General features: G+C 41.5%; 227 protein-coding genes, 1 tRNA gene, 1 other RNA gene, 1 pseudogene, 1 riboswitch and 1 other annotated feature (2 of these 232 only partly in view). Of the genes and pseudogenes, 44 read left to right on the top strand and 186 right to left on the bottom strand.

Going from position 1 to position 230,686, the window contains the following annotated elements:
* Both MHH68_RS15090 and MHH68_RS15095 read left to right on the top strand, forming a co-directional pair.
* Positions 1–126: the final stretch of a Ger(x)C family spore germination protein gene (locus tag MHH68_RS15090; RefSeq protein WP_339163845.1), read on the top strand. Its footprint begins 996 nt before the window's first position; 126 of the gene's 1,122 nt are visible here — the last part of the coding sequence; its start codon lies beyond the left edge, outside the window; its stop codon occupies positions 124–126.
* Positions 127–163: 37 nt separating this feature from the next.
* The gene (locus MHH68_RS15095) at positions 164–532 is read left to right on the top strand and encodes a hypothetical protein (protein WP_339163848.1); all 369 of its coding nucleotides are present in this window, start codon (positions 164–166) and stop codon (positions 530–532) included.
* Between the two features lie 47 nt (positions 533–579).
* Here the strand turns inward: MHH68_RS15095 and MHH68_RS15100 are convergent, their stop codons facing one another.
* From MHH68_RS15100 to MHH68_RS15195, 20 genes are all read right to left on the bottom strand, one after another.
* On the bottom strand, positions 580–1,215 hold the full coding sequence (locus MHH68_RS15100) for a response regulator transcription factor (protein WP_003213157.1): 636 nt from the start codon (positions 1,213–1,215) through the stop codon (positions 580–582).
* Entirely contained in the window at positions 1,212–2,276 is a 1,065-nt protein-coding gene (gene liaS, locus MHH68_RS15105; RefSeq protein WP_058013713.1) for a two-component system sensor histidine kinase LiaS, read from the bottom strand. The genes MHH68_RS15100 and liaS overlap by 4 nt, the downstream gene beginning before the upstream one ends.
* Positions 2,273–3,037 carry a cell wall-active antibiotics response protein LiaF gene (gene liaF / locus MHH68_RS15110; protein WP_034620120.1) on the bottom strand — a complete coding sequence of 255 codons (765 nt, stop codon included), beginning with the start codon at positions 3,035–3,037 and terminating at the stop codon, positions 2,273–2,275. The genes liaS and liaF overlap by 4 nt, the downstream gene beginning before the upstream one ends.
* 30 nt (positions 3,038–3,067) lie before the next feature.
* Positions 3,068–3,937 carry a DUF4097 domain-containing protein gene (locus MHH68_RS15115; RefSeq protein ID WP_144461822.1) on the bottom strand — a complete coding sequence of 290 codons (870 nt, stop codon included), beginning with the start codon at positions 3,935–3,937 and terminating at the stop codon, positions 3,068–3,070.
* A 111-nt stretch (positions 3,938–4,048) separates the two neighbouring features.
* A complete protein-coding gene (locus MHH68_RS15120; protein ID WP_061409571.1) occupies positions 4,049–4,714 on the bottom strand; it encodes a PspA/IM30 family protein in 666 nt (221 codons plus the stop codon).
* 15 nt (positions 4,715–4,729) lie between these two features.
* Positions 4,730–5,122 carry a hypothetical protein gene (locus tag MHH68_RS15125; protein ID WP_058013710.1) on the bottom strand — a complete coding sequence of 131 codons (393 nt, stop codon included), beginning with the start codon at positions 5,120–5,122 and terminating at the stop codon, positions 4,730–4,732.
* Positions 5,123–5,287: 165 nt separating this feature from the next.
* Positions 5,288–5,857, bottom strand: a complete 570-nt coding sequence (locus tag MHH68_RS15130) for a cob(I)yrinic acid a,c-diamide adenosyltransferase (protein ID WP_144461819.1) — start codon at positions 5,855–5,857, stop codon at positions 5,288–5,290.
* A gap of 130 nt (positions 5,858–5,987) precedes the next feature.
* On the bottom strand, positions 5,988–7,268 hold the full coding sequence (locus MHH68_RS15135) for a heme ABC transporter ATP-binding protein (protein ID WP_339163853.1): 1,281 nt from the start codon (positions 7,266–7,268) through the stop codon (positions 5,988–5,990).
* Entirely contained in the window at positions 7,265–8,323 is a 1,059-nt protein-coding gene (locus MHH68_RS15140; RefSeq protein WP_268466680.1) for an iron ABC transporter permease, read from the bottom strand. The genes MHH68_RS15135 and MHH68_RS15140 overlap by 4 nt, the downstream gene beginning before the upstream one ends.
* Positions 8,289–9,239, bottom strand: coding sequence for an ABC transporter substrate-binding protein (locus MHH68_RS15145; RefSeq protein WP_061409580.1), 951 nt, complete (start codon positions 9,237–9,239; stop codon positions 8,289–8,291). The genes MHH68_RS15140 and MHH68_RS15145 overlap by 35 nt, the downstream gene beginning before the upstream one ends.
* A 172-nt stretch (positions 9,240–9,411) precedes the next feature.
* Positions 9,412–10,803: a glycoside hydrolase family 28 protein gene (locus MHH68_RS15150; RefSeq protein WP_339163857.1), complete on the bottom strand. Its 1,392-nt coding sequence runs from the start codon at positions 10,801–10,803 to the stop codon at positions 9,412–9,414.
* 20 nt (positions 10,804–10,823) lie between these two features.
* On the bottom strand, positions 10,824–12,317 hold the full coding sequence (locus tag MHH68_RS15155) for an altronate dehydratase family protein (RefSeq protein WP_339163859.1): 1,494 nt from the start codon (positions 12,315–12,317) through the stop codon (positions 10,824–10,826).
* Positions 12,314–13,771, bottom strand: coding sequence for a tagaturonate reductase (locus tag MHH68_RS15160; RefSeq protein ID WP_339163862.1), 1,458 nt, complete (start codon positions 13,769–13,771; stop codon positions 12,314–12,316). Before MHH68_RS15160 ends, MHH68_RS15155 begins: the two co-directional genes overlap by 4 nt.
* 59 nt (positions 13,772–13,830) lie before the next feature.
* A complete protein-coding gene (locus tag MHH68_RS15165) occupies positions 13,831–14,841 on the bottom strand; it encodes a LacI family DNA-binding transcriptional regulator (protein WP_180310111.1) in 1,011 nt (336 codons plus the stop codon).
* Positions 14,842–14,909: 68 nt separating this feature from the next.
* Complete coding sequence (gene uxaC / locus MHH68_RS15170; protein WP_058013701.1) at positions 14,910–16,346, bottom strand: glucuronate isomerase; 1,437 nt, start codon at positions 16,344–16,346, stop codon at positions 14,910–14,912.
* A gap of 136 nt (positions 16,347–16,482) precedes the next feature.
* Positions 16,483–18,237 carry a HAMP domain-containing sensor histidine kinase gene (locus tag MHH68_RS15175; RefSeq protein WP_339163867.1) on the bottom strand — a complete coding sequence of 585 codons (1,755 nt, stop codon included), beginning with the start codon at positions 18,235–18,237 and terminating at the stop codon, positions 16,483–16,485.
* A gap of 3 nt (positions 18,238–18,240) precedes the next feature.
* The gene (locus MHH68_RS15180) at positions 18,241–18,963 is read right to left on the bottom strand and encodes a response regulator transcription factor (protein WP_306011186.1); all 723 of its coding nucleotides are present in this window, start codon (positions 18,961–18,963) and stop codon (positions 18,241–18,243) included.
* Between the two features lie 177 nt (positions 18,964–19,140).
* Positions 19,141–19,956 carry an ABC transporter ATP-binding protein gene (locus MHH68_RS15185; RefSeq protein ID WP_169055691.1) on the bottom strand — a complete coding sequence of 272 codons (816 nt, stop codon included), beginning with the start codon at positions 19,954–19,956 and terminating at the stop codon, positions 19,141–19,143.
* 19 nt (positions 19,957–19,975) lie between these two features.
* On the bottom strand, positions 19,976–20,998 hold the full coding sequence (locus MHH68_RS15190) for an iron ABC transporter permease (protein WP_339163869.1): 1,023 nt from the start codon (positions 20,996–20,998) through the stop codon (positions 19,976–19,978).
* Positions 20,999–22,051, bottom strand: coding sequence for an iron ABC transporter permease (locus MHH68_RS15195; protein ID WP_339163870.1), 1,053 nt, complete (start codon positions 22,049–22,051; stop codon positions 20,999–21,001).
* A 259-nt stretch (positions 22,052–22,310) separates the two neighbouring features.
* Here MHH68_RS15195 and MHH68_RS15200 point away from each other — a divergent pair, with 259 nt between their 5' ends.
* On the top strand, positions 22,311–23,249 hold the full coding sequence (locus MHH68_RS15200) for an iron-hydroxamate ABC transporter substrate-binding protein (RefSeq protein ID WP_339163871.1): 939 nt from the start codon (positions 22,311–22,313) through the stop codon (positions 23,247–23,249).
* Between the two features lie 35 nt (positions 23,250–23,284).
* Here MHH68_RS15200 and MHH68_RS15205 read toward each other — a convergent pair whose 3' ends face one another.
* The 3 genes from MHH68_RS15205 to MHH68_RS15215 form a co-directional block, all read right to left on the bottom strand.
* Entirely contained in the window at positions 23,285–24,691 is a 1,407-nt protein-coding gene (locus MHH68_RS15205; protein ID WP_058013694.1) for an amino acid permease, read from the bottom strand.
* Between the two features lie 192 nt (positions 24,692–24,883).
* Positions 24,884–25,062: riboswitch (Lysine riboswitch) on the bottom strand.
* Between the two features lie 121 nt (positions 25,063–25,183).
* Positions 25,184–25,327, bottom strand: coding sequence for a small acid-soluble spore protein SspJ (gene sspJ / locus MHH68_RS15210; RefSeq protein WP_003213383.1), 144 nt, complete (start codon positions 25,325–25,327; stop codon positions 25,184–25,186).
* 82 nt (positions 25,328–25,409) lie between these two features.
* Complete coding sequence (locus MHH68_RS15215; protein ID WP_058013693.1) at positions 25,410–25,838, bottom strand: MarR family transcriptional regulator; 429 nt, start codon at positions 25,836–25,838, stop codon at positions 25,410–25,412.
* Positions 25,839–26,009: 171 nt separating this feature from the next.
* Between MHH68_RS15215 and MHH68_RS15220 the strand changes: the two genes are divergently transcribed.
* The 4 genes from MHH68_RS15220 (at position 26,010) to modB (ending at position 30,068) form a co-directional block, all read left to right on the top strand.
* The gene (locus tag MHH68_RS15220; RefSeq protein ID WP_339163876.1) at positions 26,010–26,501 is read left to right on the top strand and encodes a metal-dependent hydrolase; all 492 of its coding nucleotides are present in this window, start codon (positions 26,010–26,012) and stop codon (positions 26,499–26,501) included.
* 123 nt (positions 26,502–26,624) lie between these two features.
* Positions 26,625–28,475, top strand: coding sequence for an LTA synthase family protein (locus tag MHH68_RS15225; protein WP_339163879.1), 1,851 nt, complete (start codon positions 26,625–26,627; stop codon positions 28,473–28,475).
* A 151-nt stretch (positions 28,476–28,626) separates the two neighbouring features.
* Positions 28,627–29,403 (top strand): molybdate ABC transporter substrate-binding protein, encoded by a 777-nt coding sequence (gene modA / locus MHH68_RS15230; RefSeq protein ID WP_268466702.1) that lies wholly within the window; start codon positions 28,627–28,629, stop codon positions 29,401–29,403.
* Positions 29,403–30,068, top strand: a complete 666-nt coding sequence (gene modB, locus MHH68_RS15235) for a molybdate ABC transporter permease subunit (RefSeq protein ID WP_339163882.1) — start codon at positions 29,403–29,405, stop codon at positions 30,066–30,068. Before modA ends, modB begins: the two co-directional genes overlap by 1 nt.
* A 39-nt stretch (positions 30,069–30,107) precedes the next feature.
* Here modB and MHH68_RS15240 read toward each other — a convergent pair whose 3' ends face one another.
* The 7 genes from MHH68_RS15240 to MHH68_RS15270 all read right to left on the bottom strand — a co-directional run bounded on the left by MHH68_RS15240 (position 30,108) and on the right by MHH68_RS15270 (position 38,379).
* Positions 30,108–30,953: an aldo/keto reductase gene (locus tag MHH68_RS15240; RefSeq protein WP_268466706.1), complete on the bottom strand. Its 846-nt coding sequence runs from the start codon at positions 30,951–30,953 to the stop codon at positions 30,108–30,110.
* 69 nt (positions 30,954–31,022) lie between these two features.
* Positions 31,023–31,892, bottom strand: coding sequence for an ROK family protein (locus tag MHH68_RS15245; protein ID WP_339163885.1), 870 nt, complete (start codon positions 31,890–31,892; stop codon positions 31,023–31,025).
* A 64-nt stretch (positions 31,893–31,956) separates the two neighbouring features.
* Positions 31,957–33,972, bottom strand: a complete 2,016-nt coding sequence (locus tag MHH68_RS15250; RefSeq protein WP_339163886.1) for a Na+/H+ antiporter — start codon at positions 33,970–33,972, stop codon at positions 31,957–31,959.
* A gap of 319 nt (positions 33,973–34,291) precedes the next feature.
* Positions 34,292–34,903: a trimeric intracellular cation channel family protein gene (locus MHH68_RS15255; protein WP_003212961.1), complete on the bottom strand. Its 612-nt coding sequence runs from the start codon at positions 34,901–34,903 to the stop codon at positions 34,292–34,294.
* A 146-nt stretch (positions 34,904–35,049) separates the two neighbouring features.
* Positions 35,050–35,463 carry a disulfide oxidoreductase gene (locus MHH68_RS15260; protein WP_144461813.1) on the bottom strand — a complete coding sequence of 138 codons (414 nt, stop codon included), beginning with the start codon at positions 35,461–35,463 and terminating at the stop codon, positions 35,050–35,052.
* Complete coding sequence (locus MHH68_RS15265; protein WP_144461810.1) at positions 35,460–36,146, bottom strand: DsbA family protein; 687 nt, start codon at positions 36,144–36,146, stop codon at positions 35,460–35,462. The genes MHH68_RS15260 and MHH68_RS15265 overlap by 4 nt, the downstream gene beginning before the upstream one ends.
* Before the next feature lie 133 nt (positions 36,147–36,279).
* Entirely contained in the window at positions 36,280–38,379 is a 2,100-nt protein-coding gene (locus MHH68_RS15270; RefSeq protein WP_339163889.1) for a heavy metal translocating P-type ATPase, read from the bottom strand.
* A 430-nt stretch (positions 38,380–38,809) separates the two neighbouring features.
* On the opposite strand from MHH68_RS15270, the gene MHH68_RS15275 reads away from it, so the two are divergent.
* From MHH68_RS15275 to MHH68_RS15285, 3 genes are read left to right on the top strand one after another with little or no spacing between them, the layout of a single operon-like run.
* Positions 38,810–39,553, top strand: a complete 744-nt coding sequence (locus tag MHH68_RS15275) for a metal ABC transporter ATP-binding protein (protein ID WP_061409616.1) — start codon at positions 38,810–38,812, stop codon at positions 39,551–39,553.
* Positions 39,553–40,425: a metal ABC transporter permease gene (locus MHH68_RS15280; RefSeq protein ID WP_061409618.1), complete on the top strand. Its 873-nt coding sequence runs from the start codon at positions 39,553–39,555 to the stop codon at positions 40,423–40,425. Before MHH68_RS15275 ends, MHH68_RS15280 begins: the two co-directional genes overlap by 1 nt.
* Before the next feature lie 13 nt (positions 40,426–40,438).
* Positions 40,439–41,377, top strand: a complete 939-nt coding sequence (locus MHH68_RS15285) for a metal ABC transporter substrate-binding protein (protein ID WP_339163894.1) — start codon at positions 40,439–40,441, stop codon at positions 41,375–41,377.
* Positions 41,378–41,414: 37 nt separating this feature from the next.
* On the opposite strand, the gene MHH68_RS15290 is transcribed toward MHH68_RS15285, so the two are convergent.
* Positions 41,415–41,963, bottom strand: a complete 549-nt coding sequence (locus MHH68_RS15290) for a hypothetical protein (protein WP_061409622.1) — start codon at positions 41,961–41,963, stop codon at positions 41,415–41,417.
* An 88-nt stretch (positions 41,964–42,051) separates the two neighbouring features.
* On the opposite strand from MHH68_RS15290, the gene MHH68_RS15295 reads away from it, so the two are divergent.
* Entirely contained in the window at positions 42,052–42,660 is a 609-nt protein-coding gene (locus tag MHH68_RS15295; RefSeq protein WP_180310093.1) for a TetR/AcrR family transcriptional regulator, read from the top strand.
* A gap of 16 nt (positions 42,661–42,676) precedes the next feature.
* On the opposite strand, the gene MHH68_RS15300 is transcribed toward MHH68_RS15295, so the two are convergent.
* From MHH68_RS15300 to MHH68_RS15345, 10 genes are all read right to left on the bottom strand, one after another.
* On the bottom strand, positions 42,677–43,609 hold the full coding sequence (locus MHH68_RS15300; protein ID WP_061409626.1) for a response regulator: 933 nt from the start codon (positions 43,607–43,609) through the stop codon (positions 42,677–42,679).
* On the bottom strand, positions 43,606–44,922 hold the full coding sequence (locus MHH68_RS15305) for a sensor histidine kinase (protein WP_339163897.1): 1,317 nt from the start codon (positions 44,920–44,922) through the stop codon (positions 43,606–43,608). The genes MHH68_RS15300 and MHH68_RS15305 overlap by 4 nt, the downstream gene beginning before the upstream one ends.
* A gap of 117 nt (positions 44,923–45,039) precedes the next feature.
* Positions 45,040–46,485, bottom strand: coding sequence for an aspartate ammonia-lyase (gene aspA, locus MHH68_RS15310; protein WP_339163899.1), 1,446 nt, complete (start codon positions 46,483–46,485; stop codon positions 45,040–45,042).
* Between the two features lie 16 nt (positions 46,486–46,501).
* Positions 46,502–47,779: a cation:dicarboxylase symporter family transporter gene (locus MHH68_RS15315; RefSeq protein ID WP_003213370.1), complete on the bottom strand. Its 1,278-nt coding sequence runs from the start codon at positions 47,777–47,779 to the stop codon at positions 46,502–46,504.
* A 176-nt stretch (positions 47,780–47,955) separates the two neighbouring features.
* Positions 47,956–48,090, bottom strand: coding sequence for a hypothetical protein (locus MHH68_RS15320; protein WP_257474600.1), 135 nt, complete (start codon positions 48,088–48,090; stop codon positions 47,956–47,958).
* The gene (locus MHH68_RS15325) at positions 48,087–50,522 is read right to left on the bottom strand and encodes a heavy metal translocating P-type ATPase (protein ID WP_339163902.1); all 2,436 of its coding nucleotides are present in this window, start codon (positions 50,520–50,522) and stop codon (positions 48,087–48,089) included. The genes MHH68_RS15320 and MHH68_RS15325 overlap by 4 nt, the downstream gene beginning before the upstream one ends.
* A gap of 80 nt (positions 50,523–50,602) precedes the next feature.
* Positions 50,603–50,809, bottom strand: coding sequence for a copper chaperone CopZ (gene copZ, locus MHH68_RS15330; protein WP_012011271.1), 207 nt, complete (start codon positions 50,807–50,809; stop codon positions 50,603–50,605).
* Between the two features lie 73 nt (positions 50,810–50,882).
* On the bottom strand, positions 50,883–51,188 hold the full coding sequence (locus tag MHH68_RS15335) for a metal-sensing transcriptional repressor (protein WP_012011272.1): 306 nt from the start codon (positions 51,186–51,188) through the stop codon (positions 50,883–50,885).
* A 100-nt stretch (positions 51,189–51,288) separates the two neighbouring features.
* Entirely contained in the window at positions 51,289–51,744 is a 456-nt protein-coding gene (locus MHH68_RS15340) for a DUF6376 family protein (protein WP_061409637.1), read from the bottom strand.
* Between the two features lie 279 nt (positions 51,745–52,023).
* Positions 52,024–53,616 (bottom strand): histidine kinase N-terminal 7TM domain-containing protein, encoded by a 1,593-nt coding sequence (locus MHH68_RS15345; RefSeq protein WP_061409639.1) that lies wholly within the window; start codon positions 53,614–53,616, stop codon positions 52,024–52,026.
* Positions 53,617–53,863: 247 nt separating this feature from the next.
* Between MHH68_RS15345 and MHH68_RS15350 the strand changes: the two genes are divergently transcribed.
* Positions 53,864–54,103: a hypothetical protein gene (locus tag MHH68_RS15350; RefSeq protein ID WP_339163906.1), complete on the top strand. Its 240-nt coding sequence runs from the start codon at positions 53,864–53,866 to the stop codon at positions 54,101–54,103.
* A 327-nt stretch (positions 54,104–54,430) separates the two neighbouring features.
* On the opposite strand, the gene MHH68_RS15355 is transcribed toward MHH68_RS15350, so the two are convergent.
* From MHH68_RS15355 to MHH68_RS15390, 8 genes are all read right to left on the bottom strand, one after another.
* On the bottom strand, positions 54,431–54,658 hold the full coding sequence (locus tag MHH68_RS15355; protein WP_061409642.1) for a hypothetical protein: 228 nt from the start codon (positions 54,656–54,658) through the stop codon (positions 54,431–54,433).
* Between the two features lie 225 nt (positions 54,659–54,883).
* Positions 54,884–55,245, bottom strand: a transfer-messenger RNA (tmRNA) gene (ssrA, locus tag MHH68_RS15360).
* A gap of 174 nt (positions 55,246–55,419) precedes the next feature.
* Positions 55,420–55,890: an SsrA-binding protein SmpB gene (smpB, locus tag MHH68_RS15365; protein ID WP_058013673.1), complete on the bottom strand. Its 471-nt coding sequence runs from the start codon at positions 55,888–55,890 to the stop codon at positions 55,420–55,422.
* A 139-nt stretch (positions 55,891–56,029) separates the two neighbouring features.
* Positions 56,030–58,372, bottom strand: a complete 2,343-nt coding sequence (gene rnr, locus MHH68_RS15370; RefSeq protein WP_180310085.1) for a ribonuclease R — start codon at positions 58,370–58,372, stop codon at positions 56,030–56,032.
* Between the two features lie 19 nt (positions 58,373–58,391).
* Positions 58,392–59,138 carry a carboxylesterase gene (locus tag MHH68_RS15375; protein WP_058013671.1) on the bottom strand — a complete coding sequence of 249 codons (747 nt, stop codon included), beginning with the start codon at positions 59,136–59,138 and terminating at the stop codon, positions 58,392–58,394.
* A gap of 124 nt (positions 59,139–59,262) precedes the next feature.
* Positions 59,263–59,496, bottom strand: coding sequence for a preprotein translocase subunit SecG (secG, locus tag MHH68_RS15380; protein WP_003212746.1), 234 nt, complete (start codon positions 59,494–59,496; stop codon positions 59,263–59,265).
* Between the two features lie 186 nt (positions 59,497–59,682).
* Positions 59,683–59,973, bottom strand: a complete 291-nt coding sequence (locus MHH68_RS15385; RefSeq protein WP_003213714.1) for an AbrB/MazE/SpoVT family DNA-binding domain-containing protein — start codon at positions 59,971–59,973, stop codon at positions 59,683–59,685.
* A gap of 26 nt (positions 59,974–59,999) precedes the next feature.
* The gene (locus tag MHH68_RS15390) at positions 60,000–60,233 is read right to left on the bottom strand and encodes a helix-turn-helix transcriptional regulator (protein ID WP_099681964.1); all 234 of its coding nucleotides are present in this window, start codon (positions 60,231–60,233) and stop codon (positions 60,000–60,002) included.
* Between the two features lie 153 nt (positions 60,234–60,386).
* On the opposite strand from MHH68_RS15390, the gene MHH68_RS15395 reads away from it, so the two are divergent.
* From MHH68_RS15395 to MHH68_RS15405, 3 genes are all read left to right on the top strand, one after another.
* The gene (locus MHH68_RS15395; protein WP_044138963.1) at positions 60,387–60,791 is read left to right on the top strand and encodes a helix-turn-helix transcriptional regulator; all 405 of its coding nucleotides are present in this window, start codon (positions 60,387–60,389) and stop codon (positions 60,789–60,791) included.
* Between the two features lie 130 nt (positions 60,792–60,921).
* The gene (locus tag MHH68_RS15400) at positions 60,922–61,320 is read left to right on the top strand and encodes a helix-turn-helix transcriptional regulator (RefSeq protein ID WP_339163914.1); all 399 of its coding nucleotides are present in this window, start codon (positions 60,922–60,924) and stop codon (positions 61,318–61,320) included.
* A gap of 82 nt (positions 61,321–61,402) precedes the next feature.
* On the top strand, positions 61,403–61,723 hold the full coding sequence (locus MHH68_RS15405; RefSeq protein ID WP_339163918.1) for a helix-turn-helix domain-containing protein: 321 nt from the start codon (positions 61,403–61,405) through the stop codon (positions 61,721–61,723).
* Between the two features lie 80 nt (positions 61,724–61,803).
* Here the strand turns inward: MHH68_RS15405 and MHH68_RS15410 are convergent, their stop codons facing one another.
* The 4 genes from MHH68_RS15410 to MHH68_RS15425 are packed head-to-tail and all read right to left on the bottom strand — an operon-like array spanning position 61,804 to position 65,261.
* Positions 61,804–62,493: an ABC transporter permease gene (locus MHH68_RS15410; protein ID WP_044138966.1), complete on the bottom strand. Its 690-nt coding sequence runs from the start codon at positions 62,491–62,493 to the stop codon at positions 61,804–61,806.
* A gap of 21 nt (positions 62,494–62,514) precedes the next feature.
* Positions 62,515–63,432, bottom strand: coding sequence for an osmoprotectant ABC transporter substrate-binding protein (locus MHH68_RS15415; RefSeq protein ID WP_058013668.1), 918 nt, complete (start codon positions 63,430–63,432; stop codon positions 62,515–62,517).
* A gap of 13 nt (positions 63,433–63,445) precedes the next feature.
* On the bottom strand, positions 63,446–64,099 hold the full coding sequence (locus MHH68_RS15420) for an ABC transporter permease (RefSeq protein ID WP_058013667.1): 654 nt from the start codon (positions 64,097–64,099) through the stop codon (positions 63,446–63,448).
* A 13-nt stretch (positions 64,100–64,112) separates the two neighbouring features.
* Positions 64,113–65,261, bottom strand: a complete 1,149-nt coding sequence (locus MHH68_RS15425) for a betaine/proline/choline family ABC transporter ATP-binding protein (RefSeq protein WP_003212926.1) — start codon at positions 65,259–65,261, stop codon at positions 64,113–64,115.
* 269 nt (positions 65,262–65,530) lie between these two features.
* On the opposite strand from MHH68_RS15425, the gene MHH68_RS15430 reads away from it, so the two are divergent.
* A complete protein-coding gene (locus tag MHH68_RS15430; protein WP_012011291.1) occupies positions 65,531–66,067 on the top strand; it encodes a GbsR/MarR family transcriptional regulator in 537 nt (178 codons plus the stop codon).
* 55 nt (positions 66,068–66,122) lie between these two features.
* Here the strand turns inward: MHH68_RS15430 and MHH68_RS15435 are convergent, their stop codons facing one another.
* Positions 66,123–66,755 (bottom strand): NAAT family transporter, encoded by a 633-nt coding sequence (locus MHH68_RS15435; RefSeq protein ID WP_058013666.1) that lies wholly within the window; start codon positions 66,753–66,755, stop codon positions 66,123–66,125.
* A 117-nt stretch (positions 66,756–66,872) separates the two neighbouring features.
* Here MHH68_RS15435 and MHH68_RS15440 point away from each other — a divergent pair, with 117 nt between their 5' ends.
* Together MHH68_RS15440 and MHH68_RS15445 are read left to right on the top strand one after the other, a co-directional pair.
* Positions 66,873–67,337: a hypothetical protein gene (locus MHH68_RS15440; protein WP_061409650.1), complete on the top strand. Its 465-nt coding sequence runs from the start codon at positions 66,873–66,875 to the stop codon at positions 67,335–67,337.
* A gap of 15 nt (positions 67,338–67,352) precedes the next feature.
* Positions 67,353–67,817, top strand: a complete 465-nt coding sequence (locus MHH68_RS15445; RefSeq protein WP_081106470.1) for a GNAT family N-acetyltransferase — start codon at positions 67,353–67,355, stop codon at positions 67,815–67,817.
* 22 nt (positions 67,818–67,839) lie between these two features.
* Here MHH68_RS15445 and MHH68_RS15450 read toward each other — a convergent pair whose 3' ends face one another.
* The 13 genes from MHH68_RS15450 to MHH68_RS15510 all read right to left on the bottom strand — a co-directional run bounded on the left by MHH68_RS15450 (position 67,840) and on the right by MHH68_RS15510 (position 81,350).
* Positions 67,840–68,121 carry a hypothetical protein gene (locus MHH68_RS15450; protein WP_061409652.1) on the bottom strand — a complete coding sequence of 94 codons (282 nt, stop codon included), beginning with the start codon at positions 68,119–68,121 and terminating at the stop codon, positions 67,840–67,842.
* On the bottom strand, positions 68,118–68,486 hold the full coding sequence (locus MHH68_RS15455; RefSeq protein WP_058013663.1) for a hypothetical protein: 369 nt from the start codon (positions 68,484–68,486) through the stop codon (positions 68,118–68,120). Before MHH68_RS15455 ends, MHH68_RS15450 begins: the two co-directional genes overlap by 4 nt.
* Entirely contained in the window at positions 68,483–69,880 is a 1,398-nt protein-coding gene (locus tag MHH68_RS15460; protein ID WP_339163924.1) for a hypothetical protein, read from the bottom strand. Before MHH68_RS15460 ends, MHH68_RS15455 begins: the two co-directional genes overlap by 4 nt.
* The gene (locus MHH68_RS15465) at positions 69,852–70,619 is read right to left on the bottom strand and encodes an ABC transporter ATP-binding protein (protein ID WP_339163927.1); all 768 of its coding nucleotides are present in this window, start codon (positions 70,617–70,619) and stop codon (positions 69,852–69,854) included. The genes MHH68_RS15460 and MHH68_RS15465 overlap by 29 nt, the downstream gene beginning before the upstream one ends.
* A gap of 58 nt (positions 70,620–70,677) precedes the next feature.
* The gene (locus MHH68_RS15470; protein ID WP_012011299.1) at positions 70,678–70,947 is read right to left on the bottom strand and encodes a hypothetical protein; all 270 of its coding nucleotides are present in this window, start codon (positions 70,945–70,947) and stop codon (positions 70,678–70,680) included.
* Between the two features lie 256 nt (positions 70,948–71,203).
* Positions 71,204–72,496, bottom strand: a complete 1,293-nt coding sequence (gene eno, locus MHH68_RS15475) for a phosphopyruvate hydratase (RefSeq protein WP_012011300.1) — start codon at positions 72,494–72,496, stop codon at positions 71,204–71,206.
* 29 nt (positions 72,497–72,525) lie between these two features.
* The gene (gene gpmI / locus MHH68_RS15480; protein ID WP_012011301.1) at positions 72,526–74,061 is read right to left on the bottom strand and encodes a 2,3-bisphosphoglycerate-independent phosphoglycerate mutase; all 1,536 of its coding nucleotides are present in this window, start codon (positions 74,059–74,061) and stop codon (positions 72,526–72,528) included.
* A complete protein-coding gene (gene tpiA / locus MHH68_RS15485) occupies positions 74,054–74,815 on the bottom strand; it encodes a triose-phosphate isomerase (protein ID WP_034660024.1) in 762 nt (253 codons plus the stop codon). Before tpiA ends, gpmI begins: the two co-directional genes overlap by 8 nt.
* 30 nt (positions 74,816–74,845) lie before the next feature.
* Positions 74,846–76,030 (bottom strand): phosphoglycerate kinase, encoded by a 1,185-nt coding sequence (locus tag MHH68_RS15490; protein ID WP_003213359.1) that lies wholly within the window; start codon positions 76,028–76,030, stop codon positions 74,846–74,848.
* A gap of 213 nt (positions 76,031–76,243) precedes the next feature.
* Positions 76,244–77,251, bottom strand: coding sequence for a type I glyceraldehyde-3-phosphate dehydrogenase (gene gap / locus MHH68_RS15495; protein WP_012011304.1), 1,008 nt, complete (start codon positions 77,249–77,251; stop codon positions 76,244–76,246).
* 31 nt (positions 77,252–77,282) lie between these two features.
* On the bottom strand, positions 77,283–78,320 hold the full coding sequence (locus MHH68_RS15500; RefSeq protein WP_339163931.1) for a sugar-binding transcriptional regulator: 1,038 nt from the start codon (positions 78,318–78,320) through the stop codon (positions 77,283–77,285).
* A gap of 314 nt (positions 78,321–78,634) precedes the next feature.
* Positions 78,635–80,050 carry an amino acid permease gene (locus MHH68_RS15505; protein ID WP_061409664.1) on the bottom strand — a complete coding sequence of 472 codons (1,416 nt, stop codon included), beginning with the start codon at positions 80,048–80,050 and terminating at the stop codon, positions 78,635–78,637.
* A gap of 106 nt (positions 80,051–80,156) precedes the next feature.
* Positions 80,157–81,350, bottom strand: a complete 1,194-nt coding sequence (locus tag MHH68_RS15510; protein ID WP_339163933.1) for an ornithine--oxo-acid transaminase — start codon at positions 81,348–81,350, stop codon at positions 80,157–80,159.
* A 209-nt stretch (positions 81,351–81,559) separates the two neighbouring features.
* Here MHH68_RS15510 and MHH68_RS15515 point away from each other — a divergent pair, with 209 nt between their 5' ends.
* Positions 81,560–83,002 (top strand): sigma 54-interacting transcriptional regulator, encoded by a 1,443-nt coding sequence (locus MHH68_RS15515; RefSeq protein ID WP_339163935.1) that lies wholly within the window; start codon positions 81,560–81,562, stop codon positions 83,000–83,002.
* 27 nt (positions 83,003–83,029) lie between these two features.
* On the opposite strand, the gene MHH68_RS15520 is transcribed toward MHH68_RS15515, so the two are convergent.
* Together MHH68_RS15520 and rpoN are read right to left on the bottom strand one after the other, a co-directional pair.
* Entirely contained in the window at positions 83,030–83,767 is a 738-nt protein-coding gene (locus MHH68_RS15520) for a FadR/GntR family transcriptional regulator (RefSeq protein ID WP_339163937.1), read from the bottom strand.
* Between the two features lie 171 nt (positions 83,768–83,938).
* Positions 83,939–85,237 carry an RNA polymerase factor sigma-54 gene (rpoN, locus tag MHH68_RS15525; RefSeq protein ID WP_061409669.1) on the bottom strand — a complete coding sequence of 433 codons (1,299 nt, stop codon included), beginning with the start codon at positions 85,235–85,237 and terminating at the stop codon, positions 83,939–83,941.
* A gap of 70 nt (positions 85,238–85,307) precedes the next feature.
* Here rpoN and yvfG point away from each other — a divergent pair, with 70 nt between their 5' ends.
* Complete coding sequence (yvfG, locus tag MHH68_RS15530; RefSeq protein WP_058013655.1) at positions 85,308–85,523, top strand: protein YvfG; 216 nt, start codon at positions 85,308–85,310, stop codon at positions 85,521–85,523.
* A 20-nt stretch (positions 85,524–85,543) separates the two neighbouring features.
* Here yvfG and MHH68_RS15535 read toward each other — a convergent pair whose 3' ends face one another.
* The 19 genes from MHH68_RS15535 to MHH68_RS15625 form a co-directional block, all read right to left on the bottom strand.
* On the bottom strand, positions 85,544–86,869 hold the full coding sequence (locus tag MHH68_RS15535) for an MATE family efflux transporter (RefSeq protein WP_339163940.1): 1,326 nt from the start codon (positions 86,867–86,869) through the stop codon (positions 85,544–85,546).
* 62 nt (positions 86,870–86,931) lie between these two features.
* The gene (gene nikE / locus MHH68_RS15540; RefSeq protein WP_061409673.1) at positions 86,932–87,747 is read right to left on the bottom strand and encodes a nickel import ATP-binding protein NikE; all 816 of its coding nucleotides are present in this window, start codon (positions 87,745–87,747) and stop codon (positions 86,932–86,934) included.
* A 13-nt stretch (positions 87,748–87,760) separates the two neighbouring features.
* Positions 87,761–88,576 carry a nickel import ATP-binding protein NikD gene (gene nikD, locus MHH68_RS15545; protein ID WP_339163942.1) on the bottom strand — a complete coding sequence of 272 codons (816 nt, stop codon included), beginning with the start codon at positions 88,574–88,576 and terminating at the stop codon, positions 87,761–87,763.
* A 4-nt stretch (positions 88,577–88,580) separates the two neighbouring features.
* Positions 88,581–89,414, bottom strand: a complete 834-nt coding sequence (nikC, locus tag MHH68_RS15550) for a nickel ABC transporter permease subunit NikC (RefSeq protein WP_339163945.1) — start codon at positions 89,412–89,414, stop codon at positions 88,581–88,583.
* Positions 89,411–90,355 (bottom strand): nickel ABC transporter permease subunit NikB, encoded by a 945-nt coding sequence (gene nikB / locus MHH68_RS15555; RefSeq protein WP_061409677.1) that lies wholly within the window; start codon positions 90,353–90,355, stop codon positions 89,411–89,413. Before nikB ends, nikC begins: the two co-directional genes overlap by 4 nt.
* Before the next feature lie 18 nt (positions 90,356–90,373).
* On the bottom strand, positions 90,374–91,996 hold the full coding sequence (nikA, locus tag MHH68_RS15560) for a nickel ABC transporter substrate-binding protein (RefSeq protein ID WP_339163949.1): 1,623 nt from the start codon (positions 91,994–91,996) through the stop codon (positions 90,374–90,376).
* Positions 91,997–92,146: 150 nt separating this feature from the next.
* Positions 92,147–93,325: an aminotransferase class I/II-fold pyridoxal phosphate-dependent enzyme gene (locus tag MHH68_RS15565; protein WP_339165812.1), complete on the bottom strand. Its 1,179-nt coding sequence runs from the start codon at positions 93,323–93,325 to the stop codon at positions 92,147–92,149.
* On the bottom strand, positions 93,325–94,011 hold the full coding sequence (locus MHH68_RS15570; RefSeq protein ID WP_339163952.1) for an acetyltransferase: 687 nt from the start codon (positions 94,009–94,011) through the stop codon (positions 93,325–93,327). Before MHH68_RS15570 ends, MHH68_RS15565 begins: the two co-directional genes overlap by 1 nt.
* Positions 93,974–94,567: a sugar transferase gene (locus MHH68_RS15575; protein ID WP_339163954.1), complete on the bottom strand. Its 594-nt coding sequence runs from the start codon at positions 94,565–94,567 to the stop codon at positions 93,974–93,976. Before MHH68_RS15575 ends, MHH68_RS15570 begins: the two co-directional genes overlap by 38 nt.
* Before the next feature lie 20 nt (positions 94,568–94,587).
* A complete protein-coding gene (locus MHH68_RS15580) occupies positions 94,588–96,102 on the bottom strand; it encodes an MATE family efflux transporter (protein ID WP_339163957.1) in 1,515 nt (504 codons plus the stop codon).
* 28 nt (positions 96,103–96,130) lie between these two features.
* Positions 96,131–97,159 carry a polysaccharide pyruvyl transferase family protein gene (locus tag MHH68_RS15585; RefSeq protein ID WP_339163960.1) on the bottom strand — a complete coding sequence of 343 codons (1,029 nt, stop codon included), beginning with the start codon at positions 97,157–97,159 and terminating at the stop codon, positions 96,131–96,133.
* Between the two features lie 5 nt (positions 97,160–97,164).
* Positions 97,165–98,187, bottom strand: coding sequence for a glycosyltransferase (locus MHH68_RS15590; protein WP_058013646.1), 1,023 nt, complete (start codon positions 98,185–98,187; stop codon positions 97,165–97,167).
* 27 nt (positions 98,188–98,214) lie between these two features.
* A complete protein-coding gene (locus MHH68_RS15595; protein WP_058013645.1) occupies positions 98,215–99,318 on the bottom strand; it encodes an EpsG family protein in 1,104 nt (367 codons plus the stop codon).
* Positions 99,319–99,332: 14 nt separating this feature from the next.
* Positions 99,333–100,463 (bottom strand): glycosyltransferase family 1 protein, encoded by a 1,131-nt coding sequence (locus tag MHH68_RS15600; protein WP_339163965.1) that lies wholly within the window; start codon positions 100,461–100,463, stop codon positions 99,333–99,335.
* The gene (locus tag MHH68_RS15605) at positions 100,456–101,295 is read right to left on the bottom strand and encodes a glycosyltransferase (RefSeq protein ID WP_339163967.1); all 840 of its coding nucleotides are present in this window, start codon (positions 101,293–101,295) and stop codon (positions 100,456–100,458) included. Before MHH68_RS15605 ends, MHH68_RS15600 begins: the two co-directional genes overlap by 8 nt.
* A gap of 2 nt (positions 101,296–101,297) precedes the next feature.
* Positions 101,298–102,437 carry a glycosyltransferase family 4 protein gene (locus MHH68_RS15610; protein WP_058013642.1) on the bottom strand — a complete coding sequence of 380 codons (1,140 nt, stop codon included), beginning with the start codon at positions 102,435–102,437 and terminating at the stop codon, positions 101,298–101,300.
* Complete coding sequence (locus tag MHH68_RS15615; protein WP_058013641.1) at positions 102,403–104,277, bottom strand: nucleoside-diphosphate sugar epimerase/dehydratase; 1,875 nt, start codon at positions 104,275–104,277, stop codon at positions 102,403–102,405. The genes MHH68_RS15610 and MHH68_RS15615 overlap by 35 nt, the downstream gene beginning before the upstream one ends.
* A gap of 165 nt (positions 104,278–104,442) precedes the next feature.
* On the bottom strand, positions 104,443–105,126 hold the full coding sequence (locus MHH68_RS15620; protein WP_058013640.1) for a CpsD/CapB family tyrosine-protein kinase: 684 nt from the start codon (positions 105,124–105,126) through the stop codon (positions 104,443–104,445).
* A complete protein-coding gene (locus tag MHH68_RS15625) occupies positions 105,116–105,847 on the bottom strand; it encodes a Wzz/FepE/Etk N-terminal domain-containing protein (protein WP_044138999.1) in 732 nt (243 codons plus the stop codon). The genes MHH68_RS15620 and MHH68_RS15625 overlap by 11 nt, the downstream gene beginning before the upstream one ends.
* Before the next feature lie 257 nt (positions 105,848–106,104).
* On the opposite strand from MHH68_RS15625, the gene MHH68_RS15630 reads away from it, so the two are divergent.
* Complete coding sequence (locus MHH68_RS15630; RefSeq protein WP_058013639.1) at positions 106,105–106,575, top strand: helix-turn-helix domain-containing protein; 471 nt, start codon at positions 106,105–106,107, stop codon at positions 106,573–106,575.
* Positions 106,576–106,663: 88 nt separating this feature from the next.
* Here the strand turns inward: MHH68_RS15630 and MHH68_RS15635 are convergent, their stop codons facing one another.
* The 4 genes from MHH68_RS15635 to MHH68_RS15650 form a co-directional block, all read right to left on the bottom strand.
* Positions 106,664–106,888, bottom strand: coding sequence for a phage holin (locus tag MHH68_RS15635; protein WP_058013638.1), 225 nt, complete (start codon positions 106,886–106,888; stop codon positions 106,664–106,666).
* A gap of 139 nt (positions 106,889–107,027) precedes the next feature.
* Positions 107,028–107,933: an iron-hydroxamate ABC transporter substrate-binding protein gene (locus tag MHH68_RS15640; protein WP_061409695.1), complete on the bottom strand. Its 906-nt coding sequence runs from the start codon at positions 107,931–107,933 to the stop codon at positions 107,028–107,030.
* A gap of 18 nt (positions 107,934–107,951) precedes the next feature.
* Entirely contained in the window at positions 107,952–108,953 is a 1,002-nt protein-coding gene (locus tag MHH68_RS15645) for an iron ABC transporter permease (RefSeq protein ID WP_169055743.1), read from the bottom strand.
* On the bottom strand, positions 108,950–109,978 hold the full coding sequence (locus MHH68_RS15650; RefSeq protein WP_339163972.1) for an iron ABC transporter permease: 1,029 nt from the start codon (positions 109,976–109,978) through the stop codon (positions 108,950–108,952). Before MHH68_RS15650 ends, MHH68_RS15645 begins: the two co-directional genes overlap by 4 nt.
* 321 nt (positions 109,979–110,299) lie before the next feature.
* On the opposite strand from MHH68_RS15650, the gene MHH68_RS15655 reads away from it, so the two are divergent.
* A complete protein-coding gene (locus MHH68_RS15655; protein WP_339163975.1) occupies positions 110,300–111,709 on the top strand; it encodes a polysaccharide deacetylase family protein in 1,410 nt (469 codons plus the stop codon).
* A 14-nt stretch (positions 111,710–111,723) separates the two neighbouring features.
* On the opposite strand, the gene abc-f is transcribed toward MHH68_RS15655, so the two are convergent.
* From abc-f to MHH68_RS15680, 5 genes are all read right to left on the bottom strand, one after another.
* Positions 111,724–113,283, bottom strand: a complete 1,560-nt coding sequence (gene abc-f / locus MHH68_RS15660; RefSeq protein ID WP_339165814.1) for an ABC-F type ribosomal protection protein — start codon at positions 113,281–113,283, stop codon at positions 111,724–111,726.
* A 491-nt stretch (positions 113,284–113,774) separates the two neighbouring features.
* A complete protein-coding gene (locus tag MHH68_RS15665) occupies positions 113,775–114,944 on the bottom strand; it encodes a macrolide family glycosyltransferase (RefSeq protein ID WP_061409706.1) in 1,170 nt (389 codons plus the stop codon).
* Positions 114,945–115,293: 349 nt separating this feature from the next.
* Positions 115,294–115,845, bottom strand: coding sequence for a hypothetical protein (locus tag MHH68_RS15670; RefSeq protein WP_058013627.1), 552 nt, complete (start codon positions 115,843–115,845; stop codon positions 115,294–115,296).
* A 764-nt stretch (positions 115,846–116,609) separates the two neighbouring features.
* Positions 116,610–116,685 (bottom strand) — tRNA-Arg (locus MHH68_RS15675).
* Between the two features lie 117 nt (positions 116,686–116,802).
* Entirely contained in the window at positions 116,803–117,108 is a 306-nt protein-coding gene (locus MHH68_RS15680; protein ID WP_050944247.1) for a TM2 domain-containing protein, read from the bottom strand.
* Positions 117,109–117,335: 227 nt separating this feature from the next.
* Between MHH68_RS15680 and clpP the strand changes: the two genes are divergently transcribed.
* Positions 117,336–117,932, top strand: a complete 597-nt coding sequence (clpP, locus tag MHH68_RS15685; RefSeq protein ID WP_024719872.1) for an ATP-dependent Clp endopeptidase proteolytic subunit ClpP — start codon at positions 117,336–117,338, stop codon at positions 117,930–117,932.
* Between the two features lie 59 nt (positions 117,933–117,991).
* Here the strand turns inward: clpP and MHH68_RS15690 are convergent, their stop codons facing one another.
* Positions 117,992–118,570: a TIGR00730 family Rossman fold protein gene (locus MHH68_RS15690; RefSeq protein WP_058013625.1), complete on the bottom strand. Its 579-nt coding sequence runs from the start codon at positions 118,568–118,570 to the stop codon at positions 117,992–117,994.
* A gap of 136 nt (positions 118,571–118,706) precedes the next feature.
* Between MHH68_RS15690 and MHH68_RS15695 the strand changes: the two genes are divergently transcribed.
* Positions 118,707–119,036 (top strand): MazG-like family protein, encoded by a 330-nt coding sequence (locus tag MHH68_RS15695; RefSeq protein ID WP_339163978.1) that lies wholly within the window; start codon positions 118,707–118,709, stop codon positions 119,034–119,036.
* A gap of 28 nt (positions 119,037–119,064) precedes the next feature.
* Here MHH68_RS15695 and MHH68_RS15700 read toward each other — a convergent pair whose 3' ends face one another.
* Both MHH68_RS15700 and MHH68_RS15705 read right to left on the bottom strand, forming a co-directional pair.
* Positions 119,065–120,687: a SulP family inorganic anion transporter gene (locus MHH68_RS15700; protein ID WP_339163981.1), complete on the bottom strand. Its 1,623-nt coding sequence runs from the start codon at positions 120,685–120,687 to the stop codon at positions 119,065–119,067.
* A 37-nt stretch (positions 120,688–120,724) separates the two neighbouring features.
* Positions 120,725–121,306: a carbonic anhydrase gene (locus tag MHH68_RS15705; protein ID WP_339163983.1), complete on the bottom strand. Its 582-nt coding sequence runs from the start codon at positions 121,304–121,306 to the stop codon at positions 120,725–120,727.
* Between the two features lie 553 nt (positions 121,307–121,859).
* On the opposite strand from MHH68_RS15705, the gene MHH68_RS15710 reads away from it, so the two are divergent.
* Together MHH68_RS15710 and MHH68_RS15715 are read left to right on the top strand one after the other, a co-directional pair.
* Positions 121,860–122,837 (top strand): D-glycerate dehydrogenase, encoded by a 978-nt coding sequence (locus MHH68_RS15710; RefSeq protein WP_339163985.1) that lies wholly within the window; start codon positions 121,860–121,862, stop codon positions 122,835–122,837.
* A 334-nt stretch (positions 122,838–123,171) separates the two neighbouring features.
* A pseudogene (locus tag MHH68_RS15715) lies at positions 123,172–123,510 on the top strand (ribonuclease); the annotation flags it as partial.
* 194 nt (positions 123,511–123,704) lie between these two features.
* On the opposite strand, the gene MHH68_RS15720 reads toward MHH68_RS15715, so the two are convergent.
* From MHH68_RS15720 to MHH68_RS15815, 20 genes are all read right to left on the bottom strand, one after another.
* Positions 123,705–124,946, bottom strand: coding sequence for a dicarboxylate/amino acid:cation symporter (locus MHH68_RS15720; RefSeq protein WP_169055751.1), 1,242 nt, complete (start codon positions 124,944–124,946; stop codon positions 123,705–123,707).
* A 12-nt stretch (positions 124,947–124,958) separates the two neighbouring features.
* On the bottom strand, positions 124,959–126,269 hold the full coding sequence (locus tag MHH68_RS15725) for an aminotransferase class V-fold PLP-dependent enzyme (RefSeq protein ID WP_339163988.1): 1,311 nt from the start codon (positions 126,267–126,269) through the stop codon (positions 124,959–124,961).
* Positions 126,270–126,881: 612 nt separating this feature from the next.
* A complete protein-coding gene (locus MHH68_RS15730) occupies positions 126,882–127,754 on the bottom strand; it encodes a MurR/RpiR family transcriptional regulator (RefSeq protein ID WP_058013618.1) in 873 nt (290 codons plus the stop codon).
* A gap of 285 nt (positions 127,755–128,039) precedes the next feature.
* Complete coding sequence (locus tag MHH68_RS15735) at positions 128,040–128,792, bottom strand: arylamine N-acetyltransferase (protein WP_339163991.1); 753 nt, start codon at positions 128,790–128,792, stop codon at positions 128,040–128,042.
* Positions 128,793–128,831: 39 nt separating this feature from the next.
* Positions 128,832–129,089, bottom strand: coding sequence for an HPr family phosphocarrier protein (locus MHH68_RS15740; protein WP_044139392.1), 258 nt, complete (start codon positions 129,087–129,089; stop codon positions 128,832–128,834).
* 26 nt (positions 129,090–129,115) lie between these two features.
* On the bottom strand, positions 129,116–130,066 hold the full coding sequence (gene whiA / locus MHH68_RS15745) for a DNA-binding protein WhiA (protein WP_003213321.1): 951 nt from the start codon (positions 130,064–130,066) through the stop codon (positions 129,116–129,118).
* 17 nt (positions 130,067–130,083) lie between these two features.
* Positions 130,084–131,043, bottom strand: coding sequence for a YvcK family protein (locus MHH68_RS15750; RefSeq protein ID WP_058013616.1), 960 nt, complete (start codon positions 131,041–131,043; stop codon positions 130,084–130,086).
* A complete protein-coding gene (gene rapZ / locus MHH68_RS15755) occupies positions 131,044–131,931 on the bottom strand; it encodes an RNase adapter RapZ (RefSeq protein WP_058013892.1) in 888 nt (295 codons plus the stop codon).
* A gap of 39 nt (positions 131,932–131,970) precedes the next feature.
* Positions 131,971–132,435, bottom strand: a complete 465-nt coding sequence (locus MHH68_RS15760) for an 8-oxo-dGTP diphosphatase (protein WP_003213484.1) — start codon at positions 132,433–132,435, stop codon at positions 131,971–131,973.
* Between the two features lie 357 nt (positions 132,436–132,792).
* Positions 132,793–133,743 (bottom strand): thioredoxin-disulfide reductase, encoded by a 951-nt coding sequence (gene trxB, locus MHH68_RS15765; protein ID WP_088001298.1) that lies wholly within the window; start codon positions 133,741–133,743, stop codon positions 132,793–132,795.
* A 233-nt stretch (positions 133,744–133,976) separates the two neighbouring features.
* The gene (locus tag MHH68_RS15770; RefSeq protein WP_339163993.1) at positions 133,977–135,368 is read right to left on the bottom strand and encodes an NlpC/P60 family protein; all 1,392 of its coding nucleotides are present in this window, start codon (positions 135,366–135,368) and stop codon (positions 133,977–133,979) included.
* Between the two features lie 363 nt (positions 135,369–135,731).
* On the bottom strand, positions 135,732–137,189 hold the full coding sequence (locus MHH68_RS15775) for a tetratricopeptide repeat protein (RefSeq protein WP_339163994.1): 1,458 nt from the start codon (positions 137,187–137,189) through the stop codon (positions 135,732–135,734).
* Between the two features lie 131 nt (positions 137,190–137,320).
* Positions 137,321–137,950, bottom strand: a complete 630-nt coding sequence (gene hisIE, locus MHH68_RS15780) for a bifunctional phosphoribosyl-AMP cyclohydrolase/phosphoribosyl-ATP diphosphatase HisIE (protein WP_144461768.1) — start codon at positions 137,948–137,950, stop codon at positions 137,321–137,323.
* The gene (gene hisF, locus MHH68_RS15785; RefSeq protein ID WP_058013611.1) at positions 137,947–138,705 is read right to left on the bottom strand and encodes an imidazole glycerol phosphate synthase subunit HisF; all 759 of its coding nucleotides are present in this window, start codon (positions 138,703–138,705) and stop codon (positions 137,947–137,949) included. Before hisF ends, hisIE begins: the two co-directional genes overlap by 4 nt.
* Positions 138,702–139,439, bottom strand: coding sequence for a 1-(5-phosphoribosyl)-5-[(5-phosphoribosylamino)methylideneamino]imidazole-4-carboxamide isomerase (gene hisA / locus MHH68_RS15790; RefSeq protein ID WP_339163999.1), 738 nt, complete (start codon positions 139,437–139,439; stop codon positions 138,702–138,704). The genes hisF and hisA overlap by 4 nt, the downstream gene beginning before the upstream one ends.
* A complete protein-coding gene (gene hisH, locus MHH68_RS15795; protein ID WP_058013609.1) occupies positions 139,436–140,074 on the bottom strand; it encodes an imidazole glycerol phosphate synthase subunit HisH in 639 nt (212 codons plus the stop codon). The genes hisA and hisH overlap by 4 nt, the downstream gene beginning before the upstream one ends.
* Positions 140,074–140,658 carry an imidazoleglycerol-phosphate dehydratase HisB gene (gene hisB / locus MHH68_RS15800; RefSeq protein WP_058013608.1) on the bottom strand — a complete coding sequence of 195 codons (585 nt, stop codon included), beginning with the start codon at positions 140,656–140,658 and terminating at the stop codon, positions 140,074–140,076. The genes hisH and hisB overlap by 1 nt, the downstream gene beginning before the upstream one ends.
* The gene (hisD, locus tag MHH68_RS15805; RefSeq protein WP_339164003.1) at positions 140,655–141,944 is read right to left on the bottom strand and encodes a histidinol dehydrogenase; all 1,290 of its coding nucleotides are present in this window, start codon (positions 141,942–141,944) and stop codon (positions 140,655–140,657) included. Before hisD ends, hisB begins: the two co-directional genes overlap by 4 nt.
* The gene (hisG, locus tag MHH68_RS15810) at positions 141,941–142,582 is read right to left on the bottom strand and encodes an ATP phosphoribosyltransferase (protein ID WP_003213329.1); all 642 of its coding nucleotides are present in this window, start codon (positions 142,580–142,582) and stop codon (positions 141,941–141,943) included. The genes hisD and hisG overlap by 4 nt, the downstream gene beginning before the upstream one ends.
* Positions 142,575–143,750, bottom strand: coding sequence for an ATP phosphoribosyltransferase regulatory subunit (locus MHH68_RS15815; RefSeq protein ID WP_106029371.1), 1,176 nt, complete (start codon positions 143,748–143,750; stop codon positions 142,575–142,577). Before MHH68_RS15815 ends, hisG begins: the two co-directional genes overlap by 8 nt.
* A gap of 233 nt (positions 143,751–143,983) precedes the next feature.
* Here MHH68_RS15815 and MHH68_RS15820 point away from each other — a divergent pair, with 233 nt between their 5' ends.
* Positions 143,984–144,778, top strand: a complete 795-nt coding sequence (locus MHH68_RS15820; RefSeq protein ID WP_339164007.1) for a C39 family peptidase — start codon at positions 143,984–143,986, stop codon at positions 144,776–144,778.
* A 60-nt stretch (positions 144,779–144,838) separates the two neighbouring features.
* On the opposite strand, the gene MHH68_RS15825 is transcribed toward MHH68_RS15820, so the two are convergent.
* The 8 genes from MHH68_RS15825 to hprK all read right to left on the bottom strand — a co-directional run bounded on the left by MHH68_RS15825 (position 144,839) and on the right by hprK (position 150,636).
* Positions 144,839–145,477: a DsbA family protein gene (locus MHH68_RS15825; protein ID WP_339164009.1), complete on the bottom strand. Its 639-nt coding sequence runs from the start codon at positions 145,475–145,477 to the stop codon at positions 144,839–144,841.
* Positions 145,478–145,510: 33 nt separating this feature from the next.
* On the bottom strand, positions 145,511–146,152 hold the full coding sequence (locus MHH68_RS15830) for an NAD(P)-dependent oxidoreductase (protein WP_339164012.1): 642 nt from the start codon (positions 146,150–146,152) through the stop codon (positions 145,511–145,513).
* Between the two features lie 86 nt (positions 146,153–146,238).
* A complete protein-coding gene (locus MHH68_RS15835; RefSeq protein ID WP_003213266.1) occupies positions 146,239–146,667 on the bottom strand; it encodes an Rrf2 family transcriptional regulator in 429 nt (142 codons plus the stop codon).
* Positions 146,668–146,736: 69 nt separating this feature from the next.
* Complete coding sequence (locus MHH68_RS15840; RefSeq protein WP_339164015.1) at positions 146,737–147,255, bottom strand: acyltransferase; 519 nt, start codon at positions 147,253–147,255, stop codon at positions 146,737–146,739.
* A gap of 1 nt (position 147,256) precedes the next feature.
* A complete protein-coding gene (gene ppaX, locus MHH68_RS15845) occupies positions 147,257–147,907 on the bottom strand; it encodes a pyrophosphatase PpaX (protein ID WP_339164019.1) in 651 nt (216 codons plus the stop codon).
* Positions 147,904–148,848 (bottom strand): nucleoside recognition domain-containing protein, encoded by a 945-nt coding sequence (locus MHH68_RS15850; protein ID WP_339164021.1) that lies wholly within the window; start codon positions 148,846–148,848, stop codon positions 147,904–147,906. Before MHH68_RS15850 ends, ppaX begins: the two co-directional genes overlap by 4 nt.
* 19 nt (positions 148,849–148,867) lie before the next feature.
* A complete protein-coding gene (gene lgt / locus MHH68_RS15855; RefSeq protein WP_119125435.1) occupies positions 148,868–149,692 on the bottom strand; it encodes a prolipoprotein diacylglyceryl transferase in 825 nt (274 codons plus the stop codon).
* A gap of 11 nt (positions 149,693–149,703) precedes the next feature.
* Entirely contained in the window at positions 149,704–150,636 is a 933-nt protein-coding gene (gene hprK / locus MHH68_RS15860) for an HPr(Ser) kinase/phosphatase (protein ID WP_268497514.1), read from the bottom strand.
* A gap of 178 nt (positions 150,637–150,814) precedes the next feature.
* Here hprK and nagA point away from each other — a divergent pair, with 178 nt between their 5' ends.
* Genes nagA through MHH68_RS15875 form a run of 3 tightly spaced genes read left to right on the top strand, consistent with a single transcriptional unit; the run spans position 150,815 to position 153,480 of the window.
* Positions 150,815–152,005: an N-acetylglucosamine-6-phosphate deacetylase gene (nagA, locus tag MHH68_RS15865; RefSeq protein WP_339164023.1), complete on the top strand. Its 1,191-nt coding sequence runs from the start codon at positions 150,815–150,817 to the stop codon at positions 152,003–152,005.
* Positions 152,005–152,730 (top strand): glucosamine-6-phosphate deaminase, encoded by a 726-nt coding sequence (gene nagB / locus MHH68_RS15870; RefSeq protein ID WP_144461746.1) that lies wholly within the window; start codon positions 152,005–152,007, stop codon positions 152,728–152,730. Before nagA ends, nagB begins: the two co-directional genes overlap by 1 nt.
* Positions 152,731–152,754: 24 nt before the next feature.
* Positions 152,755–153,480 carry a GntR family transcriptional regulator gene (locus tag MHH68_RS15875; protein WP_306011254.1) on the top strand — a complete coding sequence of 242 codons (726 nt, stop codon included), beginning with the start codon at positions 152,755–152,757 and terminating at the stop codon, positions 153,478–153,480.
* A gap of 29 nt (positions 153,481–153,509) precedes the next feature.
* Here MHH68_RS15875 and MHH68_RS15880 read toward each other — a convergent pair whose 3' ends face one another.
* The 5 genes from MHH68_RS15880 to MHH68_RS15900 all read right to left on the bottom strand — a co-directional run bounded on the left by MHH68_RS15880 (position 153,510) and on the right by MHH68_RS15900 (position 159,489).
* A complete protein-coding gene (locus MHH68_RS15880) occupies positions 153,510–157,367 on the bottom strand; it encodes a metallophosphoesterase (RefSeq protein WP_339164027.1) in 3,858 nt (1,285 codons plus the stop codon).
* Positions 157,368–157,462: 95 nt separating this feature from the next.
* Positions 157,463–157,849 carry a phage holin family protein gene (locus tag MHH68_RS15885; protein WP_339164029.1) on the bottom strand — a complete coding sequence of 129 codons (387 nt, stop codon included), beginning with the start codon at positions 157,847–157,849 and terminating at the stop codon, positions 157,463–157,465.
* Positions 157,850–158,044, bottom strand: a complete 195-nt coding sequence (locus MHH68_RS15890; RefSeq protein WP_044139369.1) for a PspC domain-containing protein — start codon at positions 158,042–158,044, stop codon at positions 157,850–157,852.
* A gap of 6 nt (positions 158,045–158,050) precedes the next feature.
* The gene (locus MHH68_RS15895; protein WP_339164031.1) at positions 158,051–159,142 is read right to left on the bottom strand and encodes a DUF4097 domain-containing protein; all 1,092 of its coding nucleotides are present in this window, start codon (positions 159,140–159,142) and stop codon (positions 158,051–158,053) included.
* 11 nt (positions 159,143–159,153) lie between these two features.
* Positions 159,154–159,489, bottom strand: a complete 336-nt coding sequence (locus MHH68_RS15900; RefSeq protein ID WP_012011387.1) for a hypothetical protein — start codon at positions 159,487–159,489, stop codon at positions 159,154–159,156.
* 197 nt (positions 159,490–159,686) lie between these two features.
* On the opposite strand from MHH68_RS15900, the gene MHH68_RS15905 reads away from it, so the two are divergent.
* Positions 159,687–159,917, top strand: coding sequence for a hypothetical protein (locus MHH68_RS15905; protein ID WP_058013592.1), 231 nt, complete (start codon positions 159,687–159,689; stop codon positions 159,915–159,917).
* Between the two features lie 31 nt (positions 159,918–159,948).
* On the opposite strand, the gene uvrA is transcribed toward MHH68_RS15905, so the two are convergent.
* The 3 genes from uvrA to MHH68_RS15920 form a co-directional block, all read right to left on the bottom strand.
* Positions 159,949–162,825 carry an excinuclease ABC subunit UvrA gene (gene uvrA, locus MHH68_RS15910; RefSeq protein ID WP_144461734.1) on the bottom strand — a complete coding sequence of 959 codons (2,877 nt, stop codon included), beginning with the start codon at positions 162,823–162,825 and terminating at the stop codon, positions 159,949–159,951.
* A 7-nt stretch (positions 162,826–162,832) separates the two neighbouring features.
* Entirely contained in the window at positions 162,833–164,818 is a 1,986-nt protein-coding gene (gene uvrB, locus MHH68_RS15915) for an excinuclease ABC subunit UvrB (RefSeq protein WP_044139364.1), read from the bottom strand.
* A 284-nt stretch (positions 164,819–165,102) separates the two neighbouring features.
* Positions 165,103–165,348, bottom strand: coding sequence for a CsbA family protein (locus tag MHH68_RS15920; protein ID WP_012011392.1), 246 nt, complete (start codon positions 165,346–165,348; stop codon positions 165,103–165,105).
* Positions 165,349–165,632: 284 nt separating this feature from the next.
* Here MHH68_RS15920 and MHH68_RS15925 point away from each other — a divergent pair, with 284 nt between their 5' ends.
* The 6 genes from MHH68_RS15925 to MHH68_RS15950 all read left to right on the top strand — a co-directional run bounded on the left by MHH68_RS15925 (position 165,633) and on the right by MHH68_RS15950 (position 173,557).
* Positions 165,633–168,164: a PEP/pyruvate-binding domain-containing protein gene (locus tag MHH68_RS15925; protein WP_339164035.1), complete on the top strand. Its 2,532-nt coding sequence runs from the start codon at positions 165,633–165,635 to the stop codon at positions 168,162–168,164.
* A gap of 90 nt (positions 168,165–168,254) precedes the next feature.
* The gene (locus MHH68_RS15930; protein ID WP_058013588.1) at positions 168,255–168,827 is read left to right on the top strand and encodes a TetR/AcrR family transcriptional regulator; all 573 of its coding nucleotides are present in this window, start codon (positions 168,255–168,257) and stop codon (positions 168,825–168,827) included.
* Between the two features lie 40 nt (positions 168,828–168,867).
* Positions 168,868–170,202 (top strand): MFS transporter, encoded by a 1,335-nt coding sequence (locus MHH68_RS15935; protein ID WP_339164037.1) that lies wholly within the window; start codon positions 168,868–168,870, stop codon positions 170,200–170,202.
* Positions 170,203–170,478: 276 nt separating this feature from the next.
* The gene (locus MHH68_RS15940) at positions 170,479–171,462 is read left to right on the top strand and encodes a YncE family protein (protein WP_339164039.1); all 984 of its coding nucleotides are present in this window, start codon (positions 170,479–170,481) and stop codon (positions 171,460–171,462) included.
* Positions 171,459–172,145 (top strand): response regulator transcription factor, encoded by a 687-nt coding sequence (locus MHH68_RS15945; RefSeq protein ID WP_180310026.1) that lies wholly within the window; start codon positions 171,459–171,461, stop codon positions 172,143–172,145. The genes MHH68_RS15940 and MHH68_RS15945 overlap by 4 nt, the downstream gene beginning before the upstream one ends.
* Positions 172,142–173,557, top strand: a complete 1,416-nt coding sequence (locus MHH68_RS15950; protein ID WP_339164044.1) for an ATP-binding protein — start codon at positions 172,142–172,144, stop codon at positions 173,555–173,557. Before MHH68_RS15945 ends, MHH68_RS15950 begins: the two co-directional genes overlap by 4 nt.
* Before the next feature lie 210 nt (positions 173,558–173,767).
* On the opposite strand, the gene MHH68_RS15955 is transcribed toward MHH68_RS15950, so the two are convergent.
* Positions 173,768–175,117 carry an amino acid permease gene (locus MHH68_RS15955; RefSeq protein WP_169055779.1) on the bottom strand — a complete coding sequence of 450 codons (1,350 nt, stop codon included), beginning with the start codon at positions 175,115–175,117 and terminating at the stop codon, positions 173,768–173,770.
* A 76-nt stretch (positions 175,118–175,193) separates the two neighbouring features.
* Positions 175,194–175,418: a binding site (T-box leader), on the bottom strand.
* Between the two features lie 89 nt (positions 175,419–175,507).
* Positions 175,508–176,182 (bottom strand): nitroreductase family protein, encoded by a 675-nt coding sequence (locus MHH68_RS15960; RefSeq protein ID WP_339164048.1) that lies wholly within the window; start codon positions 176,180–176,182, stop codon positions 175,508–175,510.
* A 228-nt stretch (positions 176,183–176,410) separates the two neighbouring features.
* On the opposite strand from MHH68_RS15960, the gene MHH68_RS15965 reads away from it, so the two are divergent.
* A complete protein-coding gene (locus MHH68_RS15965; protein ID WP_058013581.1) occupies positions 176,411–176,776 on the top strand; it encodes a winged helix-turn-helix transcriptional regulator in 366 nt (121 codons plus the stop codon).
* Positions 176,777–176,785: 9 nt separating this feature from the next.
* On the opposite strand, the gene MHH68_RS15970 is transcribed toward MHH68_RS15965, so the two are convergent.
* The 3 genes from MHH68_RS15970 to MHH68_RS15980 form a co-directional block, all read right to left on the bottom strand.
* Entirely contained in the window at positions 176,786–177,973 is a 1,188-nt protein-coding gene (locus MHH68_RS15970) for a PDZ domain-containing protein (RefSeq protein WP_061409742.1), read from the bottom strand.
* 68 nt (positions 177,974–178,041) lie between these two features.
* Positions 178,042–178,395, bottom strand: coding sequence for a swarming motility protein SwrAA (locus MHH68_RS15975; RefSeq protein ID WP_007500014.1), 354 nt, complete (start codon positions 178,393–178,395; stop codon positions 178,042–178,044).
* A 344-nt stretch (positions 178,396–178,739) separates the two neighbouring features.
* Entirely contained in the window at positions 178,740–180,188 is a 1,449-nt protein-coding gene (locus MHH68_RS15980) for a S41 family peptidase (RefSeq protein ID WP_339164051.1), read from the bottom strand.
* A 153-nt stretch (positions 180,189–180,341) separates the two neighbouring features.
* Here MHH68_RS15980 and MHH68_RS15985 point away from each other — a divergent pair, with 153 nt between their 5' ends.
* Positions 180,342–181,082, top strand: coding sequence for a sulfite exporter TauE/SafE family protein (locus MHH68_RS15985; RefSeq protein ID WP_058013578.1), 741 nt, complete (start codon positions 180,342–180,344; stop codon positions 181,080–181,082).
* A gap of 50 nt (positions 181,083–181,132) precedes the next feature.
* Here MHH68_RS15985 and MHH68_RS15990 read toward each other — a convergent pair whose 3' ends face one another.
* From MHH68_RS15990 to MHH68_RS16010, 5 genes are all read right to left on the bottom strand, one after another.
* On the bottom strand, positions 181,133–182,398 hold the full coding sequence (locus MHH68_RS15990; protein WP_339164055.1) for a peptidoglycan DD-metalloendopeptidase family protein: 1,266 nt from the start codon (positions 182,396–182,398) through the stop codon (positions 181,133–181,135).
* A 111-nt stretch (positions 182,399–182,509) separates the two neighbouring features.
* A complete protein-coding gene (gene ftsX / locus MHH68_RS15995) occupies positions 182,510–183,400 on the bottom strand; it encodes a permease-like cell division protein FtsX (protein ID WP_012011409.1) in 891 nt (296 codons plus the stop codon).
* Positions 183,393–184,079 carry a cell division ATP-binding protein FtsE gene (ftsE, locus tag MHH68_RS16000; RefSeq protein ID WP_058013576.1) on the bottom strand — a complete coding sequence of 229 codons (687 nt, stop codon included), beginning with the start codon at positions 184,077–184,079 and terminating at the stop codon, positions 183,393–183,395. The genes ftsX and ftsE overlap by 8 nt, the downstream gene beginning before the upstream one ends.
* Positions 184,080–184,459: 380 nt before the next feature.
* Positions 184,460–184,795, bottom strand: coding sequence for a cytochrome c551 (gene cccB / locus MHH68_RS16005; RefSeq protein ID WP_058013575.1), 336 nt, complete (start codon positions 184,793–184,795; stop codon positions 184,460–184,462).
* Between the two features lie 48 nt (positions 184,796–184,843).
* Positions 184,844–185,692, bottom strand: coding sequence for a YitT family protein (locus MHH68_RS16010; RefSeq protein WP_003212797.1), 849 nt, complete (start codon positions 185,690–185,692; stop codon positions 184,844–184,846).
* A 189-nt stretch (positions 185,693–185,881) separates the two neighbouring features.
* On the opposite strand from MHH68_RS16010, the gene MHH68_RS16015 reads away from it, so the two are divergent.
* On the top strand, positions 185,882–186,616 hold the full coding sequence (locus MHH68_RS16015) for an alpha/beta fold hydrolase (RefSeq protein ID WP_339164056.1): 735 nt from the start codon (positions 185,882–185,884) through the stop codon (positions 186,614–186,616).
* Between the two features lie 16 nt (positions 186,617–186,632).
* Here the strand turns inward: MHH68_RS16015 and MHH68_RS16020 are convergent, their stop codons facing one another.
* From MHH68_RS16020 to MHH68_RS16135, 24 genes are all read right to left on the bottom strand, one after another.
* Positions 186,633–188,426, bottom strand: a complete 1,794-nt coding sequence (locus MHH68_RS16020; RefSeq protein ID WP_058013573.1) for a M3 family oligoendopeptidase — start codon at positions 188,424–188,426, stop codon at positions 186,633–186,635.
* Between the two features lie 124 nt (positions 188,427–188,550).
* Positions 188,551–189,652 (bottom strand): peptide chain release factor 2 gene (prfB, locus tag MHH68_RS16025; protein WP_126741946.1). Its coding sequence is split into 2 segments (ribosomal slippage): positions 188,551–189,579 and positions 189,581–189,652, totalling 1,101 coding nucleotides; the frame shifts between segments, so codons are not numbered across the junction.
* A gap of 67 nt (positions 189,653–189,719) precedes the next feature.
* On the bottom strand, positions 189,720–192,245 hold the full coding sequence (gene secA, locus MHH68_RS16030; RefSeq protein WP_012011417.1) for a preprotein translocase subunit SecA: 2,526 nt from the start codon (positions 192,243–192,245) through the stop codon (positions 189,720–189,722).
* A gap of 186 nt (positions 192,246–192,431) precedes the next feature.
* Positions 192,432–192,995 (bottom strand): ribosome-associated translation inhibitor RaiA, encoded by a 564-nt coding sequence (gene raiA / locus MHH68_RS16035; RefSeq protein WP_003213481.1) that lies wholly within the window; start codon positions 192,993–192,995, stop codon positions 192,432–192,434.
* Between the two features lie 189 nt (positions 192,996–193,184).
* On the bottom strand, positions 193,185–194,870 hold the full coding sequence (locus MHH68_RS16040; RefSeq protein ID WP_339164060.1) for a methyl-accepting chemotaxis protein: 1,686 nt from the start codon (positions 194,868–194,870) through the stop codon (positions 193,185–193,187).
* Positions 194,871–194,902: 32 nt separating this feature from the next.
* Positions 194,903–195,283: a hypothetical protein gene (locus tag MHH68_RS16045; protein ID WP_058013569.1), complete on the bottom strand. Its 381-nt coding sequence runs from the start codon at positions 195,281–195,283 to the stop codon at positions 194,903–194,905.
* A gap of 13 nt (positions 195,284–195,296) precedes the next feature.
* On the bottom strand, positions 195,297–195,638 hold the full coding sequence (gene fliT, locus MHH68_RS16050) for a flagella biosynthesis regulatory protein FliT (RefSeq protein WP_339164063.1): 342 nt from the start codon (positions 195,636–195,638) through the stop codon (positions 195,297–195,299).
* Positions 195,635–196,039 (bottom strand): flagellar export chaperone FliS, encoded by a 405-nt coding sequence (gene fliS, locus MHH68_RS16055; RefSeq protein WP_058013567.1) that lies wholly within the window; start codon positions 196,037–196,039, stop codon positions 195,635–195,637. The genes fliT and fliS overlap by 4 nt, the downstream gene beginning before the upstream one ends.
* A 17-nt stretch (positions 196,040–196,056) precedes the next feature.
* The gene (locus tag MHH68_RS16060) at positions 196,057–197,571 is read right to left on the bottom strand and encodes a flagellar hook-associated protein 2 (protein WP_339164066.1); all 1,515 of its coding nucleotides are present in this window, start codon (positions 197,569–197,571) and stop codon (positions 196,057–196,059) included.
* 20 nt (positions 197,572–197,591) lie between these two features.
* Positions 197,592–197,933, bottom strand: coding sequence for a flagellar protein FlaG (flaG, locus tag MHH68_RS16065; RefSeq protein ID WP_339164068.1), 342 nt, complete (start codon positions 197,931–197,933; stop codon positions 197,592–197,594).
* Positions 197,934–198,094: 161 nt separating this feature from the next.
* The gene (gene csrA, locus MHH68_RS16070) at positions 198,095–198,319 is read right to left on the bottom strand and encodes a carbon storage regulator CsrA (RefSeq protein ID WP_058013564.1); all 225 of its coding nucleotides are present in this window, start codon (positions 198,317–198,319) and stop codon (positions 198,095–198,097) included.
* On the bottom strand, positions 198,313–198,747 hold the full coding sequence (fliW, locus tag MHH68_RS16075; protein WP_339164071.1) for a flagellar assembly protein FliW: 435 nt from the start codon (positions 198,745–198,747) through the stop codon (positions 198,313–198,315). The genes csrA and fliW overlap by 7 nt, the downstream gene beginning before the upstream one ends.
* Before the next feature lie 27 nt (positions 198,748–198,774).
* Positions 198,775–199,353, bottom strand: a complete 579-nt coding sequence (locus MHH68_RS16080) for a DUF6470 family protein (RefSeq protein ID WP_012011425.1) — start codon at positions 199,351–199,353, stop codon at positions 198,775–198,777.
* Between the two features lie 48 nt (positions 199,354–199,401).
* The gene (gene flgL / locus MHH68_RS16085) at positions 199,402–200,313 is read right to left on the bottom strand and encodes a flagellar hook-associated protein FlgL (protein WP_339164074.1); all 912 of its coding nucleotides are present in this window, start codon (positions 200,311–200,313) and stop codon (positions 199,402–199,404) included.
* A gap of 9 nt (positions 200,314–200,322) precedes the next feature.
* Positions 200,323–201,843: a flagellar hook-associated protein FlgK gene (gene flgK, locus MHH68_RS16090; RefSeq protein WP_339164077.1), complete on the bottom strand. Its 1,521-nt coding sequence runs from the start codon at positions 201,841–201,843 to the stop codon at positions 200,323–200,325.
* A gap of 15 nt (positions 201,844–201,858) precedes the next feature.
* Positions 201,859–202,341: a flagellar protein FlgN gene (locus MHH68_RS16095; RefSeq protein WP_034660146.1), complete on the bottom strand. Its 483-nt coding sequence runs from the start codon at positions 202,339–202,341 to the stop codon at positions 201,859–201,861.
* A gap of 18 nt (positions 202,342–202,359) precedes the next feature.
* Complete coding sequence (gene flgM, locus MHH68_RS16100) at positions 202,360–202,623, bottom strand: flagellar biosynthesis anti-sigma factor FlgM (RefSeq protein ID WP_339164079.1); 264 nt, start codon at positions 202,621–202,623, stop codon at positions 202,360–202,362.
* A gap of 79 nt (positions 202,624–202,702) precedes the next feature.
* Positions 202,703–203,122, bottom strand: a complete 420-nt coding sequence (locus tag MHH68_RS16105) for a TIGR03826 family flagellar region protein (protein WP_034660147.1) — start codon at positions 203,120–203,122, stop codon at positions 202,703–202,705.
* 56 nt (positions 203,123–203,178) lie between these two features.
* Positions 203,179–203,865 (bottom strand): ComF family protein, encoded by a 687-nt coding sequence (locus tag MHH68_RS16110; RefSeq protein ID WP_186306801.1) that lies wholly within the window; start codon positions 203,863–203,865, stop codon positions 203,179–203,181.
* Positions 203,862–204,155, bottom strand: coding sequence for a competence protein ComFB (locus MHH68_RS16115; protein ID WP_061409760.1), 294 nt, complete (start codon positions 204,153–204,155; stop codon positions 203,862–203,864). Before MHH68_RS16115 ends, MHH68_RS16110 begins: the two co-directional genes overlap by 4 nt.
* Positions 204,156–204,221: 66 nt before the next feature.
* Positions 204,222–205,601, bottom strand: coding sequence for a DEAD/DEAH box helicase (locus tag MHH68_RS16120; RefSeq protein WP_339164086.1), 1,380 nt, complete (start codon positions 205,599–205,601; stop codon positions 204,222–204,224).
* Between the two features lie 119 nt (positions 205,602–205,720).
* Positions 205,721–206,563, bottom strand: coding sequence for a DegV family protein (locus MHH68_RS16125; RefSeq protein WP_058013557.1), 843 nt, complete (start codon positions 206,561–206,563; stop codon positions 205,721–205,723).
* 217 nt (positions 206,564–206,780) lie between these two features.
* Positions 206,781–207,470, bottom strand: coding sequence for a two-component system response regulator DegU (gene degU / locus MHH68_RS16130; RefSeq protein WP_008348273.1), 690 nt, complete (start codon positions 207,468–207,470; stop codon positions 206,781–206,783).
* A gap of 64 nt (positions 207,471–207,534) precedes the next feature.
* Positions 207,535–208,710 (bottom strand): sensor histidine kinase, encoded by a 1,176-nt coding sequence (locus MHH68_RS16135; RefSeq protein ID WP_024719243.1) that lies wholly within the window; start codon positions 208,708–208,710, stop codon positions 207,535–207,537.
* A gap of 221 nt (positions 208,711–208,931) precedes the next feature.
* Here MHH68_RS16135 and MHH68_RS16140 point away from each other — a divergent pair, with 221 nt between their 5' ends.
* Both MHH68_RS16140 and MHH68_RS16145 read left to right on the top strand, forming a co-directional pair.
* A complete protein-coding gene (locus MHH68_RS16140; protein WP_339164090.1) occupies positions 208,932–209,600 on the top strand; it encodes a YigZ family protein in 669 nt (222 codons plus the stop codon).
* Entirely contained in the window at positions 209,585–210,640 is a 1,056-nt protein-coding gene (locus MHH68_RS16145) for an LCP family protein (RefSeq protein ID WP_339164092.1), read from the top strand. Before MHH68_RS16140 ends, MHH68_RS16145 begins: the two co-directional genes overlap by 16 nt.
* A gap of 33 nt (positions 210,641–210,673) precedes the next feature.
* Here MHH68_RS16145 and MHH68_RS16150 read toward each other — a convergent pair whose 3' ends face one another.
* The 14 genes from MHH68_RS16150 to MHH68_RS16215 all read right to left on the bottom strand — a co-directional run bounded on the left by MHH68_RS16150 (position 210,674) and on the right by MHH68_RS16215 (position 226,764).
* Positions 210,674–211,741 carry an MraY family glycosyltransferase gene (locus tag MHH68_RS16150; RefSeq protein WP_058013554.1) on the bottom strand — a complete coding sequence of 356 codons (1,068 nt, stop codon included), beginning with the start codon at positions 211,739–211,741 and terminating at the stop codon, positions 210,674–210,676.
* A gap of 131 nt (positions 211,742–211,872) precedes the next feature.
* Complete coding sequence (locus MHH68_RS16155) at positions 211,873–213,063, bottom strand: glycosyltransferase (protein ID WP_339165816.1); 1,191 nt, start codon at positions 213,061–213,063, stop codon at positions 211,873–211,875.
* 25 nt (positions 213,064–213,088) lie between these two features.
* Positions 213,089–213,844, bottom strand: a complete 756-nt coding sequence (locus MHH68_RS16160; RefSeq protein WP_050944347.1) for a glycosyltransferase family 2 protein — start codon at positions 213,842–213,844, stop codon at positions 213,089–213,091.
* A gap of 24 nt (positions 213,845–213,868) precedes the next feature.
* Positions 213,869–214,546, bottom strand: a complete 678-nt coding sequence (locus MHH68_RS16165; RefSeq protein ID WP_339164096.1) for a hypothetical protein — start codon at positions 214,544–214,546, stop codon at positions 213,869–213,871.
* A gap of 72 nt (positions 214,547–214,618) precedes the next feature.
* Entirely contained in the window at positions 214,619–216,076 is a 1,458-nt protein-coding gene (locus MHH68_RS16170) for an O-antigen ligase family protein (protein WP_339164098.1), read from the bottom strand.
* A gap of 39 nt (positions 216,077–216,115) precedes the next feature.
* Positions 216,116–217,045, bottom strand: coding sequence for an NAD-dependent epimerase/dehydratase family protein (locus MHH68_RS16175; protein ID WP_339164101.1), 930 nt, complete (start codon positions 217,043–217,045; stop codon positions 216,116–216,118).
* Positions 217,046–217,063: 18 nt separating this feature from the next.
* A complete protein-coding gene (locus MHH68_RS16180; RefSeq protein ID WP_339164104.1) occupies positions 217,064–218,398 on the bottom strand; it encodes a UDP-glucose/GDP-mannose dehydrogenase family protein in 1,335 nt (444 codons plus the stop codon).
* 79 nt (positions 218,399–218,477) lie between these two features.
* Complete coding sequence (locus tag MHH68_RS16185; RefSeq protein ID WP_339164105.1) at positions 218,478–219,662, bottom strand: glycosyltransferase; 1,185 nt, start codon at positions 219,660–219,662, stop codon at positions 218,478–218,480.
* A complete protein-coding gene (locus MHH68_RS16190; RefSeq protein WP_268497494.1) occupies positions 219,659–221,110 on the bottom strand; it encodes an MOP flippase family protein in 1,452 nt (483 codons plus the stop codon). The genes MHH68_RS16185 and MHH68_RS16190 overlap by 4 nt, the downstream gene beginning before the upstream one ends.
* Positions 221,111–221,128: 18 nt before the next feature.
* Positions 221,129–221,788 (bottom strand): exopolysaccharide biosynthesis polyprenyl glycosylphosphotransferase, encoded by a 660-nt coding sequence (locus tag MHH68_RS16195; protein ID WP_034281119.1) that lies wholly within the window; start codon positions 221,786–221,788, stop codon positions 221,129–221,131.
* Between the two features lie 199 nt (positions 221,789–221,987).
* Positions 221,988–222,560, bottom strand: coding sequence for a hypothetical protein (locus MHH68_RS16200; protein WP_061409772.1), 573 nt, complete (start codon positions 222,558–222,560; stop codon positions 221,988–221,990).
* Between the two features lie 233 nt (positions 222,561–222,793).
* On the bottom strand, positions 222,794–224,284 hold the full coding sequence (locus MHH68_RS16205; protein ID WP_058013545.1) for an N-acetylmuramoyl-L-alanine amidase: 1,491 nt from the start codon (positions 224,282–224,284) through the stop codon (positions 222,794–222,796).
* A gap of 23 nt (positions 224,285–224,307) precedes the next feature.
* Complete coding sequence (locus MHH68_RS16210) at positions 224,308–226,416, bottom strand: SpoIID/LytB domain-containing protein (RefSeq protein ID WP_339164107.1); 2,109 nt, start codon at positions 226,414–226,416, stop codon at positions 224,308–224,310.
* Positions 226,417–226,440: 24 nt separating this feature from the next.
* On the bottom strand, positions 226,441–226,764 hold the full coding sequence (locus MHH68_RS16215) for a hypothetical protein (protein WP_035701604.1): 324 nt from the start codon (positions 226,762–226,764) through the stop codon (positions 226,441–226,443).
* A 182-nt stretch (positions 226,765–226,946) separates the two neighbouring features.
* On the opposite strand from MHH68_RS16215, the gene MHH68_RS16220 reads away from it, so the two are divergent.
* Positions 226,947–227,867 (top strand): LytR family transcriptional regulator, encoded by a 921-nt coding sequence (locus tag MHH68_RS16220; protein ID WP_050944362.1) that lies wholly within the window; start codon positions 226,947–226,949, stop codon positions 227,865–227,867.
* A gap of 34 nt (positions 227,868–227,901) precedes the next feature.
* Here MHH68_RS16220 and wecB read toward each other — a convergent pair whose 3' ends face one another.
* Positions 227,902–229,041 carry a UDP-N-acetylglucosamine 2-epimerase (non-hydrolyzing) gene (gene wecB / locus MHH68_RS16225; protein ID WP_339164109.1) on the bottom strand — a complete coding sequence of 380 codons (1,140 nt, stop codon included), beginning with the start codon at positions 229,039–229,041 and terminating at the stop codon, positions 227,902–227,904.
* Between the two features lie 269 nt (positions 229,042–229,310).
* Between wecB and galU the strand changes: the two genes are divergently transcribed.
* A complete protein-coding gene (gene galU / locus MHH68_RS16230) occupies positions 229,311–230,192 on the top strand; it encodes a UTP--glucose-1-phosphate uridylyltransferase GalU (protein WP_034660174.1) in 882 nt (293 codons plus the stop codon).
* Between the two features lie 26 nt (positions 230,193–230,218).
* Here the strand turns inward: galU and tagH are convergent, their stop codons facing one another.
* Positions 230,219–230,686, bottom strand: the 3' portion of a protein-coding gene (gene tagH / locus MHH68_RS16235; protein WP_339164111.1) for a teichoic acids export ABC transporter ATP-binding subunit TagH. 1,134 nt of this gene lie beyond the right edge of the window; the window shows 468 of its 1,602 coding nt (coding positions 1,135–1,602); its start codon lies beyond the right edge, outside the window — the gene reads right to left on this strand; its stop codon occupies positions 230,219–230,221.

Genomic DNA, 230,686 nt, shown 5'->3' on the forward strand with positions numbered 1-230,686 from the left:
TACCCGAAGGATTTTCGAAAAGATGCAAAACATTGGGATGAGATTTTTAGTGAATCAGATATTCGTTACAAAGCAAATGTGAAAATCCGTGACTTCGGGACTAAGGGCGCAACACAATCCTTATAGAGTATGTTAAAATGGTAAGAAAAAAAGGGTGTCAATCATGAAACGAGCTTTACTTTCGGCCGGCATTCTATTTTTGATTCTAGGAATACTCCTGTTAATCGTTGTATTCATGCAATCAAAAGAAGATTTCTTCATTGAAGCCGACAGCTTTTCAAGCACATTTTTGATCGTGATCTATTATGGACAAACCCCTGCGCTCCTTCTTATTGGAGGCGGTATATTCGTCGGACTTTCACAGATCATTGGTTTGCAAGAGAAAAAGGCAGCTTTGGCAAAGGAGAGCGTAAAGCTATTATCCGAGATGAAGAAAGCCCTAGAAGACAAATCGGCCGAGGAGCAGGAGGCTTTTCCAGTTCCTGAGCTCCATCAACTATCCGAACGTCCGATCACAGGACAGAAGGACTAAACTTACGCATGTTCTAGCAGCTTTCTTTTGAAAGCTGTTTTTTTATTTTATTGGATCAGCTTATGACGATGTGCATACACAGCCGCTTGCGTCCGGTCTTCTACATCGAGTTTGGAAAGAATGTTCGTAATATGTGTCTTCACTGTTTTAATTGTAATAAATAGTTCCTCAGCGATGACCTTATTCGATTTACCATCGGCAATCAGCTTCAAGATTTCCATTTCCCTTGCTGTTAATGCATCATGAAGGATCGATCCATTTGAGGAATGACGAAGTTTATTCATCACCTTTCCAGCTACTTTTGATTCTAGTCTTGGTTCGCCGATACTTGCAGACCGAATGGCATCTGCAATTTCTCCTGCCTTGGATGTTTTTAATAAATAACTTAACGCACCTGCCTCAATCACTGGATAAACTTTATCATCGTCAATAAAGCTCGTCAGAACGATAATTCTAGCATCTTCAATTTCCTGACAAATTCTTTTCGTTGCTTCGATGCCATCCATGCCTTCCATGACAAGATCCATTAAAATGACATCTGGCCGTAATTCAACTGCTAGCTCTACACCTTTTTGTCCATCTGACGCTTCACCAATGACTTCAATATCAGCCTGTGCCTCTAAAAAAGCAGCAAGCCCCATTCTCACCATTTCGTGATCGTCAATTAAAAGCACTCGAATCATCGAACGTTCTCTCCTTTTCCTTCATCAAAAATGGGAACCTTCACATCAATTTGTGTTCCTTTTCCTTCAAATGACATAATCTCTGCGACACCGCCTACTTCACTTGTTCTTTCACGAATTGATTCCAGTCCGTAGGAGGCCGTCTTCACATGATCGGTTTGAAAGCCGATCCCATTGTCGATAATCTTCAGCTGCACCTGCCGATTTCGAATGAGCAGACGCACCGTCACCTTTGTCGCCTTTGCATGCCTGAACACATTTGACAGGGCTTCCTGTACAATTCGGAAGAGGTGATCCTCTACTCCTTTTGAGAGCGGTACATCATCTTCTATTTCCCAATCAATATCAATCGGCTGCTTTGCTTGAAATTCATTTAGGAGTTCAATCAAGCCTTTTTTCAAGTCTTTTCCTTCAAGGGTGATCGGTCTGAGATGTAGCAAAAGCGCACGCATTTCATTCTGTGCATCGCCAGCCATTCGTTCGACTAAGCGCATCTGCTTTAAAATCTTTTCATCCTTTTCCTTCATGCCTTCAAGAATCGCAGAGGTCATCATTGAAATTGCAAACAACTGCTGGCTGACCGCATCATGCAGTTCTCGTGCTAGACGCTGACGTTCTTCGGAGACGACCGATTTTTTCATTTGCACCTGCCATTCTGCCCGCTCATTCGAGAGCTTTTGCAAAGAGGCTACTTGACCTTCTACTCGTTTCGCCATTTCATTTAATTGGTCTGCCGCTAAGCCAATTTCATCGTCGCCAAGAGACGGCAGTCTGTATGCAAAGTTCCCATTTTCAAACTTTAAAATCGACTCTACAAGCTGATCAAGACGCTTTTTATGCTGATAGCCAAATACATGTGAGGCAGAAACCCCAATGGCAAGACTAATGATCAGTAAAATACAAAAAAACGGGATGCCGAACCAGCGGGTAGAGAGGAGAATCATCGGATCAAGCTGATAATAAAAAAACATGGGCAGCATCGTCATGATGACAACTCCAAGCGAGATCCCTACTCCAAGACGAATAGATTGCCACTGGATACCTAGATGGAGTTTTCTCATAAGTATCTCACATCCACATCTCCGATCAGTAAAGAGATGGAGATTTTCACTTTTCGTTTGCTCTCATCGTAATTGTCGGTCATCACATACACTTTACTGCCGAATCCGCTTCTTTTTTCATCAATAATCTTCATATCACCAATGGCAGCCGAAGCACTCACACATACTTCAATATCCTGCGGCACGAAAATATCCACATCTCCGATGAGCCCGCTTATTACGATCGTGCTCTCTTCTTCTGCGATGATGGCCTTTGATAAGTCGATTTTGACATCGCCGATAAACCCTGAAATCGTCAGATCACTTAATTGAAACGGCTTTTTCATCAGTCTGACTTCACCGATAAAGAAGTCATGCTCCTTGCGCGGCTTTGTCTGGCTTTTTGTTTTCTTTTGCTCGCCCTCTTTTTCAAGATTGACTTTCAGAGAAGGCTTATCGCTCTCCGGTGCTTCCTTTTTATCGACATCAAAAACGGGTTTGTTTTTCAATAAGCGATAGCCGGCATATATCAAAAAGGCCGCAAATAAATATCCTGTGAGACTAAACGTAATATTGAGCAGGAATTTTAAAAAGAGAAAGCCGGCAAAAATATAGGAAACTGAACCGAGCCAACGTTTGGATCTTGAGTGCAGCCAATAGCCCGCAAGCGCAAAAAACACAGGCCAAAACAAATCGGCTCCGATCCCAATAATTTTGAGAAATAGATTAATACCAAAAATCACGACAATGATGCCTAAAATTTGATTCCTTGAAAAACGCAGTTGACTCGCCTCCTTCCTTTGTTTCGTTCATTACCGCAGCTTTAAGTTTCCACTTGTCATTTCAATATCGACTAAGTGTGTCCCTTTTCCCCGCGTGCCTGTAAAGCCTCGACCTTCACTATCTGCTTGATCAAAGTGATAGGTGTGATCGACACTTCCACTTGTTTTTTTCACTTGGACATTAAAATCTCCTTCATCCGGCAGGTTAAATTTTGCGCTGCCTGATGTCATGTGAAAGGAGACCGGTGATTCAATGGTATCAAAGCTTGCCGTCAATCTACCACTCGTCATTTCTAGCTGCATTTCGCCTTTGACATCTTTAATATCGGCACGCCCTGAGGTTGCTCCAATATCGCTATTTTTCGCATCGATGTGAGACACAGAGAGTCTGCCAGATGTCGCTTTGATTTCGACATTGTTTGCTGAGAAATTCTCGGCATTGAGGTTTCCGCTTGTTGATTTTAGGATCACATCTTCAAGTGCCAGCTTCCCTTCGCCGTCAATCTCACTGACCCCGCTTCCACCCGTAATCTTCACATTTTTATGATAATCTGTTGGCATTTTGACTAAGAGTTCTCCTTTTTCAAATGAAGTGAAAAACAAGAATCCTTTATTTTCAGCACGGATGTTAAATGTACTGCCTGTTTGTTCCGCATACATTTTCCCTTTTCCACCTACGACCATCACGGAAATATCGGAACGATTTTCAGGCTGTACCTTCACGCGAAATCCAGAAAGAGAAATATCTAATTGATCAATTTCATCTTTTTTCGCTGAAGCTGTTGTGACTGGTTTTTCACGGGAGAAACTCAAATGAAAGAGATTTTCGTTTTTGAAAAGCATCCCAATCATTAAAAAGACACCTACGAGTATACAAATTAGACCAATTAATCGCTTCATTCATACCATCCCTTTATCTTCTGACCTTTTCATTATAAGGAAAAGCGAAACAGAAAGAAATCAAATATCGGAAGAAAAATCCTGCTTTTCTTCCGACCTGTCTCTGATTTCTTAGTTTGCTTGCTGCTGCTCAGGCTTCTTCTCCAGCTTGAGCTTTTGCCATTCTTTTTCAACCTCATCTGCATAGTCTAGGTGAGCATATGCCCCTTGATCTGCAAATTGTGCATAGCTGCCTGCTTTTGTCTCCATTTCTTCGATACGGTTCTCCATTCGAAGAAATTCTTTATATGCACTTTCACTATCTACTTTATTCATAGATTCGTTCATATGCTGCTTTGCCTGTGCGGCATTTGCTCTTGCTATGAGCGCCTGCTTCTTGTCTTTAATATCACGCAGCTTCGTTTCTAACTGCTGCAATTGCTCTTTTAGCTCCTTTAGTTGTTTCACAGATTGCTGATAAGCTTCCTGATATTCCAAATGCTTTTCTTCAAAATACTTCATTTCTGTGAGCGCTTTTCGAGCTAACTCTTCTTCTCCTGCGTGAAATGCCAGCTCAGCCTGCTTCTTTCTTTTTTCAGCAAATGCTTCCGTCTCTTCTGCTTTGCGCAGGAAACCTTGTTGAATCGTTTGCTGTTTGATGATCGCATGTTTCGCTTTGGCAATATCGTCCTCCATATCACGAACGTACTGATTTAGCATGACACGCGGGTTCTCCATTTTATCTAAGCCCTCATTGACCGTTGCAACAAACATATCTCTCATTCTTCTAAATACCATTTGAATTTCCTCCTCTTATTTTTTCTTTAAAAAGTCTTCCCATTCTTGATCAAATGACGTATGCATAGGTTCTTCCATTTTCGGGGACGTGTTTGGCTCCATATATGATCTGCTTGATGATCCTTTTGCCACTTCACCATTGATCATCGTCCAGCCGAAGTAGAGAAGCCCCCCAGCTAGTGCGATTCCAAGGATAAATGGCAGAGCTTGCACAACGATCATGACACCAATGACTGCTAGAATGACGCCGAAGGTTTTACTGCCTTGCTCATATTTCTTTACACCTACATAGATGAGCCACGCCCCAATCAGAATCGGGATCAGCCCTCCTAGTGAACCACCGAAGAAGATGGATAGACCGACAAACATTAAAATCGAACCGATGATGGTTTTACTTGTTATTTTCATCTTCATGCCTCCTTTCTTGCTCCTTGCTTTTACTATAGTCAAAAAAGAAAGCTGGCAAAACGTGTCGCAGATTGATCTTTCATTGCGACCAGAGTCGTAACTTCGCTCAGACTGAGCGGTAGAATCCAATAAAAAAGCACTCTTCAATGAGAAGAGTGCTTTTCTTTATTTAGACCGAAATACGTTTGCACTTCGTTCATATTCAACATCCGCTTCACCGAGTCGATGATTCACGATTCGGGCGGCTGCAAATAAATAGTCAGATAGCCGGTTTACATATGTGAGCGCAACTGATGGAATCTTCTCCTGCTTCGCAAGCGTCACCATATGCCGCTCTGCTCTTCTGACGACTGTCCGCGCCACATGTAAGAGAGCTGCGCCTTCCTGACCGCCCGGTAAAATAAACTTCGTGAGCGGCGCGGCTTCTTCTACATAGACATCCATTCTTTGCTCAAGGACTGCTACAGACGCTTCCGTTAATTTACCTTCTTTCGGTGGTTTCACTGCTGCTAAATCACCGCCGCAGTCAAACAGCTCGTGCTGTATCACAATCAGCTCTGACAAAATGTCTTGAAACAATTCGCCATGCTGACGTAATTTTGCATGTGCGAGTCCAATAAAGCTATTCGCCTCATCTAACGTGCCGTAAGCCTCTACTCTCACATCATCCTTATCGGCTCTCCCGCCGATCAAGCCTGTTTGACCTTGATCCCCTGTTTTTGTATAAAGTTTCATTGGTGTTCCTCCTTCTCTATTGCTTTGTCCTTTTAGTATAACCTGAAGTGAAAAGGATGTATTTGTTTAACTAAAGCACTGTGATGTTCATCGCATCATAAACAAAAAAAGCGAACCCTTTGGTTCACTTTCAAATGGCATTTAATGAATAAAGAAGACGGTGCACTTTCTGCTTTAATCTTTCGTGTAAATGCTCATCATCTTCTGTTTCTTGCATACCCGCAGCAGCGATACAAAGATGATGAATGGACATGCTCGTCTCCTGTTTCATCATATGGACAAGCTGCCCCACAAGCTGAACAGACGCTCCGTCTGATATAGACTCTTTCAGTACAAGCCAAATGGTCAGCTCTCCTTGATGACGCATGCCGTAAAGCACCATGTCGTCGTCTGTGTCTTCAGCAGCAAATTGTTTTGGTCCACTTGCTTGGTCGTAAAACAATAGTCCTTCCCGATCTTCCAGCTCATCTCGAAGCATCTCACTTCCCGTTCCAAGAGACCTTTTCCAAAAGAAGCCGCCCTTTTTCTGATGTGAGGAAAGGATGCGAAGCGGCTGTTTGAGGGAAAACGTCATTCCTTCTCCGCCATGCGTTTTCCAGCCATCCGCTAACTTTGCATTTGATGCTACAGAAGCCCCCGCAGGCTCAATGATCACCTGAGGGTTTGCCCTTCGCGGATGTTGGAGCGGTGTTACATTTGTTTCATATACACGGTTGATTCGCGCAGGCGTCAAGACGTGATGCGGCAGCCCTGCCATCTCTGCCTTTCCTTCATCAAGCAGGAGCAGCCGATCACAATACAAACTGGCGATGTTCACATCATGAAACACACCGATTACCGTCAGCCTAGAGGAAGTGGTCTCTTCTTTAATTAAATCAAGCAAGTCTTTTTGATAAGCCAAATCAAGAAAACTGGTTGGTTCATCCAGCAATAAATAGTCAGGCTGCTGGGCTAATGCCTGTGCCAAGTACACACGCTGCTGTTCTCCCCCGCTTAGCTCATGAATGGATTGATCCTTAAATTGTGCAACATCCGTTTGTTCCATTACTTTGTTGATGATCTGCATATCTTCTCGTGTAACAGATTGCAGCCATCCTTTTTGATATGGATAACGACCGAATTGAACCGTTTCTTCCACTGTAAATGAGAAGGCTTGGTCCGTTTTCTGCGGTAGAACAGCCATTTTTTGTGCAAGTGCCTTTGGACGGTAAGATTGAATCAGTTGACCGCTCAGGCGTACCTCACCACTGTCAGGTTCCAGCAGCCCAGAGATCATTTTAAGCAAAGTCGACTTCCCGCTTCCATTTGGACCAAGAATACCGAGAAATTCGCCTTGCTTTACCTCAAGACTGATGCCGCGTATGACCTCTTTCTCTCCATATCCACCTTTAATTTCCTTCACTTGAATCATAGATGAGTCCCTCCTCTATATTTACGAATGAGGATGATGCCGAATACAGGGGCACCAATTAACGCTGTGATGATGCCGATCGGTAATTCAGTCGGCTCAATGATCGTACGCGATAACACATCTGCTAAAACAAGAAAGGAAGCGCCATTCAGCATAGACAAAGGCAGGAGGTGCCGGTGGTCTGTGATAGCTAAGAGGCGAATAAAATGCGGAATCACAAGTCCCACAAATCCGATCGTTCCTGATACCGCTACCGCACTTCCAGTCAGAATTGATCCAGCAAGCAGCACGATATATTTGCTCCTTTTCACATGTACACCTAATAACTTTGCCTTCTCCTCGCCATACGTCATAACATTCAAATCTCTCCCCATCAGCATTAATGCAAAGGTCCCAATCAGAAAGAAAGGAAGGAAAAGCACAATATAGCGCCAGCCCCTCATGGACACACTGCCAAGAAGCCAATGAATAATCTCTTTTAGATCATCACCCGTTAAAGCAATCATCAATGAAATAAGCGCGCCCAAAAAAGAACTGAAAATCACCCCTGTTAAAATTAACGAGGAGATGCTCATCCCCCGATGAACAAGACGTGCAAAAAAGAGGACGAGACATAAGGTCACAAGTGCTGTTGTCATACTGAAAAAAGGCAGTGTGAAACTGCCGAGCAAAGGGAGCTGCAAACTGAAAAATAGGGTCGCGACAGCTCCAACTGATGCACCTTGAGATACCCCCAGTGTATATGGGTCAGCAAGAGGATTTTTTAATAAGCCTTGAAAAGCTGCTCCAGATAACGCCAGCGCTGCTCCGACTAGCGCCGCTAATATCACTCTTGGCAGCCGGATATTCATCATAATATTGCGATCAATTGAATCTATTGTGCCTATCTGCACACCGAATAGTTCGTGAACAAATATACGGAGAATAGAAGGAATGGGAATCCCTAAGCTTCCAAAAGAGATTCCCATTCCAATGCTCACCACAAGAAGTAAAGCACTTAGTGTGTATGCGATGATGAATTTATTTGAATGTGTCAGGATAGATGCTTTTCGCAAGAGCCTCGACTCCTTCAACCAATCGCGGTCCCGGTCTTGATGCGAGATCCGTATTCAATTGAAAGACTTGTTTTTCCTTCACTGCTTTGATCGCATTCCAGCCGTCTCTCTTTTTCAGATCAGCTAAACTGGTACCATCAATTGTGACGATTACGTCGGGGTTTCGTTTGATAATCGATTCTTCTGTCATTTGCACCCAGCCAGTTTGATCACCAGCAGCATTTTTCGCATGGATCACAGAAAGCATTTCGTCCATAAATGTATGAGTTCCTGTTGTATAAATTTCAGGAGTACCTGATACCTCAACAAAGACTGTTTTTTGTTTGTCTTTAGAGATCGCCTCTGCTTGTTTCTTGATGTTATTCAATTTTGCTTTCATCTCGTCTACAAGCTTTGTTGATGCTTCTTTTGCACCTGTTGCTTCACCAATCATATTGATCGATTTGTACACATCCTTAAAGGAAGTGGCATCATTTACAGTCAGTACTTGAATCCCTGCATCCTCTAGCTGTTTAAATCCATCTTTTGATCCCATCTGCGAGGCATGAGCTAGTACCAGATCAGGTTTTAAGGAAATCACCTTCTCGACATTGAATTCAAGTCCGCCAATTTTCTCTACCTTTTCAACTTCCTTTGGATAATTGTCAAAATCAGATCGTCCAACCATTTTATCTCCAAGACCAAGCGCATAGGCAACTTCTGTATTACTTGGAATTAATGAAACAATTCGTTTAGGCTGTTCTTTGATGTCGACTGTTTTACCAGCTGCATCTTTAATCGAGACAGGAAATGCCGCAGCCGCTGTTTCGTTATTTTGTGAACTCTTTGCTTTATGGTCTGTTTCAGCACCTGCACATCCTGCTAAAACACCCATCACAAGCAGGAGCGATAGCCAAATGGCCGTTAACTTTTTCATGAATGAACCCCCTGATTTATGTACTGCTTGACGAAATCTCTTCCGTCAATTCTTTTCTAATTTCGGGAATATTATACTACAGTGCAGATAGGTTGTATATGTGATTTCTAAAAGCGTCTTTTTCGTTCTGATATAAGAAAAACAGCCTTTAAAAAGACTGTTTTTCACCCATCTATTTATTAATTTGTTCCCCATTGATGACGACTTTCTGAAAAGAAGGCGCTACTGCATGCTCCAAAGAAAGCGGATACGTCACATGATCTATGACACAATTTTTCATATTGAAATGGGTCACAGGAGAATGTGGATAGGCGGCTATTTTCACACCATATCTTCCGCCGCTGCTTTTCAATCCTTCTACTTCAATATGACGTACAACAGGACGATGTGGACCCGCATCCCCTTCCTCATACATCATGTCGATACAGATCACTTCATGCTTTAGGCTTTTGACTGTGTTGTTTTTAAAGTAAATATGTTCAATGGTCCCGCCTCTGACAGAGTTGGTTTTAATCCGCAGTGCCCGGTCAAGGTTCGGACTATCCATTACATTATTCTCTGCATAGACATATCTTACCCCGCCAGAGATTTCACTCCCAATCGTCACTCCGCCGTGTCCATCACGCATCTCATTTCTACGAATGACAATGTTTTCAGACGGAACCCCTATTCTCCGTCCGTCCTCGTTCCTTCCAGATTTAATGGCAATACAATCGTCGCCATTATCAAAATAACAATCTTCAATGAGCACATTCCGGCAAGATTCCGGATTGACACCATCTGTGTTTGGTCCATGCCCAATAATATGGATTCCACGGACAATCACATGTTCACTCAGTACAGGGTGAATTTGCCACATCGGTGAATCCTTCACTGTCACTCCCTCAATAAGAACTTGCTGACATTGGTAGGGCTGGATAAAGCTTGATCTTAAATAATGCCCTTCTCCAAACTCTCTTTCTTCTACTGGTATTCTCTTTTCAGCCATCTCAAATAGAAGCTGACGATCCCTATCTTGAGAAGGCTGGCCATTCGTGCCATATTTCCAAGGCCACCAATGATGCTCATCCCCTCCGCCATCAAGCGTTCCAGCTCCAGTAATGGCGATGTTTTCTGCATGGTGTGCATAAATGAGAGGTGAATAATTATAAAGCTCAACCCCTTCATATCTTGTCAGGACAAGCGGCAGATAATCCTTTGGGTTTTGGCTGAATGTCACATACGCTTTCTCATGCAAATGCAATTCTACATGACTCTTCAATTCTAGCGCACCTGTCACAAACGTCCCTTCCGGAATCAGCACACGTCCCCCTTTCAAACGGTGCGCATCATCAATGGCAGACTGGATCGCATCTGTTGAAAGCTCGATTCCTTTTGCATCTGCACCATAATGAACCACATTAAATTCACGATCAGGGAACAGCGGTGCTTTTATCTGTTTTAACACTTGATGGATTCCGTTTGCCTCTTTGTCTTTCTTCCCTTGCCTTGCTAAACGAGTGAGTCCAATTCCCGTAAGTACCGTTCCTGCTGTGATATACATCAAATCCCGTTTTCTAGACACATTATGATCCCCCAGTCGCCTTAAAGTGTGACACCTGTTTTGAAAATAGCCAGCTCTCTAAAATTGTTTTTTTCATGATTTAATAGCTTTCCGCTCGCCACATCAATGACCGTTGAAATGAATTTTTCTAACACAATATCTTCTGGTACATCTTCAAGCAATTCTCCCGCATTAAAGTCAATCCAATGTTTTTTTGTTTCATATAAGGCTGTATTCGTCGAGACTTTCATTGTTGGGACAAACGTGCCGAATGGTGTCCCTCTACCTGTTGTAAAAAGAACCAACTGACAGCCAGAAGCGGCAAGAGCAGATGAAGCAACCAAATCATTTCCCGGGGCACTTAACAAATTTAAACCCTTTCGCTTCAGCAATTCCCCATATTTCAATACATCTTGAATGTCAGAAGTTCCTGCTTTTTGTGTACAACCGAGAGATTTATCCTCTAATGTCGAAATTCCACCTGCTTTATTTCCCGGGGAAGGATTTTCATATACTGGCTGTCGATGATCCATGAAGTATTGTTTAAAGTCATTGATCATTTGCACAATATTGTCGAAAGTCGCTTCTGATTCCGCTCTCTCCATTAAAATCGTTTCTGCTCCAAACATTTCGGGCACTTCAGTTAACACTGTCGTGCCGCCTTGAGCAACAATAAAATCGGACAGCCTTCCTAAAAGCGGATTTGCGGTAATTCCGGAGAATCCATCTGATCCCCCGCACTTCAAGCCGATTTTCAGCTCAGATAACGGGATTTCTTCACGGTGATCTTCTTTCGCTGCCTCATAAATTTCCTTGAGTAAAGCAACTCCCGTCTCAATCTCATCTCCTACTTCTTGGCTTCTTAAAAATTTCACTCTCTCACGGTCATATTCACCTAATGTAGACTGAAAATGGTCAATATCGTTATTTTCACAACCAAGTCCGAGGACAAGCACTCCTCCAGCATTGGGATGCTTCACGGCATTTTGTAAAATGGTTTTTGTATTCTCATGATCGTCCCCAAGCTGTGAGCATCCGTAATTGTGCTTTAACACGAGAGCTGTTTCAAACGGATGGATGCTTCCGCCCATTTCAGCGGTAAAAATTTGAATGATTTGATCGGCGATGCCATTTACGCATCCAACGGTTGGGACAATCCAAAGCTCATTTCGAATCCCGCTTTCCCCATTTTTTCGTTTATATCCTTTAAATGTAAGGTTCTTTTTTTCATAGGGGTTATTTGTAAAAGAAGGCTCGTATTCATAATCGAGCTTGCCTGATAAATTGGTTTTGATGTTATGTGTATGCACCCACTCTCCAGCAGAAATGGCAGTCGTTGCATGCCCAATAGGGTAACCGTATTTCATGACATTCTCTCTTTGCTTGATATCAGCCAATGCAAACTTATGACCTTTGGCGATGGTCTCTTTTAAAATAACGGAATGATCTTGATGATGTAGCTCCTCCCCTTGTTCAAGTACTTTTAAAGCAATACCGACATTATCTGAAGGGTGAATCACAATAAAATCTTTCATGCCTTCTCCCCCTGACTTTCATATTGATGTTGTAGCATTCGTTGAACAGCCGCTCTCATCCCTTGCTCCCTTATGAGGGTAAGCTGGTCAGCTACAGCGTGAACCAAATCATTTATATCCGTTAAATTTCTCCCCCATAATTTCTCACATGATAGAATCTTTGCTGCGATCGTTTCATTAGATTGGTTCTCTTCTTCAAAGGCTTCCTTCATGAATGACAGTAAAGTCTCATCATCCTTTATCTTTTCTGCATGTGCTCTGTAAAAATAAATGAGGCTGCTGAGTGAAAACACGAGTTTCATTGGCAGCTGTTTCTTTTGCTCAACATAATCGAGCAATGACGGAAGAATACGGGTTCGAAACTTAGATACACCATTAAGCGCAATATCCAGCAATTGATGCTTCACAAATGGATTGCAAAAGCGATCCCAAACCGATTGTGTATAAAGAAGAAGCTCATCTCGAGAAAGCTCAAGCCCTGGCAGTACTTCCTCCTCCAGCAGCCGCCGGATGAACGTGCCGACATCCTCATCATCCACAGCTTCTTTTACAGTTTCTACCCCGCATGAGTAAGCGATTGGCACCATTGCTGTATGAGCACCATTTAAAATCCGTACCTTGCTCATGCGATAAGGCGCAATATCCTCTACAAAAAGGACATTTAAACCTGCTTCTTGAAAGGGAAGCTCTTTTTGTACGAAGGCAGGTGCTTCAATAACAAAAAGGTGATAGTATTCTGCCGTGACAAGCAACTCGTCGATGTATCCCTCTTCCTTTTGGACAATTTCAGCTGCTTCCTTAGAAAACCCAGGAACAATCCGATCAACAAGCGTATTACAAAACGTATTGGCTTCCTTGATCCATGTGATAAACGCAAGCGGCAGATCCCACTCAGCTGCCATGTCTATCACATATTCCTTCAAGCGATCACCGTTATGTTCGACCAGTTCACATGGAAGGATGATCAGCCCTTTTTGTTCATCACCAGCAAATGCTTTAAACCTGTGATATAGGAACGCCGTCAGCTTTCCTGGAAAACTAGCTTGCGGTCGATCCTCCAAGCGATCGGCCTTGCTGAACATAAGTCCTGCCTCTGTCGTGTTTGAGAAGACAAAGCGAAGATCGGGGTTTTCAGCTACTTGTAAAAAAACATCATAATCCGTATACGTACTGATTCCTCTGCTGATCGATTGAATGATCATGCGCTCATTCATTTCTTGCTGGTCATGATAGCCCTGTATACATAAAGTGTATAAGCCATCTTGTTCATTTAAAGCTGCAACAGATCCTTTTCTCGGAGGAACAACTACAGCTCTTCCTTTAAAATCTGTGCAGTCGTTCAGCTTTTGAATGTGCCAATTAATAAAGCCTCGCATAAAATTCCCTTCACCGATCTGCAAAATCGTTTCCGGATACTCAGGCACCGGATATATCGTTTTTGATAAACGTTTCAAATGGATTCTCCTCTCTGTAATTTATGCACACGTGAACATTTCTCTATAAAAGATGCTGATTACTGCATCTTTTTGACTGAATCTCTAATCATCAGCTCTGTGTGGACATACACTTTTTCCATATGATCTTCTTCTTGCTTTTCACCGTTAATGACGGATAGGATGGCCTCTGCTCCAAGTGCACACATTTTTTCGATTGGCTTTTTCACCGTTGTCAGTGCAGGCGTGGTATAGGATGAAAATGCAATATCATCAAAACCGATAATAGAGACATCACCTGGGCACGTCTTGCCCTTTGCATATAAAGCATTCATCGCACCAATGGCCATGTCATCATTAGAGCAAAAAAGCGCTGTTGGCGGATGATCAAGGGTCAGCAGGGATTCCATTGATTCATAGCCGCTTTTCATATGGTAGTCACCCGCGATCATATATTCTTTTTTCATAGGAATATGGTGATCAATTAACGCTTGGAGAAAACCAGCTTTTCTCTCCTGAGTCGATTTAAAGCCTTCTTTTCCTTCAATGATGGCGATTTGTTGATGGCCTTGCTGAATGAAATAGTGCGCTGCCTGGTATGCTCCTTGACTATCATCTGCTAATATATTCATCACTTCATTACTTTCTACACGGCGGTTCAGCACAATGATTGGAATGCCCTGTTTCTTGACATGATGGATAAACGCTTCATCGTGCTCACTTTGGCTCATCAGCAAAATGCCATCGTAGCGCTGCTTATGAATGGTTGTGTAATCGTGAAAATCGTCAATACCCCTAACAAACAAATTGTAATGCTCTGTCATGACGCTATTGACGCCTTTTAAGGCATCCACAAAGAAGCTTGAGGATGTGCCTTCTGTTAAACTCGTAAAAAACAGACCGATTGTAAACGATTTTTGTGATACAAGGCCTCTGGCATGGACATTTGGTGAATAATTCAGCTGTTTTGCAATCGACAAAATCTTTTGTTTTGTCTTCTCTTTAATAAAAGGACTGTTATTCAAAGCCCTTGATACTGTGGTATGAGAGACATTTGCCAATTTTGCTATGTCTTTAATTGTGACTGTCATGCTATTCCGCCTTTTATGATTTTTTTCCATCTTATCATAAAACCGCTTTCATTTTCTTGCCTTTCTCTTCATGTGGTTTTACTTTGATGATAGAGCTGCTTTGCCCGGTCAAATTGAAAATATTGCTTGGCATTTTCATAGCTGATACCTTTCACAATGCCCCCTAGCAGCTCAAGGTCATAGGGGACTTCTCCTTTTTCTACCCAATCCCCGATAATATCACAAAGCAGCCTTCGGAAATATTCATGCCTTGTATAGGACAAAAAGCTTCTTGAATCAGTCAGCATTCCGATAAAACGGCTGATCAGTCCGATACTGGAAAGAGCCATCATCTGCTCTGTCATTCCTTGTTTCGTATCATTAAACCACCAGGCTGTGCCGTGCTGCATCTTCCCCGGTGTCTTCCCGTCTTGAAAGCTTCCAGCCAATGTTGATATCACGACATTGTCCCTTGGATTCAAGGAATACAGAATCGTGTTTGGCAATGCATCTTTTTGTTCTAAACGATCTAATATGCGGCAAAGCGGCTTTGCAATGTCTTCGTCATTCATCGCATCGTACCCCGTATCTGGTCCGAGCCGCTCAAACATTTTCGTATTGTTATTTCTAAGTGCATTGATATGAAGCTGCATTGCCCAGCCACGCTCACAGTAAGCCTGACCTAGCATAATGAATGTCTCTGTTTTAAATTTGATCTTCTCTTTTTCCGTCAATGGATGACCAGACATTCTTTTATGAAAGATAGTCTCCACTTCTTCTTGTGTCGTTTCTTCATATGTCATTTCATTAATAGCATGATCCGAGATCAAGCAGCCGTGTTCATGGAAAAAATCAATTCTCGCTCTGAGGGCATGTAAGAAGTCTTGGTAGGATTGTATTGGAATAGCTGAAGCCTCTGCCAGCTCATGAACATATTTTTCAAACAGATCATTCGCTATATCTAGAGCTTTATCAGGTCGAAACCCCGGAAGCACTTGTACAGAGAATCCCTCTTCCCGCAGTTTTTGATGATATTGAAGTGAATCGACCGGATCATCTGTTGTCACAACGGTTTCAACGTTTGATTTCATGATGAAGTCTCTCGCCCCAAATCCCTCTCCTTGCAGCTTTTCATTGACTTTCTGCCAAATGATATCTGCATTTTTTTCATTTAATAGGTCTTCGACTTCGAAATACCTTCTCAGCTCTAGATGGGTCCAGTGATAGAGCGGATTTCCTATGGTCATAGGGACGGTCTTCGCCCACGCCAAAAATTTATCATCATCAGATGCATCACCCGTGACGTGCGTTTCAGGAATGCCATTTGCTCTCATGGCCCGCCATTTGTAATGATCTCCATAAAGCCATGCCTCAGTGATATTTCGGAAGGTTTTATTTTCATAGATGTCTTTAGGACTTAAATGGCAATGGTAATCTATGATTGGAAGGTCCTTTGCAAACTCATGGTATAACTTTTCCGCCGTTGGACTGTTTAGTAAAAACTGCTCATCTAAAAAGGCTTTCATCAAATTCCCCCATCCCTCTTATCGTATGAAAATGATTTGTTCACGTTAACAATTTAATTGTAATCGTTTACAAAGTTGATTTCAATCCTAAAATAGGAAAAAACGATCTCCTTCAGAAAGGAAAATCGTTTTTTGGCTATTTTACAGGGGGTGATTTTTTTAGGATAATCGCAATAGTTGTTCCAGCACCAGGTTCACTTTCTACTTGAATATCACCGTCATGCAGTAAGACAAGCTCTTTTGCTATTGCCAGACCAAGTCCTGTTCCATTCGTTGGGTCATTTGTATTTGTCCCTCTATAGTAGCGGTTAAATAAGTGATCGACCGTTTCTTGTGCCATTCCGCATCCGTTGTCTTTCATTTCGATTCGAACTTCTTCATCTGTTTCAGACAAAACAGCTGTAATATGCGTGCCCTTTGGGTTATGCTTGACTGCATTCGCCAGCAGGTTCTCAATCACTCGTCTGAACCAAGCTTTGTCTATCTCAAAGATGACACCGTTTGTTTGATTTTCAAAAGAGGTTGCAAAATCCTCAGAAAAAGAGCTTCTTGAAAACTCGTCCATTATAGAGCCTAAAAACTCATCCAGCTCGACCGGCTTTCGATTAATAGGCAAGGCACCATTTTTCAATCGATACGTGAGGTTTAAATCTTCAATCAAGGTCGACATGTATTCTGATTTCTCACGAATCACCTGTCCCATTTCCATGACTTCTTCCTTGGACCATTGATATTGATCAGATTCAAGCATGAGCCCGTAGCCGTAAATGGTACTAAGAGGTGTTTTCAAATCATGAGACAATCCTGCAATCCATTCTTCTCTTGTGGTTTGAATTTTTCTTCGGTTTGCTTCATTCTCTTTTAATGTAAGCGTGAGCTGATCCATTGTTTTTAGGATATCCTCAAATAATCGGTATTCCCGCTTAATACGACCTTTTTTATTTTTACTGATTGGAATCCCTTTTCTATTTGTTGGTTCCTGTAATTTATTTCTAGATAAGAAAATCAGCCAGCGGATAATGTGATAGATCGGCAGACCATAGCGATACGAGTACCATATTGTCATGACGATAATAATCGTAAGCGCGAGACCTGCAGTTAAGATGGTTGTATATTGATTTAAAGCGTCTGTTTCTTTATCGTATAATCCGTCTGGGCTATATACTTTATTTGGTACAGAAATAATGATATACCGGTTTTTATTCACTCTGATATAAGATAGATCACTTCTAAACTCCCAAGGTTTCGATTGATACTTGAGCAGTTCAACATCTGTTACATCATTTTTCAAATTGGTATTGGCTCGAATGCCTTTTAAATATTTCCCTTCATCATTGAACAGATGAACCGATCCATTCATTCTCTTCAAAAATTCTTTCGTTTCAACCGAATATTGAGATAATGCAGCCAAGTCTTTCTCGTGCTGCTTCAAATAATTGGTGACCTTTGTGCTGTTCGTTTTGAACCCATATAGCACGATAAAGCTTTTTTGATCAATCTCAATGGGCCAGAAGTACATCTTGTAATCTTTATATTGCCTTTTTTCAAAGATCTTGATCATTTCATCCTTTTGATAGGATGTTGGAATGGACTTAGGGCGATGATAGCTATAGACGTTATGTTTTTTTGAATCAATCACTTGCAACCAGCCGTCTCGTTTTCTCACTGCTTGCTTGAGCTGATCATCGGCTTCCATTTCTCCATCCTCGTTAAAATAAAGCCAGCTCATGAGTGTATCTCCATCAGCTTTTGTTAAACCGGTTTCAGCCATGTTCTCGTAGTATTTTTTTAAATATAAATTATCAGAGAACGTATTTCCGATGATAAAAACAGCAATCACAATAAACATTTGTCCGACAAAGTGAAAGAAAAGTTTTGCTCGTAAATTCATGAATTAATGATGAACCTTTACTGGGTGTGGTATAAATTTATATCCCATTCCACGGATCGTCACAATATATTCGGGCTGACTCGGATCTAACTCGATCTTTTCTCTCAGCTTTCGAATATGAACCATCACGGTGTTGTTATCACCATATGATGGAACGCCCCATACTTTCTCATAGATTTGATCTTTTGAAAGAACCACATTCGGATGATCACAAAAGTACTTTAGCAAAGAGAGAAGCTGAGCAGAGCATGCAGTCACCTCTCCTCTTACTTTCAATTCAGCTGAATGAGGATGATAAGAGAAATGAGCATATTCATATTGACTTTGAGCCTCTTCTTGCTCTTCCTTTAAAGAGATATAAGTTCGGTTTAAGTGAGCCTTAATTCTAGCCACAAGCTCTAGCGGATTAAATGGCTTTGTGATGTAATCATCTGCCCCTTGAGCAAAACCGGTCAGTTTATCTACATCAGACGTTCTTGCAGTTAAATAGAAAATGGGTGCTTTCGTATATTTTCTCATTTCAGGAAGAACATCAAAACCAGACTTACCGGGCATCATCACATCTAGAAGTAAGAGGTGGATGTCCTCGTTTTTGACAACATCTAATGCTTCATCTGCATGGTAGGCTTTATATATATGCTTGAAGCCTTCTTTTTTTAATACGCGTTCAACCATTTTGACAATTGCTTCTTCGTCATCTGCAATCAATATTTTTGCTGTTTCCACGCATCTCTTTCCTTTCTAGCTATGATCTCTAACCGTATATTACCATTGTCTAAAGTAAAAAAGTACCTCTTTTCTGCATAAAAGCGAAAAAATATCAACTGGGAAAAATGGTGGTACTAGGAAGTTTCAGAGACGCAAAAAAAACTCGGCTATTCCACCGAGTTCCTTTTACTGCTATTATCCATTCACAGCTTCTAGCTTTCTTTCATGGTTCACCAAATCATATGTTAAACAGATCGGCTTATTCGTTCTAGGATCAAGTACGATTTCTGCATCAATGTGGAATACCTGACCAAGCACCTCTTTGGTCATGACCTCATGAGGCGACCCATCTTTGATGACTTTTCCTTGATTGAGAGCAATCATGTAATGAGAAAAACGTGCCGCATGATTCAAATCATGAATGACCATCAACACAGTTCGTCCCTGTTCTCTATTTAACCGTTCTAGCAGCTGAAGAATCTCGAGCTGATGTGCCAGATCCAAATACGTCGTCGGCTCATCCAATAGAAGCAGTTCTGTTTCCTGGGCAAGTGCCATTGCAATCCATACACGCTGACGCTGTCCACCAGAAAGTGCTTCAATTGGCCTGTCATGAAAAGCAATCATGCCCGTTTCCTCGAGTGCCCATCTGATGATTCGTTTATCTTCATTTGATAAGCGACCAAATCCATTTTGATGTGGGAAACGTCCATATGACACCAGCTCATACACTGTCAGTCCGCTTGGTGCTTCGGGTGTTTGCGGTAGGATCGCCATTTGTTTTGAAATTTCTTTTGTAGGCGTTTGATGAATAGCCTGACCATTTAAGTAAACAGCGCCTTGATTGGACTTCATGATACGGGACATTGTTTTTAAAATCGTTGATTTCCCGCACCCATTCGGTCCGATCAATGTTGTCACCTTGCCTTTTGGGATACTGATATTTAAATCCTCTACAATCAAACGGTCCTGATAACCGATACATAGCTTTTCTGTTTCAAGCGATTTCATATGTTTTTCTCCTCCCTCATTAGTTCGTTTTCATCAATAAGTAAATGAAGTAAGGTGCACCTAAAGCAGAAACGACGAGACCAACTGGCACCTCTGATGGTGCAAGTATGATACGACCGAGTGTATCTGCCAGTAATAATAACAGTGCGCCAATCAACGCGGAGGCTGGTATCATTCCTTGGTGCTTTGGTCCAACAAGCTTTCTCGCCAAGTGCGGTGCGGCTAACCCTAAGAAAGAGATACTACCTGCAACAGCGACACTTGCACCTGCTAATGCAACGGCAATCAGCATCATAAAGCTTCTTTCTTTATGAACTGAAATCCCTAATCCATAGGACAGCTGGTCACCTAAATTCATGATATTTAAGTAGCGTGCTCTCACAAGCGCTAACACAAGGAAAATAAGCATCCATGGCAGAACTGATAGGACATACGTCCAGCTTGAGCCCCAAATGCTTCCTGATAACCACACAATGGCTTGGTTAAAATCATTTGGGCTCATTTTTAATTGAATGACCACAATTGCTGCTGAAAACGCAGCATTGACGCCAATACCCGTTAAAATCAAGCGAACAGGTGTGATGCCTTTTTTCCACGCTAACACATAGATGAGAAATGCAGCAAAGGCTGCACCGGCAAATGCGAAAAGCGGCAGTACAAAAATCGTCAAATGACCTAAGTTCGACATCGTGCCTTGAAATGCAAAGATAAAAAGCACAACAGCAAACCCTGCGCCCGCATTCACACCAAGAATACCAGGATCAGCTAAGCCGTTTTGAGAAACACCTTGCCAGATAGCTCCTGAAACAGCAATAGAAGCACCAACAAGTAAAGCGATGATCATTCTTGGAAGTCTAAATTCGAACAGCACCAGCTCATCCATTTCACTTCCGAGTCCAAAAAATGTTTTCAATGTATCTATCGGAGAAATACGAATTTCTCCGGTATTTAAACTAATCAAAAATACGACGACGATGGCTAAAAAGATCATCAGCATCGTTCGTTTATATTTCTTTTTCTTTGCCTGCTGCACCATTTCCATTTAAATTCCGCTCCTTTCACGTCTAACTAAGTATAAGAAGAAAGGAACGCCTATAATCGCAGTAATGGCACCAACTGGTGTTTCAAATGGAGCATTGACCAGTCTTGCAGCAACGTCTGCATAAATTAACAAGATGGCCCCTAAAATAGCTGAGCAAGGGATGATCCACCGGTAGTCCACTCCGACCAAGAATCGAGTGACATGGGGAATGACAAGCCCGATAAAGCCAATTGAGCCTGCCACTGACACAGCAGCACCGGTTAAAAGAATCACGACCAATATTCCTAGCACCTTGACCGTTTTCGTATACTGCCCGAGCCCTTTAGCCAATTCATCACCTAAGCTCAGTACAGTGATCGAGCGAGCAAGCATCATCGCAATCACAAGCCCTACGATGGCGACTGGAATAACGACCTGAATGTTGCTCCAATTCAAGCCTGCCACGCCGCCTGCGTACCAAAAACTCATGTCTTGAGCGACGTCAAACCGAATGGCAATTGCTGAAGAGATCGAGCTTAAAAGAGCTCCAACCGCCGTACCCGCTAGTGCGAGCTTCACTGGGGTTAGTCCTCCCTTAGACAGGGTACCGACACCAAACACAATAGATGCACCGAGTGCGGCTCCAGCAAATGACCAAAGAATTAATGTGAAAGATGATTGGCCTGGGAAAAATGCAAATGCTATCGCAATCGCAAATGCAGAGCCATTTGTCACACCCATAATTTCAGGAGACGCAAGCGCATTTCTTGTCATCCCTTGCATAATGGCACCAGATACAGCTAAAAAGGCACCGACGAGTGCAGCCCCAACTGTACGCGGCAGCCTCAATTCCCGAATGATTTGATGTGAAGTTTGTTGTGGATCAAAATGAAAAATGGCTTCCCATACCGTGTGTAGATGAATATTTGCTGCTCCTAATGATACCGATAAAAAAAGACCAAATGCTAAAGCGATGATTCCTATGATGACAACAGCTGCTGTTCCAAAAGGCTTTGTGACAATATCCATTGCATCGTCCTTGGCTGGCAGCTGCTTATTCGATTGTGAGCCCAAAACCAGTCTCTTCCTTTCCGTTCATATCTATTCCTTATCAGTGATAATGATTATCAATCTCGAAGTCTAGTATATCATTTTCTTTCCTTTTTGAAATCATTGTTCTGAACATTTTCTTTATTTTCATCAAAAAACCGGGAGAAATTCACCATTTTTCTTTAGGTCCTAACATAGCCGATGCATTTTTCATTCCATCATGTTACGATATAATTGAAATTGAGAATCATTATCACAATAACGTGAATAGGAGAGAATCTTTGTGAAAAAACGATCTGGATTTCTTTTGATATCCTTAGCCTTTCTCATGCTTTTTACAGCTGCTTGCAGCGGCACTTCAAATAAAAAATCTGGCGCCAACCAGGATGACACAATCACCTATCAGGACGTGAAAGGTGAAGTCAAAATCCCTAAAGATCCAAAACGAATTGTGCTTTTGGCAGAAAGCTACTACGGTGACCTCGTGACACTTGGCAAGACGCCGATTGCTACAACTGCCCCCATCTTTAAAAACCCTTTCTATAAAGGCAAAACAGATGGTGTCAAAAACCTTGGAACATCCCCTTCTGTTGAAAAGGTCGCCGCTTTGAAGCCAGATATGATTATTGCTTGGGGAGAAGACGAGAAATTTGATCAATACAAAAAAATTGCGCCAACCGTTGCCATTAAATACAATCAATATTCCTTTAAAGATCAGCTGAAAGAATTCGGTAAAATGACAGGTACACCGAAAAAAGCAGCAGAATGGATCACAAAATGGGATACAAAAATAGCTGAGGTAAAGCCTAAAGTAACAAAAGCGGTCGGTAGCAAAACCGTTTCAATCGTGTCACCCTTTGATAAAGGTATCTATATCTTTGGAAACACCTTTGCACGCGGAGGCGAAATTATTTATGACGAGCTGAAATTACGTGCGCCAAAGGCAGTTAAAAAAGATGCCATCGACAGCGGCGTCGGCTATGCAAACATTTCCCTTGAAAAGCTGCCAGAATACGCAGGCGACTATATTTTCACTAGTCCATGGAGCGGTTCAAAAAGTAAAGGAGACCAGGTATATGAAAGCAGCATTTGGGCATCACTTCCTGCTGTACAAAATAAACACGTATTTGAAATCGATCCTGTCGGTTACTTCTTTAATGACCCAGTGTCACTAGAAGGACAGCTTGAGTTTATTGTGGACCGTTTAACATCTGAATCATAAAAAAACGTTTCTCCATATACGGAGAAACGTTTCCCTTATACCGTTCCTTTGGCAAATCCTTTTGACATCAATGGATAAAGCAAAATACCTACTAAGAACAGACCGATGCCAAGTCCAAATGTTTTAAAATCAGCTGTTCCTGAAATAATGACCCAAGCGGAATACCCCATCGCAACAAGCGCAATGATTCCGTCTCTTGTTCGCTTCCCTTTTTGAAGATCATACGTGTCACCTTGCATGATGACTTTAAAGCTATAGATCGAAGACACAATATACGGAATGAGATACGCAAGTGTCGCTGATGTCGTTAAAAAGGTAAAAGCTTCATTAATCGTACGAGACATCACTGAGAAAATAAACAGCTGTGACATAATGTTTGTAACCGTTAAAGCAAAAACAGGACTGCCTTTTTTGTTTGTTTTTGCAAATACTGCCGGGAAATCGCCAGCCTTTGCTGCTTGATACGGTACTTCTGAACCAAGTAAGATCCAGCCAAGCATCGAGCCAAATAAACAAATAATCGCAAGCAATGCCATTACAATTCCGCCAGCCGGCCCAATAATAAGCTGAAGCACGTCAACGAATGGTTTATCTGAGCCTTGCAACTGATCGTGCGGCAGGACGCCCATTGTAATCAAAGTAATAATCATGTAGATAGAAAGTGCAATTAAAAGTCCTGTAATCGTTGCACGTTTCACATCGCGCTGCGAGGACGCTCTTCCTGATAAAATGACAGCAGACTCGATGCCAATAAATGCCCATAGTGTGGAAATGGCCGCATGATGAATTTGGCCCCCAAGTCCGAGCATTCCTTCGCCCTCTGCTGCAACTGGGAAGTAATAATGTTCAAATAATGCCGTTTGGAATGCAAATAACCCTGCAACAATAAAAAGGACGAATCCAAGTACCTTTGAAAAGGTCGTAATAAAGTTTAATTTACTTGCAGCACTTAAGCTTGTAATTAAGATCGTATGTGTTCCCCAAAGAAGAATGGTACATACAATAAACGTTGTCAGCTGACCTAGTGTGATCGCTTCTTTACCAAAGGTGAATATTTCCGTCTTTACGGTGAGAATTGGGAAAAATGTCGTTAAATAACCGGCAAGACTCGTAATAATCGCGACATTACTAATCCAGCTTGCTACCCAATATCCCCAAACCATTGTAAAACCGGCCGCTTTCCCTTTTTTCGGATCATTAAAAAGCGCTCTTGCATAACTTTGTGGTCCAGCCGTCAGCTGCGGCTTATGAATGGACAAATGCCCAAAAACAAGTGCAATCATCAGCACACCGCCACCTGTGACAAGCCATGCCATCGTCACACCTAAAGGACTCGCATGCTGGGCAAGCGTACTTGGCAGCATAAAGATGCCTGAACCTACCATATTTCCGACGACAAAAGCCGTCAATAACCAAAAACCCCATTTTTTTGTCTGTTCCATTTCCGTACCTCCGTTATATTCACTTCGGACCAGACCCGGCAGTATCTTCATTGATATATTTGTGAAGCAATGACTTGTATTCTTTATGTTCATAATGGGTCACTTTCTTAACAGCATACCCTTATCTTCGGTACTCAGAACATAAAAAAAAGCCTGAACAACAGTCCATGCTTTTCAAAACATACACCTTGATCTCCGGATAGCCCTCCACGCTTCAAAGACGTGGCAGTCCTGCATTTATTCAATGCAGACCCAGCATAAAGAAAGTTGGAGCTCTCTCTACACTTCGGCGCTGATGCCTTTTTTCTCATGATCTTCGATTCCATCTCTCCCATGAGTGACTCATCATCCGCGCAACCTCTACCTCACTGAGACATAGCGTGAGGATTTCTATTCATTTTTACTACACGAAGGTTATCAAACATTCTCACTTCTGTCAAAGGGAAAAACATAGAAAAAGGGCAGAGATCTTTTTCTCTGCCCTATACCTGCTTATTGATCGTTGTTTTTCTTCTTTTGTACAGCTTCCTGAAGCGGATCGCCTGCTAGCTCTTTGCTTGCTTCTTCTAACAGCTGATCTACTTGCTTGTGGTCTTTCTCACTTTTCGCCTTTTTATCCTTTTGGAAAAATGACATCGCTGTTTCCTCCCTTTTCATAAAATGCGGTTGCCTGTTTAATTTGTGCTACAGTTCGCCGCATTATACAAAGTGGAAAGGCTCAATCATCATGAAAGGTCTGTCTCATTTTTTGCAGATATGTCAAAAAGGTCTTTAAATCTTCCTTTGTGAAGTCTGACATCATATGCTGAATCACCTTTCCGAAAAGACGTGTATGCTTTTCATAAATCGCCTGACCTTTTTCGGTGGCTTCTAATCGGACGAGCGAGGGGTCGTCTTTGTCCCGTTCTCTCTGAATATAGCCCTGCTCACATAATTTATTGAGTGCAATGGAGGCTGCACCTGGGTTTAAAGAGAGCCTTTGTTTCAGCTCTTCGGCATGTGATACTTTGCCTTGTATCAAAATAGTAAGAGCATATATCTGCGGAGGCGTGATGTCTTTTTCTAACTCAAGTAACTTGCGGTTTAATTTACGGCTGACTTCATAATGTACAAGAACAATTTCTTTTAAAATGTCTGCATTACCCATCCGAATCGCATCCTTATCGTTAGTATCAACTTGACTTCCTCCTTATTATAGAATGTTTTACCAATCAGCCAACCCTTTTGTCCTTTTTTTCTTTAGAAATAAGCCTTGCTGAATGAATTCACCCTTGATATAGTGAATACTTGAACAAAAAATAGAACAGGAGTACGCATCATGACAGGAAAAACACACATTATGGGCGGAATCGCCGCCTCAACGGCCGTCGCCTACTACTACGGATTTGACCCAGTCATCATGGCTGCAGCTGGATCAGCAGGTGCTTTGATCCCCGATCTTTGCCATACAAAAAGTAAAATCGGTAGAAAATTTCCGCTGCTCTCGGCCCTGATCAGCAGCGTGTTCGGTCATCGCACGTTTACTCACAGTTTATTATTTCTGCTGATCATTTATTTTCTCGCAACAACATACATTCCAAATGACAGCCTAAGTATTGGTTTATTAGTTGGAATGGCGAGCCATCTTATCCTTGATGCTGGAACAGTAAACGGCATTAAATTTTTATTTCCAGCTTCCATTAAAGTGCGTCTCCCCTTCTATGTCAAAACAGGCAGCACAGGAGAACAATTTGTACTAGCTGCTCTCACTGTCGTCACCTGCTATTACATCGCAGTCATCTGCGGCATGTCTATCCCCATCCAGTTCTAACAGAATAAAAAGAGTTTTGCGAAAAAGATAAGATATGAATTGATCATTCCTCATTTTTTTAGTAGGTTTAAGATAAGTGTTTTTGCCTTGCAGCTGAATACAGAATGGTGAGGAGATACATAGATGAAAGCGTTTTTCAAAAATCACTGGTTTTTAGTGTATTCCATCCTCTTCATGTGGATGAAAACATACATCATTTATCAACTAGGTTTTCACATACGAACAGCCAATCTGTTTCATGAATGGCTGCTTTTGATCAATCCACTTAGCTTTATACTCCCTTTGTTTGGGATAGCTCTTTTTTTAAATGAAACCAAACAAAAGGTTTTTTTATTGACTGCAAATTTTATTCTCACGGCGATTCTTATATCGAATACGATCTTTTACGGTTTTTATATTGATTTCATTACCATTCCCGTGCTATTCCAAGCGAAGAACATGGGAGATATGGGCAGCAGTATGACGGAATTATTCCACCCGCTTTTTGTGCTGATGCTCGTTGATTTTGTCGTACTTGCTTGGCTGCTCAAGCGCAGACCATTAGCCCCAAAAGCGTCATACAAGACGATCAAAACATATTATGCGATCTGTTGCAGCTTCCTATTGTTTCATGTCAGCTCAGCTATGATGGATCACCCTCGATTTCTGACAAGCTCTTATGATCGTGAAGTCATTGTTAGAAACCTCGGGCTGTTCCAATTTCATCTGTACGACGGTGCTGCCCAAACGGCACGCATTGGACAAAAAGCTTTTGCAGATGAAGATACGCTTTCTACTGTAGCAAACTACACAAAGGCTGATTACAGCGCACCAAATGAAGAGTACTTCGGACTAGCTAAAGGCAAGAACGTTGTGTTCATTTCACTTGAATCGACGCAGCAATTTGTCATGAATCAAAAGGTAAATGGACAATATATCACTCCCTTTTTAAATCAATTGACTAAAAAGAGTTTTTATTTTGATGAATTTTATCAGCAGACAGAGCAGGGGAAGACGTCCGATTCAGAGTTTATTGTCGCTAATTCTCTCTATCCTTCTAGTAGCGGCGCTGTTTTTTTCACAGCGAGTGACAATGAATATGACACATTATACAAGCAGTTGAAAAAAGAAAACTATCAATCCGTCCAATTTCATGCGAATAATAAAACGTTTTGGAATCGTGATGTGATGTATGAATCTCTAGGAATTGATCGTTTTTACGATGTCGATTCATATGATGTCAATGAACGGAATTCCACTGGCTGGGGTTTAAAGGATATCGACTTCTTTGATCAATCCGTTGATCATTTAAAAAAGTTGAAGCAGCCTTATTACAGTACATTTATTACTTTGACCAATCATTTTCCATTTGAAATTGACCCGCAGGATCAGTTTATTGATGAATATGATTCGTCCAGCACCATTTTAAACCGCTATGTGACGACCGTCCGCTATCAAGATGAAGCGATTAAGATGTTTTTTGATCGTATGAAAGAAGAAGGATTGTATCACAATACGATGTTTGTCCTCATGGGTGACCATTATGGCATCTCTGAGGCACATCATGAGGCAATGGCACAGCTGCTCAATCAAGAGGAAATCACACCGTTTGATGCGGTCAAACTGCAGCGTGTTCCATTTTTGATTTACATTCCTGGTGTCACGGATCAAGCACCGCAGACGATTTCTGAAACAGCTGGTCAAATGGACGTCAAGCCGACACTACTTCACTTGCTAGGGATCGAAACGAAGGATTCCATTCAATTTGGCAATGATTTATTTTCAAATGAACGGACGCCTTTCGCTGTATTGAGAAACGGGAACTTTATTACAGATGATTATCTCTATACAAAGAACACCTGCTATGATCAAAAAACAAAAGAACCCGTGAAGCAGGATGAGGTATGTCAGCCCTATATAGAAAAAGCCAACAAAGAGCTCTCCTTATCAGACAAGGTGATCAATGGGAATTTGCTGCGTTTTTATCAGCAGTAAACAGGATAAAACGATCTCCTTTGTCGTCACGCTAAAAGTCGCCATTAGGCGGCTTTTTCTTCTCTCTTTTTGCTGAAAGCCTATGAATGCTCAAATAAGTTTGCTTATAATAAAGGGAACTACATGATATTGAATGATAAGAGGTGTGAACATGAAGTATACATTCTTAGCCCTCATCTCCCTATGTTTGCTTCTGAGTGGATGCCAAACAGAGATGAAGCGATCTAATTCGAATAAAGAAACAGAGCTTGTGATTTCAGCAGCGGCAAGTCTTCAGGATGCACTAAAGGAAATTGAAGCCTCCTTTCACAAACAGCATCCACATGTGACATTAACGAATAACTTCGGGTCATCCGGCGCATTGAAGCAGCAAATCGCTCAAGGAGCAAAAGCGGATCTCTTTTTCTCAGCAGCTGAGGAGCCTTTTGATGAACTTGTTCAATCCGGAGACATTGATCAAGATTATATCAAGGACGCCATACAAAACGAGCTAGTCCTTATTGTGCCAAAAGATGGCTCTTCCTCTATTAAAAGCTTTCAAGACGTCCAGCACATAAAAGGAAAGATTGCTCTTGGCACACCTGAATCGGTTCCTGCAGGTACATATGGCAAAGAGATCTTCACAAAACTGAACATATGGGACCAAGTGAAAAAGAATGCAGTCTACGGCAAGGATGTGCGGCAAGTTCTAAGCTACGTCGAAACAGGAAATGTTGACGCTGGTGTTGTGTATAAAACAGACGCCCTCGTCTCCAAAAAGGTAAAGATTGCAGCTGAGGCACATTCGGACATGCACTCCCCGGTTATATATCCAGTAGGGATTGTCAAAGGGACAAAACATCTAACAGAAGCCAAGGCCTTTTTTGAATTTCTTCAATCTGATAAAGCCAAATCAATTTTTAAGAAATACGGCTTTCAAGTGTCGTAATGCCTATGCTGACTGAAGACTTTCTATCACCCATTTGGCTGTCCGTTCAAGTGGCCATCGTTAGCGGACTGTTGGCCACTGTCTTTGGCACAACGATTGGCTTTTGGATGGCGCGAATTACTTTTAAAGGGAAAATGATTGTGGAAACGCTCCTGATGATGCCGCTCGTTCTCCCGCCAACTGTCGTTGGCTTTTTATTGCTCATCGTATTCGGAAAGCATAGTGTAATAGGGGACGCGGTTGAATGGATCTTCCATCAGCCGGTAATCTTCACATGGTGGGCGGCGGTCATTGCATCGACTGTCGTGGCATTTCCGCTCATGTATCAATCAGCAAAGGCGGGCTTTTCTACAATTGAGTCAGATATTGAAGGGGCTGCAAAAGTAGATGGTGCTCATTCATTCCAAGTCTTTGCCTATATTACTGTACCTCTTGCCCTGCCGTCCCTCTTGTCAGGCAGCATCCTTAGCTTTGCAAGAGCCCTTGGAGAATTCGGAGCGACTTTAATGTTTGCCGGCAACATCCCAGGAAAAACCCAAACACTCCCAACCGCTATCTATGTGGCGATTGATTCTGGGCGTATGGAACTTGCTTGGGCATGGACGATCTGTATTGTGATCTTATCTTTTATGATGCTTTTGGCTGTTCGTAGAAGCAGTACATAAAAAAACCCCTTTCTCACATGAGAAAGAGGATTTTTTTATTTATTCAAACCCAACCGTCATCGTCTCTGGATTCGAGCCGACGCGCTCGTTATTGTTTAATGCATCGATTTTTTCCATGTCTTCTTTTGAAAGTTCGAAATCAAAAATATCTGCATTTTGTTTAATGCGTTCTTCGTTGATTGATTTAGGAATCGTCACGACGCCGCTTTGCAGATCCCAGCGTAAGATGACTTGCGCAACGGATTTGTTGTAGCGTGCAGCAATGTCCTTTAATACGTCATGATCCAATAGCTTTCCTTGCATAAGCGGAGACCACGCTTCAATTTGAATGCCTTTTTCTTTTGCGTATTGACGCAGTTCGACAAGTGTCAGTTTCGGATGAAATTCAACTTGGTTCACGGCTGGAACAACTTCAGCATCCTTTAATAGCTCTTCTAAATGCTGAATGTAGAAGTTGCTGACGCCAATGGCTCTCACTTTCCCATCCTTGTAAAGCTTCTCAAGCGCACGCCATGTGTCTTTAAATGTTTCTGCATTTGGGCCAGGCCAATGAATCAAATAGAGGTCTAAGTAATCAAGGCCTAATCGATTTAAGCTTGCGTCAAATGCAGCCAGCGCTTTGTCATAGCCTTGATCCGTATTCCATACTTTAGACGTAATGAACAAATCTTCTCGTTTCACGCCAGATTCTTTAATTGCTTTGCCTACGCCTGTCTCATTTTTATAAACGGCAGCCGTATCAATACTGCGGTATCCGTTTCGTATGGCTGCTTTTACGGCATCTACCACTTGATTGCCGTCCTCCACTTTGAATACACCTAAACCAAACCAAGGCATTTCCACTCCGTTATTCAGTGTTACGGTATCATTCAAGCTTTTAACCATTTTAACAACCACCTTTTTCATAGATTCCATCTTTTTCATTATCTCACGTTGTCCATTAAAACTCTATTATCAGACGTTTTTCTTCGCTTCGATGGCTAACAGCAAAGCACCTGTCATGCCGGCCTTGTCTTCAAGTCCAGGAGAGACAATATATGAATCAAGCGGCGGCAGGTCTACATAATCATTGAGATAAGCAGCAAGCTTCTCTCGAATTAGTGGAAACAATTGTTTTTGCTTCATGATGCCCCCGCCCATAATGATGCGCTCTGGGCTTAAAATAAGCGAGTACTGCATCAGCGCCTGCGCCAAATAGTCGGCTTCAAGTGTCCAAACTGATTCTTCCTCTGTTAACTCTTTAGCAGATTTCCCCCACCTTTTCTCAATCGCTGGTCCAGCGGCCAGTCCTTCTAAGCACGTCCCATGCGCTGGGCAGACTCCTTCAAACGGGTCTGATTCATGCTGCCTGACAAGAATGTGCCCCATTTCTGGATGCGAATGACCGTGAAGAAGCTCATTTTTTACAACAGCGCCAGCACCGATTCCCGTACCGACCGTGATATACATACAGCTATTCAGCCCTTTGGCTGCTCCTTTTGTTAATTCACCTAAAGCAGCCGCATTTACATCTGTTGTAAAAGATACTGGGACTTCTAATTGCTTCTCTAGCTCTGGGATGAACGGGTAATGCTTCCACTCTACTTTCGGCGTGTTCATGATATAACCATAGGAAGGGTCGTCCTTTTGGACACAAATCGGTCCAAAGGAGCCGACCCCTAAAGCTTCAATGTCATGCTGCTTGAAAAATGGGATGAGCTTTTGTAATGTTTTTTCTGGGTGCTCTGTAGGTATCGTCATTTCTTCGAGAATGTCCCCGTGCTCATTGCCGATTGCACAACAAAACTTTGTACCGCCAGCTTCAATTGCTCCATAATACGCCATCATTGATCTCCCCCCTGCTTGTTCTCTTTCCTCATCATAAAACATAGGGGAGGAGATGACAACATTACGTATTGGTCAGAAGAACAGCTTCCATATCATTGATATACTCCCTTAGATGATGGGCAATATCACGATTGATTTCACCATTTTCATACAAAGTTTGAATTTCATTTCGAATCGTCTGTACAGCTTGGAAGTTAAGCTCTTTTTTCTTCCGGTCAAACGAACGGTCTTTTTGCTGAAAGAAGCTTGGACCTTGTTCACAGCGATAAATGACTTGGTTGTAAAAGCCAATCACTTGATGACACGTTTGTTTATTTTCATCGGTCATATGCTGTTTGATCGAGTCCACAGCAGCCTCTGCCGTTTTCTTACGGATTTGCTTGTACGAGTCCTCGTTTTCTAAAATACCGCTGGAAACGAGCTGATTCGGCCGCCATAATTGGAGCCATTGAAGCAAGCGTAGAAACTTCACTTTTGAGAAACGAATTTTGAAGGAGTTTGAATACAGCATTTCGAGCTCATGAAATCTTTCTTGCAGCTCATAGGCTTCTTGTTTATCGATTTTCTCTTCCTCAATGAGCTGTTGGAGCTTCATCTGCTCCGCTTTTATTCCATGCAGCCTGATCTTTTTCTCTTGTCTTCTCATCCCGAATTGGTACGGTTCACGCTGGATATTACGCAGCTTCATTCGGTAATCATTGATGAGCGCAAGAGACACTTCTCTGTTGTCTTCATTCATTCCTTCTCTTAGCGTTTTAATGGCACTTCTCAGCAGCTTCCGTTTCGCATGCTGAATCTTTGTATCCAAATCCACAGCGATTTGTTTGTCTTTTTTCTCAGATAGAAGAGGCAGTAACACACTAGCTAAAATGAGTGTACATAAAATGACGCCTGCTGCGAGGAAGATAATCAAATGCCGTTCAGGAAACGGTGAACCGTCCGCAAGTGTAAATGGGATGGAGAAGGCACCGGCTAATGTCACGGCCCCGCGCACACCAGAGAATGTCATGAGCATCGAGGCACGAAGCTTCGGTTTTTTCACGTTTTGCTTTTTTGTTGCGCTCCATTTCCCTGCCCAGAAAAGCCATACCCATAAAAATCTCAGAATCATGAGACATAGCGTAATGATTAAGATGTAACTGATGACCTGCATATTATTAAACGCTTCATCCTGGAAAATAACTGTCGATACATCAGGAATCTGCAATCCTAGAATAACGAAAACAAGTCCGTTTAAAATAAATAAAATAATATTCCATGTGTTTGATGAAGCAATTTGCAGTTTGGCTAAATTTGCTTCCATTCGATCCTGCTCAATGGCATGTGTCACACCACCAGCAACAACGGCTAAAATGCCGGATACACCAATTTCTTCAGCTGCTAAATAGATAACAAATGGTGTAAGGATTTGCAGGATGATGTGCATCGTGACATCGTCCATTCCTAAACGGCGGAGAAAATAGCGAAAACGAATGATAAAAAAGGATAGAATAAATCCAGTCAATAAACCACCTGCGGCAATCAGGACAAAGCTAAAGGATGCCTCAGCAATTGAAAAAGCGCCAGTCACTGTTGCTGCAATGGCAAATTTAAAGGCAACAAGTCCTGATGCATCGTTCATCAATCCCTCGCCTTCCAAAAGTCTCATGATGCCCTTTGGCATATTCACACGGCTGGAAAGAGCACTGACTGCTACCACATCTGTCGGTGATAAAATTGCTGCAAGTGCAAATGCGGCTGGAAGCGGAATGCTTGGGATCATCCAATGGATGGTATATCCCGCGACAATGACTGTCGCAAAGACTAACCCTAAGGCTAACAGAAGAATCGGCGCTCTTAATTTCCACAGCTCGTCCCTTGGAGTACGCTTCCCGTCATTAAATAACAGCGGCGCAATGAATAAAACGAAGAATAGTTCAGGATTTAAAGAAATATGTAAACCTGAAGGAAAAGCTGCCACCAGTATTCCTAAGCCCACTTGAATTAACGGGACTGGAATAAAGGGGACAAAACGATTGATAATATTAGATGATGCAATGAGTGCTAGTAGTACGAGCACTGCTAAAAAAATCTCCACTAATACGTGTCCCTCCTTAATTCATGTTTTCGTCCATTTTTGCTTACATGCAGTGATGTGTTCATTTCAAGAATTCATCCGTTCAAAGATATATGCCTTCTTAGTATTCCGCAAAAAGAGAAACCAACACATAACAATCCATCTAGGCAAAAAAAGACTGAATCCACATATTCAGCCAGCTGACAAAATTTTCATCACATGCATTGTTCTAATGATGAACAAAAAGATCCTGTTTTTATTTTACACGAAAACTCTCTTACCTGCTGACATCCAGCTCGTATTAAACACAAAAAAAGAGCGAAATCGCTCTTTTCTCGTTTTACCCTTTATTTAAAAAATAAGACCTAGCGGGAAGCCGCCATTTGAATAGGTAGGAACACACTCTGCATACGACGAGGATGAGAAACAGCAAATACAAAGCAATCTCTCCTTGTGCTAAACCGAGTCCTACGAGTAAGCCCCCAAGTGCTGCCCAGACTGCGTAAATCTCCGCTTTTAGCACAAGCGGCTTTCGCCCTGCCAATAAATCACGCACAATTCCGCCTCCGCTTCCAGTCAAAATGGCTGCCACAATGACCGCACTGAGCGGGAGCTCTCTTTGCACAGCAAATAATGCACCTTGGATCGCAAACGCTGCTAAGCCAATCGCATCCGAGAAATTCCCCCATGTGCTCCAGTGCTTGAGCAAAAGCTTTGGAAAAAGAAACACAATCGTAATGGATACAAGAGCAATGGTAAACATCTTGCCCTGTGACCATAAAGCAGACACCGGAAGACCAATTAATAGATTCCGAATCGCTCCACCGCCAAATGCTGTCACAATCCCTAAAATGTACACACCAAGAATATCGTACTCTTCCTCCATTGCCACTATCGCACCACTAATGGCGAATGCGATAATACCAATGATACTTAAGACTTCCCATGCCATTTTCCGCTTATCTCCTTACATGATCTGATCATCTCATACTACTCCCTTAATGTATATCTGACATAAGCGAAAAGCAATACAAATTTTCTTTAAATTTTATCTTTTTGCAAAAATAAAAGATAGCCTGCTTAAAAGCAGGCTATCTCTCAATTTTCTTTTGCATTTAAGAGCAGCATACTGATGATAATCAGAATAAATGCAATAAGTGCTAACAGCGGAATGGTGATAAAACCAAACCAGTTCAAATAATCAACAGAACAAGGAATGCCGCTCAGGCAAGGGCGAATCGACGCAAAGCCTGGAATCTTTTGTTCCATATAATGATAGATGGAAAAGCAAGCACCGATCACAGCCAAAGGCAGTACGTAATACTTCACTTTGACATCACCCCGGAACGTAGCAATTCCAAGTAAAAGCACGAGCGGGTACATGAAAATGCGCTGAAACCAGCACATATCGCATGGAATAAACTTTTTAATTTCACTTAAATACAGGCTGCTCATCGTTGCAACGATCGAGACAATCCAAGCACTGTACAAGTAAATAAGCTTATTCTTCATGATTTCTTCCCTTTCAGCTCTTGATCAATTAATTCTTTGATTTCATCATAGTCATAGAAGTTTTGAACTTGTTTATTGTTAATGAAAATCGTTGGTGTTGAATTCACTTTGTATTTGTTCACAAGCTGATCGTCTGTGTTCAGCTGCGGCTGATACGTTTTCTTTGATAAGTTATCTTTGAGTTTGTCCGTATCAATTTTTGTTGTCTTTTTCGCCAGTTCAGTCAGCTTAGCAGGCGTCACCCATTCTGCTTCACTATCTGGCTGTGCTTGATAGACAGCTTCATGGAATGCCCAGAAGTTTTTTGGATCTTCTTTCCATACTTCTTCAGAAGCTAGTGCTGCTAACACTGCGCCATCTCCATGAACAGGCAGTGGCAAGTTAATAAATGAAAATGATACATCGCCTTTATCTATGTAGTCTGCTTTCAGTTTTGGGAAAATGTCTGTTTCGAATGATTTACATGACGGACATTTGTAGTCCCCAAACTCGACAATTTGCACCGCTGCGTTTTTGTCTCCTAAGACAGGCTGTCCTTTAATCGAAGGCTTACTGTCAACTGTTTGTGCTTCTTGGCTGTTCTTGTTTCCAATCACAACAAATAAACCGATGAGAAGAGCTGCGATGATGGTTAAAATGACAGCAAATTTAATGGATGAAGATTGATTATTTTTCTTACTCACATAAGCACCTACCTTATCTTTTTAAAAAGAAAAAGGATAATAGCTCAGGGAAATGCCATTATCCAACTTCTTCTATTTTAACAAGAGGGGGCTCATTATGAAAGATGGTATTCATGAAATTTTCCTTACAATTTTATTTCATGACCCTCATCGCATTTAAAACAGCGAGTACGGTGACACCGACATCTGAGAAGACAGCTTCCCACATCGTCGCAATACCGAATGCACCGAGTAATAGGAAAATGCCTTTGACACCAAGAGCAAATGCGATATTCTGCCAGACAATCCTTCTTGTTCGTTTTGCGACAGCAATAGCCTCTGCTACCTTTGATGGCTGATCCGTCATGATGACGATATCAGCTGCTTCGACAGCTGCATCTGAACCAAGCCCGCCCATCGCAATTCCTATGTCCGCTCTTGCTAATACCGGTGTATCATTAATTCCGTCCCCAACAAATAATAGCTTTTCTTGAGGCGATTTTTTCTGATCAATTTCTTCTAATTTCGTTACTTTATCCTGCGGTAATAATTCTGCATGTACTTCATCAATGCCAATTTGCTTAGCGACCGCAGTTCCAACTTGCTTAGCATCACCAGTGAGCATGACGGTTTGAATACCAGACGCTTTTAGAGCAGATACGGCTTCAATGGCATCGTCCTTTAATTCATCTGCGATCAAAATTGAACCGGCAAACTCACCGTTAATCGCCATGTACACAACGGTTCCGCTTCTTTTTTCTTTTTCATACGCAATGCCTTCTCGCTCCATCAAGCGATGATTTCCCGCTAAGACGTGAGAACCGCTGATGGTCGCCTTAATTCCATGTCCCGCGATATCCTCGTATGCTTCGATCTGGCTTTCATCAAGCGGTGAACTGTATGCCGCTTTAATTGATTCTGCAATAGGGTGAGAGGAATGGGCTTCTGCTAGTGCTGCAAAAGAAAGCAGCTCTTCTTCTGACCACTTATCACTTGCTGTGGCAATATTGGTCACTGTAAAGTTTCCTTTTGTAAGCGTGCCCGTCTTATCAAATACCGCGTATTTCACAGCATTCAATGCTTCTAAATAGTTACTGCCTTTGACAAGGATGCCTCGCTTAGACGCTGCCCCAATTCCCCCGAAAAATCCTAATGGAATGGATACAACAAGAGCACAAGGACAAGAGATCACGAGAAAGACAAGTGCCCGGTATACCCAATCAGACAATTGTGCTGATGGAATAAGAAGAGGCGGCACAAAGGCAAGCAATAAGGCGAGCACGACGACAGCCGGTGTATAATATTTTGCAAACTTTGTGATGAAATTTTCTGTCTGTGCTTTTCGGCTGCTTGCATTCTCAACCAAATCTAAAATTTTCGTCACTGCCGATTCGCTTAACTCTTTTTGCACTTCAATTTCAAGTATACCGTTTTGATTCACAAATCCTGCAAGAACTTCTTTTCCCGCTTCTACATCCCGCGGCACCGACTCCCCTGTTAATGCGGATGTATCAACAAGCGAGAAGCCTTCAGTAACAAGCCCATCCAGCGGTATTTTTTCACCAGGCTTCACGACAATATGGTCACCGGCTTTTACTTCTTCTGGATTTACTTTTTTCGTTTCAATTCCGACTTTTAGATTCGCGTATTCTGGACGTATATTCATTAATTCACTAATTGAACGTCTTGAACGGTTCACTGCCGCCCCTTGGAAGAGCTCTCCAATTTGGTAAAAGAGCATCACTGCCAGTGCCTCTGGATATTGCTGAATAACAAAAGCGCCAACTGTTGCAATGGTCATTAAAAAGTTCTCATCAAACACTTGGCCGCGCACGATATTTTTCAGCGCTTTAAAAACCACATCACCGCCGACTAGTAAATATGCTGCGAAGAACATAAGGAACTTTAATACACCATCTTCAGGTATAAAGAAAGCGGCTGTTCCAATGACTGCACCGCCAATTAATTTCAGCACGATCGTTTTTAAATTTTTCGTCCCATGATCATGATCGTGATGATGACCATCTTCTTTCGGTGATACACTCACATGAGGTTCAATGGACTGAACAGTTTTTTCAATTCGCTTCGACATCGATTCTTGCTTATCTGCATGCGTCACAGTCAAGGTGCCTGTCGCAAAGTTAACAGAGCAAGCTTCCACTCCATCCATTTTGCTGACGCCTGTTTCTATTTTACGTGCACAGTTGCCGCAATCAAGACCGCTTAATACGTATTCATCCTTCATCTTTTTCATGTTCTCACCTTTTTCTATATGATAAGTAACGTTCCCTGGATCGATTCAACCTATTAAAAATTAAAAACTTTATATATGAGCATATATTCATATATTAGATTATCCTTATTATATGAGGATTTCTTATCTTCTGTCAATCATTTATGAAGAAATAATTGGTTTTTTATATCCCATTCTGTCACACGGATTTTCAATAAACCAAGCTCATGTCCCCCGCTCTGCGCATAACATAAAAACGATCGTTTGCCCTCCGACAGAATAAGTACAGCTTTTCTCTTTACAAAAGAAGGACATACGCTTAGAATAAAATAAAAGTTTCCCTAAGGAAACAAATTAGCATTAGAGAATCATTTCATCCTTTAGTCAAAATTATTTAATGTATGCATATATCTTTAGGAAGTGCAATGATGATTGAAAGGGGCCGCAAGAGATGCCAAATGCTTTAACAATTGACCGTCTTCATGTCTCATATCATGGACAGGATGCTTTAGAAAACATCTCTCTTTCCATACAGGAAGGAACGATGACAGGAATCATAGGTCCAAATGGTGCCGGTAAATCAACTTTACTCAAGGCATGCTTGGATTTAATTGAAAAAGACCAAGGGGATATTCGCTTTTTTGACCAGCCCTTTAAACAAGTTAGAAAACAGATCGCCTATGTACCCCAGAGAAATGATCTAGACTGGACGTTTCCTATTCATGTGCTGGATACCGTCCTACTTGGAACATATCCGAAGCTTGGCCTGATCAAACGTCCGAAAAAAGAAGACCGGGCATATGCGTACCACTGTTTAGAAAAGGTCGGCATGCAGGACTTTACTAAAAGACAGATTGGTGAGTTATCCGGAGGTCAGCAGCAGCGTGTCTTCCTTGCAAGAGCACTTGCGCAAAATGCACAGCTCTTCTGTTTGGATGAACCGTTTGTTGGGATTGATATGGCAAGTGAAGAGACGATGGTTCGCATTTTGAAGGAATTACGGGATGAAGGAAAAACCATTTTAGTGGTCCATCATGATTTAAGTAAAGCCGATGATTACTTCAGCCATCTCGTTTTGTTAAATAAAAAACTCATCAAAGCTGGACCTGTACACGACATCCTTCGCCCAGAGGTCATGCTGGAGGCATATGAAACGCAGCTGCCATTCTTAAAATCAGCAGGAGGAGACGCGTAATGGAATTTTTAACCGGACTCTTTGAATATGCATTTTTACAAAAAGCGTTATTTACGTCCGTGATGGTAGGCATTATTTGCGGGGTCATTGGCTGCTTTATCATTTTACGGGGCATGGCCTTGATGGGAGACGCCATATCGCATGCTGTGCTGCCAGGTGTCGCCATCTCTTATATGCTGGGAATTAACTTTTTCTTCGGTGCCGTCTTAACTGGTGTATTAACAGCGATTGGCATTGGATATGTGAGTCAAAACAGCCGAATCAAAAATGACTCTGCGATTGGCATTGTCTTCACCGCTTTTTTTTCAATCGGAATCATTTTGATCACATTTTTGAAAAGTTCCAGTGATTTATATCATATCTTGTTTGGAAACGTTCTAGCTGTTCGATCATCTGATATGTGGATTACGTTTGGCATCGGCATTTTTATCCTGCTGGCCGTCATCGTTTTCTACAAGGAATTACTCATTAGTTCATTTGATCCGGTCATTTCTTCGGTTTACGGTTTACCGAATCGAATGATCCATTATTTTCTCATGACGCTGTTGACCCTTGTGACCGTTGCTTCACTGCAAACTGTTGGGATTATTCTTGTCGTTGCCATGCTTATTACACCGGCAGCCACTGCGTATCTCTTAACAGACCGGTTATGGATCATGATCTATTTATCTGCTTTTTTCGGGGCAGTTTCTGCCGTTGCCGGTCTTGGGCTTAGTTTTACGTATAACTTGTCGTCTGGTGCTTCTATCGTACTGGTCGCGACCATTTTATTCGGGAGTGCCTTTATCCTTTCACCAAAGCAAGGAATTCTATGGAGATCATTAAAATCTAAACGAAAACGAACGCAGCTAAAAAAGGAAGCGTCTATGTAAAAGGAGGACATATATGAAGAAGGTATTTGCAATCCGTTTGACCGCAGTATTCATTGCCCTTATGATCATCACAGGCTGTTCTACTAAGCAAAATAATTCCGGCAAAGATGACGGCACATTAAAAGTCGTCACGACCTACTCCATTCTTTATGACATTGTGAAGGAAGTAGGCGGAGAGCACGTCTCTATTCACAGCATTGTTCCCATTGGTACAGACCCGCATGAATTTGATCCACTGCCAAAGGATGTTCAGCATACAACGGATGCAGACCTTGTTCTATATAATGGTTTAAACCTTGAAACAGGGAATGGCTGGTTTCAAAAGCTGCTCGAATCGAGTGGCAAGGACGGGGATGATGCACCTGTAGCCGAAATGAGTAAAGGCGTCAAAGTAAAACATTTATCTTCAAAAGGCCTCGAAAGCCAGCAGGACCCCCATGCTTGGCTAAATGTTGAAAATGGGATTCTCTATGCTAAAAATGCCAGAGATGTACTTATTCAAGCGGACCCTGAGCACAGAGAGGATTATGAGAAAAATGCGGAAGCTTATATTAAAAAGCTTCAAGCCCTTCACGATGATGCAAAAGACAAGTTCGACCAGCTGCCAAAAGATAAAAAGCGTCTTGTCACAAGTGAGGGAGCCTTCAAGTATTTTGCAGATGCCTATGGACTAGAGGCAGGCTACATTTGGGAGATCAACACAGAAAATGAAGGTACACCTGGACAAATGAAGCGCATCATTCATTTTGTCAAAGATCATCAAGTTCCTGCGCTCTTTCTCGAAACAAGTGTCGATCAACGCAGTCTCGAAAGTCTATCTGAGGAAACCGGTGTTCCGATTAAAGGAAAAGTATTCACTGACTCCATTGGTAAGAAAGGTGAAGATGGAGACAGCTATTATAAGATGATGAAATGGAATATTGACACCATTTACAAGGGATTGTCATCATAAGAAAAGACAGGTGGAGTGAACCCGCCTGTCTTTTTTGTTAGCCTGCTATATTTTCTGGGTGTTTTTTCGGCCAAATGACGTAGCTGATGCTAATGACGAAATCAATGGCTAAGACCATCCCCCACATACTGACAAGCTGTACCAACGCTTCCGTTCGTTCTGGTGCTTGGATGAGATAGGTCAATCCATATAACAGTCCCGCTCCGATGACATAAGAGATTAAATGCCGCGTCCAGCCGACCAGTTCATATACAGAACGCTCTTTACCGTACTTGGGTTTTCCTTTTGGCCTCGGACCTCCTGCAAATCGATAAGCAAACCGGACATCTGCCCATTTCACCATTTGATGACCAAAAGCGAGACTCACCCCAATATAAACAGCCGCGAGCCCATGAATGACACTCGCCACAGCCCCCTGTCTTAAATCCAAATACGTCGCTGCCAGAAGAATGAGATCCAAAATCGGTGTACAAATGAGAAAGAAGGCGCCCCACTTTTTCTGTTTAAACACATAACGCAGTGTTAACCCCACCAGAATAAACAGCCAAAAGCCAATTTCACATGCGACAATCAATAACCCAACCAATATTCCCCACTCCTTTTTAACACAATTGTATTAAATAAAAAATAACACAACTGTATTAAAAAAACAATAGCTGTGCTAAAATCAATGTATGCCAAAAATCGTCGATCACCATAAACAAAAACAAAAAGTCGCTCAAGCTGCCATGAGAGTGATTAAACAAGATGGATTGGAAAACGCTTCTGTCCGAAAAGTAGCGGTAGAAGCTGGCATTTCAGCGGGCTCTATGCGTCATTATTTCTCCACACAGCAGGAGCTATTTCTTTTCTCTATGACATTGATTCAGGAAAGGGTCAAAGAGCGGTTGACAGCACTTCAGCTGAAAGGTTCAACGGAAGAAAATGTTCTCGCGTTATTGGAGCAGGTTCTTCCACTTGATGAAGAACGAAGATTTGAAATGGAGGTGTGGCAGGCTTTTACAGTCAAGTCGATGACTGAACCTGATTTACAGCCGCTCAATGCAAAGATGTATGACGAGCTTTTCCAAATGACCCAATATTGTTTAATGAAATTAAAAGAAGATGGGCTTTTGCTCGATCATATCGATCTTTTAGTCGAAACTGAGCGCCTTTATGCGGTCATCAATGGGCTTGCATTGAATGGAATCTTGCAGCCTCATCGTTTACCGCCTCAGCTCATACGCTCCGTGCTGCAGATGCACCTGCAATCCATCACCAAAAAAGACATGTCTCCCTCATGAGGGAGCATGCCTTTTTTTAATCTTCCATAAAAATACGTTTTGCTTCGTAGTAGAGCACCTGCACAAATTTCTTCACATTGATACGGGTATGTTCTTCTCTACCGTTCGTCTCTTTTGTTAATTCACTCATTTTCTTTCGCACGATGGTGAAATCAAAGAATTTAGAAGCGTAATTTTCAAAAGTCGGATGAGAAAAATCAGTTAACCCAAGTGATGCGATGTGTTTCAAGGATTGGTTGATTGCACGCCTCACCCGCTGTTCCGCTGCCTTCGCTTCTCTTGCAATGTCTGCAGATGTGTAAGGCTCATTTAATTTATCCTCCGTGACACCATTGAAAATGACCTTTAAAGAAGGAAAGGAATCATGATGTTCAGTATGCAGCGCTAAATACTGATCTGTGAAGAGGATCATATCTAATAAATCTTTAGACCCCTTTTCTCCCACAATCCCAAGCTCTGCCAGCAAGAACTGACCTGCCTCTGCAAGAGTTTTCCCACGCTGCTTCGTTTTGGTCTGACCTCGCTGCTGAAACTGCATGACAGATTTGAGTGAGTGCTGAATATTTTCAATTGAATGCTCCAAATGAAGCCGCTCAATCATGAGGTGGAGCACACTTAACACCTCTACACGATTGATTGGCTTTGTCACATAATACTCGACACCAAGCGTATACGCCTGGCCGATTAATTCCTTTGTTTCTACCTGTGACAGCATTAAGTATTTCCCATGAAACTCATCCTTAATGGCTCGAATCGTTTCAAGACCATCTCTTTCCGGCATCAATAGATCAATACATAAGATATCAATGTGCAAATCATTTAAGTAGCTTGCTGTTAACTCTGCGCCATCCTCTGCTTCCCCTGCGACAATGCCAAGCTCTTCATCTTCAATGAGCTGAGCCAGTGAAGAACGCACGGCTTCATCGTCATCCACAATAAAAAATCTCATCTCCCAATCCCCTCTTTTCTACTGACTTGATCCATTGGTATCGTTAACGTGAAAATCGTTTGTTTATTTGGGATACTCTTCATCTCAACACTTCCGCCAAGCTTCTCCGCTGTATCCTTCACATAGGAAAGCCCGATACCGCTTGATGGATTTCCAGCCTGATCATATTTTAAAGTAAAACCGGGTTTAAAAATCACATGATGATTACGCTCTTTAATGCCAGGCCCGTTGTCACTAATTTGAAAGATCACATGGTTCTCTTTCTGGGAAATAGAGAGTGACACCTCTCCATCCACCGGAATGGCTTCGACAGCATTGGAAACGATATTATTTAACAAAGATAGAATGGTATACACATGATAGACGGGATGCTGCCCATCTTCATCATAATGAAAGACAATGTTTTTTTTAAGAGATTCTGCGTAATTTTCATGAATACGAATCACGAGCCCAGCAATATGCGCGGGACTTGCATAAGCCTGAAAATTTTCTTCATGAATCAGCTTTGATAAGGCAGAAAAAATCCGCTGATTATCCTTTTTGATCTCATGCACCTCTCCTGCGATTTGCAGGGCTGTTTTTCCGAGCTTTTTCAAATCCAATGAATCCGCATCCTTTGCGTGATGCAAGGATTGATACAATTGGTAGGATGTCGCTGTAATGTGTTCAGCATGTGCAAGTGTTTTATGAAAGTATGTAGATTCCGTATAAAGGTTAGACAGGAGCATGAGCAGATGTTCCTTTTCCTTTTTCATCTGACGCTCTCTCGCCTGCTCTTCATATAAACGAATCATTGTATAACAAGCCAACACGAAAAAGCTTCTGAAAATAGCTAAAACGAAAAGTTGAAACAGCGTACGCATCGTTAAAATTTCATCGATGGTACCACGAAGTGCAATCATTTCAACAACGCTCGCACACAGCTCCATGATGATACCTGTCGCTCCAATCAGCCAAGGCTGATCGCGAAAACGTCTGACCTTTAATAAATAAAAGAGCGTTCCGTAGACGACATAATAAAGCAGGGGAGGAAATCTTAATGAAACCGCCTCTTCCAGCGGAAGATGACCTGTGACGGCTGTATCAAGAAGCACGCGAAATACAAAAACAGAAACCCCTGCAATGATACCGCTTGCCCATGCCGGGAATTTTTTCATTTGAAGCAGGATAAAGAAAAAGACAACGGTTCCAAAGCTGACCCGAAAGCTGTCCTCAAATGGATAAAATTTGAACTCTCCGCCAATCGGTGTCAGTACAATGAGCATGACAATCAAATAAGGCTCTGTATTCAACCATTTTTTTAGTAGATTCAAGCGCAGTCACATCCCTAATAATTGACGATAGTATACTATGTGAGCTTCAGAAAAACAAACAGTCCATGAAAAAACGCACACCGAACATTTGTCGGTGTGCGCTTCTCATGATGCCGCTTAATCTTCTAAACGATCCTTTTCTAAAAGTGATGCGCCAGCAATACCTGGTTTCGTCATTTCAAAAGGATTTAAGATAATATCAAGCTCTTCCACTGATAACACATCATTTTGCAGACAAAGCTCACGTACAGATACGCCTGTAAGAATCGCTTCTCTTGCAATTCGTGCAGCAGCTTCATAACCAATATGCGGATTGACCGCCGTCATGACACCAGCACTCTTTTCTACATATTCTTTTAATCTAGATTCATCTGCTTTTAGGTCACGCAAGCAGTTGTCTACGAAGGACTCAAATACATTCTTCATAATGCTGAGAGATTGAAGCAGGTTGAACACAAGCACCGGCTCCATCACGTTCAGCTCAAGCTGACCAGCCTCTGATGCAAGACAGATCGTGTGGTCATTTCCGATGACTTGGAATGCCACTTGGTTCATGACCTCAGGCATCACTGGGTTAACTTTCCCTGGCATGATAGATGAACCTGGCTGTCTCGGCGGCAAGTGAAGCTCACCAAAGCCTGCTCTTGGACCTGATGCCATTAAGCGAATATCGTTTGCCATTTTGGACATATTCATCATACATACTTTCAGTGCAGCTGATACTTCTGTATAAGCATCCGTATTTTGCGTAGCATCGACTAAGTCTTCTGCTCCAACTAAAGGTAATCCGCTAATATCAGATAGATAGCCAACCACCTGGCGAATATATTTAGGATCAGCATTCAAGCCAGTTCCGACTGCTGTTGCTCCCATATTGACTTCATATAAATGCTGTCTAGACTGCTTGATACGTTTAATATCACGAGCAAGAACCTTTGCATAAGCATTAAACTCTTGACCAAGTCTGATTGGAACAGCGTCCTGAAGATGCGTACGTCCCATTTTGATGACATGATCAAATTCTTGTGCTTTTTCTGTCATGACTTGATGCATGTTTTCCATCGTATAAAGTAGTTTTTCAATCATATTCAATGTTGAAATATGAATCGCTGTTGGGAAAACGTCGTTTGTTGACTGCGACATGTTCACATGCGTGTTTGGACTTAGCTCAGTATAAGCGCCTTTTTCCTTTCCTAGTAGTTCAAGCGCTCTGTTTGCAATGACTTCATTGGCATTCATATTCATTGAAGTGCCAGCCCCGCCTTGAATTGGATCGACAATAAATTGATTGTTCCATTTTCCTTCAATAACCTCGTCTGCGGCTTGAACAATTTTTTCTCCAAGACCAGAATATAGTCGCTTTGTATCCATATTTGCAAGTGCGGCTGCCTTTTTGACAATCCCTAATGCTTTGATGAGTTCCTCATGAACATGGTAGCCAGTAATTGGAAAGTTCTCTACTGCACGTAATGTTTGAATTCCATAATACGCTTGAGTGTCTACTTCCTTTTCACCTAGAAAGTCTCGTTCGATTCGAACTTGCTTGTCCTGTAGCTTCGTCATTTGAAAAGATCTCCTTTTACGCTGCTTTTGTTTGTTGTTTTAATTCCTCAATATACTTCTTCGATTTCTCTTGATCAAAAACTTTTTCCCACTTAGACATGACAATGGCTGCAAGTGAGTTACCAAATACGTTAACAGTTGTACGAACCATGTCAAGAATACGGTCGATCCCAACGATGAAGGCAAGTCCTTCAAGCGGCAGTCCCATTGCACCAAGTGTTGTGATAACAACAACGATTGATGCACCTGGTACACCAGCCATTCCTTTTGATGTCAGCATCAAGATTAATAGTAACGTAATTTGCTCATAGATGGAAAGTGGCATGCCGTACATTTGTGCAACAAATATGGCGGCAATGGATTGATAGATGGCACTTCCATCTAAGTTAAAGGTGTAGCCTGTTGGGATAACGAACGACGTGATCGCTTTCGGGCAGCCGAACTTCTCCATTTTATCCATTAGTCTAGGCAGTACAGCTTCTGAACTTGCTGTTGAGAATGCAAGAATGATTTCTTCTTTTAGCACTCTAAATAGTGTAAAGACGCTTGTTCCAGCTAATTTTGCGATAATGCCAAGTACGACAATCACGAAGAATGCCATTGTGCCGTAAACGACAAGTACCAGTTTACCTAGCGGGAGAAGCGCTCCGACCCCGAATTTGATCACCGTCACACTGATGAGCGCGAATACACCAAATGGTGCAAACTTCATCACTTTATTGGTCACCCAGAACATGGCTTCGAGTATCCCCTCAAAGAACCCTAACACTGGTTTCCCTTTGTCTCCTACTGCGGCAATTCCTAATCCGAATAAGACGGTAAAGAAGATCGTTGGTAATAGATCACCTTCTGCAATGGATTGGAAAACGTTTGTTGGCACTAGATGCACAATCGTTTCAGAGAAACTTGCTTTTTCGGAAGAAGCTTTCGATGTCTCTTCATATTTAGAGATATCGCCCTTTTCCATGTTGCTCATGTCAATTCCTGTACCAGGATGGAAAACGTTTGCTGCAAGCAGTCCTACTGCTAATGCAATCGTTGTCACAATTTCGAAGTAAAGAATCGTTTTCCCACCGAGTCTTCCGATGGTTTTCATATCCCCTACTCCAGCCACTGCTACAATCAACGCAGCAATAACAATTGGCAGAACGATCATTTTAATTAAATGGATGAATATATCGCCAATCGGCGTTAACACATTAATAACGGTTTCATTTTGATAAAACAGCGCTCCCACGATAACACCCAGAACAAGTGCAATGAGTATTTGAGAAGCTAACCCTAACTTTTTCATACGTGAACCCCCTTTTTTTGATAACGCTTTCTTTGTTGCTTAATCGCATCTTAACGATGAACCTACAAAAAACGACAAAAAGGAACAAAAAGAAGTGAATTTTTTATGAAAAATCTTTTAAAAGGTGGGTTTTTCCACAAAATTGTTAAAAAAAGACTTCGCTTTTGGGCGAAGTCCTAATGATTTTGCATTTGTTCACTTGGTGTATCTTGTTGTGGATAAAATTGATCGTACATCGCATATCCAATGAGGACAAGAGCAACATAGAACAATGCACTAATCGTCCAAATCCATTTGACATTCAGTTTCATTGTGCCACTCCCTCTCTCACCGGTTTCAATCGCTGCAATCTGAGCGCATTCAATACAACCGACACGGAGCTAAAGGCCATTGCTGCTCCTGCAAGCCATGGCGCAAGAAGTCCTAAAGCTGCTATCGGTATCCCAATACAATTATAAGCAAGCGCCCAAAATAGATTTTGCTTGATGTTTCTCATCGTTTTTTGACTAAATACAAGCGCATCAGCAATGGCATGGAGGTCTCCTGTCATGAGTGTGATATCTGCTGCTTCCATGGCGACATCTGTCCCAGTTCCAACTGCCATCCCAATATTCGCTGTCGCAAGAGCTGGGGCATCATTAATACCATCTCCGACCATGGCGACTTTCTTTCCTTGTTCCTGAAGCGCCGCAATGTGAGCAGCCTTTTCCTCAGGCAGGACTTCAGCAATGACATGATCAATGCCCGCCTGTTTCGCAATTGCCTCTGCTGTCATCTTGTTATCACCTGTCATCATCACGACGTGAATCCCTTGCTCCTTCAGACGCTTGATTGCTTGAGGGGAGGATGATTTGATCGTATCTGCGACCGCAACAATACCAGCGAATTCGCCGTCAATTGCGACAAGCATAGCCGTTTTTCCCTGCTGCTCCAGTGTTGTGACGGATGCTTCGACTTGATCATATGGGATTTGGTGTTTCTGTAATAGCTTACGCGTTCCAACCAAAAGCTTGTGTCCTGCTGCCTTTGCTTCAATCCCATGACCTGGGTCAGCTTGGAAGGCTTCAATCTCGACCGCTTCAAGACCTTGTTCCTTCATTCCATCTGTGATGGCTCTAGCAAGCGGGTGTTCCGACTGCTGTTCAGCTGATCCTACTAACTGAAGCAAAACATTTTCTGTCCAATTAGCATATGCCTGCACATCTGTCAGACTCGGTTCCCCTTTTGTCACAGTTCCTGTTTTATCTAACACCACCGTGTCGAGTGATTGAGTCACTTCTAAATGCTCACCGCCTTTAAACAGAATGCCTGATTCAGCTGCACGGCCGCTCCCAGCCATAATTGAGGTTGGTGTAGCAAGGCCAAGCGCACACGGACATGCGATGACGATGACCGCTATAAAGGTTTCAAGTGCTGCTGTCACATTTCCTGGATCAACAAAGAAAAACCAGATCAGGAAGGTGAGCACTGCAATTCCTACAACAATGGGAACGAATATCCCTGAAATTTGATCTGCCATCCTTTGAATCGGTGCTTTTGAGCCCTGTGCTTGTTCTACGACTTTAATAATCTGTGAAAGGGCGGTCTCTTTCCCAACCTTTGTCGCTTTCACTTTCACAAACCCATTTTTATTGATGGTTGCCCCGATGACCGCATCACCAGCCGTTTTATCAACAGGCAGACTTTCGCCCGTAATCATGGACTCATCAATTGCGGTTGTTCCCTCCACAATTTCTCCATCTACCGGCACTTTCTCTCCCGGTTTGACAAACACAAGATCATTCACTTTCACTTCGGAAATAGAGACTGTCATCTCTTTCCCATCTCGCTCGATGACCGCTTCTTTCGCTTGTAGACCTATCAGCTTTTGAATCGCTTCTGATGATCTCCCTTTTGCTCTTGCTTCCATTAATTTTCCGAGAACGATCAACGTAATGAGTACAGCACTTGTTTCGTAATAGAGGGCTGCCTCATGTGTACCTTGAACCGCTGACTGAATGCTTTCATATAAACTATAGAAAAACGCAGCTGATGTCCCAAGTGCGACAAGAACATCCATGTTGGCACTTTTATTACGTAACGCTTTATACGCACCTACATAGAAGGGCCAGCCAACAATGAACTGAACGGGCGCTGCTAACGCCAGCTGAACCCAAGGATTCATGAACGCTTCAGGGAGCCAAATAAAAGACGTGAAAGAAAAATGACTGACCATTGCCCAAAGAAGCGGCAGTGACAGAATCATTGAAAATAAAAAGCGTGCCGTCTGCTTCTCTATTGCTGCTTGGCGATGATCTTTCTTTCCTTCCTCTGCATCATCTACAGCTGGTTCAATTAAAGAATACCCAATAGACTGAACCGCTTCCTTTATATCACTTGTAGACGTTTGCCCTGGGTGATATGTGACCTGAAGGGTCTCCAGCGCAAAGTTCACAGATCCGTGATCAACACCATCCATCCGATTGATTTTTTTCTCGATTCGGTTGGCACACGCTGCACACGTCATTCCCTCTATATCAAATTCCGCTTGCTCCATCACCACATCGTAGCCGAGGGATTGAATTTTTTGCTTGAGATCATCTGGTGTGAGTTGTTCTGCTTCATACACAATATGAGATGTTTCCAGCGCCAAATTCACATTGGCATCATCCACACCTTCCAGCCTGTTCAATCCCTTTTCGATTCGTCCTGCACAGGCAGCACAGGTCATCCCCGTAATTTGAAAGTCGATTTCCTTCTTCATTGACCTCACCTCTCCATATACACCATGGGGGTATTATATTTTGAAAAAAATACGTGCTGTTATGCAGCACGTATGTTCATTTATACGACATCATATCCCTGTTCTTCAATTACATCAGAGATACGGTGCAACGTGACTTGATCTGGGTGAAATGAAACTTCCACCTCTCCTTTGTCTAAATGGACTTTCACAGATTCAACACCTGCTAGTTCTCCTACATTTCCTTCGACTGCTTTCACGCAATGTCCGCAAGACATGCCCTGCACTTGAAGTGTTGCTTGTTCCACTTCTCATCGCCTCCATCAATCATTTTCTACACTTACTATACCCTAGTAGGGTATCATTGTAAACATATAAATGCTACGATTTTGTCAGTTTCGTAAAAACCGTCATTAGCTCTTCAATGGCTTCATCTCCATTGCCGCTCTTAATCGCATCCGCTACGCAGTGATGTGTATGCTTTTCCATCAAATGAAGGCTGACCTTTTTCAAAGCCGCATTGACTGCGGAGATTTGATTGACAACATCTATACAGTAACGATCGTTTTCAATCATTTGCTGAATTCCGCGCACTTGTCCTTCCACTCGTTTCAGCCGATTAATCAATTGATCTTTTTCCTTCTCGGCTCTAGGCGAAGCCATATGTCTTTCTTCATGTTCTGTCATGTGATCACCTTTTTCCATTATGACTTGTCTTTCCTTAAATTAAAGCATATCTCCACCGGAAAAGGCAAAGATATGCTGAATTCACTTTATAGTGTTTGCTTTAGTTTGTTAATTGTTCAATGTCCTGCAATAGATTCACGGACTGCTGAAGCTGCTTGATCAACCCTTGCTGGTCCTCAAGCATGGCGGCAACGTCGATGTTATCTGCCTTCAATTGCTGTAAATACGTTTGAATTTCCTCTGACAGCACCTTATTTTTTTCAATGATCTGTGCATGCAGGTCTTCTGCTATTTGGGGTGCTTTGACTTCATTAAATGCCTGAATGTCTGCCTTCAATGATTCTAACTGCTTGGTTAATTCTGCTTTTTTGGCAGCGTTTTTCACAGCTTCTTCAGCAAGTTTTGGAAAGTCCTCTGTAAATTGCTGAATGTCTGTGACATAGTCATTGGCCTCAGTGACATATGTCGTTGTATCGTTGACTTGATCAAGTAAGCTGGAGCACCCGCTTAATACAAGTGTTCCGGAAAATAGGAAAGCTATCGCATATTTTTTCAAGATCGATCATCCTTTCATCTGTGGGATTAAACGCATCATTTGTTCTGCTTCCCTATCACACAGACTTAAAAAGACCTTAAAAATAGCCAGACCTTTGCCTCATGTGTGATAGGCAAAGGTCTGGCTAACATTGTTCATGCCGGAATGGCCGAGAAACAACGGATGTTTCTGTAATGACGACCAAACCGTAAAAGCTACTCCCCTTTTAGGAAACCGTTCAAATGTTATGTTTATCATATCGAATGTCAGGACAACCGTCAATGAGAAGCTAGCGGCATGTCAATTCTTCTCTTCATAAAGCATATAGTCTGCTCCAGTTGACGCATAAATCCGGTTGCGTCCTTGGCGTTTTGACATATACAAGGCTTGGTCCGCTTCAAATAGAAGAGTTTCTAATACATTTGGATCATAAGCTGTGTGAGCAATTCCAAAGCTCGCTGTCACTCGCACTTTTTCCTCATCATTCTCAAAGAAACTCATCTCAAACGAATGTCTAATTCGCTCCGCAATATGACATGCCTCTTCAAAAGAATGATGCGGCAGACAAATAGCAAACTCTTCTCCGCCATATCGTCCGAATAAATCGTCCATTTGTAAATGCTGCTGACAAATGGTGACAACATGACGCAGTGCCTCGTCACCAATATGATGTCCGTGCGTGTCATTAATTTGTTTAAAGAAATCAATATCAAACAGCATAACAGCCGTATCCTGCGCATCCTCTTCTAGGATCATCTGCGTTCGTTCAATGAATGAAGACCGATTGAAGATATTCGTCAATCCATCAATATATGCACGGCGCTCCAGCTCTTCCTGCAATAAACGCTGCTCTGTTACATCACTGATCACAATTTGCCTGCCCTCAATCTCTCCTCTTCTATTAAATAGGGACGATGCGGTCAAGTGATAATAGCTGGAATGATCTTTTTCCTTTTTCAACATTAGATCATATTGCGAATGATCCTGCGGAGAACGCAGCCATTGAATGAAGTCAGTATCTTTGATGATCCCTGAGAATATATCGTCTATTTTAAAACCAATCCCCTTTTTATTAGAAAGGGCTGGAATGATCGATGCAGCAGCGGGGTTGTAATCGATGAGTGTTCGGTATCGATCTAAAATGAGAACCCCTTCAGACATATGCTCAAACACACGCTCCATCGCAATGGGAGAGAGCTTAAAGAGCTGGAACGACATAATCGCCCATAAGTAGAGCGCATTGGTTAAAAACATCACCACAGGGACCGGGTCAATATGAAGAGGTGTCACACCTAATAAATAGATAAAAGATGTCGTAATTGGCAGTAACATGCCCACTAGCAAAATAAGGATCTGCTTTAAATATTCCTTTTTTGTGACACGCAAAAACCAAACCAGCATAAAAATAGCGAGCATCGAACAGCCAAATGTATAGACGCCATGAATGATATACCAATAGCCAATCGTAAAGTCAGCCAATAAAAATCCGTCTACTGGATTCATCGTAATGCTTCGATAAAAGAGTGAATGAAAAGAGTTGGTGAACACCATAATGGTGGTGAGAGTTGGAATCAGTAAGATGAGAAGCACGCGGCGCTTTGTGAAATATTGATGGAATCCCGTAAATTGCAGCACAATCATCAGACTGAATGGCGCGATGAACGGAAGACCTATGTATTGAAAACAAACCCAGAACATAATCTCCCTAGGTGTACTTGCCAATAATTCAAACGTGTGCCCAAAGATATAAATCGCAGTTGCTCCAGACATGTACATAAACAATTGACAGCCAATATACCGGTAGCGGTTCGCATGAGCAATGATTGATAATATCACGGACAGAATGCCAGAAACACTCATGATCACAATAAAATGTAAAACAATCGAATCCATGTAAACGCCCCAATTTCAGTTATTTAGAACTAGTCTAATCTTACTATATATGAGGAAGTCACAAATGGGAAGATGTGATTTTGAATTGGTTGGGGGTTTTTTGTAAAGTTTCGGTCGACTTTTCTCCAAGAGACCTTATATTTCCGCTACTTTTTGCTTAATTTGAGGGAGAGATATGTTGCGTTCGGAGAAATATCTGTACAATGTGGGGATTGGGAAATCAATGAAGAGGAGGCTTGCAAGGTATATGACTTTTTTGCTTATAATGGTGGGGCTGTTTATGCTGATTCTTTTGGAGAAGCCTTTTGAGAAGAGAGCATCTGGATTGATATTTTTGGTGAGTTATTTACTGCTGATTGCAGTATATGTGGTTCAAACAACTTTTGTGAAAATTGTATCGAATGGTTTGTTGATGATGATGGCAGTGATTGTGGTTTGTCCTTTATTTTTTCGATTGGTGCAGTCTTCTTTGAGGAAACATTCTTGAAAACTATAAAAAATTGAACCTAGATTAATATTTTATAAATTAAAAAGTAAAGCCAAATATACAACAAAGGTCAAAGCTAAGTGTACCTGGTCAATAGAGTTATATTCTTTGGAATAACCAAAATAAGCAAGCATGGAGCTTGATTATTTCCATCATCGCTTATTAGTAAAAAACTTATCAATAATGTTAATAGCAATAAGACAAATAGGAAATGCGATGATAATGTACAGAAAATTTTTAGGTACAAACATATTGTAATAATAGAAAAATACGCTGATAAACAGAATCATAACAGCATACTTCATTATATTCTTCACAAAATTCCTCCTAATAAATATCCACCCAACCATTATTAGGGCGCTTATCTCTTTTATCCAATTGTTTAGCAATTTGGGTTCCAATATCCAAATAATTTAGAGCAATTGCGACAGCAAAACCAATTACAGCATTGAAAACTGCACCTGCAAACCTAACAGATACACCAACCTTTATACCTGATGATTTTTTCTTTTTAGCAGCTTCAACTTCTTTAACCCCAAAGGAAGAAGCAAACACCTCTTTAGCAAATGCTAAGTTCTCATTGATACCCCGAATAATAATTTAGGTTATAATACTACGGAATAAAAAAAAGACGCTTAAAATAGCGTCTTTTTTATTCTTAAAGTTTTTAATAAAATCCTTTTGTGTTAACCAATCGTTTAGAACACCATGTTGCCAAAATGTTGCCAGTCCCGTACCAAGGGCTTTCAAACCCTTGATACGACTGCATTCTAAAAGTTTTGATGGAGACGGTGGGAGTCGAACCCACGTCCAGAGACATCGATTACTTAAGCGTCTACGAGCGTAGTCAACATATTTGGTGTTCACTCATCCGCATGCCTGCTGACGGGCGCTTGGAGAGCTAGTCTGATGGATCTCTTCTTACGTCCTCAGACGAAAACGTAAGCGTAGCCTACTTCATTGGGCTCCTCACAGACACATAGGCGATGTCAGGAAGAGCTCGCTGCGCTTATTAGGCAGCTAGTGCTAAGTTTTGGTTAAAACTTTTAGTTTTGCCAGTTACATTTAGTGCGTGTTAACGAGATCGCCTCTCGGCTCGCAGCTCAAGCTCGAACCGCCCCTGTCGAATCCGTAACGTCCCCTTGTAAAAGGGATATACGGGATGGAAGTTCAGCTTAACTGCTTCCGTATATAACTATTATAACAATCTCATCGCTTGAAACAACTGGTGGTTTCTGTAAGAAAAGCGGTGATTGTTTACTGCATAACATATTGTAGCATAATGCTTCCGCTCTCAGCAAGCCATCTGCATCAGGCTAGAATTGCTTTTGACGATCACGGAAGGCACGGTCGATTTCGCGTTTTGCATCTTTTTTCTTTAGATCTTCACGTTTATCGTATTTCTTTTTCCCTTTACCAATTCCGATCAACACTTTGGCGAAACCATTTTTTAAATAGAGTTTCAGCGGTACGAGTGAGTAGCCTTCTTCCTTTGTCACACCAATCAATTTGCTGATTTGCTTGCGATGAAGCAGCAGCTTTCTCGTTCTCAGCGGATCATGGTTATAACGGTTCCCCTGCTCGTATGGGCTCACGTGCATGTTATGAAGAAACACTTCTCCCCGCTCGATTTTGGCAAAGGAATCTTTTAAATTCACTTTTCCTGCACGAATCGATTTGATTTCAGTTCCTTGTAACACAAGGCCGGCTTCATATGTTTCTTCTATAAAATAGTCATGATTTGCTTTTTTGTTTTGGGAAACAACCTTTCCCTCTCCCTTTGGCATTGGCGTACACCCTCCTTTTGACACAAACACGGTCCAAATCGTACGGATTATTTTATCAAACAATCCAGCTTTCGACAATGATGACGCTATGTGGTCAAAAAGCAAATAGAGCGTGATGCCCTATTTGCTTTTTGTCACGTTACTTTTTCTTTTTACGCTTTTGTTTTGGCGCGTTATCAAATACACGTTTTTTCTTTTTCTTCTTTTTACGGCCTGTGAACCAGTCACTTCCGCCTTTATCCTCTTTGGCTTTATCACCAGAGGCATTTTGACCTCCGCGCCCTTTTTTCGCTGGTGAATCTGTTCGTTTTTTAAACTTAAAATCTTTTGGCGATTTTCGGCGGGTGCCTTTCATGCCGACGATTTCAAAATCAATCGAGTGCTCATCTTTATTGACATTCACCACTTTGACTGTGATTTCATCACCGATACGGTAGACATTTCCTGTGCGTTCACCGATCATGGCAAAGTGCTGCTCATCAAAGCGATAGTAGTCGTCTGTCATATAGCTGACATGGACAAGGCCTTCAATTGTATTCGGCAGTTCAACGAATAGTCCGAAGTTCGTCACGGAACTAATCATGCCATCAAATTCTTCACCGATTTTATCAAGCATAAATTCTGCCTTCTTGAGATCATCTGTTTCACGTTCTGCATCAACTGAGCGGCGCTCCATTGTAGACGCATGATCTGCAATTTCAGGAAGCAGCTGGCCCCACTTTTCTAGGGTTGCTTCGTCTGTCTTTTTCTGAATCAAATAGGTTCTAATCAGTCTATGCACGATTAAATCCGGATAACGGCGGATCGGTGATGTGAAATGTGTATAGAATTCCGTTGATAAACCAAAATGGCCGATGCTTTCCGGATCATATTTCGCCTGTTTCATCGAACGAAGCATCACGGTTTGTATCACAACTTCTTCTGGTTGATCCCTCACAGCATCAAGTACACTTTGAAGTGCACGCGGGTGGATGTTTGTCGACGTTCCTTTCACAATGTAACCAAACGTTGTCACGAACTCTAAAAAGCGCTGAAGCTTTTCAGGATTTGGTTCTTCGTGAATTCGATAGATGAAAGGTACATTCAACCAGTGGAAATGCTCTGCAACTGTTTCGTTAGCAACAAGCATGAATTCTTCAATTAATTTCTCTGCGACTGAACGCTCGCGAACGACAACGTCTTTTGCTGCGCCTTCATCATCTACAAGCACTTTTGCTTCCTTGAAGTCAAAGTCTACTGCCCCGCGCTCCATCCGTTTTTCACGAAGGATCTCTGCAAGCTTCTCCATCTCTTGGAACATTGGGACAAGCGGCTCGTATTTGTCTATAAGCTCTTCGTCTTGATCGACTAAAATCTTATTCACATCAGTATAGGTCATTCTTTCCGTCGTTTTGATCACACTTTGGAAAATCTCGTGTTTGACAACCTTCCCATTTCGATCAATGACCATTTCACAAGACAGTGTGAGACGATCGACCTTCGGATTCAATGAGCAAATACCGTTTGACAGGCGGTGCGGGATCATCGGAATGACACGGTCTACGAGATACACACTCGTTCCACGCTCATAAGCTTCCTGATCAATCGGGGAGTTCTCAGTGACATAATGAGAGACATCTGCAATATGCACCCCTAGCTTATATTTGCCATCATCCAGCTTTTGCACCGTAACGGCATCATCTAAGTCCTTCGCATCTGCTCCGTCAATGGTGACAATCGTTTCGTTGCGCAGATCTCGCCTGCCTTCGAGGTCTTTTTCATCAATCGTTTCAGGTGTGTCTACTGCCTGCTGGAGCGCTTCTTCTGGGAACTCCCCTGGCAGGCCGTGTTTATGAATGATTGATAGTATATCAATGCCAGGGTCATTTTTATGACCGAGGATTTCAGTCACTTCGCCCTCTGCACTCATTCTTCCTTCTGGGTAGCTAGTCAGCGTCACGACCACTTTATGCCCTTCGACCGCTCCATTTTTAGCGGATTTCGGAATGAAGATATCGGTTGTGATTTTTTTATCATCAGGAATGACAAAGCCAAAGCTTTTCGTTTCTGTGTAGGTACCGACAACCGTCTGAGTATTACGCTCCAGAATTCGGATGACCGTTCCTTCTTTTTTTGTGCCGTTTGATTTGTGGCTGACACGAACCATGACCGTATCACCATTCATCGCTGTGCCTAGCTCATTAGGCGGAATGAAAATATCATCCTGTCCAAACTCTTCTGGTGTCACAAATGCAAAGCCTTTTGCATGAGCAGACAGCTTTCCTTTTACCAAGTTCATTTTTTCTGGTACACCGTAGCGATCGCTGCGCGTGCGAACGATGAGTCCTTGATCTTCCAGAATCACAAGCGCTTTGACGAGCTCTTTATAATCATCTGGATTGGTAATCTCCATCATCACTTCCAGCTCTTGAACGGTTAACGGTTTATACGCTTCATCTTTCATAAAAGCGAGTAGTTCATTCATAAATTCTTCTTTTTGCACACTCTAACCCCCTATATATTTAAATTGACCAATCAAGTGATTCTAGGAATGCATATACATCCTGATGAACCTTCTCGCGCTCTTTATCAAGCGTGATCGCATGGCCTGATTCTTCATACCATGTCAAATGCTTTTGATCTGTCTCTACTTCGTTGTAAATGATATTCGCACTGTCTGTATTAATCATATGATCGTGACGTGCCTGAACAACAAAAGTAGGTGAATAAATCATGTCGACATTGTTTCTAACATCTGCAATGAGTTCTTGCAGGCTCTTAAGTGTATCCATTGGCGTTTTCTTGAACTCTTCCATTTCCTGTTCAATTTGGTCCTCTGTCTTACCCTCGAATTTCTTATAGTTACGGGCATATTCTAGTACACCCTGGTACATGACTTCTTCACTTTTTATGTACATAGGTGCACACATAGGTACAATTCCCTTTACAGGTACAGTGTAACCTAATTTCAATGAAAAAACTCCTCCGAGGGATAGGCCGCAAACCGCGATTTCCTCATAGCCTTCATCCTTTAAGAATTGATAGCCTTCTTGTACATCCTTCCACCAGTCATCCGGTCCAAAATGGACAAGCTCTTCTGGCGGCACACCGTGTCCTTTATATTGTGGTGCATGACACGTATACCCTCTTTCGTTCAAATAACGGCCCAGCATTCGAACATCGGCTGTATTCCCAGTAAAACCGTGAAGAAGAAGCACTGCCTTTTCTCCACCTTTAAACGTAAATGGTTTTGGTGTAACAACTTTCATGATGTGACTTCCTTTCCTTCTGATATGGTTTATATTTTCCACTTGTATGTATGAAACAAACACTAAAGAGTGCTGATAATAAAAAAAGGTCTGAAAAAAGATCAGACCTTCTGTTACTCGCGCTTTACACGCCTAAATATGCCAATGCAAGTGTTAAAATGAAGAAAAGCACTGACAAAATAACCGTTAAACGGTGAAGTATCAAGTCAAGACCTCTCGCTTTTTGCTTACCGAAAAGCTGCTCGGCTCCACCTGAAATAGCGCCTGACAGTCCAGCACTTTTACTAGATTGTAACAATACAACGATGATAAGTGCGATACTGACAATTACGAGTAATGTAATAACAAATGCGTGCATGAAAACACCTCCAGACAAACTGGTACACATAACTTTATTTTACATGAAAACAAGGTGCATGTCACGAAACATCAAAATAAAGATTCCCTCTATATTCTCGACTTTATTCGTTATTTTGATTCAATTTCATTCCAAAGAGTAGTATGCAGCATTTTTCATATGCAATTTTCGGTTAAAAACACGTTTTTAACGGGTTGCTTCTTCTTTCAATAGCTGTTTTAATTCTACTAACAAACGTTCAGCTCCTTCAGGACTCAGCATCACTTTCCCATTTCCATAGCTTTTGTTATACTTCGTCACTTGTCCAGTTAACAGGCAGCTCTTATCAGCATCATATTTTTTCAGCATGATGGTTTGATCTTCAATGAAAATTTCTAACAGCTGCTCTTCTTTAATATTGAGCACCTTGCGCATTTCTGAAGGCAGAACAATTCTGCCTAGTGAATCAATATGTCTGACCATCCCAGTTCTTTTCAACGACATTGCCTCCTTGATCATTTCATTCATTGACTTTTGTCAACATTTTCATAGTAAAATAGATCTTCAAATTTTTTATCAAAGTAATGAATCATTTTGCCAATGACAAGCTGGCCTGGTTTCCGGTGACCATTTAATACCCTGCTAAGTGTAGCAGGAGAAATGCCAATTTCATCAGCGAGCTGATTTAAAGACATATCGTTTTCGATCATATACTGCATGACAAAAGTCCGCCTGATCTGAATCTTTTCGACCATCATTACAACCTCCTATGGAATCAATATGTACAACGTGTAGGTGCTCATATGAACCAGATCTATTAACTTAAGTCAACACTTTTACCCCTCTGCTATTTCCTTTGGTCAATGATCATACTAAAATAAGTCATATACTGAAATGTGAGGTTCGATGTCATGAATCACTTTGGTGAACAATTACGCATTTTAAGAGAAAATAGAAAAATGTCTGTCAATCAACTCGCCATGTATTCAGGTGTAAGCGCTGCTGGTATTTCTCGTATTGAAAATGGAAAGCGTGGTGTGCCGAAGCCTTTAACCATAAAAAAATTAGCACACGCTTTGAAGGTGCCTTATGAGGATTTAATGCTGCTTGCCGGTCATATTGAACAGGAACAAGTTCATGAAATGAAACCAAAATATGAATCCGTGTTGAAAATCTATCAAACGGCGCTTCAAAAGGATGTAGAACATCTTCCCATTTTTGACGGTGACCTATGGGAAAGGCTATCCGCACAAGACATCAGCCAGCTGAATGAATACTTTCTCACGCTCATCAACCAAAAAAAGACGAACAAATAGCGGGGCATAACCTTAAGATACATTCACTATTAACTAATGTCAATATTTTCATGGTATACTTGTTGCCAATAGTCAACAAATCAAGTAAAATAGATATATCTAATCTATAACCATGTGAGGTTTTGCCTTAATGAAATTTGGTGCATATTTAAGAGCATTACGTGAGGAAAAGAAGCTGTCAGTGAACCAATTAGCGATGTATTCAGAGGTCAGTGCTGCTGGTATTTCTCGTATTGAAAATGGGAAACGCGGCATTCCGAAGCCTCCTACGATAAAAAAACTAGCCGGTGCATTAAAGGTTCCCTATGAGGAAATGATGCAGGCTGCGGGCTATATTGAGGAAGTCTTTTCTGTCCATCAGTTGAAGGAAGAGGAAATGGCACTATCCAAAATAAAGGAAGCCGCAGCGCAATACGAACTTGGTGATCTCGAACTATTTGATGGAGACATTTGGTCAACTCTTTCGAAAAAAGAAATAGAGGATCTTAACCGCTATCTGTTATTTATAATAAACAGCCGTTCGTCATAGAATGTTTTGATCATTGACAAGCTTTTTGAGCTGATTTATGACAAATTTACGGTATAATGGGTTCAGATTGGAGTGAAGAAAGATGAATCAATCTGATATGTGCCCGCGGTTTGAAAAAGCAGTTGAGTTATTGAGTAAACGCTGGGTTGCACTGATTGTTTTTCAGCTTCTCTCAGGTCCGCAGCGTTTTAGTGAAATTGAGGCCGCTCTGACAAATTTAAGCGGAAGAGTATTATCTGAGAGATTAAAAGAGCTAGAAGCAACAGGCATTGTAAAACGGGAGGTTTTTGCTGAAACACCCGTGCGTATTGAGTATTCTTTAACTGATATGGGGCGTTCCCTTGCACCCGTTTTTGAGGAAATTTCGAAGTGGTCTACTGAATGGATCACGCTTGAATCATAAAATCCCCGCATGTGAACTGCCTGATCATCATAAAAAAACCTCCCTTACAGACGTAAGGGAGGTTTTGTCATTTCAACCACTTAAGCAGATGTCATGTTTTTTTCAGCTAATGCTTTTCTTTCTTTTTTCTTGTTCGTTGGGCTTAAATAGCGTTCGAGCCAGCCCATGACTAGGTCAGCGATAATGGCCATGAGTGCAGTTGGAATAGCACCTGCTAAAATGATGGCTGTTCCATTTGTGGCGTTTGATCCTCTGATGATGATATCACCTAGACCTCCTGCACCAACAAATGTCCCAATCGCTGTAATGCCGATGGCGATGACCAGTGCCGTTCTTAAACCAGCCATAATGACCGATAAAGCAAGCGGTAATTCAACCATTCTCAGCACTTGCCATTTCGTCATGCCCATCGCTTTACCCGATTCTAAATAAGCATGTTCAATGCTGACAATCCCTGTATACGTGTTGCGGATGATCGGCAGAAGCGAATACAGAAAGAGTGATAAGATGACTGTATTGGCGCCAAGTCCTAACACAAGCATTAACACGGAAAGCATCGCCAACGCCGGTATGGTTTGAATGACGTTGGTAATGGCGAATATCCAATTGCTTAGCTTACGGTAATGCGCCACAAAGATGCCTACTGGAATTCCGACTATTGCCGCAAACAGCACCCCATACGCTGACATGAGAAAATGCCGATAAAATTCTTCTAACACATATGAACCGTTCTGCTGATAATACGTCCATAATTGCTGCAGTGTGTCCATCAGACGTGACACCTCCCCAACTTACTCAAAGTAATTGTTCTTTTTCAGGAAATTCTTCGCAACGGTGGCTGGTTCTTGAAGCTCCCCGTCGACTTGATAGTTCAGCTCTTGCATTTGCTCTGTATCGATTTTTCCGATCAGTCTGTTGATCACCTTATCTAGCCCTGGATTCTCTTTTAAGACTTTTTCCGGGACAACAGGCGATGCGTCATATGGCGGGAAAAACCGCTTATCATCTTTTAAAATTTTGAGGTCATAGGCTTTGATTCGTCCATCTGTTGAATAGGCAAGCACAATATCCATTTTTTCATTTTTTAATGCATCGTAGACTAAACCAATCTGCATTGGATACGTGCTTCCAAATTCAATTCCGTATGTTTTCACGAATCCTTCATAACCGTCGCCTTTCTTTTTAAGCCAAATATTATCGACACCGAACCGGTAATTCTTCGCATTCTTTTTCAAGTCAGAGACCGTTTCTAACTTGTTTTCCTTCGCCATCTTTTGCGTCACGGCAAAGGCATACGTATTATCAAAGCCATAGGAATCAAACCATTTGTAATCATAGCGTTTCTTAAATTCTTTTTGAACGATTTCCATTGCACGCTCCGGATCTTTTTCCGCATCCATTCCAAGCGTACTCGTCAAATCTGTCCCTGTATATCTTGTCGCAGAAATGTCGATATCTCCATTTTCCATTGCTTTCTGCTGTACGGTATTGGAGCCTAGGTTTTTCACAATGGTTGTCTTTTTATCTGTGTAATGTTCGATGATCTCGCTCACCATATAGGCCATTATTTCTGATTCGGTAAAGTTTTGTGCTCCCACCCGCAGCGTATTGCCTGAGGAGCCGGCTAGTCCAGGAAGTGAACAGCCGCTTATCAATAACAAGCAACCGGCAAGCAGTGCACTGATCCATTTTGTTTTTCGATTCTTCACATAAGTCAACTCCTTATGAAACTTCCTTCAATCCTTTTAAGGCTTCTGGTGTTACTTTTTTCTCCAGCTTCATCAATGTAAAGTCGATGATGACCGCTAAAATAGTGACTGGGATGGCACCTGCAATAATGTATTCCGGCTGGTATAGCTGAAGTCCAATCAAAATGTAGTCACCAAGACCGCCTCCACCAATAAAAGCAGCAAGTGTTGTCCAGCCAATTAAATAAATCGTTGACGTACGGACACCTGCCATAATGATCGGTACAGCAAGCGGAAGTTCCACAAGTCGAATTTGCTCCCATGTCGTCATGCCGATCCCTTTACCGGATTCAAGAAGGTTTTTGTTCACCCCTTGGACGCCAGCATACGTATTTCTCAAAATAGGCAATACCGAATAGAAAAAGAGAGCAACGATTGCAGGTATTTTCCCAACTCCCAAAATAGGAATAAAAAATGCAAGAATCGCTAAACTAGGGAGTGTTTGAAAGATATTTACGACACCGATGACAAAACCTGCGCCTCGTTTCATTCGTGTGAGAACGACGCCTAAAGGAACGGCAACGATAATTCCTAGCACGACAGCAATTAAGGAAATATATAAATGCTCCCACATTTTTGTGAGGAGTTCCCCACCATTTTTCTCTAGAAAATCGATGATTTGATCCATGTGTCCACCTCCCTTAGTTCATTTCAATGGCAGACGCTGGCGTATCGTCTCCCCAAATGGAGTCGTACACAACATCTACAAGACTTGCCCGTGTCACAATGCCTTTTAAATGCCCTTTGGCATCGACAACTGGTACATATTTAATACCGCGTATTAAGATTTTCCGAACGGTGTCTCTGAGAAGTGCGCCTTCTTGTACAGTATAGAACTCTGTATTTAAGATCTCACCAACGAAAGCCGCTTTTCTGCGGTTCGCATCAATAGTTTCAATATCGATATAGCCTTTTAACACATCATGTTCATCTACTACAAGCAAGGAATCGACCCGCTTTTCTCTCATGATGTAGATGGCATCAGTCAACGTTTGTTCGACTGTAATGGTAACTGGTGACGTGTTCATCATTTGTTCTACACGTTCCATATTCGGATTTGACTGAAGCAGGCGTTCTTTTCCGATGAATTCTTCTACGAACTCGTTGGCTGGGTTACGTAAAATATCTTCTGGTGTGCCTACTTGAACAATCTCTCCATCTTTTAAAATCACAATTCGGTCAGCCAGTTTAATTGCTTCATCCATGTCATGTGTGACGAATACGATGGTTTTATTTAACGTTTTTTGCAGCTTCTTAAATTCTTCCTGCAGTGTATCTCGTGTAATTGGATCAAGTGCACCAAATGGTTCGTCCATGAGGATCAGAGGGGGTTCTGCTGCTAGTGCGCGAAGAACTCCGATACGCTGCTGCTGTCCTCCACTAAGTTCATGAGGATAGCGCTCTAAAAATTCCGGGCCCATGTCGACGAGCTTCAGCAGTTCACGTGCTCGTTCTTTCCGTTTTTCTTCCGGCCATTTTAACAGCTTCGGCACAAGTGAGATGTTTTGCGCGATGGTCATATGGGGGAACAGTCCAATTTGCTGAATCACATAACCGATTTCTCTTCTTAATTGAACTGGATCTTTTTTCATGATATTTTCTCCCTCTATAAAAATGTTTCCTGAGGAAGGTTCGATGAGTCGGTTGATCATCTTCATGGTTGTAGTCTTACCACAGCCACTCGGTCCAATAAAACAAATAAATTCTCCTTTTGCTATGTCTAAATCAATATTTTTGACAGCTTTTTTTCCGCCTTTATACGTCTTAGATACATTCTCTAGTTTCAGCAAATGAGACACCTCCAATTAGTTGGATCTATATATTCAGAAAATTTACACCTTATTAATTATAGTGCAAACTTTATAAAATAAAAAGTTTATGATGTGTTTGTATTGCACAACATTTATATAAAATTTTCAGTTAACGCTGTAATATCTAGAGATCTCTCCTTTTTCCTCCAAATTACTAGCAATTACTCAATATTTATTGTTTTCATCAACAAACAGGTATATGATATATTGTGTTACAAATTGTCAGTCGTGAAGGGATGAAGCGGGGAGTGGACAAGCAAGCGCTAGGCGCCATTCAAAAAGCACAGGATCATTATATTGAAAAAGCTGCAGAGAACATGAATGCCTTTGGTCTTTCTTCTACAGTGGGTAGAGTGCTTGGTATCATTCACATGAACCGTAAACCAATGACGCTGGAAGAGCTATCAGAGGCGACCGGCATGAGCAAAACGAGGATGAGTCAAGTCGTTCGAGAAATGCTCGATTTAAATATTGCGGAAAAGGTTTATGAAAAAGGAATACGTAAAGATCTTTATGACGTTGAGCAAGATCAATACCAAACGTTTATTTCATTGTTTGCAGCCAATTGGACACGTGTTGTCAGTAAAAACCGTAAAGCACATAAGAAAACGTGCAAGGAATTGCAAGAGCTGCTTGAACAGGAAGATTTACCAGAAGAAACAGAGGATAAAATCAATCTGCTTCTTTCAGAAATCAAGGAAAGTCTTGATTACTATGATTGGATTAGCCGCTTAATTGAGTTCTTTGAAAGTGAAGAAGTATTTAAGCATGTGCCGAAACCTTAAAAAAAGCTGTTTTATTTTACATCTTTGTAGAAAAAAACAGCTTTTTTATATACACTTATGACATAAACATCGGAAACATCCCTTTTAAGCCTGCGCCGATCATTTCAACTGCCACTACAGCCAGAATTAATCCCATCAAACGCGTCACAACATTCATCTCTGTTTTCCCCATTTTTCGCATAATAAAACTTGAATAATGAAACGCATAATACGTCATAGCAAGAACGATGACAATGCCAATTAGAATCGAAAACATGTGGAGCATCCCTTGACTTCCAGGGGTTAAACTCATGACTGTAGCGATTGTACCGGGACCAGCGATGATCGGAATGGCGAGCGGCGTAACGGAGATATCTGCCTTCTCTTTGCTTTCTGCCTTCTCCTCCGAATGAGGATTTTGGACGTGTGATTCTTTTGCATTCAGCAAATTGTAAGCGATACCAAAAATAAAAATACCGCCAGCGATGCGGAGTGCATGAATATCGATCCCAAACAATTTGAAAATAAGCCTGCCTGCCAATAAAAAGGCGATCAAAATAATAAAAGAGACCACAACGGCTTTTTTGGCTGTCTGGGAGCGCTCTTTCTCTGTATAGCCCTCTGTTAAGGTGATGAAAAGAGGTACGTTTCCTATGGGGTTTGATACAGCAAATAATGAGACGACCACATGAATCATAAAGGAAATCAACAGACACCCTCCTTTTTTCATAGTGTCTGCCATTCTGATGTGAATATTCCCTTATGATGTTAAAACCTGTATATCTTTAACCGATGATAATAGAGGTTTAAAGAAAGGGGTTCACACATGAAGAAAACAATAACGATCATTCTTCTTTCTGTAGCAGTTATAGCCTCAGGTGGCTGGATTGTTTGGCAGCAGCAGACCATCGAAGAAGCAGAGAAAACTCATCAGCAAGAAAGCAAAACGAGCGATCTGAAGCTCTCGCAGTTAACATCAGATCAAACAGATATGAAGCATAAAAATGATGAACAAAAAAAGCAAATAGCCACCGTCACAAAAAAGCTCAAAAAAGAAAAGAAAGCCTATGAAAAAGAGGTCAAACAGCGTAAAGCGCTTGAGGTAAAAGTCGGCCAGCTTCAAAAAGAGCTGACGGCAGCAAAAGCTACTGCTCAAGCAAATAAGCAAACCACTCAGTCTACAAGGAAACCAACTGTCAAAAAAGACCCGAATGTCACTCATCATCCTCCCTCACAGTGGGTACAGGACCAATACGATTGGGGCGTGAAACAAGGGTATATTAAAGAATAGAAAGGATGAAAAAATGTGATACAGATTCGGCGATTATCTCATGATCAACCTCTGCCAATGGATCTTTTACTATTAGCTGATCCTTCAAAGAAAAAGGTTCTTGCTTATGTACAATCTGGTTCTTGTTATGCCGCCTTTCATGAAGAGGATGTGATTGGTGTCTACGTACTGACATCGCTCTCTCAGCATACAGTGGAAATCATGAATGTGGCTGTGAAGGAGTCATGGCAAGGAAGGGGAATTGGGAAGCAGCTGGTCCGCCATGCAATCGCTGAAGCGAAAGTCGCTGGTTTTCATACGATTGAAATCGGCACAGGCAACTCGAGTATTCAGCAGCTCGCACTTTATCAAAAATGCGGTTTTCGTCTAACGTCGATCGATCGAGATTTCTTCCTTAAGCATTATGATGAACCAATTTATGAAAACGGGATTCAGTGTATAGATATGGTACGGCTGTCACTCACATTTCAAGCAGACTGACTTTTTGTTCAGCCTGCTTTTTTTATGCTCTTCGCTTTTTCACAGCATGAATCACATATTGAATGAATAAGTAAAGCACAGTGCCAGTTAAAAAGCAGACAACGCATCCAAAAAGCGTCGCCTCAGAGCTGAATTGATACTCTTCAATTTTCATGATATAAAATGGCATGCCAAACAGCGTTGGACTTGATTCGATATGATTGACCTCTAACAGTAGTAAAAAGACAGGGGTCATAAACACAGCAAATATATACAGCATCGCAAGTGTTAAGCCGCTAGAAAACGAATGAAATACTTTGATCATCTCTTTCTCTCCTTCATCTCTTTTAAACTGGCTGTGATATTTTTCCCGTCTGGGCAAGCTGGATGCAGCATCACAGTGTTCAGTAAAGAAAAAAACAGCAGCTGATGACTCACCGGATGCTTCCACATCAAAAAAAGCACAATCGAGCAGAGTACCGGAAACAGCGGACCTGCAAGTGCCACCATCAAATTAAAGCTCGGCCGGGCAAATGTCTCATGAATGATCGCCACATGCTTCCAATCAATCGTTACCACAAAATCAAAGAGCGGCCTTTTTTCGACTTTGTTACATACCATGATCATCAGCATATGACCGAGTTCATGTATGAGCACAACCGCTAGTAAACTAATGACAAGCCCCATCATCGCAATATCGGCCTTTTTAACATCACAGCATATATACAACTGAAAAAGACAAGTGAACCAAGCAGATAAGCAGTGGCAAGAAGAAACATATTAGCTGACAGCCACTCTAATAAAAGCATATCGATGAAGCTGAATACAGCTATCATCATCACGATGACAAATAGTTTATTAAAATCACTGATTTTCACGACAAAACCTGTACAGGCTGCCATGACGGTCATGAATAAAATGGACAAACTCGCCAAGCCATGACCTTCACTTTCAATTCCAATCACCAAATAAGCAAGGCTAATATAGACAAAATAAATGAGTAAATTGATTGTGTAATAAAATAAAATTCTCGACAATATATACGCGCCCTTTGATGTATTTAACATAAAGATGGCCCGTTGATTGAGATGATATTCTCTGCCAATCATCAGTGGAAGCATGATCAATATTTCCTTTAACGCAAACTGCACAATAAAGGCATACAGCCAGCCAGTTTCTTCAGGTGTAAAAACAAATGGCAGTCCAGCCGTCAAACAAACGAGAAAGAGGAACAAAATGCCTTGTTCTTTAAAAACAGCTGATCGAATGAAATAGACCATTTCCTGCCGCAGGTGCGTCAGAAAGGAAGAATACGTCCTGATTTTCTGGTAAGAAAACGACTTTATCTCTGTTTTCAGCTGCAAAAACATTTGATGAACATAGCAAGCTGCTAAACCTTTTACCCATAGCCATCCAGCGCTTAGAAGGATCACCAGCAACGTCAGATAGACAGCCGGCCATACACGGATCATCTCCACCGCTTTTTGAAAAAGAAGAAATATGAGTACTTGAAGTGCCGCAAAGCCGATCGTTTGCAGCAGTAAATGCTCCTTTGTTTTTGATACGAAATGACTTACACCGATCCGCAACAGCATCCATGAAGAGAGCGTATAAAGTGCCAAGATCCCGCATGTGATGCAGACAACGATGATCCAATACAAAGATGGGATGACACCCGTGATTAAAAGACCTAATACAATCGGTAAAAAAAGCAGTCCAGCCATGAGGAAGCAAAAAAGCACTGGAAAGAAATACGCACAAAGGACAAAGGGTGCACTTTGTATCGCACTGTTCAAAAAGTAGAATTGATATTCTTGGCGCTTCAGTTTATTTCGGGATAACACAATCCCTGCTCCTAATAGTAAGAGCGACATTTTGACAAATTGGATGTATAGCGCAGCCGGCTCACTTTCACCTGCCTGCATGTAAAAACGCAGGCTGATGACAATGTATATCGCATAGATGAGCAAGAGAAAAACGGCGGCTGTGAGAAGCTGCAAAGGATACTTTTTTCCAAGCTGCTTTCCTTTCGTTGTCAGCATACCCCATTCGATTTTATGAAGAACGTGTCGTGTCCAAATCATTGAGTAACCTCTCCACCTGCATATAGTAATCTCGATTTACTTCTTTATAAATCTCTTCAAGTGCCTGATGAGGATATGTCTGATTCGTTTCTTGGCGGGACATATTCAGCTTGACGTCACCATTTCTTAAGATCATGAGATGATCATATAATGTATCACCAAAGCTCAAATGATGAGTTGAAATCAGAATGCCAGCGCCTTGATCTCTCAGCTTCATGAGCACCTTTTTTAAGATGATCATCATATCTGGATCAAGTCCGTTCGTTGGCTCGTCGAACACATAATAATCACACGGTCTGAGGAGCTGCGAAATGATCTGTGTTTTCTTTTGATTGCCATGGGACAGCTGAGCGATTGGTTGATCCATATACGGACTCAGCTCAAACAAATCGATGAATGTCTCTTCACGTGTGACATCTTGCTCATGTGGCAGCTGAAGTAATTGAAAGTATTCCCTCGGTGTTAAATAATCGAACAACGCATGATCATCAGGAATATAGGAAACATGTTTTTTCAAAAGGGAAATATGTGCTGAGGATTGAAGGTTCAGCTGTTCACCATGTAAGGAAACGCAGCCAGTAAATGGCGTCAGCCCAAACATAGCTTGGATCATTGTTGTCTTTCCTGCCCCATTGTGTCCTAAAAGAAGCATCATCCGGCCTTTCTCCACGTTCATTTGTATATGGCGGAGAGAGAAGGTGCGGCTATACGTTTTTTCTTGTAATTGTAATGTCAGCATCATATTCCTCCGTTTGTTTCAGATGGAACAGATGGCTTCGCATCTGTTCTCATCCCTGTTAGAAACCGCATTTGATTTTCACGTACATGCCTAAGAACTTGAATTCGCCTAAAAATTTAGAGCCTTTTCCAAAGGTCTTGCATGCCCAAATCAATGCTGCGACTGTCACAATACCTAAAATAGCGGCAAGGACATAAATCCAAAATGCATTTTTCTGTACGTTCTTAGAAGTTAGAATTCGTTGCTTCCTTTCATCATAGGCCGCCAGTAGGTGAAGGACATACATATATACTCCTACTGGAAAACGAAGGCTAAAAGGATTCAGCATCTCATCACCCCCCAATATATGTAAAATGATACCATCCCCCATACAGAAAACATAAGTTCATTTCAGATCATATTTTTAGTCGATTTTTCATGATCTATTGCTTATAAATAGTCGAGCTGCGCGCTTTCCCTCTGACCGAAGGACGACTTTTTACAAAAATAGGATGCGACTATTGAAACAGCTGCGGGATCTCATTCAACAAAAAAACGCTGCGCCCACTCTTATATAAGAGCGGAACGCAGCGCGTGGCATTACATTATTTATTCAAGTTATAGAATGTTTCAATGCCGTGGTATTGAGCTGTTTCAGCCAATTGATCTTCGATGCGAAGTAATTGGTTGTATTTCGCCACACGGTCCGTACGAGACGGAGCACCTGTTTTGATTTGTCCAGCGTTTGTTGCAACAGCGATGTCTGCAATTGTGCTGTCTTCTGTTTCACCAGAGCGGTGAGAGATCACAGCTGTGTATCCTGCACGTTTTGCCATTTCGATTGCATCAAATGTTTCAGTTAATGTACCGATTTGGTTTACTTTGATTAGGATTGAGTTACCAACGCCGTTTTTGATTCCTTCAGAAAGCTTCTTCGTGTTTGTCACGAATAAGTCATCTCCTACTAGCTGAACCTTGCTGCCAAGGCGCTCAGTTAATAGTTTGTGACCTTCCCAGTCGTTTTCATCAAGGCCGTCTTCGATCGAGATGATTGGGTATTTCGATACCATATCTTCATACCAGTCAACCATTTCAGCAGATGTTTTCACAACACCTTCACCTGATAAATGATATTTACCGTCTTCTTTGTTGTAGAACTCAGAAGATGCAGCATCCATTGCAAGTTTCACTTCTTCACCTGGTTTGAAACCAGCTTTTTCAATCGCTTCTACGATTGTTTGAAGTGCTTCTTCGTTAGAACCAAGGTTTGGAGCGAATCCACCTTCGTCACCTACAGCTGTGTTTAAGCCTTTTGCACTTAATACAGATTTCAGGCTATGGAAGATTTGTGCGCCCATGCGAAGTGCTTCACGGAAGTTTGGGGCACCTACAGGCATAATCATGAATTCTTGAATGTCTACGTTGTTATCCGCATGCTCTCCGCCGTTGACGATGTTCATCATTGGCACTGGAAGCGTTTTGGAGTTGAATCCACCAAGGTATTGGTAAAGTGGAATTTGTAAGAAATCAGCAGCCGCACGTGCTACAGCGATAGATACGCCAAGGATTGCGTTTGCGCCTAATTTCCCTTTGTTTTCTGTTCCATCAAGTTCGATTAACATTTTGTCAATTGCTACTTGTTCAGTGACATCAAAGCCTAAAAGCTCTGGTGCAATGATTTCGTTTACGTTGTTTACAGCTGTCAGAACACCTTTTCCAAGGTAACGGTCTTTGTCTCCGTCACGTAGTTCTACTGCTTCATATTCACCTGTAGAAGCACCACTTGGTACTAGTGCACGGCCAAAGCCGCCAGATTCTGTGTAAACTTCTACTTCAACTGTTGGGTTACCGCGAGAGTCTAATACTTCGCGTGCATATACGTCAACAATGTATGGCATTGTTATTTCTCTCCTTTTGAATCAATTTGTTATTTCTGAATCAATGATGTTCCTGTCATCTCTTTTGGTTTTTCAACACCAAGTAAGTCTAAAAGGGTTGGAGATAGATCGGCTAGAATGCCGCCTTCTCTAAGCGTTGCACCTTTTTTCGTTACGATGACTGGAACAGGGTTTGTCGTATGTGCAGTATGCGGCTTTCCTTCTTCGGTAATCAGCACGTCTGCGTTACCGTGGTCTGCCGTGATGATGGCATGTCCGCCTTTTGCTAGGATTGCGTCGACAACAGCTCCTAAGCACTCATCTACTGCTTCAATGGCTTTGATTGTTGGCTCGAGCATACCTGAGTGACCAACCATATCCGGGTTAGCAAAGTTCAGGATGATCGCATCATGCTTGTCAGCATTGATGTCTGCAACAAGTGCATCCTTTACCTCATAAGCGCTCATTTCTGGCTTGAGGTCATAGGTTGCCACATCTGGCGAATTGATCAAGATGCGGTCTTCACCAGGAAATTCTTCTTCACGTCCACCGCTCATAAAGAACGTCACGTGAGGATATTTCTCTGTTTCAGCAATCCGCAGCTGTTTCAATCCATTTTGCGCTAGCACTTCTCCTACTGTGTTATCCAAATTCACTGGTTTGAAAGCAACATAGCCATCAACCGTTTCACTGAAGTGTGTGAAGCAGACGAAGTGTAAATTCTTCGGATGTGCTTCCCCGCGGTCAAATGAGCGGAAATCTTCATTTGTGAAGGTGTTCGAAATTTGGATCGCACGGTCTGGGCGGAAGTTATAGAAAATCACAGAATCGCCGTCGTTTACTTTAGCAACTGGCTCACCGTTTTCTCTCGTGATGACAGATGGAATAACGAATTCATCGTAGATTCCATTTTCATAGGAGTCATCAACGACATCATAGATGTTTTGATAACTTGGGCCTTCACCATACGCCATCGCGCGATATGCTTTCTCCACACGATCCCAGCGTTTGTCACGGTCCATTGAGTAATAGCGTCCAGAAAGTGTTGCTACTTCTCCGACACCGATTTCTTTGATTTGTTCTTCAAGCTGTTTTAAGTACACTTTGGCTGTCTTCTGACCAACATCACGTCCATCCAAGAAGCCATGAATGTATACTTTTGTTAAGCCTTCTTTTTTCGCTAGTTTCAGCAAGGCAAAAAGATGCTGGATGTGGCTGTGCACACCGCCGTCTGACAAGAGACCGAATAAATGAAGGGCCTTGTCATTCTCTTTTGCATAAGTCATTGCCTCTAGGAACGTTTCGTTTTTCTCAAATTCCCCATCACGAATGGCAACATTCACTCTTGTTAAGCTTTGATACACAATGCGTCCTGCACCGATGTTCAAATGCCCAACCTCTGAGTTCCCCATTTGACCTTGCGGGAGGCCTACTGCCTCACCTGAAGCCGTTAAGGTTTGATGCGGGAATTCGTTCCAGTAGCGGTCGAAGTTCGGTTTCTTTGCTTGGGCAACAGCGTTACCGACTGTTTCGCCTCTTAAACCGAATCCATCTAAGATGATTAATGCAGCTGGTTTCTTACTCATATTGACCTTCCTCCAATAATTGAACGAAAGACTGAGGTTCTAAGCTTGCGCCGCCTACCAAAGCACCGTCAATATCGGATTCTGCCATATATTCTTTAATATTCGCAGGTTTCACGCTTCCGCCATATTGAATGCGAAGGCTGTCTGCCGCTTCTTGACCATATTCACTTGCAACCGTTTGACGGATATGCGCACAAACGTCGTTTGCATCTTTCGCTGTAGAAGATTTCCCTGTACCGATCGCCCAAATTGGCTCATATGCAATGACAGATTCAGCGACTTGCTGAGTTGTTAAACCAGCTAGTGCTTTCTTCACTTGATCAGCAACAAGTTCATTTGTTTTGCCAGCTTCACGCTCTTCAAGCGTTTCACCTACACAGATAATTGGAACGATGCCATGCTTGAATGCAGCATGTGCTTTTTTGTTCACTGTTTCATCTGTTTCAGCAAAGAATTCACGGCGCTCTGAATGACCGATCACTGAGTAGCCAATGCCAAGATCTTTTAGCGCAGCAGGGCTGATTTCACCAGTGAATGCACCATTTTCTTCAAAGTGCATGTTTTGTGCACCAATTTTAAGGTCTGTTCCGTTAGAAAGGCTGTTGAGCTTTTCAAGGAAAAGGGCTGGCGCACAGACAATTGCTTCCACTTTGTCAGGAGATGGAATGGATGACTTGACTTCTTCAACGAAGCTAACCGCTTCGCCAAGTGTTTTGTTCATTTTCCAGTTCCCAGCTATAATTGGTTTTCTCATGATTGACACTTCCTTATAGCAGTTTTGGTCTTATTTATCGTTTAATGCAGTAACACCTGGAAGCTCTTTGCCTTCCATAAATTCAAGTGAAGCGCCGCCGCCTGTAGAAATATGGCTCATCTGATCAGCAAGACCAAATTTCTCAACAGCTGCTGCTGAGTCTCCACCACCAATGACAGAATATGTATCTTTTGCTTCTGCCAGTGCTTCTGCGATTGCTTTTGTTCCTTTAGCGAATGCGTCGATTTCAAATACACCCATTGGTCCATTCCAAACAACAAGTTTGCTGTTTTTAATGACATCAGCGTACTTGCCTATTGTCTCTGTTCCAATATCAAGTGCTTCTAGATCACTTGGAATTTCAGAGATTGGCACAATGCTCGTATTTGCATCATTTGAAAAGTCGTCGGCTACCAGAACATCTGTTGGAATCAGGAAGTTCACGCCTTTTTCTTTTGCACGGTCCATAAAGGATTTTGCTAAATCAACTTTGTCTTCTTCTAATAAAGATTTTCCTACTTCGTGGCCTAGTGCTTTCACAAATGTGTAAGCAAGTCCGCCGCCGATGATGAGGTTGTCCACTTTATCAAGAAGACTTTCAATGACACCGATTTTATCCTTTACTTTTGCGCCACCAATAATCGCTGTAAATGGGCGATCAGGGTTTGAAATGGCTTTTCCTAGAACCTCAAGCTCTTTTTGCATGAGGAAGCCCGAAACAGCCGGAAGATATGCTGCAATACCAGCAGTGGATGCATGTGCACGGTGTGCAGCACCGAACGCATCATTGACATACACATCAGCTAAATCAGCAAATGCTTTTGATAGTTCAGGATCGTTCTTTTCTTCACCAGGATAGAAACGAACGTTTTCAAGCACTAGCACATCTCCTTCTTTTAAGTCAGAGATTTGCTTTTTCACGTTGTCGCCATAAGCTTCATCCGCTTTTTTCACTTCTTGTCCAAGAAGCTCTTGCAGACGTTTCGCTACAGGTGTCAGACGCAATTCTTCAGTAACTTGACCCTTCGGACGACCCAAATGACTAGCTAGCAGTACCTTTGCGCCTTGTCCTGTTAAATACTCAATCGTTGGTAATGCTGCGCGAATACGAGTATCATCCGTCACTTTTCCGTCTTTCATTGGAACGTTAAAATCTACGCGGCAGAACACAACTTTACCTTTTACGTCAATGTCTTTTACTGATTTCTTATTCATGCTCGTCAGGAGATCCTCCTTTATTCTGGTTTCCTTACGCATTGGACAAGTCTCTCTTTATCCTTTTCCCATTTTGCCCTCATCAAAACGAGAAATCGTGCAGAACGGATAAAAACAGAGAAAAAGGGAAAGGGATGCTTCCCCTTCCCTTGTCCGTCTTCATTATATCGTGTCTCTAGGAAAGAACCAAGTGAGTTCCTTCAGTGTGACAAATTAAAGACCTTGTTTTGCAATGTAAGCTGCAAGGTCAACAACGCGGTGAGAATATCCACTCTCGTTATCGTACCAAGAAATGACTTTCACCATGCTGCCTTCCATTACCATTGTAGAAAGAGCATCGATTGTTGAAGAGTTTGCATTACCATTGTAGTCACCAGATACTAATGGCTCTTCGCTGTAGCCAAGGATTCCATTAAGTTCTCCTTCAGCTGCTTCTTTAAGTGCTGCATTTACATCTTCAGCCGTTACATCTTGGTTTAATTCAGCTACAAGGTCAACTAAAGAAACGTTAGGTGTTGGAACACGCATAGCGCCACCGTTTAATTTACCTTTAAGTTCAGGCAATACAAGTGAAACAGCTTTTGCAGCACCTGTAGAAGTTGGGATGATGTTTTCCGCAGCTGCACGAGCACGACGGTAGTCTTTGTGCGGAAGATCAAGAATTTGTTGGTCATTTGTGTATGAGTGAACAGTTGTCATCATACCGCGTTTAATGCCAAATTTATCGTTAAGTACTTTTGCAAATGGAGCTAAGCAGTTTGTTGTACAAGATGCATTAGAGATGACATCGTGGCTAGCTGCATCGTATTTGTCTTCGTTTACACCCATAACGATTGTGATATCTTCTTCGTTAGCAGGAGCAGAGATGATGACTTTTTTAGCGCCAGCTTCTAAGTGTTTTGCAGCGTCTGCACGTTTTGTGAAGAATCCAGTAGATTCAACAACGATTTCTACGCCTTGTTTACCCCAGCTTAATTTTGCAGGGTCACGTTCAGCTGATACTTCGATTGTTTTACCGTTCACTACTAAGTTCGTACCGTCTACAGAAACCTCTGCATCTAGTTTTCCGTGAACAGAGTCATATTGTAAAAGGTGTGCAAGCATGTTAGCGTCTGTTAGATCGTTAACCGCTACTACCTCAACTTCAGGATTGTTTAATGCTGCACGAAATACGTTACGTCCAATACGTCCAAATCCGTTAATACCGACTTTTACTGCCATGATGTTTCCTCCTTTTATAGGTCACAATGTTTTATATTGAGGGATCAATTGACTCCCTTAATAACTCTTTTGCGGCTCCTTCGTCTGTGACGAGAACCGTTCGGCGGGGTTTTTTGAAATAAGCTTCAATGGCCCCTGTCTTTGATGATCCACCTGCAACAGCAATGATGTGTGGAATGCTTTCTAAATCATCTAGCTGCATGCCGACGGAGTGCACTTTGTGGACGACCTCACCATCACGGTTAAAGTAATAGCCAAAGGCCTCTGTCACTGCGTCATGCTCATCAATCTTTTTTAAATCTTCAGCTGGTGTGTTTCGTCTCATCGCCATTGTTTTTGCTTCACCGATTCCATGAATGAGCATCGTGGATGATTTAATCGTTTGAAGCACTTCTTTGACTGATGGCTCTTCAATAATGGAAGAGTAAGCACCTTCTGACAGCTGTCCTGGAACAAACAGCAGTTTGTAAGTACCGGAAGCTTTTTCAGCCATGTGGGCACAAATGGTGTTTGCCTGATTTTTTACATTCTCCCCAAGACCGCCTCTTGCAGGGACAAACATCATGTCTCTGTTTTTGGCATCAGGGGTCATCATTTCGGCAACGGCTTCCATCGTCGTTCCGCCAGTGACGGCGACGATATTATTTCCAGTAAACCTTTTTTTCATACACTGCACAGCAGCTCTTCCCATTTCTTGCTTCACCCACGGGGATTCGTCACTGTCACCAGAAACGATCATGACTTCTTCTAGGCCTAACTTCCTCTTTAATGTATTTTCCAAAAAGGTTAAGCCTAAAACGTCCTTCATCATTCCTTCAAGCATTTCAAGCAAAGCATGACCTTCAGTCGTCAGCATCATACCGCTCGTTTTGACATCCAGCAGATTTTGTTCTTTTAAGAACTGAACTTCAGCTCTTAAGATGCGTTCACTGAGACCTAGACTCGTCGCAAGGCTTCTGCGGCCGATTGGTTCAGCTAGCCTGATGTATTGCAAAATGTCGTAGCGTTTTTGCATAACTGTGAGAAGATCTGGCAATAATTTTTTTTGAGCTTCTAATAAACGATTCATGGCTAACGACCCTTTCTTTTCACGTTGGACTAAAAACGTCCCACTGTGACAAAAAACGTCCCGCCACAGCCAAAAAAAATCAATCCCTGCTTTCTTTAATTATTTTAACAGGATAATCTTGCATTTTCAACTCTTACAAACACATTTAGACAAAAAATAGACACATTTTCACCGATAACCTGCTTGTCATCAAGGTTCTTGCTATGATATTTCTTTTCAAAATATTTTATTTTCTTCTATATTGAATGAATTCATCCATGAAAGTGTGCATGCGTAAGAGGTCCGCATGCACATTTTTTGGTCTAGTCGGTCTTTTATGTTTTTGGGACTCCTTCCTCTTCGGCGAAACGCTTTGCCTCTTCCTTCGGTTTGATTTTGAGATAATAAATGATGTAGCAGGCTGCCATGAACGGAACGCCGCAATAAAGGCCAATCCGCTGATCCTCAATAAAGAATAGGCTGATGAGCACGATGCCAAATGCGGTGAAGCCTGCTAGTGGGACAAATGGATAAAGCGGCGTACGGAAAACAAGATCCTTTACATCTCCACCGTCTTTTATGAATTGTTTTCTAAAGAAATATTGAGACAAACAAATGGACATCCACACCACAACAAGAACCATTCCAGAAATTGAAATAAGCCACACATACACCGTTTTTGGCGCCACAACACTTGTGAGCAAAGATAGAGCGGATACACCCATTGTCACCAATAATGCATTGATTGGGATTTTACGCTTGGACAGCTTTTTCGTAAAGTCAGGTCCTTTCCCGTCCTTTGAAAGCGACCAGAGCATACGTGATGATGCATACAATCCAGAGTTTGCTACAGATAAGACAGCTGTGATAATAATAAAATTCATGATATCTGCAGCATATGGGATGCCGACCTTGTCCAGCACGACCACAAACGGACTGTCGACAGCGCCTGCTGTCTGCCATGGAAGAAGTGCGGCTAAAACCGCAATGGATAAAACGAAAAAGACCATTGTTCTCCAAATAATATTTCGTATTGATCGAGGCAATGTTTTTTCAGGGCTTTCACTCTCACCTGCTGCGATCCCTACAAGTTCTGTTCCTTGGAAGGAGAAATTGACGGTGACCATGGTTAATAAAATAGCAAAAACACCATTAGGAAATAGTCCGCCATGATCCGTCAAATGACGAAATAAAGGGGCTGGTTCTCCGCCTTTTAAATGGATCATTCCGAAAATTGCGCCAATTCCGATGATAATAAACAATAGGATGGCCGCAACCTTGATGGCTGAAAACCAAAACTCCGTTTCAGCGAAGCTGCGAGCAGAGATGGCATTCACGGCAAATAATATGACACTAAATGCTAGACACCAGAGCCAAACCGGGATATCTGGAAACCACCTTTGGAGCAATATGCCTGCTGATGTAAACTCCAGTCCAATCGTACACGCCCAGCTAAACCAATACAGCCAGCCGATCATAAAGCCTGTGGACGGGCCGATATATTTGGTTGCATATTCCTGAAAGGAACCCGCTGTCGGCATTGCCACTGCTAATTCTCCAAGACACAGCATGACCAAATACATTAAAAATCCGCCAATGATAAACGATAGAATGGCTCCCCCTGGTCCTGCCTGATGAATAATCAATCCTGATCCAAGGAAAAGGCCCGTACCGATGACGCCGCCTAAGGCAATCATAAAGAGATGTCTGCTTTTCATGGAACGCTCTAGTTCATTATGCTGTTCTTGCATCAAATCCACTTCCCCACTTTCCCTCTTCTATTCATCATCCTTTGACAAAATTCGCTGTTCATTGAAAAAGAAAGGGAGAAAGTGAAGCTTCCTCCCCCTTTGTCATTTAAGCTTGAAATAGTGCTTCAATATGACCAATCGCCCAGTCTAAATCTTCTTTTGAAATGGTCAGTGGTGGTGCAAAACGGATGACTGTTTCATGGGTTTCCTTACATAACAATCCTGCTTGCTTCAGCTTTTCACAATAAGGTCTAGCTGCCTCTGTCAGCTCCATGCCTATAAATAGTCCGCGGCCGCGCACTTCTTTAATCACAGGACTTTGAATGCGTGACAATTTGTCTTTGAAGTATTCGCCAAGTTCCATCGAGCGTGCTGCAAGCTTTTCGTCAATTAAAACATCCAGTGCTGCAAGCGACACCGCACACGCAAGAGGATTTCCTCCGAAGGTAGACCCATGAGAACCAGGGTTAAACACGCCTAAAATATCGCGGTTTGCTACAACACACGAGATTGGGAATACTCCGCCGCCTAAAGCTTTCCCAAGAATCAGCATATCTGGCTCAATGTCTTCCCAATCACACGCAAACATCTTACCTGTTCGTGCTAACCCCACTTGAATCTCATCCGCAATGAACAGCACATGTTCTTGTTCACAAAGCGCTTTGGCATCTTTCAAGAAACCTTCTGGCGGCATAACAATACCCGCTTCACCTTGAATCGGTTCAATGAGGAAAGCCGCTGTCTGTGGTGAGATCGCTTCACGTAATGCTTCAATATCTCCGTAAGGAATCAGCTTAATTCCAGGAAGCATTGGACCGAAACCTCTCTGGTATTCTGCTTCTGAGGAAAGAGACACAGCCGTCATCGTTCTCCCATGGAAATTGCCAACACATGCAATGATTTCTGCACGATTCTCTTCGATTCCCTTCACATCATAGCCCCAGCGTCTCGCTGCTTTTACAGCGGTTTCTACAGCCTCAGCACCTGTATTCATTGGGAGTGCCGTGTCTTTATTCGTCAGTTTGCAAATTTTTTCATACCAAGGACCAAGCTGATCATTATGAAAGGCTCTCGACGTGAGTGTCACGCGGTCTGCCTGTTTTTTTAGCGCTTCAATAATGCGGGGATGGCGATGTCCTTGGTTCACTGCGGAATACGCACTCAGCATATCCATATATCGATTACCTTCAGGGTCTGTCACCCACACCCCCTCAGCCTCTGAAATCACAATTGGCAACGGATGATAGTTTGCCGCTCCATATTGCTCTGTTTGTTGAATCAATTCATTTGTCTGTGTCATCATCTATTCCTCCTTCTGTAAGGTAGCTTTTTTCAATTGGGTTCATCTTCATCCATATGTTATGCAAGGATCGTGCCAACTTTCTGACCGCTTGATCACGGGGGGCTATCTCATTCATTCCGCAAAATTTATTTGCATGTGCCAAATTTTTTAGAGGAAACCGCAAAATTTTTCATGTAAAATAGAGGTAACGTCAGGAGGTGGCGCAAGTGAAAAAAGATCTGCATACCGCAAAGCTTGAAAATGAGATTGATTTATATAAACAAATGCTCGATTTAATTGATGTCGGGGTTCATGCAATTGACGAGAATGGACATACGGTTGTTTATAATAAAAAAATGATGGAGATCGAGTCTTTAAAACGCTCTGATGTTCTCCATAAAAATGTGCTCGATTTCTTCGCCTTTCAAGATGAGATGCACAGTACACTTGTCCAAGCGCTGCGTACCGGGAAACAAACTGTACATGCCAAGCAGACGTATCATAATTACAATGGAAAAGAAATTACAACGATTAACCATACATACCCGCTTGTTCGAGACGGTCTCATTCAAGGGGCTGTTGAAATTTCGAATGATGTGACCAAGCTGGAACGGCTGATTCATCACAATATGAAGAAGAAAGGAAGCACTCGCTTTACCTTCGACTCTATTATTGGACAAAGCCCTGCATTTTTAGAGGTGATTGAGCATGCGAAACGAGCGACACGCACCTCTTCTTATGTGCTCATTGTTGGCGAAACTGGGACTGGGAAAGAACTGTTTGCTCAAAGCATTCATAACGGCAGCAGCCGGGCATCTGGACCATTTATTACCCAAAATTGTGCCGCACTGCCTGATAATCTGATTGAAAGCCTGCTCTTTGGTACACAAAAAGGGGCTTTTACGGGGGCAGCTGATCAGCCTGGCTTATTTGAGCAGGCGCAAGGAGGAACCTTGCTTTTAGATGAGATCAATTCACTGAATCCTCATCTTCAAGCAAAACTACTGCGCGTCTTACAGGAGAAACGCGTGAGAAGGCTGGGCAGCACAAAGGAAATCGCTGTTGATGTAAGAGTGATTGCCAATATGAACGAGGACCCTGTGGATGCAATCGCAGGCGGTCGCATGCGCAAGGATTTATTTTATCGTCTCGGTATTGTCACCTTATTTATTCCGCCGCTTTCTGAGCGAAAAGAGGACATTCCTACGTTTGTGAATCATTTTATTCAAAAATATAATGAGCTGTTTCAAATGAAGGTGAAGGCGGCTGATGAAGAGGTACTTGCCCTTTTTAAGGCGTATGATTGGCCAGGCAATGTAAGAGAACTGGAGCATGTGATTGAGGCGGGGATGAATATGATGATGGATGAAGACGACTTAGGCATGCATCACCTTCCCTATCATTTTAGATTTAAGCACGGGGAAGGCCGTCCTAAGGCGCAATTGCAAACAAATTCTCTGCAGCAAACCGCAGCTGCTGACACCTTTGTGTATACAAGCCCTGAACAGACGACTGATTTCCAAACCCAAATGGAGCGGTTCGAAAAACAATACATCGTCCATTACTTAGAAAAAATGGACGATAATATTTCACAGACTGCAAAGTTATTGGGCATGAGCAGGCAAAGTCTGCAATATCGAATGAAAAAGCTACATATTTCTCTTCAATAATAGAGCTGTGCCATCATTCGGCACAGCTTATTGTGTATCTGACTGTTCTGCTGGGTTTTGCAGCACATCACCGAGCAGATTTTCTACATTTTTTAAATGCGTAAGCATCGCTTTCTCTGCTTCTTCTGGCTGCCTTGCCATGACGGCTTTGTAAATTTGTTCATGTTCTTCGTAAAGCTTCTGAATGGAGGCTTTCGTTGAGAATAACACGACTTTTCTCGTTTCCCGCATCGTTTCTACTAACAAGGTTGAGACTTGATTCATTAACACCTTTAGTACGTCATTCTTCGAGGCTTTGGCTAATGCAAGATGGAAGGTAAGATCTGCCTCTTCACCAATTTCTTCATGGGCTTCTGCCTGCCTCATTTGTTCGAGTGCTTCACGCAGCTGATGAAGGTCATCGTCCGTCCGAAACAGCGCCGCCTTTTTGACAGCACCTATTTCAATAATGGTTCTCACTTCAAGGAGCTGCCTGACATCATGCTGCTTCATTAAAAATGCAGGGGATAAAGAAAATGCGAGCTGTTCAGGATCGAACTGCTTCACATATGTGCCTTCCCCTTGTTTCATCTCTATTAATCCGATCGCTTTGAGAGCAGACAGTGCCTCTCTCACAGCGGAACGGCTGACTTGAAAGCTTTCTGAGAGCGCTTGAACCGAATCTAATTTTTCTCCCGGAAGAAGCTCACCAGTGCGAATGGATTCAATTAATGCATCCGCAATTTCTTCATATATTTTTTTGGTTTTGATTTGTTTATATTTCAATTGGTCTCACCTCATCACTGTTGTCTACCCTTATCGGCTCATGCCCTATCTTATACTTTACCCCAAAATTTCCGTTCACACGTCTCCCCGATTTAATTTTCAAAAAATCTTCTGTGTGCCTTGCTTCCAATTAAAAAAAGCACCTGCCATGTTTCTGGCAAGTACTTCTTTTTAATCATAGCGCTTCCGCAGTGTAGATGATGGAAGATTCATTTGTTCACGATATTTCGCAATGGTTCTGCGCGACACTCGGATGCCAAAGGTTTGCTGAAGCTGCGTCATCATTTGCTGATCTGAATACGGTTTTTTCTTATTTTCTGTTTGGATCAGCTCTGCGATGTACGTCTTGACTGTATAGCTGGACGCCTCTTCCAGCGAGGGTCCTTCTAGCTTTGCTTGGAAAAATTGTTTCATTTCCATGAGGCCATAAGGGGTTTGCACCATTTTCCCTTTCACCGTTCGGCTGACTGTGGACTCATGCACTTGCAATATATCTGCGATACGCTTCATCGTAAGCGGTTTCATTTTATGTTTCCCTGTAAGGAAAAAATCTGTCTGATGTAAGATAATCTCACGAACGACATGAGTCATCGTTTGTTTTCTTTGCTTCAACGCTTGGACTAGCCAATTGTACTGCTGCTCTTTTTCCTTTAAATACACATATGCTTCATGCCGCTTTTGGTCTTGCATCATGGCGAAGTATCCTTCATTCATTTCAACATCTGGGAAAGCGCGCTGATTCAGCTCAAATGTGATGTGGTCCTGCACGACAGTAATCGTCACATCCGGCTCTATATACACATGGTCTTCTTCGTATGAGAAATGGATGCCTGGTCTTGGCTCAAGCTGCGACACCTCATCTTGTACCGCTTGAAGTGTTTTCATAGAAATGCCTGTTTTCGCCGCAATTTCCTTCCATGCCTTTCTTGCAAAGAGAAAGAAGTGCTCATCGATGATCAGCTCGGCTTCATACCAGCGCTCCTTTTTTCTTCTCAGCTGAAGCAGGATGCATTCTTGTAAAGATCTTGCACCTATACCGGCAGGCTCTAGCGATTGAAGCTGATGAAGGACGGCTTCTACTTCTTCAGCTGACACCTTTAAGACAGCTGCCATCTCGTCAACCGGTTCATTTAAATAGCCATTGGAATCAATGGACTCGATCATAAAGTGAAAGATCCTTTGATTTTTTTCACTTAGATTCAAATCAATGGCTTGTTTCTTTAAATACATTTGCAGGCTTTCTTTTTGATGCGTTCGATACGGCTCTGTCATTCGGTCTTGAGATTTTTTATGATAAACTGGTTGATAGCTGTCCGTGTCTTTCCGCTCAATCAGAGGGTTCTCAAGCGCTAACTGGTCAAGATACTCGCCAAGCTCAGTGCTATTCAGCTGGAGCAATGTAATGGCCTGCCTGAGTTCTTGTGTGAGCACCTGCTTTAATACTTGTTCTTGTTGCAGATTAAGGCTCATTGTCTCCCCTCCCTCTCATCATTTTACATGAAGATTGACGGACCGTATATACGAAATAGGAGTGATTCCCATGTCTGAACTTTTTTCCGTTCCATACTTTGTTGACAACTTGAAACAGCACATCACCATGAATCAAAATGAAGACAAGATTCATGCGATGAATGCCTATTACCGCTCAGTGGTGTCAACGCTTGTACAAGATCAGCTGACCAAAAATGCTGTGGTTTTGAAGCGAATTCAACACCTTGATGAGGCGTATCAAAAGGTGAAAAAAGAAAGCGAATGAACGAACAAGAACACCCTTTGTCATGATGGCAAAGGGTGTTTTTCATTTGCGAAAAGCTTCTGATCGAGCCTTAATTTGTACATCATCAAAAAGCCAGACCGTCCGGTAGTATAGATGATAAAAGCAAACCATAGTCCGTGATTGTGCCAAATAGGCGTAACTGCTGCTTGAACAACGATAAACAAGATCATCGCAAACAGCATCGAATTTCTGACAGGGGCAATTTCTGTCGCACCTGTAAATACGCCGTATATGACCAAACCGAAACAAGCGGCAAACGGATAGAGAACGAGCCAGTCTGCATAGCCCAATGTCACATCTAGAAGACGCGGGAGATTTGTAAACAAGCCCAAGATCGGCTCTTTTAAGAGAAAATACAACGACGCAATGAGGCATGCCATGACAAGCGCCCACTGCCTCGAAAGGGTTAACGTTCTCTCATAAAGGGTGCGGTCATTTGCACCAACTGACCTGCCCACAAGGATGCTGGATGCATTGGCAAAACCATCGAACAAATAAGCCATGATGTAGTGAATTTGAAATAAGATGGCATTGGCCGCCAACATTTCTGTTCCAAAAGAAGCGCCTTTTGCTGTAAACATGTTAATCACGACAAGCAGACAAATCGTCCGAATAAACAAATCTTTATTCACATGAAACATTTTCTGCACTGCCCGTGTATCCATGATTTTCTTAATAGACGGCATCTGGAACCCGTTTTTTGAATGCTTCATGATGATCCATGCGCCTAGTACAAAAGCAGTTAATTCAGAGATCAATGTCGCGGCCGCCACCCCTTTAACTGCAAACGAAAACACATGAACAAGCAGAAGAGCAAGGACCATATTCATGACATTGATCAAGATTTGTAAAGAGAGGGCTTCCTTCATTTTTGCCATTCCCATCAGCCAGCCTAATATCACATAATTCATCAAGGTAAACGGTGCACCCCAAATCCGAATATGAAAGTAATCTGCTGCAAATTGCCGAACATCCGCAGCGGGAGAGATCACGAGAAAAGCAGATTGAATAATGGGCCATTGCAGGGCAATAAAACAAAGACCGACAATGATGGCGATTAAAAATGGTCTCAGAAAAGCAAGTACACCCTGCTCTTCACTCTGCGCCCCGTTTGCCTGAGCAGCAAAAGCAGATGTACTCACCCGCAAAAAACCAAAGAGCCAATAGAGTGTACTGAAAATGAGACTGCCAACTGCGACGCCTCCAATATACGCGGGATTGGCAAGCTGACCGACAACGGCTGTATCAACAGCTCCAAGTAATGGTGTCGTCATCGTTGAGATGGTTAAAGGAATGGCTAAAGCTAAATACGCTCGATGGTTCACGATGCTACCTGCCTTTCATGAAAAATAGCCTCTTCTAAAAGAGGCATTGATGAAATGACGATTTATCGAACTGGTCTGCCAATCGTTCGGGACAAAGGATGGTCTGCGAGCATTGCCTCTCTCATCTTTTGCACCGCTTTCTCTTCTGATGAAAAGAAATCATCCTTTGATCGAAATTGTGCAACAAGTTCACCTTGATCTAATATCGCCAATTGATCACTTAAGTGATAGGCTGCCGTCATATCATGTGTAATAAATAAGTAAGCGACACCCAGTTCCTTCTTTAATTCTACTAATAAATCTAAAATGACACCCTGTGTGACCATATCTAAGCTGCTGACGGATTCATCCAGTACGACGAGCTTTGGCTGCAGCAATAAGGCTCTTGCAATGTTGATCCTTTGCAGCTGGCCGCCGCTGAATTGATGCGGATATTTAGACAAGTCCTTTTCACTGAGCCCGACTCTTTCCAGCCAATGGATCAGCACGCTTTTGCGTTCTTTTCGGCTCATCGTTTCATAGTTTTCAAGCGGTTCGGATAAAATTTGTTCGACGGTCCACCTTGGATTCACCGCCGAGTATGAATCTTGAAACACCGCTTGCACATGCCGGCGATAATGTTTGCGTGTTCTTTGGTCTGCACAATATATATCCTGGCCTTCAAAAAAAACCTGACCGGCTTTTGGCTTCTCTAGACCAAGTATGATACGGCCTAGCGTGCTTTTCCCTGCGCCGCTTTGCCCTAGCAATCCGACGCACGTGCCTTCTTCAACGAGCAAATTGACGCCGTTTAAGACTTGGTCTGCGCCTTTTTTTCTCATCAGAAACGACCGGCTGTTGTATGAATGACTAACTGCTTTCACTTCTAATAAATGCAATGGCCTTCTCACCTCAAATCGGACAAACAGCTGGGATGGATGGACGAGCTGCTAATAGTTTCTTTGTATAATCATGCTTTGGGTTTTCAAAAAGCTCAAGCACTTCTGCTTTTTCTACTATTTCTCCCTGCCTCATGACAACAACCTCATCTGCCATTTCTGCAATGACGCCAAGGTCGTGAGTAATGAGCAAAATGGCGGTTCCATACTCATGACGAATGTGGTTCAGATGCTCAAGCACCAGCTTCTGCGTGTGTACATCTAAAGCAGTTGTTGGTTCATCTGCTATGAGGAGAGGCGGGTGCATACAGGCAGCCATGGCAATCATGACACGCTGCAGCATGCCGCCGCTTAGTTCAAAGGGATACTTGTTTAACAGCTTGTCTGGCTGCGGCAGATTCATTTGCGCTAGCGCATCCATTGCCTTCGCTTTTGCCTGCCTTTTACTGACAGAGGTGTGCTGGCGGATGGTTTCAATCAGCTGATGACCGATCGTCCATACTGGCGTAAAGCTGTTCATTGGATTTTGCATAATATATGAGATGTCCTTGCCCCGAATAGAGCGCATCTCCCTTTCACTCAGACCGATCAATTCTCGTCCTTTTAATGTGATGCTGCCAGTAACATCCGTTGTTTTCCGGTCAAGCATATGTAAGATTGACATACTTGTCACCGTTTTCCCGCAGCCGCTCTCACCTATTAATCCAACGATTTGACCTCGCCCTACTTCAAACGATACGTCCTGAATAAGAGAGGTTGTCCCATGAGGCGTTTTCGACTGCACATGCAGGTTCTCTATTTGTAAAATGGACTCTTGCACATTGATCATTCCTTTACACACGGCGTTTGATACCATATTTCTCTGAAAGGGCTTCTCCTAGTAAATTAAAGAGGACGACGACAGCCATGATGACAAGACCTGGATAGAGCATCAATTGAGGATTCGTTTGAATATACGACTTCCCTTCATGGATCATCGCTCCCCATTCAGACATAGGAGGCTGAACGCCTAATCCGAGAAATGACATCGCTGAAATGTCCATAATCGCCCAGCCCATTTCAAGTGTGCCAATGACCGCCAGTGGCGGCAGGACATTTGGAATCATATGCTTTTTCATGATGTTCCAGTGGGATGTCCCGCTAATTTTCGCAGCGGCAATAAAGTTCTGTTCTTTTAAACTCAGTACCATTCCTCGGAAGACGCGAGCATAGTATACCCATTGCACAAGCATCAAGGCCAGCACGACTTGAGAAAGTCCAGGACCGAAGATGCCGACTAATCCAAGGATCAGCACTAGGTTCGGGAATGCCATGATTCCGTCGCAGAATCTCATTAAGACGTGATCGATCCAGCCGCCTTTGTAACCTGACAACAAACCAACGATTAACCCAATCAATAAAGAAGAGAGAAAGATTAATAACGCACAGCCTAGCGAAACACGTGCCCCATATAAAATTCGGGATAAATTGCATCGGCCTAATTGATCTGTCCCAAGAGGATATTCCCACGAAGACCCCTTTAGCTTCATCGCTAGATTGACAGCCGCCGGATCATGTGGAGCGATCCACGGTGCACATATTGTCACAATCAGCAATAGACCAAGGAGCACCACGCAGATCGATATCATCTTTTGATGAGAGAAGAGATATTTTCCTTTTGTCATCATGACTGGCGGCCTTCCTTTCTGGAAATACGGGGGTCAATGATCAGCTGAAGTAAGTCCACAATCAAGCTGCTCAAGATAAAGATACCTGCTGCCATGAGGACATAGAATTGAATGACCGGCAGATCCCGGTTAAAGATTGCTTCAATAAAGAAGCGCCCAAACCCTGGCCATGAAAAAACAGCCTCTACGATAATAGTTCCTGTCAGCAGCTTGCCAAGATTCACCCCAAGCCCTGTCAGCATTGGCGATATCGCGATTCTCAATACATGCTTGAACATGATTGACCGTTCCTTTAATCCTCTAATTCTCGCATATTGAACAAACGGCTCTTGAAGCACCTCACTCACACTTGAGCGTAATAGCCTTGTATACATTGCAATTAAAGGGACAGCCAGTGTGACCGATGGCAGAATGAGATGCTCCCATGTTCCCACCCCTTCAACCGGTAGAAGATCGAGCTTCACTGAAAAAAAGAAGATGAGCAAATACCCCAAGACAAATGTCGGGATCGATGCTCCTAAGAAAGAAATGAGCCGGCTCACATGATCAACGATGCCATTTTTCCTCATACCGCTGAAAAAGCCGAGTGGAATGCTGACACAGATAGCAATCAGCAGGCTAGTCAGCGCCAATTGAATCGTCGCTGGTATTCTATACATCACCTCATTGAGCACAGGCTGGTTAGACATATATGACTTGCCAAAATCAAGATGAATGACTTTTTCAATGGTGTGAAGATACTGCATATAAAACGGTTGGTCTAAACCAAATTCACTTCGTTTTTGCGCTAATATTTCATCCGTTGGCTGGATATGAGCCGCTGCTAAATATGCCTCAGCCGGGTCAACTGGCGAAAGGTGAATCATACCAGTCGTAAAAAGAGTGGCTAATAAAAATACAGGGATGATTGATAGCATGCGTTTGACGATATAGCGGCCCATTTCCTAACCTTCCTTCTATTACTTCAGCTTAATACCTGTGAATGGATGTTCATCGCGATTTGCTGGGAACTCAAAGTCCTTCACATTTTTTTGATAAACGGCTGTCTTTTTAAAATAAGAGATTGGCACAATTGCCCCTTGATCCTGTAATGAAGATAAGACAGACGAATAAAGTGCTTTTCGTTTGTTTTCATTGGTTGTTGATGGAATTTCGCTCATTTCTTTGATCAGCTTGTCCTTATTTGGATAGGCTGAGATGGCTTCTTTGAATCCAAAACCATCTGATGAGACGACGTTCATAAATGTATGCGGATCATATGGTGCTCCGTAGTTGCTAAAGAAGTTCATATCAAACTTGTTGGCTTTAAAGCGCTGCACCTGTGTTGCCAGCTCTACACCTTCAAGTTTGACGCCAACGCCAATGGCACCCCATTCTGCTTGAAGCGTCTCAGCCATCGCTTTTTGAATCGATTCTGCTGAATCATACATCATACTAAATTCAAGCGTTTTTCCATCTTTTTCACGAACGGTTTTTCCTTTTGGAAGTGTCCAGCCTGCTTCATCCAGCAATGCTTTCGCTTTGTCTACATCATATTGGAACGGCTTCACATGAATATCAGATGTGTAAGGCATGTTGGTCGGCAATATGTGATCTGCTTCATCCTCTAAGCCAGAGGTGACACCCTCTACCATTGGTTTCTTATTGATCGCATATTGAAGGGCATGTCGCACTTTCTCATCTGACAGCTGATCGACTTTTGTATTCATGACAAGCTGTCTCGTTGCTACAGGCTCTGACATTTTTGTTTCATACTTACCGCTCGCCTCTAACTGTTTGTAGGCATCTAGGCTAATGGTACCTTCTCCGTAAAGGACATCTACATCACCTTTTTCAAATGCCATGACTCTCGTTTCCGCATCTGGGATGACCTTGACTTTGATTTCTTTGACCTTTGGCTTTTCTCCCCAATAATGTTCATTTCGTTCGAAAATGGCATAGTCATCTTTTTGATATGTTTTTAATACCCAAGGGCCTGTCCCCACTGGTTTTTCAATTCCTTTTGACGTATCTCCGTTTTTAGGGAAGCCTGCTTCGCCTAAGAAACGAACCGGGCGGACAACGGCTAATTCTTGAACAGTTGGATAATATGGCTCTGTTAATGTGAGTTGAAACGTTTTCTTGTCTACTGCTTCTGTCTTTTTGATTTTTTTTATCACACCTAACCAGCTATGTATGTCCTTGTTTTTTAAGATGGAATCAAAGTTCTTTTTCACAATGTTTGCATTAAACTCAGATCCATCTGAAAATGTCACATTGTCTCTTAGATGGAACGTGTACACCTTGCCATCCTTTGACACATCCCATGATTTCGCTAATTCAGGTTTTAGCTTTCCATTCTTTTGATAGCTGACCAATGGCTCATAAATCATTGATTGCGCGAACAGTTGTGATGGGTTGTATACGTGCGGATTCATTTCGCCAATATCTCTCGGCCAGGCCATCGTGATCATGTCAGGATGATCCTTATCTCCACCTGCTCCATTGTTTGCTTGAGAGCAGCCTACTAATAAAAAGATAAGCAGGAAAGGGATGACTGTATTTATTTTAATTTTCGGAAAAAAATGGATGCAAATCGACATAAGATGTTCCTCCTAATTGATGCTGATAATCATTTTCATTTTAAGGAGGAAGGTCCCCGTTGTCAATAACATATTTAAATCGAATTGGCAATACTTATTCCTATTTATTCCACTAATTGATGAATTTGATAAAAAAGAGAGGCAGGCTGCTTACGAGTGAGCAGCCTGTGAAGAGGTGAATGTTTTTTCTCGCAGGGCATGACGAATTATGTCAATGATACGATCCTGTTCAGCTTCTGTCATACTTGTTCCAGAGGGGAGACAAAGCCCTGATTCAAATAACAACTCAGATACGGGGGTGCCTTTCGCCGCTGAATAAAAAGAACAATCACGAAAGAGCGGCTGCTGGTGCAGCGGCTTCCATACACGCCTTGCTTCAATCTGTTCTTTTTCTAGTGCAGCAATGATGTCCACTGGAGACGTTTGCTTATCACAATCAATCGTCAATGTCGTCAGCCAGCGGTTGGACTTGGTGTTTTGATATTCTGGCATGAAATAAAGCCCCTCAACATGAGATAACGCATCCTGATAACGCCTGAAAATGCGGCGCTTTTGTTCAACACGCTCGTCCAGTATTTCCATTTGAGCGATCCCGACGCCTGCTAGCAGGTTGCTCATGCGATAGTTGTATCCTATCTCTTGATGCTCATAATGCATCGCGCGTTCTCTAGCCTGTGAAGCGAGAAAGTGGCAGCGTTCGATCGCAGCTTCATCATCACTCACAAGCATTCCGCCGCCTGATGTTGTAATGATTTTATTTCCATTAAACGAATAGACACCGAACCTGCCCATTGAGCCGCTTTTTTTTCCTTTATAAAGAGCGCCTAACGATTCAGCCGCATCCTCAATGACTGGTACATCATATGCTTCACATAACGCCAAGATCTCGTCCATTTTTGCGCTTTGTCCATATAAATGCACGACAATGACAGCACGGGGCATTTTTCCAAGCTGTTTTGATTCCACAAAGGCTTTCTCTAAAGCAAGCGGACACATATTCCATGTATCCCTTTCAGAATCAATAAAAACGGGTGTGGCTTGTTCGTATAAAATCGGATTTGCAGTTGCCACAAATGTGAGGGTGGAACAAAAGACAATGTCCCCTTTTTCAACGCCAATCAGCTTTAATGCGAGGTGAATGGCTGCTGTTCCAGAAGATAAAGCCGCTCCTGCATTCACTCCTGCATAGCGCGCAACTGCCTGCTCAAATTCATTTACAAGAGGTCCAAGCGGTGCAATCCAGTTACTTTTGAAAGCTTCCTCTATTTTCAAAAACTCTTTTCCGCTCATATGCGGTGGTGATAAGTAAATTCGTTTCCTTTCTTGCATCATCTCCCGCCCTCTCTCCGATCTTTGATTTCTATTGCAGGAATGCCTACAGCGACTTTCTGATCGTCAATATCTCTTGTTACTGCGGCTCCTGCGCCAATGATTGTCCAGCTTCCGATCGATGTCCTGGGTATCACAACAGCACCTGCCCCAATATGTGTACCCATTCGTACCGACACACAGCCAGTTAACACTGCTCCCGGTGACAGATGGACAAACGATTCGAGTATACAGTCATGCTCTATGATAGATCCTGTGTTGATAATCGCATGTTCACCGATTGCTGCATCTGCTTGAACTACTGCCGTTGCCATCACGACAGTCCCCCTTCCAATGACCGCTGATGGACTTACGACCGCCCGTGGATGGATGAGTGTGGCAAATGCCGTGTTTTCAAAAGAGAGGCGTTCCTTTACTAACTGTCTGCTCTCATTTTGTCCAATCGCAATCAGCCATTTCATATGTGGCATTGCCTCTCTCAGCTTTTGACTCATGGAGATCGGTCCATACAAGATACTGCTTTGAGTGACTGCCTCTTCAAATTGATCATCTAATACAGCACATAATGAGTAATCGGGATGGGCAGCAATCATGTCTTGAATGACTTTGCTATGCCCACCAGCCCCAATTAAACCAATTGGTTGCTCTTTATATATCGGTTCCTTTGAATTTTTCAGCTGTGGCATGATGCGGCTGCTGCACCCCCTCTGTTTTGATGACTTTCAGCAAGGTCATCCATAAAATTTTCATATCAAGCCAAAATGATTGATGCTCGACATACCAGAGATCATAGGTGAATTTTTCCTCCCAGGAGATCGTGTTCCTTCCATTCACCTGTGCCCATCCAGTAATGCCAGGCTTGACAAGATGGCGCCTTGCTTGCTCCTCTGTATACATCGGCAAATATTCCATCAGAAGCGGCCTTGGTCCAACGAGACTGAGCTCTCCTTTTAGAACATTGACTAGCTGCGGCAATTCATCAAGACTGAGCTTGCGAATCAATGCGCCCGTCTTAGTTAATCGTAGATGATCTGGCAGGAGCACCCCGTGCTCGTCGCGTTCATCGGTCATCGTCCGAAATTTATATAGCATAAATGGCCGGCCATACAGACCAGGCCGCTTCTGCCGAAAAAACACAGGCGTCCCAATTTTCCACCGAATCAGTCCATAAAGCACAAGAAAAAGAAGACTGCCTGCGATGAGCAGCGTCAATGCCACCACCACATCTAACATTCTTTTCATCATGAAATCTCCTTATCTCACTAGCGGAAAACAGCTTGTTTTACCTTACGCACCAGCTGCTGACGCTCTCGTTTTGTTCCTGCAAATTGATACAAGTAGCCCATATAGAGAAAGAAACATAGACCCCCAATACAAAACAGCTCCCACCAGGACGTCACGTCATAAATCGCTTGAATTCCTACACAGACGCCCCAAATCATGAGCGCTCCTGCAAGTGGAACCATCGTATGTTTGTAAAAGATGTTGCGTTTCTGATTCGTGATGCGGGCCGTATAAAATGGCAGAAACACGATATTTTTGATCAATAAAACAATCGCTCCTGCTGATGCAATGCCGTATAAACCAAGCTGAAGTGTATGCGTCAATCCATAGGCAAAAAGCACATTGGATACACCTAATATGAGCGTGACCACCGCCGGAACCTTCAATCGATTAAAAGCGGTCGGGACATATGTCAGCGGTAAAAACATCAAGGTTAAGCATAAATAAGCAGCATGAATCATGAGGAGCCATTTCAGCTCTTCAAAGGCAGGTCCAAGCCACAAAAGCATGAGCGGACCGGCAAGTCCTCCTAGCAGAGCCGCTGGAAACGCGACAAATAACCCGCTCCACTTAATGGCACTTGCTGCATATCGGATGAGACCCTCTTCATCTTGATTTGAGTAAAATTTCGTAATCGTTGGGGCAAACACAACCGCCAATGTTCCTGCTAGTGTGCGTAATAATAATGGAAATTGTAATATCGCCGCATACTGTCCCGTCGCTTCCGCTCCAATGAGCAGATTCGTCATCAATAAATCAATTTGTAAAAATAGCAAAATCCCCATTTGCTCAAAAGAATGCCAGACCCCTGATCGAACAAGTGTGAGACTAGAAGATAGTGAAACGTGCCGCCACTTAAACGAAAACCAAGGGATGAGTTTTTTAAAATAATAGATGCCAATTCCCATAGCCGCCAAGCTTCCTATCACAGCCGCAAGTGGAATATGCCAGATGGCAGGTGCCGTCCATGTAAACAGCAGCACAATCATCAGTGCCCTCAAAAACATCTGAATGGCCTGACCAATACTTGAGACATATAACTTATTCGCATAAAACGGCGCAGCCCCAATGCCGGACATGACAAAATTGAGCATAAATAAAAGACCCCCTAATATAAAGGCGGTCTGTGTGTCCTTTGCGAGATCAACAGGCACATGAAGCCACTCTACCAGCTGGCGGGACATGAAGAGACAAAACAGAAAAAGACTGATTGATAAAAAAATGGAACTGACGAAATAAGATGAGAGATAGCGCTGCGCCTTCTCCATTTCCCCTTTATGAGCCGCCACAGAAAAAAAACGCACCACCACAGCACTTAATGAAGCCGTAATAACCGATAAATAGTTGATCATATTTTGCGTCAGATGGATTAAGCCGAATGCTTCCACTCCAAGTGTATGAACGATATACGGTGTTAAACAAACAGACATAAGCATCATCAAGACAAACGTCATGATGTTTGCACTGGCATTGTAAAGAAACGCTCGATTCATTTTGATTTCACGCAGCGTGTAAAATCCTTCATCCAGCTTCCTCTCCCTTTTGTCCGCTCGTTTTCATCATCTGATGAATCGCCTCTTTCACAGACGCCTCATTCGGTTCTTTCAATAGCGTCAAAAACGGAAGATGGGCCACCCATTCATACCCTTCCATCACCTTATGATCAAATGACCTGAGGACAACACACGGTGTTTGCGTAATCGCACAAAAAATCATGCCGTGAAGCCGGTCTGTCACGACGACCTGTGCCTTACTTAACTCTGTCCATAAGGCAGATAATTCATCTAAGCGCGTCGTTCGATCAACTCGTTTGCCAATTGTCGTAGTGATCAAACCGACTTGATCATACGTCTCTTGAATATGCTGCTTTAGCTGCCGCCGCTCCTTTTCAGTGAGATACGCTTCCTTATCTTCTCGCAAACAAAGGAGAACCCCTTCACGTTTTTGTTCCTTAGACGATTCATCTAATGTGAGCACCATATCAGGCTGTTTCCACACATCTTGAGCAGGGAAGTGCTGCTTCATCCAATTGTAGGTTGTTTGATCTCTTGCCATGAGAAGCAGTCTTGGATGGTGTTTGTATGTTTGAATGGCGCGGCGTTCCTCTCTTTTTCCTCTCTTTGTTTCTGTAAAATGGGCAGTGGCCGGCAATTGAATCACCGGATAGGACTTGAAGGTTTTCATAATAAATTGTCTCGTCCATTCTTCATAACGGTATAAGTCCCCCATATTGCCCCCACCTATGATACAGACGATGTCTTCCGGATGCCGCCTACGCTTTAACGGACGGGCGAGGCGATAGATCTCTTTCATGTCCACTTCCATGATGTCATAGGCGGGAAAGTGCTCTTTTAAAAAACAATAACTCGCATAGGCAATCGCATGATCCCCTAAATTATCATGTCCTGGCAGCAGCGTGAGAATGATTTTCTTCTGATGACTTCGCTCTGGCAGGCTTTGGCGGCTCAGTCGATATTCAAGTGGATATTTCACCTTTAAGAGTAGCCACTCTGCGGCGTGTGCCTTCAATTGCTGCAATGTCAATCTCATCACCCCTATTTCCTTGTTTGATATTCGATCCATTTTTGATAGCTAGAAGCGGCGGCAGAAAGCGGATAGACCAGCCGGCACTTCGCAAGGAATAAAATCATTCGCTTTCGAGCAGTGAGCTTCGATGGTTCCACTTGTTTGACGGCATGCTGAAAAGCTTCGTGTGTCACCATTTCCCGCATGTGATCAAGCTTTTCCCGAAGAGAGAGTGCATTTTGGCTCTTCCATTCGTTGAGCATACAATGAAGGGTGTGATTGACAATAAAAAAATCAAGTGCCTTCTCATACAGAGAGATGTCATCATATTCTGTCAAAAACAAGCGCTGCGCATGATAAAAGGTTAGACCATGATGAAAATACTGCTTTTGATATCGCTGCACAATAGAAGACAGATGAACCCGGTAGTAATAAAGTGGTTCATGGACAAAGGCAATGCCGCGAGCTAAAGAAAAACAGCGCAGCGTCACATATTGATCTTCTATGTTCTCAAGTTCTCCCCGAAGCGGAAATCGAATGTGATGTTCTTCAATAAAGGCACGCCGATACAGCTTATTCCATGAGAACCCCGTCATGTCTCCGTGCAATAACGCTTCAATTAAACTCGTTTTTTCGGAAGACCGCTCGGCTAACAGCGTCGTTGGTATGGTTCGCTTTGACTGTTCAAATTGAATCCAGTACTCACTGATTACTAGATCTGCGCCGGTCATTTCAGCTTTTTCATACAAGGCTTCGCAGTAATGAGGCGCGAGAATATCATCTGAATCAATAAAGGCAATATACGTGCCCTTTGCTTCTTCGATGCCCCGGTTCCTCACAGCGCCTAACCCTTGATTGGTTTGATGAATGACCCGAAACCGCTGATCTTGCTCAGCAAATGCTTCAAGATATTCTCCGCTGTGATCTGTAGATCCATCATTCACAAGAATGACCTCTATATCTGAAAAACTTTGATCTGCAATTGATTGAAGGCATTGCTCCACATATTGACTCGTATTGTAGACTGCGACCAATAGACTGATAGCTGGCATTACAACATGCTCCACCTTTCTCAAAATCTACTTTGTAAATATCGTCCTGTACGGCAACACAGATGAATCGAACGGCATCAGCATGATGCTGTACAGAATATAGCAAACAGCAATCCCTACATAGATAAAGACATTAGACCGCTGATCAAAAATACGTGTGAAGTATGGCAGTAAGATAAGCTGATACAAGCCAAAATAAATATGAAATCTTGCATAAATGACATCCTTTGTGGCAAGGATGCCAAACAAGAAACCGAGCAAACAAAAGTTCACAACGTAATCGCTCTCAGGCGTCAGCTCACGAAGCCGTTTTCGATAAAAGAACGCGAGCAAAAGCGGCAAAATCAATACACCGATTTTTGTCACATTCATTCCATTTGTATTCGTTGTGAGCCATTCCTCGTAATGCCCATATGAACTGCCTTGCAGCATCACGACAAACACGGAAACAAAGCGGTCATAAAGAGCGGTTAACCCTAAGAAAATCATGCATAAGAGCAGCATCATCCATGACCACGATCTTGTTCTCACGATAAAATACACAGGAATCATGATGAGAGCCGATGAATGAAATAATGAACATACGAGGACAAGCGGAAAATACAATTTCCACTGACCATTGATCACAAGACGGATGGCATAAAAAAGAACCGCAGCCACCATATACTGACGCATGCCATTAAACGAAGCGTAATAATGAAAGGTGCCGAGAAAAAGCAGCATACTCAGCTCAAAGGGACGGCCATATTGAATGAGCGTCTTGATGATAAAAAAATAGGTGATCGCCCCAACCGAGATATACATGATTTGCGGATCATGGGACAGTTGATTGAGCATCCATAAAATAAACGTAAATCCCGGGTCAGTGGCCGCCTTGTCCACACCAAATCCGAAGATATGCCAAGGCTTTTCATAATTGATGGAGAACTCATACATCTGTCCATATGTGACAAAATCGGTTCCTACTTTGTACCGAATACCAGCGACAATACAAAGAAACAAAAACGGAAATAATACGAGAATTTTGTTAGGCCGCCATCCGCTTTGAATGGTATCATCACGCCTGCCGTAAAATGCGGCAAAGCTCGACCATAAATAGACCATGATCATGTTCACCAAATATACCGCCATCTGCCATTCCTTCCTTACAGTCCATATCCATTCATCACACGTGTGATGTTCTGTTTGACATCAAATCCTCTTTGTTCAAGCTGGGACGTAATGGTCTCTTGAAGAGGAGGCTCTGCATGATACGCTTCAAGCACCGCCTTCATCCATTCATGCGCGGAATCCCGAAGCGACATTCTTTTCACAAGACCGCAGCCTAAATCTACTTCCTCTGTAATATGATCTGAAATCACACAAGGCAATCCAGATGCCTGTGCTTCCACTAAAACAAGCGGAAGTCCTTCAAACAAGGAAGGCATCACAAATACATCAAATGCTTTCATATATTCTGGAACGTCTGATACGACGCCTGTAAAGACAATGTCGTCTAACAAGCCGGCCTTTTCCGCATATGATTCAACCACCTGCTTCAGCGGTCCATCCCCTACAAGGACAAGCTGAAATGAGACCCCCTGCTTCTTTAAGGTCTGTGCCAGTTCCATAAAAAAAACGTGATTTTTTTGTTCATGAAAACGCCCAATATGACCTATCACCATGCTCTTTTCATGAAGACCTAGCTGCTTTTTGATCTTCACCTTTTCTTCTGGATCAGGCTGAAAGAAAAGGGATAAATCAATCCCATTCGGCAGCACCTCAACCTGTCCATTCTTCATTTTTTTCTGACCAAACAAAAAGGAACCGGCATCCTCACCGCATGCAACAAGCTTTGTAGAAAATGCAAAAATCAGCTGACGAAATCCTTTGAGCATCATATGGTCTACCCAATTTGGCGACTGTTTCCATGCTGTATTATGCGAATGACAAATGCGCACCTTCACACCCGCCAGTTTCGCAGCAAGGGCAGAGAAGCCTGTTTGAAAATCTGTATGTGCATGCACTGCTTGATACGGTCCTGTTCGCTTGATTGTCTTTGTCAATGTTCTGACAAATGCCAAAGGAGAGGACGCCCCAATACTCGGGACATAAAAGATACGCCCGCCGAGTCTCTGAATTTCCTCATCATAATCACAGACATCCTTCCGGTGGGTAATAAAGTCAAATTGAAGGACATTTCTATCGAGTGCACGATAGATGTTCATGATCATCGTTTCAGCTCCGCCCCGGTTCATCCCGCCCACAATATGAAGGACACGCTTTGGCTCACTCATCCCGAATCGTCCTCCTTTTCAACAAAGACGCCGTCAGCTTCCGCTGATGATAAAATTTCATGATCTTCGGTGATAAACAGGCGCGGACCACAGGCTTTAGCGCAAACAAATAATGAACTGGCGACAATTTTAATAACCAGCATGCTTTTAAAACGAGCCAAGCATTATCTATCGAGTATTGAAACTTACGGCGCTGAAAAGCCGCTTCATCCTCTCTCACAAGGTATAACGGCTCTTGTAAATTAAAGCCTTTTCTCCCCGCAGCAAAAAAACGGATCCACAGATCGATATCTTCCATCCGCCTCGTTGTTTTCACAGAGCGATATCCATTTAAAGCCTTGTACGCAGCAGCCCTCATCATAATGGTTCCATGACAAAAAGGCGTCCCTCTTGCCAGCACTTTTCGATCAGGCGCTGAAATCAGTGCACGTACACCTTTAGTACCCGATTCATCAAACACGGTCATCGCCGTCCCGACCACATCATATTCAGGATGTGATTCAAGGAAATGCACCTGTTTTTCTAAACGATCAGGTACTGATATATCATCGCCATCCTGCCTTGCAATCAAGGCTCCCCTCGCTTCAGCTAGACAGCGATTCAGACTGGCAGCGAGCCTTTGATTATGCTCATTGCGGATAAGGCGAATTCTTTCAGGGTCTCGTTTTGTATAGGACAGCACTATTTCATAGGTGCCGTCTGTTGATGCGTCATCACATATGATGAGCTCCCAGTTGTCATATGTTTGATGAAGAATGGATTCAATACTTTCTTCTACTGTGTCTTGGCAATTGTAGACGCCCATGATGATAGACACCTTTGGCTTATGCATGCTCACATCACCTTCTCTGCTTGATCCATATAAGCTGTATAAATTTCTTCCATCGCACTCACCGTCTGCTCCTGTGCAAATGCATGTGCTAAGGAGCGCCCTGCTTTTCCCATGAGGGGCAGTTGATCCCTTTTGTGATAAAGCTGCCGCAAATATTCAGCCAAGTCATTCACATCATGCGGTTTGACTAAAAAACCATTCACGCCATGTCTGATCAGCTCACAGTGTCCTCTATTCTCAGTTGCAATGACCGGCTTTTCCGCAGACATTGCTTCAAGCAGATTCATGCCAAGCCCTTCTCTCAAACTAGTCGACACACATACATCACTCAAGTGCATCCATTCTTCAATTTGTTTGCAAAAACCAGCAAAGTGGACATGCTTTTCAAGATGGAGCTCATGAACCAGCTTTTCATACATCGGCCGCATGGCCCCTTCCCCGGCAAACACGATCTTCACATTTGGTATTTTCCTATATAGCTGGGCACATGCTTTGATGAGCATTCCTTGGTTTTTATTCGCATTTAATTCGCCAGCGCACAGCACAATAAAATCTTCTGAAGAAAAGCCATGGACTGCACGAAGACGCTGCTTCTCTTTTTCATGAACTGGTGCAAATCGTTTCATATCCACACCCATACCAGGAACATAATAAACAGATGCCCGTTCTTTTGATAGACGATCTGCACTTTTAAAATCTTCTCCATTAATGGTGATCAAAGCGTCTGTATGGCGGGCGAGCCATCGCTCAATCGGATAATAGAGCAGCCAGTTTTGAAGCGGCGCTCCTTGCCAAAAGTGAAAGCCATGTGCTGTGTAAAGAACCTTCGTCCCTTTTTTGCGCGCGCTTTTGGCTGCAAGTCTGCCAATTACACTTCCCATTGGTGTGTGGCAATGGATGAAGTCGTAGTGCTCTTTCGCTAATAGCTTCTTCAGCTCCACATACGCAAACCGGTTGTGCACATGAAAAGGAGAGCGCTGAATCGGAATCGAGTGCGCTTGATCCACATAGGGAAGCTCCAGCTGACCATTTGCCGCTGTATGCACTTCCCATCCTTGTTCCTGAAACCACCGGAAATACGGAAGGTGAAATGCCTTAAAATGATAGTCAACCGTTGCGCAAAACAAGACTTTTTTCTTCATCGACAAGCGCTTCCCCCTCTCTTGTCATTTGTTCAGACAACAAATCATGCGATTCGATGGCAGCAAACAACGCTTCTCTCATTTGCTCTTCACTCATCATGTCAAATTCATGGATAAAGCGGTTCAGCACATATGGGTCTCCATCCAGCGCATGGCCGATATGAATTTTCGGGAAAATTTGTTCCTGTGCTTTTTCATGCTGGTTGAGTAGTTCCTCATACATTTTCTCCCCAGGGCGAATGCCTGTGAACGTAATCGGAATCTGGTCTGTGGTGTAACCTGAGAGATGAATGAGGTTTTCTGCGAGGTCAACAATTTTCACTGGCTCCCCCATGTCTAATACGAAAATCTGCCTTCCTTCTGCCAAGGCACCCGCCTGAATGACTAGCCTCGATGCTTCTGGAATGGTCATAAAATATCTTGTCATGGCTGGGTGTGTGACCGTGACCGGCCCGCCTTGTTCAATCTGTTTCTTAAAAATTGGTATGACGCTTCCCCTGCTTCCGAGTACATTTCCAAACCGTACCGCGACAAATTTGGTGTCACTGCTTGCCCCCATGTGCATGATCAGCATTTCAGCAAATCGTTTTGTGGCGCCCATGACATTGGCAGGATTGACCGCTTTGTCAGAGGAAATGAGGACGAATGTTTCAATGCCATGCTCATGTGCAGCTTCTGCGACATTTTTTGTCCCGATAATATTGTTTTTCACTGCTTCTTTTGGACTGATCTCCATGAGCGGGACGTGCTTATGTGCCGCGGCATGATAAATCATATCCGGCTGAAACTGACCAACGATTTCACTCATTTTCTGTTTATCTTGGATATCCGCAATTTGCGGATAGAGGCTGATGGTGTCCCCATAAATTTCTTTCAGCTCTAGTAAAATAGAATGAATGCTAAATTCTCCATGTCCCACAAGCACAATCGCTTGAGGAGCAAACACACAAATTTGACGACAGATTTCGGACCCAATCGATCCACCTGCCCCTGTGACCATGATCGTTTTCCCCTTTAAATGGACAGATAGACGGCTTGAATCTAATTGAATCGGTTCTCTACCTAGTAAATCCTCTGGCTGTACATCTCGTAATTGATTCAGCGCATGGGTTCCTTTTAGAATCTGCTCCATCTCCGGCATGATCTGCGTTTTGACCCCAGTCGCTACGCATTCCTTATACAGCCCTTTTAACGTATGGCTGCTTTTGGACGGAATGGCGATGATGATCTTTTGAATATCCATCATCACAACAGCTGTTTGAATCTGTTCTTTTCCCCCTAAAACAGGCAGTCCCATGATTTCAAGCTTATGTTTCCTCTTGTCATCATCTATGAAGGCGACTGGTTCAATATGTACATCACTCGATTGCTGAAGCTGACGAACGATGATGGTCCCAGCTGATCCGGCGCCAATGATTAAGGCCCGCTCCTTTTCTACCTGCAGCCGCTTTGCCCCATCATGAAATAGCCGGGATGCCATTCGAGATGCACCGATGAATAATACGTGAAAAAGCCACACGATGAATAAAAAACGAAAGGGCCATGTCTGCACGAAAAGGTACAGCATTGCCATTGAAAATAAAAAAGAACATGCAAAGGTCTTCATTAAAGAAAATAGCTCTCTTACCCCTGTATAAGCCCATACTTGCTTGTACACGTGAAAAATATACGAAAACAAATGGTGCCCAATGAGTAGACTGAGCGAAGAAATGACGAGCATTTCAAATGTATAAACAGTTAACGCCGCTTCTTGGACAAATTGAAAACCAAAAAAGACAGCCACTAAGATGAGATATGAATCTAGTGCCACGATGATTGATAATCTTTGGGCGTAAGTCAACGCTCCTCCCCCTTTTTAAAACATCACTATTCTTACGTAAAATGGGCATCAAACCCGTCCTCACATCCCACTATTGATGACGAGCATCTAAGGCATTGGTCATGCCCACAGCAGGATCGAGTGCCTCCATTGTTAAAGATTAGGAGACATCACCTATCAATCTTGTTAATACATATACAGCCTTCCCTTTTTCTCTTTCTTGCCATTTAGCATAGCCCCAAGCAGTTTACCTGTTGTCCCGTCTAACACTTCTTTTGATTTCTTCACTGCAGCTATCTTGGTTTTGCCGCTTAAGACAACAAGAATGCTCCCATCTGTCCGGTTCGCTAGGATCTTTGCATCGGCTACTGGCAGAAGCGGCGCAGAATCAACAATCACCATGTCATATTGCTGTTCAATTTCATAAAACAGCTGCTTCATGACAGAAGAGGAGAGCAGCTCAGCTGGATTCGGCGGAATGGTTCCGCTCGGAAGCAGCTCTAAATGCTCAATAGGTGTGGGTAAAATGGCTTCCTCCAAGCTGCAATTATTTAATAGCACATTGGTCAAGCCCGTGTGATGGCTCAGGTCAAAATATTCATGAAGAGCCGGCTTTCGCAAATCAGCATCCATCAGCAGCACACGCTTTTTCTGCTGTGCAAAAACAGCTGCTAGATTTGCAGCCGTAAATGATTTCCCTTCCTTCGGCAAGGAGGATGTCACCAATATGGATTTCAGCCTTGTTTGGATTGATGTGAATTCGATGTTCGTTCGGATCGTACGGAATTGTTCTGCTATGACAGAGTGAGGATTTAATACAGAAATACAGGTTAAATCTCTCTTTTCTCTTTTCTTTCTCTTAAAGATCAATGTTCTGTCCTCCCGTTATGACGGACTGCTTGTCTTTTTTTGCCCTCCTGTCTGCCTGCATCTGATAGACGCTGCCGAGCGACGGCAATCCGATCTCTTCTCTTATTTGATGTGTTCGTTTTACAGTATCATCGAGTAGGTTCATTAAGAAAATGAGTGTTATCCCCCCTAATAAAGAGGCGCCTAGTGCCAGTACGATATGAACGAATTTTCTTGAATTCATGAGAATCGTATTGGACAGCTTGGCTTCAGACAAAACATTAATGCGATCCATATTCATGGTTTTTTTGATTTCTTCTTGCAGCACCTCTGTTGCAGTATTTGCGATGGCGACTGCCTTTGCGCGATCCTCATCTTGTACAGAAATATTAATGACCTCAGACTCATTTTCTGTACTTGTGGCAATTTTGTGTTTTAATCCTTCAGCTGATTCTGTGAGGTTGAGTGTTTCTTTTACTTTTTCAATGACGATTGGACTTTTTAATAAAACTTGAAAGGTACGTGTATATTGAAGGTTCATCTGAATATCGTTTAAGTTTGCTTGTGCGTCATTGCTGCGTTTATGAACAAGAATTTGAGTGGTTGCCTGATATACAGGAGTCGAGACATAGAACTGATAGTAGGCTGAAATGCCCGTTACGATCAGGACAATCAGGATCAGAAGGGCCATTTTCTCTTTAATGACAGAAAACAGCTGCTTAAAACCTATATTCTCATTCATAGATACCTCCCGATTTCATCATAAAAAGGTTATATATGGTTTCTTTTTGTTAATGATTGGATTATAAAAGATAATACCCGCAAAGAAAAATGTCATAATAGGTCTTATAGTTCTTTTTAAAGAACAAAATCGTTCGTTTTCTTTTGTTTACTTCCTGATTCTTACGTTTTTGAATTTTATAAAGAACAATTTATTTCTTATAATGAACGAAAAGGTCGCACTACGATTCGCCAGGGAGAAGGGAGATCATTGATCGAATGATAGGAAAGGTGATACGCATTTACCGAAAGAGGAAAGGATACTCCATTCAGCAGCTGGCTGAAGATGCCCATGTTTCTAAATCTTATTTGAGTAAGATTGAGCGTGGTGTCCACAGAAATCCATCTGTCCAGTTTTTAAAAAAGGTATCCTCTTCGCTAGAGATTGATTTACAAGAGCTATTTGATGCAGAGACGTTGATGTTTCATGAGTCTGAGAGTGGTGAACATGAATGGCGGGAGCATATCGTCAATGCCGTTCAATCCGGTATGCCAAAAGAAGAACTCTATCAGCTGCTCCAAACGTATCGAAAAGAGCAGGAAGAAAGGACGTTACATGTCACTCATAGAAGGTTGACGGATTCAAATATATCAGAGTGGAAGCGTCTGATGAGTGAAGCGAAGGCCATCGGCTTAAGCATTGAGGAAGTAAAAGCATTCCTCGCCAACATGGGAGAACGACGGGCGTAAGCCTTTCAGGAAGAGTCAAATTGCGGGGAGAGGCGTTTGACGCTTCGCTGAAAAAGAGCCTTTTATCATGAAAAGGCTCTTTTTTCTCTTATTCTGCTTTTTTCGTTCGTGCTTTTTTCGTTATATCATTGTTTTTCCAATAGGCCCAGAGAGATGTAATCCCAAGAAAGGCTAACGTGATGAATTGCTGAATACCTTCTTCATCAATAGGTATTGGGCTTTTTCCCGCAGCGGTTAGCGCACTGTTGACAAGTGCGAGCAAAAGCAGCACAAACCTTGCGATTGTACCTGCACTAATTTTTTGAACCTCCAACTGTAACCCCTCCCTTTCTTCGCCTTCACGGGCGGTACGGCTCGTTCTCTCTCATATGTATGCAAAAGCCGAAAGAATAGAAGAGCGGATCAAAAAAAGAGACATCATGCCTATATAAGGAATGATGCCTGATTTCATCTTATTTTGATGTAGAAAACATCTCTTTCGCTTCATCCAATGCCATTTTATTGCCTAGTGCTGAGTAATCGAGCCATGGCTGATCGGCAATCGGATAAACTTGGTTGTTCTTCACGGCTTTTAGACCCTTCCAAATCGGCGTCTTTTCTAATTGCTTGAATGCTTGCTGGGCTTTATCATCACGGTTCACGACAACAAAGATAGCATCTGCATCATAGTCAGGAAGAACCTCTTGAGAAATCACTTCAAATGGCCGCTTGCTGTCCAGTTTCTTCACACCATCGACAGGTGTGAGGCCTAAATCCTCATACAAAATTGGACCCATTGGGCGCTTCATGCTAAATACTCGAAGCTCCTTTGCCGTCACACGGATCGCCATTACTTTTCCGTTTCCAATCTTTTGCTTGATGAGCGATTTGACTTCTTTTGCTTCTTGATTGTAATCCTGAATATATTGATCGGCTTCTTTCTCTTTATTGACGAGCTTGCCGATTTTTTTCAAATGATCGCGCCAAGTGCCGTTATTTAAATTAAACACTTCTGTTTTGGCAATTTTTTTATATTTCGATAAGTCTTGTCCAGCTAGTTCTTCATCAATGTAAATAACATCTGGTTGTAATGCAAGCAGCGACTCCATATCGGGATCGGCTGCGATGCCCAGCTTCTTCGTACCACTCAACTGCTTTTTCGCATGCGGAAGGAAATCTTTTAAATCCCCTCCTACAACAGAGCCTGCCGGCTTGATGCCGAGAGCTAATAAGTCATTCGTTAAATGAATAGACAAGGAAGCAATTTTCGGTGTTCCATGATCATTTTGAGTTGCTTTATTCTTTGTTTCCTGTTGACCACAAGCGGCAAGCAAGATAAAACAGAGTGTTAAACCAAGCACAAGTAATTTTTTCATGATGAGTTCCTCTTTCTTGTTTTATTTCGTTTTTGCTAATAAATAGAGAAAATAAGGAGCGCCGATAAAAGCCACAACGACACCCGCTGGAATGGCATTTGGGGCAAAGATGGAACGTCCGATTGTATCGGCACTGACCAAAATCAACAAGCCAATCAGCGCACTAACTGGTAAAAAATATTGATGGAGTGAGCCGACAAGCCGCCTTGCCAAATGCGGGGCGACAAGTCCAATAAAACCAATACCGCCTGTCATTGAAACACTTGCACTCGCCAAACCAACAGCTAAGGTCAGTAAAAGGAGACGCTGACGCTGGACACGTACACCTACGCTTGAGGCGACAGCATCTCCTAATGTCAACGCATTGAGCGTGCTTGACTGCATCAGCGTAAACGGCACAAGGCATACAATCCAAGGCAAAAGCGCTAACACATGAATCCAATCTCTCCCCCAGACATTGCCGACAAGCCATCTTGAAGCAAATGTGTAAGTATCTTCATCCAGCTTCAATGACAAAAATAACGTCAAAGCACTGAATCCCGCTGCAACTGCAATTCCTACTAGGATCAGCCGGATGGGAACGAGCCCTTCCTGCCGGTCATACGCCAGAAGCACGATGACCGCTGCCGCAAGAAGCCCTCCGCCAAATGTAAAGAGCGGAATAAGAAGAGAGGGATTGCCTTCTAGAGCGTGGAAATACGTTACAAACACGATTAAGCCAAATGCGGCGCCTGCATTCAGTCCAATAATCCCTGGATCAGCCAGCGGGTTTCGAGATAGACTTTGCAAAATGCCTCCCGCAATACCAAGCCCAATTCCCGCTAGCATCGTTACCACGATTCGAGGCAGACGATAGTCAAACAGCACGGTTTCACTTTGAAAATCTCCAAAGCCGAATAACGTTTTGACGACCACAAGAGGATTTAGTTTCAGCGTACCGGTATTTAAGCTATAAAGCACAACAGCCACACTTAAACAAAGCAAAACGACCGTCACAACAAGAGCCCGCTGTTTCTCTCTCATGACAGGTTCCTCCCTTCTTTTCTGGCAATATACAAGAAGAAAGGAACACCGACAAGTGCCACCATCACGCCAATGGCAAGCTCTCGCGGTGGATTAACGGTGCGGCTGGCAAAGTCAGCAAAGACAAGCAGCACCGCGCCTAATATCGCTGACATCGGAATGACGAAACGATAGTTTACACCAACCAGCTTTCGTGCGATATGCGGGATAACAAGACCGACAAACCCAATGGAGCCGACTGCTGACACAGAAACCCCTGCTAATAATACAGCAGCTGCCATTCCTAGTATTCGCACTTGTCGCGTTTTCACCCCTAAATTTGCCGCTACATCTTCACCAAGCGACAGTAGCGACAGTGACCGTCCTAATAGCATCGCCCAGACGATCACTATGAGAATGACCGGAGCAAGAATTGTCAGCTGCGGCCATTTCACACCAGCCACTCCGCCTGCATACCAAAACGCAAGGTCCTGACTTAAGTCAAAATAAATCGCGATTCCAGAGCTAAGTGCATGAAGCAATGCAGCCACAACGGCCCCTGCTACAGTTAAGCGCAGCGGTGTCAAAACGCCGCCAGCCGCACCAATCGCAAAGATCAGCAGCGTACTGAGCACTGCACCAATAAAGGAAAACAACATCAGTGCCGAATAAGGGATGCCTGGGAAAAAAGCAAAACAGAGAGCGACCACGAACATCGCACCTCCATTGATGCCCAAAATCCCCGCATCGGCCAGAGGGTTTCTTGTGATCCCCTGCATGAGCGCACCCGCTACGGCAAATGCCGCTCCAACAAGAGCCGCTCCTAAAACACGTGGAAGTCTCAATTCATGGATGATCTGCTGCTCTGTGACATCTGGCTGATAGTCAAATACAGCTGTCCAAACCGTTTGCAGAGACAATGTTTTGGCACCATATGACACAGCCAAAAACATGGCAGCCGCCAAACCAATGACGGCGAGAAAAAATATCAAAAAGAACAGAATATATGATGATCGTTTTTGTTGAGGTGTTCGCTTATCCTGCAAAATCGGTGTCATCCTTTTCTTCATTAAAAGTCTGTTTGAAAATGAGAATCATAATCATCAAAATTATATCTGCCTGCCTCTCAAAAATCAATGTACGCCTTATTTTTTAATTAATGAAGGTATTCAGATGACCGTGTCATACAGTGTGTTTGCTCGTTTGAAACGGCCTATCACTTTTTCTCATAGTTTAATAGGAAAATAGTTGACATTCCGCCTGAATATCCTCTAAAATTACAAAAGTAAGTCAAATGTTATAAAAATATTACAAAAAGATGTCAAACCGATAAAGAATGGCCCGTCTTGAGAGGAGATTTGAACGTTGTGTCACTAAAGGGAAAATGGAGTATCGGCCTATTTGCACTTGCGATCGTCATTGGAATCGTCGCTTTCTTTCAGAATCAACAAGCAAGTGGGACCGAGAAGAAAAATGTAAAGCAGGATACGAACTATAAAAACGTCGAAATCGTTACTCTCGTAAATGACGGGAAATTTATGAGATATGCAGTCAACTATCCTCTTTTTCATCAAAAAGAGCTAGATGACAAGATTCAAAGCTACGCCAATTCAGCTTTAGAGCATTTCAAAAAGACGTTTAGTGAAGCCAAAGACGTCGATGAAAACAAACGCTTTGAACTGAATATTGATTATGATATGGTGCATTATGCGAAGCAGTCTGCTGCGATTCGCTTTACGACTTATACCTATACAGGTCAGCAAAATGGGACCACCAATCATCTCACGATCAACTATGATTTTCAGAAAAAAACCTTTCTTGACACAAAAGATTTATTTCTGCCTAAAACCAACTTTTTGAAGAAATTATCCTACATTACATATTCGGAGCTTCAAAAGGACAAAACGTTATCTAAGGATCAGACGCTCCTTCAGAAAGGAACTGCCCCTACTGCTCAAAACTTCAGTCAATTTGCCTTGAAAGAGAAATATGTAGAATTTTATTTCCCAGCATCTCAAGTAGCCGGCGAAGATCTTGGTCCGCAAACACTCGCAATTAAAAAGACGCTGCTAAAAGATATATTGAAGCCAGAATATATGAATAAAACCAAAAATCAAAATGAAATGAAAGAACCAAATCCGAAAAGAAAAGCCGTCAAGCTGCCGCAAAAATCAAAGCTTGATCCAAATAAAAAAGCCATTGCCCTTACATTTGATGATGGTCCGAACCCAGCGACCACCTCAAAAATTTTAGAAGCACTGAAGGAAAATAAAGGACATGCGACCTTTTTCGTATTAGGCAGCAGGGTGCAGTATTATCCTAGTATGCTTGCCGATATTCTAAAAGGCGGGAATGAAATCGGAAACCATTCTTACAGTCATCCTTTATTAACAAGACTGCCTTTAAAGGAGGCGGTAAAACAAGTGAAGGACACTCAGAAGCTGATTGAGAAAGCGAGCGGGTATTTACCTACGCACTTTAGACCGCCATATGGTGGAACAAATCAAGACATCAATCAAGCGGTTGAGATGAAGGTCTCTTTATGGGATGTTGATCCTGAGGATTGGAAAATTCGCAACAGCCAGCAGATCACAAACCACGTTCTCTCACATGCAGCAGATGGCAGAACGGTGTTGATGCACGATATTTATGACAGCTCAGCTCAAGCAGCAGTGAAGATCATTCATGAACTCACCAAACAAGGCTATCAGCTCGTCACGGTCAGTGAACTTGATCAATTAAAAAAAGAACGGAATGAACAAGCCCCTGTGCAATAACACAGGGGTGTTCTTTATGACTCCAAAGATTTCTTTTGTTTCAATAATGCTTGAAATGTCTCCTCCAGCTCCTGAGACGGCTCAATACTTAACCGGCTGAGCACTTCAGACAGCTGTAAATCAATTAACAGCAGCTCCTCTTCTCTTTGGGTAACAGCTGGTTTGTCGTCTTTTTGTTTATACGCTTCATATGTCCCATCAAATGCTTCAATACGCTTTTCATGAACATGAAAAATGCGAGTCGCCACCTTCTCAACCAGTCTGCGATCATGGGAAACGAACACAACAGTACCAGGGTAATCCTTTAATAGACCTTCAAGCGCTTCAACTGCCGCCAGATCTAGAAAGTTCGTCGGTTCATCCAGCATGAGGACATTGGCATCGCTGACAAGCAAGGACGCCAGCATGGTCTTCACCCGTTCTCCCCCGCTTAATACCCCAACAGGTTTATACACGTCATCTCCTCGAAATCCAAGTCTCGCTAAAACCGTTCGTACTACTGTCTCATCTTGAACTGCCTCTTTCAGCGCATTTTGTAAAATCGATTCATCTACCTTTAATCCTGAAAGATCCTGACGAAAATAGCCGAGCTTGACAGCTTCTGAGCGAGAAACTCCGGGATGTCCATTCACCAGCATTCGGAGAAATGTCGTTTTTCCGCTCCCATTCTTGCCAATGATGGCGACCTTGTCCCCGCCTCTCACTTCCACATTCGCCTGTTTCCAAAGCAATTGATCGCCCGCCTTGCCATCTACATTTTTCACTCGCAAAATGGTACGGCTCGCTACTTCTTTCATTGAATGCTGCGTCATTTGAATGGGCTGAATGTCTTTTACTTTCTCAACCTTTTCTAATTTCTCCATTCTTGTTTCAATCGATTTGGCTGTTTTTTGCAGTTTTTTTTGTTTATTTGCATAGTAGGGCTTTGCAATTTTTGGTCCTGATGATTTCAGCTTTTGGGATGGCTTTGTCGCTTTGTCGGCTTTTTTCTTTTTCTTTTCCAGCGCATGCTCTAACTGTTTTTTCTTTTGGGTATAAGCTTCGTACGCTTCCACCTGTTGACGATGCGCTAACTCTTTTTGCTGTGCAAATTGCGTGTAGTTACCTTTGTATTGATTGAGCCGTCCATGATCCAGCTCCCAAATCTCCGTACATACCGCATCTAAAAAAGCACGATCATGTGAAACGACAATAAGGGCTCCTTGATAATTGTTCAACTTCTCTTCCAGCCACTCAATGTGCTCTGTATCTAAATGAGTCGTTGGTTCATCTGCTAACAAAAGGGCAGAAGGACGGTTTAACGCGCTTTCAATATAAGACTGGGTCATCTCACCACCACTCTGTGTGCCATCCGCTTGTTTTAACTGAGGAAGCAGTGTGCAGGTCGTTGTGGCAGCAAACGTGCCACTGTCTGGTTTCTCTTGCCCCGTGAGCACGTGTAATAATGTCGTTTTCCCGCTTCCATTTGCCCCGACAAGTCCAATGCGGTCACTTTGATGGATGGTCAGTTCCTCAATATCAAATAACAATCGATCTTTTCGAAACACTTTTAACTGATTGGCCTTTACTAACATCCAACCCTCTCCTTTCGTATCAGGAGACATGAAAAAGCCTCCCATTCTCAGAATAGGAGGCAAAATGGTGTACAAAAATAAGCGGATCAATTTCGGATGACGTGCCGTTCCTATATGAACACACACATCCCCCGTATCAATCTCCTCATTCTTTGATTCCCAAGCTGTACCATCCTATTCCGAAGCTAAAAAATGAAAACGCAGCAAACATGGCAAACCAATCGTTTGCTCACTGCCTTCATTTTTTCATTTTGCTTACAGGTCATAGGATTAGTACTTCATTGCATTGGGTCACCCTTCCGTCGTTTGTTACGTTTACAATAAAAGATTGGTTATTTTTTGTCAAGCTGATATGGCATAAGTGAGTCCATTCATTTCAGCGTAATAGAAAACCTTCGAAGTCTTAGAAGGGCTGGTACCGAAGCTGAACGAATTCGACTTTTACGAACGTCAGACACCAAATGCGAGGGTTTGCCTACACGCTGACAGACTCATGATTGAGTCTGTTTCGTCTTCATCCATTGATCAATCGACCGCAATGCTTTATCGGTTCCACCTGCTGTTTGGAAGCTTTCTTCAATTTTTTCGATTCCAGCACGGTACGTATTACTTTCCAGAACAGATTCCACGGTTTCTCTTAGCTGCTTTGCTGTCAGTTGATCTTTATCAAGTGCACGGGCAGCAGATAGCTCGGTCAGTCTTTGTGCGACCATCGGCTGATCTTTGTCGATCGGAATGACGACCATCGGAACGTGATAATGAATGCCTTCATTGACACTATTCATTCCGCCATGCGTCACAAACACATCTGTCAGCTCAAGCACTTCAAGCTGCGGCACATAAGGCTCGATCAGAAAATGAGAAGGTGCTTCTTTCAAGAGAGATCGATCTACTTTTTCACCTGTTGCGAGCACCACTTTTCCATCAAAATCGGCAAAGGCATCAATACACATATTAAAAAATGCTTCTGTATCCCCAAGAACGGTGCCCATCGAAATAAAGACGACTTTTTCTTGCTCAAGTGCTTCCAGCGGGAAATCATGCTGATCTGCCCTTTTTAGAAAGCTCGGTCCAATGAAAACAAATGAGTCGTTTACTGCATCAACAGACGGCTGAAAATATTCACTTGTATACACGATATTCAGTTCTCCGCGATTTTTCATGAATTGCATCAAACGCGTTGGCTGAACGCCAAAGCGCTCTTGTATGCTTTCTAACAGATGATCGGCTTTCTCATCCTTTCTGTATAGTGGTGTATCAAAATGCGCCTCTTGCAGCACAAAAGATGGGTTTGAACCGATCCCTGGAATTTGTAAGTAATCTCGAACAAGCTCTCCTGCCCCAAACATATCAAAATAGACAAAATCAAATGAATGCTGCTGAGAAAGTGTTTCCACCACCTCTAAAATATCAAATGATGTTTGTAGCATGGCATGAAAGAACGGCTGCATGGAATTGAGATTTCCTTCATCCACATGTAATGTCCGAATATAGTCTGGATGTTTATGTACGTGAGCGCCTAAGCGTTTGATTCGTTCCTCATAATGTACAGTTGTGACCGCATGCACTTCATCTCCACGATCCGCCCAAGCTTTGATAATCCCTAACATAGGATTCACATGCCCTTCAGCAGGAAATGTAATCAATAAAATCTTCGCCACAAGAAACCCCTCCTCATTGTCAATTCTCTTCCATGTTAATCATATACAGCCAGCAGGCTCAACAAATACGCCTGTAAAGGGAAGAAATGAGTCTTATGGCTAGTAATTTAAGAGGTTAACAGAAAAAATAACAAAGCATGCAGTTATGTGCTTTGTTATTTTTTAAGTAGTATTTCTTTAAATTCTGCAGATTGCCTTTCCATAGTAATCGGATTGCATAGATAAATTCTTGTTTTACTGCTTTATTTTTCTTTGATACTACCCTATATTGTGATACCAAGATCTTTATTAACTTTAAAGGTTCTGAGACATCTATTGTCATAGAACCTTTAACTTAATACTTTAGGATTTATTCAAAGCACGCTGAATACACATTTCCTATATTGAAAAATTCAAGCAGTGCTCTTTTTGCTTCAGGGCTAGCTTTTTTCGCGGCTTTATTTACTGCTATTTTTACTGCGTTCCGCTTACTCTTTCCAGACTGTCTGGCGGCTTTATAAGCTGGAATCAATGTTTTAACAAATTTTGTTGCGCCTCCTGCAGCTTTTATGGCTGACTTAACTTTTGCGATTTTTGCTATCGGTATAACATTGGTTATAATGGCTGTTCCAACTGCAGATATACACCCCACTACACCCAAAGTTACAATTTCACTATGTCGTTGAACAGGGATATTTGAGTTCTCTTGCAACCATTTAACGACCGCTCCATCTCCTTCCGCAATAACGCTGTCAGGTAAAGCTTCAATCGCCAATAAAACTTCTAGCAACTCTTGATACTCTTCATCCACCTCTGAACTAGGACTAATTGCTGTTGAATTTGCTGTGAAAATCGTTGAAAATAACAGAAAAAGAGCTGTTATTAAGCATATAGCGCCCTTCTTTCGAAAAACAACTTGCATCCAATATACCCCTTTCTTGTTTATTTTTGCATACGCGGTAAAAATATCATATTATACTAATTGTTTCAATTTATAGATTCATATTGGAGGGATATTTTGTGAAAGTTTTAGAGAAATACAGTTATTTAATCATCATTCTTTGCTTATTAGCAATGGTAGTGACAAACTTCACCGTAGATGATAATACAATAAAAAATAGTGTATCAATTATAGGATTTATCATTGTTCTTCTTACAATTATACCTGTGGCTATTTACAAGAAGAATCAAAAAAGGTAGGTATGCCCGCTTTATTCTTCAGTAGATGGAGACAACTGCGAGTATGGATTGAATTAATTTTCTATTCAAAAACAAGCAATAAACCCCTCTCTTAAAGTAAAAAGGGGTTTATTTTTATTATAATCGAGTTGATTCTGTTGACTCTACTATTCCAGTATCTACTCGATTTAACACCTTGATAACTCGTAGATAACAGCAGCCCATTCCTTCTAATTTTCCCAATAAAAATTCACTCTTTAGTAACCAGTAATGAAAAAAGAACCTTTTAGGGTGCTTTGTAACCGCAAGTGTTCTCTATTCGCGTTTTGCACTTTCATTCTCTTTCTGCTCAAATATCATTAGCAATGATCAACATGATCATTTTTCACTTACTTACCCTATCCTTATTGGAAGTGAACGATAAATTACGATTGAACACAAAAACCCCCTCTCCATCTGAAGAGGGGGTTTTAAAGGACCTTTATCAATCTTAGACAAGGTCAAGTACGCGCTCGGAGGGATTCGAACCCCCGGCAGACGTGGTACCGGAAACCACCGCTCTATCCAACTGAGCTACGAGCGCATGATATGTTTTTGAACGTCAGCATATCAAATTATAAGGGAAATGCTGCAAGAAAGCAATGATATTCTGATGACTTCAAAGAAGAAGCCTGCACCGAAAAGATGCAGACATGTCTACTTATGCACTTTTAACAGATGCAATAATTTTTCGTTCCATGTTTTCATTTACTTCATCCACTGTTTTGACAAGACAAATAATCCCATCAATAAATGGCCAAATGAACAATGTCAACCATCCTAGTAGAAGCATGGTCACTGCATAGCCTTTCTTTTCATCAAGATAAAAACGATGAACGGCAATCGCTCCAAGGAACCACCACAAAATAAATACAACTAATTTCGACTTTTTTTTGGCTTGAAGTTCAGTTGATACAACAATACGCTGTTGATCAGTCAAACTACTTTTCTCCAAAAGATTATCCACTCTTTTTCCTTCTTTCTGACTATATATAATAATAACATAGGTAATATTACCTCATAACAGAAAGTTTTACCATATTTTTTTAAACTTTTCCATGGTTTAAGAAAATAAATTTTTGGGAAAAATAACATGTGCATGTCGAATTTTTTGATTGCGTTTTGTTTGACCTTTATTGACCAAAAATGTATCATTGAATTACATACTTACCTAAAAGGTGAAGGAGGAACATTATGAATTTAATACCTACAGTCATTGAGCAAACAAATCGTGGGGAAAGAGCTTACGACATTTATTCTCGTCTTTTAAAAGACCGTATTATCATGCTTGGTTCTGCGATCGATGACAATGTTGCCAACTCCATCGTGTCACAGCTGCTTTTCTTAGAAGCTGAAGATCCAGAAAAAGATATTTCTATCTACATTAACAGCCCTGGCGGTTCAATCACAGCTGGTATGGCCATTTACGATACGATGCAATTTATTAAACCAAAGGTATCAACCATTTGTATTGGTATGGCTGCATCTATGGGTGCGTTCCTGCTTGCTGCTGGTGAAAAAGGTAAGCGTTATGCCCTTCCAAACAGTGAAGTCATGATTCACCAACCACTAGGTGGTGCCCAAGGTCAAGCAACAGAAATTGAAATTGCGGCAAAACGAATCCTTTCTTTACGTGATAAACTGAACCAAGTACTTGCTGAACGTACTGGTCAGCCAATTGAAGTCATTGAGCGCGATACAGATCGTGACAACTTCAAAACAGCGGAAGAAGCACTTCAATACGGACTCATTGACAAAGTCTTGACCCGTAACTCAGAAGAACAAAAATAATATGACAAAACAAACCGTCTGCTCCTTGAACAGACGGTTTTTTGTGTTGAAAACACGCTTTACGACAGCTCCGTCCATTTCTGCTGAAGAGTTGGTGTTCGATAAGAAGACATCTGCGTGATTAATTCCTCCGGTTCGCTCGAGGCATGTAACAATTGGAGATGTGATTCATTCGAAAAACCTTCCTGTATACTAAACTTCACCATGTCTATGAGCGGATTGAAATAGTCATTCACTTGATATAAGCCGATTGGCTTTTGGTGAATACCGATTTGTGCCCAGCATAGCACCTCAAATAATTCTTCATATGTACCAAAGCCGCCTGGCATCGCAATAAATCCATCAGCCAGCTCACTCATTTTCGCTTTTCGTTCATGCATTCCTGTTACTTCGATTAACTCTGTCAGCTCTTGATGCACAACTTCTCCTCTAAAAAGCCCTTTAGGCATAACCCCAATGACTTGCCCGCCATGTCTTAAGACCTCATCTGCAATGGCACCCATCAATCCAATTCGTGAACCGCCATATACAAGACGGATGTCTTGCTCTGCCATATAAGTTCCCAGCTCTACAGCCTTTTCTTTGTAGACGTCCTTCACGCCTGGATTCGAACCAGCAAACACACAAATCGTTTTCATCAAAACAGCTCCATCTCTCTCTATGATTACTTCACCCACTCATTCTACTATAATTGTTTTTAAAAAAACAGCCGCTTCATCTATATATAGTGTAAAATCAAAAGGTGCACACCATATAAGGAGCTGTATAAAGAGAATGCAAACAAATGAGATGGAGAAATGGATCAAGGATTTTTACAAAAAGAGAAATTGGACAGAATACGGACCGTTTATCCGATTAGGGTTCCTGATGGAAGAAACAGGCGAACTCGCTCGCGCTGTTAGAGCCATTGAAATCGGACGTGACCGGCCTGACGAGCAAAAACAAAACTCATCTGAGTTGAAGAAAGAACTCGTTGAAGAAATGGGAGATGTATTAGGAAATCTACTCATTTTAGCCGATCTCTATGATGTCACAGTAGAAGAGATTTTCTCCTCTCATCAACAGAAACTCACAAAGCGTTTTTCAGAACTGAAAAGCACGTGACCACATCGTCACGTGCTTTTTTCCACCTCTATAGATGCTGTGGTGAAATATCATCTGTTCGTTCAAAGAAATGCTGTTTTCCAATATGATGGAAAAGACCTGTCCGACGCAAAAGCTCTTTCGGCTGTGATTGAAGTCCGACAATCATCAGCTTACCATTATGATTCTTTAACCGATTGGAGATATTCATCAGCACCGCTTCTGCTGATGTGTCCATATAATTGACTTTATTCATGAGCAGAATGAGCGTTTTCGGCTTTGTCTGAACATGGTCCAGAATCGAGTTTTCGAGTGAATCTGTTGTTCCGAAAAACAACGGCCCTTCAATGGCGTACATACTGATGCCTTGCTGGTCTGTCTGTTTTTCTAAAGCAGCTGCTGTTTCCATTTGGGGAACCGCAATGTTTGGATGAATGCTCGTTGTCTGGCTCATTTTCTTGATAAAAGCGATAAAGGCTAAAATGAGCCCAGCGGTGACGCCAATAATCAAATCACCGATGACCGTCAGCAGGAAGGTTACAACAAGTACAAGTGAATCCGCATTTTTCACTTTTACAATATTGATAAACTCTTTTTTCTCACTCATATTCCAAGCCACAAACATCAAAATCGGTGCCATCGCAGCAAGTGGAATCATCGACGCATATGGTGCAAACAGCATTAAGATGAGCAAGACGACGACACCATGCACGACACCTGAAATCGGGCTTACTCCACCATTTTTAATATTTGTTGCCGTACGGGCAATCGCCCCAGTCGCCGGAATTCCTCCGAACAGCGGTGCCGCCATATTGGCAATTCCTTGCCCGACAAGCTCCTTATTGCTGTCATGCTTTGAGCCTTTCATATTGTCTGCGACCATTGCGGATAAAATTGATTCCACGCCGCCTAAAAGCGCAATGACAATCGCTGGAGGGAGAAGGTATATCATTTTTTCAATCGTTACTTCAGGAAAAGCAAAGCTTGGCAACTGACGAGGAATTTCCCCATATGCCGAGCCGATCGTTTCAACTTGTCCTTGAAAAAAGAGAACTGCTAGAAACGTTGAAGCCAATAGACCTAATAGAGCACCAGGTATTTTAGGAATGTATTTTTGTGCCGCCAAAATCACAATAAGCCCAATCACAGCTGTAATGATGGCAAGACTGTTTGTGGTACCGAGATGGACCACAATTTCTCTCATATTGAGGAAAAAGCTTTCATGCTTTTCAACACCTTTTAATCCGAGGAAGTTGGCAATCTGCCCTGAAAAAATAATGACAGCAATGCCAGCAGTAAAGCCGATGATAACCGGACGAGGAATAAATTTCATGAGCTTCCCTAGCTTGAATATCCCGAATAATACAAGCATACACCCTGCCATAAAACCGGCAATGAGTAAGTTTTCGATACCGTATTGGCTGACGATACCAAATAAAATCGGAACAAACGCCCCAGTCGGCCCGCCGATCTGATACTTTGAACCACCAAACAATGAAATCAAAATGCCGGCAACGATGACTGTGTATAATCCATATTCTGGTCCGACACCAGATGCAATGGCAAAAGCCATTCCTAAAGGAATTGCCACAACGCCCACGACAAGCCCAGCGATTAAATCACGTCTAAACTTTGATGAATCATATCCTTCAAATCTTCCATAAAAACGCATGGTATGTGTTGGCCTCCTTCAAGTATGTGTAGATGATTTAGGTATACTGCGCGTCAATCTGTTTATCTTTCACAACGACATCCAGTTTTCCCGTTGCTGGATGAATGACAAGTCCATGAACAGACACATCACTTGGCATCAATGGATGCTCTTTGACCAATTTCACACTTTGAGACACGCTCTCTTCAACCGAATCAAAGCCTGTCAGCCATCCCTTTAAATCAACTCCTGAGTTTTTCACGATGCTCAAACATTTCTCTTCAATGCCGCGTGCTTTCGCCTTTTCAAGTAAAGGCTCTGCCGCAAGACCTGCCATTCCGCATTCATGATGTCCTACAATGCATACCTCTTCTGCCTTTAGCTCATAGATAGCTAATAGAATACTCCTCATCACACTGCCAAAAGGATGTGTGACGATGGCGCCCGCATTTTTAATGATCTTTGCATCACCGTTGCGCAGCCCCATGGATTGCGGCAATAATTCCAAAAGACGTGTATCCATACAAGTTAATATAACGAGTTTCTTTTCAGGAAATTTCCCCGCTTTGTAAGGCTCATAATGTCTCTCATGTACGAACTCTGAATTGTGCTGAAGAATCTGTTCTAATTTTAATCCCATCTTGCCATCTCCCATCTTTTTATAAATCACGTAAGCTACTGCCCGTCCTCCTTTTCTTTCGTGTGTTCTCAAGCATAAAGATGAAAAATGATAGAAAAAAAAGAAAAAAATGAGAAAACGATGAGAAGAAATGTGATCATTTTCTCTCATTTACGCTTCATCGCAAGGGGGACGCGGTCTTCCTTTCAATCTATCGTTCTCTGCTCGGCAAAAGACGATGAAATGGTTTAGTAGAAAATGACCTTCCCGTTTAATATGTTTCAAATATAATCATTTTTCTATCAAAAAATCTCGATCTTTTTTCCAGTTTGTCAGATAATCTCTCAGAAAAACCGGCTTTTTCATATGTCACATCTCCCATTAGCTGATTTCCATCTAAGTAAAAAATGCATCAGATGGCATATGAATAACCTTTTTCACTAAGAAATTGTCTCTCTTTTCCGTTATTTTAGTATATTAAATATTGAGCAGATAACCTTCAGACGTGTTTAGCCTAAATGGTTGCTTTATAATAAAAGGAGCAAGATGATCATGTGAGAGGAGCGAGTTGACAGTGAAACCACACATTTTTGTCGCCAAACCATTACCTGCCCCATTTGAGGAAATACTAAAGGAACATTGTACATACGAGGTGTGGCAATCAAAAGACCCCATTCCAAAAGATATTTTATTTCAAAAACTGCAGCATGCTGATGGTCTTTTAACGTCTGGGACGAAAATCGATCAAGAGCTATTAGATCATGCACCAAAACTCAAAGTAGTGAGCAACAACTCAGTTGGCTATGACAACTTCGATATAGAAGTGATGAGGCAAAGAGGCGTAATTGGAACACACACGCCTCATACACTCGACCATACTGTGGCTGACCTTGCATTTTCACTCATTCTTTCCTCTGCGCGAAGAATTGCCGAGCTTGATCGTTTTATCCGTGAGGGGGAATGGACGAAATTTGTACAGGAAGAGGATATCTTTGGCATCGATGTCCATCATCAAACACTTGGCATTATTGGCATGGGACGAATCGGAGAGCAAGTCGCCAAACGAGCTTCACATGGTTTTGATATGAATGTCCTGTACCATAACCGCAGCCGGAATGAAAAGGCTGAATCAGCATATGGCGCTTTATATTGCACACTTGATGACCTGCTAAAGCAAGCTGATATCATTGTGTTGATTACACCGCTGACCGATGAAACGTATCATATGATTGGTGAACGAGAATTGAAGTTAATGAAGCAATCGGCTTTATTCGTAAACATCTCCCGCGGGAAAACAGTGGACGAAAAAAGCCTCATTCAAGCGCTTCAAGAGGGGTGGATCAAAGGCGCAGGTCTTGATGTCTTTGAACATGAACCGCTTCAGGAGAATCATCCTTTCAAAGAAATGAACAATGTCACCCTTGTTCCTCACATCGGTTCCGCTACTGAAACAACGCGGGATCTTATGCTGAAACGAGCCATTCATAATGTGATTCATGGAATTGATGGCAAAGCCCCTGTAGATATTGTAAAAGAGCTTGCTTCATCTTAATCGGAAAAGACGCAGGATTCAGAGCTGCGTCTTTTTATTTATTTCATCAGAAGGGTATCAGGAGAAAAGCCTCATTTTAGCAAAGATCCTGTTTCTTTACATTTCCTTCATGTTCGGGTGCTATAATATGAGGTAGACAAGCATCAAGAGGACAGCTTCCGATTTCCTTAATAGGAGGATGAAGATGAAAAAAATCAGTTCGGTTTTTACTATGTTTGCTCTGATCGCTGCTATTCTGTTTTCTGGTTTTATTCCGCAGCAAGCCTATGCTGAAACACCACTTACACCGACCGCCACAAATGAAACAGCTTCTATTCAACTGACATCAGATGTTCATACCCTTGCCGTCATTAATACGTTTGATGGTGTAGCAGATTATTTGATTCGCTACAAACGACTTCCTGATAACTACATCACAAAATCACAAGCAAGTGCGCTTGGATGGGTGGCATCAAAGGGAAATCTAGCAGAGGTTGCCCCAGGCAAAAGCATCGGTGGAGATGTATTTTCTAACCGGGAGGGACGTCTTCCTTCAGCAAGCGGCAGAACATGGCGCGAGGCCGATATCAACTATGTCTCAGGCTTCCGCAATGCTGACCGCCTCGTGTATTCAAGCGACTGGCTCATTTATAAAACAACAGACCATTACGCGACATTCACGCGTATTCGTTGATCATTGAAAAAAGACAGCCCAATACGATGAGCTGTCTTTTTTATGATATTTGCTTGCAGACTGGACTGAGAGTTCGTTTCAAAACAAATTGATCATGATCCAACGAGATATATCGCTATAACCTTCTTATTCGTGTTATTTTCAACATAAAATAAACAGAATATTAAGTTAATTATTCTTTTAAATCAATTAGTTTAATATTTTATATCGTTTATTTTGTTCACCTTTAGTTGTTCATCTTCAATCATATTTTCACTACGTGCAATACAGAGTGTACTTACTACGTCACCTGTAACGTTAAGTGAGGTGTGCCCCATATCGATGATTCTATATATCCCAGCAATCATTCCAACTATCTCCATAGGGAGTCCCAATGTAGTTAACAGCATAATCGTCATAACAATACCGCCTCCAGGAATGCCGGGCGATCCAACTGATATTAAAGTTGTCATTAATATGACTAGTAATTGCTGGCTAATTGGCATTTCAATTCCATATATTTGGGATACAAATATGATGGCAGCAGAGTAATAAACAACGGCACCATTCATATTCATCGTTGCTCCAATAGGAAGAGTAAATTGTGCTAGTTCCTCTTTCACCTTAAAATCTTCTTTCGTCACAGAAATAGTAACAGGTAAAGTTCCAGAACTGCTTGTCGTACTCGCAGTGACCACCCAAATTTTACCGATCGATTTAAAGAACTTAGATAATGGAATTTTCGCTATGAATTTTAACATAAACAAGTACATAAAAATGATGACAGAAATCAAACCTATATAATCAACTAAAATAAATTTGCCCAAAGGTCCAAATATTTTCAAACCATATTCCCCAATCGTACAAGCCATTAATGCAGCCACACCTATTGGTGAAAACGACATGATGATTCCTGTCATTTTATACATTACTTGTGTACCCTCTTCAAAAAAATGTCTAAGGGTTACTGATTTGCTTCCTATTAAAACGATGGATATCCCCAAAAAAATAGAAAAGATGATAATTTGCATGAGATTTCCTTCTGCTAAAGCCTGAACAGGATTTGATGGAAATAGACCTAATATCGTCTCTCCAAAAGTAGGAATATTTGCAGCTTTATATTCAGATGATGTCTTGATACTATCAATATCTATTCCATTCCCTGGTTTGAATAAATGCGCAACCAAAAGACCTATTCCACCTGCTATTAAAGTCGTTCCGATATAATAAATCAAAGTCTTTGTTCCAATTTTCTTTAATTTTTGAACATCACCAATACTAAAAATTCCAGAGGTGATGGAGAAAAAAATGAGTGGAACAACTATCATTTTAATGAGAGTTAAGAATATATCCCCAATAGGTTTAATGATTAATATTTTTTCTTTAAAGATTAAACCTAACACTATTCCGATGACAAACCCAATAAATACTTTTGTACCGAGACCTAATTTCTTCATTAGTAGTTCCCCCTATTTAATGAGTTTGCTCATTCTCTTAGTGTTAGATAACTCTTTTGTTATACATAAAAATTGATCAATATCCTCTTCTGTATGACAATGGAACGGAGAAACCCTTATCGCACCCGTTAGTCCAATGGCTTCGAGTATACGTTTTGAGTAGACACTAGTATTCACTCTTTCATAAACGGTAATTCCTCTATCTTGATATTCCTTTCTCAGTTGTTCATCATCTCTCCCCTCAATTCCCATCGCAACAATGAGATCTCTTTTCGTTAAATCAGGATAATCCGCAAAAACTTTTACGTTCTCCATATATCTCAATCCCTCGATCTTTTCACTACCTTCAAGAAGTCTATGGAGTAGTGCTCTTTCGTGAAGAACTATTTTTTCCATACCCTTTAGATACCTATCTCTTCTAGACATTTCTTCAATACAGTCGTATGAACCCAGCCAGCATACATAGTCGACAACAGCTGAAATGGACGCAAAGAGCGAAGGTGTTGGTGAACCAAGTTCCCATTCACTATCATCTTTTGCTATTAATTTTTGATGTGGAAGTTTCGATAATCTTTCTGAAACATAGGCTAATCCAATACCTCTTGACGCCATAAACTTATATGGTGCAAAGTTTGCTCCGTCTATACCAAGCTTTTCTACATTAATAGTTCCATGCGGCATATGCTGAACGACGTCAACAATAATATATAAATCTGGTTTTTTCTTTCTAGCAGCATTTATAATTCCTTCAAGATCCATGATATTTCCTGAAATATTACTGGAAGCAATGACACTTAACAAAATCGTATTCTCGTCAATTTTAGCAGCGATCGCTTCAGGATCAACAAACCCTGTCTTGACATTTGCTTTAGCAATTCTAAATTCTTTATTGTTCTTTTGACAGTAAAATTCTAATGAATCATAAGCAGAAGGATGTTCAATATTAGTCGTGACTGCATTCGTTCCTTCAACATTTTCAATAATAGTTGATACCATTTTAAACATTGCTTGAGATGCTGTTAAATCCGTTATCAAAGAACCGGACTTAGCCCCGAACATGACACTCAACACATCATTCTTACATTTGTCCATCATGTCATTCAGATCTGCTGCCCTTTGATGGTACCTTTCTGGACAATCCGGTAACAAATCAATCTTTTCTTTCACCATAATAGCTTCCTTTAGTCTTAAAGAGCCTCCTGAATTATCAAAAAAAAGTCTTTCCCCATAGTCAGGATCGAATGATAGAAACGAGAATTTTTCACGCAATTCCTTTAACAGATGCTGATCCATTAATTTCCCTATTTTATTATCTTTCAACATATTTCCTCCTCTACAAAACAAAAATGTTTTTAATCATTCTCAAAAAATGAAACTTGAATAATTTTCTTCAATCCTATTATTATTAAAGGTTCTTTTTTCGTCAGTTTTTTTGTAAAAAAACATGACAGATTTTTTAAAATATATACCCCTTCCAAAATTCTGATTTAATACACTTCATAGAAATTAGCATTAATAGTCAACCATATAAGCAAGCGTTTACATTTATTCATTTTTTAAAAAAAATGAAGAATTTATTTCATTTTGATTTTATCATACACAATTTGTTTTTAACAATATTTTTCGAAATATTAGAAAATTATTTTAGATTTCCTGTTCCATTATAGATCTTTGCATCTAAGATGTTTTTCTAAAATTGATCAACAGTAATTTAAAGTAAACAAATAATAACCCACCAATTAGAAAATTGGTGGGTTGTGAGTATATATGAATTATTAAATGGAAGTCACATTCTATGTAAATTACTATTTCTTTGAGTGATGCATGATTGTAATACAGCCTTTATTTCCCCCTTCTTTCAGACCCCAAAGAATTCATAATACCAATTGCACTCCTGACATTTAAACATCATATTTATTTCAAATATTCTTTTCATTAATACATACCGAAAAGGCTTATATGTTTATTAATTCTTTCTAATTTTTCCTCACTATGAGTGACTGTCGCTCGACTTACATGTGTACATATTAACTCAGCTAAAAATAATACAGGTGTGTAAGAATTGAAGAATGCATTACTATCCACTGAGACTAAAAGTAGGACATCAGCAAAATGTGCTATAGGTGCTGTGGCTTTATCAGTAATAATAACAACTTTTGCATTGATTTCTTTTGCCATTTTGGCTGCTGCAAAGTCCAGTTCAGAGTATCTTGGGAATGAAAAAATAAGGACACAATCATCCTTACTACATGAAGCTAAGGAATCAAACGGGGTAAATGAATGATTACTATTAACTACTACATTATCAATAATCTGATTGAGGAAAACTCCCATTATTTCTGTCAAACCAGTTCTAGCTCTACTGCCTAAAATATAAACTCTTCTAGCGCCAACGATATAATTGATTGCTTTGTTGAACTCTTCAGATGAATTTTTCTCTGAAATAGAATATATATTTTTTTCAAGAATTTTCAAATTGTTATTCAGTAAATCTGACTGTATCACTTTATCATAACTTAATTTTAATCTTTCAGAAGGGATAGTCACATCATCAGAAATTGCTAAGCTTTTGTCATAGTACTGCTCTCTAAGATATTTTTGAAAATCACTATATCCTGAAAAGCCTAACTTTTTCGGAAATCGAATAATCGTAGCATTACTCACTTTTAATCTATGAGCTAATTCTGTTGAAGTCACAAGACATGCTTCTCTTATATTATTTAAAATGTATTCTGCTATTTCTTCTTCCTTTTTTGTTAGTTTGGTGTTACTTATCATTGTTTTCAACGACTTTTGCGATAAATCCATTTGACATCCCTCCATGTTCCCTTATATTGATTCATTATATTAGGGGAATAGAATGATTAAAAGCACTAAGTATTTTTATAAGAAGTTCTCAATTTCATGATACAGCACGATACTAAATCTCAATTGAGATGATAGATGGGATTTTAATGTAATGCACATTTTTACAGGAATTATGAGCGGTGAGTCATACGCATAAAAAGGGGGTTGAATAGCCGGCCGAGGATGAAACTTTCGTGAGTACGACAGCGGGGAGACAGCCCGATCAAACGGACTGTCTCTACACTATCATGATTTAGGCGCAAGATGTGTTTGTACGTATGCTTCAAAAGGTTGCAGAAGCGGTTTTTTCAATACTTCTTCCTGTTCATGTATCGTAACATGATCCTCTGTCACGACAACACGTCCTGTTGGTGTGAGTTTGGATGCAAGCGGCCTTTTGTTAAAAGGAGAAGCTTCATTTTCATAAATCTGCTTTCTCATTTGGACCAATGTAGGCTCACTCACCTCTTCTAATGTGAATGCATAGCCTGTTTCAGCGCCTTCTCCTCTATCCAATTGGAGAAGATGCGTACCTTTTTCAGTTTTCTCTTCTTTGACTCGAAACCGAATAGACGCTCCTTCCACCCATTCCTCAGTAAAGGGTACAGGCTGGAGAGGTAAATTCACACCAAAACCCGCATCAATCAGATACCGTTCGCTGTGATGATTCAATGTCATGGCTACGTGCGTACCATCAATTGCCCATGTGCCAGCTTCCTTGTTATACACGGTCCCTTGAACGAGCTGTACAGCGAGTCCTGCCTCTTTTAACACATAATATAAAAGAGGATTGAGATCGTAACAAAGACCTCCTCTGTTGCTTTCAAGAAGATGCTGCTTCAACCCTTCTTGATTCAAGGCATAGGATTGTTTGTTCAGCACAGATCTATTTTCAAATGGAAAGGTGTAGGCCATCTTTTTTAATAATGCAGGCAGGTCATCAAAGGTGATGGACTGTCCTTCATATCCGATCTTCTGCAAAAATGCTGATTGCATCATGTTCATTCCCTTCTAAAAAAACTGAGTCTGTGAAGAGACTCAGTTTTCTTGATTGATAAAATCCGTTAACGCATCAATAGCTTCTTGTTCATCCGCACCATCTGCTATCAGTTTGACAGTGACCCCAGAGCTGATCGCAAGGCTCATGAGACCCATAATGCTCTTCGCATTGACTCTTTTTCCGTCCTTCTCTAGAAAAATTTCAGCCCCAAAGCGATTCGCTTCCTGTACGAACAAAGCAGCGGGACGTGCCTGCAAGCCTGTTTTCAACTGGATGGTGACCGTTTTTTCCACCATATGATCTGCCTCCCTTTTTCATTCTCCTATTTGAGTGTAACAGCTTGTCCGTTTCGTAATTGTTCTGCAATTTGATCTAGCTTTCTTAAGCGGTGATTAATGCCTGATTTGCTGATCTTGCCGCTTTCCACCATTTCTCCCAGTTCCTTTAGCGTGACCTCTTGATAGTCGACTCTCAGTTTTGCAATTTCACGCAGCTTATCTGGCAGGGCATCAAGTCCAATTTTTTCATCAATGAATTGAATGTTCTCGACCTGGCGCAGCGATGCACCAATCGTTTTATTCAAGTTGGCTGTTTCACAATTGACGAGCCGGTTCACGGAATTCCGCATATCACGGACGATCCGAACGTCTTCGAAGCGAAGAAGTGAATTATGTGCACCTACAACACTTAAGAATTCGGTAATTTTTTCGGCTTCTTTCATATATGTGATGTAGCCTTTTTTACGCTCAAGTGTTTTACTGTTGAGATGAAATTGATTCATCAGCTCACAAAGGGCATCATTGTGTTCTTTATATAGTGAAAAAATCTCAAGGTGATAGGAAGACGTTTCTGGATTATTTACAGAACCACCTGCTAAAAAAGCACCTCTCATATAGGAGCGCTTACAGCATCTTTTCTTTACAAGTTCTTCTGAAATATTGCGCTCAAATACAAATTGCTCACCTAATATTTTCAAATCCTCTAAAATGGTTTTCGCTCGTTCTACCAGTCTGACAATATACACATTATTCTTTTTTAATCTCATTTTCTTACGAACGAGCAGCTCGACTGTGACATCATATTTCTTTTTCAGCAGCGTATAAATCCGTCTTGCGATAGCTGCGTTCTCTGTTTGTATATCTAAAATTAATTTTCGATTAGAGAAAGATAATGAACCGTTCATACGGATGAGGGCAGAAAGCTCTGCTTTTGTGCAGCAGTCCTTCACGTCCAGATTAGTCAGCTCTTTTTTTGTTTCGGATGCAAATGACATCCTTGCCACCCCCATTCCTATTTTTTCTTATGCAGCAGGTCGACAAGCAGCGCAGCTACTTTCAGCGTGTCGTGACGAATCACATGCTGGTCGTATGTAATGATTTCTCCAGGAATGACTTCCAGTCCCATTGCCTTGAGTACATCTGTGTCGAACTGTACAGGCTGTGCCTGTTCTTCTGCATATTTTGCTTTGATCTCTTCTGGAATTTCTTTATTATTCACAAAAATGGTATCAATAAATGGACGAACCATATGATCGTTCAATGCCTGCACATGATCAGCTGCACTGTAGGAAAGCGTTTCCCCTGGCTGCGTCATGACATTGCAAATATACACTTTTTTCGCCTTAGAACGAATCACTTCTTCGCCAATATGCGGTACAAGCAAGTTTGGCAAAATACTTGTATACAAGCTGCCAGGTCCAAGGACGATCAAGTCGGCTTCACGAATGACTTGAATCGATTCTGGGAGCGGCTCAATCGTATCGGGTGTGAGGAATACTCGTTTAATTCGCTCACCATAGGTTGGGATTTTTGATTCTCCTGTTACCACTTGCCCATTTTCTAATTCAGCATGAAGAACAACACTTGAATTCGCTGCTGGCAAGACTTTTCCTCTCACATTTAAGACCTTGCTCATTTCTGTGACGGCATGAAAAAAATCACCGGTTATATTTGTCATGGCCGCAAGAATGAGGTTGCCAAGAGAGTGGCCTGTTAAGTCATTTCCTTTGTTAAAACGGTGCTGAAATAAGTCTTCTACAAGCGGTTCAACATCAGAGAGAGCTGCAAGGACATTCCGAATATCGCCTGGAGGCGGAATATTCAAATCATGCCGCAGTCTGCCTGAGCTTCCTCCGTCATCAGCAACCGTTACAATAGCGGTAATATCCACTGGCTTTGTTTTTAGCCCTCTGAGCAAAACAGATAAGCCAGTGCCCCCGCCAAGAATGACCACCTTTGGAAGTGTCGTCATCTATTTTCTGCTTCTCTTTTCAATGTCCCGGTGAGTGACATGAGTATAGTAGTCATTTTTAAAATACTCCGATAAGTAGTTCGCTAGCGTCACTGATCGGTGCTGTCCGCCTGTACAGCCAATAGCGATCACAAGCTGACTTTTCCCTTCTCGTTTATAGGCCGGAAGCATAAAGCTGAGAAGGTCAATTAATTTCTCTGTGAATTTTTGTGTCTCGCTCCATTTCATTACATAGGAGCGCACTTCTTCATCGTTTCCAGTCTGTGGACGCATGCTCTCAATATAGTAAGGATTCGGCAGAAATCTCACATCAAATACAAGATCAGCATCAATCGGCAGACCGTATTTAAAACCGAAGGACATCACATTCACTGTAAACACCTGCCCTTGGCTCGTGGCAAAGTGTGCGACAATTTTTTCTCGAAGCTGTTTGGGTTTTAAATCCGATGTATCAAAAATCATTTGAGCCCGGCCTTTTAACTCTTCTAACAGATCGCGTTCCATCTCGATTCCTTCGAGCGGCAAACCTGTAGTCGCAAGAGGATGCGAACGTCTCGTTTCTTTGTATCTTGAGACAAGCACCTTATCGTTTGCATCTAGAAATAATATTCTTGGTGTGATCCAGCCAAGATCACTCATTTCATCTAAGGCTGCAATTAAGCTGTCAAAGAATTCTCGTCCGCGCAAATCCATCACAAGGGCAACCTTGCTCATCTTAGAATTCGATTCCTTCATGAGTTCTAGAAACTTTGGTAAAAGTGATGGCGGCAAGTTATCTACACAGAAGTAACCTAAATCTTCAAAGCTTTGAATGGCAACGGTTTTCCCCGCACCTGACATTCCTGTAATAATCACAAGCTGAATATCTTCTTGTTTGTGCGTATTCATGCCTGCTTCCTCTCCTTCTTTATAAAAACGGTTCATATATTAGTCTCCTTGAGGATCTAACCGATAAGCAATCAATTCAAAATCAGGTGTATACGTAAAAGTACCGTGCAGAAGTCCTTTTCCCTTTAGCATGAAATCAAGAATATGAGAATCTCCTGGTGCCATCGGTAAATGCGGCACATCCTTTACTTCATGCCACTTTAAAATGCCTTCCTCTGACTCTGTCACGTTTTTTCCAGTAAATGAATCTGCCATAAAGGTAAACATCATCCACTCTTGAACGATTTGATCGCCTTCTTTTATGATAAAGGTAAAAACACCTTTTAACTGTGGATTTAAAATATAAATTCCTGTTTCTTCTCTATATTCTCGAACGACTGAATCCTTAACCGATTCTCCGCTTTCCATTTTGCCGCCCGGCGCTACCCACCAGCCCCGTCTTGGCTTTTGCAGCAAGAGAACTTGATCTTCGTGATGCAGCACACAATTGGTTACTCGTTGCATCAGCTGTCACCTACTCTTTTATGTCTTTAACTTATTATACAGGTTCATCCTGACTCCCACAATGAACATGCCCCTTCTTCACCGAAATCAGACCGAATTTCGTCTGAAAGGAGTGGCGGGCAATTTCTCTACTCTTTATTTTACAGCATCTAATGGTTCTCCATGTGTCATTTGTGAACATCTCATGAATTTCTGATTTTAAGCAAAAAAAAGGACACGGATTCTCATCCGTGCCAAACATGTATTCCTTATAAAAGGGGGTCAATTACTAGTTTTATCATAACGGAAAATTGTTTCACCCGTGTTACATTCCAGTTAAAAGCCCATGACGCTATATTAAGGATTTACGACAGCCTTTTATTTCGCTGCTTTCAGCTTTTCAGCAAGTTCTTCTACATAATGCTGTGCGCTTTGTGCGGCAATACTTCCGTCACCTGTTGCTGTCACAATTTGGCGGAGTGTTTTTTCACGAATGTCACCAGCGGCGAAAATGCCTTCCACTCTTGTTTCCATTCTTTCGTTTGTCTCGATATATCCTTCTTCATTTGTAATGCCGAGATTTTCGAATGGTTTAGATAGTGGGAGCATCCCGATATAGATAAAGACGCCGTCTGTTTTAAAATCTTCTTCTTCACCAGTCACCGTATCAATCAGGGTCACACTGCCAACTTTACCGTTTTCTTCATTGATTTGTTTAACGGTTTTGTTCCACATGAAGTCGATTTTTTCATTATCAAAAGCACGCGCTTGTAAAATGCTTTGGGCACGAAGTTTATCGCGTCTATGAACGATTGTTACTTTTGACGCAAAGCGTGTAAGGTATACGCCCTCTTCTACCGCAGAGTCTCCTCCACCAATGACGACGAGCTCTTTGTTTTTAAAGAAAGCACCGTCACATACTGCACAGTAAGAGACGCCTCGGCCGCCAAGTTCTTTTTCACCTGGTGCACCGATTTTTTTGTATTCCGCACCTGCTGAAATAATGACAGAGCGTCCTTTGTATTCTTTTGAACCGGCTTTGACGATTTTGTACTCTTCACCGTCAACGATTTCTTTGATATCGCCATATGCATACTCAGCACCGAATTTCTTCGCATGGTCAAACATTTTATTTGAAAGTTCTGGCCCTAAAATGCTTTCAAAGCCAGGATAGTTCTCGACATCTTCTGTATTAGCCATTTGACCGCCTGGAATCCCTCTTTCAATCATCAATGTTGAAAGATTTCCACGTGATGTATAAACAGCGGCTGTCATTCCGGCAGGTCCCGCTCCAATGATGATCGTATCGTAGATTTTTTCTTCTGACACAACTGTCACTCCCTCTTCAATTGCTGCTAGCATTTCTTATTAGAATGCCCTTGGGTGATGCTTCCATTCATGACAGAAAGCATCAATTCCACTCTTACTTTTATTCCTTACCCATATCCTATTAAATCTGCGGATAATAAGCGAATCATTTGCTCATATCTTCAAAAAAAGAAAAAGCTTCCTTAAACTGCTGTTTAAGGAAGCCTGTTTACGGTTATATAGTAAGTAATGATTTATTCAACGACTCTTCTTACAACGCCATTGAATGCTTTTTTCCAATAAACATTGCTCATAGAGTCAACTGAAACACCACGAGAGCTGTTATCGTTCAAGAATGTACCGTTTCCTAAGTAAATACCAACGTGTCCATTTACTTTATACGTATCAAAGAACACAAGGTCTCCGCGTTTCATGTCAGATGCACTTACAGCTCTTCCTTTACCTACAAGCGTATCTGTTGTTGTACCGCCAACTGGTCCAAGGTTGATCCCCGCTGATGCAAATGCCCAGCGAACGAATGAAGAACAGTCAAAACGACGTGCGTTAATATCAGCTTGTGATCTGCCGCCAGCCCATTTATATGGAGATTGTCCAACAATGGAAGAACCTGTGCTGATCGCACCTTCGATTCCGCCTACGTTACTGCTGACAGGTGATCCACCGCCAGTAGATGGCTTCTTGCTTGGTGAACTGCTGTTGTTATTATTATCGTTGTTGTTTGAAGATCCACTGTTACTGTTATTTGAAGATGGGTTGCTGTCGTTAGTTGAGCTGTTGTCTTCTGCTTGAACACTAGCTTGACGCTGCTGTTGTCTTTGTACTTTTTCTTCCTTTGCTTTTTGAGCTGCTTCTCTTGCTTCTTTTTCAGCTTGTTTTTGAGCAGCGATTGTTGCGTCTTTTTCAGATGCAATGCTATTAGCCTCACTATTTAATTCGCTGATTTGAGAAGAAGCACTTCCTTTTTGCTTTTTCACTTGCTTGAATAGCTTGTCTTTTTCATCAAGCTGTTTATTCAAGTCAGTTTGAAGTGTTTCAAGCTTTGCAAGTGTCTTTTGAACATCTTCAAGCTTTGTGTTTAATTCGTTTTCAGACTTTTGAAGCTCAGCTTTGTCTTTTTCTTGCTCTTTAATGATTTCGCTGTCTGCGTTGATGAGTGTAGATACTGCACCTGCACGGCTGATGAAATCGCTAAAGCTTTTCGCTCCTAGTAACACATCTATGTATTTCGTAGAACCGCCGCTTTCTTGAAGAGCACGTACACGCTTTTTCAAGAATTTGTTTCGATCTTCAATACGTTTTTCAGTATCAGCAATGTCTTTTTTCAGTGCATTGATTTCTTTTTTCGTTTGTTCATTTTCTTTTTGTTTTTCTTCGATTTGATCACTTGTTTTTAAAGCTTTCTCGTCAATTTCCTTTAGCTTTAGTGCAAGTGCCTCTTGTTTTGCTTCAAGCTTTGAAAGCTCATCTTTTTTCTTTTGAAGGTTTTTGTTGACCTCAGATTGCTTGCTGTCCAGCTCTTGTTTCTTTTGTTCAAAGTTCTGTGCGTTTGCTTCATGAGTAAATGGGATAAATAAACCGCTCGCTCCGATGACCGAAGCTAAACCGAAAGTAATAAACTTTTTCACGAATAGTTCCTCCTTTGACAATTTCCAAGCGACATTAGAAAGCAGCAAATTCTCTGCGACCAATCTGTGCTATCTATGTCTTTCTTCCTGATTGATCAGTCAGATGTTGACCAGATTGTTTCTATCACTAGGTGTTTCATTATGTATAGTAAAATATCTAAATATATGTCTTTGTTTTAATCCACGATTTTCATTATACATGAGACATCGACAAAATGAGCTAATATTTTTATTACATTTATGTTTCAAAAACATGTCGTGATTGTCATACTTCGCCAAATCCTTGCAAATCCCACCTTTTTATCCAAGAAAAAAGCATGACCTTTTCGGCCATGCTGCAATCTTCTAAATCTATTTACCTATTTAATCAATTAATGTACAAATGACTTGTTCATATTTAGACAGTGTTTGAACACTGATTTGAAAAGAGGATGCAATCTCTTTTTTGCTCATAGATTCTTCTTGCTCCTGCATCCATAAATAATAAGATGCTGCTGCCCATGCAGGCGCATTTTTCTTATCTATGCCAGAAGCACGTGCCTGCTGAATAATATGGAATAACCAAAAATAAGGCATATGGCTGTCAGGCTGAACAGCTTCTTCCAAGCTGGATGCCGCCTGTTTTGTGAAAACCGCATCTTCTGAAAAAGACCGTTCTTCCATTTCATCTTCGTATAAGAGCAGTTCAATGAATTGCTGTTCAAAGGCTGTTTTCGCTGCGCGTGCGTCAAGGACAGATTGAAGAACGTCACGTTCCCCTTTTTGTTTGCTTACATAGTACGCCGTCAGCCGCTCCTCAATGGAGACCATTGGCTCAGTCTCCTCAGGTTTATCCTGCCATGGCTTGATTTCATCTGCATCGATATCTTCTTCGACCATCTTATCCCAAACCGTCTGCGCAAGCGTTTTATGACCTGTATAATAAGCTGCGCTTGCAAGCCAATATAAAAATGTACTATCTCCTTGAAAGCCTGTTTTGTATAAAGAATAAAGCCATTTAAAGGCCCATTCAAATTCTCCAACTAGGGCAAATGTTGCGCCAAGCTTATAACGCTGTTCACTTAATATTGGATACACGTGCGTTAATTGCTTTGCTAACGTCTTGACCTTCTCTTCTTCTTTTTCATAATGATAGAAGACTAGCTGGTTGCAAAGGGCATGCAGATTACCCGGATTTTCATGTAAAACCCGGTTCAGCATCTCTTTTGCCTGATGGATTTGACCAGAATAAAAATAGGCCAATGCGAGATTATTATACGCTGACCAAAATTCTGGATACTCAACAATCATCTGTTCCAGCATCTCAATGGCTTCATCAAGCCTGCCGCTTTCCAGTAAGTGATTTGCTTGATCCTGCTTCACAATCAGGTCATCCTGATCGTAAGGAAAATCTTCGTCCTCTTCGTCACTCATATCGAGCAAGTCAAGAAGGTCATCATTTTCATCTGCAAATTCTCCATTCTCTTCTAATGAAGCATAGGCAGTCGCTGACCTATATGCCTCTTGAAAGAGCCCTAAATTCGCATAATTATTGGCTTTAAAATAGTGACACTCAAACATATTTTCATCAATATGCTCAAGGATGAAATCAAGCAGTTCATTTGATTGTTGGTAATGACCCATTTCAGTATAAATAATAGCAAGCTGTGACAGCATTTCTACATTTTCAGGCTCGAGTACGATAGCCCGCTGTATGAGCTTACTTGCTCTAGATAGATTTCTTTCTCTATAAGCTTTTAGACCTTTATGAAAAAAGTAATGCCCATCTTGGAAGAGCTGGACGACTTGTGTGTGATTATTTTGAGAAGTGTATTTACTCACTGATACCCTCCATTTCGAACAGTGTACCGTGTGTAGTATAACATACTTCAAGAGTCGTCACATAGAACAAAAGAAAAGGAAGGATTTGTTTTACACTTGGAAAATAAAAAGCCAGAGGTGTCTCCGGCTTTTCACTCACCTTGATGACGTTTTTTTAATACTTTTAATACATCATCAAGCGGCAATTGCTGTTCACGTAATAACACAAGCAGGTGATACAGAAGATCGGCTGTTTCCCATTTCAATTCTTCTTGATCTCTGTTTTTCGCGGCAATGATGACCTCTGACGCTTCTTCCCCTACCTTTTTCAGGATTTTATCGACCCCTTTTTCAAAAAGATAGGTTGTATAAGCGCCTTCTGGCATTTCTGCCTGCCGTTTCGCAATCACCTGTTCAAGTTCATTGAAAATGGCAAAACGATCCTGCTCTTCCGTTTGACGCTTCACGCCTTCTTCCGAAAAGCAGCTATAGCTGCCAGTGTGGCAGGCTGGTCCACTTGGTGTGACAAGAACAAGCAGAGCATCTTTGTCACAGTCATATCGAATGGATGTGACTCGCTGAGTATGTCCAGATGTGGCGCCTTTGTGCCAAAGTTCGTTTCTTGACCGGCTGTAAAACCATGTTTCTCCTGTTTCTAGTGTTTTTTCATAGGATTCTTGATTCATATACGCCAATGTCAATACTTCCTTACTTTGAGCATCCTGTACAATCGCAGGTATCAGGCCTGCCTCATTAAAGGATAATTCGTTTGCCTGTTTCATCTGACCTTCACCCCGTGTTCTCTCAAGTATGTCTTTACTTCTTGAATTGAAGTCTCTTTATAATGAAAAATGGAAGCTGCTAAAGCTGCATCCGCTTCGCCTCTTGTAAATGCCTCCAGCATATGCTGAGCATTGCCAGCGCCTCCTGAAGCAATGACAGGTACGGTGACAGCTTCTGACACAAGCTTTGTTAATCGATGATCAAAGCCCTTTTTCTCGCCGTCAGCATCCATACTTGTCAGCAATATCTCTCCTGCTCCCCTCAGCACGGCTTCTTTTGCCCAATCGCTAACCTCTATATCCGTTTGACGGCGCCCTCCGTGTGTATAAACCATGTACGCTTTTTTCTCTTCATCGTACTTTGCATCTATTGCGACGACGATGCACTGAGAACCAAAAAAATCGGCGCCTTCTGAAATCAGTTCTGGTCTTAAAACTGCCGCTGTGTTCACAGATACTTTGTCTGCACCCGCTCTTAGTATGCGCTTCATATCATCAAGGTGGTTAATTCCGCCGCCTACCGTAAAAGGGATGGCAAGGGTTGACGCTACTTGCTTGACCACATCCACCATCGTTTTCCGGCCTTCATGAGAGGCAGAAATATCAAGAAAGACGAGTTCATCCGCCCCTTCCTCATCATATATCTGCGCTAATTCTACCGGATCACCAGCATCCTTTAAGCCGAGGAATTGCACCCCTTTGACCACACGTCCTTCCTTCACATCGAGACATGGGATGATTCGTTTTGTCATCATACGCTCTCAAGCCCTTCAATTGCCTCAGCTAAAGTAAACCGCTCCGTATAAAGTGCCTTTCCAATGATCGCACCAGAAACGCCTGACTGTTTTTGTGCTGACAGCTTTCGAAGATCGGCTACCGAACTGATACCGCCTGAAGCAATGACTTGTTTGCCTGTAGCTTCTGCTAAGCGAACTGTACTTTCCACATTAGGACCAGCCAGCATGCCATCCATTTGAATATCTGTGAAAATAAAGACCTCTGCGCCTTCCTTTGCCAATTCTTTGCCGAGATCCTCTGCCTTCACTTTCGATGTTTCAAGCCACCCCTCAGTCGATACGAATCCATTTCGCGCATCAATGCCAATCGCTATTTTCTCCCCATATTGCGCAAGCATTTTTTTCACAAAGGCAGGGTTAGAAACAGCCGAGCTGCCAAGGATGACTCTAGCTACACCACTGTTTATATAAAAAGCAACGTCTTCTTCTGTCCGAATGCCGCCGCCTATTTGTACATTTACATCTAAGGATGAAGCAATCGCCAGCACATGCTCATGATTGACGCGATTCCCCGCTTTCGCACCATCTAAGTCAACGAGATGAATCCACTTTGCTCCTTCATTTGCAAATCGCGTCGCCATATCGAGCGGCGAATCTCCATAAATGGTTTCTTGATCATAATCTCCTTGCACAAGCCGTACACATTTGCCATTTCTCATATCAATCGCTGGATACAATGTAAATTCACTCATCTGTTCACCCTCTGTTCGTTTGCTAATTGAATAAATTGTTTGAGCAGCGCCATGCCCGTTGTACTGCTTTTTTCAGGGTGAAACTGTGCACCTAGCACATTCCCCTTGCCGACAATTGCTGGTACTTGAACGCCATAGTCTGCGCTTGCTAATTGCTCTTCTGCATTCATATCCCTCACATAATAAGAGTGAACAAAGTACGCAAATCCTTCCGGTACCCCGTCAAACAATGGGGAGGGCTGATGAAATGTAAGCTCATTCCAGCCCATATGAGGCACCTTCAGCCTTTGCCCATCCTGGTCACGATCCTTTAAAAGAACGACACGCCCTTTTAGCAGCCCCAATCCTTTTGTACGCCCTGCCTCTTCACTCTCTTCAAATAACAGCTGCATCCCAAGACAAATGCCAAAGAGCAGCTTTCCTTCCTGCACTACTTGGTGGATAAACGCCTCAAGCCCTGTCTGTTTTAACAGCTGCATCGCATCACGAAACGAACCAACCCCAGGCAAAATATAAGCATCTGCCTTTTTGAGCTCCTCCACATCAGAGGAGACGATATAACTGGCGCCTGCTCGTTCCAGTGCTTTTGATACGCTGAACAAATTTCCCATTCCGTAATCAATGACGCCGATCATTAGAGCATCCCCTTTGTCGAAGGAATCCCTTTCACACGTGGATCAATGGTTGTTGCTTCATCTAAAGCACGTGCCATTGCTTTAAAAATAGCTTCAATCATATGGTGCGTATTGGTTCCATAGTGAACAATTACATGAAGATTTATACGAGCTTCTAACGCAAACTTCCAAAGAAACTCATGTACGAGCTCTGTATCAAAGGTACCGACCTTTTGACTTGGAAAGGCCGCTCTCATTTCCAAATGAGGACGATTGCTTAAATCGACCACAACCTGAGCAAGCGTTTCATCCATAGGAACAAAGCTGGAGCCATACCGCTTAATCCCCTTTTTATCACCTAACGCTTCCTTAAACATTTGCCCAAGTACGATGCCGATATCTTCTGTTGTGTGGTGATCATCAACATCCGTATCTCCTTTCGCATCGACGGTCAAATTAAAGTGTCCATGCTTCGTAAATAGATCGAGCATGTGTGTCATAAAAGGGACATCTGTTTGTATATCCGCTTTTCCTTCCCCATCAATCTCTAACGATAACGAAATATTCGTTTCATTTGTTTGTCTCGCTGTTTCCGCCTGTCTCATGACGATTCCTCCCGCTTTCTCGATTCAATCGACCTTGCATGTGCCTCGAGCCCTTCTAACCTGGCAAAAGCCGCAATGCTATCCCTGTGTGTCTCAAAGGCTTCTTGACTATATGAAATAATGCTCGTTTTCTTTTGAAAATCGGTCACACCAAGCGGGCTAGAAAATCTAGCTGTTCCGTTGGTTGGCAGCACGTGATTCGGTCCTGCAAAATAATCGCCCACCGGCTCAGGGCTATAACGTCCTAAAAAAATCGCCCCTGCATGCTTGATTTGACCAAGAAATGATTCTGGATATGCTGTCAGCACCTCTAAATGCTCTGGCGCTAACTGATTGACGACGTCTACTGCACGATCCATAGAATCTGTCACGTATATACGGCCATGATGTTGTATGGATTGTGCGGCGATTGATTTTCTTGGCAAGGTATCCAGCTGCGTTTGCACCTCAGCTTGCACGTTTTCCGCAAGTGTCTTAGACGGAGTCACCAAAATACTAGATGCCAGCGCATCATGCTCTGCTTGAGAAAGTAAATCGGCCGCCACCTCATGTGCTATGGCCGTGTCGTCTGCTAGAACCGCAATTTCACTTGGACCGGCAATCATATCAATATCTACCTGCCCAAATACTTCCCGCTTTGCCAGTGCGACATATATGTTGCCTGGACCTGTGATTTTATCAACAGGCTGGATACTTTCTGTTCCATAGGCAAGTGCCGCGACCGCCTGTGCACCGCCCATTTTATACATCTCTGTAATACCGAGCTCCTTCGCAGCAACGAGTACAGCATCAGAGAGGTAGCCGTCTTTCCCTGGGGGTGTCACAAGGACAATTCGCTGAACACCAGCGACAAGCGCCGGAATCACATTCATTAAAACAGATGATGGATAAGCAGCTGTTCCGCCGGGGACATACACACCAACTGCATCAAGTGGTGTCACCTTTTGTCCGAGCATCGAGCCATCTTGCTGGTGATAAAACCAAGAGGATGCCAGCTGACGCTCATGGTATGTGCGAATATGACGGATAGCCGTTTGAATCACCTGAATCATGGCCGGGTCCAAGCGTTCGAAGGCTTTTGTCATTTCTTCCTCTGTGACAAGCGAGTCTTCAAGCTGCACCCCATCAAATTGCTTCGTAAAAGACTGTACTGCTTGATCACCATTTTTCCTCACTTCTTGTATAATCCGCTGAACAGCCAGGCGCTGCTCTTCCGTGCCTGTATCTAAAGTCCGCTTGAGTGAGAGTGTCTCTGTCTCACCTTCTTTTATGTAGGTGATGTTCATGATGTTTCCTCCCCTTCAATGATTCTTGCAAGGCGCTGTGCCATTTCATCGATCACCGCATCCTTCATCCGATAGCTCACAGGATTGACAATAAAGCGTGACGTAATATCACAAATATGCTCCGTTTCAACAAGTCCGTTTTCCTTCAGTGTTTGACCTGTAGAGACAATGTCAACAATACGATCGGCGAGTCCGATGAGCGGTGCTAATTCAATGGAACCATTCAGCTTAATGATCTCTACTTGCTCCCCTTGTTCTCTAAAATAGGAAGATGCGACATTTGGGTACTTTGTTGCCACACGCGGCGCGACACCGCCCCAGCTGGCTCCCGGCAATCCGGCAACCGCTAAATGGCATTTACTGATGTTTAAGTCCAGCACCTCGTACACATCACGAGCTTCTTCGAGCATGACATCCTTCCCTGCAATGCCAACATCTGCTACACCGTGCTCTACATAAGTCGTCACATCCATTGGCTTCGCTAAAATAAAGCGGAGGTTTTCTTCCGGTACATCAATGATTAACTTTCTTGAATCCTCGAATTCCTCTGGTAGCTGATATCCCGCCTGCCTTAACAGCCCTGCGGCTTCTTCAAATATCCGGCCCTTCGGCATCGCCATCGTCAACACTTTACCCATTTTGCTCTCCCTTTCTAGCGCCGATAAAATAAGTCACCTGCTCAAATGCCTTGGTCATCGCGTCAATATTTTCAATCCCTGCTAAGTCTTGCAGCACGATCTTTTTCCCTTTTGACCGCTCCTTTTCTGCAAAAGCAAAAGCCTCCAGCCGTTGTTCTTTACTAAAAATCACTGCCTCCTGCGGCTCATTGATTTCTTTTGCATCAAGCGCTTCAAGCAGACGGTCTAATCGAAGTCCGAATCCTGTAGCTGGTGCAGGTGCATCGAAATGAGCAAGCAATTGATCATATCTGCCGCCACTTCCGATGACTGACCCAACATGATCTGCAAATACTTCAAACAAAATACCCGTGTAGTAGCTCATATGACTCACCATGCTTAAATCTAGACGGATATATTCTGTACAGCCGTAATCTTCAAGTGTCTCCCAAAGCGACTTTAACTGCGTGAGCACCTCTTTTCCTTCTTGTGAAACGACGATTTCCTCTGCCCGCTCTGTGACTTCCTGGCCGCCTCTTAACTCTAAGAGCTGTAACAGCCTCGTTTTATCGATGGAGGAGAGTGGCAATTGCTTCACATGCTGACGGTATCCTACATAATTCTTTTCATATAAGAATCGGCGAAGAACGTTTGCACGCTCTGTATTTCCCAGTACATCTACAAATAACGTCTCTGCTAAAGCGACATGCCCAATCGCAATTTTGAAGGACTTGAGCCCAGCATTCTTTAATGCGAATACGACAAGCGCGATCACTTCAGCATCTGCACTAATCGAACCGTCACCAATCAACTCAATTCCGACCTGCTCAAATTCTGATGGCCTTCCGCCTTCTCTTTCCTGCGCCCGGAACACATTTGCCGCATACCCAACGCGAAGCGGATACGCCTGTTCATGAAGCTTTGATGCTGCCACTCTCGCAATAGGTCCCGTCATATCAGGTCTCAGTACAAGGGTTTGCCCGTTCTGATCTAAAAGCTTAAAGAGCTGTGTATCTGTAATCGCCGATTGAACACCGACTGTATCGTAAAATTCAAGCGTTGGTGTCTCCATCAATCGGTAACCCCAACCATTCATAACCTCTGTTAAGGAATGTCTCACTTTTTTCTTCGTCTCATACAATCCTGGTAATGAATCCCGCATACCATATGGTTTCTCAAACATAAACATGTTCTTCTGCACCTCCAACACATTAAAACAAAAAATTCCGAATCCTTTAGTTCGCTAATATGATAATATGCTAACAAAATAAAGTGATTAAATCAATCATTTTTATTTTCTCTCTATTTTCATGAAAAATTTGTGGAATTATTACATTCAAGTGACACCTGTCCCTTTTCTATATGTTCGATGAAAGAACGTGCTATAATACATAAAAATATTGAATAAAACAGGAGATTACAGTGAAGTTCATCCAGACATTAATCTTAACTTTGTTGTGCGCATGCCTTGTTTATTTCGGCTTTATATACGTGACACAAATCGACCAAGTCAAAAAGACAGCTTCACCACACGAAGCAGCCAAAGAAAAAGAAAACGATACAGCACTCGCAGCTGAAGAAACACGTTCAACGAAAAAAACAGACACCACCTATTCTTCCTTAAAAGGAAGCAAAAAAGCCATGGACGTCATCCTCTACAATCAAATGGATGCCCCAAAGCTTTATAATGGATGCGAAGTTACAAGCTTAGCGATGCTTCTTCATTACAGCGGATACGAGCAAGTGACGAAAGACACATTGGCAAATGAAATTAAACGTGTTCCGCTCAATTACGAAAATGGCTTAAAAGGAGACCCACATGACGGATTTGTAGGCGATATGGAGAATGGACCAGGTCTTGGTGTATACCATGAACCTATTTATCAGCTTGCGAAAAAATATGCGGGCGCTCAAGTCGTCGATTTAAGCGGAAAACCTGTCAAAAAGGCCATCTATCAATCACTTGAAAAAGGGTATCCTGTTTGGGTGATTACCACATCCACCTTTGACAAAACAGATAACATCGAAACATGGAATACACCAAATGGCAAAATAAATGTAAGCTTTAATATGCATAGCGTGGTCATCACAGGCTATGACAAGGAGCATGTCTACTTAAATAACCCATACGGAGAAAAGAATCAAAAAGTCGATCGCGACCAGTTTGAAGATTCTTGGGAACAGATGGGCAGTCAAGCGATTATCATTAAAGCATAGAATAATTTCTCTTTGAAAACATGAAAAACCATCCTCTATCCGAATAGAGGATGGTTTTTTTCATGATGATGCTTCTATGATTTCCTTCAGGCGCTCCTCAAGCTTTTCAGCTGTCATCGCTCCTCCGCCTACATTGAAGTATTCATCCCCTTTTTTTAATAAAAGGGCAGGGTAGCCATTCACTTGAAGCTGATGAACCTTTGCAAAGTCGGCATACGCATCATTGATGACTTCTTTTGTTTTCATTCGTTCAATGACGATATTAGGATCAAGATGATGTGCCAGAGCGATTTCCTGATACGTTTCATCATCGCTCAGGCTTTTTCCGTCTTGATAAAAAGCCTTTTGCATAGATGAAGCCAAGTACAATGTACGATCTGGAGCAACGGATCTTAATGTTGAAAAACCAATGGCTGCAGCCTCAGAGTCTAAGACAAATGTCCCGTTTGCTAGCAGCTTCTGATAACGTTCACCAAACTCAACGCCAGTTAGCTGACTGATCCGCTGATTCGCTTCTGATATATGTGGATATTCCTTTATTGGAAGACTTCTTTCTCCTACAAATAAGCCGCCAGATACTAGCGTCAGTGACATTTCAGGATGATTCTCATGCAAAGTACGGATACTGTTGGAAAATCCATAACACCAGCCACAATAAGCATCCCATACATAAATGAGAGACAATTCTTGATCATTCATACGTTAACTCGTTTTTTAGCGTAACGAATTGATTTATTCTGCTTCAGATACAACAGTAAAACGTTCTCCAACATGGACAGCCTGCTCAATTTCATCGACAAGCGCAATGGCGAAGTCAGCATAGCTCACATAGCTGTCACCTTTAGAATTGACAATCAGCTGGTCTTTCCCTTTCACATAAGAACCTGTGCGTTTGCCTGCTGGATCAAAGAATGCAGCAGGGCTGAGAAAAGTCCATTTTAACCCTTCGGTTTGTTGAAGGTCTTTGAGGTTTTCACCTTGCTGTGAAGCAGTCGCCATATACTCCTTTGGAAATTCTGGTGTATCAACAAGTCTTGTTGTTTTGGCTTCATCAACAAAAAGACTGCCCGCTCCGCCCACAACGATTAAACGCGTATCGGGTACTTCTTTCAAAATATCAATCAGCTTTTTCCCAGCCTCTACGTGAAGGTGTTCTTGTCCAGCAGGTGCGCCAAATGCATTGACGATGATATCAAACCCTTTAATGTCTTCTGCTTGTAAATGAAACACATCCTTCTCGATAACAGCTACCGATGAATCTGTCACTTTTTTCGCATCTCGAACGATGGCTGTTACCTCATGTCCTCTTGATAGAACCTCTTTTACAATTTCCTGTCCTGCTTTACCTGTAGCGCCAATAATACCGATTTTCATATGAATTCCTCCTGTAAAATGATGTTATTCGATAAACAAAGGTGTAACCAATTCAGTTACAACAGAGGTAAAAAAAATTGAATAGATCATCCAATTTTTTTGATTAACACCTGCGTTAGTTCACTTAATTTGATCTCAGCAAGCACTTGCTCCATCGCACTTTGAGCGCGGCACAAGATTAACTCAAGCACAGCTTGGATATTTGCACCAATCGGACAGTCAGGATTTGGGCTTTCATGGATTTGAAACAATTCTCCCTCATCCACCACTTCAACCGCTTTATACACATCAAGCAGCGTGATATCGTCTTCACTGCGGTTCAGCTGAGAACCGCCTTTGCCAAGACTCGTTGAGATTAGGCCTGCTTTTTTTAATTTACTCATAATACGGCGGATGACCACTGGGTTGGTATTCACACTTCCTGCGATATCCTCCGATGTCTGTAATGATCCTTTTTCAAGTGATAGCAAGGCCAGAATATGGACAGCGACAGTAAATCTGCTGCTGATTTTCATGTTTTCTCACCTCTGTTGTAATCATTATAGTTACACCACGACATATTGTCAACAAAAAAATCTGCCGAGCTACTCAGCAGACTTAGATTGACGTGCTTTCATTTCTTCTTTCGTATAAATCATGCGCATTGGATTTCCTCCAACAAATGAGCCTGCTGGAACATCCTTATGTACAAGTGTAGCAGCCGAAACGATCGCTCCATCCCCAATGGTCACACCAGGTAAAATGGTGGAATTGGCTCCAATTAAGACTTCATCACCAATATAGACTTCCCCAAGTCTGTATTCTTTAATCAAATACTCATGGGACAAAATGGTCGTATTATAGCCAATGACAGTATTTCGACCGACCGTGATTTTCTCAGGAAACATGAGGTCGACCATGACCATTAAGGCAAACGCTGTATCTTCGCCGACCTTCATACGAAGAAAGGTTCGGTATATCCAATTTTTCATTCCCATAAAAGGCGTGTACCGTGCGATTTGAATGAAAATAAAGTTTTTCACCACTTTGAAAAAAGGGACTGTCCGATAGACTTGTCTTAACGAATTGACCCCTTTTACAGGATAACGATCTGTTTTTCTCAACTCAATCAGCTCCAACAATCGCCAGAAGATCACTCATTTTCTTTAGCATAAAATCAGGGCGATGCTTTAAAAGGGCTTCTTCTCCCTTAATTGACCAAGCAACACCTGCTGTTTTTGTCCCTGCCGCTTGACCAGACAAAATATCGTGATAATTATCGCCGACCATCACCGCTTCATGTGGATCACTGCCAAGCTTGGATAATGCCAGCTGGACAGGCTCCGGATGCGGCTTCTCATTTTCGACATCATCGAGCGTCACAATCACTTCAAAAAATGGCTCTAAACCAGTCAGCTTCAATCCCATTAACACTGTGTCACGTATCTTTGTTGTGACAATTCCAAGCTTAAACCCTCGATCCTGCAAGACTTTCAATGTATCTAAAACAGTCTCATATTCAGTGACGAGCAGATCATGCTGTTCATGATTAAACGTACGGTACATCTGAATCATGTCATCCGTTAGATCAGGATCCATCGCAGAGAATGTATCAAATAATGACGGACCAATGAAATGAAGGATCTCTTCACGGCTGTACTGACCAGGGTAATAATGATCAAGCGTATGTTGAAATGAAGCAATAATTAATTCATTCGTATTGATTAATGTGCCATCTAAATCAAATAGCACGGTGTTAATAGTTGATTCGTTCATATGGCTTCCTTTCTAACAGCTGCGAGATCGCGCTTTCGCCAAATATAGCTAATGGCAGCTGTTAATAAAATAGCAGATATCAAACGGATGACAAGAAGCGGCCATACAGGAATCCCAAGTGGAATAAATATCAGCGTATCTTCGACCACTGCATGGCAGGCAACAAGGAAAATGAAAGCAAGAGTTAAATCCTTTTTACTCACGCTGTCCTCTTCCACTGCCTTCATCATCACGCCAGCTCCGTATGCCAGACCAATGGTTAACCCAGCGACCATCGTCATCGACGTATTTTCTTTCATCCCAAGCATTCTCGTAAATGGAGACAGCCACTTAGACAGCGTATGGAGCCATCCTAAATCTCTCATGAATTGAATGATGATCATGAGAGGGATGACGATACAGGCGAGCTGGAGCACACCGAGTACGGCTTTTTGTAAAGCGACAAGGACAATCATGTACCAGCTGGAAGGCACATCAGCCGTTTGGGCAGCCGTCAGCAGTCCATATTGTGCCGGCTCCTGGCCTCCCTGCCAAACGAGATGAATGACAATAGCCGAAACAACAGCAAGACTGATTCTGACCAGCAAAATGACAGACACTCTCAGTCCAACCTTTGCTGCCACTGTCGATTCGATGATCAGGTTATGACAAAAGGACAGCATCACGGCCAATATGAACACTTCCTTCACAGGAAGATCTAGTGTCAAAATGGCGGCTATGCCCGCATACAAGTTCAGCACATTTCCTAACACAAGCGGAATGGCTGCTTCTCCTGAAAGACCAAACAATCCCATAAATGGCCGTATGAATTGAATGATCCAATCCATAACAGGCGTATGCTGCAAGATACTGACGAGAATGGTAACCGGAAAGATGACTTTTCCAAGTGTCCAAGTTGTCGATAACCCTGCTTTTAAGCCGTTTTTCCATGTCTCCCGCATCCTTCTGATCCCCCCTGCTTTAATTCGATGAGTTGTTCTCTTTATACGGAATCGATGCGTGACCTTTTATTCTTCTAAAGATGATCAGCAGAACAGCCACTGCAAAAATGGCAATCGAAATCATTTGAGCGATCCGAAGATGTTCTGTCAGCATCAAACTGTCCGTTCTCATACCTTCTATGAAGAAACGACCGATTGAATACCAAATTAAATAAGACAAGAAGATTTCGCCTCTGCGCATCGATGTTCTACGTAATAAAATCAAGATCACAACACCGGCAAGATTCCATAATGATTCATATAAGAACGTTGGGTGATAATACGTCCCATCAATATACATTTGATTAATGATAAACTCAGGCAAATGCAAATTCTCTAAAAAGGCTCTTGAAACAGCCTCACCATGCGCTTCCTGATTAATAAAGTTCCCCCATCGTCCAATGGCCTGCGCTAGTAAAATACTAGGTGCTGCTACATCGGCTATTTTCCAGAAGGACACCTTTTTCACTTTTGTGAAGACGATCGCTGTCAGCACAGCACCTATCAGCCCGCCATGAATAGCAATTCCGCCATGCCAAATCTTAATGATTTCATTTGGGTGCTGCTGATAGTAATCCCATTCGAAGGATACATAATAAATTCGTGCACAAATAATCGCTATTGGAATGGCAAATAAGATTAAATCAATAAACGTATCTTTATTGATTCCTCTTTTCTCACATTCTCTTAGTGCGAGCCAGAGTCCTAGTAAGGCTCCGACCCCAATGATCACACCATACCAATGAACCGAAAGAGGTCCGAGCTGAAAAGCAATCGGATCAATTGGCTGAATCGCTTCGTTCATATAGACAACTCCTATTCTTCTTGGCCATTGTCTTCAATGACATCGGCTAGTTTACTTGTAAATTGTTCCGCCGCATTATGTCCCATGCGTTTTAACCTGAAGTTCATCGCAGCCACCTCAATGATAACCGCTAAGTTTCGACCAGGGCGGACAGGAATGGTCAGCTTCGGTACATCTGTATCGATGATTCGCATCTTCTCTTCTTCAAGTCCTAAACGATCGTACTGTTTGCCTTGTTCCCAAAGCTCAAGGTTCATCACAATTGTAATTCTCTTATAGCTTCTGACAGCCCCAGCTCCAAATAAGGTCATCACATTAATGATGCCTAATCCACGGATCTCTAAAAGATGTTCGATCAGCTCTGGTGCGCTTCCGACTAACGTATCCTGATCCTCTTGACGGATTTCCACGCAATCATCTGCGACCAGCCTGTGTCCTCTCTTTACTAATTCTAAGGCTGTTTCACTTTTTCCTACTCCGCTTTTTCCAATTAACAATACACCTACACCATATACATCTACGAGCACGCCATGAATCGCGGTTGTAGGTGCAAGCTTGCTTTCTAAAAAGTTGGTCAAACGACTCGAAAGTCTTGTCGTTTTTAGGCTTGAACGTAACACAGGTACACCATTTTCATTTGAAGCTGCAATTAATTCCTTCGGCACTTCACGATCTCGTGACAAAATAATTGCAGGGGTAATATCAGTACAAAGAGACATCATTCTCTGCTTTCGTTCGCGTTCTGGGAGCTGTTCAAAAAAAGAAAGCTCTGTTTTCCCTAAAAGTTGAACTCTTTCTTTTGGGTAATATGTAAAATAACCAGCCATTTCAATACCTGGTCTGGAAAGATCACTGATTGTAATGGGACGATTAATCCCTTCTTCCCCACTTACCAGTTCAAGATGAAATTGTTCCATTATGTCCTTCGTACGAACTTTCGGCACGCTTCTTCCTCCTTTTATCACAGGCGATTCAGAAATACAGCTCTATTTTATCACTTTCAATGATGATCCCAAAACAGTATTTTATCCTGATCCTGTTTTCCGTTCATCAACTGGTATAGACAACTATACTTAAAAAGGGTAAACTAAGTCAAAGACAATGACTAAAGGGGGCACAATCATGAGCAGCTCTTTATTGCTCTCCAATATTCATATTGTGACAAAGACTGAAATGATGACAAACGGTTTTGTCGGTTTACGCGACGGCAAGATTGACTATATTTCAACATCACCACCGACAGGAAATTATGAAAAAGTATATATTTCCCGGGAAAACTTTTATTTACTTCCCGGAATGATTGATATTCACATCCATGGTGGATATGGAGCAGATATGATGGATGCGACATCAGAAGCCATGAATACACTCGCTGCTAACTTACCATCAGAAGGAACGACAAGTTTTTTAGCCACAACTATCACTCAAAACCATCAGGTAATAGAGCAAGCACTTAAAAATGTCGCCCAGTGGAAACAATACAATGAAGAACAAGCAGGCGTTCAGGCACAATGTTTAGGTATCCATCTTGAAGGTCCTTTTATTTCTAAAGATAAAGCAGGGGCACAGCCTGTTCAATGGATCAAGCAGCCCGATCACCCTCTTTTTGAAAAATGGCTGGATGCTTCTGAACAGCTTATTCGAATTGTCACGTTCGCACCTGAGGAAGACCCTGACTTTGCTTTTCTTTCCTTGTTGCAAGAAAAAAATATTATTCCTTCTATTGGACATACGAATGCCCATCATGACATGATTGAATTAGCAGCAAAGCATGGTGCACGCCATGTCACACATCTTTATAATGCACTGAGTTCGTTTCAGCATCGTGAACCAAACGCTGTAGGAGCTGCTCTTACGAACGAGGATCTTCATACTGAGCTGATTACGGATGGGATACACTCTCACCCACTTTCCATCAAGCTTGCCTATTTAGCAAAAGGAAGTGATCGTTTAATAATGATCACTGACTCGATGCGCGCAAAAGGACTCGGAAATGGCACGTATGAGTTTGGGGGCCAAACAGTCACAGTCAGCGGCGAAAAAGCTTTACTGGCAGACGGTACACTAGCAGGATCGATTCTGCGCATGAAAGATGGCGTCAAACGGATGAAACAGATCACACATTGCGAATGGACAGAGATCGCAAAGATGACCTCAACTAATGCAGCCATTCAGCTAGGACTGGATCAGCAGCTTGGTTCGATCGAAGTTGGAAAACAAGCAGACCTTGTGATCTGGGATGAGTCTGGCGAACTAATGATGACGATCTGTCATGGACAAATCGTCTTTGAGAATAAGGAGGCCAACCACTAATGAACATCATTGAATTTGAAGATAAAAAACAATTAGGGAAAGAAGCAGCAGCCCTGATCGCGCGCACAATCGCTTCTAAACCAGATGCCGTACTCAGCCTGGCAACGGGCGGTACACCTCTTGATACGTATCAAGAGTTAATTCACCTTCATCAATCACAACAATTGTCATTCAAACAAACAAAAACAGTCAATTTAGATGAATATGCAGGACTGGAGCCAGATCATGAAAATAGTTATATGACCTACATGAAACGTCATTTATTTGATCATATTGATCTTCCACAGGATCAGTATTTTCTTCCAAATGGCGCTGCACCTGATTTAGAAAAAGAATGCTTAAGATATGATCAGCTCATTCAAGATATAGGCGGCATCGACCTTCAGCTTCTTGGAATCGGTCAAAATGGACATATTGGGTTCAACGAGCCCGGTACCCCATTTAACTCAAAGACTCATGTCGTGCAACTAGATGAAAACACACGGCAGGCCAATGCAAGATACTTTTCTTCTATTGATGAAGTGCCTACACATGCCATTACCATGGGCATTGCAAGCATTCTTTCTAGTAAAAAAATTCTCCTTCTTGCATCAGGAAAATCAAAAGCGAAAGTGATACAATATTTAGAACAGACTGAGATACATCCAGACTTCCCAGCATCTGCTCTGAAACTTCATGAAGATGTGACGATTTTGATTGATCGAGAAGCTGGTTCACTACGCTAAAGCTAAACACGAGAGGATTTTCACATGTTTATTGATAAGCAGTCACCTATTCCGATGTACCATCAGATTATGGAGAACTTGAAAAAACAGATTGAGGATGGAACATTAGCACCTGATACACTCATTCCTTCTGAAAGAGAATATGCCGAACGCTTTGGTATAAGTCGAATGACTGTCAGACAAGCCTTATCGAACCTTGTGAACGAAGGATATTTGTATCGACAAAAAGGAAAAGGCACCTTTGTGAGTCGAAAAAAATTTGAACAGCCGCTTCAAGGTTTAACAAGCTTTACAGAGGATATGCGTCAGCGTGGTCTTAAAGCTTCAAGCCAGCTGATTGATTTCAAAAAAACCGTCTGTCCAGATCACTTGCTGCCTGTCTTACAACTCTCAAATGGCGATGCTATATTTGAACTCAAACGGATACGCCTCGCAAATGATGAACCGATGGCGATTGAAACGAGCTATATCCCTGAAGCATTTGCCGGAGATTTAACAAGGGAACATTTAATTGGCTCTATATATGAATATATAGAGACTCAAACAGGCCTTACAATTGCTCATGCAAAACAAGAGCTTGAAGCGAATGTTGCTTCAAATGAAGAAGCACATGTGCTGTCTATATCAACAGGTGATCCCGTACTCTCAATCGCAAGAACGACTTATTTTCAGAATGATATTCCATTTGAGTATGTCCTTTCCGTTTATAGAGGAGATCGTTACAAGCTAATTCATACAATGGAAAGATAAACAGTGCCCTTATAAAAAGAGCACTGTTTTTATTTCCTAAGAAATGTTGCTTCACGATCATTTTTTGTATGAATTTTCCATATTGGCGAAATCGCTTTTCCTTGAAAACGATCTTTTGCTACGGTGTACCAATAATAATCTTCGTTTGGCTTTAAGCCTTTCCACTCAAAGCTTGCTTTTTTGCCGCTTCTTACACCGCGCGCCTCTCCTATCAAAACATTTGTGTACACATTGAGTTCAAAATAGTTGGTTTTGACAGATTTCATTTTTGGTGTCAAATCCACATCGATTGAAAATTCATCTTGATCTCCATACGTTTTAGGATCGTAGAAATGCTCTTGATTCAAGTAAGGTGAGTATGTCGTAAAATGAAGCTGGTTTTTTTCCTGATCGGCTGTTATCAATCGCATAAACCCTTGTCCCCCTTCAGGTCCTGACTGATAATCAGCAAGTATTTGATATACTTTCCGGTCTACTTTACCATCCTTGTCATCGTCAAGCTCATCTACTTTCCTGCTCGCTCCGTGATAGTGTCCGCTAAATACCGCCACTATATTGGGATGGCGCTTCACCACCTGATGAAAGATGAGGTCACCAATCGGGCTACGGTTGCCACTGACCAACAAATATTCATGGAAATTTAAAATGACAATACGGTCTGGATGCTCGGAAATCACACGGTTCAACCAATCAATTTCATTTTGCTTAATCCCCCAGCCCATGTATACCATCATATAATCATTGCCACCGGCAGAAATGAGATCATAATGACCTCGATTGTTTTGATAGGATTCACCATAATACGGTTTATTTGCAAAACGTTTCTCACCGAAATATTTCCCATATTCCGCATAAAAACCGTCCTTATGTCGAACATCATGATTTCCTGCTAAAACTCCATAAGGAATCTGATGCTCATCTAACACGCGCATAAAGGTATCAGCACGATGCCATTGTTTATCTTTTGAATCATCCACAATGTCACCTGTATGGAACACATATTGAATGTTTAACTTTTCTCTCTGGTCTCTGATCCACTCGACCATTTGTTTAAAGATATGGGGATAGCTTTTTGCATAATACTGTGTGTCAGACATCCAAACCATCTTATATGGCTTTTGCGCTTTACTGATTTCATCCTGTACAAGCAAATCAAACGTATGATTCTTCATGTACTGTCTGACTGACAGCAGTCCTTTCAGGTAAAATTCCTTCTGATCCTTAGCAAAATGATGAGTGATTTTATCCCACTTTTCTTGCTGATGGTTCCATGCATACATGGTCACCTTTCTACCTGACAATGAACTCCCTTTCCACATCGCCTCGACGACATCCTTTTCACGTACATCTTGATCAACCTTGATTTGAAAACGATGATAGGGAAAACGATGTAAATCCTTCGTTTCAACTGACTTACCATCAGCAAATGCAATGCGATTTCGTTCTTGATTAGAAAAAATCGCTTCTCCTTTTTCAGTAAAGCTCTTTGGCGGTTCTGTCTCCGCTGCATATTTCAAAATCTTCATTGATGGATGGAGTGATGTATATTGATAGGCACGGTAAAAGGAATAATCCAGTTTATCATTCGTTGGATCCTTGGTGAGCACAGTTTGCTTAGACGATTTCATTTTTGTCTTATCTGCTACTCGTTCTGGTGGCTCAGGGTGCTCATGTACCGTCTTGAATTCCTTTTTCAACGTTGACATGTTTCCTGCGGCATCTTTTGCTTTAATTATCAACGTGTGTTCCCCCGGGTTTAATTCGCTAGAGGACGTCTGGTATGGCAACGAAACTAGCTTGCCATCTACATATGCTTTCATCTCTTCTATGTCACTCCAACGATCTGTTACCTTTGCTTTTAACGTAAAAGCTCCTTTATATGGATCCTTTGTTTGCACGTTGGTTTTAATTTTTGGACCTGTATTATCGACCATCACATGTAAAGATGCATGCTCGTCTGAGGTTTTGGCCTCAATCAGGTGCGGTCCCTCTTTCAACCTTCTTGTATCCCACTTCATATACGTTGAAACATAAGCTTCTTTTGGTATGTCAAATTGAAATGTTCTGACCTTTTTGGCGTTACCGCTGTCTCCCATTCTCCATTCTTTTTGCGGCCTTGCATTGATTGGAGGAATTTGAGTTCCATTCGACAGAATCATCCGGACGTTTTTTAGTTCAAAATCATCGTGATTCTCGCCAGGCAGCCGGTCTACTGGAGAAGTCTTCGTTCCAGCATGGAAGGAGATCGATTGGAAACCTGCTTTTTTCATCTCTGCTTCTGGTATTGGCATTGTATAGGTACGATACACTTTTGTCGAATCATCAAAAATAGCAAGTAAGTGCTTACCTATGGACACACCATTTTTAAAATATAAATTTGTCCCTTTGACATCAAATGCAATATATGGATCTGCTTCAAGGGCAGAAAATACTTGCTGATTCCGCTTTCCATCTATTAATAATTCAATGCTTTTTTTCTGATCAGACGTAGCCTTTAATGGAAATAATCCTGAAACCGTATCTCCTTCTTCTACGTTGAATCGAAGGCCATGAGCTTTGCTAACTTGCTCCACATCAATCATTTTTTTCATCGTCATTGCTGTATTTTCACCGTCTGACGCTTCTAGCTGATATTCCAATTGTTCTTTACCAATCAACTCAGGTGAGTAAATAATATGATGAAATAACCGGTCGTTATGATCTTTTTGAAGTAGTAATTCTTTGAAATCATCTTTCCGATTTGTTCGATAGCGAAGCTTGACGGTTTTGACGACCTGATCATCCTGTACATCTGCTTTAATCTCTATACTTTCAGTTGGTTTCACTGGTTTTTTCACTGTCATATCTTCAATCACAGGTTTATGGATATCCTGCGACATTTCTTTTTTCTCAGATGGAATTTGTGCTTTTAGCACTTTTCCAGGAGTAGGCTCTTCTTCAATTTTCGAGATCAGCTTCATTTGCGAAGTACCGTCCATTGGATATTTGAACAGCAAAGATTTATGCTCACTAAACCATGAAGGTTTCAAGCGAAATGCTGCTGAAGAAATCTCCTCCCCTATATTTGTTGTGATGGAAACAAGACGAGATTTAGAGTTGGACAGCCCTTTGCTTTCGATGACAGATACATCCTCTCCCTCTTTTAATTCACTTTTGTACATGGCATTGAAGTCCGCTATAGTTAAATGCTCCTGCCCTTTTTTCCTCAGCCAGAAAACATACGGTTTTCCAGGCGAAAGAGTAACTGGATTTGTGTGAAAGGAATACACATCATCCATGTCGGTTCCTTGTGCAGGATTGCGATAGCGAAGCTGATAATGTTTAAGAGAGATCGGCTCATGTGTTGTGTTATATACCTCAATAAATTCAAATGCATCTTTGCCTTTGCGATTTTTTGAATTGACCACAATTTCTGTGATGACTAAGTCCGGAATGCGTGAAAGATCCTCTTCAAATCCATTTAAGTGGACAGATTGTTCTGCCGTTTTAATCACGGACTTTTGCGTAAGAAACTCTGTATAGTAACGAACGGTTGAATTCCATAATTGATCTGGCGGAATTTTCGCTGTAAATTCTGGCTTCATACCTGGCAGCCGTTCCATTGGGATCAAACGGTACCCTAGCTCATCACTTTGTTTATAATACAAGTTCGCAGACAAAATTTGTTCCGCATCCGTAATAGACGCACGAAACTGGAGATCACGGCTTTTTTCCCCTAGAACTGGACGGACATCCACATGAAAGGGATCAAAGATAAAAGGAGAAAAAGGCTTGTCTGGTATATTGACTTGTGTTTGAATAAAAGGCCCTGCTGAAGCAGGCTGATTGAAACAAAAAAGAATGATAAAAAAACATAAAAGCATGATTTGTCTGCTCACGTTCACCATCGTGCACCGCCTCCCTTCGGATATTGTGTCTCCTGAAGGAAGTTTTTATGTCAGGTGAAACGGAGAAACGATACAAAATGGGTCAAAAAAAACCGTTAGCTTTTTTTCGCTAACGGCTCCACAATTCCTTTTTGTATCAACAGATGGAAAATGGATAATATGACAGCCATCCAAATAGCCGTTCCAAAACCATCAATGTTAAAACTGTCACCCATAAAACTTGATGTCATCATAAGTGCAATGGCATTAATCACAAATAAGAACAAGCCTAGTGTGAGGACGGTTACTGGAAGCGTTAAAATGATCAAAAACGGCTTCACTAAAATATTGAGCAAGGATAAAATGATACTAGCCACAATGGCTGCGCCAAACCCTTCAATATATACGCTCCCAAGCCCTGGCAGAATGCCTGAATCAAAATATCCAGCAATGACGATTAAAAGTAATGCATTTACTAAAATACTGACGATCCATCTAAACATTTAGTTAGTGCCTTCTTCCGGAACAACAAAATACCAGATGAAGTAGACTAGGAAAATTGGCATAAATGCTGTCATAAATCCGATGATGACCGTTAAAATGCGAAGCAAGGATGCATCGACACTTAAGTATTCGGCAAGTCCACCAACAACACCCGCTATTTTTTTATCTGTTGCTGAACGATAAAGCTTCTTCATGTAGAATCACTCCTTGTCTGATTGGTGCTTCACTTGTATTGAACCTGTTTTTGTTTCTGCAAAAATGGATATACTGTTCACTGCCTGTTGATTGGCTTTGATCATTTTCTCTTTTTGTAATGTCTCATTTTTCTCTTTAATCATCTCTGCATCAAGCAAATCGTGAGAAATAGACCCAAGATTGCTTTTCAGCTCAGCGGTCACTGCACACACACGCGGGATCTGGACGTCCACACTGCCTGTTGTCGTTTTCGCATAGATGGAACGGCACTTCTCATCAGACAGCTGAACAGCAATATTTCCGTTAAAGCTTTGGGCATCAATTGATTCACTTTTCCCGCGCAGGTCAATAAGCCCATTAATGGTTTCTACTTCAATCATACCACACTCGTGATCCGCCAGTTTAATTTGTCCGTTTGCTGTTTCAATTCCAACCTTTTCCGCCTGTAAAGAGGCAAAAGAGACAACACCATTGGTGGTTTTCGCAGCAAGTTCTTTTGTCTTTAGCTTTTCCCCGCGAATCGGACCATTAAACAGCTTAACCTTGATTTTATCGTATTGGATACGCGGTACATATAAAGTAACATTGACTTTCATTGTCTTCTTTTCGGTCCGGATAAAAAATTTATCCCCTTCGAGGCCGCAGTCCAATTGATTGAGAAATTGCTGTCTTGCCTGCTCTCCGTCTTCTGCACGGTAGATTTTCGCATGGCATTCTGCTCGAATATCGCCATCATCCCAAGGCATCAGATTGAGACTGCCATTCGCCAATTGAATATCTAAGTGAGTGAGTGAGGCGTCTTTGAACTGAAAAATGTGCTCAACGTCGACCGACTGTCCAAAGTTCAAATCAAGATCTACGTCTTTCACCTTTTTCACCGCAGAATCTAACCAGCCAAACAGCTTTGCACCAAGATTTTCGGTACCAGTTCCTTTGCTCTCTGTGCCAGCTTTTTCTTCATGAAAGGTGTGATCAGTCGTTGATTTTTCTAATGAAACAGACGGGCTTTCCTCCAGTTTTTCAAGCAGCGTAATCGCTTCTTTTGCCGATAATGTCCCGTCTTCTACTAATTTTAAAATGCGTTCTTTTTCATTCATACAAAGCCCTCCTACGATTTGATGGATTGAAGTACTTTAATACCTTGAATGATATTCCAAATGACAGAGATCAAAAATCCAATAGCGACTAAAAAGGACAAGATGAGCATCGTGATCACTGGCATGAGTGAGTCACTTGCCTGTGTCGACAATAAAAATGGGATTGACCCAAAAACCAGCAACACGCACGCTGCGACTGGCAAAACATGTGACCATAATGCCCGCAACGCGTGCCGTTTCGGTTCCTTTTGGTCGACTACAAAATATGCCACAATCGGTACAATAAACGGCATAAAAAAGACACTAAAATAACAAATTGATGCAATGATCGACTGATCTCTATTCATATATATTCGCTCCTTCATGATGAAAATTCCTTTCTAACTCATACGTTTATTGCGTATCAAAAGTTTCAAAATCATTCGATTTACATATGACCTTAGACACAAATTACATCTTTTTGCACCTAAGTGTAGATTCTTCACGGATTACCCTTTAAAATATGTTGAAAAGATGGTGATTATCATTATAGGGGGTAATTATTTTGACAGATCATCATAATACTAACCACACGGCTCAAACGCTTTTAGACCTTATACAGAAACAAAAAAGCATGAACAGCGATATGATCAGGGAGCTTGAGACCATTCATCCGTCTCATCCAAAGTATGGTGATATCCGTTATTTAAAAGTACTGCTCGACAGCAGCAGTACGCATATTTTAAAGGATTTAACGCAAATCAGTCATTTAGTGCCAAAGGAAGATGCGCAATAAAACAAAGCCCCCTCTTAAAAGAGGGGGTTTTTTATGATGAAGTCACACTTTCTGTTTCTTTGACCAACTGTTTCATTCGTTTACGGTCACGCTCTAAAACAGGCTTTAAGTATTGACCAGTGTAAGAAGCTTTTTCTTTTGCAATCTGCTCAGGAGTTCCAGAGGCAATGATCGTTCCGCCGCCTGCACCGCCCTCTGGTCCGAGATCAACGAGGTAATCAGCAGCCTTGATAATATCAAGGTTATGCTCAATCACTAGTACCGTATCTCCGTTTTCGACCAAACGCTGAAGTACTTTTAATAAACGGGCAATATCATCCACATGCAAACCTGTTGTCGGCTCGTCTAAAATATAAAGAGACCTTCCGTTTGAACGGCGGTGAAGCTCAGATGCCAATTTCACACGCTGTGCCTCTCCTCCAGACAATGTCGTCGCAGGCTGTCCAAGTGTAATGTACCCTAGTCCAACATCAAAAATCGTTTGAAGCTTCCGCTTAATTTTCGGGATGTTCTCGAAAAATTGGAGTGCGTCCTCCACGGTCATTTCAAGCACATCAGCAATGTTTTTCCCTTTATATGTGACCTCAAGTGTTTCGCGGTTATACCGTTTCCCGTGGCATATCTCACAAGGCACATACACATCCGGTAAAAAGTGCATTTCGATTTTAATGATGCCATCTCCGCGACACGCCTCACAGCGGCCACCTTTGACGTTAAAGCTGAATCTTCCTTTTTTATACCCTCGTACCTTTGCTTCATTCGTTTGTGCAAACACATCCCGCACATCGTCAAATACACCTGTATACGTGGCAGGGTTAGATCTCGGCGTACGACCGATTGGAGATTGGTCAATATCGATCACCTTATCTAATTGATCCATTCCTTTGATTTCTTTGTGCTGTCCTGGCTTCGCTTTTGCTCTGTGCAGTTTTTGCGCAAGTGATTTTAAAAGAATTTCATTCACAAGCGTACTTTTCCCTGAACCAGACACCCCAGTCACAGCTGTAAAGACACCTAGAGGGAACTTCGCATTGACGTTTTTCAGGTTGTTTTCTTTTGCACCTTTGATCTCAATATAGCGGCCGTCAGGCTTTCTTCTTTCGATCGGCAGCGGGATAAATTTCTCTCCAGATAAGTATTGTCCTGTTAAAGATTTCTTGTCCTTCATGACTTCTTCCGGCGTTCCAGCTGAAATTACTTCTCCTCCATGAACTCCTGCTCCAGGTCCAATATCAATCAAATAATCAGCGGCTAACATCGTATCTTCATCATGCTCTACGACAATGAGGGTATTCCCGATGTCACGCATGTTTTTCAATGTCCCGATCAATCGGTCATTATCACGCTGATGCAGACCAATAGATGGTTCATCTAATATATAAAGAACACCTGTTAGCCTTGACCCGATTTGAGTCGCCAGACGAATCCGCTGGGCCTCTCCTCCGGATAGTGTGCCAGCCGATCGGCTCAATGTGAGGTAATCTAATCCCACATTATTTAAGAAGGATAAGCGCTCTTTGATTTCACGCAAAATGAGCTGAGCTATCTGCAAATCTTTCTCAGACAATTCGATTTCACCATATAAATCAAGGGCATCAGAAACAGACAAATCAGTGATTTCTCCAATATGTTTGCCATTGATCAGAACCGCAAGCGTTTCTTTTTTCAGGCGATAACCTTTACATGTCGGACATGGCTGGTTCGCCATATATTTTTCCATTTGCTCACGAATATAATCAGAGCTGGTTTCCTTATAGCGTCGTTCAATGTTACGAAGAACACCTTCAAATTCAATTTCATTTTCACGTACCTGACCAAAATCATTTTCATATTTGAAATAAATTCGTTCAGAGCCGCTGCCATATAAAATTTTATCGAATAAATGCGACGGTATATCTTTCACTGGAATGTCCATGTCAATGCCGTAATGGGTACATACTGCCTCAAGGAGCTGAGGATAGTATTGTGAGCTCTGCGGCTCCCAAGGGGCAATGGCATGCTGTCGTAACGTCAAATCCTTATTAGGAATGACAAGCTCAGGGTCAACTTCTAGTTTAGAGCCAAGCCCATCACAGCTCGGACAGGCACCAAAAGGACTATTAAATGAAAACATTCTCGGCTCAAGCTCACCAATAGAAAATCCGCAGTGTGGACAGGCATGATGTTCACTGAATAACAGCTCTTCTTGTCCAATCACGTCAATCATCACACGGCCTTCACCAAGTCGCAGCGCCGTTTCAAGGGAGTCAGACAGTCGAGCCGCAACGCCTTCCTTCACCACGATTCGGTCGATCACGACTTCAATGGAATGCTTCTTGTTCTTTTCAAGCTCGATCTCTTCTGACAAATCTTCCATCTCTCCGTCGACTCTTACTCGCACATAGCCTTGCTTTCGAATTTGATCAAGTACTTTAACATGTGTCCCTTTGCGACCGGATACGACTGGCGCAAGCACTTGCAATTTCGTTCTTTCTGGATATTCTAAAATACGATCAGTCATCTGCTCAATCGTTTGAGACGTAATTTCAATCCCATGTATCGGACAAATCGGTTTCCCAACTCGAGCATACAAGAGTCGTAAATAATCATAGATTTCAGTAACGGTTCCAACTGTTGATCTAGGGTTCCGGCTCGTCGTCTTCTGATCAATACTAATCGCCGGAGAAAGACCTTCAATGGCATCTACATCCGGTTTATCCATTTGACCGAGAAATTGGCGCGCATATGCTGAAAGAGATTCAACGTACCTGCGCTGACCCTCTGCATAAATGGTATCAAAGGCAAGCGACGATTTTCCTGAACCAGATAAACCCGTGATGACCACTAGCTGGTCACGCGGGATATTCACATCAATATTTTTAAGGTTGTGGGCTCTAGCACCTTTCACCTCTATTCGTTCCATAGCCATCAGGCAATCATCCTTCCGCTTTTAGCTCTAGCAATAGATCTCTTAATTCTGCTGCTTTTTCAAAATCAAGCGCTTTTGCTGCATCTTTCATTTCCATCTCGACCTTTTCGATCACTTTTTCTCGCTCTTTTTTGCTCATTTTTGACAGCTTTGGTGCTGCATTTGTTTCATATTCTTCCGATTCCTCATGTATCTTTGTTGCTTTAATGGCATCTCTAATTTTCTTATGGATGGTTTGCGGAGTAATTCCATATTTCTCATTATACGCCTCTTGCTGCTCTCGTCTTCGTTTCGTTTCTTGAATCGCAATATCCATTGATTTGGTCATTTTATCTGCATACATAATGACCCGGCCTTCTGAATTTCTCGCTGCCCGGCCAATCGTCTGGATAAGGGATCTTTCAGAGCGTAAAAAGCCTTCTTTATCTGCATCTAAAATCGTCACGAGCGACACCTCTGGAATATCCAGTCCTTCACGAAGAAGGTTGATTCCCACAAGCACATCATATTTTCCGAGACGTAAATCGCGAATAATCTCAATCCGCTCAAGGGTCTTAATTTCTGAATGAAGATAATTGACCTTGATTCCGATCTCTTTTAAATAATCTGTGAGATCCTCAGACATTTTCTTCGTCAGCGTCGTCACGAGCACACGCTCATTTTTCTCAACCCGCGCATGAATTTCTCCAATTAAGTCATCAATTTGACCTTCAATTGGACGCACTTCAATAATCGGATCAAGTAAACCTGTTGGACGAATAATTTGTTCCACAACCTCTGGGGTTTTCTCAAGCTCATAAGGACCCGGAGTGGCAGATACATGCACAATATGGTTAATATGCTTTTCAAACTCATCAAAGGTGAGCGGTCTGTTATCAAGTGCTGAAGGCAGACGGAATCCGTGATCAACCAACACTTGCTTTCTTGCTTGGTCCCCATTGTACATCGCGCGGATTTGCGGGATCGTCACATGTGACTCATCGACAACAATCATAAAATCATCCGGGAAATAATCAAGCAATGTATAAGGTGTTGAACCAGGAGGACGCAAGGTCAGATGCCTTGAGTAGTTCTCGATTCCTGAACAAAAGCCCATTTCTCTCATCATCTCAAGGTCATATCTTGTCCGCTGCTCAAGGCGCTGCGCTTCTAGCAATTTCTCATTATCTCGAAGCTTTTCGAGCTGCTCCTCAAGCTCTTGCTCAATATTAATAATCGCTTTTTCCATTTTTTCTTCTCTTGTGACGAAGTGAGATGCTGGGAAAATAGCCACATGTTCACGATCACCGAGTATTTCTCCAGTGAGTGCATCCACTTCACGAATACGTTCAATTTCATCACCGAAAAACTCCACTCTGATACAATGCTCATCACGTGAAGCAGGGAAAATTTCAACGACGTCTCCTCGTACTCGGAAGGTTCCACGCTGAAAATCTATATCATTACGAGAATACTGAATGTCCACAAGCTTACGAAGAAGCTGATTACGTTCAATCTCCATTTCAGTACGTAAAGACAGCACAAGCTCTCGGTATTCCTCTGGCGAACCTAAGCCATAAATACAGGAGACACTGGCAATGATGATGACATCTCTCCGCTCAAATAACGAGGACGTAGCGGAGTGTCTCAGCTTATCAATCTCATCATTGATGCTGGCATCCTTTTCAATAAATGTATCAGTCTGAGGCACATATGCCTCTGGTTGGTAATAATCATAGTAACTCACAAAATATTCGACAGCATTATTCGGAAAAAATTCCTTGAACTCGCTGTATAGCTGGCCGGCAAGTGTCTTGTTATGTGCAATGACAAGTGTCGGTTTGTTCACTTCTTTGATCAGGTTGGATACAGTAAAGGTCTTTCCCGTACCTGTAGCACCTAACAGCGTTTGATGCTGTTTCCCCTGATGGATGCCCTCGACAAGCTTTTCGATTGCCTTCGGCTGATCTCCTTGGGGCTGATAGTTAGAAACTAATTCAAAGCGGTCACTCACATCAAAGCCTCCGTTTCGTTACGAAATCTATCTAATGAATATATTATCATAAAAGAACACAAAAATACGAACTAAAGTTCGGCTCTTACTTGATTTTTATTTCCAATACAGTCATACCCTCTCTTCAATGGCAAATAACCCTCTTACGAAAACCTTCCTTTCAGTATGGAACATTTTGGTGAGAGATATTCGATGAGAAAAAAAAGAAAGCTGCACTCACTAGAATTCGTAAGCACAGCTTAAAAAACGTCATCTTTCGGCCTAACACGCTCTTGATGATGACATCAATGATGTTTTTCAGCCTTTTCTCTCTTTTCAATTTCTTTTTTAGCCATATATAATGCACCAGCTACTAAAGAAATGATATCTAATCCCACAATAAAGTAGGTTTCTGTATAGCCCTTCATGTACGAAGCAAATAAAAGCGCTGCTGTTAATGCAATGCCCACATAATGATTATAAGTAACCTTTGAAAATAAAATAACGAGCAGGAAAGGAAAAACAAGTGCAAAAATGGCTTTTGTAATCACAAAAACCCTCCCTCTTCATGGTCTACTCCCTTGATTATAGTAAAGTTTGGCATATTGAACAATTCACAGTTTTCAATTTCACCTATTTTTCTTTCTGCTCGGAGACTTTTGTTATAGATATAGAAGGAAATTAGTGAGAATGTCCCCTTTGTAAAGATAGGTCTTTCCGTCTTTGACAGTAACATCCAATAAATCCTATGATTAAAATGATAGTGCGCACTATCATTTTAGAAACGATAGAGAGACAGACAAATCATTGGCTATTTGGATAAGGGGGCATTCCCATGTATTCAGTTTTATTTCATGCGGCTGAAGAATCCGCAGCACTCGCAGGGGCAAAAGGCCTGAATTTAATTAAATTAAACAATCACGGACTGCCAGTCCCAGATGGATTTATTATCAAAACCAACAGCTTTTCAAGCTTTCTTTCATATCACAACCTGCATCCAACTGAACAAAACCTTGCTCACCAAATCAAAGAAGCATCGTTTCCTTCTCAAATGGAAGCAGAACTCCTTTCGTCCTTTCAATCATTGCGGAAGACTTATCCCTCAGTTGCAGTTCGATCCTCTTCTGTTGCTGAAGATCTCGAAGGCGCCTCATTTGCAGGACAGTACGAGACCTATTTAAATATCAAAACAAACGAAGAATTCTTACAGGCTGTCAAAGAATGCTGGTCTTCTTATTTTGCAGCGAGAGTGACAGAATATAAGGAAGAGATGGATGAAAACGAGGAAGAGATGCCGCTCATGGCTGTTGTCGTTCAAGGGTTGATTCATTCTGACGTCTCCGGTGTCATCTTTAGCGAGAATCCCGTAACAGGAAAAACCAATGAAATGATGCTGACAGCAAGCTACGGACTAGGAGAAGCAATCGTCTCTGGGCTTGTGACACCAGACACATTTGTTATAGACAAAGAGACACTTTCTATTGAAAAATCACTTGGAATGAAAGAGCTGCAAATTATTCCTTATCAAGAAGGTGTCATTGAACAAGCAGTGACAGAGGAAATGGCTAGTCAGTTTTGCCTGAATGATGACCAATTAGTAGAAATCACGCAAATCACCAAACAAGTAGAAGCACTTTATGGCCATAGCGTGGATATCGAATTTGGAATAGCAAATGGCACATTTTATTTACTCCAAGCCAGACCGATTACCGCAGCCCTCTCAAAAGCAGCAGATGAAACAGCGGGTGCTTCTTTTCAAATGCAGCCAGACGAGCTGCAGGATTTCTGGATCTCAATGGACGATCATATGCCGGGCCCAACAAGTCCTCTCTTTTCAAGTCTGATCATCCCAGCATTAAAAAGCGGTATGAAGAAAAACGGTGAAAAATATCAAGTGCCTGATCTGAATATTAAAGATATCAAGCTTTATAGAGGTCACCTGTATTCATCACCGTCACTGCCTGAAGCGAGTGCAGAAGCTGCACCAGTATTCGATGAGAGTATATTTGAGTTATTTCCGCATTTAAGTGAACGTATGTATGAGATTTTAGAGAAAAATTTCTTTCCCTTTTACGAAAAACTCGATCATAAAATGAATGAACCGTTGACCATTGAAGAAGCCATCATCGGCTTTGAAGAATTAAAGACTTTTTATATACAAGCATATGATGATCATTTTGATATTGTCATACCTCAAGTCATTTTATCGGCTATGATAGAAGACATGCTTGTGACGTATACTGGTGATCAATCACAAGTGATCCTGCTGCATGAGATGATGATAGGCGTGATGAACAAATCTCTTGAAACAGACAAAAAGCTATCTGATTTTGCAAAGAGTGTCCTTCAAGATAATGAACTTCATCAAGCATTTATGAACCATGAAAAGAATCCAGAGCTGCTTGATGCACTCACTCAATCGGAAAAAGGCAGACACTTCATTTCGACAATAAAGGAATTTCTTCAAGTCTATGGCTGGAGATCTGTTAAAAGTCATGACCTTACGGAAGAGACATGGATGGAAAACCCTGAGTTTATACTAGATATCATTAGAAACAACATTCAACACCAAAGTGATTTTGATGAAGAATTTGCACAAGCCGTCATCAAAAGACAAGAGACATATGGACATTTTATGAGCCAAGTGAAGGATGAAGCGTTTAAAACGAAATTTGAGACACTTTACCAATTTGCTCTACAGGCTGCTAATATCCGTGATGATCATCACTTCTACATTGATGCCATGTTAGATGCTAAAGCCAGGGTATACCTATTAAAGATTGGTGAACTTCTTGTACAAAAAGGAGCGATTCCTCATCAAGAAGATCTATGGTACCTCTACGATGAGGAGGTACACACAGCTCTCACAACGTCTACAACATTTAATACAGTCATCGCACAAAGAAAAATTGACATGAAAGATAATGAAGCCATCCAACCACCAGCTTATATGGGCACCCCAACTGAAGCTGAATTGCAGCAAGTGGAAAGAATGCTCGGTTCATTAAGAGAAAATGAAAACAACACAAGCGATGTGATCTATGGAATTGGTGCATCTAGCGGTATTGTTTCTGGAAGAGTAAAAGTCATTACATGTGCTGAGGAATTCTCACAATTTCAAAAGGATGATATTTTAGTTTGCAAAACAACCACACCTTTATGGACGAGCTTATTTAGAGATGCAAAAGCAGTCATCACCGATGCTGGAGGCATTTTGTCTCATTCAGCTATTATCGCTAGAGAATATATGATGCCAGCTGTCCTAGGAACCCGAATAGCGACTGAAACACTTCAATCCGGTGACCTTGTGACAGTAGATGGGAGCAATGGACGCATTCAGATATTAAAACAGCATGCACGTGTCTAACTTTATTGTTTTGGATCATATTGGCGGTCATAGGTTTTATCGGTATACTTACTTTGTTGCAAACACATTCATAACCTGAGGTGAGTATGCTTGTTAAAATCTACAAATCAACGAATCATTCGCGCAACAATGGATTTATTGACTGAAAAGGGCTATCAAAAAACCACAACCAAAGAAATAGCCGCAAAAGCGAATGTCAGTGAAGCAACAATTTTCCGCAACTTTAAAAACAAACGCGGAGTTATTGCTGCCATTATGAAAATGAAATCAACACCGACGAAAACCTTAGAAGCAGAATTCAAAGGCGATTTATACACCGATTTAAAGTTTCTCGGCTCCTATTTCCTTGAGGATTTAACTTCAAAAAAAGAATTTATTTATATCAGCATGCGAGAACCGGCTATGTTTAAAGATCTGACCAGTCATGAAAAAGTTTATCCTCAAGAACTAAGAGAAATGCTGATACAATACTTCAAAAAGATGAGCGCTCAGCATCATGTCTTAAAAGGAAAAGAAGACATTTATGCAGACATTTTCATTAGTACGTATTTTGGTTTTTTTATTCAGCAGCTAGAGCAAGACTTCCAGCTCGTATTAACACAAAAAGATGATTTTATTGAGACATACACACACATTTTCATGAGAGGAATTTCTCCCGCTTAAAGGGTGGAATTCTTCTTTTTTACAAAAGGTGGTATACACATTGAAATTGCAAAAAGAGAGTTTGATCATCTATTCTTTGTTACTAGGAGCTATACTAGTTCCGGTCAACTCAACGATGATCGCAGTCGCTTTATCATCCATATCAACTTATTATGATCAATCCATTTCAAACATTACTTGGGTTGTCACGATTTATCTTATTGTCATGGCGGTCACCCAGCCTATCGCTGGTAAGTTGGGAGATATATATGGGCATCGCCGTATGTATTTAACCGGAGTGACACTCTTTTTAATCGGCTCGATTGGCTGTGCTTTAGCACCTAATCTAGCATTTCTCATCATCTTTCGCTCCATTCAAGCAGCTGGTGGGGCCATATTAACACCGAATAGCATTGCTTTGATTCGTGCAACAGTCTCACCAGAAAAGCTATCTAAAACAATGGGTTACTTTGGATTTGGTGCTGGTATTGGTGCCGCACTTGGGCCTTTTATTGGATCAATTCTCATTCAGAGTTTTGATTGGCATTCCATATTCTTAGTGAATATCCCATTCCTATTTCTTACACTAGTCACCGGTGTTTTACTTATTCCAAAGATAAAGCATACACGTATACATGCAAGAGTAGATATGATCGGTTCATTGTATTTAACCATCGGAATTGCCACAGTCATTCTATGCTCAAAAAGCCAGCTACTAAATGAATATTTAATTTATGGCATTCTAGCATTGATTGTCATTCCTTTATTTTTTAGACATGTACGGAAAGTAAAGAATCCGATCATCGATTTGTCCCTATTTAAAAACAGTTCATTTACAAATGCGAATCTGTCGATCATGCTAAGTAATTTTGTGATGTATGCCATCCTTCTCATCATGCCACTGTTTATGGAACAACAACTTGCCCTTTCTCATACACAAAGCGGTATGATTCTATCGGTATTTTCTCTTTGTATGTCTCTTAGCGGTTTATTAGGCGCAAAACTCCATCCAAAAAAGGGCGCGAAAAAAATGATTCGCTTTTCATTTCTCTGCCTTACTTTATCAGGCATCATGTTAATTGCACTGAGTCAGTACCCAACCTTACCTCTGCTTATCGTGACACTAGTCGCAGGTGGAATTTCATCAGGGATTGGTATGACAAGTATGCAGATGGCTTCTTTAACAGCTGTTGATCAAAGTTTATCTGGTTCGGCCTCTGGTATTTTCTCAACCTTTCGATACTTTGGCAGTATCATTTCGTCGACATTGATTGGTATCATGAGTGGTTTCCAATCTTTATTTATTGTATTAATGGGCGCAGGAATCCTTGGCTTCCTTTTATCCCAACGCGTCAAAACGAAATCTACCTCCCCATCATCTGGGCATTCTGCCTAATGACTCCCTGCGCTCTAAGTCGATTTAGAGCGGGGGAGTTTTTATTATTTTTATCACTGTAAGCTATAACAGGCACAGGAATCAAATATTGAAAATCCTTTTTTTAAAGAGGAAAAAAAACATATGACTAGACAAAAAAGGAACTTTAAATCGGATTGTCCTCATTCATCCACCTAAAATCTGTTTTTCATCTCTTTCAGTATTAATAACTTCGATTTTTTTTCACAATTTTTGTGGTATGCTTTTTGAAAATAGAGGACACAAAGGAGCGGAAGAATGGAACGTGTAAAATATGTTTTGATCTATTTATCAGCTCTATTGTTATTCCTGTCAGGCTGTGGAAAAGACCAGCAATTTACTCCACCTGGCAGCTCTCAATCGATCGCGGTCATCTCTCAATTAAAAAAAGCCTCCTTTTCAATAGTTGATTTACAAAAGAATAAAATGATCTCTTCCGTTGATTTAAAACATCCGCTCACTGATCTTATCCAAATCAACAAAGACGTCATCATCGCAACTAGTAAAGAAGGAGAATCGCTGATTGAGATTAATTTAAAAAAAGGTACAGCAACAGATTATATGGATGTGAATAAAGGGCTGACTTCCCTTACATATGATGCAGCTTCTCACACCTTAATTGCAGCGGATTCACAGAAAAGTGTCGTTTATTTTATTGATACGCAGCGTAAAAAAATAAAAGCAACTGTAAAGACCGGAAAGTTACCTTCTTCTATGACACTTTCTCCGTCAGGTACTTTATTTGTTTTGAATGCAGAAAGTCATACTGTCTCTGTCATAGATATTGAGAAGGAAAAACAGATACGTACGTTCTCTGTACTTGAACGACCTTCTGGTATTCATTTTGATGGACAATCCATTTGGATCGGTGGTCACGGTAAACCAGGCACCTTAAATAAAAGCATTTTTGCTTACGACCCTAAAACAGGTAAAAAGCAGCGAGAAATAAAACTAGGCGTTATGCCTGTTGCATTCTTTTCAGAGAAAAACTCTTCTACTTTATATGTTCTTTGTCATGGAGATCATACGCTATACAAAGTAGATACAGAGACGAATAAGCAGCTTGCTTCTGTTGAAACTGGTCAAAATCCGAATTATATCACCGCTGATACCACATCAATATATGTGAGTAACTTAGATGACAATTCAGTATCAATTATCGATAAACATACATTCATGATGAAAAATCGACTGAATGTCTCATCAGGACCTTATGCTATCGTGTTGGAGGAAAAGAAATGAAAGAACAAATGCATATTTTAATCGTAGACGATGAGTTCGATATGCTTGAGTTAATCGGATCCTTCTTAAAAAGACAAGGCTTTCACATCATCACAGCTAATAATGGAATGGATGCCTTACGTCAGCTTGAAAAGGAACCCGTTGACCTTGTAGTACTAGATATCATGATGCCTGACATGGATGGATTTGAAGTCTGCCAGCGTATTCGGCAAACATCTCAAATCCCCATCTTATTCTTAACAGCTAGAAGTTATGAGGAGGATCGAATTAGAGGTTTAGAAATTGGTGCGGATGACTACATCATGAAGCCTTTCAGTCTACGTGAGCTTGCAGCAAGAATTGAAACAACTTTGAGACGAATTAGAGGTCTTTCGCTAAAGCGCAGCCGCATACAGTTTGATGACATGGAGATTGATCAGGATGGTAGACAAGTCTATATCCATCAGGAGCCCATTAATTTAACTAGAAGAGAATTCGATTTGCTCATGTTTCTTTTACTCAATCAAGGCCAAGTGTTTTCACGAGAACAGCTCTATCAAAAACTGTGGGAATCACATTCTACGAGCGGATCTTTACGAACAGTCGATACACATATCAAAACGCTGAGACTGAAATTAAAGGGAGCGGAACGGCATATAAAAACCGTTTGGGGTGTCGGCTATAAGTTTGAGGAGGAAGAATGAAGCCTTTATCTATTAAAAAGAAGGTGCTCTTCTTAATCCTTGTAGTGACCGGAATCGTTGCTGCCTCAGCTCTTGTCCTCACCTATTACTTATACCAGCACTTATATGTTGATAAACAGATTGATTCCTTAAGTTTACAAGGTAAAAAGCTGGCACAAATCTATCATAAACACGGGAAAGATACGTATTTTACCGATAGAATAAAATGGGCTAACGATTCGAGTCAGGCGAACATTATTTTTACAGATGATCCAATGGAGCTTTCCAGTGGTCTTCCTTTTGATACGAACACAAATGATAACCTCATCACGTTCAAGGAACGCCAAAAGCTCCTTCAAGGGGATACTGTCGTGTTGATTAGAGAACACTCTCAGTTTCATCAAGATATTCTTGGCATCGCCATCCCTGTTTTCTCAAACAAAGATGAGCTATCAGGGACAATTTTTCTATCCATGCCCTTATCGGATGTATATGAACCCTTTGTCCAAATCAGATTGACACTTGGCATATCTATTTTATTAATCCTGATCCTGATTTTCTTTATCGGATATAAAAGCTCCAATAAAGTCGTTCGGACAATTAATCAGATGAAAGAAATTGCTATGGAAATGGAATCTGGTGATTTTTCAAAACGGATGGCTGTGACCAAAAACGGAGATGAGTTAAACCAACTGAGCCGCTCTTTTAACAAACTGTCTTCTACCCTTGAAAAAGTTGAGCAGCACCGCAGGGAATTTCTTGCGAATGTCTCTCACGAACTTCGGACTCCGCTAAGTTATATGAAAGGATATGCTGAAGGTATTGAAGAAGGGATCATTGATCAAAAAAAAGGAATGCACATCATCCAGGATGAGGCCGCACGTTTAAGCCGGCTTGTGCATGATCTTTTAGACCTTGCGCAGCTAGAAGGAGATTCTTATCCCCTAACGATGGAGCCAATCGTCTTTGCTCAGCTGATTCATGACGTTCTTGATCAAATGGCATTTATCGCTAATCAAAAGGGCATTTATCTGAAACGGACACTTGATGAAGATTGTATTGTGTATGGCGATAGCGATCGGCTGCAACAAGTGATTCGTAATTTACTGGATAACGCCATTCATTACACTCCCTCTGGAAAATCGGTCTCGATTGAATTACTAGTTCACCAACATAAAGCTGAATTGAGAGTGACAGATGAGGGCAACGGTATTCCAAAAGAAGACCTTCCACATGTTTCTGAGCGGTTTTACCGAGTAAATAAGGCGCGTACGAGAAAAGATGGCGGCTCAGGCCTTGGACTAGCTATTGTCTATCAAATCATGAAAAAACATCATGGCACGTTCGATATTCAATCTGAGACAGGATGCGGTTCGACAGCCATCATCCAGCTGCCAAATACTCCAATCGATGAAGACCTGCCTATGATATAACCAAATAAACTTTGTAGGTAAGGTCATCCGTTTAATCCATATATACGCATCAGTCGCCTAAATTTGAACAGCTATTTTCAGTCCCTTTTTGATCATCTGCTTTTATGTATCAATTTCTTTCAAAAGGTGATTCGGTACTTTAGTTCAAACAATAAAACTACATTAAAAAAGCGTGCGAGACCTTCTTCAAAAGTCCTGCACGCTTTTAAATTAAACAGCTGTTTCAAACCGCTTTCTATTGATGAAGAAAGAAAGCGTGATGATGAGATAGATCCCCATTGTGACCATGGTTTGGACAATTGGAGTCGTTGATACTACACCGATAAAAATGGCAATGATCGCAATGACAGAAAACCATGTTGTGAAAGGATACAGCTTGACGCGATATCCTCCTGGTGCTGCTACACTTCGAGACTTTAGATGCCCGACAGCAATAATAAACCAGATGAATAGGACTGTATAACTTAAAGATCCCATTAAATAATTAAAGGTTTGACTTCCTACAAAAAGAGAGATTAATACAGCTGCATACAAAGTAGATGTACATACTAGAATCGCTCTGACTGGCACCTGCTGTTTCGACAGCTTCGAAAAGCCCTTCCATACACGGCCATCCATTGCCTGTGTAAATAGTACCCTTGAAGAAGCATACAGACCAGAGTTCATAGAAGACAAGATCGCTAATAAAATAATCCCGTTCATGATATCACTTGCATATGGCACACCAATCGTTGCAAACACTGTGACGAATGGGCTCACTTGTTCATTGTTTACTTGATTCCAAGGAATTAAGCTGACGATGATGAAGAACGGAAGTACATAAAAACCGATGATTCGTACAAATGTACTTTGAATGGCTTTTGGGATGACTTTTTCAGGGTTTTTCGTTTCTGCTAATGTAACCCCAATCATTTCAGTTCCGCCATATGAATACACGACCACCAGCATTGCCGCAATTAAGCCGCCCGTTCCATTTGGGAAAAATCCTCCGTGGTCGGTTAAGTTGGATAATCCCGGTGCTGCATGCTGTCCGAATGAGACAAACAGCATCGTTAACCCGATGATAATAAATAAAAGAATGACAGCAATTTTAATAGAAGCTAACCAGTACTCTGTCTCAGCAAACATTTTGACTGAACAAACATTGATCAATGTCACAACAAGTGAAATGATTAACACAAGTGTCCAAATTGGTACTTGTGGGAACCAGTACTGAATAAAAATAGCAGACACGATCGCTTCTGCTGCAATGTTCAACACCCACATTTTCCAATATATCCAGTCTAAGAAATAGGCGGGGTATTTGCCTAACACAGGTTCAATTAAATCACGGAATGTTCTAGCGCCAGGTCGTGCAACTGTCATTTCGGCAAGTCCTTGCATAATAAATAATAAAATAAGACCACCAATCATATATGCCAAAATGACAGCAGGACCCGCGATATCAATGGCAGAACTGCTTCCTTTAAACAGACCAGCACCGATGGCTCCTCCAAGTGCGAGCATCATGATATGCCTTGACGTCATTGTTCGTTTTAACTGTACATGTTCCTTTTCCATTTTCTATAGCTCCTTTAAATTTGAATCTTCAGACAAATATAAGATAAAAGCATATAAAAAAGGCCAGTCATCTCCTGGAAGAGACGACTGACCTTTCAACCGCGTTACCACTCTTATTGACTCAGACATAGCTGAATCCAACTTGAAACCCGATAACGGAGGTCACACGTAAAGACTTACTATTCATTCAGTCTTACCGCTCCTTGAGCGAGTTCAATGATTCGTTTTACTGCGTTGCACCAACCCGCAGCTCTCTTAGAAAACGGATATTCATTTACTATTCTCAAGTCAAAGCGTTTATAGTCAATTTGTCTATTTATCAAAGATTTTATTTTTTAAATATACTGACTAACCACGCAATTGTCAACAGCCTTTTTCCGACATTTCCTTTTAACGAATCCAAACGGCTACTTCATCCATTGGACGACGCGTTTTTCCGCGCCTTGGCTCAACGACTCGATACCCAAAGGCAGCCATGATAGAGATGTCGTACTGACCATCTTCAAGTAATCCTTCTTCCTCAAGCATACGATGAATTTCATCGTAGCTGAATCCCTCAACAGGACATGAATCAATGCCGATTTGTGCCGCAGCTGTCATCATATTTCCAAGGGCAATATACGTTTGTTTGGAAGCCCAATCGAAGAGCGTACGGTCAGTTTCCATCAAATGAAGATCATTCTCTTGGAATTGTTTGTAGCGTTCTTTTACCATCTCAAACGTTTCGTCTGTCATTCCTTTGATTTCCTTATTGATGTATTCTGCATATGGTGAATCATACCTGGCGTCTGTTCTTGCCAAAATGATCACAAAATGGCTGGCAGTTGGCAGCTGCTTTTGCGCACCCCATGTATATTCTTTTAATTTCTCTCTAAATGCTTCATTTTGAACGACGAGGAACTTCCAAGGCTCAAATCCGACAGAGCTTGGGGAAAGTCTTCCTGTCTCTAAAATGAACGCAAAATCATCTTCTGGAATCTTTTTCGCTGGGTCAAACTCTTTTGTCGCATGACGGAATTCATACGCCTCAATGATTTCTTTTTTTAATTGCTCTTTGTCTCGCATGGTATTCATCCTTTCTAGTGAACGGTTAGGGTGTGAAATTTCACCAATCCAATTTCTTTCCATTCCCATATAGAAATTGTTATGATAAGAAAACAAACAACCCGATGTGTGATGTGATATCTCTATGGTAAAAGAAAAGCTTCCTTTGATTCAAGTACGCACATTTTTGTTCGTTAGGTACAATCATGTTCGTTTATCACCCATTTCGTCTTAGAAAGGAGCGTAAAGATGAGTGCACCATCCAATCCAGTCAGTATTGTCAATCATGGCTGTCCCGTTTCAACCACCTCGAGTGTAATAGGAGGAAAATGGAAAGGAGTGATCCTTTATCATTTGACTTGCGGTCCAAAACGATACAATGAATTACGCCGGCTTCTGCCAAGAATTTCTCAGCGTGTTCTTACGCTGCAATTGCGTGAACTAGAACAAGACGGCATTGTTCACAGAGAAGTCTATGAGGAGGTCCCTCCTCGTGTCGAATATTCACTCACTTCTCTAGGAGATACGTTAAAGCCTATCATCTTCGCTATGCGTGAATGGGGCGAATCCTATGGAAAAGAAGCGCGCCCAAAAGAAAAAAGCTGCCATCTCTAGCAGCTTTTTTTATGATGAAATCGCCGTTGATTCTTGCTGTGGATCATCCTTTACAAACAGGATGCCAAGCTGATGATGCTCCCCTTCGTAAGAAGCGCGTTTCTCAAACCTTGTCTGACCATTCAAGCCAATGATCTCAAGCTTTGCCAGAGCACGATTGGTTTGAAGGGCTTCGTAAAATTCCGAAACGGTTTTGACTTCAATTCCATTCACCTTTGTAATGACTTCTCCGATCTCAAGCTTTAAATCAGCTGCAGGGGTATTCGGAATGATTCCCAGCACCATTAGCCCCTGATTACGCTTAGAGAAGTAGAATGGAGCCGCATTGTCGTTGACTCGCTGTTTCCATGAAAGGAAAGCTCTACCGGCAATCGCTATTAATACAGCTCCCCATGCAATCGGCTCAAACCAAATACTTGCAGCACCTAGTAAAGCAACAGCAAGTCCAAGCATGAGAATACGCCGAGCTGTAATTTGAATGCTCACAATTGGCAGCGATCCTTGAATCCGCTGCCCGAAACCGATGATGTATGGAATCAAAATAAAAGAAAAGCTTTGATCGTGTACTTGAAGCACCGGCCACCATGGCAGAGAAGAAGTAAATTCACCTGCCGGCATCAGCAAAACAAGCGGTAAAAGCCACAGACGGTTTGCCCGCTGCTGGCCAATCAAAAGTCCTCTCGCACTCATCACCATTGCAGGCGATGTTCGTAAATGCGCCGTTCGATAGGCTAGAATCCCCTCGGTCATTAATAAAAGACCTAGCAGAATGACAACGGCTGATGCATTCATCATTGAGAGCTGCGGCAGCCATGAATGGCTCACTTGGACATACAATAGTCCAAGTGCCGCAATAAAACTGAAACCGAGTGTGTATGCAGACGAAAGCGCACTCGCCTTAAAGAATAAAGAGCAAACGATGGTCATCGCTGCAATCAGCACGATGAATCCAGGCGGGAGGGCAATCCCTAAGCCTACTGAAATAATGGATAGGCAAATTCCTAGAATCCATCCCTTTGAATATGTAAATTTAAGTTCATCGTATACATCTTCTATTCTTGTTTGAAACGCTTTTCTCTCCCGCTTTACGCGGATGTAGCCATGTAACAGGCTGATTAATATCATGAAATAAAAAAGAGGGTGGATTAAAAACAGACCGACCGCTTTTAATCCAGCTCCCATCCACTCCGAGCTCATTATCGTTCACCGCCCAAGTCAAGCATTTTCTCTTATTCTATCAAATAAATCGATGCTTGACACCAGGTTTATTTCTCCTGATTCATCCAAAGTGTGACATTCGACAGTGAAAAATCTTTTAAGTAGTGATTGACATCTACATCTAGTATGCCGCCGAGCAGCTGCATCGACCTCTTGATGTCGGTTAAGTTTATACCAAGTCTCTTATGATTATCCATTAAATAATTGAAGTATATCTCAGCACAGTCTTCATCGATTTCGTCGACTGATTCTACCGTTGTGTAATTGACCAAGTACCTGCTCAACAGCATGAGCAGACTTAATGCCTTTGTAGCGGAAAACGTCACATCTTTCGTACGACTCTTAAGCTCCTCTACCAACTCGTAATATTTTTTCTCTCTCACAATACTTGCCCTTTTCAATTGTGTACCCCCATTTACTAGTTCTTTTAAGAAAAGCGCAAACCTCGGTACAGCTTAATGCTCAAGCTGAATATCCGCAAAAAATAAAATATTTAAAATGAGTGCTACTTTATATTGTAAGAATTATTTATGTAACATACAACTTTCAAAAGTTTCATTTTCATGACATGTTTAAATCAACAGAAAGTCTCTTATATAAATATGTTATCGGGTAAAATCGGAGGAATGTTATGTTTTTTGTAAAATAAATGAATATATTTCTCGATATAATTTATTTTTAAGAATAAACTATTACATGTTTGTGACACTTATGAACCAAAAAAAAGAGGCATTTATTCGCCTCTTTATTTTTTAAGATATAGTGCTTTTAGTGCAGTCTGCAGTTGAAGATCATTTTTTTCATAGGATTTCACTTCATCCACCATTTTGTTCATCATTTTCGCTGTCTTCAGATCAATTACACCTGATTTATTAAGATTGTATGTGCTTTGGAAGGCTAATACCGCCTTTTTCGTTTCTTCATCAAAGTAGCCATCTACTCTGCCGGGGTCGAATGACAAGCCCTTTAATAGCGTCTGTGCTTGTCTCACTTCTTCATTATTCATATCAAGCTGAAGAGGTTCTTTCAGCTGAAGCGGACCTACAGTAAAGTAATCTGGCTGATGAATCGCAATGGTCGGTACGACACCTTTTTTGTGAATCCAATTCCCTTTTGGCGTGAGCCATTTATACAACGTTAATTTAATGTTACTGCCGTCACCCATTGGAACCGCCTGCTGCACAGTGCCTTTGCCAAAGGAGACATCACCGACAACTTCATATTTTCCGGCTTCTTTCATAGCACCTGCAAGTATTTCAGAAGCGGATGCACTGCCTTTATCAATTAAGACATTAACTGGGTAAGGCTTCTGTTCCTTCCGCTTTGAAAAATATCGTTTCCTGTCGCCGTTCCGTTCTGCAATTTGAATATATGGCTGATCCTTTGTAATAAAGTGCTTTAAAATGTCTTCTACACTTTGCAGATAGCCGCCAGGGTTTCCTCTCACATCAAGCACAAGGCCTTCTATGCCCTTTTTCTCGAGCTGTTTCAGGCTTAACGTGAAATCCTTCGCAGTATCTTCTGAAAAGCTTGAGATCGCGATATAGCCTGTTTTATGTCCATTTACCTCTTTCACAGAGGAAGTCACGGTTTCAAGCGGGATTTCTTCTCGTTTGATTTGGAAGGTTAACTCTTTTTCAATCCCATTTCGTCTGATTTTCAGAGCGACGGATGTTCCTTTTTTCCCTCTTATTTTTAGTACAGCATCGTTTAAGCTTTTTTCTTTCATCGACTCACCATCAATGCTGATGATTTCATCTTTCGGCTTTAGACCTGCTTTTGCTGCGGGGGATTTTTTAAAGGCAGAGACAATAATGATTTTTCCTTCATCCATCCCCACTTCTGCCCCAATTCCCTCAAAAGAAGAATCAAGTGAATCAGAAAATTGCTTGGCAGTTTGCTTGTCCATGTATACTGAATATGGATCATTTAAAGTTGAAAGCATTCCTTGAATAGCGCCTTCAAGCAGCTTTTGGCGATCCACTTCCTCTACATATTCATTCGAAATAAGGTCATAGGCTTTCTCAATTTTCTCCATCCCATTCTCTTTCGCCTTATCACTTGATTGAGCTTGTCCAGCCATTGCAGCAGCTGCTTGCGGTGACTCCGCATGAGTTCCCTCTTTATGCGTCATCACCCCTGCACTAATTAATAGAACGACACTTGCCATAATAGATGCGATTTGTTTTTTCATATTTGGCCTCCTTCTTCAACTCTTCCTGATGACCTGAGTTATTATATGCCAGAAGAAGGGATTTCATGTAAAGACATTCTGCTGCGAAGGCTTGACTAATTATTTTATTAGGTGTAATTTTTATTTTGTTATGATCGAGAAGGAGTCTTCGCTATGTATATTATATTGACGATGCTATTATTAGGAATTTTATTAGGATTTGTAGGAGCAGGCGGGGCTGGTTTTGTCATCGCATTGCTTACGTTAATTTTTGATATCCCTATCCATACCGCACTTGGGACGTCTTTAGCCGCAATGGCATTTACGACGTTATCAGGTGCATACAGCCACTACAGGGAAGGGAATATTCAGCTGAAATCTGGTTTGATTGTCGGAGCTTTGGCTTGTGTGGCTTCCTTTGCAGGAGCTAAGATTGCTCCTTTTATTCCAGAAGGAAATCTGCACTATTTAACAGCCGGAATGCTCTTTTTATCCGCTGTGTTTATGATGATCAAATTATTTGTTCTGAAGGAAGAAGCTGAGCAGCAGCCGCTTTCTTCACGTCAGCTGCTTATAAGGGGTATTATTTTAGGACTTGTATCTGGATTGCTGTCAGGTATGTTTGGTATCGGGTCCGCACCATTTATCCAAGTAGGACTTTTGATTTTACTGAGACTTTCCATTCGGCAGGCAGTTGGCACGACGATGCTTGTCATTATTCCGATTTCCATCGGTGGTGGAATTGGATATATTACAGAGGGCTATGTTGATTTTATCTTACTCATTCAAATTTTAATCGGAACAGTATTAGGGGCTTATATTGGCGCAAAATTCACACGTCTTGCACCGAAGCTTTTATTAAAATCGGCTGTACTGCTAACACCTATTATTGCCGGTATACTGCTGTTATTTTAATTTTATTTAGAATAAAAAAAGCCGATAACATGATGTTATCGGCTTTTTGATTAGCGGATATATTGCGCTGGGTTGACTGCATTTGATTTAGCACCATTCCATAATCCTTTATGAATTTCAAAATGGAGATGCTGACCATGTGACTGGCCTGTATTCCCCATATATCCAAGGAATTGTCCTTGCTCGACTCTCTGCCCTGTGGACACACTTCTTGTAGATAGGTGGGCATATACCGTTTGATAAGTCTGTCCATTGATATTATGCGTAATGAATATCACGTTCCCGTAGCTTGATGAGTAGCTTGAGTTCGTGACTGTTCCAGATGCTGCTGCGACGACAGATACTGTGCCTTTTGCTGCAATATCTAATCCAAAGTGGTTTCCGCCAGAACGCCCGCCAAAGCCAGATGAGAAGCGTCCTGCAGCTGGTTTAATAAAACCTGAGCTGCTTGATGGTGTATCAGATACTTGATCTGAGCCGCCACTTTGAGGTGCAGGTGCACTTTTTTCAGCAGCTGCTTGTTCTGCTTTCTTTGCTTCTTCCTTTTGTCGGCGTGCTTCCTCAGACTTCACAGCCGCTTTTTGGTTCGTTAGAATTTCTTGTTCATTTTCGAGTTTGCCTAATTCATCATGGGCATGGTTCTTTTTATCTGTTACATCCCCTAAGATTTTCTCTTTTTCTTTTTGCTGTTTAGACAAATCCTTTTTCAACTCTTCTAGCTCTTTCAGAGATGTTTCAAGTCCACTTAGCTGATTATTTAGCTCTGCTTCTTTTTGCTCCACCAGCTTTAAATCATTTTCATGTTCTGTAATCATGTCTTTGTCTGCTTCGACAATGGTTGTGACAGCTCCAACACGACCGACAAAATCACTAAAGCTGCGAGCACCCAGCAGCACATCTAAATAGTTGATCGTACCGCCGCTTTTTTGCATCGAACGAATTCGATCTTTGAAAATAGCTTTTCTTTTTTCAATTCGATCATTGATGACTTGAATGTCCTTTTTTAGTTTCTTGATCTCTTGCTTCGTTTGTTTGACTTCTTTTTCTTTTTCTGCCACTTTTTCAGTTGCAGCACTTACCTTATGATCAATCTTTTCAATTTCTTTTTTGAGCTTTGATTCTTTCTTTTCAAGCTTAGCCAGCTCTGATTTCTTTTTCTTCAAAGTTGATTCAGTCTTTGATGTTTTCTCTTCGATTTGTTGACGCTTTTGATCTAGGTCTTCGTATGCGAATGCACGATTCTCATTCCCTGGAATATATAGCCACGTTGTTCCAATAAACGCTGCCATTCCAGCCATCATCAGCTTTCTTTTCAAAACGATATTCCCCTCCTATGACAACTGCCTGCATGAAGAGTCGACCGGATGAACTGGTTCAACCGGTCACACCTTCTATCAAATTCTCGAGTGCTGCCATCAAAAATAGATTTATACTTTTAAGAATTTACGGATGGACGTCAAGCTTCCCCATACACCAATGATTGCACCGATCAAAAGAAGGACCAGTGACACTTGATAAACAAACGGGTTATATGGAAGCATGGAAATAAATGAGCCTTGTACTCTCGGTGCCACCCAACCCACTGCATATTGATATGTGCCAAGTAATAGAGCAATTGGTATAATGGAACCAAATACACCGAGCAGTAATCCTTCAATAAAGAATGGCCAGCGGATAAACCAGTTCGTTGCACCTACAAGCTTCATAATCTCGATTTCTTTACGTCTAGCAAAAATCGTAATTTTGATCGTATTTGAGATCAAGAACATGGCTGTAAATAAAAGCCCAATAATAAGCGCAATCCCTACATTTCGCGCCACTCCGACCACATTAAAGAGTCGGCTGACTTCTTCTTTACCATAGGTTACTTTATACGTACCTTTTAGGTTTTCTAATTTCTTCGCAACTTTTGGTGTATCGTGTGGATCTGATGTTTTCACAATAAACGCATCGTTTAATGGGTTTTCTTGATCAACAAGTCCCATGGATTGTCCATTTTCACCAAAGCTTTTAATCAGTGCTTTTAGTTCATCATCCTTGGATGAGTATTTCACATCACTGATTTCAGGAATCTTCTCAATTTCTGCTTTTAATTCATCCTGCTGCTTTTGATTCGCGGTTAAATCGATTAGAACTTTTACTTCTACTTCTTTCTCAGCGTTCGATGCCATGTTATTCAAGTTGAGCATAATCACAAGAAAAACCCCAACTAAAATCAATGTGACAGTGACCGCACTAATTGATGCAAATGTCATCCACGTGTTTCTTCCAAGTGAACGGAAGCTCTCACGTAAATGCCGCGAGAGAGTTTTAATCATAAATGCCGTACTCCCCTCTTGCTTCGTCACGCACAATCATTCCATCTTCGATTGCGATGACGCGTTTCTTCATGCTGTTTACAATCTCTTTGTTATGTGTTGCCATAACGACTGTTGTTCCTCGGTTATTAATCTCTTCGAGTGTCTTCATGATTTCCCAAGATGTGTCTGGATCAAGGTTTCCTGTCGGCTCGTCTGCAATGACTACCTCAGGACTATTCACGATCGAACGAGCGATGGATACACGCTGCTGCTCACCGCCAGACAGCTGGTCAGGAAATTGTCGCGCTTTGTGCTTGAGCTGTACCAAATCAAGTACATCCAGCACTTTTTTCTTAATGATTTGAGGCTGTTCCCCAATGACTTCGAGAGCAAATGCCACGTTCTCAAACACAGTGAGAGTTGGGAGTAGTTTGAAATCTTGGAATACTACGCCAATTTCTCTTCTTAAGTAAGGTATTTCTTTTTCCTTAATCGAGCCTAAATCTTTGCTATTAATTAAGATTTTCCCTTTGGTTGGCTTCTCTTCACGATACATCATTTTGATGAAAGTGGATTTACCAGCACCACTGGGACCAACAACATACACAAACTCTCCTGGGTGGATAGAGACATTGATTCCATTGATCGCCTTTACACCGTTAGGATAGATCTTGTAGACTTCCTTCATTTCAATCATGTAATCACCTAATCTTTTCTTATTTCTGACTAACAGCTTATCATGATGTTTTGACAGTAATCGTCAAAACACGTTATGTATGGTCACGCACATACCCTTCGATACGCACAAGCAATTTATGTCCTTTTCATCCAAAAAGATGAAAAAATTGAATCGTCTAAATTTCAACAACTCCAATTATACGTCATGAATCGACGCAATGGTATTACATTTATGTTTCAAAACTTATAGTTAAAAGGTAAAAACAACATTCAAAACCGAAAAACATGTCTTTTTACCCTTATTTTTTAAATAAAATTTAATATAATACGTTTTCATACTATTCAAAAGTCTTTTTCTACATATAAAAACAAAAAAACCTTGTCGATTAGACAAAGGTTTTATTTTTTCTCTGCAAGCCACTTTGCTACTTCTTTTGCTTGCTTCTCATCTACCATTCCGCTTGGCATAGAGCCTTTACCATTCTGTGCAATATCTGCAATTTGGCTTTCATTATATTTCTTCCCTACTTCTTTCAGGCTTGGGCCGCCTCCGCCAGATAGGTCTTTCCCATGACAGCCAATACAGTTTTGCTGATAAATTTCCTCACCACTGCTCACAGTTGAAGCACTTTTGCTGCCTTCTTTTTTACTGTCACTGCTGCTTGAATTTCCTCCACAAGCCGCAAGAACAAGAAGCATCGCTGCAAACAGCATCATTAATCCGCTCTTTTGCATCAATTTCCCTCCCCTACAATCATTTGGTCAACGCTATTATATCCTTGTTTACGCCCTTTTAAAACCCTCACCAAGCACCTCTTTTGCATCCATTACGATGACAAATGCTGATGCATCGATTGCTTTCACCACTTGTTTCAACTTTGTGAATTGTGACTGCCCAACGACACACATCAAAATTGGACGGTCATGGTCAGTATATCCTCCGACTGCTGAGATTTTTGTGACACCACGGTCAATTTGATCAAACACTGCCTGTCTAACTTCATCCTCATGCCCTGTAATGATCATCGCCATTTTCGAATGACTGAATCCGGCCTGTACGACATCAATCGTTTTACTTGAAATAAATACACCAATGACAGCGTACAGTCCCTCTTCAATCCCGAAAACAGTCATCGCAGCCAGTACAATTAGGCCATCCATCATCGCTAGACAAGTGCCAAGCGTGAGGCCTGTATATTTATTGATGATTTTGGCAGCGAGTGCCGTTCCACCTGTTGACCCATTTCCAAGGAACACGAGCCCTATTCCGATCCCAATCACTACTCCGCCAAAAATGGCTGCTAAGAGCGCTTCATGTGTCACTGGTGCAATATGTCTTGTGACAAACACCATCAAAGGTAAGAAAATAGAGCCAACGAGCGTTTTCACTCCGAATGTACCGCCTAATAAATAAAAACCAGCGATAAACAGCGGAATATTGAGCCCCCACTGCACATATGCCGCCTCAAAGCCGAATGACTGCATAATCGTACTAATACCGCTCACACCACCTGCGGCAATCTGATTCGGTAATAATAACGTATTAAATCCAATCGCCACAATGGCTGATCCAATTAAAATGAACAAGTAATTTTTCGCTTCAATCCATAATTGTGAATGTCCCTGCTTCATGTCTTTCTTCCTCCGTTACTTCTGAATGCACACCTATTTTAAGCCCTCCTATTACGAATGTAAATAACAGCCAAATGCAGTGCTAATGGATTAATACTTTATCACACAAACGGACCAGCGTACTTGCCGTTTGGTATAGGAGCAAATGATGGTATATTTAATATGTACATGAGAAAGAAGGGACATGCGATGAAGAAAATACTGAAGATCACAGGCATTACATTACTTGCACTGATCATTTTGGCTTTTGGTGCTTTCTATACATGGAGCCGCTTTACATACGGACCATCTGCCGCATTAAAAAAGCAAGTAAACATCGAGCAAGTAGAACATAAAAACGACGTATATACATTTGCATCAACAAAAAGCGATACAGGCATCATTCTCTACCCAGGAGCAAAGGTAGAACCACTTTGGTACGCCTATATCGGGAATGAATTGATGAAAAAAGGCTATTCAGTCTTTATCCCTGACATGCCATTTTCGTTTGCAATTTTTCATACAAATAAAGCACAAGATATCATGAAAGATCATCAAACGATCAAACACTGGTATATTGGCGGACATTCACTTGGTGGAACAGCTGCCGCTATGTTTGCAGAAAAAAATCAGCGCAAGCTCGACGGTCTTTTTTTCCTTGCATCTTATCCAGCATCAGATGAGCTGGAATCATCGTCCTTGAATATCCTCTCTATATCAGGTGAAAAGGATGGACTTGCGACACAAGAGAAAATCATGAAGTCGAAAACAAACCTGCCGTCTCAAACTGTTTATCATGAAATAAAAGGCGGGAACCATGCTCAGTTTGGCATGTACGGTAAACAAAAAGGTGATCAGCCAGCGGACATTCAAGTCCTCACACAGCAAAAGGAGATCATTCAAACGATGCTTGAATGGCTAAAACCAGCAAAAAAGCTCCCGTAATGGGAGCTTTTCATTTTTACTTTTTCGTCGCTTCTAAAAACTCTTCAGCGTCTGCTACAGCGAGGCTAATGGCTTCCTCCCAAAAGTCTTTTTGGGTAAGATCGACACCTAAGTGCTTAAAGGCCAAATCTTCTACTGTCATTGAAGCTGTGTCCTTTAGTAATGCAATGTACTTTTCTTCAAATGAAGTACCAGCCTGCAAGGCTTTTGCATAAATCCCTAGTGAGAACATGTAGCCAAATGTGTATGGGAAATTATAAAACGGTACACCAGTGATATGGAAATGCAGCTTAGACGCCCAGAAATGCGGATGGTATTCATCTAATGAGTCGCCAAAGGCTTCTTTCTGCGCTTCTACCATCAGCTCATTCAACCGGTCCGCCGGCACTTCTCCTTGTTTACGCTCTTCATAAAAGCGCTGTTCAAACAAGAAACGAGATTGAATGTTCATGAAAAATGCGACACTCCGCTGCAGCTTATCCTCTAACAAGCTGAGGCGCTCCTCTTCATTTGCCGCTTCTTTTAAAGAAGCATCAGCCACAATCATTTCTGCGAATGTCGACGCCGTTTCAGCTACATTCATCGCATATTTGCGATTAAGAATACGAACATCCTGCATCACTTCCTGATGGAACGAATGACCAAGCTCATGCGCAAGTGTCGCCACATTGGATGGACTGCCTGAGAAGGTCATAAAAATGCGTGACTCTCCGCTGTCAGGGAAATTTGTACAAAAACCGCCTACTCGTTTGTTCGGGCGATCCTCAGCTTCTACCCAGCGCTCATTAAAGGCCTTTTCTGTAAAGGCAGCAAGCTCTTCTCCAAAGCCAGCGAAATGTTTCACAATAAAAGCAGCTGCTTCCTGGTACGGATAGATCTTGGTCTCACTGCCAATAGGAGCCCCAACATCAAACCAGCTTAGCTTATCCACTCCAAGCATGTCAGCCTTTCGATGTAAGTAATCAATGAATGGCTGTTTATGTTCATCAATCACAGACCACATAGCATCAAGGGTTTCTTGTTTCATCCGGCAAATATCAAGCGGCTCTTTTAAAATATGATCCCAGCCTCTTGCTTCATATACTTGCAAACGAAAACCTGCCAGATGATTGAGCGTGCTTGCAAATAGATGTTCGTCCTGCGTCCATGCATGCTCTAGGTTATGGTAAACAGCCTTTCTGACTTCACGGTCTGAATCATCCATCGCATTTTCCGCTTGGCCAACAGAGATCATCTGCGTTTCACCATGTTGTTCAAACGGAATCGTAATCTTATTTACCAAGCTAGAATAAAGCTCATCCCACGCATGGTAGCCATCTACGGCTAGCTTTTGAATCAATGTTTCTTGCTCAACAGGCAATTGATCCTTCACGCGCTCTCTGCGTTCATTTAATATGTAGCGAACATCTGAAAAGGCCTCTGAATTCATGAGATCTTCCCATTTTCCAGGAGAGATGGCCGCGAGCGCCTGATCAAACAGCGCAAGAATGGTACCTAAATCAGCTTCCAGCTTAGCAATCGTACTTCGAAGACTACCAGCTTTCATATCCTTTGTATTTTGCGATTGAAGACAGGATACAAATGAACCTGCTTGAGACAGTTTTTTATATGTGGTTTCATACGTGTCAAGGACAGACGTTAACCTATTTTCAATGTGTGTATCTTCATTTGAAAAGGCATCGACCTTTTGTCGTAATTCATCTAATAGCTGCTCAATGTGTTGCAAGTATGTTTTAAATTCTGGTGAAGAGCTGCCTCCTTTAAAAAAGGCATCTAAATCCCACGTCTCTTGTAATCGTGTTAATCCCAAAATATTTCCCCCTTTATTTGCTAATTTCATCATACAAAGGATATAGAGTCAGTATGGCGTATGTATTCCTTTATATTCATTATATTTTCTCACAATAAAAAAAACCCGGCAAGAAGCCGAGTTTTTATGATAATTTCGAACGTAAGTAAGCGTCGATAAATGAATCTAAATCTCCATCCATGACCGCTTGAACATTTCCCATCTCCGTATTGGTTCGATGGTCTTTCACAAGAGAATACGGATGGAATACATAAGAGCGAATTTGGCTTCCCCAGCCAATTTCTTTCTGCTCTCCTCTAATTTCATCCAATTCAGCCTGCTGTTCTTCGATCCGTCTTTGATAAAGTTTCGATTTCAGCATTTTCATCGCACGATCTCTGTTTTTGATTTGTGATCTTTCTGTTTGGCATGTCACCACGACATTGGTTGGAATGTGTGTAATACGAACGGCAGAGTCAGTCGTATTGACGTGCTGTCCACCGGCGCCGCTTGCACGATACGTATCTACTTTGATATCTTCTGTTCGAATATCAATATCGATTTCTTCATTGAACTCAGGCATGACATCACAGGAAACGAAAGACGTATGCCTGCGGCCAGATGAATCAAAAGGAGAAATACGAACCAAACGATGGACGCCTTTTTCTGCTTTTAAGTACCCGTATGCGTTATGCCCTTTGATGAGCAATGTCACAGACTTAATTCCTGCTTCATCACCAGGAAGATAATCGAGTGTTTCAACCTTAAAGCCTCTGCGCTCTGCCCATCGAGTATACATTCTCAGAAGCATAGAACCCCAGTCCTGTGATTCAGTACCGCCTGCGCCTGGGTGAAGCTCGAGGATGGCATTGTTTTTATCATATGGTTCACTTAAGAGAAGCTGCAGTTCAAACTCGTTAAATTGCTTGGTTAAATTCTTCAGCTCTTTCTCAAGCTCTACATGAAGCTCCTCGTCATAATCTTCCTTTAATAGGTCATGTGTCATTTGCAGCTCTTCATGAGATTCACTGAGCTCATGGTATGAATTCACATTATCCTTTAGTGCATTGGCTTCATTGATGACGCCTTGTGCCTTTTGCTGATCATTCCAAAAATCAGCCTCTGACATTGTCGCTTCGAGTTCTGCAATTTTGGCTTCTTTTGTTTCGAGGTCAAAGAGACCCCCTAAAATCAGCTAGCCTGCTAGCCATATTTTCAAGCTCTTGTCTAATTTCTACTAATTCCATATCCTTCACCTCATAGATGTATGGGGGCTGACATGAATAGAAAGAGGTTTTCACCTCTTTCTATTACTTATTCTGTCTTCCCATGACAATTTTTATATTTCTTGCCGCTTCCGCAGTGACATGGTGAGTTTCGACCAATGTCGACGACTTTACGTACCGGCTTCTTTTTCACTGTCTTCTCCTCATCACCCTCTTGAGGCTGATGAGCTGTTGTTTGACCTTGAACGACTTCTTCGCGTTCTAAGTTGTTTTGGATTTCTGATTTCAAGACATATTTGGCCACATCATCTTCGATTGAAGCGACCATATGCTCAAACATCGCAAATCCTTCCATTTGATACTCACGAAGCGGATTTGTTTGTGCATACGCACGTAAATGAATCCCTTGACGCAGTTGATCCATTGCATCGATATGATCCATCCACTTTGAATCCACCGCACGAAGAACGATGACTTTTTCAAATTCTCGCATTTGTTCATCGCCATATGTTTCTTCTTTTGCATCGTATTTTTCTTTAATACGATCCATAATAAAGGAGGTGATTTCATCTGCTTCTTTACCGTAAATGTCCTTAACCGAAATGGCTCCTTCATCTAAATAGTTCGTGTTGATTAATTCAACAAGCCCATCTAGTTTCCATTCTTCAGGAAGCTCTTCTTTCGGCGTATAAGAACCAACAGCGCGCTCAATTGAAGACTGAATCATATTGATCACAATCGATTTTAAGTTATCAGAATCAATGACTTCAAAGCGCTGCTTGTAAATCACTTCACGCTGCTGACGAAGTACATCGTCATATTGCAGAAGCTGTTTACGTGAATCAAAGTTGTTCCCCTCAACGCGTTTTTGAGATGATTCAACGGCTTTAGACACCATTTTACTTTGGATAGGTGTAGTGTCATCCATGCCAAAGCGGTCAAGCATTGCCATCGTGCGCTCTGCACCAAATCGGCGCATCAATTCATCTTCCATAGAGAGATAGAATTGGGTAATCCCTGGGTCTCCTTGACGACCAGAACGTCCACGCAGCTGGTTATCAATACGTCGTGATTCATGACGCTCTGTCCCAATTACAGCTAGACCGCCAAGCTCTTTGACGCCTTCGCCAAGCTTGATGTCCGTACCACGTCCTGCCATGTTGGTTGCAATGGTGACGGCACCCTTTTGACCAGCCTCTTCAATAATTTGTGCCTCACGCTCATGGTTTTTCGCATTTAACACTTGATGAGGAATCCCTTTATTTTTAAGCAGCTTAGAAATAAGCTCAGACGTCTCAACCGCTACTGTTCCGACAAGCACTGGCTGCCCTGTCATATAGCGCTGCGCAACATCTTCAGCCACTGCTTTAAATTTACCTTCCATTGTGCGGTAAATTAAATCAGGTCTGTCATCACGAACCACTGGTTGATTGGTCGGGATTGTCACAACCTGCATGTTGTAAATGTTACGGAATTCTTCTTCTTCCGTTTTCGCTGTACCGGTCATACCAGAAAGCTTTTCATACATGCGGAAGTAGTTCTGGAACGTAATCGTTGCAAGGGTCATACTTTCGTTCTGCACTTCGAGACCTTCTTTTGCCTCAATGGCTTGATGCAGACCTTCACTATAACGGCGTCCTTTCATGAGACGTCCTGTGAAAGAGTCGACAATAACGACTTGACCTTCTTCAACGACATAATCCACATCTTTTTGCATCGCAACATGTGCCTTTAGCGCCTGGGCGATGTGATGGTTCAGTGCGACATGTTTTACATCGAATAAGTTTTCGATGCCGAATGCTTTTTCTGCTTTCGTCATTCCGCTTTCTGTCAGCTGAACACTTTTTGTTTTAATATCGTATGTGAAATCATCTTCAATTTTTAGTGTACGAACAAATGCATTCGCTTGTACGTAAAGCTTTGTAGATTTCGCAGCTTGTCCAGAAATAATAAGAGGTGTTCTCGCTTCATCAATTAAGATGGAGTCAACCTCATCAATCACGGCATAATGAAGCGGTCTTTGAACCATTTGCTCTTTGTAAAGAACCATGTTATCCCGTAAATAGTCAAAGCCAAGTTCGTTGTTTGTGGAATACGTAATATCAGCGGCATACGCTTCTCTTTTTTCATCTTTGTCTAAGCTGTTTAAGTTTAAGCCAACCGTTAAGCCAAGAAATTCAAAAATCTTGCCCATTTCCTCTGCATCACGACTTGCCAAATATTCGTTGACTGTCACAATGTGGACGCCTTTTCCAGAAAGAGCATTTAAATAAACAGGCATTGTTGAAGTCAACGTTTTACCTTCACCTGTTTTCATCTCAGAGATGTTGCCTTCATGAAGCGCGATCCCCCCCATGAGCTGCACCTTAAATGGGAACATTCCTGTCACGCGGCGTGATGCCTCGCGAACCGTTGCAAATGCTTCAACCAACAGGTCATCCACGGATTGTCCTTTTTCAAGTTTTTCTTTAAATTCGATCGTTTTATTTCGTAAAGCCTCGTCAGATAATTTCTCGAAATCTTGAGCGAGAGCTTCAATTTCATTTGCTTTTTTTTCATATTTGCTGATCGTACGTTTCGTAGGATCAAACACTTTGTTTAAGATTCCAAGCATATAATAACGCTCCTCTATTTCATGCAATTTTTCGGCATGTCCAAAAGATTGACAGGTCCATATTTACCTGCATTTATCATACCATACCTTCCTTCATTTCCAAAGAATTTGCAATGATTTCGCACAAAAAACCCGCCCCTCATAGAGGGAACGGGTTTACTTTTTTTAGGTTATTTTTAGATCAGATTAAGCGTTTGGCTCAATGAGTCCATATTTTCCATCATTTCGGCGATAGACCACATTGGTCAAATTTGTCTCAGCATTTGTGAAGACGAAGAAACTATGACCTAACATGTTCATTTGAAGAATGGCCTCTTCGCTATCCATCGGTTTTAAATTGAAACGTTTTTGTCTGACGATTTCTGTTTCATCAATTTCTTCGTCATCTTGAACAGCTACATCAGCCGTCCCATTTCCTCCAGCAAATAAGTGCTTTTTGGCACCTTGCTCGCGGAATTTACGGTTTACTTTTGTTTTGTGCTTTCGAATTTGACGTTCTAATTTACTGGCTGCTAGGTCTACTGCATTGTACATATCTTCATTATGCACCTCAGCTCGAAGTGCTAGATCAGTCATTGGAATGGTAACCTCAACTTTAGATTCTTGATCATTGTAAAACTTCAAGTTCACGTTGACTGAAGCATCTACGTCTGTCTCAAAATAACGCTCCAGCTTTCCAATTTTTTTCTCGACATGATCTCTTAGTGCAGGTGTTACATCGATGTTTTCTCCTCTGACATTGTAATTCATGTAAAGAACGCCTCCTTTAAAATTAAGGATATGTAAACCTATTTCTACTTTTCCCTCCTTTTCTCCTGCTCAAACGTAAAAAAAATGTGAATATTTATTGAAATTTGTCGAATTTTGCGGTGCTTCAACTGTTGCTTGATAGGTGATGAATATATATTCGGCTCATTCTTGAAAAAGACCAGCACACATTTAAATGGTGAAAGATGATATTGATGTTTTCAGCGATTGAGATAAGGTTTTTAAGTCTTCTGCCGCTGCTTTCATTTCTTCATTTGCTGCCAATGATTCTTCAACAGCCGCAGACATGTACTCCGTCTCTTCTGAATTGCGTTTGGCTCCTTCTTCAATGACCCCAACCGTCTGGGATATTTCCTCTGTACTAGCTGAAATCTCCTCAGCAGTGGCTGAAAGTTCCTCTGCTTTCATCGAAATATCACGAATAGATTCCAGGATTTCATGAAAACTCTGTTCTGACAATTGCGATACTTTCACACCTTCTGCTACATCCTGCTCAACCTTTGTCATCGTATGTGATGATTTTTCAGTATCTTTGTTCACGTTCCCGAGCAATTGACTAATTTGATCTGTCAGCTGACTAGATTCTTCCGCCAGTTTCCTCACTTCATCTGCTACTACCGCAAAGCCTCTCCCATTCTCTCCCGCTCTTGACGCTTCAATAGCAGCATTTAAAGCAAGCAAATTCGTTTGATCAGCGATTGCATGGATATGACTTAACAAATCTTCAATGCCAGTAAACTGGGCTTGTACATGAGCCATTGTGGAATGGTGCTCGTTCACAGACGCTTTGATAGAGCTCATTTGTTTTACGAATTGCTGAATAAGCGCTGCACCCTCTTCAGCCTTTTCAGTCACTGAAATTGAGTGACCCGAAACATCGGATGTGTGCTCAGCTGCATTTTGCATACCAGTCGAGACTTCTTGAATGGCAGAAGCTACTTTTCCGACCGCCTCTGATTGTTCACGTGAAGCTTCACTAACCTGTTCAATCGAGCTAGATGTCTGCTCACTGGCTGATATGGTTTGATGAATCGTTTCCTCAAACTGAGCAGCAGAATCAGCTAATTGTCTTGATCCTTGTTGCACCTGTAAAATGAGCTGACGCAAATGCTTTGTCATTTGATTAAAAGCAGTACCGAGCTGCCCAATCTCATTTTTAGAGGTCACTTCAATCTCTTCAAGTGTAAGGTCACCATCTGCCATCCTTCTTGCAGCATTTGTGACAGACACAATCGGCTTTGTCATACGATAAACGAATCTTGTCCCAATCAACAAAAAGCCAACAATAATAACCGCACTAACTAGAATGAGAGTGAATAGTAATTGACTACTGTCTTGGTTGAGCTGATTGATTTTTTGGTCACGCTGCTTTAACTGGGTTTGAGCAAATTCTTTTGTAAAGGTATGTATTTCTTGTTCGATAGGTTGTAATTCTTGATTGAGGCGTGTGTTGAATTCTTTTTGATTTTGCATATTCAATGAATTAAATAGTCGGTTCGTTGAGGTGTAGTAGAGATAATTCTTTTCTGAGATTTGATCTAATAGATTTTTTGCTTGTTTGACAGTGCTCATGTTTGCAGCTTCCGTTGTTTTCTTATTAATCTCTTCATATGTTTGCTCAATTTTCTGTAAATTTTCAGCATCTTGCACGACAACATAGGTTTTGATTTGTGCTTCCTGTTTTTGCAAAAGCGCCTCTAATTCCAGTGAGATCTGATAAAGCTTCACTTCTTTATTGAGAAGCGTCTTGTAGGATTGATCTGTTTTGTAATAGATAAAGCTTGAGAATCCTAAAATACTGACAAACAATACACATATGACAATAAGCCCAAATAAAAATTGATTTTTTAGTCTCATAATTTCCTCCGAAAGTCTGAATTGAACAAAAATTAATGAATGACATACGGCCTCATACAGGCATGTATTTCATCCATCCACTTTCTATATTCAGGTATAAAATATGATGTAAGGAATGATTGGAAGTGTATTGAAGGGAATGTATAGAAAGCTAGTATATCAAAACTTAAAAAAATTTGATCAAACGAACGAATCGTTTTGGCAAAGTGCTCATTTTCTATAATTGAAAGCAGAAGGGGATGAGTTGTCTCTAAATGAAAGAAGGCATGGATCAGATCATTAAAGATCCGATCCCCTTCAGTTTTAGCAAAATCCTTCTCAATTTCATCTAAATATTTTAGACTCTCTTCTATCGTAAATAGAAGTTCATAATATGTGGTTAATAAAATATAGTCATCTGAACGATACGCCACAGATCTCACCTATTTATTTCCGTTTATCGTAGTATACGCCGTCACTTGTCATGGACTGGTACGGATTTTGATAATTCAGCTGTTTCGTTTTCTTTTTTTGAATGGCTTGAATATCCGCTTTGATTCCATTTTGGATCACAGTTAATTGCTTTGCCATCTGTTGATCTGTTTGGATAATTTCTTTGATTTTTTCTTTTTCTTGCTCTGTCAGCTCATGCTGAATCTCTCTCATTAATTCGTCTCTCTCAATTAAAAAGGCATCAAAGTCTTCAACTAAGGTGTCACTTTGCGGATTTGACGTTATTTCGGCTGCCATTTTTAATGTTTGGTCATGCAGCTGATCCACAATACTCATAGAGATCCTCCAATAGAGTGGTGGCGCCCTTTTCGATCGGTTTGAATAACTTCCTTCCACGCATCACGAAAATCAGTTACGTATTGCTCTACTTCATTCAACATCTCTTCGTCATTTTGAAGATTGGCTTCAATCAGTCTGCGATAAATGTAATCGTACATACTTGCCATACTCTTTGATACGTCATAAGAACGATTTAAGGTGACATTTAATTCTTGAATGATGTTTTGAGCCTTTTTCAGGTTCACATTTCTCGTTTCTGCATCCTCTTTTTGAATGGCATACTTCGCTAGTCTAATGAACTTTAAGCAGCCTTCATAAAGCATAAGCGTCAACTCGGCAGGTGTTGCAGTCTCAATAGAATTTTTCTGATAGGCGGCATAAGGGTTCTGAATTGCCATATGTTATAAACCTCCAATTATTGTCCAAGCAGTTGAGAAAGATAGCCAGATTGGTTGTTTAGCTTTTGAATCGCGCTATCCATGGCGTTAAACTTTTTGTAGTAACGGGCTTCAACAAGTTTCAAACGGTCTTGGAATGTATCCATTCGTTTTGTTAAAGAATCAAGGTCCTTACCCAGTCCGTATTCCTTTAATTCCATTGTTGTGCTGCCAGCCTTTGTTTGGATGCTCTTCGTGAAGGCTGATAAGGAATTTTTGACACGATGAATGATTCCTTGTTCATTATATTGCTGCTGCGCTTTGTCTTTGTCTTTAGAATCCACGTTTAATGAACCTGAGATAAACATTTGACTGATCTTCTGCGGATCTTCTTCAATGGCTTTTCTTAATTTTTCTTCATTAATTTCAAGCTTCCCGCCATCTTTATATTTATTTGAAGTGGTAATTCCGATTTGTGTGATATGAATTTTATTTGCATCACTTGTCGTAATATCAGCATAAAAATCACTTCTTATTTTAGAGGCACCACCTCGTAAAATGGAATCACTTCTCAGCAAGCCAGACTTCGCTGTCGTTTCCCATAGCTCCACTTCTTTGTCAGACATTGCTTTTTTCTCTTCTGCTGTTAAAGGATGATAGTCCCTATTTCTTTTTTCATTGACTTTGCCATTGACCTGCTCAACAAGTTCATTGTATTTATCAACAAATTGTTTAATTTTATCAAAGATTGTATCGACATCTGTTGAAACGTTTAAGCTGACAGGCTTATCTGTTGTTCCTTTTAGCTCGTACGTAATACCAGCCTGCGTGAATGTATTATTGTTATTTTCCATTTTGAGACCATTAATTTCATATTGCGCTTTCTGCCCTTGAGTGGTCGCAACTAATTTGTTATCTCCATCCACTTGGAATCCTAATTGCGTTAAAAATGATGCAGAATTGCCATCCGTAGCCTTAATACTGACACCTTCACCAGTCGTACGTGAAGTCAGAGCAATCGTATCCACGTAGTTTGTTCCATCAAAAATTTGGCCTTTATAAGCCGTGACACCTAGTTGGGAGTTGTTCAATTTTGACATGATTGAATCAAGGGTATCTGTATCAGTAGTATTAATGGTCACTGTTTTGGGTGTCGTAGAATCTGGTGTCGTCACCTCAAACGTAAATGTACCGTTTGCAGCAGTAAATCCAGATGCACCAGAAGATTTGAATACAGAAGCTGTCGCTAGTTGGGTCACATTAATCGAGCCAGAGGTAGCATTTGTTGATCCGGTTGCTGTGACAGCAGATTCGTTTGAGCTTGTGACCTTTTTTGCGCCATAAGTACTTGGATATGTTAAATTTAGTTTGGAAATGAGATCATCTAATTCTTTGACCTTTGAATTGACCTCACGATAACTGTCTCTTTGCCATTCAAGTGTTTGTTTCTGGCGTGTCATTTTATCAAGTGGTGCTTGTTCTGTTTTCATGAGTTTTGATACGATTTCATCAATATCAAATACATTCGAGAATCCCGTAATTCGATTAACCATTGTTTATGTTCTCCCTTCAATTACATTCTTTTATCTACAAATAAACCGACAATTTCTGTCATCGCCGCATAGAAATCAAGCCATTCCTTGGAAGGAATCTCTCTAATGACTTCTTCTGTTTGGTTATCTACGACTTTGACATAATATTCATTGAGTTTTTCATGTAATTCAAATTGCAGATGAAATTGCGTAGGCTCAATGAGCTTGTTTGCCCCTTGAAGCGTTTTTTCAATTTCTTCTTCTGAAACGACCTTGCCATTTGCTTGTGAGTCAGAGTTTACATTGTCATTCTGTTTATTAGAAACACGGGTTTGAAATGCATCAATAATTGGCTCTAGCGATGTCAATTTACCAACAGACATAGTTATTCAGCTCCTGTGCTTTAATCTATCTTTTATATCGGCTTTGAATTTGCAAATTAAATATAGATGGACCGATTTGTTAAAGTTTCCTATAGATCATGAACATCTGTATTGATACGCTTTCACACGGAGAAGGACAACTGAATGCGATAAAAAAATCCTCACTTTTTTTGTGAGGATAATTGAGAGAGGAGATCTAAAGATAAACTCGCAGCACGACTGTTCTCTTCTTGAATAGACAGGTACACTTCTTTCCTGTGAATATCAATGTGCTTAGGAGCTTCAATCCCGATTTTCACTTGATCACCTTCGATTGAAATAATCTTAACTTCAATATCATCGCCTATTTGAATCGACTGGTTTAATTTACGAGATAGAACTAACATGAGGATGCCACCTCTAACAAATGTTTTGTATGATAGGCTGAATCATGCAAAATCACCTGCTTGGCTTTCATGTTTTTGCGGTTCACAATAATAGGCGCTCTTAAATTGGCTGTCGTTTTTTCAATAGAAGATTCCATTGTTAAGATCACCATGACTTCCACTTCATTCGCATCTTCTACTTCTAGAATATCTACGACCGTTTGGTCTAGATCGAATTCATATTGATTGAAAAATAAAAACGGACTGCTGACAATAAAGCCTAACTCTGCGTTTTTCAATGATTGAAGAACTAAAAATGGAGACTCGTCTGATAAAGGTAAAATGACAAACTGTTTTTGATCCAGAAATCCTGGTATTCCATTAGAGAAGTTGATAATTTGCTCCTCTTTGATTGTCACTTCACCATGGTATTTTGTTTGAATGATCATAATTCACGACCTTTTTCTTTTTCTTAACTATACCTTATCACCATTTTGGCCCGTTTCGTCAACTTCTATTTTTAAATCTGGGTATTGTAACATATCGATATTGACCTTACCTGGCTGGTAGTTAACGATTGGTTTATGAGGCGTTGCCTCTATGATAGCTTTTTGAGGCTCCACATCAATTTGAAGCTCAGATGGCTGATAGTGAATTTTCACACTAAAGAATGAAGGGATCACACCAATGGTGAATTGTTTGGCTGGAGGAGCGCCATTGATTTTGGCAAACTCAGCAATTGCATTCCCACCATTCTCAATCTTGATGAGCTCACTACCTTCTTCCGCTCTTCTGCCCATTCCTTCTCCAACAGCACGTTTCCCTTCAGCTGCCCATTCCTCAGAACGTCTAAAAATCGACTTGATATCCATATCGGCAAATGCCTCGGTTTGATCTATAGTTAATTTTGACGGTGTCCTTTTGATATTCATAACAGCTTTGGGCTGCTGAATTTCAAGGTCCGCTCTGGGCTGCTCTACTTCTTGCCGGGATGGAGTTGTCGACATTTGCAGCTTTGCATAGGTTTGTTGCATTAACAATCTAGGGATTTGCATATTGGTACACCTCCATGAAGCAAAAAAGCACCCAACGGATGCTTTTTATTATCTTAAGAAATCGACTAGGGATGGCTGAATAACTTTAGCCGTCGTTGCTAAAGCTGCTCTATTCACAGTCTCTTGTTGAAGAAGATCAAGAATCGCTTTTTCACTTTCTACATCTTCATTATCGGATTTAGCATCTTTCAGCACTTGGAATTGTGAAGTCAAACGGCTGCCTACTAAGTCAACACGATTTGAACGGGCTCCTAAGTCCGAGCGCTCAGCACTCATCACTTCTTTAAACTGATCGATACTTCCTAACGCATCATCAGAATTTGCGAACGTTCCATTTTTCAATGAGTTTTCTAAATCCGTCAGCATTTCAATGACGTTTTGACCGTTGGCAGACTGTCCACCAAACGCTGAAATTGGATTTGAGTTCACATTTAAAGTGATACCATCAGAAATGTTCGACTTAACTGAATTTGCATCTGTATAGTTTTCAAAGTTAAACGTAAACGTACCATCTGCGTTCTCAACAACTGGTTTGACATTTGTATTCGTACCATTAAATACGAATTTACCTAACATCTGAGTGTTCATCGCGTCAATGATTTGTTTCTTCATTTGACCAATTTCCACTCCGATAGCTGCTAAATCTTCTGGCTGCTTTGTTCCATTAGCCGCATCAAGCACTTTATCTCGTACATTTGACATAATATCAATGATTTCAGTGACACTTGTTTCAGATGTATCAATCCAGTTCTGTGCTTCATTTAGGTTTTTTTGATATTGTTCATTTCGAAACATTGCTGTGCTATATTGAAGGCTTTTTACTGCTGCAACAGGATCATCAGACGTTTTTGTGAAACGTCTCCCTGTTTGTGCCTGCTCATTTATTTTAGAAAGTTTTTCATAACTTTTACTAATATTACGAAGTGAGTTTTGAGAAATCATACCTTGTGTGACTCGCATCAGTTATACCTACCTTCCTACGACACCCATGCCGTTTATTACTTTATCCAATATTTCATCTTGTAATGTCACAACTCTCGCAGCTGCATTATACGCATGCTGAAATTGGATCATATTCGTCATTTCTTCATCAATGGAAACAGCACTCGTGGACATTCTACGTTCATTGGCTGAATTGACAAGAGCGGCTGAACTGCTTTCTAGCGTCATGTTCTTTTTCCCTTGAATCCCCATCTCAGCAATGACATTTTGGTAGTAATCCTGGATCGTTGTTGTATTGCCACCGATTGGTAACTTTAAGTCTTGTATATTTGCTAATTTAGTAGCATTCGAACCGTCACCTTGTGTTTGATTGAGAGATGCTGCAATATTATCTGTTGATGCTAAAATGACATCACTCACTTTGATACGAGCAGCTAAGCCTTTATTCAATTCATTGTTATTCTCAATATCAAAGAAGTCTTGTCCACTTGTGCCATTTAACGTGTACCCCTGCTTATGCACATCGTTAAATGTATCCATAAATACTTGTGCTACTTCATCCAGCTCTGCAAGCATATCTGGATACATGCCTTTTTCAGCGCCATTTGACATGTAGCCATAAGCCTCAACAAGTGCTTTTACTTTACCATTCACTTGAAGCTGATCTGCTGCAATGGTTGTTGTTCCGAATTGAAGTGAGTTAACAAGTCCCGTTGTATTATCATAGGAGATTTGCAGTTCAGATTTTTCGTTCGTAATGCCATTCAAAATCGTTCCAGCAGATTGTCCATTTGCACCGATAATGTCGATGTTGACAGTTCCTTCTGCAATTTTGAGTGCATTCCCGCCAGATGGATTATAGCTCACTTTAATATCAACAAGTGAAGATAATTGATCTATCAACGCATCACGCGTATCATATAGATCATTTGGAAGATATCCGTTTGGCTCAACTGCTGCAATCTGTTTATTCACTTCATCTATTTGAGATAAAATCGTGTTCACATTTTTGGCTGTTGAATCGAGTTCTGTTTTTAAATTCTTTTGTATCGTTGTTAAAGAAGAATTAAGTAGACGGAATTGATCTACTAAAGCCTGTGCACTTGTTTTAACAACTGTACGCGCAGACGCTGTATCGGCATTTTTTGTTTCGGATAGGACCTGTAATGATTTCCAAAGGTTATCAAAGGCTCTATTTAAGCCTTCATCCGTCAAATCATTCATAACTCCCTCCATTTGTGAAAGGGCGTCAGATTTTGTTGAGTAGTAAGACAAATTATTGTTATGATCTCTGAATTGCAAATCTAAAAAGCTGTCTCGAATTCTTTCAACGGTTCCAACTTGAACACCTGTCCCCATTTGGCCATACGTCTTGCCGTCATAAACTGAAATGACTGGATAAGGATTATCTGCTTTAAAGGTAACTCTTTGTCTTGAGTAGCCATCCGTATTTGCATTGGAGACGTTGTTTGATGTGACATAAAGCCCTGCACGCTGGGCTGTGATTCCTCTTTTTGCCGTTTCTAGTCCCATGAATGTAGAACCCATTGGTATCCTCCTTGTTTACGCCTTTGAATCAAACAAAGCCCTCTGCTGTTTAGGCTTTGAACTCTCAAGACCATTTTGTCCGTAATTCATATTCTCTTTATTAGGGTTAACGAGATCGAATGTCAGTGAAATAAATTGAAGCGACTGCTGAATGAGCTGTTTGTTCAGTTCATTTACATCTTTCAGTTCCACCATGATGTCATTTAATTTGTCATATAACGAAATGAGCTCTTCTTGATCCGAACCTTCAGCCTTTTCGATACACGCGGTGATGGTTGGCGGTTCATCACTTTGTAAAAATTGAACTGTCGCTTCAATTCGTTTTTCTTCTAATTGAGAAATGGCCTGAATATATTTTTGTTCTAAATTCAGAACCTCTGAAAGAGCATCAATCTCATTGCTTTTCAGCATTTCTGTTTTATCCTTCGACAGCTTCAAAAGCTGTTCATGCAATCCATAGAGACGATGCAGCTCTTCAATGATTATTTTAACTGACATTCACGCTACTCCCTTTTGTTATTGTTGTTTATAAAAATTCAGCATTTTATCAGCAATGCCCTTTGTATCTACTTGATATGTTCCGGCTTCAATGCTTTTTTTAATTTGGTCTATTTTATCTTGGCGTTCTTTCATGATATTCGGCACCTTTTGCATTTCGATTGCCTTTTTAGAAATTTCGACTTTATCAGTTGATTTTGCTTGATTTGATTGCAACGTTTCTTTCTCATATGTTTTCTTGTAAGGATTTACTGGCTGTGTTCCATATCGATTAATTTTCACGGGATTCCTCTCGCTTTCCGTTACAGTCTGTCTTGATTCTATCCATTTTATCGACCAAACTGCAACTTAGTTTAGGGAATCAATCGTTTTTAGGATTAATGGCATAATAGGTGTCTTTTTTCCTAGATTCAATCTCCCTTTTACGCTCTTCTTCTTGGTTCATTTGACTCATTTGCGAATGAATGTCCTGTTCACATTGGCTGCAGAGCTTGTTTTTTCTGATCGGTTGGCCACATCTTTCACAAGGATAGTTGATATTCGGAAATTGGCTAATTTGAAGTCTTTTCAAACGGATAAATTTCAAGATTAATTCTTCATCAACTTCTGTTGCATCTACTATTTCAGCAATGGTTGATTGTCTATTACTTTGCTTTCGCAAGAATTTATAAACGATATCAAAAGAACGTTCTTCTTCTTCAAAGCATTTGTTACAAACCGTTTGGATGGTCGTTTTTAAAAACAGCTGATTACATTGTGGACAGTTTGCCAATTGATTCATAACCAAAACCCCTTACGTTATTTTCTCTTCTTATTATCGGTTAATTATCCTGAATTTTAACTACGGATCAACGTAAATGAGGAAACACTTTTGGCACCTGCTTCTTTTAAAATTCTCGCCGCATCATAAATGGTGGCCCCTGTTGTATAAATATCGTCAATTAAGATAACATCCCTTTGAACGATCACATCTGTCTGATTGATTTGAAACATTCCTTTTTGATCTAAACGTTCATTTTTCTTTTTCTTGGACTGTTTGCTTTGATGTATTTTCACAAGAGGCTGCTGGATCGGCTGACCAATCAAGGAAGCAAGTATAACGGACTGATTAAACCCTCTTTCATTTAGTCTTTCTTTACTTAAAGGAATCGGGATTAGTACAGGTTCTTTAATTGAAAAGGAACGCTTAAATATCGCTTGGACATCTTGTTTAAAAAGCTCAGCTAATGCTGTATCACCTCGAAATTTAAAGCGGGAAAGGACATCTTTCATCAAATCGTTGTAAGCATAGACAGACCTATTTTTCACAAGTACTGTAGTAGAATCAAGGCGTTCTTTCCACCTGGAACAGTCTTGACATAATTGATCATTCGACTGCGCTCTCCCACAGGCTGGACAAATCGGGCGTTGAATTTTTTCTAGGCGATGCTTACATGCTATACATAGACGATCATCATTTAATAGAAGTAATGATTTCCATGTAAAAGAAGCGACAAAATGCCCCTCACAAATTAGGCAGATCAATTGTTATCCTTATTCATTGGCAGACGATGTTCGCATCTTGGAAATGTGGAGACCTTTGAAGCGGCTTCTGTCAGGATGACCAGCATGGCCGTATTCTTCTGTTTGTCTACCATCTCCGATTTACTGTAAGATATTTTATCGATGTCTGTTATATATTGAGGTTTCACTTGATTCAGTGAAATCGCTAATACATCTTCTATACACTTTTCACAGTGACAAATCATGTTTAATTGGTTGAGATATTGATAGAGGATTTCCTTGAGAAGTGTTTCTTTTGCATTGAGTAGCATAATTGTCTCTCCTGCCATTTGTGTATTGTGAATATAAATGTACCATGAAATTTAGTTGAACCCACATTATTTTTCAGAGAACTCTTTTTCAGCTGTATCATTCATTTTTACAATATGCTTCTTTGCTTGTTTCATATTTCTCGTTAAACCAAAATGAAAAAAGAAAACATCTCCTTTAAAAAAATCAGGATGTCTACCTGCTCTACCAGAAATCTGAACAAGTGCACTTTCTGTAAAGATAGTAGATTCTGCACCTAGTACCCCCACTTGTACATTTGGAATCGTTACGCCTCTTTCTAGAATTGTGGTTGTAACTAGTACATCGTATTTATCATCTCTGAATTGCTGGACCTTTTGTTTCCTGTCTGGATCTTCAGCAGACACCCCTTCTACATTTAAGTGATGCTTTCTAAGAACCTTCGTTACCTTCTTCATAGTAGAAATAGAAGGAACAAAAAATAAAGTCCTTCTCTTTTTTGTAATATGATTCTGCATCCAATTCATTACTTTAGATGGGAGCTGATTCTTCTTTAATTTCTTCTTCCAATTTCCAACCCAATGAAAGGATGGGACGGGTAAAGGTTGTTGGTGAAAGCGCAGAGGAATTTTAATGGCTTCTAGTTGTCCACGAAATACATCTTTTATCATTTTCTTAGACGGCGTCGCACTTAAATAAACCCTAACCCCTTTCTTTCTCATTGCCTTTAAAACAGCAAATTGGAGACGTTCATCAATTGAATAAGGAAAGGCGTCCACTTCATCAATAATGAGCACATCAAATGCATGTTTATATCTCATCAACTGGTGAGTTGTAGCAATGACTAGCGGTGCTATTTGGAACCTTTGAGGACTTCCTCCATAAAGAACAGCTATGTTCAGTCCTTGAAATGCTTTCTTAAGCCGCGGCTCTAGTTCAAGGACAACATCAGTTCTAGGTGTCGCAATGCAGACACTCATTCCTTGATGTAAGGCATATTCTATTCCGTGAAAAAGCACCTCTGTTTTCCCTGCCCCGCAAACTGCCCAGATGAGTAAATCAGATTTGCTTTTTATCGCTTTGATCAATTTTTCTGATGCTCTTTTTTGTCCTTTAGACAGGTTTCCCTGCCATGTTAATTCCGTGTGACATGGTTCTTCCCTTTGTGGACCCGTCCATTCATAAAGAAAGCCACATTCCTTTGTTTTCCCCATCATGATGCATGATCTACAGTACACACAATCTTTTTGACACTTGTCACACGGAGAGTGGGCAAAGTACCAATTTTTTGATACACCACATCTGCAGCAAATTAGACCATTTGCTTTCCTCTCAATAGCAGGTGTTCGCATAACTAACCCTTTCTCCTCCAACCAATTCAAATCAGACTGCGAGCATCTTGTTTCAGCAGTAAGCAAGTGGCGTGACTGCAGGTGCTGCCCTAGTTCCATTGCTTTGTCCATGTTCAATTTCAACAAACACCTTTCAACTGATGTTTGCCTATTATGCGCAAAGACATGATCTTTCGTCCAATAGCTAAAAAAGAAAAACAAAACCCCTTTTCTAAGAGAAAAGGGGTTTTTAGGATTTATCTCATCACCCAGCCAAGAGCTAAGGAGCCTTCGCCTAGATGAGTGCCGATTACAGCACCAAAATAGCTTTTATAAAATTCAACATGAGGATATTTTTCTGATAAGTGCGCAATTAAATCGTCTACTTCTTCTTCTCTATTACCATGTATCACTGTTGCTCTCATCGGGACACCGCGTGATGCATCTTCGTCAAATAATTCAAACATACGTGAAATGGCTTTTTTCCGTGTACGAATCTTCTCAAAAGGGACAATTAGCTTGTTGTCAAAATGCAGTATAGGCTTTACCTTTAAGAGGCTCCCAATAAAAGCCTGAGCACCATTTAATCTGCCGCCTCTTTGTAAATGAGTTAAATCGTCTACCATAAAATAAGCTCTCTGATGCTCTTTCAGGTAATTGAGATGGGCTAACACTTCTTCTAGAGAAGCACCAGCTTGGATTTTTTCAGCAGCTTCTATCACATAAAAACCTTGCGCCATACAGCTAGTTTCTGTATCAAACGGATAAATATCAATTCCGTCAACTAGGTCATTTGCTGAGGCTGCACTATTATATGTTCCACTAATTCCGCTAGAAAGGTGAATACTAATCACGGCATCGTATGTTTCACTTAGTTTTTCATATAATTCTATTAGTTCACCGAAAGCAGGCTGAGAGGTGGTTGGAAGGTCTTTATGCTTTTTGACTTCTTCATAATATGTCTTCCAATCCATTTCTATTTCTTCACGGTATGATTCGTTGCCAAAAATGACATTAAGAGGGATCATATGAATATGATGTTTATCACGCAGCTCTTGTGGTATATAAGCAGTACTGTCTGTTACAACGGCTATTTTCATTCTTAAATACCTTCCTTATCCGTTAAGTTGCTCTTTTTTATTTTTAAAGAATATTCATTGTGTTTCATTAGATTTATAATAGTAATCAAAAAAGCCTGCCTAATCAATAGGCAAGCCCGTTATATCCGAAAAAGACTCCTTATCTACCTATCATTTCTCTCCAATTAACATGTGAGAGAATCAAAAACAGGCGAAAAAGGAGTACTTGTCCGGAATATTATCTCATTTCTACCCAGCCGTTCTTAATTGCTACAACAACAGCTTGTGTACGGTCGTTTACATTCATTTTTTGTAAAATGTTACTCACGTGGTTTTTGACTGTTTTCTCACTAATAAAGAGCGACTCACCAATTCCTCTATTGCTCTTTCCGTCAGCTAACATTTGAAGTACTTCGCACTCACGTCTCGTTAAGATATGAAGTGGTCTCCGAATTTCAGGATATACTTCATGCTGCGGATGTGCTGAAACGCCGCTAGTCGCTAGGCGCCGGAATTCATTTACTAAGTTATGAGTAACTTTCGGATGTAAATAAGATCCTCCGTCAGCTACGACTTTCACTGCTTCAATGAGCGTGTCTGCATCCATTTCTTTTAACAGGTAACCTCTTGCTCCTGTTTTTAATGCATGTGTCACATAGTTTTCATCGTCATGAATAGATAGAATAATGACTTTTGATTCGGGATAAAGCTCAACTAGCTGCTTTGTAGCCTCTACACCATTTACATTCGGCATATTAATGTCCATAATGACAACATCCGGATGATAGTGTTCTACGATACGTGCAGCTTCGTCACCGTCGTCTCCTTCTGCAACTACTTCAAAAGTAGGTTCAAAATCTAAAATCCGTTTGACACCTTCACGGAATAATTGGTGATCATCAATAATTACAATATTTACTTTAGTCACAAGCTACGCCTCCCCATGTTTATTGTTCTACACCTGAACTTTATGGTCAATATGTCTTTTGTCTCTATTTTACAATTTTATTTTGCAATGTTAATGGCACGCGAATCATGATGAATGTCCCTAGACCTATTTTTGAGTCTATGGTCATTTTACCTTCAAGTAAGTCTACGCGTTCTTTCATGCCAAGTAAACCGAAGGATTTGTTTTTGTTTGTTTTCACATCTTTCATATCAAAGCCTTTTCCATCGTCTTTGATAATTAACGTGACAAAGTCTTTCGTCACTTCTACTTTTACAGAGATTTCTTCAGCTTCGGAATGCTTCAATGAATTTGTGACAGCTTCTTGGGCTAGTCTAAACAGTGCCACTTCGAATTGAGAAGCAATTCTTTCATTTTCTGTATCCCCTAGGCATTGGAACGTGATCTTGGTTTTTCCATCATACTCTTCGATTGTGTTTAAATATTTTCTTAGCGTCGGAATGAGACCCAAATCATCTAAAGCCATTGGTCTTAAATCATAAATGATTCTTCTCACTTCGTACAGAGCATTTCGCACATTCTGTCTGAGACTTCTAATTTCTTTAAAGCCTTCTTCTGTCCCACGATCTCTGAAAATCCGTTCAATTAATTCAGAGCGCATCATCACGTTTGCCAGCATCTGGGCCGGACCGTCATGAATTTCACGGGATACCCTTTTACGTTCTTCTTCTTGGGCTTCAATAATTCTAAGTCCAAAATCTTGTTTTGCTTGAGCATCTTCAAGTAACACGCCAACTTGGCGTAAGTCCTGGTTGAGATAGTTGAGAACCACTGTGATCTGGCTCACAAGCGTTTCAGAGCGTTCAATGACGTCTTGCAGGCTTAACAATCGTCTTTCCAGATCGTCTCTTCTTTCTCTCAGCTGCTTTTCGCGCTGCTGGATCATGGTGAGTTCCACTTGCAGATTATGTGCTTTTTCGTAGGCCTCCCGTATTTCTTCTTCGCTAAATTTGTTGAAGTTTCTGCTGACCTCAGATAAACGATTTCTAGCATGTCTCGTATGGACTTCTAGTTTATCCCCAAAATCAATTACTTCGTTTACTTGCTGTTTGATTTGCTTCAACTCTTCTACAAGGCTTTCATATTGTTGACGGGACTGTTCGCCTATCCTAAATACTTCGTCCTTGCTGCCATCAACTGTACTTAGCATTTTCATGATGATTGAATCCAATAATTTCGGATCCATTTTAGGTGTTGTCATGGCTTTTCCCTCCCGTAACAGTGATGTCATCTTTTTTTATTATAAATGTCATTGATCTGCATTTTATGTCGAATTATAATGAAAGAATGCGTATAAATCATGAAGTTTTTATGACGACCCTTTTTCTACCCCTATCATCATAACAAAATACGCTGTAAAATTCTAAAACCAATGCAAATTTTCTCTAGTCTTACAATTTGCTTTTCAGGAGGGTATGTCTTTTGCTGAATCGCTATCTTACAGTAAAAAGCCGTGGCGAGCATGAGATCGTCATTGAAAAATCACGTTTTATTTGTCATATACAGCGTGCTGTCTCAGAAGAAGAAGCACAAGCATTTATACAATCCATTAAAAAACAACATTGGAATGCCACACATAATTGTTCTGCCTATCTCATTGGAGAACATGACCTGATTCAAAAAGCGAATGATGATGGTGAACCAAGTGGTACAGCAGGTGTGCCAATGCTTGAAGTGTTAAAAAAACGGAAGCTGAAAGATACAGTCGTAGTAGTCACTCGTTATTTCGGCGGTATTAAGCTAGGCGCCGGTGGTTTGATTCGTGCCTACGGAAAATCTGTATCAGAAGCCATCAACCATGTTGGAATGGTAGAGCGCTGTTTAATGCGTACGATGCACACAACAATAGATTATACATGGCTTGGAAAGGTAGAGAATGAGCTTAGAGCCTCATCTTTTCAGCTAAAAGAAATTCATTATACAGAAGATGTTATTTTTGAGACGTATGTAGAAGAAACACAAACAGAGCAGTTCATCGAATGGATGACTGAGCTGACAAATGGAAAAAGTGTTACAAAAGAAGGCAAACTGATTTATTTAGAAAAGGACATTGGTCCGATAAAGGAGACAGATGAATGGCACAACGAGTAAAAGTGCGTGTACGAAAGAAAAAGAGTAAGAAGAAGAGAGTTTTCAAACGTATCCTGGTCTTATTTTTGCTTCTTATCATCTGCATGGGCGGATTTGCAGTCTATAAAATAGTCAATACACTTCAAGCCGCTGACAAAACATATGATGAACTAGACCGCGGAGAGAAATCGAAGCTTCGAGATGCGGTCATTGATATTAAAAAGAAGCCCTTCTCTGTGCTATTTGTCGGAATTGAGGATTATGCCACAGATGGTGATCATGGCCGTTCAGATTCACTTATTGTCGCAACAATTAACCCTCAAGACAAAACGATGAAAATGGTTAGTATCCCTCGTGACACACGCGTACAGCTTGCAAGTGACACGACAGGAAGTAAAGAAAAGATCAATGCAGCATATGCTAAAGGCGGTAAAGACGAAACGATCGAAACTGTCGAACAATTCTTGAATATTCCGATTGATAAATATGCGACCGTTGATTTTGACGGATTCAAGGATGTCATTGATGAAGTCGGTGGAATTGATATCGATGTTCCATTTGACTTCAATGAAAAAAGTGATGTGAAAAAATCGAAAAAGATTTATTTCAAAAAAGGCAATATGCATTTAAACGGGGAAGAAGCACTTGCTTACGCACGGATGAGAAAACAAGATCCACGCGGTGATTTTGGACGTAATGATCGTCAGAAACAAATTTTACGTGCAATGATTGATCAAATGTCGAAGCCAAATAACATTGCGAACGTCGATAATATCGCCAAAGAAGTCAGTGATCACATTTCAACCAACTTCCGTATCACAGAAGGTCTAGCGCTTCAGCAAATCTACGGCGGGTTTAAGGGAGACGACACAGAAACACTTTCTATTAAAGGGTCAGATCTTTATTTAGGACCAAATCGAACGTATTACTTTGAGCCAGATCAAACCAATCTAGCTAACGTACAAAATGAATTACGGACGCATTTAAAGCTTCCTGCTGAATCTTCGACTGAAACAGGATCAAGTGATACAACTAATCCTTCCAGCACAACAGGCCAATAAAAAACAGCCCAGTTCCTAGGAACGGGCTGTTTTTTATTGTCTTTTGACCATTCGTTTATAGAATTTCGTAAATGGTTTGAACTCTTCGTTGACCAAACCCGTGACTTCCGCAATCACTTGCATAAACATCACCAGTAAAAAGATAATGATGAGCGATAACCAAAGGGTCGCGCTTGTCAGCAAAATCGCACTTAAGCTAAAGACTAACCCAATCATGTAAATCACGATGACAGCCATGCGATGGGACAAGCCAAAGGCCATTAGTCTGTGATGAATATGAGATTTGTCCGGTGATGAAATCGGCTGTTTGTTTAATATGCGTCTAATGATTGCAAAGGTCGTATCAAATATAGGAACACCTAGAATGATCACAGGAACGACAACACTAAACAAAGTGACACTTTTGTATAGCCCTAAAAGTGACAGCACCGAGATCATATAGCCTAAAAATAGCGAACCGGTATCTCCCATAAAAATCTTCGCCGGATGAAAGTTGTAAAAGAGAAAGCCGATCGTACTGCCAATGACGACAAGAGATAAAGAAAGAATCAGAATCTTATCAGCGGAAAATGCCATCACTGCAATCGTTGTTAAACCGATGACAGAAATACCGGCAGCTAGTCCATCAAGGCCGTCAATTAAATTAATGGCATTTGTGATGCCCACAATCCATAGCACGGTGAGGGGATATGCCATCCAACCTAACTCAATTCGATCTGTTAAAAAAGGAACAGAGAAGAAGTCCATTTTTAAGCCCGTGCTCACAATCAAACAAGCAACAAGAACTTGTACGAGAAATTTAAATTTTGCACTTAAATTATATTTATCATCAAATATACCTAAAATGACGATGAGTACGGCACCAACTGAAATTGCTGTAATTTTATTATGTAGAAACAGCCCGCCTGCTAATGCTCCAGCCGCTACTCCAATAAAAATTGCCAAACCACCCATTCGAGGCATTACTTTATCATGAACTTTTCGTTTATTCGGCTGGTCCACTGCACCAATCTTAATTGCAAACTTTTTGACGATTGGTGTCACAATTAAAACTGTAGCCAGAGAGACAAAAAACGCTAATAAGGCGCGTTCGTAATCCATAGGTCAGTCTCCTTCTAAATTGAAATCTGTATTTTGTATATTGGCCGCTCTTTCCATTATACAATTGAATAGAGGATGATCACAACCTCCCCCGGTGATGAAACAAATAAAAACGCACAATCCCGAATGAATTATGCGTTTTCTTTAATATTCGTTAGTTCTACCATGTTTGTGAACAGCGCGTGCCAATCTTTTTTCTTCGCTCGGCTTTGTCTTAGATGTCTATAGCTTGTGTCATCTTTTTTGCTGATCACTTTTAGGCAGGCTTCTACGAAGAGCGCAGGATCATCGCCCTCTAAATATTCATACACATCCTTCTCTTTTAGCCTTTCCGTTGATGGGAGATTTAAACCGACAACCGGTATTCCAGCGGCTAAAAATTCATAAAGCTTGAGAGGGAACACCGCTTGATTGTAAGGGGATTGTTTGTATGGCATCATCCCTACATCAATCAGCTTCATATAAGCAGGCACTTCTTCTGGAGCAACAGCACCTATCCAAATCACATTAGGCAGTTTGAGTGCATGCTGAAAAGATGGATCTCCATTCGTTCCATCCGGACCGACAAATAAAAATGTCCAATCAGGCCGCATACGAGCAGCTTCAGCCATCATGTCAAAATCGAGCTTTGGCTTAATTCCTCCGATAAAACCAAGCACGGTCCCTTCTCTTCCTTCCAGCACATCTTCTTTACAAGGAAGATTGCTTTTCGCAAACACATCATATTCGACGCCATTTTCCACCGTAAACACATCTTTTGGTTCTCCCATAAGACGTTTTTTGATTTGATCGTGTAAATATTGAGAAGAGCATGTAATGCTGTGTGCATATTTAATGATCCGATTTTCTGCTTTGACAATGACACGCTGCCTCATATAAGAAAGAATGTTATGGTTGCCGCTTATTGGCTCTCCCCACAGGTCACTGCAATCATAGACAATATGTTTCCATTCAAATAAAGAAGATAAGAGCGGAAAGCCCGGAAACGTATACCACAAACAAACGGCGATCCCCTTCTTTTCCTCCTGCCGCAAATGTTCAAGAAGAGGGGATAATTTATGAATATAGAACATGTCTTGATATCGGCCAAAGCGAAATAATTTGCTCTTGAGCACATCAGGAATGGTCAATTGCTTCATTCGATCTGTTATGGGCTGAAAGGGAGCTGTATGACGAGATGATGACGGGCATACCCAGATGACCTCTTTTGTTTCTGGATCAGATGCTAGAAATTCGGCCAGCCGATGCCGTCTGTACCTCAGTCCGTCCTGTCCCCATTCTCCCGTCGCTACGACAACATGTATGATCGAGTCTGCTTTCACCTTTATCACCTTTTTTCCCTTCTGTTTATAAGCGCTTCTTCACAGCATTTGTCGCATAGTGCATAAAACACCAAGACGCTTTGACAAAATGAAGCTGCTCAATTTCTCTGTAGACAAACCACGTTTTTTTCGCTGCTTTCCACTTGTTACTAGAGATGGAGTTCCCAACGATGCGATATTCACTGAGCGGTTCACTCATACCATAGGCTGTAAATCCTCTTTTTAGTATAGACAGCCATGTAGCTAAATCCTGCCTTGTACGAATGTTCGGCATCTCCACATGTCCTACCTTTTGAAGATCAAGCATGACCGTTAAACAGCCGATAATGGTGTTTTTCAGGGCTTCATTATAGTCTAATCTCGCTGGCGCAGTGACGGTTTTCTCTAATGGTTCTCCGTTTTCTGCAATGATGTCATATGCCGTAAATGTAAAGGCATAATCATTTGTCAGCATGAAGTCTACCTGTTTTTCAAGCTTCGTCTCTTTCCACATATCATCGCTGTCTAAAAAAGCGATAAAGCGTCCCTTTGCCTGTTTGATGGCTGCGTTTCTAGCAATGGCGGCTCCCCCATTTTCCTCTAAATAAATGACGTTGATTCTGTCGTCCGCTTGACTTAAATCCCCTAATAGCTTTCTAGTTCCATCTGTAGAACAATCATCTGCAATGATCAGCTCCCAATTGGAATAGGTTTGGGCAAGGACGGAATGAACTGTATCCGTTAAATAACGTTCCGCATTATACGCCGGTGTAATGATGGATACTAACGGTTGATTGTTCACCTAAGACTCATCTCCAGTTCATTATTAAGATTCTTTGAACACTTCGGGTAAGACCACAAACATGAGCGAGATGCTAAAGCCAATGACAAGCCCAAGCAGTGCCCGTTTTTTGGCTGACATGCCTTTATTGCCCTCATCAAGTACTTGGGCAGGATCGACAATCTTTGCCTGCTTCATTCCAAGCTTTGTTGACTCCAATTCATATAAGAATCGTTCTTTATCGACTTTGGAATCATTGCTGACCGATTCGTCTTCAAGAGCAGCTAATCTATTTTCGATGACCTGCTGTCTTTTTGTGAATAATGCTTTGTCTTGCTTGAGAAATGTATCCGACACCTGCTTCACAACAGCCAAAGCACGATCCTTATCGGCATCCGTGAAAGAAAGCTGTAATTGTGTATCCGATTGATTGGTAAGAATAAGACGCGTTTTCACATCCTGTCTTTCTTCTTCTTTCACATCACTTAGTGCTTCATTTAGAAATGCATCGCTTTTTAATAGAGATGTCACTTCTGCCATATTGTTATACACCCCATCATCATATTTACCGAGAGTGAGGGTAACAGCAGCTGTATAACTAGACTGCTGCGTCGTTCCTTTAGCAAAAAAGAAACCAAAGGCGCCTAATACGACTGGCAGCAGTATGAGCCATACGATGTACCTTTTGATTCGCTTCCCTATCCTAGATATGAAACCAGACATGTTCATTCTCCCAACATTGACGTATTTGCTCTTTCACTAGTGTAGCCATACAAACAGAGCATCACACACGGTTTACCACAGCTTGAGTCGTTGTTTGTTTTTCAGCATATTCACCGCTGCGATCACCAGTCCTAAAAATACCCAGTGGAAATATAAATTCGAGACGGAGCTAGGACTGATACTTGAAACGAGAAAGCTCAGCATGGCTGCAAACAACCCCTCAATGATCATTTTTGCCGATCTTGTGTCAGCCCATTGGTATTGTTTGTACAGTGTGAACATGAGATAGGCGTATAGTGAGATATAGCCCACCATGACTGCAAACCCAAAGTTCGTCATCAATTCCAGCAGCCAATTGTGCACTTCTACGACCTGATCTGTATCAAAGATCGAAAAGTGAGCTAAGTAGTAAGACACATTCCCCGCTCCAACTCCGAATCCGTATGAATTCGTAAAGAAGTGCCAAGCATTTTTGATTAAATTCGCTCTCGCAATGTTAGACGGGAGGGGTTCACTAAAAGAATGCGCGACCTGAGAAGCGAGAAACAAGTCATAAAAAACTGAATAAATCTTAGCTGAAAAGACTGCGATACCGATGACGACAAGTCCGCTTGCTGCAATGATTGACCACTTTTTGAGAAAACGCGGGAGCAGCAGCCACACATAGATCGCCACTCCTGCTAATATCCCAAGCAGACTAGCGCGGGATTCGGTTAACAAAATGAGATACAGCGCGGCAATTGCACCTAATAATCCAAATGCTTTGATATAACCGTTTTTCATTTGACGCATGAATGCTAGGTATAAGAAGAAACTAATCGATAAAAACGTTGCAAAGTCATTCTGATTAAAAAAGACAGATGTAGGATAGTGCTGTTTATACGCTGGCCCTAGATACAATGAGGTATTCGGTAAATGGTTCAATGTAAAGTGGTTATAGAACCCAATCCCCATCACAAACACAGTCATGACCAGCCAAATGCTATAAAAGGTCACTACTTGGTCCATTCGCTGAATATACATGACGACAAGAAAGACAAATCCCATCCCCATTGCAAGAAGGGACATATACTTCAGGCCGTCTGTGACTGAATGAGCCCAAAGCAGTGAGATAAGCCCGTAAAGAAACCATGCAGCGAAAAAACCAAGCATACCTTTGACACGAATCTGCTGCCACTGAGATATGTACGTACCCTTATCTCTCATCCGCCATATGAATAAAGCAAAAGCGGCGATGAGCATGATACGGTAGAGAAAAAGACTAAAGAATCCTGCACTAATAGAAAAGAAAGCGTTGTTGAGAAAGGTCAATGTAATCAATAGATAGATGACTGACATGAAGAGTTGCTCACCATTCATGTACAGCTTCATCAACACGAGAGCAGCCGATAGGATCAGAAGTATAACCGGAACAGCCACCATCTTCTTTAACCCGACGGGCTGCGAGGATGCCAATTGTACAAGCCCGATCCCTGCTGCAAACAAAATACATCCAATCATGATTTGCCATGCTGTTTGTTTCACACTCATACCCATTATCCTCCTAAGCAACCCATCCGATTTGAGCGATTAAGCCTTGACCTCCTGTTCATAGTAGGAAATGGTACGAGCCAAACCTTCCTGTAAACTCACAACAGGCTCCCATGCTAAGACTTGTTTCGTTTCCTCATTTGCCAATGTACTATGCACAATATCTCCTGCACGCTGCGGCTTGTAAATTGGTTCAAGATGCGACCTCGTCACTCGCTTCATCGTTTGAAACAGCTCATTCACAGTGATCGAATCCCCACATGAAATATTTAAACAAACGTTTGATTGAGCTGTTAAAGCCGCAACATTCGCTGCTGCTAGATCACCTACATAGATGAAATCTCTTGTTTGTTCCCCGTCTCCAAAAATGAAAGGAGCCTCATCCTTTGCAAACTTATCAGAGAAAATAGAGACAACCCCGCCTTCGCCAAGTGCGTCTTGTCGCGGACCATAAACATTGCTATACCGAAGAATACAATAGTCCACATCATACAATGTTTTTGCCATTTCTAAGTACCGCTCTACTGTGAGCTTTGATAAACCATACGGCGAATCAGGCTTTAACCGGTGAGCGGTGTCTACTGGCAGATACACAGGATCTCCATAGACAGCTGCCGATGAGGCAAATACCACTTTCTTGACACCAGCCTCTGAAGCCGCTTTGATCACATGCAGTGATCCTTTAATATTCACTTCTTGATCATATATATAATCATTGACAGATACTGCGACACTTACTTGTGCAGCAAGATGAATGATGTAGTCTGGTGCGATTTGTTTAATGATTTCAACCACTTCTGGTTTTGTTACATCCTCTTCAATACATGGAACAGATAAATGTGCAATATTTTCCTTCCTACCTGTTGAAAAGTTATCAAGCACGATGGCCTCATATCCTTTTTTTATTAATTTTTCAACAGTATGTGAACCTATAAATCCACTACCTCCAGTAACCAGTACTTTCTTCATCCAAGTTCCTCCTAAAAATCAAGCTTCTAATAACATCTTAACATCCTGTACATGTGGACGGCCGATCGAAAGATAAATAAAGCCGTTTTTTCTCATTTGTTCTGGTTCAAATATATTACGTCCATCAATGATCACTGGACGTTGAAGCAGTCTTCTGACTTTCTCCATATCCATTTTTAATACTTCTTCCCATTCAGTCAAGATTAAACATGCATCTGAATGCTCTATTGTTTGATATAGGTTGTCACTGAATATCGTTTGGTTTCCAAGGATCTTCTTCGCTTCTAAGTGAGCAATTGGATCATACGCTTTTACATAAGCTCCTAGATCTTGCAGCATTGGAATAATATCAAGAGCAGGTGAGGATCTTAAATCATTTGTGTTAGGTTTAAATGCCAATCCTAATACAGAGATCGTTTTCCCTTTGATATCACCATAGACATCCATCAATTTCTTTACGAGATAGGCTCGTTGATGTGTATTTGTTTCGACAACAGATTCAATTAACTTAAAACGATAGCCTACTGTTTCAGCTATTTTTAATAGCGCCTTGGTATCTTTCGGAAAGCAGGAACCTCCAAACCCGACTCCAGCTTTTAAAAACTTTTGTCCAATTCGGCTATCTAGACCAACACCTTCTGATACTTTCTCAACATCTGCACCCACCCGATCGCAAATATTGGCAATATCATTGATAAAAGAAATTTTGGTTGCAAGCATCGCATTTGCTGCGTATTTAATCATCTCTGCACTTTCTAGATTGGTTTCAACCACTACTGTTTGAAATGGTTCATGTAACCCCTTAATGATCTCCGATGCATGAGAGCTTGTAGACCCTATAACCACACGCTCCATATTCATCGTATCTTGGATGGCAGAGCCTTCTCTGAGGAACTCTGGATTGGATACGACATCAAAAGGATATTTACTGCGCGATGCTTTTTCGACAATGGCTTGAACGAGCCGGCCTGTTCCAACGGGCACTGTGCTTTTATTGACGATGATTTTATAGCCATTTAGATGTTCACCAATTGTTTGAGCGACAGCTTTCACGTACGTTAAATCAGCTTCCCCCTGTGCTGTCATCGGTGTCCCTACAGCAATATAGATAATCTCTGATTCCCGGATAGCAGCAGGAATATTGGTTGTAAAAAGCAGTCTTCCTTCTTCTGTATTCGTTTCAATCAATTCCTTTAAACCCGGTTCATAAATGGGAACGACACCACTTTTTAAGCTGTTGATTTTTGATTCATCGATGTCACAGCAGATGACACGATTTCCGATATCAGCAAAACAAGTACCCGATACTAACCCGACATACCCTGTTCCAATCACAGCAATTTTCTTCAACATTTTTCATCCTCTCAGTAAAAGCATATTGTCCGTTCCAAGCTGTTTATCTATCTATCATTCTTTGCACATTTCATCTTGTTTAAACGATGGATCTTGATTGATGAAGTACCTTTTCATACTGCTGTATGAGCTGCTTCGTATTATTTACTGATGAATATTCTGTATGAACGATTTGATACAGATCGCTTTTCACTTGCTCATTCCATCTGTTTTCATAAAGATAGGCGTGAATGGCCTCTTTTAACTGATTTGCCGAATGCGGATCAACGAGCAAGTGTTGATAGCTAGAAAATAAGGTTGGGAGACCACCGACACTTGTCGCAATGACAGGCACTTTTAAAGCGAGCGCCTCCAGAACGACGGTTGGCATTCCTTCACTATAGGATGGGAGTGCAAACAGATCGGCTGCCACCAAATAGTCTTTCACCTGATCATTCGGCACCTGCCCTGGGAGTATAATGGATGCTCCAGCCCGTTCTGTGAGCTCCTTTGCAAGGGGGCCTTTTCCGACAAAAACTGCTTTCACACCATCCATGCCGCTGACAGCATCAGCTAATTCAAGTAAGCCCTTCTCTTTGACTAATCGCCCGACGAAGACAACGAGCTTGTCGTGAAGGGGTAAGCCTAACTTTTGCCTGATGCCTTGTTGATCTTCTTCCGTTTTAGAAAATGACTGGAGTGGAATACCGAGCGGGAGGCATTTTGCTTCTACTTTGGTCATATCATTTGTCTTTTTAGCAAGCTCCTCGCTCACCGTCAGAACAGCAGATGCCTGTTTTACCGCCGTTTCAAAGGCTGCATTTGCCCCTTTGCTATAGCCCGGATACACGTTCACATCACTGCCATGTAAGGTCAAAAGATAAGGAATTTGCGTTTCAGTCTGAATCACAGCCGCCGCTCCGCCAGATGGCATCGCAAAGTGCGCATGGATAAAATCTGGTGACAGCTGGTAACGCTTCATAGCGCCGAGAACAGCAGCCGCTATTCGTTTACTCGGCTGTGCCCATTTTAGCTGTCCAGGGAGCGCTGTATAGTGCGGCCTGTATACGGTCACTCCGTTTCTCACTTCCTGTTCGGGCAGATCTATTTTCTGCCGATAGGACGCCTTCAACATCCGTAAAACCGGTGGGTTGACCGGGTTGGGACAGATGACGGTCACTTGTATTCCTTGTTTGAGCAGCTCCTGCACTTGCGTTTCATGGAATACGCCTTCACTTGGATGTTTTTCACTAGGATATACACTTGTCAGCCATAGCACCTTCATGACGAACGACCTCTTCTCAATAATTTGCCTGCTACCTGCGGATACATTTTGATGAGCAGCAAGCCATACAACGCTGCACTGACACAAATCGTCAGTCCTAATTGAAGTAAAATGTCTGCTGATGTCAGCTTCATCCCTTGATGCAGGGTTACCGCACAGGCGGCCATCAATAGCGTCATAACAGCAGGTTTGCTAAGTGATTTTAAATACACCTTCATATCAAGCTGTATGACATACGCCATGAGCCATCTGCCAACAATAAAGTTGAGCAGGCTGACACCTGAGTAAACCCAAGCTACTGTGAGCAGACTGCCTGTGCTGACACCTGCATATAAGGCGCATCCATACACAAGAAGCATCCCCGTATCCCAATAAAAGGCTAAGTCCGCTCTCCCCTTTGCAAGGAGTATTGACCCGTTTGGATTCATCAGCACACGCAGAAGGCCGACAATGCACAATATATTAAGAACCGGAACAGCTACGAGCCATTTCTCTCCAAACACTACTTCTATAAAGCTATCTGATACGGCAGCAAGACCGATTAATAGTGGAAAGCTAATCAATGCGAGCATATTCGTCATACTGAGGAAGCCCTCTCGCAGCATGGAGTGATCACGCTGGCTTTTTGCGAAAACAGGGAAGGCCACTCTCGTCACAATTGGGTTAATCTTCAACACGGGGATCGTCACGATTTGATACGCCAAGCTATAAATGCCTAACGCTTCCGCTCCCAGAAACCGGCCGATTAAAATCATGTCTATGTTCGATCCCGCTCGATTGACCAGTCTCGATGCGAGCTGGAATGCACCGAATGAGAAAAATTCTTTCACTTCTCCTAATGCAAAAACAGGTGCTGGGCGCCACTTCTTCCAATAAGCTGCGGCATACATAAGCCCTTTTCCTGATTGCAGCAGCACTTGAGAAATGACATAGGCAACAATCGGATTGATGAAGAAGGCCAAAGCGAGTAAAACAATCAGCGATATGATAGTTGTAATGGCTTCAATGGCACTTAATGTTTTAAAGGCTAGGTCTTTTTGCATCATGTATTGGTATTGCTGGCCAATAGGAGCAATCAGAAACATAATCGATAATAGTTTCAGCAACCCCTCCAGCTCTGGCCGGTTATAAAAGGCGGCAATCATTGGGCTTACTAGAATGAGTAAACAGAATAAGACAACTCCAGTGAGTAAGTTGATCCAATATAATGTAGATAATTGACGTTCTGTTGTTTGTTCCTTTTGGATGATCGCTGCCCCGATCCCTAGATCAAGTAAAATCTGCGTAAATATGGTGACAGTTGTGATCATGCCAACGAGTCCAAACTCCTTCAGTGACATCACGTTCCCTAAAAAGGCGAACTGTGCAATTTGGATGATCGTAATGATGAATGCGGACAAGCTTGTCCATTTTGCCCCGCCTAGCATGCGTTTTTTCATACTTGCCATTTCTCTTCCCTACTTTACTTATCTGGCTCCGTCACCCGTCATGATGACTTTTAACGTTTTTACCATAATCTTCGTGTCGAGAGAAAATGTCAAGTTTTGAATATACTGTAAGTCATGTGTTAATTTTTCACTTGGGCTCATTTCATATCCTCCATTTACTTGAGCAAGACCTGTCAGTCCCGGCTTGACCGCTAATCTTTTCGTAAAACCTGGAATCGTCCGATTAAATTCTGCGGTAAACATCGGTCTTTCCGGCCGCGGACCTACGATACTCATTTCTCCTTTTAACACGTTGATGAATTGAGGGAGTTCATCGATTCTTGTTTTACGAATGAAGGCTCCCACTTTGGTGATACGCGGGTCGTTTTTTTGTGCCCATTTCGCTCCTCCGCTCTCAGCATCGGTTCTCATCGATCTGAGCTTCCATAATTTAAAGTAAACACCGTCTTTCCCGACCCTCTCCTGCATATAAAAGGCTGGTCCCGGTGTTTCCAGCTTAATCAAAAGAGCAAACAGCAAAATGATTGGCGTACTCAACATCAATCCGATGAACGAGAACATTAAATCTATGAAACGTTTTGCAAATAAATAACGAACCATATGTTCTGTTAAGGCAAAAGAGTGGTTTCGTCTCACTTCATATTCTCTATAAAGATTCATCGCTTTCTCTGCACTCACTGACCTGCACCTCACCATTCAAATTAGTTGTTGTGTAAAGAGATGTTCTATGAAAGTCAGTTTAGCAGAGCAACATTAAGCAAATGTAAATGCGCTGTTAAGTCTTGTAAAACTGTGTTAAGAATGTGCACTTATATCAAGTTATGCCCTTTTCAACGTAAAAAAGACCCGCAATTCTGCGGGTCTCCGTGTCTTTTCTTTATTTTGCTTTAACGGATTCGATTGTTTTTAATCGAAGGGTTCCGTTTGCATCTTTTGTATAAGTTACTTTCACTTTTGATTCTTCTTTTAAGCTGTTCACTTGTTTAGAAAACGTATTTCCAAATTGAATAGCGACTTCTTTGCCATCAATGTTCACAGCGATGGTATGTCCATCAGCCAAGCCGACATATGTGCCTTCCTTGGTGACTTCATTTTTATTATTTGTTGTTGATTCTTTCTTTGTTTTAGAATCAGTTTTTGATTGTTCCTTAGCAGGTTCTTCTTTTGTGATTTCTTTACTTGAGCTGTCTTTTGCCTCTTCATCAGATTGACCAGATTGCTCTTCTTTTTGAGCAACTGTTTCTTTACTTTGATCATCTGCTTTTTCATTTGATGACTGATCTTCTGTTTTTTCCTCTGAAGCATTTTCTTTCTTTTGATCAGCTGCTTCAGTTGTTTCTTTTTTGCTGTCATCCTTACTGTTGTCGTTTGATTGATTTGTTGTGCCGCATGCTGTGAGTAATACACCTAGAAGCAATACTAGAAATGGCATTGTGATTAATTTTTTCAAGATCGTCACCTCTTCATGATTTGTCGATTGGCTATCGCTTGAAGATTCATGCGTAAACCATTCACCTTTTATGTTTCAATTATAACAAAGATAACTAGAAATGAAATGTATTTTTAACTTGACACACTATTGATGACTCGATTATTTCATAGACTTTTGAAAAAAGGCTGCCGAGAGACGTTCTCGAGCAGCCTAAGAGGAGTATCTGAGGCACCCCTCATGTTTGTATTTTCTTATCTAAAGTAACCAGACACACCGCTTGAAATGCCTGACGCTAAACGATCTTTATACGTAGCAGATTTCAAGATATTTGAGTCAACTGGACTTGACACAAAACCAGTTTCTAAAAGAACACTCGGCATTTTAGAATATTTAATTACGTAGAATCCAGCTGTTTTCACACCACGGTCTCTAGTACCAAGTGCACTGACCATTTTCGGCTGAATGTTTTGCGCAAGCTTCAAGCTGTTTGCAGACGCATATGTTTTGTCATAATACGTTTCTGTTCCGTTTGCACTGCTGTTATCATTTGAGTTCGCATGGACACTAATGAAGATATCTGCATTTGCTGACGCACCTTTACTCACTCGTGTTTGAAGACTGTCAAATGTGTCTGATGTTCTTGACATCGTAACAAGTGCACCCGCGTTGTTTAATTTCGTATTTAAACGCTTGGCTACATCTAAATTCAAGTTCTTTTCATATAACCCGTAGCCTACAGCTCCTGAATCATGTGCGCCATGACCTGGATCAATGAATACTTTTTTACCAACAGCCGGGTTCTTCAACTGGTTCACAACAGTCGGAGTCACTGTATTTGTACTGCCTACGACAGTAAATTTGGTGATTTTCTTGCTGCTCACTGTTGCTCTTGTTACTTTTGGCAGCGTCTTTTCATTCGTTAGAAGCAATGCTTTGTTTTGCTTCGCTGCAATTCCTGCAGCAGAAGATGAAGTGGCATAACCAAATCCTCTTCCTACATAGGTATTATTGACGCTCATATTGTACTTTTTCACAATATTTGCCGCGACATCATAACGAGTCGAGCCTTTGATTCGCGTTGGAGACTTTAATTGGTTATAAGCTGCTTTTGTGACGTAATTCTCTCCACCGACTACAATTGTTTGTTTCACGTTGCTTGCTTTTGCAACAGAAGCGATTTCAGAACGAAGTCCCTTTTTATCTGTGTATAGAATAGGGAATCCTTTTTGAGCTGCTACAGGTGCAATTGCAATCCCATGTGCATAGAAAGAACCCTCAACGACAACGACGCCTGCTGGCTTTTTCATTTTTTTCGCGATATTGGCAGATAGCTCATATCGGTTTTTTCCTGAAATACGCTGTGTGGAGATGCCCATTTTTTTCACTTGGTTGACCACGTTGTTTGACACGCTTGATGTACTGCCTAAAACGATCACCGTCTTTGTTTTTAATGAAGTTAAGGCTTTTTTTGTATCACCCGAAAGGCTTTTACTGTTTGTGTAAAGAACTGGTCCATTTTTTTGGTATGCAAGTGGAATTCCTGCTGTTGCATCTGCATACGCAGTTTTCCCTACTAAAACGACTGTACTTGCAGTTCCCCATCCTTTTTTCGCTACGTTTGCCGCTACAGCATATCTGCTCCCGCCATCAATTCGTGAGACTGAATTGTCTGCCAAAGCTGTTGGAACGATAACGAAAATAGCAATGAGGCTGAGGATGGCTGTTTTCATGATTGAGCGCATCGTCTATGTCCTCCTTTAATCCTTTAATAGTTTGTTAGTTTTGTACCCGGATAGTAGAACGAAAGTATAGAAGAATATGAGTTTCCAGATTCTGCTCTAGCTTTGGCTCCGTATTGGCTCATGCCAATGCCGTGGCCATATCCTTTTCCTGAAATCGTAAAGTCATTTGTATTGTTTTTGACTGACGCAAATGTACTTTTCACCTTTGTTGCGCCCATGATGGATCTAAACTCGGTCATCTTCATACTTGCCGTTGTACTTTTGTTTACTGCATATGTGCCTGTTTTATTTTTCAGATGATATGTCAGCTTGATTGATACCGTCTTCGCACGTTGTCCTTTTGTTTTTCCTGAGAACGTCAAGCTTGAGATGGATGCAATCTTCATATCAGATGCAGCTGTTTCTTTATTTTTGAGCAGCCATGATTTGAGACCAGCAAGATCCGCTGCATTTGTCTCTTTTGCCTTAGACCACTGAGATGCTGCTGTGCTAGCAGTCAATATAGTGCCTAGCTGCTTTTTAGAGAGTTTTAGTGTCCATGCATTGACTGGATCTTTTGTATCCTTTTTGGCCACTAAGTACGGCAATGCATTTGCCCACACTTCTTCACTTGCCTCTGTATAGCCGCCATTACTAGAATAATAGGTGGCTGAAATGAGCTGATTGTTGTATTTCAGTACTTTCCCTTTTGTGGCATCGACAGCTTTTGTCGAATTCGTGTACCAGTTATATCCTCCATATACTTGGAAGGCAGTTGTATCAGGTACGACTTTTCCAATACTTTTCACTGAATACGTTCTAGCGGCCACTGCCTGTGCTTTTAGCGCTTCAACATGCCAGCTTGCAGGCATTTCATTTGGTACTACGCCTTTTAGATAGTCTTCAAATGGAATATTTTCAAGAGTCGGCCTGATATAACCTGATTCAATTGCAAAGTTGACGCTGCCTAGGTAAGGCTTCCCGGCAATTTGAAGGATATTTTTCGTTGAATATTTCTCAGGAACAACTCTTACATTGTTATACGTCTTTATACCTTTTAATGAAATTTTTCCGTTAGAAATATTCAATTGGTAGTTTTGATTTTTTTTCAGATAGACTTGTTTGGCTAATGAGTTCTTCAAGCTATCTTTAATCGCACTTGTGCTACCAGCAAGGTGATAAGCATATGTACCCTTTTCTTTCAGCAGTTTTTTTAGTGACGCTGTGACAGAATCCGGTTTCACATACACAACAGTACTATTAGACTTTGCAGCCAATTGAGACAGCGGCATAGCATAAATATAGCTAGCGGCTTTTGCCAAATAAACTTTATCTGCATTGATATTTAATTTCTTCATTATATTCACAGAGAGTTCATAGCGATTGGCACCACTGATTCTTGTCACCTGTGACGTTTTTTTAATTTGATTTTCTACTTTTTGTCCCGTACTTTTCGTACTGCCGATGATGATGACTTTGCTTGGCAGCTTGTAAGACGGAATGGAATCTTTTTTTGTTAACAGGATTGGGTAACCCTTTCTCGATGCATAGGATGCAATCGCAATCCCATTCATAAATGAGTTTCCTCCGACAACGACAGCTTGCTTATAGTTACCCATTTCTTTAGCGATTTTTTGGGAGATTTCAAACTTGTCTTTTCCACTAATACGTCTGACTTTCCCATACTTTTTAATAGATTTCTCAGCAGCTGTTGAAATACTTTTCGTGTTACCAACGATCAGGATGTTATCCGGCTTCATTTTCTTCAGCTGATTTTCAGTTGTTTTTGTCAGTTTTTCAATGTTTGTATACAAAATGGGTGCGCCTAGTTTGTAAGCTAACGGTGATACAGAAATAGCATGATCAAATGCATCACGGCTCACAATGACAACTGTTGATGGATTCTTCCAGCCGGCAGACGCGATGCTATTGGCAACTTCGTATCGATTTTTGCCATCATATCTTTTCGTAACAGCCACATTCGACCCTGACAGCTTGTATTCTCCAGCTGTGGATAAGTCCATCGTTTGTTTATTACCGATATAATTAGACAATTTCACTGAAATTGTCGAGCTAGCCATGGCAGACTGAAAGGGTGCAATTAATAGAGTCATTGTCATGAGAACAATAAGTGTAACGCCTGTTTTCTTCAATTTTGTTCATCCCGCCCATCTTTTTTACTTCTGTTTTTCGATCTTTTGAATTTCCTTTTGACCACTGTCATTGATAAAGTAAGAGATTTCTACTTTGTCTCCTGGTTTGAATTCATTTAAAACATCTTTAAAATTATCCGTAAATTCATAGCTTAAGGTCGTATTCACTTTTTTCACTTCGACTGTATGTGCATCAGCCATTCCAATAAATTCAGCTTTTTCTTCCAGCACCTGAGGAGTTGAACTGCTTGTCTTGTTTTCTCCCGAGGACTGCTCAGCCGTTCCACATGCTGTGAGCACGATACCAAGTAGTAGTATTAAGAACGGTAAAACGACGATTTTCTTCATTTTTTTCACCTCATGTCTTTGTATCGTCTTATAACTTAATATTTTAAGGTAAATTTAAGGTTTTTTGAAACCTTTTTTTTGTTACAACGTCTATATCTAGGTTCAGAGTAAAAAAATAACTTGTTTATCAAGATTCGTAAACCTATAATCATGGAAGAATCATAGAAAAGGTGAGGGACATTATGAGAGCTGAAAGAAAACGAAAGAAGAAAAAAGTTCTTTGGATTGTTTTATCGATTATTGGCTTATTCGTATTAGCAACTGGCGGATATGCATATCATCTTTGGAATACAGCAGCATCAACCGTGGCAGGCATTCAGGAGAATTTAAAGAAGTCAGATAAGCGTGACAAAGATGTCGATTTAAATAAGAAAGACCCGATTTCTATTTTAGTCATGGGTGTTGACGAAAGAAAAAATGACCGAGGCCGTGCGGATACATTAATATACATGACCGTTAACCCAAAAACCAAAACAACTGAGATGGTGAGTATCCCGCGTGATACGTATACGAAAATTGTCGGAAAAGGCACAATGGATAAAATCAACCACTCCTATGCATTCGGCGGTACACAAATGGCAGCTGATACTGTAGAGGAATTGCTTGATGTACCTGTTGATTACTTCGTGAAAGTCAATATGGAAAGCTTTAAGGATATTGTCGATACACTTGGCGGCATTACAGTGAACAGCACATTTGCTTTCAGCTATGATGGCCACTCATTTGGTACAGGAGAAATTAATCTAAATGGCGATCAAGCCCTTGCCTACACAAGAATGAGAAAGCAAGATCCAAAGGGTGACTTCGGACGCCAGCAAAGGCAGCGCCAAGTCATTGAAGGCATCATTGCTAAAGGGGCAAACATTTCATCTATTACGAAGTTCGGCGATATGTTCAAAGTCGTGGAAAACAATATGAAGACCAACATGTCATTTGATGATATGTGGACGATGATGAATGACTATCGTGACGCAAGACAGCGTGTGAAGCAACACGAGCTGAAAGGTACGGGAGCACGCATCAATAATATTTATTATTATCAGCTTGATGATAGCAGCCTGGCTAAAGTGAAGAAGGAATTGAAGGACAGTTTGGAGCAGTAAAAAAAGAAGACTACATGATTGTAGTCTTCTTTTTTTATGATTTAAATGGGGCAGGTTTTTCTTCACTTAATCCAAATCGATGAAGAAGTTCTTGGACGATTCGTTTCGATGCTTGTCCATCACCATAAGGGTTAGACGCCTTCGACATGCTGTCATATTCCTTCTGATCTACTAGCAGCTCTTTTGCCATTTTGTAAATGGTCTCTTCATCCGTACCTGCAAGCTTAAGTGTGCCGGCTTTCACGCCTTCTGGACGTTCTGTTGTATCACGGAGCACTAATACTGGCTTACCTAGAGAAGGAGCCTCCTCTTGTACACCGCCAGAATCCGTTAAGATAAAGTGCGAAGCGGCAGCAAAGTTATGGAAATCAACGACTTCAAGCGGTTCAATTAAGTGTACACGATCGAGACCGCTAAATTCTGTCTGAGCTGCATCACGTACGGCAGGGTTTAGATGAACAGGATAAACGACCTGAACATCTTCAAACTCTTCTACAACACGTCTAATCGCTCTAAACATGTTTTTCATCGGCTGACCGAGATTTTCTCTGCGATGAGCCGTTAACAAAATCATTTTATCCGTCCCTATTCTCTCTAAAATAGGGTGCTGATAATGCTCAGTAACTGTTGTTTGCAGGGCGTCAATCGCTGTATTCCCTGTCACACAAATGGTCTCTTCTTTTTTATTTTCTATTAAAAGATTCTGCTTCGCTTCCTCTGTAGGGGAGAAATGAATATCGGCAATAGTACCTGTCATTTGACGGTTCAATTCCTCTGGGAACGGCGAATATTTATTGTGTGTTCTTAAACCCGCTTCAACGTGACCGACTGAAATTTGGTGGTAGAATGCGGCCAAGCTTCCTGCAAAGGTTGTTGTTGTGTCTCCATGAACAAGGACAATATCAGGTTTTTCCTCTTGGAATAATTGATCTAGCTTCAATAGTGCATTTGATGTGATTTCAGATAATGTCTGGCGCTGCTTCATGATGTTTAAATCATGATCTGGTGTAATAGAAAAAGCCTCAAGGACTTGATCAAGCATTTCTCTATGCTGAGCTGTTACAGTAACAATCGAATTTATCTGTGGATGTTTATTCAGTTCAAGGACAAGTGGTGCCATTTTGATCGCTTCAGGTCTAGTACCGAAAATAGTCATTACATTTAGTTTTTTCACTTGTTTAATCCTCTTTCCTAGTATAGTACTTTCAATTATACACAATTTGGAGGATAAATTTAATGGTATAAAAAAAGAAATTTACATTGAATTAACGTTAAATTTCTCTTTCCTTTACATTTAACATATAAAATATGAATTATCTAAAATTCATTTTAGTGAAATCATTTGTCTTTCCTATGATTTGTAAGTTACACTTTAAACAGACGACCAAGAACAAACATTGATTGATTAAATCGGTTATCTATGTAAGGAAGGTGCAAAGTTCATTGAAAAAAGTACGTAAAGCCATTATACCAGCTGCAGGTCTTGGGACACGTTTCCTCCCTGCCACAAAGGCAATGCCTAAAGAAATGCTGCCAATCGTTGATAAACCAACCATTCAATATATTATTGAAGAAGCTGTTGAATCAGGAATTGAAGACATTATTATCGTTACTGGAAAAGGAAAAAGAGCCATTGAAGATCATTTTGATTTTGCACCAGAGCTAGAGCGCAACCTAGAGGAAAAAGGGAAAAGCGAGCTTTTAGAAAAGGTGAGAAAATCCTCAAACATTGCTGACATTCATTACATACGTCAAAAGGAACCTAAAGGACTTGGACACGCTGTTTGGTGCGCACGCAACTTTATCGGCGATGAACCTTTCGCCGTTTTATTAGGTGATGATATTGTCCAAGCTGAAACACCTGGGCTTCGCCAGCTGATGGATGAATATGAAAAGACCCTTTCATCTGTGATCGGTGTTCAGCAGGTAGCAGACAGCGATACGCATCGCTACGGGATCATCGACCCTCTTACACAAGAAGGACGCCGCTATCAAGTGAAAAACTTTGTGGAAAAGCCGCCGCAAGGTACCGCACCATCCAATCTAGCCATCTTAGGTCGTTACATTTTCACGCCAGAGATCTTTATGTACCTTGATCAGCAAGAAATTGGTGCAGGCGGGGAAATTCAACTGACAGATGCCATCCAAAAGCTGAATGACATCCAGCGTGTATTCGCCTATGATTTCGAAGGAAAACGATACGATGTTGGTGAGAAGCAAGGCTTCATCGAGACGACTCTCGAGTTTGCCCTTCAAGATGAGGATCTGAAAAAGAAACTCATTCCATTTATGAAACAGCTTCTCGAAAAAGAAGAAGTGAATTAAAAAAAGCTGCCGGTTTCGGCAGCTTTTTATTTCATCACTGAAATCGTCAGTGTATGCTGTTCATTATCAATGACAAACAGATTACTTTCGCCCTTTAATGCGAATTTCGTTTGTTTCTCATTCATCCAAATCTTCTGTTCTGTCAGTCCAAGTGTCGAAGGAGAGATCGGCATCACCTCATGAAAGACAATCGCATTTGCTTCACCATTTTCAATGACATAGTCAGTTTTCTCTGTGGTCAATCGCTCAATCGTTCCGCCTTGATCACTTTTGATCGAGCTCAGCGTTTGCATTTTTTGCTTAAGCACAGATTCTTCTTGCCCAAGGAAAGAAAGTAAATACTCATACGAACCTGCCGATGCAGGCGATACATAGGAATTAAACTGTCCTGGTCCAATGGATAATGACTTTAATTCCTCTGTTTTTTGAAGCGCAGCAGGTTTGACAAAATACGTTTCTGAAGCTGTTTTAATTTGGACGGTTTGTTTATTCTC

It is taken from the genome of Bacillus sp. FSL K6-2841, from assembly GCF_037976435.1.
In the GTDB taxonomy this organism is placed as follows: domain Bacteria; phylum Bacillota; class Bacilli; order Bacillales; family Bacillaceae; genus Bacillus; species Bacillus pumilus.

Coding starts and splice junctions, on each gene's coding strand:
- MHH68_RS15135 (WP_339163853.1), bottom strand. CDS start 7,268: ATGATTCAAGTGAAGGAAATTAAAGGTGGATATGGAGAGAAAGAGGTC.
- MHH68_RS15940 (WP_339164039.1), top strand. CDS start 170,479: ATGGAACGTGTAAAATATGTTTTGATCTATTTATCAGCTCTATTGTTA.
- MHH68_RS16080 (WP_012011425.1), bottom strand. CDS start 199,353: ATGCAAATCCCTAGATTGTTAATGCAACAAACCTATGCAAAGCTGCAA.
- yvfG (WP_058013655.1), top strand. CDS start 85,308: ATGTCTGAACTTTTTTCCGTTCCATACTTTGTTGACAACTTGAAACAG.
- MHH68_RS15645 (WP_169055743.1), bottom strand. CDS start 108,953: ATGAGAGAGAAACAGCGGGCTCTTGTTGTGACGGTCGTTTTGCTTTGT.
- MHH68_RS15570 (WP_339163952.1), bottom strand. CDS start 94,011: ATGCCACAGCTGAAAAATTCAAAGGAACCGATATATAAAGAGCAACCA.
- MHH68_RS15960 (WP_339164048.1), bottom strand. CDS start 176,182: ATGCGAGACAAAGAGCAATTAAAAAAAGAAATCATTGAGGCGTATGAA.
- MHH68_RS15850 (WP_339164021.1), bottom strand. CDS start 148,848: ATGCGGGAGACATGGAAAAACGGCTTAAAAGCAGGGTTATCGACAACT.
- MHH68_RS15410 (WP_044138966.1), bottom strand. CDS start 62,493: ATGGACACACTGCAGCAATTATGGACGTATTATCAGCAGAACGGTTCA.
- MHH68_RS15605 (WP_339163967.1), bottom strand. CDS start 101,295: ATGCATAAGCCAAAGGTGTCTATCATCATGGGCGTCTACAATTGCCAA.
- hisF (WP_058013611.1), bottom strand. CDS start 138,705: ATGATGACAAAACGAATCATCCCATGTCTCGATGTGAAGGAAGGACGT.
- MHH68_RS15510 (WP_339163933.1), bottom strand. CDS start 81,350: ATGACACAGACAAATGAATTGATTCAACAAACAGAGCAATATGGAGCG.
- MHH68_RS16060 (WP_339164066.1), bottom strand. CDS start 197,571: ATGGTTAATCGAATTACGGGATTCTCGAATGTATTTGATATTGATGAA.
- MHH68_RS15350 (WP_339163906.1), top strand. CDS start 53,864: ATGACTTTTTTGCTTATAATGGTGGGGCTGTTTATGCTGATTCTTTTG.
- MHH68_RS15400 (WP_339163914.1), top strand. CDS start 60,922: ATGAAATTTGGTGCATATTTAAGAGCATTACGTGAGGAAAAGAAGCTG.
- fliT (WP_339164063.1), bottom strand. CDS start 195,638: ATGAGTATTGTGGATCAGCTGCATGACCAAACATTAAAAATGGCAGCC.
- MHH68_RS15815 (WP_106029371.1), bottom strand. CDS start 143,750: ATGTTTATGTTTGAGAAACCATATGGTATGCGGGATTCATTACCAGGA.
- smpB (WP_058013673.1), bottom strand. CDS start 55,890: ATGCCAAAGGGAGAGGGAAAGGTTGTTTCCCAAAACAAAAAAGCAAAT.
- MHH68_RS15580 (WP_339163957.1), bottom strand. CDS start 96,102: ATGAATCGAGCGTTTCTTTACAATGCCAGTGCAAACATCATGACGTTT.
- MHH68_RS16015 (WP_339164056.1), top strand. CDS start 185,882: ATGAAGAAAATACTGAAGATCACAGGCATTACATTACTTGCACTGATC.
- cccB (WP_058013575.1), bottom strand. CDS start 184,795: ATGCAAAAGAGCGGATTAATGATGCTGTTTGCAGCGATGCTTCTTGTT.
- flgL (WP_339164074.1), bottom strand. CDS start 200,313: ATGCGAGTCACACAAGGTATGATTTCTCAAAACTCACTTCGTAATATT.
- MHH68_RS15120 (WP_061409571.1), bottom strand. CDS start 4,714: ATGGTATTTAGAAGAATGAGAGATATGTTTGTTGCAACGGTCAATGAG.
- MHH68_RS15220 (WP_339163876.1), top strand. CDS start 26,010: ATGACAGGAAAAACACACATTATGGGCGGAATCGCCGCCTCAACGGCC.
- nikB (WP_061409677.1), bottom strand. CDS start 90,355: ATGGGCCGCTATATCGTCAAACGCATGCTATCAATCATCCCTGTATTT.
- MHH68_RS15345 (WP_061409639.1), bottom strand. CDS start 53,616: ATGGATTCGATTGTTTTACATTTTATTGTGATCATGAGTGTTTCTGGC.
- MHH68_RS15115 (WP_144461822.1), bottom strand. CDS start 3,937: ATGAAGCGATTAATTGGTCTAATTTGTATACTCGTAGGTGTCTTTTTA.
- MHH68_RS15970 (WP_061409742.1), bottom strand. CDS start 177,973: ATGAGCTCGGAGTGGATGGGAGCTGGATTAAAAGCGGTCGGTCTGTTT.
- MHH68_RS15280 (WP_061409618.1), top strand. CDS start 39,553: ATGGAATTTTTAACCGGACTCTTTGAATATGCATTTTTACAAAAAGCG.
- MHH68_RS15720 (WP_169055751.1), bottom strand. CDS start 124,946: ATGAAGAAATTAGGTCTCGGTACAAAAGTATTTATTGGGTTTGTCATC.
- MHH68_RS15460 (WP_339163924.1), bottom strand. CDS start 69,880: ATGATTTGGACACGACACGTTCTTCATAAAATCGAATGGGGTATGCTG.
- MHH68_RS15225 (WP_339163879.1), top strand. CDS start 26,625: ATGAAAGCGTTTTTCAAAAATCACTGGTTTTTAGTGTATTCCATCCTC.
- MHH68_RS15100 (WP_003213157.1), bottom strand. CDS start 1,215: ATGATTCGAGTGCTTTTAATTGACGATCACGAAATGGTGAGAATGGGG.
- MHH68_RS15695 (WP_339163978.1), top strand. CDS start 118,707: ATGCAAACAAATGAGATGGAGAAATGGATCAAGGATTTTTACAAAAAG.
- hisIE (WP_144461768.1), bottom strand. CDS start 137,950: ATGAAACAGGCAAACGAATTATCCTTTAATGAGGCAGGCCTGATACCT.
- MHH68_RS15690 (WP_058013625.1), bottom strand. CDS start 118,570: ATGAAAACGATTTGTGTGTTTGCTGGTTCGAATCCAGGCGTGAAGGAC.
- MHH68_RS15190 (WP_339163869.1), bottom strand. CDS start 20,998: ATGGAAATGGTGCAGCAGGCAAAGAAAAAGAAATATAAACGAACGATG.
- flgK (WP_339164077.1), bottom strand. CDS start 201,843: ATGGGTTCTACATTCATGGGACTAGAAACGGCAAAAAGAGGAATCACA.
- MHH68_RS15440 (WP_061409650.1), top strand. CDS start 66,873: ATGAAGAAAACAATAACGATCATTCTTCTTTCTGTAGCAGTTATAGCC.
- MHH68_RS16215 (WP_035701604.1), bottom strand. CDS start 226,764: ATGAAGAAAATCGTCGTTTTACCGTTCTTAATACTACTACTTGGTATC.
- MHH68_RS15405 (WP_339163918.1), top strand. CDS start 61,403: ATGAATCAATCTGATATGTGCCCGCGGTTTGAAAAAGCAGTTGAGTTA.
- MHH68_RS15125 (WP_058013710.1), bottom strand. CDS start 5,122: ATGAAAATAACAAGTAAAACCATCATCGGTTCGATTTTAATGTTTGTC.
- flaG (WP_339164068.1), bottom strand. CDS start 197,933: ATGTCTGTTGGTAAATTGACATCGCTAGAGCCAATTATTGATGCATTT.
- MHH68_RS15955 (WP_169055779.1), bottom strand. CDS start 175,117: ATGGAAAAGGAACATGTACAGTTAAAACGAACAATGACGTCAAGGCAT.
- MHH68_RS15205 (WP_058013694.1), bottom strand. CDS start 24,691: ATGGAACAGACAAAAAAATGGGGTTTTTGGTTATTGACGGCTTTTGTC.
- MHH68_RS15730 (WP_058013618.1), bottom strand. CDS start 127,754: ATGGATTTATCGCAAAAGTCGTTGAAAACAATGATAAGTAACACCAAA.
- MHH68_RS15595 (WP_058013645.1), bottom strand. CDS start 99,318: ATGGCGGTATATTTGGTGAACATGATCATGGTCTATTTATGGTCGAGC.
- MHH68_RS15285 (WP_339163894.1), top strand. CDS start 40,439: ATGAAGAAGGTATTTGCAATCCGTTTGACCGCAGTATTCATTGCCCTT.
- MHH68_RS15565 (WP_339165812.1), bottom strand. CDS start 93,325: ATGCAAGAAAGGAAACGAATTTACTTATCACCACCGCATATGAGCGGA.
- eno (WP_012011300.1), bottom strand. CDS start 72,496: ATGCCATACATTGTTGACGTATATGCACGCGAAGTATTAGACTCTCGC.
- hisG (WP_003213329.1), bottom strand. CDS start 142,582: ATGGGTAAAGTGTTGACGATGGCGATGCCGAAGGGCCGGATATTTGAA.
- MHH68_RS15500 (WP_339163931.1), bottom strand. CDS start 78,320: ATGAATCGTTTATTAGAAGCTCAAAAAAAATTATTGCCAGATCTTCTC.
- tpiA (WP_034660024.1), bottom strand. CDS start 74,815: ATGAGAAAACCAATTATAGCTGGGAACTGGAAAATGAACAAAACACTT.
- fliW (WP_339164071.1), bottom strand. CDS start 198,747: ATGATCATTCAAACAAAATACCATGGTGAAGTGACAATCAAAGAGGAG.
- MHH68_RS15735 (WP_339163991.1), bottom strand. CDS start 128,792: ATGATGCAATCAGCATTTTTGCAGAAGATCGGATATGAAGGACAGTCC.
- liaS (WP_058013713.1), bottom strand. CDS start 2,276: ATGAGAAAACTCCATCTAGGTATCCAGTGGCAATCTATTCGTCTTGGA.
- hisH (WP_058013609.1), bottom strand. CDS start 140,074: ATGATCGGCGTCATTGATTACGGAATGGGAAATTTGTTCAGCGTATCA.
- MHH68_RS16105 (WP_034660147.1), bottom strand. CDS start 203,122: ATGAATCAATTGGCAAACTGTCCACAATGTAATCAGCTGTTTTTAAAA.
- uxaC (WP_058013701.1), bottom strand. CDS start 16,346: ATGAAAGCCTTTTTAGATGAGCAGTTTTTACTAAACAGTCCAACGGCG.
- MHH68_RS15245 (WP_339163885.1), bottom strand. CDS start 31,892: ATGGCGTATTATGGAGCAATTGAAGCTGGCGGTACAAAGTTTTGTTGT.
- MHH68_RS15885 (WP_339164029.1), bottom strand. CDS start 157,849: ATGTTTAGATGGATCGTCAGTATTTTAGTAAATGCATTACTTTTAATC.
- MHH68_RS15185 (WP_169055691.1), bottom strand. CDS start 19,956: ATGAAATCGCTTGAAACAGAAAAGCTATGTATCGGTTATCAGGACCGT.
- MHH68_RS15295 (WP_180310093.1), top strand. CDS start 42,052: ATGCCAAAAATCGTCGATCACCATAAACAAAAACAAAAAGTCGCTCAA.
- MHH68_RS15610 (WP_058013642.1), bottom strand. CDS start 102,437: ATGAAGAAAAAAGTCTTGTTTTGCGCAACGGTTGACTATCATTTTAAG.
- MHH68_RS15750 (WP_058013616.1), bottom strand. CDS start 131,043: ATGACGACACTTCCAAAGGTGGTCATTCTTGGCGGGGGCACTGGCTTA.
- MHH68_RS15825 (WP_339164009.1), bottom strand. CDS start 145,477: ATGAATGATCAAGAATTGTCTCTCATTTATGTATGGGATGCTTATTGT.
- MHH68_RS15175 (WP_339163867.1), bottom strand. CDS start 18,237: ATGAATTTACGAGCAAAACTTTTCTTTCACTTTGTCGGACAAATGTTT.
- ftsE (WP_058013576.1), bottom strand. CDS start 184,079: ATGATTGAAATGAAGGAAGTCTACAAGATCTATCCTAACGGTGTAAAG.
- whiA (WP_003213321.1), bottom strand. CDS start 130,066: ATGTCATTTGCATCCGAAACAAAAAAAGAGCTGACTAATCTGGACGTG.
- secA (WP_012011417.1), bottom strand. CDS start 192,245: ATGCTTGGAATCTTAAACAAAGTGTTTGATCCTACGAAACGTACGATC.
- MHH68_RS15830 (WP_339164012.1), bottom strand. CDS start 146,152: ATGAAAATCGGTATTATTGGCGCTACAGGTAAAGCAGGACAGGAAATT.
- MHH68_RS15240 (WP_268466706.1), bottom strand. CDS start 30,953: ATGGTTAAAAGCTTGAATGATACCGTAACACTGAATAACGGAGTGGAA.
- MHH68_RS16125 (WP_058013557.1), bottom strand. CDS start 206,563: ATGAAAATAGCCGTTGTAACAGACAGTACTGCTTATATACCACAAGAG.
- hisA (WP_339163999.1), bottom strand. CDS start 139,439: ATGAGTGAATTTACATTGTATCCAGCGATTGATATGAGAAATGGCAAA.
- MHH68_RS15875 (WP_306011254.1), top strand. CDS start 152,755: ATGTTTATTGATAAGCAGTCACCTATTCCGATGTACCATCAGATTATG.
- MHH68_RS15890 (WP_044139369.1), bottom strand. CDS start 158,044: ATGAAGAAGCTTTATCGTTCAGCAACAGATAAAAAAATAGCGGGTGTT.
- MHH68_RS15985 (WP_058013578.1), top strand. CDS start 180,342: ATGTATATTATATTGACGATGCTATTATTAGGAATTTTATTAGGATTT.
- MHH68_RS15600 (WP_339163965.1), bottom strand. CDS start 100,463: ATGAGTGAGCCAAAGCGTGTCCTTCATATTGTGGGCGGGATGAACCGG.
- modB (WP_339163882.1), top strand. CDS start 29,403: ATGCCTATGCTGACTGAAGACTTTCTATCACCCATTTGGCTGTCCGTT.
- hisB (WP_058013608.1), bottom strand. CDS start 140,658: ATGAGACAGGCGGAAACAGCGAGACAAACAAATGAAACGAATATTTCG.
- rpoN (WP_061409669.1), bottom strand. CDS start 85,237: ATGAGCCTTAATCTGCAACAAGAACAAGTATTAAAGCAGGTGCTCACA.
- modA (WP_268466702.1), top strand. CDS start 28,627: ATGAAGTATACATTCTTAGCCCTCATCTCCCTATGTTTGCTTCTGAGT.
- MHH68_RS15630 (WP_058013639.1), top strand. CDS start 106,105: ATGATAGGAAAGGTGATACGCATTTACCGAAAGAGGAAAGGATACTCC.
- MHH68_RS16040 (WP_339164060.1), bottom strand. CDS start 194,870: ATGAGACTAAAAAATCAATTTTTATTTGGGCTTATTGTCATATGTGTA.
- MHH68_RS15095 (WP_339163848.1), top strand. CDS start 164: ATGAAACGAGCTTTACTTTCGGCCGGCATTCTATTTTTGATTCTAGGA.
- MHH68_RS15490 (WP_003213359.1), bottom strand. CDS start 76,030: ATGAATAAGAAATCAGTAAAAGACATTGACGTAAAAGGTAAAGTTGTG.
- MHH68_RS15450 (WP_061409652.1), bottom strand. CDS start 68,121: ATGATCAAAGTATTTCATTCGTTTTCTAGCGGCTTAACACTTGCGATG.
- MHH68_RS15390 (WP_099681964.1), bottom strand. CDS start 60,233: ATGATGGTCGAAAAGATTCAGATCAGGCGGACTTTTGTCATGCAGTAT.
- MHH68_RS15270 (WP_339163889.1), bottom strand. CDS start 38,379: ATGAAAAAGATGAAGGATGAATACGTATTAAGCGGTCTTGATTGCGGC.
- MHH68_RS15880 (WP_339164027.1), bottom strand. CDS start 157,367: ATGGTGAACGTGAGCAGACAAATCATGCTTTTATGTTTTTTTATCATT.
- nikC (WP_339163945.1), bottom strand. CDS start 89,414: ATGATGACAAAAGGAAAATATCTCTTCTCTCATCAAAAGATGATATCG.
- MHH68_RS16115 (WP_061409760.1), bottom strand. CDS start 204,155: ATGCTACTCAATGCAAAAGAAACACTTCTCAAGGAAATCCTCTATCAA.
- rapZ (WP_058013892.1), bottom strand. CDS start 131,931: ATGAATACGCACAAACAAGAAGATATTCAGCTTGTGATTATTACAGGA.
- MHH68_RS15725 (WP_339163988.1), bottom strand. CDS start 126,269: ATGTTGAAAGATAATAAAATAGGGAAATTAATGGATCAGCATCTGTTA.
- MHH68_RS15420 (WP_058013667.1), bottom strand. CDS start 64,099: ATGGATCAAATCATCGATTTTCTAGAGAAAAATGGTGGGGAACTCCTC.
- raiA (WP_003213481.1), bottom strand. CDS start 192,995: ATGAATTACAATGTCAGAGGAGAAAACATCGATGTAACACCTGCACTA.
- csrA (WP_058013564.1), bottom strand. CDS start 198,319: ATGTTAGTTCTATCTCGTAAATTAAACCAGTCGATTCAAATAGGCGAT.
- MHH68_RS15505 (WP_061409664.1), bottom strand. CDS start 80,050: ATGCAAGAACAGCATAATGAACTAGAGCGTTCCATGAAAAGCAGACAT.
- gap (WP_012011304.1), bottom strand. CDS start 77,251: ATGGCAGTAAAAGTCGGTATTAACGGATTTGGACGTATTGGACGTAAC.
- MHH68_RS16150 (WP_058013554.1), bottom strand. CDS start 211,741: ATGGATTACGAACGCGCCTTATTAGCGTTTTTTGTCTCTCTGGCTACA.
- MHH68_RS15670 (WP_058013627.1), bottom strand. CDS start 115,845: ATGCAAGTTGTTTTTCGAAAGAAGGGCGCTATATGCTTAATAACAGCT.
- MHH68_RS15625 (WP_044138999.1), bottom strand. CDS start 105,847: ATGAATGAGAATATAGGTTTTAAGCAGCTGTTTTCTGTCATTAAAGAG.
- MHH68_RS15130 (WP_144461819.1), bottom strand. CDS start 5,857: ATGAAACTTTATACAAAAACAGGGGATCAAGGTCAAACAGGCTTGATC.
- MHH68_RS15395 (WP_044138963.1), top strand. CDS start 60,387: ATGAATCACTTTGGTGAACAATTACGCATTTTAAGAGAAAATAGAAAA.
- MHH68_RS15835 (WP_003213266.1), bottom strand. CDS start 146,667: ATGAAAATCAGCAGCAGATTTACTGTCGCTGTCCATATTCTGGCCTTG.
- MHH68_RS15300 (WP_061409626.1), bottom strand. CDS start 43,609: ATGAGATTTTTTATTGTGGATGACGATGAAGCCGTGCGTTCTTCACTG.
- MHH68_RS16145 (WP_339164092.1), top strand. CDS start 209,585: ATGGCACAACGAGTAAAAGTGCGTGTACGAAAGAAAAAGAGTAAGAAG.
- MHH68_RS16175 (WP_339164101.1), bottom strand. CDS start 217,045: ATGAAGAAAGTACTGGTTACTGGAGGTAGTGGATTTATAGGTTCACAT.
- MHH68_RS16165 (WP_339164096.1), bottom strand. CDS start 214,546: ATGTCTGGTTTCATATCTAGGATAGGGAAGCGAATCAAAAGGTACATC.
- MHH68_RS15275 (WP_061409616.1), top strand. CDS start 38,810: ATGCCAAATGCTTTAACAATTGACCGTCTTCATGTCTCATATCATGGA.
- MHH68_RS16095 (WP_034660146.1), bottom strand. CDS start 202,341: ATGTCAGTTAAAATAATCATTGAAGAGCTGCATCGTCTCTATGGATTG.
- MHH68_RS15700 (WP_339163981.1), bottom strand. CDS start 120,687: ATGCGTTTTTATGGAAGATTTGAAGGATATGATTCATCAAAGTTTAGA.
- MHH68_RS15315 (WP_003213370.1), bottom strand. CDS start 47,779: ATGAAAAAGTTAGGGTTAGCTTCTCAAATACTCATTGCACTTGTTCTG.
- MHH68_RS15980 (WP_339164051.1), bottom strand. CDS start 180,188: ATGAAAAAACAAATCGCATCTATTATGGCAAGTGTCGTTCTATTAATT.
- MHH68_RS15740 (WP_044139392.1), bottom strand. CDS start 129,089: ATGGTGGAAAAAACGGTCACCATCCAGTTGAAAACAGGCTTGCAGGCA.
- MHH68_RS16205 (WP_058013545.1), bottom strand. CDS start 224,284: ATGCGCTCAATCATGAAAACAGCCATCCTCAGCCTCATTGCTATTTTC.
- MHH68_RS15585 (WP_339163960.1), bottom strand. CDS start 97,159: ATGAGATTGACATTGCAGCAATTGAAGGCACACGCCGCAGAGTGGCTA.
- nikA (WP_339163949.1), bottom strand. CDS start 91,996: ATGTCGATTTGCATCCATTTTTTTCCGAAAATTAAAATAAATACAGTC.
- MHH68_RS15455 (WP_058013663.1), bottom strand. CDS start 68,486: ATGATGGGGCTTGTCATTAGTTTACTAGCGGTTGTGCTCATACATGAA.
- MHH68_RS15465 (WP_339163927.1), bottom strand. CDS start 70,619: ATGCTGACATTACAATTACAAGAAAAAACGTATAGCCGCACCTTCTCT.
- MHH68_RS15320 (WP_257474600.1), bottom strand. CDS start 48,090: ATGAAACTGAATGTCAAATGGATTTGGACGATTAGTGCATTGTTCTAT.
- nagB (WP_144461746.1), top strand. CDS start 152,005: ATGAACATCATTGAATTTGAAGATAAAAAACAATTAGGGAAAGAAGCA.
- MHH68_RS15255 (WP_003212961.1), bottom strand. CDS start 34,903: ATGGCATGGGAAGTCTTAAGTATCATTGGTATTATCGCATTCGCCATT.
- MHH68_RS15590 (WP_058013646.1), bottom strand. CDS start 98,187: ATGCCAGCTATCAGTCTATTGGTCGCAGTCTACAATACGAGTCAATAT.
- MHH68_RS16190 (WP_268497494.1), bottom strand. CDS start 221,110: ATGGCAAGTATGAAAAAACGCATGCTAGGCGGGGCAAAATGGACAAGC.
- MHH68_RS15760 (WP_003213484.1), bottom strand. CDS start 132,435: ATGCAACGAGTAACCAATTGTGTGCTGCATCACGAAGATCAAGTTCTC.
- MHH68_RS15900 (WP_012011387.1), bottom strand. CDS start 159,489: ATGAATAGAGATCAGTCGATCATTGCATCAATTTGTTATTTTAGTGTC.
- MHH68_RS16220 (WP_050944362.1), top strand. CDS start 226,947: ATGAGAGCTGAAAGAAAACGAAAGAAGAAAAAAGTTCTTTGGATTGTT.
- nagA (WP_339164023.1), top strand. CDS start 150,815: ATGAGCAGCTCTTTATTGCTCTCCAATATTCATATTGTGACAAAGACT.
- MHH68_RS15165 (WP_180310111.1), bottom strand. CDS start 14,841: ATGACAGTCACAATTAAAGACATAGCAAAATTGGCAAATGTCTCTCAT.
- MHH68_RS16010 (WP_003212797.1), bottom strand. CDS start 185,692: ATGAAGCAGGGACATTCACAATTATGGATTGAAGCGAAAAATTACTTG.
- MHH68_RS15705 (WP_339163983.1), bottom strand. CDS start 121,306: ATGGGATTAAAATTAGAACAGATTCTTCAGCACAATTCAGAGTTCGTA.
- MHH68_RS15945 (WP_180310026.1), top strand. CDS start 171,459: ATGAAAGAACAAATGCATATTTTAATCGTAGACGATGAGTTCGATATG.
- fliS (WP_058013567.1), bottom strand. CDS start 196,039: ATGGCAATTCAGAACCCTTATGCCGCCTATCAGAAAAATTCTATTGAG.
- ftsX (WP_012011409.1), bottom strand. CDS start 183,400: ATGATTAAAACTCTCTCGCGGCATTTACGTGAGAGCTTCCGTTCACTT.
- MHH68_RS16135 (WP_024719243.1), bottom strand. CDS start 208,710: ATGACAACACCTAAAATGGATCCGAAATTATTGGATTCAATCATCATG.
- MHH68_RS15895 (WP_339164031.1), bottom strand. CDS start 159,142: ATGAATGAAAAAGAACGCATTTTAAAATTAGTAGAAGACGGGACATTA.
- secG (WP_003212746.1), bottom strand. CDS start 59,496: ATGCACGCATTTGTTATTACATTACTCGTAATTGTCAGTATCGCACTT.
- MHH68_RS15925 (WP_339164035.1), top strand. CDS start 165,633: ATGTATTCAGTTTTATTTCATGCGGCTGAAGAATCCGCAGCACTCGCA.
- nikD (WP_339163942.1), bottom strand. CDS start 88,576: ATGATCAATGTGCAAGAGTCCATTTTACAAATAGAGAACCTGCATGTG.
- MHH68_RS16170 (WP_339164098.1), bottom strand. CDS start 216,076: ATGAGTGTGAAACAAACAGCATGGCAAATCATGATTGGATGTATTTTG.
- gpmI (WP_012011301.1), bottom strand. CDS start 74,061: ATGAGTAAGAAACCAGCTGCATTAATCATCTTAGATGGATTCGGTTTA.
- MHH68_RS15470 (WP_012011299.1), bottom strand. CDS start 70,947: ATGCTGAATCCTTTTAGCCTTCGTTTTCCAGTAGGAGTATATATGTAT.
- MHH68_RS15155 (WP_339163859.1), bottom strand. CDS start 12,317: ATGAAAGATTTTATTGTGATTCACCCTTCAGATAATGTCGGTATTGCT.
- clpP (WP_024719872.1), top strand. CDS start 117,336: ATGAATTTAATACCTACAGTCATTGAGCAAACAAATCGTGGGGAAAGA.
- MHH68_RS15145 (WP_061409580.1), bottom strand. CDS start 9,239: ATGAAAAAGTTAACGGCCATTTGGCTATCGCTCCTGCTTGTGATGGGT.
- MHH68_RS15575 (WP_339163954.1), bottom strand. CDS start 94,567: ATGAAAAGAATGTTAGATGTGGTGGTGGCATTGACGCTGCTCATCGCA.
- aspA (WP_339163899.1), bottom strand. CDS start 46,485: ATGACGAAGCTACAGGACAAGCAAGTTCGAATCGAACGAGACTTTCTA.
- MHH68_RS15965 (WP_058013581.1), top strand. CDS start 176,411: ATGAGTGCACCATCCAATCCAGTCAGTATTGTCAATCATGGCTGTCCC.
- MHH68_RS15950 (WP_339164044.1), top strand. CDS start 172,142: ATGAAGCCTTTATCTATTAAAAAGAAGGTGCTCTTCTTAATCCTTGTA.
- MHH68_RS16180 (WP_339164104.1), bottom strand. CDS start 218,398: ATGTTGAAGAAAATTGCTGTGATTGGAACAGGGTATGTCGGGTTAGTA.
- MHH68_RS15215 (WP_058013693.1), bottom strand. CDS start 25,838: ATGGGTAATGCAGACATTTTAAAAGAAATTGTTCTTGTACATTATGAA.
- lgt (WP_119125435.1), bottom strand. CDS start 149,692: ATGAACGAAGCGATTCAGCCAATTGATCCGATTGCTTTTCAGCTCGGA.
- uvrA (WP_144461734.1), bottom strand. CDS start 162,825: ATGGCTATGGAACGAATAGAGGTGAAAGGTGCTAGAGCCCACAACCTT.
- MHH68_RS15375 (WP_058013671.1), bottom strand. CDS start 59,138: ATGAAAGTTGTTACACCAAAACCATTTACGTTTAAAGGTGGAGAAAAG.
- abc-f (WP_339165814.1), bottom strand. CDS start 113,283: ATGTTAGTAAAGGCCAATCAGTTAAAAGTGTTTCGAAAAGATCGATTG.
- MHH68_RS15325 (WP_339163902.1), bottom strand. CDS start 50,522: ATGAAGAAGGAAATCGACTTTCAAATTACGGGGATGACCTGTGCTGCC.
- MHH68_RS16185 (WP_339164105.1), bottom strand. CDS start 219,662: ATGAAGGTGCTATGGCTGACAAGTGTATATCCTAGTGAAAAACATCCA.
- ppaX (WP_339164019.1), bottom strand. CDS start 147,907: ATGAACGAATCAACTATTAACACCGTGCTATTTGATTTAGATGGCACA.
- MHH68_RS15335 (WP_012011272.1), bottom strand. CDS start 51,188: ATGACAGAACATGAAGAAAGACATATGGCTTCGCCTAGAGCCGAGAAG.
- MHH68_RS15260 (WP_144461813.1), bottom strand. CDS start 35,463: ATGAAGAATAAGCTTATTTACTTGTACAGTGCTTGGATTGTCTCGATC.
- sspJ (WP_003213383.1), bottom strand. CDS start 25,327: ATGTCATTTTTCCAAAAGGATAAAAAGGCGAAAAGTGAGAAAGACCAC.
- hisD (WP_339164003.1), bottom strand. CDS start 141,944: ATGAACATCACCTACATAAAAGAAGGTGAGACAGAGACACTCTCACTC.